Raw genomic sequence first — 230686 nt, 5'->3', positions numbered from 1 at the left:
TGTAAGGTATATCCGAGTCGTGGGGTAACAGTTTGTTTTCTCCGGTGCGGGGGGATTCGTACCGGACGGTTTTTCCTTCGTGGGGGAATGGGTGTTTGTGGATTCGGCTACTCCTCGCAGTGCGACACACGATCGATGGACCGACCCCAAGAAGCGCCTCTGGCTGTACGGACTCGTCGTCCCCCTGAGCCCGTTCATCGCCTACTTCCTCGTCGAATATCTGCACCTCGGTGTCTTCTGGGCCACCGGTGCACTGGTCATCGCCATCATCTGCCCGCTGGTCGACGCGTTCGCGAAACTCGACACGAGCAATCCGCCCGAGAGCATGATGCGGACCCTCGAGAACGACCGGTACTACCGCTACTGCACCTATCTCTATCTCCCGCTCCAATACGCGGGCCTGGCCTTCGGGTGCTGGATGTGGGTGTCGCAGCCCATGGGCGGCGCCGAACGATTCGCGATGGCCGCCACGCTCGGCATCGTCGGCGGTGTCGGCATCAATGCGGCGCACGAACTCGGCCACAAACGCACCACCCTCGAGCGGCGTCTCGCGAAGATCGCCCTCGCCCAGTCGTTCTACGGCCACTTCTACGTCGAACACAATCGTGGACACCACGCGCGCGTCGCGACCCCGGAGGACCCGGCCACCGCCCGCATGGGCGAGAGCTACTGGCGGTTCCTGCCGCGCTCGGTGTTCGGCAGCCTCCGCTCGGCGATCCGCTACGAGAAGGGCCGCCTCGAGCGTCGCGGTACGTCCTTCTGGAACGTGCGGCACAACGACATCCTCAACGCATGGGCGCTGAGCGTCGTTCTCTACGCCGTGCTCATCGCGGTGTTCGGCTGGTCGATCGCTCCGTGGCTCGTCGTCCAGGCCGTCATGGCGATCATGTTCCTCGAGGGCGCCAACTATCTCGAGCACTACGGTCTGTTGCGCGAGAAGCGACCGGACGGCGGCTACGAACGGGTTCAACCCCAGCACAGCTGGAACAGCAACCACGTGTGTTCCAACCTGTTCCTCTACAACCTGCAGCGGCACAGCGACCACCACGCCAATCCCCTGCGCCGTTACCAGACCCTGCGGTCCATGCCGCAGGCGCCGCAGCTGCCGGCCGGCTACGCGGTATTGATCATCCTGGCGCTGTTCCCGCCCCTGTGGCGGCGGATAATGGACCCGCGACTGCTCGAGCACTACGGACACGATCTGTCGCGAATCAACATTCGGCCTGAGAAACGAACGGCGATTCAGGCACGATACGGTGGTCGGAATTAGGCGCCGTGTCGGGGAGACAGCGCCGTTTCTGTGATGCGCACACCCGTGCGGATCGTGCGCGCCCGGGGAGATAAGTGGAACAGCAGCATGTGCCTGCATCGTCGCAGGTAGGGGAGGACGGCGACGGTTTCCCGCTCTCGTCGGCACAGCGCGGAATCTGGTTCGCCCAGCATCTGCTTGGCGACATTCCACTGACCATCGCCCAGTACGTCGACGTCCGTGGCGACTTCGATCCCGAGATCTTCGCCGACGCCGGCGCCGCCACCGCCCGCGAACTCGGCACCGGCATGCTCCGCATCTTCGAGGTCGACGGCCACCCTCGTCAGGTCATCGACCACACCCTCGAGGACCGCGCCACCATCCTCGACCTGCGCGACGAGGACGATCCCGAGGCGGCGGCCCTCGCCTGGATGCGAGCCGAGTACCGCACGCCCCTCGACATGCTCGAAGACCGTTTGATCGTGTGCGCGGTCCTGCGCATCGCCGACGACCGCCATTTCGTCTACACCCGGATCCACCACATCGCCCTCGACGGCTACGGGGCGACGACCTTCGACACCCGCACCGCCGAGCGCTACAGCGCCGCGGTGCAGCACCGCGAGCCCGCCCGCTTCGACGTGAGCCCGCTGCCGGAGATCGTCGAAGACGAACAGCGCTACCGCGACTCGGCCCGATTCGTCAGCGACCGCGACTACTGGGCCGACCGCATCCGCGATCTGCCGCACCCCATCAGCCTCGCCGGTCGCGCCGCGCCCGTCGGCCCGCACCCCGTCCGGTTCAGCGCGCCGCTGCCCGAGCGGGTCGAGGCCGCGGTCGACCGGATGATCGCCGAGCGCGAGAAGACCACGACCTTCGCGACCGTGGTCGCCGCAGCGTTCGCGGCCTTCCTCGCTCGCGTCACCGGCGAGACCGACGTGGTGCTCAGCCTCCCGGTCTCGGCCCGCACCACCGTCCGCCTGCGTCGTTCCGGCGGCATGGTCTCCAACGTCGTCCCGATCCGCGTGGCCGTCGAACCGGACGGCAGCCGCGACGATCTGATCGACCGGATGCAGCTCGAATTCACCGGGGCACTGCGTCACCAGCGGTACCGGCACGAGGACATGCGCCGCGACACCGGCTACGGCAGTGCCGACCGCGGATTCTTCGGACCCGCGGTCAACATCATGATGTTCGACCACGAGATCCGCTACGGCGATTCGGTCGGCCGCCGGCACGTGCTGAGCACCGGACCGGTCGACGACCTCTCGCTCAACATCTACCCGAGCGCACCGGGACAGCCCGCCCACATCGACCTCGAGGCCAACCCCCACCTGTACACGGTCGACGAACTGCGCTCGCACCACACACGATTCGTCGAGTATCTCGGCGAGTTCGCCGACTCCGACCGCACCATCGGCACGCTACCTGTCCTGCACGACGACGAATACGAGCGCCTCGTCCCGTATCGCGGACTGCCCGCGCAGCCCGTGCGCCTGTTCGCCGACTTCCTCGCCGACGGCGTGCGCCGCAATCCCGACGGTGTCGCGATCATCGACGGCGACCGGCAGGTCACCTACCGCGAACTCGACGACCTCTCGAACCGTCTCGCCGCACAGCTCGTCGAGGCCGGGGCTGCCCCCGAGACCTTCGTGGCGCTGAGCATGGACCGCGGCGCCGACGCGCTGATTGCGGTGTGGGCAGTGGCGAAGACCGGCGCGGCCTTCGTCCCGATCGACCCGGCGCTCCCGGCCGACCGGATCGCCTACATGGTGGGTGATTCCGGTGCGCAGCTCGGGCTTACCGTGCGCAGCCGGATCGCGGAGCTGCCGTCCGGACCCCGCTGGATCGCTGTGGATGACCCGCTCCCCTCGGGTACAGACGTCGAGACGGTGCGCTCGCGGGCCGTGCCGGAGAACTCGGCGTACATGATCTACACCTCGGGCTCCACCGGCACCCCGAAGGGCGTGGTCGTCACCCATCTCGGGCTCGCGACCTTCGCCGCCGACGCCCGCCCCGAACTCGCGCTCGGCACGAGCTCGCGGATGCTCCGGTTCTCGTCGGCGAGCTTCGACGCGTCGATCTTCGAGATGCTGCAGGCCTTCAGCGCCGGTGCCTCCATGGTCGTGGCGCCGCCGCACGTCCTCGGCGGCGACGAGCTCGTCGACGTCCTGCGCACCCACCGGGTCACGCACATCGTCTCGGCGCCCACCGTGCTCAACACCGTCGACCCCGCGGGTCTGCCGGACCTCGAGGCCGTCGTCGTCGGCGGCGACGTGTGCACCGCCGACCTTGTCGAACGCTTCGCTCCCACCTGCCGGTTCACCAACAGTTACGGGCCCACCGAGACCACCATCGTCGTCACCGCCGGCGACCCATTGGCCCCCGGCGACCCGATCACCATCGGACGTCCCCTCGACGGGGTCGTCGCCGTCGTGCTCGACCGTCGCCTGCGGCCGGTGCCCGTCGGCTTCGTCGGCGAGCTGTATCTCGGCGGACCGGCACTGGCGCGTGGTTACCATCGCCGTCCCGGGCAGACCGCGGATCGGTTCGTGGCCAATCCTTTCGAGCCCGGAACGCGCCTGTACCGCACCGGCGACGAGGTGCGGTGGACACCCGATCACCAGCTCGACTTCGTGGGCCGCTCCGACTTCCAGGTGAAGATCCGCGGCTTCCGCATCGAACTGGGCGAGATCGACAACGCCCTGCTCGATCAGGACGGCGTCGACTTCGCGACGACCGTCGTGCACGACAGTGGCAGCTCCGTCGTGCCCGTGTCGTACGTACGTATGGAATCCGGCGCGACCTTCGATATGCAGGCGTTGCTCGACGGCGTCGCTCGCGTCCTCCCGTCGCACATGGTGCCCGCCGCCGTTGTCGAACTCACCGAGATCCCGGTGACCCCCGCCGGCAAACTCGACCGCGCCGCCCTCCCGGCACCGCAGTTCGCCACTGCCGAGTTCCGCGCCCCCGAAACCGAATCCGAACGCCTCCTCGCCGAGATCGCCACCGGACTGCTCGACGTCGAGCGCATCGGCGTCGACGACTCGCTGTTCGCCCTCGGCGCCGACAGCATCGTCGCGATGCAGTTCGCCGCCCGCGCCAAGGCCGCCGGACTGCACATCACCGCCCGGCAGATCTTCGAACACAAGACCATCGCGGCGCTCGCGCGGGTCGCGACCGCCGTCCCCACCGCACTCGTCCTCGACGAACTGCCCGGCGGAGGCGTGGGCGACATCCCGATCACGCCCATCGTGCACGAGATGCTCGGGCGCGGCGACTATTCCACCTTCGCGCAGGCCGTCCTCGTCTCCACTCCCGCGGATCTGACCTACGACGACCTGCGGGCCGCGCTCGCGGCCGTCGTCGCCCGGCACGACATCCTGCGCTCCACACTGCGCGACGGGCAGTGGCGCACGCACGCCGCACTGCCGGATCTCGACGCGTGGATCACCCGCATCCCGGTCGCCGACACCGTCTCGGCGGACGCTTACGTCGACGACGAATGCGACGCTGCTGCCCACGATCTGGATCCGGAATCCGGTCTCGTGCTGCGCGTCGTGTGGTTCGACGTCGCCGAACCCGGCGAGCAGGGCCGATTGCTGCTCGTTGCGCACCACCTGGTGGTCGACGGCGTGTCGTGGCGGGTGCTGTTGCCCGATCTCGGTCAGGCGTGGATGCAGGTCGCGGCAGGACAAACGCCGTCGCTTCCCGAGGTGGGCACCTCCTACCGTCGCTGGGCGCACGCCCTGCACGACACTGCCCGCGACCACGCGGGCGAACTCGACTACTGGACCGAAACCCTCAGTGGTGCAGCACTACTCGCCGGAGTCGCACCGCTCGACCCGGAGATCGACACCCTCGCGACTACCGCGACCGTCCGCATCGATCTCGACCCGAGCGTGACCGACGCGGTGCTCACCCGACTGCCCGAGCTGTACGGCAGCGGCACCGCCGACGGACTGCTCACCGCCCTCGCGCTCGCCGCTGCCCAGGACGGGCATCGCTCGCTACTGCTCACCCTCGAAGGGCACGGCCGCGACCTCGACGCCACCGGCACCGTCGACCTGGCCCGCACCGTCGGCTGGTTCACCAGCGCGTATCCCGTGCGTCTCGACCTCGCCGACGACCTCGATCTCACCGACGCCTCCGCCGGAGGACGTGCGAGCGCCTCCGTGGTCAAGGCCGTCAAGGAACGACTCGCCGCCGTCCCGAACAACGGTGTCGGATACGGCATCCTGCGACACCTCGACGCGCAGACGTCGCCGGTCCTCGCCGACCTGCCCACCGCGCAGGTGTCGTTCAACTATCTCGGCCGCCTCACCTCCGGCCACATCGCCGACGAGATCCGCGAGATCGGCTGGGTGCCGCTCGATCTCGCCCTCGACCCCAACCGCGCGTCGCAGATGGCCGCGTCGGTCGCCGTCGACATCAACGCGATGGTCGTCGACGGCCCCGACGGTGCGCACCTCACCGCGTCGTTCACCTATGTGCCGCGGGTGATCTCCGCCGAGACGGTCGGCGCGCTCGCCGAGCGGTGGAAGGACGCACTCGTCGGCCTCGCCGCGCACACACAGCGACCCGACGCCGGCGGTCTCACCCCATCCGACGTGCCGCTCGTGCACACCCACCAGCAGCAGATCGAGCAGTGGGAGGACCGCTTCGGGCGACTCGCCGACATCTGGCCGCTCTCGCCTCTGCAGACCGGTCTGGCCTTCCACGCCGCGCTGTCCGTCGACGCGGTCGACGTCTACACCGCACAACTCCGCCTCGATCTCGCCGGCGACGTCGATGCCGGTCGCTGGCAGGCGGCCTTCGCGTCGCTGCTCGCACGACACGCCGCTCTGCGCACGGCCTTCGTGCACGACGACACCGGAACCCCGGTCCAGCTCGTTCTGGATCAGGTCGAGATGCCTTGGCGAGAAGTCGATCTCACCGGATCGTCCGACCCGCGCAGCGACCTGCAAGCGCTCCTCGACACCGAACGCTTCGCCCGCTTCGATCTCGCGCATCCGCCGCTGCTGCGCGCCGTCCTCGTCCGGCTCCCCGAGCAGCGCGCCGTCCTCGCGCTCACCAACCACCACATCGTGCTCGACGGCTGGTCGATGCCGCTGCTCGTGCGCGAACTCCTCGTCGGCTACGCCGCCGGCGGACAGGCGGCACCGCCCACTCCCGCGTCCTACCGCGACTACCTGGCCTGGCTCGACCGGCAGGACACCGACCGCGCCCTCGACGCATGGGCGGAGGCCTTCGCCGACCTCGACGAACCCACGCTGGTCGCGCCCGGGGCCACCGACGCCGTCGACGACGCGCCCGTCCAGATCGACATCGACCTCGACGCCGACGACATCGACGCTCTCGGACAGCTGTCACGCCGCACCGGCGCGACCCTCAACACCATCGTCCAGACCGCCTGGGGCCTGCTGCTCGCCCGGCACTGGGGTGCCCGCGACGCCGTGTTCGGCGCGACCGTCTCCGGCCGGCCCGCCGACCTGCCCGATGTCGAGAACATGCTCGGCCTGTTCATCAACACCCTGCCCGTGCGGGTGCGGATCGACGACACCGAAACGGTCGCCGACCTCGTGCTGCGGCTGCAGGGCGAGCAGACCGCCTTGCTCGACCAGCAGTTCGTCGGCCTCGGCGCCATCCAGGACCGCATCGGCACAGGCACCCTCTTCGACACGCTGACCGTCTTCGAGTCGTATCCCGTCGACCGCGCCGGATTCGACGAGACCACCGACATCGCCGGCATGCGCGTCACCGATGTCGACGCCCGCGACGCCACGCACTACCCGCTCTCGCTCATGGCGCTGCTCGAACCGCACCTGCGACTGAGCCTGCGCTACCGCACCGACGTCTTCGATGCCGCGACCGTCGCCGAACTCGCCCGGCGTTTCACGCAGATCCTGACGTTCGTCGCCGAGCGTCCCGACGAGGCCGTCGGCGCCGTCGACGTGTTCCTGCCCGGCGAACGCGAGCGGGTCCTCGACTCCTGGAACCACACCGCGCACCCGGTGCCCGCCGGGGACGTCGTCGCGCTGTTCGAACAGCAGGTCGCGCGGACGCCCGATGCGCCGGCCGTCGTCGTCGACGGGTCGGTGTCGACCTACGCCGAGTTCGCGTCCGATGTGCATCGTCTCGCCCGCCGGCTCCTGGCGGAGGGTGTCGCTGCGGAAACGCGTGTCGCCGTGGCCGTTCCGCGCTCCTACGACCAGCTGGTCGCGATCTACGCCGTGCTCGCCGCCGGTGGAGCGTACGTGCCGGTCGATCCCGACCAGCCGGCCCAGCGCACCGCCCACGTCCTCACCACCGCCGCACCGCAGCTCGTGCTCGCGACCGACGAGACCCGCGACAGCCTGCCCGCCGACCTGCGCGTGCTCGACGTGTCCGACGTCGACGGATACTGCGGCGACCCACTGACCGACGACGAACGACCCGCCCTCCGCCCCGGCAACCTCGCCTACGTGCTCTTCACCTCCGGTTCGACGGGCCGGCCCAAGGGTGTCGCGGTGACGCACGGCGCCCTGCACAACCAGCTCGCCTGGATGCGCGCGGCTTTCGCACCGGACGCCGCCGACACCGTGCTCTACAAGACGCCCTTCACCTTCGACGCGTCGGTGTGGGAGTTGTTCCTGCCGCTGCAGAGCGGGTCGCGGTTGGTGATCGCCGACCGCGACGGGCACGCAGACCCCGCCTACCTCGCGTCCGTCGTCCACCGCGAACGCGTCACCATCGCGCAGTTCGTGCCGTCGGTGCTCGACCTGTTCGTCGCCGAGGCACAGCACACCGGGATCGACGCCTCGTCGCTGCGCGCAGTGTTCTCCGGCGGTGAAGCACTCCGGGCCACGACTGCCGCCCGCGTCCGCGAGGTGCTCGGCGCCGAGGTCCACAACCTCTACGGCCCGACGGAGACGACGGTGCAGGTCGCGCATCGCACCGCGATGGTGCAGGTCGCGTATCGCACCGCGATGGTGCAGGTCGCGCACGGCACCGCACGTCGTGACGATGCCGAGCAGGTGCCGCTCGGCCGGCCCGTGTGGAACACCCGTTTCCTCGTCCTCGACGCCGCGCTGCGTCCGGTCCCCGTCGGGGTGCCGGGTGAGCTGTACGTGGTGGGCTCGCAGGTCGCGCGGGGCTACCAGGCCGGTCCCGCCGCCACCGCCGACCGCTTCGTCGCGAACGCCTTCGGGAACTCCGGCGACCGGATGTACCGCACCGGCGACCGCGTCCGGTGGAACCGCGACGGCGAACTCGAATATCTCGGCCGCACCGACTTCCAGGTCAAACTCAACGGTCAGCGCGTCGAACTCGGCGAGATCGAGAGCGCGCTGCTCGCGCATCCCGGCATCACGCAGGCCGTCGTCACGCTGCGCACCGGCCGGCACGGCGACTATCTCGCCGCCTACGCCGTCGCCACCGGTGAGCGGCCGGACGAGAACGCGGTGCTCGCGACTGTCGCCGATCGCGTACCCCGCCACATGGTGCCGTCGGTGCTCGTGCTGCTCGACGACCTACCCGTCACCGCGCACGGCAAGATCGACCGGGCGGCGCTGCCCGAACCGGACGTCGATGCCTCCGCCGCCTACATCGCGCCGCGCACCGACACCGAGGCCGCCGTCGCCCGCATCATGGGCGAGTTGCTCGAAGTCGAGCAGGTGGGTGCGTCGTCGAACTTCTTCCAGCTCGGCGGGAATTCGCTCGGCGCAACCCGATTGATCGCCCGCGTCAGCGAGACGTTCGACGCCGCCATCGGGATCCGCGCGCTGTTCGACGATCCCACCGTCGAAGGCCTCGCCGCCGCCGTCGACCGTGCCCGCGGCACCGGTGCCGTCGCGACCGTTCCCGTGGCCGGTCCGCGCCCCGACCGGATTCCGTTGTCGCCGGCGCAGACCCGCATGTGGTTCGTCAACCGGTTCGACCCCGGCTCCGGCGCCTACAACGTCGGCGCCGCCCTGCGGCTGCGCGGCGACCTCGACCTCGACGCCCTGCGCGCGGCGGTCGTCGACATCCTCGAACGGCACGAGACGCTCCGGACGATCTACCCGGACTCCGATGCCGGGCCGTACCAGAACATCCTCTCCGTCGACGATGCGCTGCGGGATCGTCCCGTGCTCACCGCCGGCACCGAGACAGTGGCGGAAATCGATCTCTCCGAACGCATCCGGAAGCTGACCGCACGCGGATTCGACATCACCGTCGAACCGCCGCTCGAGCTGACGCTGCTCGAGTGCGCCGACGGCAGCCACGTCGTCGTGATGGTCGTGCACCACATCGCCATCGACGGCTGGTCCACCCAGGTCCTCGCCACCGACCTCGTGCTCGCCTACTCCGCGCGCGCCACAGGTGGGGCACCGCTCTGGGAGCCGCTGCCGCTGCAGTACGCCGACTACGCGCTGTGGATGCGCGAGCTGCTCGGCGCACCGGGCGCCCCCACCGAGACCGCCGCACGCGAACTCGACCACTGGACCACGACACTCGCCGGCGCACCGGCGCTGCTCGAACTGCCCACCGACCGGCCGCGACCCGCGAGCTCGTCGTTCCGGGGCGCGGCGGTGCCGTTCACCGTCGATCCCGACACCGTCCGCCGCCTCGACGCCTACGCGCAGGCCCACGGCGTGAGCCGGTTCATGGTGCTGCATGCCGCGCTCGTCGTGCTGCTCGCCCGTCTCGGTGCGACCGACGACGTGTCCGTGGGCACGCCGGTCGCCGGTCGTGGCGATCGCCGCCTCGACAACCTCATCGGCATGTTCGTCAACACCCTCGTGCTGCGAACCCCGGTCGCCCCGGCTGCCGGCTTCGACGACATCGTCGCCACCGTCCGCGACGTCGACCTCGACGCCTTCGCCCGTGTCCAGGTGCCGTTCGAGCAGGTCGTCGAGGCCGTCGACCCCGTGCGGTCGCAGAACAGCGCACCGCTGTTCCAGGTCGCGCTGTCCGTAGAGGAAGCGCATCCCAGCGACCTCGAACTGCCCGGGCTGCGGGTCGAACCGATCGTGCCCGACTTCGGCATCGCCAAGTTCGACCTCGAATTCACGCTCCGCGACGACGACGGCGCCCTGGCCGGCACCCTCACCTACGCCACCGACCTGTTCGACGCGTCCACCGCCGCCCGCACCGCCGAGCGCTGGAACCGCATGCTGGCACAGCTGCTCGACGACCCGCGCAGCCCCGTCGGCGACCTGCCGTATCTCGACGCCGACGAGACCGCCCGGGCACTCGACGCCGCGCGCCCGGAATCGATCCGCATCCGGACGCTGCCGGAGATCCTCGCCGCCGGTGTCGCTGCGTCGCCGAACGGTGTTGCCGCCGTGGACGAGACGCGCCAGCTCACCTACCGCGAACTCGACGAACGTTCCAACGCCCTGGCTCATGTCCTCCTCGCCGAGGGCGCCGGACCGGAAACCGTGGTGGCCCTGGCCTTCGAGCGGACCATCGAGTCGCTGGTCGCGGTGTGGGCGGTCGCGAAGACCGGCGCGGCGTTCGTGCCGATCGACGTGAAGCTGCCCGTCGATCGCATCGGTTTCATGCTCTCGGACTCGGGTGCCGCCTTCGGCCTGACCATGAGCGAGATCGCTCCGGCAGTCGACTTCCGTTGGCTCGAGCTGAATTCCGGCGACGTCACCGACCGGTGCGCCGAGGTGTCGACCGACGCACTCGACGTCGACGTCGCACCCGACGTCGCGGCGTACATGATCTACACGTCCGGTTCGACCGGCACCCCGAAGGGCGTCGTGGTCACGCACCGCGGCCTCAACGCCTTCACCGCCGAGTGCCGCACCGAACTCGGACTCACCGCGCAGTCGCGGGTACTACGGTTCTCGTCGGCGAGCTTCGACGCGTCGGTCTTCGAGATGCTCGCCGCCTTCGGTGCCGGAGCCACCATGGTGGTCGCGCCGCCCGAGGTCGTCGCCGGTGCCGATCTCGACGCGTTCCTGCTGCGCCACAACGTCACCCACGTGCTCACCGCACCGGCCGCGCTCGGTGGTGTCGACCCGGCGAGGCTGCCGGAACTCGAGGCCGTCGTGGTCGGCGGCGACGTGTGCCCGCCCGAACTGGTCGAGCGGTTCGCGCCGCGCTGCCGGTTCTTCAACAGCTACGGCCCCACCGAGACCACGATCGTCATCACGATGACCGATGCGCTGGTCGCGGGCGGTGCCATCACCATCGGCCGGCCCATCCGAGGTGCCGGTGCCGTCGTGCTCGACGCACGCCTGCAGCCCGTGCCCGACGGTGTCCTGGGTGAGCTGTATCTGGCCGGCCAGGCGCTGGCCCGCGGCTACCACGACCGGCCCGGGATGACGGCCTCGCGGTTCGTCGCGAACCCGTTCACCGGTGGCCTCATGTACCGCACGGGCGACCTCGTGCGCCGGCGCGCGTCGGGCGAACTCGAGTTCGTCGGCCGCAGCGACGCGCAGGTCAAGCTGCGTGGTCTGCGTATCGAACTCGGTGAGATCGAGGCGATGCTGAGCCGTCAGGACACCGTCGCGCACGCCGTCGTGGACGTCTACCGCGACGCCCACACCGGCGAACGGCTCGTCGGCTACGTCGTGCCCCGCGACGGCGCCGAGGTCGACGCCGATGCGCTGCGCAGCGCCGTCGCCGACGTCCTGCCGTCCTACATGGTGCCCTCGCAGATCGTGCCGATCGAGACGGTGCCCGTTACGGTCAACGGCAAGCTCGACCGCAAGGCCCTGCCCGCGCCCGACCCGGTCACCCGCGAGTTCCGTGCCCCCACCAACCCTGTCGAGGAGACGGTGGCCGAGATCGTCGCCGAACTGCTCGGCGTCGAACGCGTGGGTCTCGACGACGACTTCTTCGCGCTCGGCGGCAACTCGCTCATCGCGACCCGGCTCGTGGCCCGGATCGGGGAAGCGCTCGGCACCACGGTGCCGGTGCGCGCGGTGTTCGAGGGATCGACCGTGCAGGCGCTCGCCGAGACGGCCGGCTCGCACATCGGCACGGGGGAGCGGCTGCCGCTCGTGCCGCAGGAACGCCCAGCGCGGGTACCGCTGTCGTACGCGCAGCAGCGCATGTGGTTCCTCAACCGCTTCGACCCGACGTCCCCGCTCTACAACATCCCGCTCGCGGTGCGCCTGCACGGCGACCTCGACATCGACGCCCTCACCGCCGCCGTCCGCGACGTGCTCGACCGGCACGAAGCACTGCGCACCGTCTTCCCGGAACACGAGGCCGGACCGTCGCAGCACGTGCTGGCCACCGGCGACGTGCCGCTCGACCTCACCCCGATCGACACACCCGACACCGACGCCCTGCACACCGCGATCGTCGGAGTGATGGGACGCGGCTTCGACGTCACCCGCGAGGTCCCCATCCGCGGCGCGCTGTTCCGGGAGAACGACCGCACCCACGTGCTCGTGGTGGTCGTCCACCACATCAGCGCCGACGGTGCGTCGACCGTGCCGCTGGCACGCGACGTCCTTGTCGCCTACTCCGCGCGCCTCGACGACGCACAGCCCGCCTGGGAACCGTTGCCGGTGCAGTACGCCGACTTCGCGCTGTGGCAGCGCACCGTGCTCGGCGACCCGCAGGATCCGCAGGCACCGATCACGCAGCAACTCGACTACTGGACCTCGGTCCTCGCCGACACCCCGGCCGTCCTCGAACTGCCCGCCGACCGGCCGCGACCCGCGGCGGCGTCCTACCGGGGTGCCAATACCGGCTTCCGGATCGCCCCCGACGTCCTCGCCCGCATCGACCGTCTCGCCCACGCCCACGGCGCGACCCGCTTCATGGTCCTGCACGCCGCCCTCGCCGTGCTGCTCGCGCGTCTCGGCAACACCGAGGACGTGTCGGTGGGCACGCCGGTCGCCGGTCGCGGTGATCGTGCCCTCGACGACCTCGTCGGAATGTTCGTCAACACCCTCGTCCTGCGCACCCGCATCGATCCCGCGGCGTCGTTCGCGGAGTTCCTCGAGCAGGTCCGCACTATCGATCTCGCGGCCTTCTCGCACGCCGACGTGCCGTTCGACCAGGTGGTCGAAGCCGTCGATCCGGTGCGTTCGCAGAGTCACTCGCCGCTCTTCCAGGTTGCGCTGTCGTTGCAGAACCAGGGCATCGGTGAACTCGAACTGCCCGGTCTGCGGGTCGAGCCGCTCGAGGCGGATCTGGGCATCGCCAAGTTCGACATCGACATCGCGCTGCGCGAGGACGAAACCGGCGGGTTGGCCGCCGAACTCACCTACGCGACGGACCTGTTCGACGAGACGACCGCCGTCGATCTCGCCGCGCGGTGGGTGCAATTGCTCGACGCGAGCACGGCCGACCCGACGGCTGCCGTCGGCGACATCGCACTGCTGTCGGACGCCGAGACCGATCGGGCACTGTCGTACTCGGTGCCGACGCCGCTGCCGCAGAAGACCTTCCCCGAGATCCTGGCCACCGGTGTCGCCGCGAACCCGGACGGTATCGCGGTGGTGGACGGCGACCGGCAGCTCACTTACACCGAACTCGACCACGCCTCCAACCGTCTGGCGCACAAGCTGATCGACCACGGTGCCGGACCGGAAACGGTGGTGGCACTGTCGTTCCCGCGCAGCCTCGACGCTGTCGTTGCCCTGTGGGCCGTGGTCAAGACCGGCGCGGCGTTCGTGCCCGTCGATCCCGCACTGCCCGCAGCGCGTATCGCATACCTGCTCACCGACTCCCGCGCGATCCTCGGACTCGGCGACGGACCGTCGCATGTTCCGTGGCTGAGCATCGACGCCGACGATTATCCTTCTGCGCCGGTGACTTCCGCGGTGCGTGCGGACTCGGCGGCGTACATGATCTACACGTCCGGTTCCACCGGCACGCCGAAGGGTGTCGTCGTCACCCACCGCGGCCTCGACGCCTTCACCGCCGACCACCGGCCCGAACTCGGGCTCGGCACCGGCTCGCGGATGCTGCGGTTCTCGTCGTCGAGCTTCGACGCCTCGGTGTTCGAGCAGATCTCGGCGTTCTCCGCGGGTGCCACCGTGGTGGTCGTGCCGCCGCACATCGTCGCCGGCACCGAACTGACCGACCTGCTGCGCCGCGAACGCATCACGCACATCATCACCGCGCCCGCCGCGCTCGGCACCGTCACCCCCGACGACCTGCCCGACCTCGAATCCGTGGTGATCGGCGGCGACGTGTGCCCGCCGGAACTCGTCGAGAAGTTCGGTCCCGTCTGCCGTTTCGTCAACAGCTACGGTCCCACCGAGACCACCATCATCATCACCGAGACCGCGCCGCTCACGCCGGGCGACCGCATCACCATCGGTGTGCCCATCGAAGGTGCCGGTGCCGTCGTCCTCGACACGCGTCTGCATCCCGTGCCCGACGGCGTCATCGGCGAGCTGTACCTGTCGGGTGCCGGTCTCGCGCGCGGCTACAACGCGCAGCCGGGACTCACGGCCGCGCGGTTCGTCGCGAACCCGTTCACCGGTGGGCTCATGTACCGCACCGGCGACCTCGTGCGTCGCACCGCGACCGGTGAACTCGACTTCGTCGGCCGCAGCGACGCGCAGGTGCAGGTACGTGGCCTGCGCATCGAACTCGGCGAGATCGAGGCGGCTCTGAGCCGCGCCGACGAGGTGGCCCAGGCCGTCGTCGTCCTGCACACCGACGCGCGTACCGGCGAACGCCTCATCGGTTACGTCGTTCCCACGACCGGCGCCACGGCCGACCCGCACGAATTGCGGGACCGGCTCGCCGACGAATTGCCCTCGTACATGGTGCCCGCGCAGATCCTCGTCCTCGACGCGCTGCCCATCACCGCCAACGGCAAGCTCGACCGGAAGGCACTGCCCGTCCCCGGTTTCGAGGCGCGCGCCTTCCGCGCACCCGAGACACCGGTGGAGCAGACAGTCGCGTCCGTCTATGCCGACCTGCTCGGCGTCGACCGTGTGGGCCTCGACGACGACTTCTTCGCGCTCGGCGGCAACTCGCTCAACGCGACCCAGCTGGTCGCGCGGCTCGGTGCCGCCCTGCACACCACCGTGCCCGTGCGCACGGTGTTCGACGCTCCCACGGTCGCCGCGCTGGCCACCGCCGTCGCACGCACCGCCGGTTCCGGGGGCCGTCCCGACCTCGTCGCCGTCGACCGACCCGACCGCATCCCGCTGTCGCTCCAGCAGCAGCGCATGTGGTTCTTCAACCGCTTCGATCCCGGCTCGGCCGCCTTCAACATCCCGATGGTGCTGCGCCTGAGCGGCGACCTCGGCGTGCCTGCGCTGCAAGCCGCGCTGCTCGACGTCCTCGACCGTCACGAAGCGCTGCGCACCGTCTTCCCCGACAGCGACACCGGTCCGTCGCAGGTGATCGTGCCTGCCGGCGAGGCCGCCTCCGATCTCGGACCGCAGGACGTCGCGGCCGACGAGATCACCGCGGTCCTCACCGATGTCGTCACGCGCGGTTTCGATCTCACCGTCGACGTACCCGTGCGTGCCCGGCTGTTCCGTCTCGCCGACGACGAGCACGTCCTCGCCGTCGTCGCCCACCACATCGCCAGTGACGGCGGGTCGCAGGCACCGCTGTCGCGCGACGTCGTCACCGCCTATCTCGCGCGTCGCGAAGGTGCCGAGCCCGGCTGGTCGCCGTTGCGCGTGCAGTACGCCGACTACGCGCTCTGGCAGCAGAAGCTGCTCGGCAGCGAGGACGACCCGCAGTCGCTGCTCGCCCGCCAGCTTGCGTACTGGACCGACACCCTCACCGACCTGCCCGACCTGGTGGAACTGCCCACCGACCGGCCGCGTCCGCCCGTGCAGTCGTCGCGGGGCGCGACCGTCCCCATCGTTCTCGACGCCGAGCTCGCCGACCGCGTCGAACAGTTCACCCGCGAACGAGGCATCACGCTGTTCATGCTCGCCCACGCGGCCGTCGCGGTGCTGCTGGCCCGCTGGTCGGGGAGCAGCGACATCCCGATCGGCACCCAGATCGCCGGTCGCGGCGAGGAAGCCCTCGACGACCTCGTCGGCATGTTCGGCAACACCCTCGTGCTGCGCACCCGCATCGACGCCGGCGCCACCTTCGACGAGATCCTCGACCAGGTGCGCGACGTCGACCTCGCAGCCTTCTCGCACCCTGACGTGCCGGTCGAGCGCCTCGTCGAACTGCTCGACCCGGTCCGCTCCACGGCCTACTCGGCGCTGTTCCAGACCCTGCTCGTGGTGCACAACTTCACGCGCTCGGAGATCGACCTGCCCGGGCTGCGGCTGAGCACCGTCGAGCCCGGCGCGACCGGCGCCAAGCTCGACCTCGAGATCCACCTCGGGGAGACCTTCGACGCCGACGGACGGCGCCTCGGCATCGACGGCTCGATCACCTATGCCACCGACCTGTTCACCGAACACACCATCGCGCAGGCCGCGCAGCGCCTCGTCGCGCTCGTCGACGCCGCGGTGAGTGCGCCGGAGGTCGCGGTCGGCCACATCGACCTGCGCGGCGACGACGAGATCCGTCTGCTGTCCGACATCAATGCGACCGATGCGGGGGCCGTCGACGAGACCCTGCTCGCCCGCTTCGACGAGCAGGTCGCCCGCACCCCGGACGCGCCGGCACTGATCTTCGAGGGCACGACACTGACGTACGCGCAGTTCGCGTCGCGGGTGAACCGTCTCGCGCGGCACCTCGCCGGACTCGGAGTGGGCCCCGAGAGCCTCGTCGGCGTGTACACCGGCCGGTCGATCGAGATGATGGTCGCGATCTACGCGATCTTGCAGGCCGGGGGAGCGTACGTTCCGCTCGACCCCGAACATCCCGCCGACCGCACCGAGTACGTGCTCGACCTCGCGCGGCCCGTCGTCGTGCTCACCACCGCAGTCGATCGGGGTTCGTTGCCCGCCGCGGCACCGGTGCTGGAGATCGATGCGCCGTCGAACGTCTCCGACGCGCCGCTCACCGACGCCGACCGCGTCGCACCGCTGCGACCCGACAACACCGCCTACGTCATCTTCACGTCCGGCTCCACCGGACGTCCGAAGGGTGTTGCGGTGAGCCATCTTTCGGTCGCGAACCAGATCGCGTGGATGCGCGAGCGATACGACCTCGGCGCCGGTGACGCCGCGCTCCACAAGACACCGATCACGTTCGACGCGTCGGTGTGGGAGCTGTTCTACCCCCTACAGGTCGGGGCACGCCTCGTCGTCGCAGTTCCGGGTGGGCACCGCGACCCCGCATACCTGGCACGCGTGTCGCGTGAGGAGCGCGTGAGCATCCTCGAGTTCGTCCCGTCGATGCTCGCGGTGTTCCTCGCCGATCCGGCACTGCAACTTCCCGAGTCGCTGCGCTACCTGTCGGTCGGTGGTGAAGCTCTGCCGGCCGATCTCGCTGCCGACTTCACCGCACGATCGACGGCGGCACTCGACAACACCTACGGACCCACCGAAACCACCGTCACTGCAACGGTTTTGCGGGTCGAGGCCGAGCATGCGGGCAGCGTCCCGATCGGCCGTCCGATCCGCAACACCACCGTGCAGGTGCTCGACGCGCGGTTGCGTCCGGTGCCGATCGGGGTGCCCGGTGAGCTCTACCTCGGGGGAGTGCAAGTCGCACGCGGCTACCACGCTCGCCCCGACCTCACCGCCGAACGGTTCGTCGCCGCACCCGACGGCGAACGTCTCTACCGCACCGGTGATCTCGTCCGGATCCTGCCGAGCGGGGACCTGGACTTCCTGGGCCGCACCGACTTCCAGGTGAAGGTGCGCGGTCTGCGCATCGAACTCGGTGAGATCGAGAGTGCTCTGACTGCGCTGCCGGAGATCGCGCAGGCCGTGATGGTCGTGCACGACGGCGACCACGGTCAGCAACTCGTCGGCTACGTCGTTCCGTCCTCGGGCGCAAGTGTCGACGTCGAGGCGGCGCGTACGGCGGTCGGCCGGTCGCTGCCGCGCTACATGGTGCCCGACGTGCTCATGGTGCTCGACGCGTTGCCGCTCAACGCATCCGGCAAGCTCGACCGTCGCGCCCTGCCCGAACCCGTCGCCGCCGTCCGCGAGTTCCGTCCTCCCGTCACCCCGACGGAACAGGCGGTCGCGGCCGCGATCGCCGAGGTGCTCGAGGTGGAGCGAGTCGGTCTCGACGACGACTTCTTCGCCCTCGGCGGCAACTCGCTCATCGCGACCCGTGTCATCGCCCGCATCGGTGCGGCCCTCGGCGCAGACATCCCGCTGCGCACGCTGTTCGAACACCCCACCGTCGACACGCTCGCTGCCGCGGTGGCCGAGCACGGTGGTCAGGCCGCACGACCTGCACTCGTCGCGGGGGAGCGGCCCGAGCAGGTGCCGCTGTCGCTCGCCCAGCAGCGGATGTGGTTCCTCAACCGCTTCGATCCCGACTCGGCGGCCTACAACCTGCCGATGGCCATCCGCCTGTCGGGCTCGGTCGACGTCGACCTGCTGCGCATCGCGGTCGCCCACGTCGTCGAGCGACACGAATCGCTGCGGACCGTCTACCCCGACACTCCCGACGGGCCGGTGCAGGTCGTGCTGCCGGCCGCCGACGCCGCCCCGGACATCGAGATCCACACCGTCACCGGTGGGGACGACGCCCTGCTCGCGGCGGTCGCTCCGTTCGCGACCGGTCGTTTCGACGTCACCACCGAGGTGCCGCTGCGGATCGGGCTCTTCGGACTCGGCGCGAACGACTACGTCCTCGCGATGGTCGTCCACCACATCTCCGGCGACGGCTTCTCGATCGCCCCGATGGTGCGCGACCTGCTCGTCGCCTACACCTCGGCCCTCACCGGTTCCGAGCCCGAGTGGGCGCCGCTGCCGGTGCAGTACGCCGACTACGCGCTGTGGCAGCGTGGTGTGCTCGGGTCCGAGGACGATCCCGATTCGCTGGTGTCGCAGCAACTCGACTACTGGCGTGGTGCCCTCGCCGGGCTGCCCGACCAGCTGTCGCTGCCGACCGACCGCCGGCGACCCGCCGTGCAGTCCTACGAGGGCGGACGCGTCGAGATCCGCATCGACGCCGACCTCCACGCCCGGCTCGTCGACCTCGCCCAAAGCCGTCACGCCACGCTGTTCATGGCCGTGCACGCGGCCCTGTCGGTGCTGCTCGCGCGACTGTCCGACAGCGACGACATCGCGGTCGGCACGCCCATCGCGGGTCGTGGCGAACGCGAACTCGACGACCTGATCGGCATGTTCGTCAACACCCTCGTGCTGCGCACCCGGGTGTCCGGCGCCGTCACCTTCGACGACCTGCTCGCCGCCGTCCGCGAATCCGACCTGCGCGCCTTCGCGCACGCCGACGTGCCGTTCGAGCGGCTCGTCGAGGTGCTCAACCCGCAGCGCTCCACCGCGCGGCACCCGCTGTTCCAGGTCGGTTTCTCGTTCCAGAACTTCGAACAGGGCACCCTCGCGCTGCCCGGACTCGACGTCGCCCTCGTCGACCTCGAACACGACACCTCGCAATTCGACCTGCACTGGATCGTCCAGGACCGCTACGACGAGGCAGGCACACCCACCGGCATCGTCGGCTATCTCACCTACGCGTCGGCCCTGTTCGACGAGTCGACCGCCCGCGTGTTCGTCGATCGGTTCGTCCGGTTGCTCGACAGAATCGTCGCCGAACCCGACCGTCCCGTCGGTGATCTCGACATCCTCGATACCGCCGAGCGCACGCGAATCCTGCACGAGTGGAACGACACTCGACACGACGTTCCCACCGGGACGCTGGTGTCGCTGTTCGACGCGCAGGTCGCGGCCCGACCGGACGCCGTCGCGCTCGATCACGAGACCGGCACCCTCACCTACCGCGAGTTCGACAAGCGGATCAACCGCCTCGCCCGTCATCTGATCGACCTCGGCGTAGGCCCCGAAACGGCCGTTGCTCTGGGAATGCGTCGCTCTGTCGAGTTGCTCATCGGCATGTACGCCGTCGCGAAGGCCGGCGGCGCGTACGTCCCGCTCGACCCCGACCACCCGCGCGAGCGAATCGACTACATCCTGTCGGTCGCCGACCCGGTGTGCGTGCTGACCGGTCGCGACGACGACTTCGATGCCGGCGGTCGCGCCGTGGTGCACGTCGACGCACCCGAACTCGACGCGCTCGACGACAGCCCGGTGCGCGACACCGAACGTCGTCTTCCGCTCGACCCGCAGCACCCCGCCTACGTCATCTTCACGTCGGGTTCCACCGGGCGGCCCAAGGGCGTCGCGGTTCCGCACGCGGCGATCGTCAACCAGTTGCTGTGGAAGACGGAGCATTTCGGACTGACTTCCGGCGACGCTGCGCTGCTCAAGACGGCAGCGACGTTCGACCTGTCGGTGTGGGAATTCTGGTCGGCACTCGTCTCCGGTGGTCGACTCGTCATCGCTGCACCCGACGGTCATCGCGACCCGGTCTATCTCGACGCGGTCATGCGGCAGAAGGCTGTGACGACCCTGCACGTCGTGCCGTCGATGCTCGAGGCGCTGCTCGACACGGCGGGCGGTGCGCTGAGTCCGTCGGTGCGGCGCGTCCTCGCGATCGGTGAGGCGCTGCCCCCCGCGCTCGCCCAGCGGTTCCGGTCGCTCCACCCCGACGTCGACCTGGTCAACCTGTACGGGCCGACCGAGGCCGCAGTCTCCGTGACAGCGCACGCGGTGACCGGCGACGACACCGACTCGGTGCCGATCGGCCGCCCGGAATGGAACACGCGCGTCCACGTCCTCGACGGTCGCCTCCGTCCCGTGCCGGTGGGTGTGACGGGCGAGCTCTATCTCGCGGGCGCCCAGCTCGCACGTGGCTACGCCGGACGCCCCGACCTCACCGCTGACCGGTTCGTCGCCGACCCGTTCGGCTCCGGTGAGCGTCTCTACCGCACCGGCGACGTCGTCGCCTGGAACGAGGACGGCACCCTCGACTACCGCGGCCGCGCCGACTTCCAGTTCAAACTCCGCGGCTTCCGCATCGAACTCGGCGAGATCGACACCGCCCTGCGGGAACAGTCGGGCGTGGCGCAGGCCGTGACGGTCGTGCACAGCGACCCGCATACCGGCGACCGGATCGTCGCCTACCTCACCGGTGACGAGTCCCTCCACGCGCACACGGTGAAGGACGCACTCGCGCAGAGCCTTCCGAGTTACATGGTGCCGTCGGTCGTCATGATCCTCGACGCGCTGCCGCTCAACGCGAACGGCAAAATCGATCGCAAGGCGCTGCCCGCGCCCGAGGTCGCGACCCGCGCGTACCGCGCGCCGTCCACCCCGATCGAGGAGATCGTCGCCGGCATCTACCGCGACCTGCTCGGCGTCGACCGTGTCGGCGCGGACGACGACTTCTTCGAACTCGGCGGCAACTCGCTGATCGCCACCCAGGTGATCGCGCGACTCGCCACCGCACTCGACGCGCGTGTCCCGCTGCGTGTGCTGTTCGAGGCACCCACCGTGGCAGCACTGGCCGTGCGGGCCGAGGAACACGCCGGCTCCGGTGGCCGCCCGGCACTGCAGGCGCAGCCGCGACCCGACTCGGTACCGCTGTCGCTCGCGCAGCAGCGGATGTGGTTCCTCAACCGCCTCGACCCCGACTCCGCCGCGTACAACATCCCGGTCGCCATCCGCCTCACCGGCTCGCTGGACCTGACGGCCCTGGAAGACGCCGTCGCGGATCTGTTCGCGCGCCACGAGATCCTGCGCACCGTCTACCCGGAGGTCGACGGTGTCGGGCACCAGGTCGTGCTGCCCGTCGCACAAGTACGCCCGGACGTCACACCGGTGCCGATCGACGAGGCCGACATCCTGCCCACCGTCGTCGAATTCGTGAACGCCGGATTCGACGTCACCTCGGAGGTACCGGTCCGCACTCGCCTCTACCGGGTCGGCGACGACGAATACGTGCTCGTCTTCGTCGTGCACCACGTTGCCGCGGACGGCTTCTCGATGGGACCGCTGACCCGCGACGTCATGGTCGCCTACGACGCGCGTCGCCGCGGTGAGGCGCCGTCGTGGTCACCGCTCGCCGTCCAATATGCGGATTACGCCCTGTGGCAACGTGACCTGCTCGGATCCGAAGACGATCCGGACAGTCTCGTCGCACGCGAACTGGCCTACTGGACCGAACGACTCGGAGACCTGCCCGAGCCGCTCGAACTGCCGCTCGACCATCCGCGTCCGCCGGTCGCCACCAACCGCGGGGCGCGCCACACCTTCGAGATCGACGCCACCACAGTCGGTGCGCTGCAACGCCTCGCACGCGAACACAACGCGACGACCTTCATGGTCGTGCACGCCGCGCTCGCCGTCCTGCTCGCGAAACTCGCCGGTACGCGCGACGTCACCATCGGCACGCCCGTCGCGGGTCGCGGGGAGGCCGAACTCGACGACCTCATCGGCATGTTCGTCAACACCCTCGTGTTGCGCAACGACATCGACCCGGCCCTGCCGTTCACCGAGCTGCTCGCACAGGTGCGCGACACCGACCTGGGCGCCTTCGGCAACGCGGACGTGCCGTTCGAGCGGCTCGTCGAGGTGCTCGATCCGCCGCGCTCCCAGTCGCGGACACCGCTGTTCCAGGTCATGCTCGTCTTCCAGAACATGCAGCAGTCGGTGTTCGAACTCGACGAGCTGACCATCTCCGCGCTCGACACGGACTTCGCCGAAGCTCGATTCGACCTGCAGCTGACCGTGGGGGAGTCCTACGACGGTGCAGGACAATCCGCCGGCCTGACAGCGGAGTTCACCTACGCGACAGATCTGTTCGACGAGTCGACGATCGTGACCTGGGCGGAGCGTCTCACGCGGGTGCTGACCGCGGTCACGGCCGAGCCCGCACGTCGAGTCGGCGACATCGAAATCCTCGACCGTGCCGAGCGCGCGCGACTGCTGACGCCCGGCCACGAGGATGCCTTCGTTCCCGTCGCCGACAAGACCCTTGTCGACCTGTTCGACGCGCAGGTCGCCCGCACACCCGACGTGGTGGCCGTGATTGCCGGCGACCGGACTCTGACCTACGCAGAGTTCGACGCCGAGGTGAACCGTCTGGCGCGTCACCTCATCGAGGTGGGCGTCGGTCCGGAGACCACGGTGGGTCTTGCGATGGCACGGTCGCTGGACCTTCTGGTCGCGATGTACGCGACGGTCAAGGCCGGCGGTGCCTACGTACCGATCGACCCCGATCTGCCCGCCGCGCGCAACGAGTACGTCCTCGAGGTCACCGACCCCGTCGTCATCCTCACGACCGAGCGCGACGGCTTCCCGGTACCGGACAGCATCCGGTCCCTGGCCGTCGACACGCTCGATCTTCGCCACGTGGCGAGTGACCCGGTCACGGACTCCGAACGTCGGCACCCTCTGCTCCCGGACAACACGGCCTGGGTGATCTTCACGTCCGGTTCCACCGGCCGTCCCAAGGGCGTCGCTATTCCACACGGCCGCGTGGCCGTGGCGTTGGCATGGCGCCAGGACGCCTACCGACTGGATGAGAACGACACCGTCCTGCAGAAGACACCGTTCACCTTCGACGCGTCGGGACGCGAATTCTGGTGGCCGCTGACCGTGGGTGCGCGACTCGTCATCGCCGCTCCGGACGGTCATCGCGATCCGCAGTACCTCGCGTCCGCGATCGCCGAACACGGCGTGACCTCGTCCTACTTCGTCCCGTCGGTGTTGTCCGAGGTGCTTGCCGTCGCGCGCGACACGGACCTGGCGTCACTGAGACAGGTGTACTGCAGCGGTGAGGTGTTCACACCGGGACTCGCCCGCGCATTCCGCGCGCGGAACGAACACGCGGAGCTGTCCAACGAGTACGGTCCCACCGAGTTCACCCTGTCGATCACGCGCCACGTTCTCGACGCCGCGGACCCGGGATCGGTGCCGGTGGGTGCGGCGCAGGGCAACGTCGCCGCCTACGTCCTGGACCAGTGGCTGCAGCCCGTCCCCGATGGTGTCGCGGGTGAGCTGTACCTGGCCGGGGCCCAGCTCGGCCGCGGTTACATCGCGCGCCCGGACCTCACGTCCGAACGATTCCTGGCCGACCCGTACGGTCCCGCCGGCACTCGCATGTACCGGACGGGCGATCTCGTGCGCAGGACATCGTCGGGCGAACTGCACTACATCGGCCGCACCGACTTCCAGGTCAAGCTCCGAGGTCTGCGTATCGAACTCGGCGAGGTCGAGGCTGCCGTCGCGGCGCATCCGAACGTCCGTCAGGCCGTCGCACTCGTCCGTACCGATGCGTTGCGCGGCGACCAGCTGGTCGCGTACGTCGTCGCCGAGGACGGAACCACGATCGACATCGACGATCTCAAGACCACTGTCGGCCGGCGCGTCCCGGGCTACATGGTGCCGTCGACGGTGATGGTCCTGCCGCAGATGCCGCTCAACCCGTCCGGCAAGGTGGACCGGAAATCTTTGCCGCAGCCGGAATTCGAAGCACGTGAGTTCCGCTCCCCCACGACACCGGCCGAGCAGGCCGTCGCGGACGTCTTCGCCGATGTTCTCGGGATCGAACGCGCGGGCCTCGACGACGACTTCTTCGAACTCGGCGGCAACTCGCTGGTCGCGACACGCGTGGCGGCGCGTGTCGGTGCGGCCCTCGGAACGAAGATCCCCGTTCGTACCGTCTTCGAGGCGTCGACGGTCGCCGCGCTGGCGTCGGCAGCCGAACACGCGGGGCGAGGCGAACGTCGTCCGTTGATCCCGATGGCCCGGCCCGACCTGGTTCCGCTGCTGCCCGCACAGCAGCGCATGTGGTTCCTCAACCGGTTCGATCCCGACTCCGCCGCGTACAACATCCCGGCCGCACTCCGGTTGTCCGGGGCACTGGACGTCGAGGCTCTGCAGGCAGCGGTGAACGACCTCGTCGCTCGCCACGAGATCCTGCGGACCATCTACCCGGAGATCGACGGCACTGGCTACCAGCGGGTGCTGCCGATCGAGGACGTCCATGTCGACCTGGCGCCGAGAGACGTCGACGAAGATGCGGTCCTCGGGGACGTCGCAGAAGTGGTGACCGCCGGGTTCGACGTCACCACGCAGGTCCCGCTGCGCGGCGCGTTGTTCCGTGTGGCTCCGACGGAGTTCGTGCTCGTGTTCGCGGTGCACCACATCGCCGCCGACGGCTACTCCATCGGGCCGTTGACCCGTGACGTGATGATCGCCTACGCCGCACGGGTCGAAGGGCACGCACCCGGTTGGGCACCGCTGCCGATCCAGTACGCCGACTATGCACTGTGGCAGCGGGAGAACCTGGGTTCGGAGAACGATCCCGACAGTGTGATCTCGCAGCAGTTGGAGTACTGGACGGCGTCCCTGGCCGGCGCCCCGGACGAGCTGACTCTTCCGTTCGACCGGCCGCGTCCGGTCGAAGCCTCCAATCACGGTGCGGCCTACCGCTTCACCGTTCCCGCTGAGCTGCACGAAGCGCTCGTGCGGCTCGGGCGGGAACACAACGCGACGTTGTTCATGGTGCTGCACGCAGCCCTGACCGTGGAGCTCGCGAGGTCGAGCAACACCGACGACATCGTCGTCGGTACACCGATCGCCGGTCGCGCCGAGGCCGAACTCGAAAACCTGATCGGCATGTTCGTCAACACGCTCGTGCTGCGCGCCCGGGTCGACGGTGGGGAATCGTTCAGCGATCTTCTCGCCCGGATCCGAGATCTCGATCTGGGTGCCTTCGGACACGCCGACGTGCCGTTCGAGCAACTCGTCGAGGTCCTCAACCCGCCGCGTTCTCGCTCGCGGAACCCGTTGTATCAGGTGCTGCTCACCCTGCAGAACATGGCACCGTCGACGTTCGAACTCGGTGGGGTGACGATCTCTCCGGTCGAAGCACCGCTCGACCAGGCGAAGGGCGACCTCCAGTTCACGCTCTTCGAGTCCGCCGACCACGCCGGTCGCCCGTCCGGACTGGCGTGTGAACTCACCTACGCCACCGAACTCTTCGACGAACGGACGGTGCGGGGTATCGCCGACCGTCTGGTCCGGATCCTCGATGCCGCAGTGGCGGATCCGTCCGTGCCCGTCGGGGATCTCGACCGGTCGAGCCCTGCCGAGTACGAAACGCTTCGCGGCCTCGGTCGCGGCTCCGACCGCGTCGTCCCGGGTGCCGCCACGCTGCCGGACAGGTTCTCGTCGCAGGCCGCGGCTTCGCCCGACGCGGTAGCCCTCGTGTACCAGGGCGAAAGCCTCACCTACGCGGAGTTCGCCGGTCATGTGAACCGTCTCGCGCGACACCTGATCTCCCTCGGTGTGGGGCCGGAAGTGCGTGTCGCGGTGGCGATGGAACGCTCGCTGGATCTGGTGCTGAGCATCTACGCCGTGCTCGCGGCCGGTGGTGCGTATGTTCCGATCGATCCGGAGCAGCCGGCAGAGCGCAACGACTACGTGCTCGCCACGGCCGATCCGCAGGTGGTGCTGACGACCTCACGTCACGACATCGGTGTGGGACGGACCGTCGTCCGCGTGGACGAACCGATCACCTCCGGTGTGTCCGGCGCGCCTGTCGTGGACGCCGATCGTCGTTCACCTCTGCGTCCGCAGAACACTGCATATGTGCTGTTCACCTCGGGTTCGACGGGTCGGCCCAAGGGTGTGGCGGTCACACATGCGGCAGTGGTCAACCAACTCGCATGGATGCAGGACCGCTTCGCCGTCGAGTCCTCGGACGCCGTCCTGCTCAAAACCCCCGCGACCTTCGACGCGTCGGTGTGGGAGTTCCTGCTGCCACTGATGTCGGGTGCCCGACTCGTCATCGCCTCACGCGACGGACACCGGGACCCTGCGTATCTCGCTCACGCGTTGGTGGACTTCGACATCACCATCGCACAGTTCGTGCCGACGGTGCTCGATGCCGTGCTCGACGAGGCGACGGCGCCGACCCCGGCGCTGCGTGCGGTGTTCGCCGGCGGCGAGGCATTGCAGGCGGCGACCGCCGAGCGTTCCCGCGCAACGTTCGGTGCGGAGATACACAACCTCTACGGCCCGACCGAGGTGACGATCCAGGCGACCCACCGTGTCGCGCGCGATGGCGACGGTGTTGTGGTGCCTATCGGTGCGACCGTATGGAATACGTGCGCGCGTGTGTTGGACGCGCGCCTGCGGCCCGCGCCCATGGGCGTGACGGGTGAGTTGTATCTGTCGGGTGTGCAGGTCGCGCGAGGATACGAGGGACGCGCGGGACTGACCGCCGAGCGTTTCGTGGCCGATCCCACCGGTGACAGTGGCGAGAGGCTCTATCGCACCGGCGATCTCGTCCGGTGGAACCGCGACGGTGAACTCGAGTACATCGGCCGGAACGACCTGCAGGTCAAGCTCCGGGGTCAGCGTATCGAGATCGGTGAGATCGAAGCGGTGCTGCGGAGCCTGGACCACGTTGCGGCCGCGGCGGTCGACGTGCGATCGGATCAGTTGGTCGGCTACATCATTCCCGCAGGGGACATCGATCCCGCGCACCTTCGCGGAGTGCTCGGCGAACTGTTGCCGTCGTACATGGTGCCCACGCACTTCGTCGTGCTGGACTCGTTTCCGCTCAATGCATCCGGGAAACTGGATCGAAAGGCGTTGCCTTCCCCCGAGATCGAGGATCGGGAGTTCCGTGCCCCTGTGACGGCGGTCGAGCATGCAGTGGCTTCGGTATTCGCCGAGGTGCTCGGAGTCGAGCAGGTCGGGTTGGACGACGACTTCTTCGCACTGGGTGGCAACTCGCTGGTGGCGACGCAGGTCGTGTCCAGGCTCGGTGCCGCTCTCGACATGCGTGTGCCGCTGCGTGCGTTGTTCGACGCGTCGAACGTGGAAGGCCTCGCCGCGCGGCTCGAAGGTGAGTCCGGTTCCGGCGCTGTCGTTCCGCTCGTCGCGCAGGAGCGGCCCGAGGTGGTGCCGTTGTCGTTGGCGCAGCAGCGGATGTGGTTCCTGAACCGGTTCGATCCCGAGTCGGCGGTGAACAACATTCCCGCTGTGATCCGGCTGACGGGCGTGCTCGATGTCGATGCACTGCGGGCCGCGGTGACGGATCTGGTCGAGCGGCACGAGATCCTGCGGACGGCGTACCCGGAGATCGACGGTGTCGGTCGCCAGGTCGTGCTCGGCCTCGACGATGCAGGTATCGAACTGAAGGTCGTGGAGGTCTCCGAGACCGAGGCCTTCGATAGGGTCGTCGCCGCGGTGAGTACCGGCTTCGATGTGACGGTCGCGCCGCCGCTGCGGATCGAACTGTTGCAGGTCTCGGAGACCGAGCATGTGCTGGTCGTGGTGGTGCACCACATCGCGGCGGACGGTTTCTCGATGGGCCCGTTGTCTCGCGATGTGATGGTGGCGTATGCGGCCCGGTCGGCCGGAGAGGTCCCGGCGTGGGAGCCGCTCGAGGTGCAGTACGCGGATTACGCGATCTGGCAACGTCGGGTCCTCGGCTCCGAGGACGATCCGTCCTCGGTCGCGACTGCCCAGGCCGAGTACTGGCGCACGACACTGGCGGACCTCCCGGAGGTCTCTGCCCTGCCGACCGACCGCCCCAGGCCGGCCGTCGCCTCGACACGCGGTGCCGAATACCGTTTCGGCTGGTCGCAACAGCAGCAGCAGGCACTCGAACGGCTCGCTGTCGAGCACGGCGCCACCCCGTTCATGGTGGTCCACTCGGTGCTCGCGGTACTGCTGGCACGCATGTCCGGAACCGACGACATCACCATCGGTACTCCGGTCGCAGGGCGTGGCGCTGCCGAACTCGACGACCTCATCGGCATGTTCGTCAACACCCTCGTGCTCCGCACCGTCCTCGAGGAGGGAGAGTCGTTCGCCGATCTCCTCGGCCGGGTCAAAGACGTCGACCTCGGTGCCTTCGCGCATGCCGACCTTCCGTTCGAGCGGCTCGTCGAGATCATCGATCCCGTTCGCTCGCAGGCATGGCATCCGCTGTTCCAAGTGGCGCTGTTCTTCCAGAACATGACGTCGGGTGCTCTCGAGCTCGAGAATCTGGCGATCGAACCCGTCGACGTCGACGTGACCACGGCGAAGTTCGACCTCCAGTTCACCGTGGCGACAGCCGAGAACGGCGGTTCCGATGTCGCGATCAACTATGCGGTGGACCTCTTCGACGACGAGACCGTTCGGTCCCTTGCCGAACGCTTCCTCCGCATATTCGACGCCGCCACCGCCGCTCCGAACACCGCGGTCGGCGACCTGCCGGTGCTCAGCGCACAGGAGCAACAGCGCATGGTCGTCGAACCGAACCGGACCGAGCGGCGCATCGACCACCACCTGCTGCTCGACGGGTTCGACGCGCGTGTTGTGGCGTCTCCCCACGCCGTGGCGGTGATCTTCGAAGGCGAAGAACTCACCTACGCCGAATTCGACGCGCGTGTCGACGCCGTCGCTCAGCGCCTGGTCGCTCTCGGTGTCGTCCCCGAGACGCGGGTCGCGTTGGCCATGCGCAGGTCCGTCGAGCTGGTGATCGGCATGTACGCGGTGCTGCGCGCAGGCGGTGCCTACGTGCCCGTCGATCCGGACCACCCGCTCGACCGTGTCGCCTACATCCTCGACGCCGCCGATCCACTCGTCGTACTCACGACGCACCGCGACGACTTCACCGCGACGGGTGACAGGCTCGTTCTGCACCTCGACGACCTCGACGACACGGATCGGTTCGGCACGCCGTTCGATCGACCGACCGTGCACCCCGAGAACAGTGCGTACGTGATCTTCACGTCGGGTTCCACCGGTAAGCCGAAGGGCGTGACGGTGTCGCACGGCGCCATCGCCAACCAGATGGCATGGATGGAGCACGAGTACGCCTTCGACGAATCGGATGTGTACCTGCAGAAGACCGCCACCACCTTCGACGTCTCGTTGTGGGGCTTCTTCCTGCCGCTCCGAGCCGGCGCAATGCTGGTCGTGGCGACGCCGGACGGTCACCGCGATCCCGAGTACCTCGCGCGCACTATTCGCGAGTGTGGAGTGACGATCACCGACTTCGTTCCGTCGATGTTGTCGGTGTTCGTATCGTCCGTCGATGCTCGGGATGTGGCGACACTCCGGGATGTGTTCGTCATCGGTGAGGCGTTGCCTGCCGCGACCGCGAAGGCATTCGGGGAGCTCAGCCCCGCAGGACTCCACAACCTGTACGGGCCGACCGAAGCTGCCGTCTCGATCACGTACCGGCGGGCCGAACCCGGTGACGACGGCAGCGTCCCGATCGGTCTGCCGCAGTGGAATTCCCAGGCGTACGTGCTGGATTCGCGTCTACGTCCGGTGCCCACCGGTGTCCCGGGCGAGTTGTATCTCGCAGGTGACCAGTTGGCACGCGGATATCACGGCCGCGTCGATCTCACCTCGGATCGCTTCGTCGCCAACCCGTTCGTGCCCGGCGAGCGTATGTATCGCACCGGCGACCTGGTGTACTGGACCGCGCGTGGTGAACTCGACTACCTCGGCCGCACGGATTTCCAGGTCAAGTTCCGCGGGCAACGGATCGAACTCGGCGAGATCGAAGCAGTACTGCTCGATCATGATTCGGTCATCAACGCTGCTGTGTTGGTGGTCTCCGGCGCGACCGGTGACCAGCTCGTCGCCTACGTCGTGCCGGCCACCGGCGCGGATGTAACAGCGGATGCTCTGAGGGAGCATGCGGAGACGGCCCTGCCGACGTACATGATTCCGGGCGCCTTCATGGTCCTGGCGGAGTTCCCGCTCAACGCGTCGGGCAAGCTCGACCGGAAGGCGTTGCCCGCTCCGGTCTTCGAGACGAAGGCGTTCCGTGCTCCGGCGACCGTCACCGAGCAGACGGTGGCGCAGGTGTTCGGTGAGGTCCTCGGAATCGAGAAGATCGGAGCGGACGACGACTTCTTCGCGCTCGGCGGCAACTCGTTGATCGCAACCCAGGTCGTCTCGCGTGTCAGTGCTGTCGTGGATGCCCGGGTGCCGGTACGAACGCTGTTCGAAGCTTCCACGGTCGAGGAGTTCGCCCGGGCCATCGAGACCCACGCCGGGAGCGGAGGAGTTGCGCCGCTGGTGCCTCAGCCGCGGCCCGAACGGGTTCCGCTTTCCCTCGCGCAGCAGCGGATGTGGTTCCTGAACCGGTTCGATCCGGAGTCGGCAGTGAACAACATCCCGGTGGCCATTCGCCTGACCGGCGCACTCGATGTCGGGGCGCTGTCGCATGCCGTCGGTGACGTCGTCACCCGTCACGAGATCCTGCGGACCTACTATCCGGATATCGACGGCGTCGGCGTCCAGATCGTCGTGCCGACGGCCGAGGCCGGGTTGGATCTCGTCGCGGAATCCGTCGACGAGCGGGACGTGCTCGCCACCGTTGCGGAGTACGTGACCGGCGGTTTCGACGTCGCAGTCGCACCCCCCGTGCGCGTTCGGCTCCTTCGGATGTCGGAGACCGAGCATGTGCTCGTCGTGGTGGTGCACCACATTGCTGCAGACGGCTTCTCGATGGGACCGTTGGCGCGGGACGTCATGATCGCGTACGCCGCGCGGTCGGTGGGTGAGGCTCCGTCCTGGCAACCTCTCGAAGTGCAGTACGCCGATTACGCGCTGTGGCAACGACAGGTGCTGGGTTCCGAGGACGACCCCGAGTCCGTCATCGCACGGCAGGTCGCGTACTGGACCGAGCAGTTGACCGGGGCACCCGATGTTCTCGACCTTCCCGCGGATCGGCCGCGTCCGGCGGTGGCATCGAACCTGGGCGCCACACGCCATTTCGTTCTCGGATCCGACGTGGTGTCCGGAATCGATTCACTGGCAGCATCGCTCGGACTGACTCGCTTCATGGTGGTGCACGCAGCCCTCGCTGTGTTGTTGGCTCGATTGTCGGGCACGGATGACATTGCGATCGGTACGCCGGTGGCGGGTCGTGGTGAGCGTGCCCTCGATGACTTGATCGGCATGTTCGTCAACACGCTCGTGCTGCGCACACAGGTCGATTCCTCCGAGTCGTTCACGGATCTGCTCGGTCGTGTGCGTGAGGTGGATCTGGGTGCCTTCGGCAACGCTGATGTGCCGTTCGAGCGACTGGTGGAGGTGCTCGATCCGGTTCGCTCGACCGCGTGGAATCCGTTGTTCCAGGTGATGTTGACGATGCAGAACATGGCGCCGACTCGGTTCGAACTGCCGGATCTGTCGCTGTCCGCGGTGGATGCGGATGTGGCGTTGGCGAAGTTCGATCTGCAGGTGACGCTGGCGGAGCAGTTCGACGACGGCGGCGAGTCTGCGGGGATGGCGGTCGCGCTGACCTATGCCACGGACCTGTTCGACGAGGCGACAATGGTCGGTTTCGCCGAGCGATTCGTGCGGGTGTTGTCCGGTGGGGTCGCGGATCCGTCGATGCCGGTCGGGGACGTCGACCTGTTCCTCGCCGACGAACGCGAACAGCTTCTCGCCTTCGGGCGCGGGGACGTGGCGCCGACGAGTGAAGTGCTCACGGATCTGATTGCTGCGCAGGTGGAACGGACGCCGGATACTGCGGCGGTGTCGGTCGTGGGCGACGAGTTCACCTATGCGCAGTTCGGGGATCGGGTAGGCCGGTTGGCCCGGTACCTGATCTCGGCGGGTGTGGGTCCCGAGGTGCGGGTCGCGGTGGCGATGGACCGCTCGCTCGACATGGTGCTCGCGATCCATGCGGTACTAGCGGCGGGCGGTGCGTATGTGCCGATCGACCCGGAGCAGCCGGATGACCGCATCGGGTACGTGCTGAACACGGCAGATCCTCTTCTGGTCCTGACCCGGTCGGGTGAGAACCACCGCTGGGATCGTCCGGGTGTGGCCCTCGATGTACTCGATCTATCCGGATATGCATCGGGTCCGATCGAGAACAGTGAACGGCGTGCGCCGTTGCGACCCGGCAATACGGCCTATGTGTTGTTCACCTCGGGCTCGACCGGTCGCCCGAAGGGCGTGACGGTCTCCCATGGGGCCGTGGTCAACCAGTTGTTGTGGATGCAGGACCGCTTCGCTCTGACGGCGTCCGATGTGGTGCTGCTCAAGACTCCCGCGACGTTCGACGCGTCGGTGTGGGAATTGCTGTGGCCGTTCATTTCCGGTGCGCAAATGGTGATTGCGAGTGCAGACGGTCATCGCGATCCGGTATACCTCGCCGGCGTCATGACCGATGCGGGTGTCACGGTGGCACAGTTCGTGCCGACGGTGCTCGACGCGGTGCTCGACGAGATCGACGGTGCGGCGGCGTCGTCGGTGCGGTTGGTGTTCGCCGGTGGTGAGGCGCTGGCCGCCTCCACGGCGGCGCGGGTGCGAACCGTGTTCGGTGCGGAAGTGCACAATCTGTACGGGCCCACGGAGGTCACGGTGCAGGCCACGCACCGTGTCGCGGACGAAGTGGACGGTTCGTACGTCCCGATCGGCCGGCCCGTGTGGAACACCGATGCCTGGGTCCTCGACACGCGACTGACGCCGGTGCCGGTCGGTGTGGTCGGAGAGTTGTATCTGTCCGGTGCTCAGCTCGCGCGCGGATACGCGGCTCGTCCGCAGCTGACGGCCGATCGGTTCGTGGCGAACCCGTTCGGGATGGCAGGGGAGCGGTTGTATCGCACCGGCGACCTGGTTCGCTGGACCCGTGTCGGAGAGCTCGAGTACGTCGGCCGAAACGATCTGCAGGTGAAGGTGCGTGGCCAGCGCATCGAGCTCGGTGAAATCGAAGCGGTGCTACGGGCGCAGTCCGGGGTGACTGCGGGTGCGGTGGCTGTGGTGTCGGATCGGTTGATCGGCTACGTCGTGCCGATCGGAACCCTCGATATTCAGTCGCTGCGGGCATCGCTCGGTGAGTCGTTGCCGGCTTACATGGTGCCGTCACAGTTCGTCGTGCTCGAGGCGTTGCCGTTGTTGCCGAACGGCAAGCTGGATCGACGGGCGTTGCCGGAGCCTGTGGCCGAGGAGCGTGAGTTCCGGGCTCCTTCGTCCTCCGTGGAACAGGCAGTGGCCGCGGTGTTCGCCGAGGTGCTCGGTGTCGAGCAGGTGGGTCTGGACGACGACTTCTTTACCCTCGGCGGCAATTCGCTGGTGGCAACCCGGGTCGTGGCGCGTCTGGGTGAAGCGCTCGGTACGCGTGTTCCGCTGCGTAACTTGTTCGACGCGCCCGCGGTCGAGGATTTTGCTGCGCTGGTCACTCGGGAGATGGGCAGCGGCATTTCCGTTCCGCTGGTGGCGCAGGAGCGACCTGAGATGGTGCCGTTGTCGTTGGCACAGCAGCGGATGTGGTTCCTGAACCGCCTGGAACCCGACTCCGCGGTGAACAACATCCCTGCCGTGATTCGGTTGTCGGGCGCACTCGATGTCGATGCGTTGCGGGCTGCGGTAGCGGACCTGATCGAGCGGCACGAGGTCCTGAGGACGGTGTATCCGGAGGCCGACGGTGTCGGTCACCAGGTCGTGCTCGGTGTCGGAGAAGCCGGTGTCGAATTGGAGGTCGTGAAGGTCTCCGACGCCGAAGTGTTCGACCATGTCATCGCGTCTGTGGGCACGGGATTCGATGTGACGGTGACGCCTCCACTGCAGATCGAGTTGCTGCAGGTGTCGGAGACCGAGCACGTGCTCGTCGTCGTGGTGCATCACATTGCTGCGGACGGCTTCTCGATGGGTCCGTTGTCTCGTGACGTGATGGTGGCGTATGCGGCGCGGTCGGCGGGTGAGCTCCCGGCATGGGCGCCCCTCGAGGTGCAGTACGCGGACTACGCGATCTGGCAACGCCGAGTACTCGGATCCGAAACCGACCCCAAGTCCTTGATCTCGCAGCAGCTGTCGTACTGGACGGACACGCTGCAGGGATTGCCCGACGAACTACCGCTGCCCCTCGACCGTCCGCGTCCGCCGGTCGCCTCGTACGGCGGTGGCCGGCACACCCTGACCGTCGATGGTTCGGTGCGTGCGGGTATCGACGAACTCGCCCGCGATCGTGGCCTCACTCCGTTCATGGTGGTGCACGGTGCACTGGCCGTCCTGCTCGCACGGCTGTCGGGCACCGACGACATCGCGATCGGCACGCCGGTGGCGGGTCGCGGTGAGCGCGCCCTCGACGACCTGATCGGCATGTTCGTCAACACCTTGGTGCTGCGCACTCGGGTCGACAGTGGTGAGTCCTTCGCCGAACTGCTCGATCGCGTGCGCGACGCCGACCTGGGCGCCTTCGGTCACGCGGAAGCACCGTTCGAGCGGCTCGTCGAGGTGCTCGACCCCGCGCGCTCGGCCGCGCGCAATCCGCTGTTCCAGGTGATGCTCGTCTTCCAGAACTTCGAACAGACGAGCTTCGAACTGCCCGGACTGTCGTTGTCCGCACTCGAAGCCGACGCGCAACTCGCCAAGTTCGATCTGCAGGTGACCGTCGTCGAGCAACCCGAAGGTGGATGGCTCGTCGAATTCGGCTATGCCACCGATCTGTTCGACGCAGCGACCGTCGAATCGATCGCCGAGCGATTCCAGCGCGTGCTGGCGGCAGCCGGCGACGAATCCGTGGTGGTCGGAGACATCGAACTCCTCTCCTCGGAAGAGAAGTCCCGACTGCTCACACACGCGACAGAAGATCGGAGCATCGACGGCGAGACGGTGCTCGACCCGTTCGACCGTCAGGTCCTGCGCACACCCGATGCCACGGCCCTCATGTGCCACGACGGAGCGCTCACGTACCGCGAGTTCGGTGCGCGGATCAACCGACTCGCCCGTGAGCTGATCGCTCGCGGTGTCGGACCCGACACGTTGGTCGGCCTCGCCGTACCACGTTCGGTCGACATGCTCGTAGGGATGTACGCGATCCTCCGAGCCGGTGGCGCATATGTCCCGATCGATCCGGAACACCCGGCCGACCGCATCGCGTACCTGCTCGACGTCGCGAACCCGATCCTCGTGCTCACCACTCGCCGGGACGCGAACGCACTGCCGAACTCCGCACCCGTGGTGTGCCTCGACGAACTCGACGTCTCGCAGTGGAGTGATCTGCCGATCGGTGACAGGGAACGTCGTGCCCCTCTCCGGGCTCGGAACACCGCGTACGTGATTTTCACGTCGGGCTCGACCGGACGTCCGAAGGGTGTCGCCGTCACCCACGAGGCGATGCTCAACCAGATCGACTGGATCAGCGATCGTTTCGACATCGGTGCCGAGGACGTCGTCCTGCTCAAGACACCGTTCACGTTCGACGTGTCGGTGTGGGAGTTGTTCGGTCCTCCGAGCAGGGGAGCACAACTCGTCATTGCTGCTCCCGACGGACACCGCGACCCTGCATATCTTGCATCGGTCATCGACGAACACGCGGTGTCGATGGTGTCGTTCGTGCCGTCGATGCTCGATGTGTTCGTGGCCGAGCTTTCTGAAGGATCGTGCGCTTCGCTGCGTGCGGTGCTCGTCGCCGGCGAGGCACTTCCCGCCCGGACGGTGACCCGCTTGCGCGCGGCGCTTCCTGGTACGGCCGTCCACAACCTGTACGGGCCGACGGAATTCACCGTCCACGCCACCGAGATCGAACTCTCCGGTGACGAGGCGATCGTTCCGATCGGTACACCGGTGCGGAATTCGCAGGTCTACGTGCTCGACAACCGGCTGAGGATGGTTCCTCCGGGGGTCCCGGGAGAGCTGTATCTGTCCGGCGTCCAGATCGCTCGGGGTTACGTCGAGCGTCCGGATCTGACAGCGGAACGGTTCGTCGCGAATCCCTTCACCGAGCGCGCACGCCTGTATCGCACGGGAGACGTCGTGCGCTGGAATGCGTCCGGCGTGCTCGAGTACATCGGACGCAGCGACTTCCAGGTCAAGCTGCGCGGTCTGCGTATCGAACTCGGTGAGATCGAGGCGGTACTGCGGGACGATCCGCGTGTGTCGTCGGCTGCTGTCGTGGTGACGCACGATCGTCTGGTCGCGTACCTGACCGCTTCGCAGGAGAATCTGGATACGGACGAACTGCGCCGTTCCGCGTCAGATCGTCTGCCGGCGTACATGGTGCCGGACGTGATGATGGTGCTCGACGCACTGCCGCTCAACGCCTCCGGCAAGCTCGATCGTCGGGCACTGCCCGAACCGGTGCTCGAGGCACGTGAGTTCCGGGCTCCGGTCACCGATGTCGAGCAGACCGTGGCGTCGGTGTTCGCCGAGGTGCTGGGAGTCGAACAGGCCGGTCTCGACGACGACTTCTTCGCTCTCGGTGGCAATTCCCTGGTCGCGACCCGTGTGGTTGCACGCCTGGGACAGGCACTGGAGTCGCGTGTGCCACTGCGCGTGCTGTTCGATGCGCCGACGGTTGCAGCGCTCGCGGCGCGCCTCGAAGAAGCGGCCGGTACCGGTACTGCTGTTCCGCTGGTCGCGCAGGAGCGACCTGCGGTGGTGCCGTTGTCGTTGGCGCAGCAGCGGATGTGGTTCCTGAACCGGTTCGATCCCGAGTCGGCGGTGAACAACATCCCGGCGGTGATCCGGTTGTCGGGCGTGCTCGATGTCGAGGCGTTGCGGGCTGCGGTGGTGGATCTGGTGGAGCGGCACGAGATCCTGCGGACGGTGTATCCGGAGGTCGACGGTGCGGGGCGTCAGATCGTGCTCGGCGTCGAGGACGCCGGAGTCGCGCTCGAGGTGGTGCGCGTTTCCGAGGCGGAGGTGTTCGATCGGGTCGTCACATCGGTGAGTACCGGATTCGACGTGACGGTGGCGCCGCCGCTGCGGATCGAATTGCTGCAGCTCTCGGAGACCGAGCATGTGCTGGCCGTGGTGGTGCACCACATCGCGGCGGACGGTTTCTCGATGGGACCGCTGTCTCGCGATGTGATGGTGGCGTACGCGGCCCGTGCTGCGGGGGAGATCCCGGCATGGGAGCCGCTCGAGGTTCAGTACGCGGACTACGCTCTCTGGCAACGTCGGGTCCTCGGATCCGTCTCCGATTCGGGATCTTTGATCTCGCGACAGTTGTCGTACTGGACGGAACAACTGGCAGATCTTCCTGATGTACTTGCGCTTCCGACGGACCGACCACGTCCGGCGGTGGCCTCGAACCGGGGTGCGACGCACGAGTTCGTGCTCGACCCGGCATCTCTGGCCGGTCTCGACGCACTGACTGCCGAACACGGGGTCACCCGTTTCATGGTGGTGCATGCAGCCCTGGCAGTGCTGTTGGCTCGGTTGGCTGGCACGGGTGACATCGCGATCGGTACGCCGGTGGCGGGTCGTGGTGAGCGTGCTCTGGACGATCTGATCGGCATGTTCGTCAACACGCTCGTGCTGCGTACGCAGATCGATTCCTCCGAGTCGTTCGGAGATCTACTCGGTCGGGTGCGTGAGGTCGACCTGGGTGCGTTCGGGCATGCGGACGTGCCGTTCGAGCAGCTGGTCGAGGTGCTGGACCCGGTTCGGTCGACCGCGTGGAATCCGTTGTTCCAGGTGATGTTGACGATGCAGAACATGGCGCCGACTCGGTTCGAGTTGCCGGGTCTGTCGTTGTCGGCGATCGATGCGGATGTGTCGTTGGCGAAGTTCGACCTACAGGTCACCGTTTCGGAGCGGTTCGACGACCGCGGTGAGACTGTGGGTATGGCGGTCGCGCTGACGTATGCGACCGATCTGTTCGACGAGGCGACAATGGTCGGCTTCGCGAAGCGATTCGAGCGTGTGCTGTCCGGTGCGGTCGAGGACCCGTCGAAGCCGGTCGGAGACGTCGACCTCTCTCTCGTCGGCGAGCACGAACGGCTTGTCTCGCTCGGTCACGGGGACGCGGTGCCGGTGAGCGGAGTCCTTTCGGATCTGATTGCTGCGCAGTCCGAACGGACACCCGGTGCGGTGGCGGTATCCGTCGGCGGAGATGAAATCACTTATGCGGAGTTCCGGGGCCTGGTGAGCAAGCTTGCCCGGCACCTCATCTCTGCCGGCGTGGGTCCCGAAGTGCGTGTCGCCGTGGCGATGGACCGTTCGCTCGACATGGTGCTCGCCATTCATGCGGTGCTCGCGGCAGGCGGCGCATACGTGCCGATCGATCCGGAGCAACCGGACGACCGAATCGAGTACGTGCTGGACACGGCCGATCCGCTGCTGGTGTTGACCGCCTCGGGTGGAAACCATCGATGGGGCCGTTCGGTGGTGACCCTCGATGGACTCGACCTCTCCGGATACGCGCCCGGGCAGATCGAGAACAGTGAACGTCTCTCGCCGCTTCGGTCTGCCAATGCTGCCTACGTGCTGTTCACATCGGGTTCGACCGGTCGGCCGAAGGGTGTGACGGTGTCACACGGGGCTTTGGTCAACCAGTTGGTGTGGATGCAGGACACTTTCACGTTGACGGCATCCGATGTGGTCCTGCTCAAGACCCCGGCGACGTTCGACGCGTCGGTGTGGGAATTGCTGTGGCCATTCACTTCCGGTGCCCGAATGGTGATTGCGAGTGCGGACGGTCATCGCGATCCGGCATACCTGGCCGACGTCATGACCGATGCGGGTGTCACGGTGGCACAGTTCGTGCCGACGGTGCTCGACGCCGTACTCGACGAGATCGACGGTTCATCGTCGTCGATGCGGTTGGTGTTCGCCGGTGGTGAGGCGCTGGCCGCCTCCACGGCGGCGCGGGTGCGAACCGTGCTCGGTGCGGAGGTACACAATCTGTACGGGCCGACCGAGGTCACCGTTCAGGCGACGCATCGCAGCGCGGTCACCGTGGACGGTTCGTACGTCCCGATTGGCCGGCCTGTGTGGAACACCGATGCCTGGGTCCTCGACACGCGACTGACGCCGGTGCCGGTCGGTGTCGTCGGAGAGTTGTATCTGTCTGGTGCCCAGCTTGCGCGCGGTTATGCGGCCCGCCCGCAGTTGACGGCCGATCGGTTCGTGGCGAATCCGTTCGGCGGGTCGGGGGAGCGGTTGTACCGGACCGGCGACCTCGTTCGATGGACGCGCGATGGAGAGCTCGAGTACGTCGGTCGAAACGATCTGCAAGTGAAGGTGCGTGGTCAACGCATCGAGCTCGGTGAGATCGAAGCGGTGCTGCGCGCGCAGTCCGGGGTGGCTGCGGGTGCAGTAGCCGTCGTCTCCGATCAGTTGGTTGGGTACGTAGTGCCGTCCGGAGACCTCGACGTTCGGGCCTTGAGGTCCGCAATGGGTGAGGTTCTGCCGGGGTACATGGTGCCGTCGCAGATTGTCGTGCTCGAGGCGTTGCCGTTGTTGCCGAACGGCAAGCTGGACAGGCGGGCGCTTCCGGATCCGGTTGTCGAGGAGCGCGAGTTCCGGAACCCGATCACCGATCTCGAACAGGCTGTCGCTGCAGTGTTCGCCGAGGTGCTCGGTGTCGAGCAGGTGGGCCTGGACGACGATTTCTTCGGACTCGGCGGCAATTCCCTGGTGGCCACCAAGCTCGTCTCCCGGTTGAATGCGGAGCTCCCGACGCGAGTACCTCTGCAGTGGCTGTTCCGGGAACCCGGTGTCGAAGGACTCGCGGCACTCATCGATCGTGAAAGTGCCGGTGACGTCGAAGAATCCGTGGTTCCGGTCCTGCCGATCCGGATGCAGGGCGCGGGTACGCCGCTGTTCTTCGTCCACCCGATCGTCGGATTGTCGTGGTGCTACACCGCTCTCGCACGTCAGCTCGATCACGACGCGCCCGTCTACGGTCTGCAGACCCCGGCCGTCACCGAGGACGACTTCGAACCCGCCACCCTCGACGAACTCGCGGCGCGTTACGTCGACGAATTGCGGACCGTGCAGCCCGAGGGGCCGTACCGGTTGTTCGGCTGGTCGCTCGGCGGCGTGATCGCCCACGCGATGGCTGTGCGTCTGCAAGCGGAGGGACAACAGGTCGACACGTTGGTGATGCTCGACAGCTTCGCCGGCAACGGTGCACGGACCGGCGAGTCGAGCGATGTGTCGATGAGAGAGCTGCTCGCCGGATTCGGAATCGACGACGCGGCCGCAGCCGGTGCCGAGGACGTCGACGACCTCGTCACGTCCGTCGCTTCACTCACCGGCAACACCGAGGACGACACGAGACGCGTGGTGACCAGGCTGGTCGCGGCGGCACAGCGGAACTCCGAGTTGATGACTGAGCATCGGCCGGGGACGTACGACGGCGACATCGTCTACTTCACCGCGGCAGCCGACGACCCGACCGGAACCCGAGGCGCGTCCGGATGGGACGCGGCTGTGACGGGTGCCGTCGACAACCATCAGGTGCCGGCGACGCACTGGCAGATGACCTCACCCGACGCGCTCGACGTCATCGTGCCCGTGCTCGACGCGGTGCTCTCCGCGCGGGAGAGCTGAGGTGCGGTCAGTCGACGCAGCCGGTGGGCGCCGGAACGGACCCGTCGAGGGTGGAGAGCACGAGCTCCGCGGTGAGCCGATCGGCAAGCATCTCCAGGTGCGTGGTCTTCGCGGAGGCACACACGTCCTGCAGCACGATGTCGGTGACGTTCGGGTCCTCGCCCAGGCCGCTCGTGTACGGCTGCACCACGTCGTCGTGGGAGGTGAGGATGTTCGTGTACTCCACCGGCTCGACGAAACGGCCGGTCGCGGCGAGATCCTCGAGGAACTGCGAACCGGGAAGCATGTCGGCGCAGGCGGGGCACGTCGCGTACTCGAAGTCGCGCATCACACCGTCGCTGGTGACGATGGTTGTCCCGTCCCACAGGGGAGCGAGCGACACGAGCCGATCGACCTTGTCGGCGCCGCCGTCACCGATCCACTTCGCCGCGACCAACGTGCCCTGCGAATGGCCGACGATGTCGACCTTCTCGGCTCCGGTCTGCGCGAGCACCTCGTCGACGAATGCGGAGAGCTGATGTGTGCTCGGCTCGAGCGGCGCCATCCCACCCAGAGCGCTGACGGGCCACGGACCGGGGAACGCGCCGAACGTCGGAGCGAAGACGCAGTAGCCGGCGTTGGCGAGCAGAGGCGAGAACGTCTGCCACGCGACCTGCCGGTTGCCACTGGTGTTGTGGACCAGCACAACAGGATTGGGCTTGTCGGCGGTCGGGCGACAATTCGGGTCGTTCGAGCCGGGAGCCGAACCACCCGGATTCTCGAGCTCGAGAGCCACCGTGTCGGGAAGTTCGTACGGAACGGGCAGCGTGGCGGGCGAGGCGGCCGCCACGCCGGATCCGAGAAGACCCGCGGCGAGAACGGTCAGCAGGAGCGATCGGCCAAACACGGGTCATCCTTCGAACAGTGACGATTATCGGCAAGTGCACTGCGGCCCTATAAGGTGTTCCGGGGGCTGCGCAGGGGAACGGAATCGGAGTATATCTATGCGGCGGATATCCGCGTTGGCGGTCGTGACGACCGTCGTGGCGTCGACCTGGGGACTCGGAGCGTCGACGGCGTCCGCAGAACCCGATGAGGCCCGGCTCGTGAGCACCACGGTCGTCGACGACCAGCAGCTCGACATCGAGGTCTACTCGCCGTCCATGGACGAGAACATCGAGCTGCGGATCCTGCGCCCCACCGACACCGATACTCCCGGCCCCACGCTGTACGTGCTGAGCGGCGTCGACGGCGGGTCGTACAACAACAGCTGGATGGACCAGTCCGACATCGTCGACTTCTTCTCCGACAAGCACGTCAACGTCGTCATCCCGAAGGGCGGCGAGTCGAGCTACTACACCGACTGGAAGCACGACGACCCGAACCTCGGCCGCTACAAGTGGGCCACCTTCCTCACGGAGGAACTGCCGCCCGTCATCGACAGCACCTACGCGACCACCGGCACCAACGGCCTGATCGGTTTCTCGATGTCGGGTACGTCGTCGCTCAATCTCGCCATCGCTGCACCGGATCTGTACGACGCGGTGGGCAGCTTCAGCGGCTGCGCGCGCACGAGCGACCCCCTCGGCCAGGCCTTCGTCACCACGACCGTCGTCAACTTCTTCGGCAACCCGCTCAACATGTGGGGGTCGTTCGACGACCCCACCTGGGTCGCCAACGATCCGTACGTCAACGCCGAGAAACTCCGCGGCACCACTCTGTACCTGTCGTCGCGCACCGGCCTGCCCGGCCGCTACGACAATCTCGAATCCGAGTGGATCAAGGACGAGGAAGACCTCGCCGACGTGGTCATCAAGGGCGGGCTCATCGAAGCCGCCGCGGCCGACTGCACCCGACGCATGGCGACGCGCCTCGACGAACTGGGCATCCCCGCCACCATCGACATCCACGACGACGGCACCCACAACTGGGGCTACTGGCAGGACGACCTGCACAACTCGTGGCCCGTCCTCGGCCCCGCGATCGGCGTCTCCTGACGAGTTCTCCACAGGCGGTCGGTTCATCCACAGATCCGGCCGATTCGTCCTCGTAGGCACCTGCGGGCCTGGGGCGACGGGCGATGCTGGGCGTCATGGGGGAGTTGATCCTGCGGCGCGAGGCACATGCGCGCGGCGTCACCGATGCGGAGATCCGACGTCTGGTGCGGAACGGAACGTGGACTCGGCTCGCGTCGGGAGTCTTCGTCCAGTCCGACCAGTATGCGGGGGCCGACGATCACGCTCGACATGCTCTGCGGGCACGGGCGTTCATCGCGAATGCCGGACCGACCTCGGCGCTGAGCCACGTATCGGCCGCGGTACTGCACGGGCTCGACGTCTGGCAGATCCCACTCGACGATGTGCACCTCACCCGCAACGCGCCGAGTGGAGCGCGGAGGACACCCGGCCGCGTCATGCACGCCGCGCTCTTCCGTGAGGCGGACGTCGTGGATCGGAGGGGAGCGCGGGTGCTGTCGGTCGCACGGACGATCACGGATGTGGCCGCAACGGTGCCGGTGGAGCAGGCCGTCGTACTTGCCGACAGTGCGCTGCGAGCAGGGCTGGTTGCCCCCGTCGATCTGACCCGTGCCGTGGAACGGATGGGGAGCCATCCCCGCATCGCGCACGCGCGTCGTGTCGTGCAGCTGTCGAGCGGGTGCAGCGACAGCGTCGGCGAGTCGCGGAGCAGGGTCCTGTTCGTCCGTGAGCAGATCCCATTGCCGCTCACACAGGTGGACGTCTTCTCCGCCGACGGCAGGTGGCTCGCTCGCGTCGACTTCCTGTGGCCGGAGCACGGTGTGATCGGCGAGTTCGACGGTCGGATCAAGTACCGCCGCGACGGGGTCGCGACCACCGCCGCCGAGGACGTGGTCTACCGCGAGAAGCTGCGGGAGGACGCACTGCGTCACGCGGGGTGGACGGTGGTGCGGTGGACGTGGCAGGACCTCGGGACCCGCGGCGCCGTCGCAACGAAGGTGCGGGAGGCGTTCGCACGGGCGGCGCGGGGGAGCGGGCCGACGGGGAGGTACGCAACAAAGAAGTGAGGCTCGCAACGCCAGCAGTCACTGCCAGCGTTGCGAGCCTCAACCTCGCGTTGCGTACCTACTTGCGGCCAGGTGCCTTCGCGCCGGGCTTGAAGCCGAGCGCGCCAGGCTTCGCCTTCGGTGCCTCGACCTCCGGCTTCGCCGGGGTCGCGGGCGCCTCGGGCTCCGCAGGAGCCTCGGCGACCGGCTCGGGTTCCGGCGTCGGCTCCGCCTTCGTCGGCGCAGCAGCCGGAGCGGCAGGCGCAGCCTTCTTCGCACCCGGTCCCTTCAGACCGCTCTTGAGCTGCAGTCCGCCCGGCTTCGCCTTCGGGATCGCCGACTCCTTCGGCTGCTCCGCAGGGGCTTCCGTCGCGGGAGCCTCCGCAGCAGGTGCTTCTTCGGCCGGAGCCGCGGGCGCAGAGTTCGCTGCCGGAGCCGCCTTCTTGGCGCCGGGGCCCTTCAGGCCGCTCTTGAGCTGGAGGCCACCCGGCTTCGCCTTCGGCACCGCAGGTGCCTCGGCTGCGGGAGCTTCCGACGACGACTCGGCAGGGGCAGCAGGTGCGGCCGGCTTCGCGGCACCCGGGGCCTTCGCACCCGGAGCCTTGAGGCCGCCCTTCATCTGCAGTCCGCCCGGCTTGGCCTTCGGTGCTGCCGGTGCCTCGGCTGCAGGAGCAGCAGAAGCCTCGGACGCGGCAGGTGCAGCCGGAGCCGCAGCCTTCTTCGCGCCCGGACCCTTCAGGCCACCCTTCATCTGCAGTCCGCCCGGCTTCGCCTTCGGAGCTGCGTGAGCCTCGGCTGCCTCGGAAGCAGGAGCCTTCGCACCACCGGGAGCCTTCGGTCCGCCCGGAGCCTTGAGACCGCCCTTCATCTGCAGACCGCCGGCCTTCGGGGCACCGGTGGTCTTCGGAGCAGCCGGCGCTGCCGCTGCCACCTCGACCTCCTCGACGCGCTCCTTCTCGACCTCTTCCGCGGTCTCCTCGACCTCGACCGGCGTCTTCGGCTGCTGGACGACCTTGAGGTTGTCGCTGAGCTTCGCGGCCTCGACGCGAGAGATGGACTCGAGCATGAGCTGCGCGACGTCGATGACCTCGACGCCCTCGCCCTTGCCCTCTTCCTGACGCGCCGTCACACCGTCGGTGAGCATGACGCGGCAGAACGGGCAGCCCGTCGCGATCTTGGCGGGATTCGTGGTGAGCGCTTCGTCGACACGGTCGATGTTGATGCGCTTACCGATCTTCTCCTCCATCCACATGCGGGCACCACCGGCACCACAGCACATGGACCGCTCGCCGTGACGCGGCATCTCGACGAGCTTCGCGCCCGACGCCGCCATCAGCTCACGCGGAGCGTTGTAGACCTTGTTGTGCCGTCCGAGGAAGCACGGGTCGTGGTAGGTCACGTCCTGGCCGACGGCCTTGACCTGGACCAGCTTCTTCGCCCGCACGAGACGGTTGAGCAGCTGCGTGTGGTGGACGACCTCGTAGCTGCCACCCACCTGCGGGTACTCGTTATTCAGCGCGTTGAAGCAGTGCGCACAGGTCACGACGATCTTGCGCTTGCTCTGCTCGACGCCCTCGAACACACCGTTGAGGACCTCGATGTTCTGCTGCGCCAGCTGCTGGAACAGGAACTCGTTGCCCGCGCGGCGAGCGGAGTCGCCGGTGCAGGTTTCCTCGGCGCCGAGGACCATGAACTTCACGCCGGCGGTCGCGAGGAGCTCGGCGACGGCCTTCGTGGTCTTCTTCGCACGGTCCTCGTAGGCACCGGCACAGCCGACCCAGAAGAGGTACTCGTAGCCGTCGAAGCTGTCGGCATCCTGGCCGAAGACCGGAATGTCGAACTCCATCTCGTTGATCCAGTTGAGACGGTCCTTGGCGTTCTGGCCCCAGGGGTTGCCCTTGTTCTCGAGGTTCTTGAACAGACCCGCGAGCTCGGACGGGAAGTCCGACTCGATGAGCACCTGGTAGCGACGCATGTCGATGATGTGGTCGACGTGCTCGATGTCCACCGGGCACTGCTCGACGCACGCACCACAGTTGGTGCACGACCACAGGGTCTCGGTGTCGATGACGGGAGCGAGTTCGCCTGCTTCCAGCAGTCCCTCGGTCTCGCCGACGAGCTTGCGACCCGATTCTTCGCGAGCCGACGCCGGGATCTTCGCCAGCTTGGCCTCGTCCGGGTTGCCCTCGGCGTTGACCAGGCCGACCTCGTCGCCACCGAGATCGGTGCGACCACCGGCGAGCAGGTAGGGAGCCTTGGCGTAACCGTGGTCGCGCAGCGACGTGATGAGCAGCTTCGGCGACAGCGGCTTACCGGTGTTCCAGGCGGGGCACTGCGACTGGCAACGACCGCACTCGGTGCAGGTCGTGAAGTCCAGCCAGCCCTTCCACGTGAAGTCCTCGATGCGGCCGGCACCGAAGGTGTCCTTGTCCGGATCGGCGTCTTCCATGTCGACGGGCTTGCCGCCGGACATCATCTGACGTGCGGCACCGAGGGCGGGACCGCCGTCGTCCTCACGCTTGAAGTAGATGTTGAAGAAGGCCGAGAAGCGGTGCCATGCGACACCCCAGGTGATGTTGCGGCCGACGATGTAGAGCCACACCATGCCCGACATGAGCTTGATGAACGCGAAGACCGACACGAGTTCGGGGCTCTCCGGAAGGATCCGGGCGACCTGCATCGTGAAGAAGTCGGTGTAGGCGTTGTGGTGGTGGTAGGTGGCGATCTTGCCGGCCTTCACCAGGATCATGCCCAGGCCCTCGAGCAGCACGACCGCTTCGACGAAGTAGGCGGCCTTGAAGTTCGAGCCGCTGAAGCGCGACATCCGACCGGGCTGACGCGGATGGTTGCGCTGGCGGATGTAGATCAGCGTCAGGATGCCGATCACCGTGCCGAGGCCGAGGATCTCGTCGATGAAGTGATAGACGACGGTGTCACCGATGAGGGGCCAGTGGAACTCCGGATCGAACGTCTGGCCGTAGGCCTCGAACCAGACGATCGCGCCGAGCATGAAGCCGACCATCACCAGCCAGTGCGCCCAGCCGACGGTCCGGAACTTGACCATCTTCGTGTGCGCGAGGAATTCGACGACCATCTGCTTGAAGCGCGGGAAGAACGGCCGCCAGCGGTCCGGGGCCGGCTGGCCGACCCGAATCGTGTTGACCATCTTCAATGCGCCGCTGATGAACGCGAACCAACACACGAGGCTCAGCAGCACGCCGATCGTGCCCAACGTAATCGTCAGGGCATTCATACGTGGCCTTTCGTGTCGGGGGCGGCGTCGTGCCGCCTGGTATGAGTCACCGCATCGTAACGCAAGCTAAGTTACCCACCGGTAACTTGGTCTGAACTGGAGTTACCCGTCAGTAGCAAAATCCGCATCGAATCGGAGACCGTGTGCCCGGACACGCTAGAGGTCAAACGTGATGCCGCCGTCACGCAGGATGTCCTAACCTGCCCGGAACGAGGCGTGTGTCACACGGACGTCACGACACGCTCTACCGGCCACGATGCGGTATCCATTCGGACAAAGGGGTATAACACTCCGGATGTGATGTCGGTTATGATTCGCCCGGTACATGGGGTTCGCATGTGGGCTGTGCGCGTCGGGGGACGTAGAACTCCAGGTCAATACAGCAGAATGGGGGCGTCTTAACAGGCGTGCGCCATGTCACAGAACGGAAAAAGATGAAGCTGAAGAAGCTTGCCGCTGTGGCGACGATGACGATCGCCGCCATGGGCATCACCGCCGGTACCTCGTATGCGGCGCCCGCTGCGCAGGACGAGATCAACTACGAGTCCAAGATCGAGGGCGACTCGGTGGTCACCGTCATCGACGCCGGCGAGTTCCAGGTCTCCGGGGACGGCGAGAGCGTCGAGCTCCAGGACAACGCCGGCAACACTGTCCTCAGCCTGCCGCTGGCCATTCAGCTCGGCGATCTGCAGCTCCCCTTCGAGCGTCAGATCAGCGAGGACGGCAAGACCCTCACGCTGACCCCGGTCACCGACCTGTCGAAGGCCACCCCCGTCGCCCCCGAGGACAAGGTCGGCGCGAGCCTCACGCCGGTCGCCCTGAAGCTGACCGATGTTGCTTCGCCGGACGAGAACCTGAAGGCTCAGCAGAATTTCGCGTCGCAGCTGGGTATCGCGACCGCGGTCGGCGGCCTGATCGGAACCATCATCGGCGCAGTTGTCGGCACCTTCGTGATGCCCGCTGTCGGCACCATCACGGGCGCTGGTATCGGTGGCGTCGTCGGAACCATCATCGCGGGTGGTCCGACGCTGATCGTTGCCGGTGTCGGCTTGGCGCAGACCCTGCTGGCGCCTCCGGGCACCACGGTCTACGCCAACTGATTCCAGTCGGCTAGGCATTCGAACTCGAACGGCCGCTGTAAGGACGAACTCCTTGCAGCGGCCGTTCTCCATCCGGCGTCGGAACCCATACAGAAAGGCCCTGTCCGAAAGTGCGGACAGGGCCTTCAGCTCGAATCGGGTGTCGTTACATGGACCCGATGAGTCGGCTGCCGTGGCGAATGATGTCCCAGACATAGCCGAAGATGTCGAAGCCGAGTTCGAGGCTGGTCATCAAGATCTCGCTGCTCAAGTGAAGTCCTTTCAGGGGATGGCGCTACCGGCCAGGGTGCGAGGATCGTAACCCACGCTAAACGGACATTGGGAAGCCAGGTCCCGGAGGTGGTTAGGTTCACCTAGGAAATGCAGCTCGCGGGCGCTTTCCGAAGCGGATTCAGGGGCATTTCCGAGGGCCCCTGGAGGCATCCTCCGAACGCCCGACGAAGGGCTGTTCCACCGCCTTCTGCCGCCGGTCGTTGTGGTGCAGGAGAACCGCCCCGAACCTGCGCCGACCGGCACGGCCGTACGCCCCTCCGAACGCCCCCACGAACGACGAAGGTCCGCTCCCCGTAGGGAACGGACCTTCGTGACGTTCTGGTCGATTACCAGGTGCGGACCTTCAGGCCCGGGTTCTCCGCCAGGACCGTCTTGATCGGCGTGGCGAACAGCTCGGGGCTCTCACCGAGCAGGCCGCTGACGAACCCGGCGATCTCGCACATGCCGTACTGGCCGACGTTCGAGGCACTGGAGATGCCGAGGGCGAGGGTGCCGGTGACGAGGGTGCCACCGCTGTCGCCCTGCAGGGCACACAGGTTGGTGGAGAAGCCGTTCTCGAGCACGCGGTGGCCGATCTCGACGTTCTGGCCGGTGGCGGTCACGACGCCGCAGCTGTAGCCGGTGCGCAGGCCCGACTTGCAGACCGGAGCGCCGACGACGGGATCCGCGATACCCGTGATGGGCAGCGGAGCGGCGAACGGAACGCGCACGCCGTTGTTCTCGAAGCGACCCGCGGCATCGGAGGTGGGGCGGATCAGCGCGTAGTCGCTGCCGTCGAGCACGGTCTTCTCGAACGAGCCGAGGTGCTGGCCGAGGTTGTCGCCGATGAGCTGGTGGACCTGGGAGGCCCACCGAGTGCCGGCCTGCGCGCGGTTGGGGTCGCAGTGACCGGCGGTGATGTTCACGGGCTGTCCGCTGCCGTCCTCGCCGTTGAAGCCGAGCGAGCAGCGCAGGCCCTCGCCGGCGCCGAGCGCGGCGTAGGCGTCGCCACCGAAGAGGGCGTCGGGGGCGTCGAGGCCACCGGCGATGGGCTGCAGGTCGGTCGCGCCTTCCGGCGTCAGCTCGGCGGGAGCGAACAGCACGCGCACCCCGTCGAGGAAGTCGGGGAGCTCGACACCGGACACGTTGTCGGTGCGCACGACGACGTCGTTGTTCACCACGTCGATGGCGATACCGCGGATGACGTCGGCGACGGCGGGCGGCTGGGTCTCGAGCCAGTCGCCCAGTGCGCCGAGCTGATCTTCGAGGGCGTCCTCGCTGCGTTCGGTCTCGGCGACGGTGAATCCGGCATCCTCGGCGGCCTTGCGGGCCTCCTCGAAGCCGTCACCCTCGGTGAGGCCGACCGTGGCGGTGCCCTGGTCGTCCAGCCACACACCGGCGAAGACGGCTTCGAACTGCTCCCGTGCCTTCTCGGCGAACGCGGCGAGATCCTGGCTGCGCTGCGCATCGGCGAGGAAGCGCTCGGCATCGATGTTCAGGTCGCGCTGCAACGCCTCGACGAGCTCGGCCGGCAGAGACGATGTCTGCGCGGGTTCGGTCTCGGGTTCGGCCTGCGCGATGGCAACGGCAGGACCGAGGAGCAGCAGTGCGGCCGAACCGATGACGGCCGTCCGACGTGCGAAGGTGCGTCGCATGGATACCTTTCTCGTTCCTTCACGCATGCACGCGCGAAGGCGCCGTTCCCCCGCGGATCGGCGTCCGTCCGATCCTAAGGGGTGAGCGAGGAAGTACATAGGTACTTCTCGGTTACGGATGAGACTCGTGTGACTGTTGTGACGAACGGACCGGACGGTTCCGGCCGTTATGCCGGGTTCGCCGCAGTACGGACTCGGGTGCCGGTGGCGTTCTCGATCTCCTGGATCGGAATGCCGAGGCTGGAGGTGCCACCGTTGGGCGCGAGTACCAGGTTCGCCTCGACGCAGTTCGGTGCGCCGGCGCTGTTCGATCCGCTGATCACGCCGAGGGCGAGGGTGCCGGTGACGATGGCGCCACCGCTGTCACCCGCGAGGGTGCAGGCGGAGGTGGCAAAGCCGCGGATGGTGCTCGAGAAGCCCGAGTCGTAGGTCAGCTGGGTCTCGATGCGGTCGGCGACGACGAGGCCGCACGTGAACGACGAGGATTGGCCCGACTTGCAGACGGGCGCGCCGACGACCGGAACGGCCGTGCCGGTGACCGTGAGTGTCGAACCGTTGCCGCCGCGGACCGACGGGCGGTCGAGGCCGGCCTCGACGCCGGCCTCGTCGAGCGAGACGATGCCGTAGTCGAGGGTGCTGTCGGTGCCCACCGTGGACTCGGTGAACTTGCCGATCCGCACGCTCTCGTCGATGTTCGCGCGGTTGGGCAGGTAGACCGTCGAACCACCGTCGGCACGGGCGACCGCGTCGCAGTGACCGGCGGTGAGATTGACGGCGTTACCGTCGGCGTCGACACCGTTGAAGCCGAACGAGCAGATGCCGATGCGCTCGATGGGCGTGGCGCGGACGTCGCCGTCGGCGGTGATGTAGGTGTCGCCACCCATCGGGGCCGGATCGTTCGGCGGCATGCCCGGCGACAGCTGGACCTGCACGTTCGCCACCAGCGACGGCAGGTTCAGTGCGCGCCCGATCGGCGAGTTCACGATGTCGAGGACGATCTGGTTGTTGAGCACATCGATCGACGCGGAGTTGATCTGCGACGACACCTCGCGCGGGAGCCCCGCCACCCAGCGGTTCAGCTCGGCGAGGGCCTGCTCGAGTCCGTCGGCCGAGACCGGCGCGACCGTGGCGTGGAAGCCGTCCTGCGCAGCGCGCTCGGCGGCCTCGCGATTCGTGACGGCGATGACCGGCTTGCCGTCCTCGCCGAGCCAGGCCCCGGCGAACTCGGAGGGGTGCTCGGAGCGGAAGTCGCGGGCGTAGTCGCCGAGCTCCTGCGCCCGGGCGGCACGATCGAGGTACTCCTCGGGGGACAGACCCAGGTCGCGCTGGATCGCCTCGACGAGTTCGGCGGGAAGTTCAGCAGAAGGCAACTGTTCGGCGGGCGCGGCACTCGCTGTGGCGCTCAAGGGCACTGCCAGCAGAACCGCGGAGGCCGCTGCGACTGCGACGCGGCGGGTGGTGGAACGGACTGCGGCGCGCGACGCCGACGAGAGACGCATGGAGGCCTTTCATGTGTGCTCGATGTGCTCTTGAACAGGTGCTTCGTGGAATCGGCGAGCCGACCCGCGGGACAGCCTACGGGACGGCCCGGCGACCGCCGATAGTGCCGTAGGTCACCACCCGGATACCCGCGCTGTCTAGCTGCCGGTCTCAGTCGGGGGTTCCGAACTGGGCTCCGGATCTGTCGGCTCGGAAGGCTCGGACGTGGGAGCAACGGTCGGCGACGTGGTCGTCGGCGTAGTGCTGTCCCCGCCACCGCTCCCGCCACTGCCTCCGCTACCGCGTCCGCCACCCGAGGAATCATCGGGCTGGTTCCGCCGCGACCAGCCGGTGCTCGACGTGGTCGAGGACGTGTCGGACGTGCTCGATGTGGTCGAGCCGGGCGACGACGAAGAAGAAGAGGACTGTTCGCTCGTGCCGGTGGTGGGATCGACCCAGGTCTGTTGCACGACCGGCGGAGCCACCGGGACCGTCTGCTCGGCGGTGGCCGGTTCGGTCGACTCCTCGGTGGTGGTCTCCTCGGTGCTGCGGGGAGCCGGTGTGGGGCGCGCCTTCGAGGTCGTCGTGGTCGCGGGTGCGGTCGGGGTCTCGGCGACCTGCGTGCCCGCGGTGGCCGTCGGGGAGTCCCGCAGCCCGAACACCAACGCGCCGATGCCTACGAGCAGCGCGATCGCCGCAGCCGCCGCGATGGCCGTGACCTTCGACGAACGACCCGAGGGCTTCTCGTCGGCGACTTCCCCGGCCGCGACGGCGGCGACCGTCGCCTTCGACGTGTTCGCCGCGGGCGCCGCGGCCGCAGCGGGCGTGGCACCCGGAGGGGGAGTCGCCGTGATCTTCGAGATCACGGCGGTGATCTCGGGGTCGAGTTCGCTGCGTCGCGGTTCGGCGAGCTTGGCGGTGGGCAGGATCTGCGTCGAGCCGAGGAGGTCGACCGAGCCGGCGGCCGCCGCGAGAGCGGCGCCACGCACCATCGTCTGGTGCGGCTCGGGCGCCAAGGCGCACCGCACGCCGAGTCCGGTCTTCACCGACTGTGCGACGAGCTGCGCCGCGCTCGGGTCGACCGCTTCGTCGATCGTGACGACGATGGCGTCGAGGTTGCTCACGAGCCAGCCGAACGCGCCGAGCGCCGACGAGAGCTGCGCGGCGACCGACGGAGCGTCGTCCTCGGGGAATCGGAAGGCCTTACCCGCCGCGACTCCCGAGCGCACGAGCGTGACGGTCGAGCCCTGCGGGTCGATGTGATAGACCGCGACGAGTCGCCCGGTCTGGTGTGCGACCTGCGATTCGAACCATGCCGCGGCGGCCTCGGCGTCGGAGACGAGCGAGACATGACGCAATCCGACGTAGTCGAGGGCGTTGCGCAGTACCGCGACCGTCGAGCTCGGCCAGTCGGTGGGGTACGTCGCCACTGCGGTGTACGGGGTGTCGCCGATGAGAGAGGCTGCGTCGGCCAGGAGGCATTCCATGGCCGTGGCGACGAGGTCTTCGGCGCGGGAGAGCGAACCGTCGTTGGCGCGGACACCACCGGAGTGGCCGAGACGATCGACGAAGCCGGTGAAGGAACTGGTGTGCCCGTCGACGATGTCGTGGTCGCCCAGTGTCGCGGTGCCGTCGGAATGCAGGTGGACGGCGGTGAACCGCTCGATCGGTGCGGGGTCCGGCCGTCCCGGCGTCGGTGAGGTGACCGCAACCGACGACACGGTGGTCCCCACCCTCAGGCCTACGCCTACGGACATGCCGGCTTGCCTCCATTCCGGTCGGAGTATGTGTGACGGGGTACATCTGCGCCGTGCCCCATGGCCCGGAGCAGTGACAGGAGCTCCGAGCGGGAACCGGCACCGAGTCGGCGCCGGATACGGGCGACATGATGTTCCACGGTCTTCGCGGAAATGTACAGGTGGTTTCCTACCTCTCGGTAGGTGAGGCCGGAAACCACCAGGTCGGCCACCTGCGCCTCGCGCTCCGACAGCGCACCCGGCTTCTCCCGTGCGCCGAGGGGGGATTCGTCCGGATCACCGGGGGGAGTGTCGGGGGCGATGTCCACCGGTGCGCGACCGGCCGGACCGTCCTGCCGGATCGTCCGCGCGACCTGCAGTAATCCGGTGGCGACGGTGGTGTCGTCCGTCCGCAGCGCTGCTTCTCCCGCGAGCTTCGCGCCGTCCCACGGAAGACCGACGGACGCGAGGGACTCGGCCGCCTCGCGGATGCGCGTCGCGTCGACCTCACCGCGCAGCACCGAGAGCCATGCGTGCCCGGCCCGCGCGAGCACCGCGGCGTAGGCGGTGGTCTCCGCAGCCAGGGCCAGCGCGCGGGCGTGCGGGACGAGGTCGGCCGGACGGTCCGCGGCGATCGCGGCCTGCACCCCGTACCAGTGCAGCGCCGCACCCCACAGCGGTGGCTCACCGAGGGTGGTGAGCAGCGCGCGGGCAGCGGCGACGAGATGCGCGACCCGCGCGGACTCTCCGAGTCGGACGGCAGCCAGCCACAGTTCACCCAGGGGCAGCAGCCCGAACAGGTCGACGGCGTACTCCGCCACCACCGACTGCGCGGCCTGCCACCGCACCGTCAACGCTCCGAGGTCGGCGTTACGTCGCGCCAGCCCGACCTGCAGGGCGTGGAAGAAGAGGAGGTCGCGCTGCCCGGTCACCTCGGGAGCGACGGCTTCGGCGGTGGCTGCGGCGGCTGCGAGATCACCGCCGAGCATCTCGGTCCACGCCACCAGGATGCGATTGCGCACGGTGGGCGTCTCCGGACGGTCGAGGATCGCGCGTGCGTGCCCGAGTTCGCCCGAGTGCAGACACAGCAGTGCGGCGACGGCGTCGACCGTGTCGGGCCAGGCGCGCAGCGACCCGTCGGAGCCGAGGCTCGTCAGGGCACGGGCGAGGCGGTTCATTGCGATCCGGCCGTCGCCGCCGACGGATTCGCGCAGGCCCTCCTCGAGCAGTCGCGCGGCGGAGGCCGACGAGGTCGGCGCACCCGATGTGGCGGCACCGCGGAGATGTTCTGCGGCCGAGGGGCGACCGGCGGCGAGCAGCACGGTGGCGGCGAGGGGAGCGTCCGTACCGACCCGGTCGGGGCCGAGCCATTCGAACAGGTCGGCACTGCGGTCGAGCATGCCACGATGTGCGGCGATGCTCGCGGAGATCCGGGTGGCGGCGCGCAGGTCGTCGACGTCCGCCGTGTCGGCGCGGTCGAGCAACCGGTCGGTGATCTGTTCGGCTCGTTCGAGATCCCCTGCTGCGAAGGCGACTTCGGCTCGTCGCACCGCAAGGGTCGCTGGATCGGCTCCCGCGGGTACGGCGGCGTCGAGGAGTTCGGCGGCTTCGCGCGGTGGCGCGTCGGCCGCGAAGGCGACGAGCCGATCGGCGAGGTGCGGGTCGGTGAGACCGATCGTCGCGAGACCGCGGGCGAGCTGCGGCGTCAGCGTTCCGGTGTCGATGCGGGTCGCGAGGAGACGACGCGCGACGGCGAACAGGTTGTGCCTCCCCAGGACGCCGGCGGGCACACCGCTCGCCCCGGTGGTGAGGCTCGCGGCATCCGTGCCGAGCAGGCCACTCGCACGAGCGGCATCGACGAGGTCGAGGGCACGCTCGACAGGGATGTCGAGTACGGCGGCGAGTTCGCCGGGATCGAGCGTGGCACCGAGATCGACGAGCGCCAGGGCCGCGGTGAGATCGAGATCCGCGAGGAGCTGCCGGCGGATCGCTTCCTCGACGACCCGCCGGACATCACCCTCCGTCCGTACGGCCTCGAAGGCGGTGTCGACGAGATGCGGTACGCCGCCCGTGAGGCGGTGCAGGGCACGGACCTGGGGCGGTGCGAGCCGGAGCTCGAACGACGCCGCGCGACCGGCAATTTCGCGAGGCGTCCACGAACCCAGTTCCACCACGGTCCCGTGTCCCACGAATGCTGCTGTCAGCGAACGCATCTCGGCTCGGTGCGGTCGGGCTTCGGTGGCCACGACGATCCCCGTCGGTGCATCCCGGATGTGGTCGACGAGCTCCTGCAGTTCCGCGGCGGTCATGCGGTGTGCGTCGTCGACGATGCGGGCCTCGCCGAGTTCGGTTCGGAGCGAAGCGAGTATTGCGGACTTCCCGGTTCCGGCGCCGCCGACGAGCAACAGTCGCGGGGGAGCGGCCACGGTCAGGGCACGCGTGACCTCCCTGGGGACCGGGCGTCGCGGAGGAGCGGGAGCAGACGTCATCGGGATCGGTCAGCGCCCGGTTCCGAGCAGTCCGCCGACGACCTGCCCCGTGCCGTCGAGGACACCACCGACCACGTTGCCGGTGCCGTCGAGCACCCCACCGACGCCGTTACCGACACCCTCGACGACGGCACCGGCACCCTGACCTGCGCCGGACAGGGCGTCGCCGACACCGCTGCCACCCGTGCTCGGCGGGGTCGGTTGCGGCGCGGGCTGAGGAGCGGGCGCCGGGGCCGGGGCAGGAGCGGGTTGCGGCGCGGGCTGGGGTACCTGCGGGCTTTGACCGGGTGCTGCCGGCGCGGGTGCGGTCGGGTCCGGCGCAGGTACAGCGCCGGTGGGTGCGGCGCCGGAAGCGGGCGTCGCGGCGACCGGGACAGCGGTCACGGTCCCGTCCGGGCCCTGCACCCGGACCGGGACGACGGTTCCCGCCTCGGACGGCTGCGCGCCGGTCGTGCCGGGGACGGTCGTACCGGAGACGGTCTCGGTGGTCGTCGGGTTCCCGGCCACGACCTCGCTCGACGGACGTACCTCCGAACCGGGCGTCTCGGCCTCCGACGACAGGGTGCCGATCGCCAGTCCGCCCCCGGCGAGGACGACGACGGCGGCGACAGCAGCCCCCACCAGCGTGAACGAACGGGCACGGGCGCGTGCGGGGGTGCCGGTCGCGGTGTCGACGACCGCCGGCCGGTGCGCGGCAGCGACCGGCTGCGCCTCCGCGGCGGACACCACCGGCAGCGCGACGGTCTCGGGCTCGTCGTCGACGGCAGGTGCAGGAGGCGTCACCGGGGCAGCCACAGTTGCGGCACCTGCCTCGGCCGCGGCGAGCGCGGCTCCGTGCGCTGCGGTGAAGACCGGTCGCGCCGACGAGACGATCGGCAGACCCAGTTCCGACGAAATCAGTTCGGTGACGAGCGGGGTGGACGAGCCACCACCGATCAACAGCACGCGTCCGATGTCCGAACGATCGAGCCCGGCCCCGCGGATCGCGTCCTGCACCACGACGAGCGACGCCTCGAGCGGTTCCCGGGCGAGTTCCTCGAACTCGCTGCGTACCAGACGCAGGTCGCGGTGCAGGCCGGGCAGCGCGACCGGCACCACCGTCTCGGTGTCGCTGGACAGCGCTTCCTTCGCCGCGCGGCACCGGGAGCGGAAGTCGGCGAGTGCCGCGACGGTCGCGGAATCGAACGGATCGAGGCCGGCTGCGTCCTCGCCGAGCGTTCCCAGCAGATAGGTGGTGACGAGGTGGTCGAGGTGATCGCCGGAGACGTCGTCGCTGCTCAGCGGTCGGCCCAGCAGCGTCGGGTGGGCGCCGCCCTGCACGACGGCGACGTCGAGGCAGCGCGCACCGAGGTCGTAGACCACCGTCACGTCGTCGCCCAGCGGCCCGTGGGTGGCGTCGAGCCAGCGCACCGCCGCGATCGGTTCGGGGATCGTCCGTGCGGTCACTTCGGCGCGGACGAGTGCCGCCTGCAGGGCCTCGACGGTGTGCGCCGACCACGCGGCGGGATGCGCCAGCATCGTCGGCACATCGGAGGTACCGGTGCGGTACTGCAGGCAGGCCACGGTCGATGCGACGAGATCCTCGCCGAGGTAGGTGGAGCCGTCGTCGGCGAGGATGCCGACCGGATCGCCGACCCGGGCCGCATAGCCGGAGAACACCTGCGTGCCGGGGATCGGGGCACCGGCGCCGAGGACGGGGGCCCCGCCCTCGGGGAGGTGGAGTTCGGTAGGAATCGACAGAACGCTGGGATCGCCGGATCGGGGCTGGTCGAGCACGGTGAGGGCCACCGAGTTGGCCGCCCCGATCGTGACGCCGAGTCCTGAGTACATGCACGCTCCCGGGTTCTGGGCGGACATCGGTCCGCGTTCTCGTTCCATCGTTCGGTCTCGATGAGCCTGTCGTTCCCACCCCGTCACCTGTTAGCTCCCACTCCGCCCACCTGCCCGATCGTGGGGACGATCCCCTAACGGCCCCGATGCCCCCGCACCCCGATCCCCTAACGGGCGACGGCAGACAGGGGGCCGCACCCCCTGTGCCCATGACCCGCGGATTCGTAGCGTCGTTCCCAGATCCCGACGACTCAGGAGACACGTGATGGCCACCAACGCCGTACTCGACTTCATCCTCGGCCTGTTCCGCGACGAGAAGGAACTCGCCCGGTACTGCAGCAACCCCGAGGCCGTCCTCGCCGAAGCCGGACTGGACGACGTGTGCCACGCCGACATCGTCGCCGTCGCCCCGCTCGTTGCGGACAGCGGTCTGTTCGCCGGGACCGCCGCCGAACTGACCGCAGCGCTGAACGGTGCGGCGAACGTCGGAGCGTCGATCGCCGGTACCGCCGCGGCCGGCCTCGGCGGAGCGGCAGGTCTCGGTGGAGCAGTGGGCCTGGGTGGCGCTGCCGGCCTGGGCCTCGGTGTGGGTGCAGGCCTCGGTGGGGGCCTGGGTCTCGGTGGCGGACTGAACCTCGGCGGGAGTGTCGGCGCGCAGACCGGGATCGTCGCCGACCTCGGTGCGCAGCTCGGAGCGGCACTCGAAGCCGGTGGCGAGCTCGGTGCTTCCCTGGGTGCTGCGCTCGGTGGTGCACTCGGCGCGGGTCTCGAACTCGGTGGAGACCTCGCCGTCGGGGGTGCTCTGGATGTCGGTGGTGCGCTGGCCGGGGCGCTCGAAGGCGGTCTGGGCCTGGGTGTCGGTGCCGCCGCCGATCTCGCCGCCGCGATCGACGCTGCCGTCGAGGCATCGGGCGGTCTCGGCGCCGACCTCGCGACCACCCTCGAAGGAGCCCTGGGTATCGGCGGGACGCTCGGCGTCGACATCGGGCTCGCTCTCGGTGGCCTGCTGGAATCGGCCGTCGATGCCGGTGGTGCTTTCTCGACCGAGCTCACCGCGGCCCTCGACGGCGGTGCCGAACTGGGGGTCGCGCTCGGCACGACGCTCGGTGGCGTTCTCGGCGTGGGCACGGAACTGACCGGCGCGCTCGGCACGAGCCTGGGCGGCGTCCTCGGGGGTGTGGTCGATCTCGGGGCCGGACTGGGAACCGACCTTTCCGCCGGTCTCGACGCCGGCGTGGGCGCGACCCTCGGGCTCGGTGCGTCCCTCTCGGCCCTGCTCGGAGCGGGTGGCGGAGCTGCGGCCGATCTCGGTGCCGCGCTCGGGACCGTCATCGAGAGCAGCGCGCAGGGAGGCTTGCTCGGCGGCGTCGACCTCGACACGGTCCTCTCGGGTGGCGGCGAGATCGACGCGGAGGCCGGAGCGGGCATCGAACTCGGCACGCTGGTCGGCGGGGTGCTCGGCGGCGCGCTGGGCCTCGAGACCACCGCGACCACCGAACTGTCGTCGGCGTTGAACGTCGCCATCGGATCCACCACAGGTATCGGCGCGACCGTCGATTCGACCGTGCAGGTGGGGACGAGCCTCGGAACGGATCTGTCGTCCGTCCTCGGCTCGACCTTCGCGACCGGCGGTTCGGCCGGCGCCGAACTCGGTCTGCAGCTCGGCAGCGCACTCGAGACTGCCGCAGGGTCGGTGCCCGGCGATGCGGGTGCCGATCTCGGCACGCAGCTCGCGACGACGATCGGCGGCAGCCTCGATGCCGGTGCCGAAGCCACCGGTCAGCTGGGTTATGCCCTCGACGGTGCGCTGGACGCGGCGGCGGAACTCGGGGCCGGAGTGAACGTGGGAGCGGACCTCGGCGCGGCGATCGACTCGGGCATCGGCGCGGCCGGTGGACTGGGAACGTCGGTCGACCTGGGTGCAGTCACCGACTTCGAAAGCGCGCTGGATCTCGGTGGTGCAGCAGACCTGGGCGCTGCCGCCGACCTCGGTGTCTCCGGCGGTCTGGAGAGCGCAGCCGACCTCGGTGCCGAACTGTCCACGCAGGTGGGGACGGCCCTGTCGGGGCAGGTCGATACGGCCCTGTCGGGCGGTGCGGAGAGTTGGGCATCGGTCGGTGAGGACGTCTTCGGCTCCGCCTCGGGAGCTGCGGGACTCTTCGGCGAGGGCGACCTCACCGCGACCTCCGGTCTCGGCGGTGGCCTGTTCGCCGGCACCGGCGGCGACTCCTCTCTCGGTGCCACCGACTCCACCGACCTCGACGGACTGCTGCCCTGACCGCAGCGGTGCGGGCTCCGGGACATAATGGCCGGAGCCCGCACCGATGGAAGGCGAGTCGACGCAGCCCATGCAGCATTCACCGGATACGCAGCATTCATCCGATCCCTCGAGACGCCGAGCGCTTCTCGACCTGATCGACTCCGCGATCGCGCGTTCCCGCAGCGCCGGGCGCAACGATCTCATCGACCGGCTGACGGCCGCCCGCACGAAGGTCTCCGACCCGCGACTGCGGGTGGTCGTCGTCGGCGGACTGAACCAGGGCAAGAGCCGCTTCGTGAACGCACTGCTCGGCCTCGAGGTGTGTTCTGTCGGCGACGACGAGACCACCGCGGTCCCCACGCTCGTGCAGCACGGGCAGGAGCCGTCCGCCGAACTCGTCCCGACCGGTTCGGCGCCGCGCATCGCCGTCCCCTTCGACGACCTGCAGCAGGTCGCGCCGCGCAGTGCCGGCCGGGACGTCGAACGGCTCGAGGTGAGCGTGCCGAGCCCACTGCTCGCCGACGGACTCGTGTTCGTCGACACCCCGGGCGTGGGCGGACACGGAAACCCGCACACCGCAGCCACATTGACCCTCCTCGCCACTGCGGACGCGGTCTTCGTCGTCTCGGACGCGAGCCAGGAGTTCACCGCACCGGAGATGTCGTTCCTGCGACAGGTGCAGACGTTGTGCCCGGCGTCGGCGGTGCTCGTCACCAAGACCGACGTGTATCCGCACTGGCGTGCGATCGTCGACGCCGACCGCGAACACCTGCAACGAGCCGGACTCGACCTGCCGCTGCTGCCCGTCTCGTCCCTGCTGCGCGAATACGCCCTGCGCACCGAAGACGCCTCGCTGCAGCAGGAATCCGGCTTCGACGCGATCTACGACTTCCTGCGCGACCAGGTGGTCGCGCGCAACGCCGACTCGGCGCGACTGTCGGTGGCACACGACGTGAAGACCGTCGTCGACCATCTCGCACTCGGATGCGAGAGCGAACTCGTCGCCCTGCGCGACCCCGAATCGGGAAACGCCGCGATCGAGGACCTCCACCGGGCGCGTGCCGCGACCGAGGCGTTGCGGACGCGGGCGGCGCGGTGGCAGATCACGTTGTCGGACGGCATCGCCGATCTCGCGGCCGACATCGACCACGACCTGCGCGACCGGTTGCGCACGGTGACCCGCGATGCCGAAGCGTCCGTGGACGACTGCGATCCGGGCAAGGAATGGCCGAGGCTGGGGCAGTGGCTCGCCGAGCAGGTCGCCGAATCCGTCGGCGACAACTTCGTGTGGGCACACGAACGCGCCGAGATCCTCGCCGGCAGGGTCGCAGAGCACTTCGCGCTCGACGACGCGTCTCTGCCCTCGCTGCATCTCGGCGACCTGTCGAAGCTGCTCGATCCCGTCGAGAACCTGTCCGATCTCGAATCCGGCCGGATCGGTATCGGTCAGAAGGTGCTCGTCGGCATGAAAGGCTCCTACGGTGGCGTGCTGATGTTCGGTCTCGTCACCACCCTGATGGGGATGGCGCTGGTGAACCCGATCTCGGTGGGAGCCGGAGTCGTCCTGGGCACTAAGGCGTATCGCGACGACAAGCAGGTCCGGCTCGCCAAGCGCCGCGCCGACGCGAAGAACGCGATCCGCGCCTTCACCGACGACGTGAGCTTCCAGGTCGGCAAGGAATCGAAGGACCGACTTCGCCTCATCCAGCGTCAGCTGCGCGATCACTTCACCGAGATCGCCGAACAGACACTGCGTTCGCTCGACGAGTCGCTCGAAGCGACCCGTCAGGCCGCGACCGTGCAGGAACAGGAACGCCGCCGTCGAATCGGTGAACTCGACACGCAGGTCGCGGAACTGAGCCGATTGCGTGAGCGCGCCGCGGAACTCGCGGGAGTGTCGGCGTGACCCCGGCTCTCGCGCGCGCCCGCGACCTGCTCGATCGGGCACGCGCGTCGTACGGCGGGGACCCGGCCGTCGCGGACCGGCTCGACCACTGCGCCGCGCGACTCGATCAGCCGTTGCGGGTCGCGCTCGCAGGATCGCTCAAGGCCGGTAAGTCGACTCTGCTCAATGCGCTTGTGGGACAGGATATCGCGCCCACCGACGCGACGGAGTGCACGCGCGTCGTCACGTGGTACCGCAACGGCCCGGTGCCGTCGGTGAACGCCTGGTACGACGGGGACCGCCGCATGCCGGTGCCCGTGCAGCGTCCCGACGGGCGTCTGACCTTCGACCTCGGCGAACTCACCGCCGACCACGTCGACTTCATCGACGTCGAATGGCCGGCCAGCGCGCTGGCACAGACCACCATCATCGACACCCCGGGCACGTCGTCGTTGTCGCAGGACGTGTCGGCGCGGACCCTGGCGCTGCTCACCCCGGAGGAATCGGCCTCCGGGGCCGACGCCGTCGTCTACCTGATGCGCTCGCTCGGTGCCGCAGACGTCGAATTCCTCGAACGGATCGGCCGGCACGTCGGCGGCGGATCGGGGCCGCTCGGCATCGTCGGGGTGGTGTCGCGCGCCGACGAGGTCGGTGCCGGTCGTGCCGACGCGATGATGTCGGCGAAGCAGGTCGCGGCGAGGTTTACCGACGAACTCGAACGCACCGGACTGTGCCAGGCGGTCGTGCCGGTCGCCGGGTTGCTCGCCCTCGCCGCACGGACCCTGCGGCAGAACGAGTTCGCGGCCTTCGAGGCGCTCGCACAGGTTCCGGCGGAACAACTGCAGGTCGCGATGCTGTCGGCCGACCGTTTCGCGCGGCCCGACGTCGACCTGCCCGTCGACCCCGGGATGCGGGCGCGTCTCGTCGACCGGTTCGGTCTGTTCGGCATCCGCACCGCGGTGCTGCTCGTGCAGCTCGGCGCGCGCGATTCACCCTCCCTCGCCGCCGAACTCGTCGCGCGCAGCGGGCTCGACGAGCTGCGTCAGGTCATCGACGTGCAGTTCGGTCAGCGTGCCGATCAACTCAAGACCCATTCGGCGCTGCTGGCGCTCGAGCGGGTCCTGCACGCGTGCGGCGACCACGAGTTGCTGGGAGCCGTGCGACGCGAACTGGCCGACGACCACGGGTTCGCCGAACTCCGCCTGCTGGGCAGACTGCGGTCGTCGTCGGTGTCGCTGCCCGACGAGGAGGTCCAGGTTCTGCATCGCGTGATCGGTGGGTCCGGGATCGGCGCCACCCGGCGCCTCGGTCTCGCCGACGACGCGTCGCCCGCCGAGATCCGTGCGGCGGCCGTCGATGCGGTGCGGCACTGGCGATCCCGCGCCGAGCATCCGCTGCTCGATCCGTTCACCGCGAAGGCCGCAGCGGTGGCGGCGCGTAGTGCGGAAGGGCTGGTCGCGGCGAACGACGCGCGGTCAGCGTAAGCGCGGGGACGGATGCTCGGTGTCGTCATCGAGCATCCGTCCCCGAATCGTGCAATCAACGTCGACGGGCTCTGCCGGCGGCGCGCAGCAAACGGGCGTGGACGGCCTCGAAGCGGAACAGATCCGCCCACGTCCACCGCACGACCTCGAAGCCCAGGGCTCGGATCGCGTCCTCCCGCAGTTTCTCGCGATGGACGGTCTCGGCCGTCGCGCCGGGCTCGTCCGAACCGTACTTGCTCCGTCCGTCGAATTCCCCGACCACACCTTCGTCGTCCCAGAGGAAGTCGGGACGAGCGACGAATGCTCCGGAAGGGGTCCGCAGCTCGTGCTGCAGCTTCGGTGCCGGTAGCCCCGCAGACCGGATCCTTAGTCGGCTGAGCGACTCGCCGGGACTTTCACTGCGACCGTCGAGGAAGGCAACGATCCGCCGGGCGGCAGCGATCCCGTGCCGCATCCCCGAAGATGCCAGCGCATCGAGAAGTAGGGGTGCGATATCGGGATGTGCCCGCAGCGCCGCGTCGCCGGCGATCACCGCCGAGTCTGCCGGCAGCGTTCGTGCCAGGTCGACAACGGTCTGCGCGACGGTCGTGGTGCGCAGACCCGAGACGACGCAGACCTCCTCGGGTTGATAGGCGCACTTGTGTACATGGAGGGTCGGGGTGCGACGTCCACTCGACCGGTCGCGGCTGATGTGGACGGGGGAGAGGTCGACGTTCCAGAGAGGCAGGCCGTGCAGCACTGCAGCGGAGACATGGCTGACGACGGCGTCCGGGGTGGTCCGTCCCCGTCGCGCCAGTACGCGCGCATGGTGCAGGGTGAGCGCGTCGACGTCCACGCCACCGTCGACGTACACACCGCGGGTGATGTTCCGCAGTCGTCCCGAGCGGACGGCCTGACGGATCTCGTCGGAGGTCGTCCCGCCGGCCAGCAGGTCGGAGCGCAGAAGGAAGTTCGGTTCGTTCATGCAGCGAGGGTCGTGTACGGCGACGACGGACCCGGAGCATCGAAGCCCTCGACCTGCCGATCTGTGGATCGACGCGGCCCCTGTGGACAACCCGTCCTTGCGCACCGGTGCGGACAGAGGCGCCTTGCCGACGTCGTGTATCCGTCCCCGAAGCGAGCCGATGCAATCCGGAGGAGTGATGTGTGCCACTCCCGGAACAAATCCCCACGACCTGCCGTTGGATGAGTCAGACAACTTGAGCGCATGAGACTCAACTTCACTTGACGGCGTGGACCGCTCGGGTGCAGGCTTGAGTCGACCGCGCTCACCTGAGCCGAACAGGCTCAGGTCGGGCATGGAACGTTTTCGCGGCGCGCACGCGTCGCGGCAGGAACATTGGAGGAAAATTATGGCTCGTGCGGTCGGCATCGACCTCGGAACCACCAACTCGGTCGTTTCCGTTCTGGAAGGCGGCGAGCCCGTTGTGGTCGCCAACGCCGAGGGGTCGCGCACCACCCCGTCCGTCGTCGCATTCGCGAAGAACGGTGAGGTTCTGGTGGGCCAGCCCGCCAAGAACCAGGCGGTCACCAACGTCGACCGCACCATCCGTTCGGTCAAGCGCCACATCGGCACGGACTGGACCGTGGCCATCGACGACAAGAAGTACACGCCGCAGGAGATCAGCGCCCGCACGCTGATGAAGCTCAAGCGCGACGCCGAGGCCTACCTCGGTGAGGACATCACCGACGCGGTCATCACCGTCCCGGCGTACTTCAACGACGCACAGCGTCAGGCTACGAAGGAAGCCGGCACCATCGCCGGCCTCAACGTCCTGCGCATCGTCAACGAGCCCACCGCGGCTGCCCTCGCCTACGGCCTCGACAAGGGCGAGAAGGAGCAGACCATCCTGGTCTTCGACCTCGGTGGCGGCACCTTCGACGTCTCCCTCCTCGAGATCGGCGACGGCGTCGTCGAGGTCCGCGCGACCTCCGGCGACAACCACCTCGGTGGCGACGACTGGGACGAGCGCATCGTCAACTGGCTCGTCGACAAGTTCAAGGCGCAGCACGGCGTCGACCTGACCAAGGACAAGATGGCCCTGCAGCGTCTGCGTGAGGCTGCCGAGAAGGCCAAGATCGAGCTGTCGTCCTCGCAGTCGACCTCGATCAACCTGCCCTACATCACCGTCGACGCGGACAAGAACCCGCTGTTCCTCGACGAGCAGCTGTCCCGCTCGGAGTTCCAGAAGATCACCGGCGACCTCCTCGAGCGCACCCGCGCTCCGTTCCAGCAGGTCGTCAAGGACGCCGGCATCTCCGTCGGCGACATCGACCACGTCGTGCTGGTCGGCGGCTCGACCCGTATGCCCGCCGTCACCGATCTGGTGCGCGAGCTGACCGGTGGCCGCGAGCCCAACAAGGGTGTGAACCCCGACGAGGTCGTCGCCGTGGGTGCCGCTCTGCAGGCCGGTGTCCTCAAGGGCGAGGTCAAGGACGTGCTGCTGCTCGACGTCACCCCGCTGTCGCTGGGTATCGAGACCAAGGGCGGCGTGATGACCAAGCTCATCGAGCGCAACACCACGATCCCCACCAAGCGGTCGGAGACCTTCACCACCGCCGACGACAACCAGCCGTCGGTGCAGATCCAGGTCTTCCAGGGCGAGCGTGAGATCGCGGCGCACAACAAGCTGCTCGGCTCGTTCGAGCTCGGCGGCATCGCGCCGGCTCCGCGTGGTGTCCCGCAGATCGAGGTGACCTTCGACATCGACGCCAACGGCATCGTCCACGTCACCGCCCGCGACAAGGGCACCGGCAAGGAGAACACGATCAGGATCCAGGAGGGCTCCGGCCTCTCCCAGGAAGAGATCGACCGGATGGTCAAGGACGCCGAGGCACACGCCGAGGAGGACCGCAAGCGTCGCGAGGAGGCCGAGGTCCGCAACCAGGCCGAGTCGCTCGTGCACCAGACCGAGAAGTTCATCAAGGAGAACGAGGACAAGGTTCCGGCCGACGTCAAGGAGAAGGTCGAGGCTGCCATCAAGGAGGCCAACGACGCCCTCTCCGGCTCCGACATCAACGCGGTCAAGGCCGCCGTCGAGAAGCTCGCGACCGAGTCGCAGGCCCTCGGCCAGGCCATCTACGAGGCGCAGGGCGCCGAGGGTGCCGCTGCCGGTGACGGCGCGGCCGCAGGTGCCGACGACGTCGTCGACGCCGAGGTCGTCGACGAGCCGAGCGATTCGGAGAAGAAGTGAGTGCCGACAAGCCCGAGCAGGAACCGGTGACCGTCACCGACAAGCGACGGATCGACCCCGAGACCTTCGAGGTGCGCGACTCCACCGAGGAGCCGCGCGCCGAGGAGGGCGAGGTGATCGAGTCGGTTCCTGCGGAGGGTGACACCGAGAAGGCCGAGCAGACCGAAGGGCAGTCGCAGGAGGCGAAGGAACTCGCCGAGCGCACCGCCGACCTGCAGCGCGTGACCGCGGAGTACGCGAACTACCGTCGCCGCGCCGAGGCGCAGCGCACCGCGGTCGCGGAGGAGGCCAAGGCCTCCGTCGCGGCGAAGTTCCTCGACGTCCTCGACGACCTCGACCGGGCTCGCGCCCACGGCGACCTGGAGACGGGTCCGCTGAAGGCGTTGTCCGACAAGCTGACCGGCGTGTTCGACAGCCTCGGCCTCGTCGCGTTCGGCGAGGAAGGCGACACCTTCGATCCCGAACTGCACGAGGCGGTTCAGATGGAAGGCGACGGTCACCACCCGGTCCTCGGGACGGTGCTCCGCAAGGGTTACCGCTTCGGCGACCGCATCCTGCGGCACGCGATGGTGACGGTGACCGACGGCGATCCGGCGGACACGCCGGGCAACGCGCCGTCGGCGGAGCCGGGCACAGAGTAAGAACAAGAAAACGCGAGAGGAGGAGGCGCCCGGTGAGCCAGCGGGAGTGGATCGAGAAGGACTTCTACAAGGACCTGGGCGTCTCCCCCGACGCAACGCAGGACGAGATCAAGAAGGCCTACCGGAAACTGGCGCGGGACCTGCATCCCGATGCCAACCACGGTGACGAGAAGGCCGAAGAGCGCTTCAAGGCCGTCAGCGAGGCCAACGCCGTCCTGTCGGATCCTGCCAAGCGCAAGGAATACGACGAGACCCGGCGCATGTTCGCCTCCGGTGGTTTCCCCGGCGGCGGTGGCTTCCGACCCGGCGCCGGCGGTTTCACAGCTGGTACCGGAGCGACCTTCGACATCGGCGACCTGTTCGGCGGTGGCGGCGGCGACGGTGGTCTCGGCGACCTGTTCGGCGGTCTGTTCACCCGCGCCGGTGGCGGCACCGCTTCCACCGCCGGCCGTTCGCGTCCGCGCCGCGGGTCCGATGTCGAGACCGAGACGACGCTCGACTTCCGCGACGCCGTCCAGGGCGTCACGGTTCCCCTGCGGATGACCAGCCCGGCGCCGTGCACCACCTGCCACGGCAGCGGTGCCCAGCCGGGAACGAGCCCGCGGGTCTGCCCGAACTGCAACGGAAGCGGTGTGGTCTCCCGCAACCAGGGCGCGTTCGGATTCTCGGAACCCTGCGACGACTGCCGGGGCAGCGGATCGATCATCGACAACCCCTGCAGCGACTGCCGCGGTACCGGCGTGCAGAACCGCACCCGCACCATCACCGTGCGGGTTCCCGCAGGCATCAAGGACGGTTCGCGTATCCGCCTCGCCGGTCAGGGCGAGGCCGGTCTGCGCGGCGCCCCGTCCGGCGACCTGTTCGTGACGGTGCACGTGCGCCCCGACCGCGTGTTCGGTCGTGAGGGCGACGACCTGACCCTCGTGCTGCCCGTCAGCTACGGCGAACTCGTCCTCGGTGGCACCGTCTCGGTGCCGACCCTCGACGGCCGCGTCGGGCTGAAGATCCCGCCGGGAACGGCCGACGGCCGGGTCCTGCGGGTCCGCGGACGAGGCGTCCCCAAGCGCGGGGGCGGCGCCGGTGATCTTCTCGTCACGGTGAAGGTCGCGATCCCGCAGAATCTCGACGAGAAGGCGACGGAAGCGCTGCACAACTATCTTCGTGCAGAAGAGGCTAGCGGTTTCGATCCTCGAGAGGGATGGGCAGGTGCGTGATGAGCGAGACGAGAATGCCACGGGATCTGTCACCGGACCCCGATGCGCGCGTCTACGTCATCTCGGTGGCGGCAGAACTCGCCGGGATGCATGCGCAGACGCTGCGTAACTACGACCGGCTCGGACTCGTCACCCCGCACCGCACCAGCGGCGGCGGCCGCCGGTACTCGCCGCGCGACGTCGAACTGCTGCGCGAAGTGCAGCGCCTCTCCCAGGACGAAGGTGTCAACCTCGCCGGGATCAAACGGATCATAGAGCTGACCAACCAGGTCGAGGCGCTGCAGCAGCGCGTCGCCGAACTCCACGCCGAGGTCGCCCAGTTGCGTTCGACACGCGGCGATCTGGTGCCCATTCCGCGCAGCAACGCCCTCGTGGTGTGGAAGCCGCGCAACCGGCGGGACTGACCGCACCGCGGTCGAGCGCGACTGACCGCACCGCGGTCGAGCGCGCCCGAGCGGACAATTCCTCCCGTACAGCGAGATATTCGTGTCGCGACCCTCCGCAATCTGCCTAGTGTGGCGTGTTCCACACGAACGGTCGACGGAAGGCAACAGTCATGGCGGAGTGGGCGGAAGAATGCGACGTCCTCGTGGTCGGATCGGGAGCCGGAGGTGCCTGCGGTGCGTACACCGCCGCGCGCGAGGGACTCTCGGTGATCCTCGTCGAGGCGTCCGAGTACTTCGGCGGCACCACGGCGTACTCCGGGGGCGGGGGCGTCTGGTTTCCTACCAACGCGGTCCTGCAGCGTGCCGGTGACGACGACACCATCGAGGACGCGCTGACCTATTACCACGCGGTCGTCGGTGATCGAACGCCTCGTGAACTGCAGGAGGCCTACGTCCGCGGAGGTGCGCCGCTGATCGACTATCTCGAATCGGACGACGACCTCGAGTTCATGGTCTACCCGTGGCCCGACTACTTCGGCAAGGCTCCCAAGGCCCGGGCCGATGGCCGTCACATCGTCCCGTCGCCCCTGCCCATCGCCGGCGATCCCGAACTCAACGAGTCGATCCGCGGGCCGCTGGGCCGTGAACGCAACGGGGACCCGCTTCCCGACATGCTGATCGGCGGCCGTGCCCTCATCGGTCGCTTCCTCATCGCCATGCGCAAGTACCCGAACGTTCAGCTGTACCGGAACACTCCGCTCGAGGAACTGATCGTCGAAGACGGTGTGGTGGTGGGCGCGATCGTCGAGAACAACGGTGAGCGACGGACGATCCGCGCGCGCAAGGGCGTCGTCCTCGCCGCCGGCGGTTTCGATCAGAACGACGAGATGCGCAGCAAGTACGGCGTTCCGGGCGCCGCACGGGATTCCATGGGTCCGTGGTCGAATCTGGGCAAGGCACACCAGGCGGGTATCGCCGTGGGCGCCGATGTGGACCTGATGGGTGAGGCCTGGTGGTCGCCGGGTCTGACCCATCCGGACGGACGTTCGGCGTTCGCGCTGTGCTTCACCGGGGGCATCTTCGTCGACCAGGACGGTGCGCGGTTCACCAACGAGTACGCGCCCTACGACCGTCTGGGCCGCGACGTCATCGCCCGCATGGAGCGCGGCGAGATGACGTTGCCGTTCTGGATGATCTACGACGACCGGAGCGGTGAGGTCCCGCCAGTCGGGGCGACGAACGTGCCTCTCGTCGAGACCGAGAAGTACGTCGACGCGGGACTGTGGAAGACCGCCGACACCCTCGAGGAACTCGCCGAGCAGATCGGTGTGCCCGCCGAAGCCCTGAAGGCGACCGTTGCGCGGTGGAACGAGTTGGCCGTGAAGGGAGTCGACGAGGACTTCGGTCGCGGGGACGAACCTTACGATCTCGCCTTCACCGGCGGTGGTTCCGCGCTGGTCCCCATCGAACAGGGACCCTTCCACGCGGCGCAGTTCGGCATCTCCGACCTCGGCACCAAGGGCGGTCTGCGGACCGACACCGTCGGGCGCGTGCTCGACAGCGAGGGCGCTCCGATCCCCGGCCTGTACGCGGCGGGCAACACGATGGCCGCACCGAGCGGCACCGTCTACCCCGGCGGCGGTAATCCGATCGGCACGAGCGCGCTGTTCGCGCACCTGTCCGTGATGGACGCGGCCACCCGCTGACACACGAACGAACCGGGCCCGGGAGGATACGCAGGTATCCCTTCGGGCCCGGTTCGTCGTCTCAGGGCCGGGTGACGACGAAGTTCGCTGTCATGAACGGATATCCGTCCTCCACCATCGCCGCGACCGCGAAGCCGTGTCGGTTGACACCCTCGATGTGGGTGCCGTCGCCGTTCGCGACGCCGGTGCCGTAGTTGTTGGCCATGAGCGCCACGGTCGCGTCGCCGGGCATCGTGTAGTCGATCTGGATGCCGAACCCGCGCCGGTCGGCGCTGCTCGCCGAGACCGTCTCGGTGGAACGGGCCGGGACCACCGCGGCCGGCTCGTCCACCCATCTGCCGTAGGGGTTCTCGGTCGACGTGAGCACCATCGGTGCGTCGGTGTCGTTGCGGATCGTCACCGAGATGGTGGGCCCGTCGGTGGGAAGGGAATCGGCTGTCGCGGCGGCCGGTGCAGTGATCGCCGCTGCGGCGGTCAGCACTGCCGCTGCAACAGCGCGGGTGCGGTACTTCATCGTGCTCCTGGCGGTTGACGACTCGTGGTTCTCAGCCGTGCCTGGCCGGCCGCCAAAGTGTACCCGTCGGTAGCCCGATCCGCCGGTGTTCGGCGATCAGGCCGGGACGAGGTCGCTGACCTGCGCAACAAGCTCGAGCGAGCGCAGCCACGCGTCGCGTCCGGGAGCCGACGACACGACGATCAGCTCGTCGGCCTGCGCGCGCTCGGTGAACCGGTCGAGGTAGTCGCGCACCTCCTGCGGCGTGCCCACGGCGGTGTACCGGAGCATCTCGAGCACCTGCATGCCGGCGGGAGAGTCGAGCAGCATGTCGATCTCCTCCTCGCTGAACGTGCGCCCGCGTCCGACCATCTGGACGACCCGGGCCCGCTTGGTCGCCTCGAACAGCGACTGCGCTTCTTCGGTGGTGTCGGCGGCGATCACGCCGACACCCGCGATGACGTGCGGCTCCGGGTGGTCGGGGGAGGGCTGGAACTCGCGGCGGTACAGCCGCACCGCGTCCTCGAGGGCCTGCGGCGCGAAGTGCGACGCGAAGGCGTACGGAAGACCGAGCAGGGCAGCGAGTTTCGCGCCGAACAACGACGAGCCCAGGATGTACAGCGGAACGTCGGTGCCCTTACCGGGGATCGCGTCGACTCCCGGGATCCGCGACTCGCCCTTCAGGTAGGCCTGCAGTTCGAGGACGTCCTGCGGGAAGCTGTCGGCGGAGGTCGGGTCGCGGCGCAGCGCCCGCATGGTCTTCTGGTCGCTGCCGGGGGCGCGGCCGAGACCGAGGTCGATGCGACCGGGATGCAGGGTGGCGAGGGTGCCGAACTGTTCGGCGATGGTCAGCGGAGAGTGGTTCGGCAGCATGATGCCGCCGGCGCCGAGACGGATCGACGAGGTGTGCGCGGCGACGTGCGCGATGAGCACACTCGTCGCCGACGAGGCGATCGTCGGCATGTTGTGGTGTTCGGCGTACCAGATTCGCCGGTAACCCCACTGCTCGGCGAGCTGGGCCATCTTCACGCTGGCGTCGAAGCTCTCACGGGCGGTCTCACCCTTGCCGATGTGTGCGAGGTCGAGGATGGAGAGGGGAACGGTCACCGGTAATCCTTCGCGTCGGGGCCCGGTATCGGCCGCCGGGCACACCTTCGGAGCAACCTCGACCGGTGACCGTCTATTCCCTCACCCGTCGTTCCGCATCGCCGACGTTCGGTGTCACCGCCGTTCGAAACCGCCGTAGGTGCCCTGGAAGAACAGGAGCGGACCGCGGGAGTGCAGCGACGTCAGCCCCGTGACCCTGGCCAGCACGATCGTGTGGTCGCCGGCCTCGTACTCGGTCTCCACGGTCGCCTCGACCCGCGCAAGGGCTCCCTCGAGCGCCGGAGCGCCGTTGTCGCCCGGCTCCCACCGAACCCCGCGGAACTTGTTGCCGCCGCTCACCGCGAACGCGCCGCACAGGGTGCGCTGGCTCTCCGACAGGACGTTGACTGCCAGGGTGCCGACCTCGCGGATCTTGGGCCAGGTCGTCGACGTGCGGGCGGGACAGAACGAGATGAGCGGCGGGTCCAGCGAGACCGACACGAACGACTGGCATGCGAATCCCAGCGGTTCGTCGCCGTCGAGCGCGGTGATCACCGTGACACCCGTGCAGAAGTTGCCCATCACGTCGCGGATCCGCCGAGGATCCAGCACCGCGTGTTCCGCTGTCATCGAGAAGCTCCTATCGGTCGGTTCGTTCCAGTGTCCGTCACCTGTGGTGCGGCGTGCGAACCGTGTCCCGCCGATCGGTCAGCGAACACGCATGTCGCTCGGTGCCCAGACCGCCCGCATGCTGGTGATTCGTCCCTCGTCGTCGAACGTCATGACGTCGATGGGTTCGATCTCGTAGGTCTGCTCGCCCGCCTTCGTGACCACGCGGAAGTGGAAGGCCGCGGTCGATCCGGCGATCCGGAGCGTGAGCAGCTCGGTGGTGTTCTCGGTGGCCTCGACACCCTTGTAGAACTCGGTGATCGCTGCCCGGCCCACGCGAGGCTCGCTGCCGACGGGATCCTCGAGGGTGGCGTCGTCGGCGTAGAGGGCGGCGATGTCGGCGGCCACGCCCGCGGCCACGGCATCGAGATAGGCGTGCACGGTGGTGCGGATGCGCTGAGTGCGGGCGTCGGCTTCGGAAACGGTCATGTCAGCTCCTCTGACGGCATGGGCAAGGGTGGTTCGGCCGACGTTATTCGTGTCGTAGTCGATGTGGGGTCCTGCTCCCGCGCAGTGGGAGATTCGAGCCGCACGTCGTTCACCGGCATTGTTACGCTTTCGCAGTGTCAGAACATGGTGCCGATTCGTACCCCGCTCTTCCCGCCACGAGTTGGGCCGTCCTCGGCATGTTGTCGTTCGGCGAGGAACTCACCGGCAACGATCTGAAGAAATGGGCCGACTGGAGTATCGGCTTCTTCTACTGGAGTCCGTCCGTCAGTCAGGTCTATGCGGAACTGAAGAAGCTCGAGAAGCTCGGCTTCGTGCGTTCCCGCGCCGTGAGCGAGCCGGGGGCGCGAGGGCGCCGGGTCTACGCGATCACCGAATCCGGCATCGAGGCTGTGCGGACGTGGTCGCGTGAGGCCCCGGTGGAAATCCCGGTGCTCAAACACGGTGTCATGCTTCGGATGTACATGGGGCATCTCAACGATCCGGAGCAGTTGAAGGCGATCGTGCGGGATCACATCGTCAACCTCGAAGACAAGTTGCGTCGTGCCGGTGAGCATGCCGAGCACTCCGATCGGGAACCCGGCTGGGGGTTTTCGCAGATGAGTCTGCGATGGGCCGAGAGGTATTTCAAGGCCGAGATCGAGTTGTCGAATCTGCTGCTCGACGATATCGACCGAGCTGCAGAACAATTCGCGCGAAGTGAGATCGACGAGCTCGGTATGCCTCGTCCCCGGAACCCGGGCAGCTGGAGAGGTCTCTCGAACGGGGATCCGTCCGACGAAGCAGGTCCTGAACAGCAGTAACCGCGGTTCCGGGGCGAGAACGCTCGGTCAGACGTACTGATGCTCTCGGACGCTGGGTGCTGCGCGCAACGTGCGGCGATTCTGCAGGGTCGGGACGACGTGGTTGCGGTCGAGTTTGCGCCAGATGGCGGTGGACGCCATGCGGACGGGCGCGGTCAGTCGATGTTCGAAACGCAGATGGGGAAGGGGGCCGCACAGGGAGACCGCTGCAGCTGCGGAACCCACGGGACCGATGGGAACCGCGATACATCCGAATCCTGCCAGCGACTCCTCCTTTTCGAAGGCGATACCGTGCTCGCGGATGTGATCATATGTGTCACCAGGGGCGCCTTCGTATGCCAGGAGCGCCTTGCCGAGGGCGGTGCTGCGCGCAGGGCGGCGCCCTCCGATACGGGTAGGCACAGCGGTGGCGAGACGTCCGCCGATCTTCTCGAGATAGACGAGGTCGTCGCCGTCGAGGACGGCCAGGTGGACGACGAAGCCGGTCACACGATGGAGTTCCTGCAAGTGCGGTAGGGCGGTCGCGTGCAGTCTGTCCTGGTGGACGGCGAGCGAGCCGAGTTCCATCAGGCGTAGTCCGAGGGTGTAGTCGCGGCCTTCCCGGTGCAACCATCGCATCGACACCAGGCGTTCGAGCATGCGATGGGCGGACGAGCGGGGGAGGCCGGTCCGACGCACGATCTGGGCAAGAGTGAGCCGGCCCGCCCCGTCGAACGCATCGAGCACGAGTCCGACACGATCGAGAACTGCGCTGGGTGCCGTGTGGTCGGCTTCAGCCTGAATCGTCATAATTGCTCCTACAACCGCGGCGCACTGAGCGCGAGGACGTGGGTATTTCTATTAGGAATAGTGCCACATCCCGATGTGGTTGTGAAGCGGATCACGAAAGAGCGGCTCAGTCCGTCGTCCTCCGGAAGGCGTCGGCGTGCAGGGTCGTGAGAGCCTCGAGCTGCTCGCAGTAGTGGTCGACCGACCGGGCGGCCACACCGACTCCGATGATCGTCGCCCCCGCCGCTACGGCGCGATCGAGCTTCCTCCTCACCCCGTCCGGGTCGCCCAGCGGATCGAGTCCGGCAGCCGACAACACGACCTCGAATCCGGGCTGCGGCTGTCTCCTGCTCAACATGGCCTGCACGTCGTCGAACGACAGGCCGAAAGGAACCCAGCCATCGGCCAGCTCGCACGCTCGTCGCAAGGAGCGTGGTGTGCGCCCGCCGATCCACAGCGGCACCCGCGGTTGTACCGCGTGAGGTTCCACGACCATGTCGGAGAACTCGAAATATTCTCCGCGATAGGACGGTACGCGCTCGGAGAGCGCGGCACGAAGCGCAGCCAGGGAATCGTCCGCCCGTGCACCGCGGTCGGTGAACGGCACGTCGAGCAGATCGAACTCTTCCTGCAGCGTGCCGACGCCGAGTCCCAGGATCAGGCGACCCCCGCTGACCGCGTCGAGGGTGCCGTAACGCTTGGCGATCTCCAACGGGTGGTGATAGCCGAGAACCAGAACCTGCGTGGCGAGCCGGATTCGTTCGGTGCGTGCCGCCAGGTAGCCGAGTGTGGCCAACGGATCCCAGTACGTCCCGCCACGAACTTCGGCGACCGGCACCGGCACGGCGACATGCTCACTGCAGGTGAGGTGATGAAATCCCAGGCGGTCCGCGGTGATCGCGATCCGTGTCAGCTCGTCGATACCGGCGGTTGCCTCCCATTCGCTGGACGCGGCCGGCAGTCGCGTGACGATCGGGCTGGTGATTCCGATTCGGACCTTCGAGTCTCGGTTCGGCACAGGCGCCATGACACTCCTTCGCAACGTCGTCTCCCGGCAGTCTGCGGGTGGTGGGCACGTGAAGCACGAAGTGTCCCGGTCTACGGGAGATCCCGGGGCGCATTCCTCCGCCGTCGTCGACCTCGAACTCACCCGATACGGCGAGCCGCGTGGGCACCCGCGATGCGGCCGAACACGAACGCGTCGGCAATGTGGAAACCGCCGTCCTTGGCCCAACTGAACGTCGAGCTCACCGTGCCCGCGGCATAGAGTCCCTCGATGACTGTGCCGTCCGTGGCCAGAACGCGGGCGTGTTCGTCGCGACGCGGCCCGCCATTGGTCCACGCCAGCATCGGTCCGCTGCGGTAGGCGTAGAAGGGCGGTTCGAGAAGTGGTACCAGCGTGGCAGCGGAACGCCCGAAACGCTCGTCCACTCCCGCCGTGCATGCAGCGTTGTACGCCGAGACGCTTTCTGCGAGAGCATCGGCGGGCAATCCTGTCGCCGCAGCAAGCTCCTCCAGCGTGTCACCATGCCGGATCCAGCCCGCGTCGATCTCCGCCATGTTGTCGGCGCTCCACCGATAACCGTTCATCAGGACGTTCCATCCGACCGGCAGGACATCGGCAGACCCGCTGATCGGACCTGCCGACCTGGTCTTCTCGTCGAACACGACCCACATGGGGCGATGCGGATGCAGAACGTACTGTCCGTCGATCAACGCCTGTCCGTGCCCGGACGGAACGAACTCGTCCACGAACCGGTTACCTGTATCGTCGACCCAGATCACGCCGCGCGAATGGACGAACATCGCGAAGTAACCGTGGCGTGAGGTCGGGTCGGTGATGCCGTTGACCGCCATCATGTTGTCCATGTGCCACAGATCCGCCCCGACCTCCTGTGCCATACGAAGACCGTCACCGGTTGCGGCGGTGCTTCCCCACACCGGTACGTCGTCGAGTCCGAGATGGGTGCGCACCAGTTCGGGGTCGCCTTCGAAGCCGCCGGTGGCGAGCACGACGCCGCGCCTGGCGGTGATGCGTCCACCGCCGGCGGTGACGACGCCGGTCACGGAACCTGTCGCGGAGTCGGTCGTCAGACGTGTTGCGGGCGTTTCGTACCGCACATCGATTCCGCGATCGCGTAACGCCTTCTCCAGGACTGCGAAGAGCCGTCCGTGTCCCAGTATTCCTTCCACACAATGCAATCCGCCGTAGCAGTCACTTCCCGGCAGTTCCGGATATTCCGCTCCGGCCGAGTTGTAGTGACCGTGCGGTCCTACATCGACACCGAGAGAGGACACCCACGCGGACACATGACGGGTTCCGTGCGACCACGCCTCGACGACAGGTTCGGGAAGCGCCCGGTCACCGCACAGTGCGCGCAGATATACGGCGGCGCGTTCGGGATCGTCGTGGTGGAACCATCCGCCGCCCGATACTCGCGTATTCCCGCCGGCCTCCTCGGCTCCGGACTTCTCCAGTACGACCACCCGGGCGCCCGCATCGTGAGCGGCCAGTGCCGCGGCGCAGCCGGCGGCACCCATGCCGACGACCACCACGTCCACCTGCTCGACATCGGTCTGCGATTCGGGCTCTCGGGACATCGTCGCCTCCTGGGGCGTCTACGAGCGAGCCGAGTTGCACCGCTCGCGGAAAAGCTACGAGGCAGTTCTGGATTCGCGCACGTCCATCGTCTGCTCACCGGGAGAAAATCGAACGCGGGCGAGCTGAGCGAAACGTGCGGAGACCAAGGCGCCGACCTCCGTCATCGCCTCTCTGGCTCGTGCAAGTGCGTGGGTCTGCATGAAGAAGCCGTGCCCGACCCCTGGATACCGGATGACGGCCGTCGACACCCCCGCTTCCTGCAGGCGGCGCCCGTAATCCTCCACACCGTCCCGGAGGGGATCGGCGTAGCCACAGATCACCACGGCCGGAGGGAGCCCTCTCAGATCGGTCGCCAGCACCGGGGTTCCGTACTCGTCGTCCTCTGCCGGATCGTCGCCCAGATACAACGATTTCATCCAGTCGATGTCCTCGGACCTGAGGAACGGACTGTCGCCGAAGCGGCGCATCGACGGCCGGTCGCACCGCCGTTCGAGGCCGGGATAGACCAGCACCTGCTGAGCGATCCGAGGGCCGCCGTCGTTGCGGGCCCGGAGTGCTGTGGCCGCGGCCAATCCACCGCCGGCACTGTCTCCGCCGACTCCGATACGGTCCGAATCCAGGCCCAGATCGTGAGCGTTGTCGTGTGCCCATCGGAGCGCCGCGCAGGCTTCGTCGTGGGCCACGGGGTATCGGTGCTCGGGGGCGAGCCGGTAACCGACATTGATCACCACGGCCCGCGCGGATTCCGCGACCTCGCGCGCAAGACGGTCGAACGAATCGAGCGTGCCCATGATCATGCCTCCACCGTGGAACCAGACCAGTGCGGGCGCATCTCGATCGGGCGTCGAGTGAGGGCGGTAGATGCGCACGGGAACGGTGCCGTGGGGACCGGTGAAATCCCTGTTCTGCACGGAGCGCATGTCGGGGCCGGGGGGCCGGACGATCGACTCGAGTGAGTGGCGAGCTGCTTCGATCCCGGTGTCCTGCAAGGAACCGGCGCGGCGCGCGCGGATCGCCTCGACCAGCTTCCTCACGTCGGGATCGTAGACGTCGTCGTCGGGTGCGGGCTCGGTACCGTGAGCGGCAATCATGGTGTCGCTTCCTCCAGATCTCCGGTCGCCGGCGATCGGTGACCGTCGGGTGTGGACTGCTCTTCATCCTCATGGCCCGGCCCGTCCGATCGAAGGCGTCGTCCCACTGAGCGTGACGTATTTCGGTCGACCGCTGGCCGGGAGATCAGGTTCCGGACCCGTCGGCCCCGGCCCTAGCGTGGCCGCACGCACCACATCGAGGAGACCTGTATGTCATTGCACCCCGAAGTCGAGTCCATGTTGAAGGCCCTGGACGCGGGCTTTCCGGATGTCACCACGGTTCCGCCCCCGGAACTCCGTGACCTGATCCGCAGCCGCCGCGCGCCTCTTCAGCACCTGCCCGCGATGCGGGACGTGCACGACATCACGATCGACGGGCCGGGCGGAGATCTGGCGCTTCGGGTCTATCGCCCCGACCGTTCCGAGGCCGAGATCCCGGTCGTCGTCTTCGCCCACGGCGGTGGTTTCGTGTTCTGTGATCTCGACAGTCACGACGAGTTCTGTCGTTCGATGGCGGAGGGAGTCGGGGTCGTCGTCGTGTCCGTCGACTATCGACTCGCACCGGAGCATCGCGCGCCGGCAGCACACGAGGACATGTACGCGGCGCTCGAATGGGCGGCCGCCAACGTCACGGCGTACGGCGGAGATCCCACGCGCATCGTGCTCGCAGGTGACAGTGCCGGGGGAAATCTCGCCGCGTCCGTGGCCATCGCAGCGCGCGACGGCGGCGGGCCGGCAGTGTTCGGCCAAGCACTGTTCTATCCGGTCATCGACGACGATTTCGACACGGAGTCGTACCGGAAGTACGGGTCGGGGTACTACAACACCACCAAGGCGATGAAGTGGTACTGGGAGCAGTACGCGCCGGACGGCAGGGACGATCCTCGGGTGATCCCGACACGAACCGAATCGCTTGCAGGACTGCCGCAGGCTGTCGTGATCACTGCCGAACTCGATCCACCGTGCTCGTCCGGTGACGATTACGCGCAACGACTCGCGGGCGCGGGTGTGGACGTTCGGCATCGGCGATTCGAAGGACTCTTCCACGGTTTCCTGACGTTTCCGTCCCTGTCGTTGACAGAGCCGGCGCGGCAGGAGATCTGGAAGATGATGCGCTCGCTGTTCGAGTGAGTCGCTTCGGGCTTCGGTCGCAGCAAACTGTACGGCACGCTGTGACCGAAGCCGTCCCGGACCACGTCAGCGGCGGAAACGTGGCCCGGGAGGATATCCGATATCGTGTGCAGTACCGGTTACGATGCCGGGGTCAATACGAATACCGGTATGGTGCGGCCCGCTTTCTGTCGGTACTCCTCGTATGGCGGGAACGCCGCGACTGCGCGCTCCCACCATAATTCGCGCTCGTCACCTGTCGCCTCGTGCGCGATGTAATCACCGACCACCTCTCGGTCACGCAGTTCGACCAGCGGTTCGGCCTCGAGGTTGAAATACCACGCCGGGTGCTTCGGTAGTCCACCCTGGGACGCGACGACCGCGTAGACACCCTGATGTTCGACCCTCATCAGGGGAGTCTTCCGCAGTTTTCCCGACTTGCTTCCGACAGAAGTCAGAATCACCACAGGCAAGCCCTGTAGTTTGTACGCTTCCTCGTCGTGGCCCGCTTCGTACGCGGCCACGTGCCCGCTGATCCAATCACTGGGACTCGGTTCGTACTCACCGCGCAGCGGCATGTGTTCTCCTCTTCGTGCTCGGTCTTCTATCCGTGTGTCAGGCCGATCCAAGGTGCCGACGACGCCGTCCCTATGCAATGGTGACGCCGTCGACGGCGCAGAAGGTATGGCAGACCCGTTCGCGGACAATCACTTCTGGGCACTCCGGGTCGAACCAGCGGTCGACGATACTCCAGTGAACCGGATGATTCAGGTACTGGCCCATGAGGGCGTCATGATCGGTGAACTCCTGCTCCCATACGTGGGTCCATCCGGTACGGCCGATCGTGTCGGTAACGGGGCTCAACCGCCACGCGACGATCGACGGGATGTAGCGGGGCATCTTCAGCAGGTCGGTTTCGAACTGCTCCACGGTTTCGGCGGGCGTGTCGGGATCTACTCGGACGAGCAGCACCCGGTAGATCGACCGCGGTTCGTCGGGGCGTGTCTGCGCTGGAGCGGTGGAGTAGCCCACCCCGTCCACGTATGCGGCGATCGGGGTACGGAGCTCGGCGTCGAGGCGGGAAGCATGTCGAGCGGCGACGTCTGCGGAGGGAAAACGTAGGTGGATCAGGACATCGCCGCCGTTGATCACGCCGGGCAGGGTGGGGGCGACGAAGTATCCCTCGGAGTCGGTTTCCTTGACGGCGATTCGCGCGGCTTCGATGTACTCGGAGCGCGCCGAAGCAGATGCGGATTCGTCGAAATGTACAACTCGGATCACGTTATACATCGGCAAGCCTTTCGACGTCGCCGGCCTCGGCTGCCATCGTCCGTGACCGTTCGATTACGTACTCGTTCATCGCCGTCCACCAACGCCCCAGTTCGGGGTCCCGGCGCCCCTGACGGGTCATGTTCCACCACGACTCCACACCGTCGACCGACCACGTGATGGTGACGACGTTGGTTTCGTCGTCGGACCAGATCGGTGGACTGACGAGAATTCGGTCGAGAGTCATTCCTCGCTCACGTCCTCCGGGTGCATATTCGTCGATGTACCTGTCGATGAACGTACGAGCACATCCGGGCTTCGTGACCACCCGATCGACCACGAAGATCTTCTCGTCTGCCATACCCGAAACCCTACGATCGACACATCGAACCGACACCTGAGCATCCCGCTTCGCGGGATGGTTTTTCTGATAGAAACAGGCAGGCCCACACGGGTTGTCGTGTGGACCTGCCTGCGGGCCGGGAGTCGTGACGGTCTCTGCTCGCGAGATTCGGAAAAGTGGTGATCAGGCCTGAACGGATGACATGCCGACTTCGTCCCCGGCATCCACGGTGGTGCCGGTCTCCTGCTTCGGACGGCCGATGAACAGACAGATCGCGGCCACGATCAGCGAGCACAGAACGAACCATCCGACCGCCAGGTTCAGCGATGCCGATGTCGGCATGGTCGTCTCCGGCACGGTCCAGATCGAGAGCATGACCGAGACGACGGCGACGCTGATAGCTGAGAATGCCTGGCGTGCCGTGGCCAGCACCCCGGTGGTGACGCTGGTGACGTCTTCCGGAACGGACTCGATGACGATCTTCGGGTAACCGGTGTAAGCGAAAACTGTTGCGACGGCCGCAATGACGAAGACCGCGATCATGACCGCCAGCGACTTGTGTCCGACGAGGATCAGGAGATTGGCCAGGGCGAAGAGGGCGGCGCCGAGGAAGAACGCGGACCGGCCTCCCCACCGTCCTGCGATCATCCCGGCTACCGGCGAGGCAGCGAATCCGACGATGGCGCCGATACCGCCGATGAGACCTGCCACGGTTGCCGACATGCCCAGTCCGACCGGCAGGGTAGTCGGAGCCTGAAGGATCATCGGAGTCACGATCTGAACGGCTCCGACAGGGCCGAGAGCCAAGACCGCAACAGCGATCAGATTGAGACTCATCCGCTTGGTTGCGAGTGCTCGGAGGTTGACGAGTGGTTCTTCCAGACGCAATTCCCACACGGTCCACACACTCAGGACGGCAAGGCCCACGACGATGAGAGCGAGGACACCGAAGCTGGTCCAGCCCCACGTCGGCCCCTGCGTGATGCCGTAGAGGAGTGCGACCAGGCCCGGAGTCAACAGTGCAGCGCCCAGGTAGTCGAACCGGGGGAGCTGCGTGCGTGTGTGGGTGCCGGGCAGGGCGAACGCCGCGACCACGGAGGCGACGACAGCGAGTACGGCGGCGAAGACGAAGATCATGTGCCAGTCGGCCACATCGAGCAGCACGCCCGCGACGAAGTAGCCACCCGAACCGGCGAGAAGCGCCGCGCCGCTGATATATCCCACAGCGAGAGAGATCTTGCTCGGTGGAAGTGCTTCTCGTGCAAGCCCATAGCAGAGCGGCAGGATCGCGCCGGCGGCGCCCTGTACACCTCGACCCACGATGATCGCACCCATCGAATCGCCGAAGACGCTGATCACGGACCCCAGCGTCGACACCATCATCGCAATGATCAGGACCTTCTTGCGGCCGTACATATCGCCGAGGCGGCCGCCCACCAGTGCCGTCGTAGCAGCCACGAGCATGTAGGCGGTCACCGCCCATCCTGTGGTCGACGCCGGCGCATCGAAGATCTCCCCGAACCGTGGGAGGGCGATGAAGATCATCCCGGCCTCGAAGGCGCTCACACATTCCGCCAGGACCAGGGCGGCGATGATGAAGGTCGTCGACCTGGCCACCGCTGCACGATCGACGTCGCTACCGGACGGCGGGGTTGAAGGATTGGGCATCCTTTTGTCCTCCTGAGACGAAACGAGGGTGGTTTCACCGCCCACTGCGGCGAAACCTTCGTTCTCCATCGGCTCATGCCGATCGAACCGATTCGGGACGAGTGTCGGCCGTCACCATCGTGCGTGCCTCGCTCACCGACCACTGAGCGGGACAATCCATCCCTTTCCGTGCGGGAGGAGTGGGACGGTGCGGCCGAGTGCCCTTCCGCTACTTCGAGGAGAACGTGATGTCCGACGTTTCCGTGCGTCCCGTACCCGAATCGGAGATCCCCACGTGGGATCTCTCCGCAGACGTCGTTGTCGCCGGATACGGAATAGCCGGTGTCACTGCTGCCGTCGAAGCTGCGCGTGCCGGTGCCGACGTACTCGTGCTCGAGCGATCCGGTGGCTGGGGCGGCGCCGCCTCCATGGCAGGCGGATTCATCTACCTCGGCGGCGGTACACCGTTGCAGAAGGCGTGTGGATTCGACGACACGGTCGAGAACATGAAGGCCTTCATGAAAGCTGCGCTGGGCCCGGCCACGGACGACGCGAAGATCGACGCATACTGCGAAGGAAGCGTCGACCACTACAACTGGCTGGTGGAGGCCGGAGTGCCTTTCAAGGAGGAGTTCTGGGGCGAACCCGGCTGGGAACCTGCGCACGACGAAGGACTCATGTATTCGGGAGGGGAGAACGCAGCGCCCTTCAAGGACATGATTCCTCCGGCGCCGCGTGGACATCTACCGCAGATGGACAACAAGAAGACCGGTGAACGCGGCGGCGGGTACATGTTGATGAAGCCGCTCGTCGAGACGGCCGAAAAGCTGGGTGTGAAAGCAGAATACGACGTCCGCGTCCAGACGGTGGTCGTGAACGGCGACGGCCGGGTCGTGGGTGTGGTCGCGCGCAGGTACGGCGAGACGCTCACTGTCCGGGCCCGTCGTGGTGTCGTACTCGCGATGGGGAGTTTCGCATTCGACGAGGAGATGGTGCGTGACTATGCACCGGTACTCGTCGGGCGCCCCGGCTCCGCTGTCGAGGCCCACGACGGTAGAGCTATCCGCATCGGACAGGCGCTGGGTGCCGCGACGGCCCACATGGACGCGGCCGAGGTCGCCGTTCATACCTCGCCTCAGCTCATGGTTCGGGGAATCCTGGTCAACGCACATGGTCAACGGTTCATCGCCGAAGATACCTATCCTGGCCGTATCGGTCAGGCGATGCTGTTCCACCAGAACAACGAAGCCTTCCTGATCCTGGACCAACACGCGTACGACGAAGTGCTGGGACCGGGATCTGCGGGTCCACAACCGACGTGGGTGTGCGAAACCGCCGCAGAACTCGAGACCGAGATGGGGCTGCCCGCCGGGGCGCTCACCTCCACGGTGACGGTCTACAACACGCATGCCGAGAGCGGCGCGGACCCGCTGTTCTCCAAGCACGAGAAATGGGTGCGGCCCATCGGGACACCGATCGCAGCATTCGACCTGCGGGGTATGACGAGCGGGTTCCCCCTGGGTGGACTGAAGACCGACACGGACTCGCGCGTGCTGCATGTTTCGGGCGAGCCGATCGCAGGGCTCTTCGCAGCGGGACGGTGCACGGCCGGGGTCTGCGCGGGTGGCTACGCCAGTGGTGCGAGCCTCGGAGACGGCAGCTTCTTCGGCCGGCGCGCGGGAATCGGTGCCGCTCGTGGGTAATCCGGTCCAGGATGGATGCCGCTCATCGACGAAAGAGACCGCCGACCGGGACATGACCTTCTCGGCTCGTTGTGCCGTGGCTACCGTCCGGTCGAACTGCTGATTCAGCTGCGCGAGCGATACGGGAACGACCGACTACGAGGATTTCATTCGCGTCGACCTGCGCGGTGCGGACGCTGTGATGGCGTTGAAGGACGACCATCGCAACAACAGCCCGTACCCGTTGCGTCATTTCGGCACGAACGTGTTCCTCACGGGAAGCGACCACGGGAGCGCGTCGTTCACGTCGTATCTCTTCGTCACCAAGATCGTCGACGGCAGGCCGCACAATGTCTCGAACGGTGTCGTTCGCGGCTCTGTCCGGTCTGTCGAAGGTGCCCTTGCGTTCAGCAGCGTGCAGGTCGTACTCGACACGCAGGAGTCCGTCCGTTTCGCCGACCACGTGGGTGCAGCCCAGGCCACGCCCTGATATCCCGGGGCCACCCCACCGACGGGTCCGAAACGTTGCTTCCGCGAAACGAGCTGATCGACATGTCATTGTCCCCGCATGCCCGGAAGGTCGTCGATGCCTCGGCCGAACGTATGGGATGGCCGATGCACGAGATACCCGTGCCCGAACTACGAGCTTCGTTGGCGGCCGGCGCCGCCCCCGGCATCACGCCGATCCACCACCGAGAAGATCTCGTCGTCCCCTCCTCGGCCGGAGGAGTGCCGATACGGATCTACCGGCCGTCGGACGGCGAAGGTCTGCCGCTGATCCAATGGATGCACAGCGGGGGCTTCACCGTCGGTGGCCTCGATCAGAACGAGGAGTACCTGCGCAAGCTCAGCAACGCCACGGGTGCCGTCGTCGTCTCGGTCGACTACCGCCTGGCGCCGGACACGAGACGGTGCTGCTCTCGCCGGCCGACTGCCATCGCTTCTGGGATCTGTGCGTGCCGGATACGGCCGAACGTGATTCGGCGTACGTCAACCCCGCTCTCGCTGCCGATTTGAGCGGACTGCCACCGGCTTTCGTTGCCACCGCCGAGGTCGACCCGACTCGCGACGGAACCGAGGATTATGCCCGGCGCATGCAGGCGTGTGGTGTCGACGTAGAACTACGTCGTTATGACGGCGTCATGCACGGCTTCGCCACGATGACCATCGCGCTCCGGGCGGCACAGGAATTGTTCGAGCACATGGTCGACTATCTCGGGCGCATCTCGGCGCCGGAATGCTCACCGGAACGGGCTACCCATTGAACAAGCCGACCCACTGCCATGCGATAGCCCGGATTTCGACTGCTGAGTCGGCAACTCTCCCGCTCAATGCAACATTCGCTATTCGAGCGTGTTCGATGTCACTAGCGTTCGATGCGATCTCGTCCGGTGGGTACATCCGCCCACCTCACAGGCCACGCCATGTGTGACACGGAGGTAACAATGACGTCCTCAGAAACCGAAGTTCGCGTCATCGAATCCGGACCGCCCCCGACCCGATATGCCCGAGGCTGGCACTGCCTCGGACTCCTCGACGAATTTCGCGACGGCAACCCGCACGCAGTGGAGGCATTCGGGACGAAGTTGGTCGTCTTCGCCGACAGCAAGGGTTCGCTGAACGTACTCAACGGCTACTGCCCGCACATGGGCGGTGATCTCACTCAAGGCACTGTCAAGGGCGACTCCGTCGCATGCCCGTTCCACGACTGGCGATGGGCCGGCAACGGTAAGTGCTCGAGCATTCCGTACGCGCGACGCGTTCCGCCACTCGCGCGCACGAAATCGTGGACGACGCTCGAACGCAACGGGCAGTTGTACATCTGGCACGATCCGCAAGGCAACCCACCGCCCCCGGAAGTCACCATTCCGGAGATCGAGGGATACGCCGAAGGGAAGTGGACGGACTTCACCTGGAACCGGCTGACGATCGAGGGGTCCCACTGCCGGGAGATCGTGGACAACGTCGTCGACATGGCGCACTTCTTCTACGTCCACTACTCGTTCCCTGTGTACTTCAAGAACATTTTCGAAGGTCACATCGCCACCCAGAACATGAACACCAAACCGCGGCACGATGTGGACCTGGGCACGAGCTATTCGCGCGAGGACGATTCGATCGGGCGTTCGGAGGCGTCGTACTACGGCCCTTCGTACATGATCGACTACTTGTGGAACGACTCGCCGGTCGGCGAGCTCGAAATGGTGTTGATCAACTGCCACTATCCGGTATCGCCCACGAGTTTCGTACTGCAGTGGGGCGCGGCGGTGAAGAAGCCCGCGGGGCTCACCGACGAGCAGGCGAAGGAGATCGCCGAGTCCTTCACCACGGGCGTCGAACTCGGGTTCGTCCAGGATGTCGAAATCTGGAAGAACAAGGCGAAGATCGACAACCCGTTGTTGTGTGAAGAGGACGGCCCGGTGTATCAGTTGCGGCGCTGGTACGAGCAGTTCTATGTCGACGTCGAGGACGTTACGCCGGAGATGACGCGGCGTTTCGAATTCGAGATCGATACCGAGCGTGCGATCAACTTCTGGCGCAAGGAAGTGGACGAGAACATCGCCGCAGGGCGATTCATCACGTCGGATCCTCGCATCGAGGCGTTCCAGGCGGACGAAAACCGGGCTGCCGAGGTCGGCGTTCCGGACTGAGGGTGTTTACGAGGGCCGGTCCGGACGATGATCCGGGCCGGCCCCCGGGCGCTCGGGACGATCTCAATCCAGCTGTGCGCGCACCCGGTCGACGCGTTCCTGCCAACGGTCCAGCCACTCGGGCGATGGGAAGATGTGAGTCTTCTTGGCGGCCATGGCAGTAACGACGAGGTCGGCGACGTATTCGGTCGAGACCCCCTTCTCGATGGTGCTGTTCACCTGATTACGCAGCTCTTCCAGCTCCGGATCGGCCTGTGATCTCGGGATGTGGCCGGCCGGGGCGTTGCGCTCGTCGTTGCGGATGGAGGTTGCGGTGAATGCCGGGCAGAGGACCGCCACGCCCACGTGAGGGAACTCCGTCGCGAACTCGTGCGCCATACTTTCCGACATCGCGACCACTGCCGCCTTCGACGCCATGTACGGATGTAGTGGTGCAGTGGTAGTGAAGCCCGCCATCGAAGCGGTGTTCACGATGTATGCCTCGTCCTGAGCGGCCAGTAGTGGCAGGAAGATGTTGCAGCCGTTGATGACCCCCCAAAGGTTGACACCGATTGTCCATTCCCAGGTGGCCAGGCTGGTTGCCGCGAACCGCTGCATCCCGCCGACTCCTGCGTTGTTGCAGAGAACGTGAACGGCGCCGAATCGTTCCACGGTGGCGTCGGCGAGCGCACGGACCGAATCGGCATCGGCGACGTCCGTTCGCACGGGCAGGACTTCCCCGAGTTTCTCGAGCTCTGTGGCCGTCTTGGCGAGATCGGTTTCGTCGAGATCGGCGATGACGACCTTCATACCTTCCTCGAGGAACCGGGTCGCGAGCCCGCGCCCGATCCCGTTTGCCCCGCCGGTTACAACGGCGACACGTCCTGCCAGTTCTTTCACAGTCCCTCTCCTTTGTCGAAGATGCGAGATGCCGCATGCACGTCCGTGACCGGCACCGCAGCGTCGATGTGTTCGAAAAACATTCCGCTACGCCGAGTCCAGAGGAAAATGACATGCGACGTAGTGGTCTGGTCGAACCTCCCGCATCCGAGGCTCCTCGTCCGCGCAGAGAGCTTCCGCGCGAGGGCATCGCGTGCGGAACCGGCACCCGCTCGGGGGATCGATGGGCGAGGGCAGGTCACCGGACAGCGTGAGTTGCGTCGGCACGACTTCGGGATCGGGTTCGGGAATCGCCGAGAGCAACGCCTCGGTGTACGGATGCAGCGGAGCAGCATAGAGCACGTCAGGTGACGCGACCTCGCAGATCTTGCCCAGGTACATCACCATCACCCGATCGCTGACGTTCTTGACGACAGCGAGATCGTGAGCGATGAACAGCAACGTCAGTCCGTACCGTTCCTTCATGTCCTCGAGCAGATTGAGGATCTGGGCTTGGACCGACACGTCGAGAGCGGAGACCGGTTCGTCGCAGATCACCAGTTCGGGCTCCACCACCACGGCGCGTGCGATCGAGATGCGTTGGCACTGACCACCGGAGAACTCGTGTGGCCGACGGTCTCCCGAGACCGTCGGGTCGAGACCGACCACGGACAGGATGTCGTCGACCATCGCCTGCTTCTCTGCACGACTGCGTCCGCCGGCGACGTCCAGTCCTTCGGCGACGATGTGCCGCACCTTGCGCAGAGGATTGAGCGATGAAATGGGATCCTGAAAGATCATCTGAAGGGTGCGCCGCGCCGAACGCAGTTCACGCGGAGACATCGCAGTCAGATCGACACCTTTGAATTTCACCTCTCCCGAGGTGGGCCGCGGCAATTGCATGACGGCCTTCGCGACTGTCGACTTTCCGCAACCCGATTCGCCTACCACGCCGAGCGTTTCACCGCGCCGGATATCGAAGCTGACGTCCGAAACCGCCTGTACCTTCCCAGCTCGCCCGGTGTCGTATTCGACGACCAGATTGCGGACGGTCAGCAACAGATCGTGGCTGTCCGCTTCCCTCAGGTGAGCGGTTCCCGTACCGGCCATCTAGAGCACGCTCCTCGAGTCCACAGGAAGACCGGCGGCGGTCCGTCCTTCGTCCAGATTGGTGGTCCACGCGTCGTCCCCGGCGGGTGTACCGACGGGAAAGAAACAGGCATGACGGTGCCGGTCGCCGGTCGTTCCGTCCGTCGTCAGTACCGGTGTCTCGGCAAGACATCGCGGCTGTGCGTGCGGGCAACGCGCAGCGAACGCGCATCCCGGCGGTGGATCGATGACGGTGGGCGGTCGACCCGGAATCGCGCGCAGCCGGGTATGGCTGGGATCGGAGATCCGGGGAATCGACCCCACCAGCGCACGGGTGTAGGGGTGCCGCATTTCCTGGAACAGGACCTTGGTCGGTGCCTGCTCGACGACTCGCCCCGCGTACATGACTGCGATCTCGTCGGACCTTCCGGCAACGACGCCGAGGTCGTGCGTGATGAGAACCATCGCCATGCCCTGCTCGCGCTGCAGTCGTTCGAGCAGAGTGAGGATCTGGTGTTGCACAGTCACGTCCAGTGCCGTCGTCGGCTCGTCGGCGATCAGCAGTCGCGGTGAACATGCCAGCGCCAAGGCGATCACGACCCGCTGGCGCATGCCTCCGGACAGGTTGTGCGGGTACTGCTTCAATCGTTTGCGCGGTTCGGGGATGCCCACCCATTCGAGCAGTTCCTCGGCCCGGTCGAGAGCTTCGGACCTGCTCATCGGAAGGTGCCGGCGCAGGGTCTCGGTGAGCTGTGCGCCGATCGTGAGGACCGGAGTCAGCGACGTCATCGGGTCCTGGAACACCATCGCCATCCGGGCACCCCACAGCTTGCGGGCTTCTTCCCGGCCGAGGGTGGCCGTGTCGCGACCTTCGAACTCGATCTTCGAACCGCTGCGCACCACGGCACTCGGCGCGAGGATGTTCATCACGGCCCTCGACAGCACCGACTTGCCGGAACCGGATTCGCCGACGATCCCGAGTGTGCGTCCCGGCGCGACGTCGAGCGTGACGCCGTCGACCGCCCGGACCATGCCGCGCGGTGTATCGAACCAGACACGCAGATCGGTCACCGCCAGCGTCGGTGTCCCGGTGTCCTGCTGCAGTACCTGAGTCACAGCGTCGATGTCCTTTCCGTTGACGGTCACAGCGACGACTCCCGGCCCACGCGTCCTCGAGCCCAGTCACCGACTCGATTGAGGGAGAACACCGTGAGGAAGAAGAACACGCCCGGGACGAGCACCAGAGCCGGGTTCTCGTAGAGACTCTCTCGTCCGGCGGCGATCATTCCTCCCCAACTCGGTGCCGGTGGGGGGACACCGAGTCCGAGGAAGCTCAGTGACCCTTCGGCTACGACGAGGGTGGCTGCGACGACGGTGGCGAACGAGACGACCGGCAGCAGCACGTTGGGCAGGATCTCCCGGCGGAGTATGCGAGTGCTGCTCGATCCCATGGACTTCGCCGCGATGACGAATTCGCGATCCGCATAGGCGATGGTGTTGGCACGGGCGATACGCGCGAACGTCGGAGCCCCGACGACGCCGAGTCCGATCGCCAGGGTCACCGCACTCGGTTCCCGCAATGCGACCAGCGCGATCAGGAGGATCAACGGCGGGAAGGCGAGGATCGTGTTGGTGGACAGATCGAAGACGACGTCGAATGCGCGACGGAAATACCCCGCGATGAGACCCGCGGCGGTACCGATCACCATCGCCACCAGGGTGGCACCGATCGCGACTGCCAAGGAGATCCGTGCACCGTGCAGCGCGCGGCTGAGTTGATCGCGTCCGAGTTGATCGGTACCGAGGATGTGCTCGGCATTCTGGAAGGGCGGCAACGAATACAGATTTCCCACGACATCGGGTGCCGGCAAGGGCAGCAGGTCGACGAACAGCGCGGCGAGCACGATCGTCACCAGCCAGCATCCGCCGAAGAATGCCCCCACGTCCCGACGGCGGCGACGACGCCCGGCAGGTTCCACTTCGGCCGATGGCGGAGTGAGTTCGTCGACGGGGGCGCTACCGTCCTGCGGATCGAGGATCGGAAGCCGTTCCTCGGAGACGACCGACGCGGGTTTGTCGAGGCTGTGGCTCACGAAGTCCTCACTCTCGGATCCAGAAGCGGGTAGGTCAGGTCCACGAGGGCGTTGAGCAACACGTACGCGACGGCCACCACGAGGACGATGCCTTGCACCAGGAGGAAATCCCTGCCGGTGATCGCAGTGATCACCAGCGTGCCCAGGCCGGGGAGCGAGAACAGCGTCTCGACGATCACCGTCCCTCCGATCAGTCGGCCGAGCGACACGCCCATCACCGTGAGTAGCGAGAACGCGGAGGGACGCAGTGCGTGGACCAGCAGGATCCGCGGTGTGGACAGTCCTCGGGCCCGGGCAGACAGGACGAAGTCCTGTTGCAGCGTCGCCACCATGTCGTTTCGGAGAAGGCGGATGAAACCCACCGTCTCGACTGCAGCGAGTGTCACGACCGGGAGAACAAGGCTACGTATGTGGGGTACGAGACCTTCGGACAGTGGTGTCCATCCGGTGACCGGCAGGGCCGACAGTGTCACCGCGAAAACGAAGACGAGCAGCACGCCGAGCAGGAAGCTCGGGATCGAGAGGGTGATCGAACACAGGAACGTCGCAATGCGGTCCACGAGGCCGCCCGGCCGATAACCCGAGTAGACACCGACAGGAATGGCGATGAGCAGTGCGAGGAGAATCGACAGAGTCGCGAGTTCGAGCGTGACCGGTAGACGCTCGAGGATCGAATCGGTTACCGGGACTTGTGACTGCATCGAGCGTCCGAGATCGCCTTGGAGTGCGCTACCGAGCCACGAAAAGAAGCGTTCGGGGAGTGATCCGTTCAGACCGAATCTCTCTTCGGCAGCGGCGCGCATCTCCGGAGTTGCACCCTCGGGCAGAACCGAGGCGAGACGATCACCCGGGATCGTTTCCAGGAGAAGAAACGTCGTTACGCTCACCAGGGCGAGAACCGAGACGAGCTTTGCGGCATGCCGTGCTACGGCTCGGTACATCATTGCTGAATCCACACCAGTTCGGGACGGAACCAGTACTGGTACGCCACTTCGACGCCGTGAACGTTCGCCGGACTGATCAGGTCGGTGCGGGCGTGACGCCAGAAGCGATAGGCGTTGGTGGCCACCAGCTCGTTGATCGCCGTCTTGTATGCGCTCTCCACCACTGCCGGGTCGTTCGATGTGTGAGTGAGATCGAGAGCCTCGTCCACGGTCGGGTTGGAATAGCCCGAGTTGTTGGACGACCCTCCTGTGCGGAAGACCTTGTAGAGATTGTCGGGGTGGGTGCCTCCGAGACCGCTGACGATCAGATCGTAGTCGCCGGACGTCATTGCAGCCGCGAATGCCGCGCCTTCGAGTGGGACGATACGCACTCGCAGGCCATCGACTTGTTGCAGTTGAGATTGGATCAACTCGGCCGTCTGACTCAGCACCGGACTACCGGCAGTGAGAACGTACGTCAGTTCGATGTCACCACTACCGGTGCGGGACCGGTAGTCGTCGAGAAGTTTCTGCGCGCCTTGTACGTCCCGTTCCGGCCATGCCGACCCCGGGTCGTAGAGCGGACTGTCCTCGGGAGTGAAACCGGACGCGACGGGCTCACCGGGATACACAGCATTCATGATCTGCTCGTTGTCGATCAGCTTCGCGATCGCGGTGCGCACATCGGGATCGGCGAGCGGGCCGCGATGGCTCAGCCGGAAGCCCGTACCTCCGAGCAGAGGAGCAGAGGTGACCTTCATGCCTGCGCCTTCTGCACGAGCGGCATACTTCTGCACCGTGACTGCCATGACGTCGACTTCGCCGGCCTGGAGGGCGTTGAAACGCTGATCGTCAGCAGGGATCGTCTTCAACACGAGTCGGTCGACGTACGGACGGGGCTGGTCCCAATAGGTCGGATTGCGGTCGAGAATCATCTCTGTGCCGCGAGCCCAGGAGGTGAGGGTGAACGGTCCGGCGCCCACGGGATTGTTGCCGAAATCCGCGCCCAGCGCTTTGATCGCGGTGGGCGAGGCGATGTATGCGAGTGCCTCGGTGAGACCGAAATCGAGTTGGTAGTTGACCTCCTTCGATGTAACCGACAGGGTCGTCGGATCGACTACCTCCCAGTCGATGGTCTTGGCAACGGAGGCGCTCGGCGATAGGAGTGCCGGATCGAGTATGCGGCCCCAGTTGAAGGCGACGGCAGCCGCGTCGAAGGGAGTGCCGTCGGAAAAGGTCAGACCGGGCCGCAGTTTCAGCGTCCAGGCCTTCCCGTCCTCGGTGGTGAAGGACTCCGCCATCCCCGGCTCGATCTCACCGGTCTCGAGATCGTAGTCGAGCAGCGCACCGTACACCGCTTGGCACGGACCGACCCCGATGCCGATGGCACAGGTTGCGGGATCGACCGATTGTGCCTCGGTGTTGTACGAATACACCAGCGTGCCACCACGTACGGGGTCGCCGGCAGGCGACGCGGAAGACGCTGCTTCACCGCCGCACGCGGACACGAGCAAGGCGACGGCAGCACCGATACAGGCGGCCGTTATCGGACGCGGACCAATCTTCACAGCACTCTCCTCGACGACATCGGGGGTCAGGCGCGGGGCGAACGGAGACCAAAAACGATGAGTGCATTAGGTCACAGGTCACAAGGAAGGCCGAACCGAATGTTCCACTGAGTGGGTGGTCGGGTGGCTCGACGTTCGCGTGAATACCTTTATGGATCACAGTAATTGCCGAGTCGTGTTCGTAATCCGCGACACGGCTCAGGTCGACGGAGCGGAGAACGATGAAGGAACTGTGCGGTCGCATCGCGGTCGTCACCGGCGGTGCACACGGGATCGGGTTCGGGCTGGCGACCAGATTCCTCCAGGAAGGTATGAAGGTCGTCGTCGCCGACAACGACAGCGACGGCCTGGCCCGAGCGGAGAAGGAACTGTCCCGTTCCGGTGAGGTTCTGGCCGTGGATACCGATGTCGCCGATCCGGATTCGGTTCAGGCGCTGGCGGACGCGACGATGGACCGGTTCGGAGCCGTTCACGTCCTCTGCAACAACGCGGGTGTCGGAGGTCTACAGCGATTCGAGACCACGAGCCTGGCGACCTGGAACTGGACCCTCGGCGTGAATCTGTGGGGCGCCGTGCACGGCTGCCACATCTTCCTGCCTCTCCTCGCGGCGCAGGACGAGGCATACATCGTCAACACGGCCTCCATGTCCGGCTTCCTGACCGGCCCGTATCTGCAGCCCTACACGGTGTCGAAAGCCGGTGTGGTCGCGCTGTCCGAGGCTCTGGCGAACGAGTTCGCGAAGGAATATCCCCACATCGGGGTCGCCGTGTTGTGCCCGGCCTACACGGCGACATCGATTCGCCACGACGAGCGCAATGCTCCCGCGGGTCATGTGCCGCGCAGTCTGGCGGATCCTGCGACGGCCGAGCTCCGGGAGGCAGTGGACTCGATGATCGAAAAGGAGGGTATCTCGGCGGACGCCGTCGCCGATCTCGTGGTTCGCGGGATGGCAGAGCGTAAGACGCACATCTTCCCGCATCCGGGATGGCTGGACCGATGGCAGGAACGTGTCGACAAGGTGAGGGCGCAAGTATGAGGAATCTGCAGGGTCGCGTCGCAGTCGTCACAGGTGGGGCGAGCGGGATAGGCCTGGGACTGGCGACTCGTTTCCTCGAAGAGGGAATGAAGGTCGTGATCGCGGACATCGATGTGCACGGTCTGGCTGTCGCGGAGGCGAAGCTGTCCGAGCTCGGTGACGTGCTGGCGGTGAAGACCGATGTGGCGCGGGTGGACTCGGTTCAGGCGCTTGCTGATGCAGCCGTGGCTCGATTCGGTGCGGTGCACATCTTGTGCAACAACGCAGGCGTCGGTGGCACGCAGCGGTTCGACACCGTCGGCCATGCGACGTGGGAATGGACGATCGGAGTCAATCTCTGGGGAGTGATTCACGGATGCAGGATCTTCCTCCCGATCCTCGCGGCGCAGGACGAGGCCTACATCGTCAACACGGCGTCGATGGCCGGATTCACGTCCGGTCCGTACCAGGCAACCTACAAGACCACCAAGGCCGGTGTCGTAGCGCTGTCGGAATGTCTGGCGAACGAGTTCGCGATCGAGCACCCGAACGTCGGGGTTGCAGTCCTGTGCCCGGCCTACACGGCTACCGAGATCCGCAACGATGAACGCAACGCCCCTGCCGGCCATGTACCGCGCGCGGTCGCCGATCCCGGGTTGAACGACAGACGAGAAACCGTCTACAGCACACTCGAGCAGGAAGGTATCTCACCAGAGGACCTCGCCGCCCTGGTCGTCGATGCCCTCGCGGAGCGCAAGACGCACATCTTCTCGCACCCCGAATGGTTCGACGTCTGGCAGCAGCGGGTCGACAAGGTCCGCGCTCAGCTCTGATCGTTCTGCGCCCGGATCCGATCTGACTGTGCCCCGGCTCCTCGAGGAGTCGGGGCACAGTCCCGTGTTCTACCGGGGGCAGCGCACGGTTACCGGAACCATGCCAGTTCCGGGCGGAACCAATACTGGTAGGCGGGCCGCACGCCCTGGACATCGTCGGGGCTCAACAGACTGACCGTCGCATGCCGCCAGAAGCGGTAGGTGGACGCCGACACTATCTGCTCGATCGCTGTCTTGTACGCACTCTCGACGACAGCCGGATCGCCGGAGGCACGCGTGATGTCCAGTGCCTCGTCGACGGCCGGCTCCGACAGTCCCGCACCGTTGGAAGCACCTTCCGTGTGGAATACCTTGTAGAGATTCTCGGGATGGGCGCCGCCCACGGAGGCGATGATGAGGTCGTAATTCCCGGAGTTCAGCGCCGCGGCATAAGCGCTTCCGTCGAGGGGCTCGATGTTCAGCCTCAGGCCGTCGACCTGTTGCAGTTGAGCCTGGAGCAGCTCGCCGACCTGGGTCAGGACCGGACTGCCGGCAGAGATGTTCAACGACAGTTCCACCTCTGCTCCGCCGTTCCGTGCGCGATATCCGTCGACGAGTGCCTGAGCACCTTCGAGGTCGCGGGCAGGCCACGCGGATCCCGGGCTGTGGAGAGGACTGTCCTCGGGGGTGAACCCGGTGGCGGTGGGCTCGCCCGGATAGACGGCGTTCATGATCTGCTCGTTGTCGACCAACTTGTCTATCGCCGTGCGCAGGTCGCGATCCGACAGCACACCGCGGCTGTTCATCCGGAAACCGGTCCCACCGAGCATGCTCGTCCGGACGGCCCGCATCCCCGCGTTCTCGGCGCGGTCCGCGTACTTGTCGAGGGTGACGGTCATGACGTCCACCTCCCCGGCCTGCAATGCATTGAATCGCTGATCGTCAGCGGGGATCGTCTTGATCACGAGGCGATCGACATAGGGGCGGGGTTGATCCCAATAGCCGGGATTGCGGTCGAGGACCATCTCGGTCCCCCGGGCCCAGGAGGTGAGGGTGAACGGTCCCGCACCGACAGGAGCGCTGCCGTAGTCGGCCCCCTTCTGCTCGATGGCAGCAGGGGACCCGACGAATGCGAGGTCTTCGGTCAGGGCAAGGGGGAGCTGGTAGTTCACGTCCTCCGATACCACTCGAAGCGTCAGCGGGTCGACGACCTCCCATCGGAGGGTCCGTGCCACAGTGGCAGCACGGGAGAGCTGGGCAGGATCGAGGATGCGATCCCAGTTGAACGCGACGGCTGAGGCGTCGAGGGCGGTACCGTCGGTGAAAGTCAGGTTCGGCCGAAGCGTCAGCGTCCATGTCCTTCCGTCGTCGGTGGTGAAGGATTCGGCCAGCCCCGGCTCGAACTCGCGACTTTCGGGGTCGTAGTACATCAATGCGCCGTAGATCGCCTGACACGGATGCATGCCCACCCCGATCGCGCACGTGGCCGGATCCACGGATTGCGCCTCGGTGTTGAAAGCGTAGGTCAGGGTGCCCCCACGCTGGGGTTCCGCGGACGATGCGCCGGCAGGAGAGGAGGAGCCGGAACATCCCGTGGACAACACGGCCATGGCTACGGCCACCCCGATCGCAGCAGCGGCTCGTGGACGCATCTTCACATTCGTCTCCTCGGATACAGATTGTCGATCGGCACTGCGCACGGGAATGCTCGTTTCTCCGACGATCAGGCCACAGAGGTACCGGTGCGGCGAACCCGGCGTTCCACCCACCGGGCGGATGCGATGCGCACAGGGTGAAGTCGACGGCAACCTCCCGCTCCGTGGAATCCGATCTGAACCGACGCGATCGAAAGTGCCTACTGTGAACCGGATTGCCGTTCCGCCGGGCTGATGCCGCGGCAGAGAGGAGCCCCTATGACTACCCTCGAGCGCCATCCGATGATCCCCGTGGCGCCGCCTTCCGTGATCGACAACTTCTATACACCGGAAGAGATCGCGACGATCTTCTCCGTGATCCGGGAGAACGGACCGTGGCGCCTGATTCTTGCTCATCATTTCTCCTCGACCGAGGAGTATCTCGCGATCTCGGGCGGAAAAGACCGCAAGCCGGACGCGAAACTGTCGGACTTCGTCGCTCCGGTGTTCCGGGGCTTCCTCGGTAACGACGGCGTGGTCTTCTACCCCGAACTACACGACATCTATTTCGGACGCAAGCTTCTCGACACTGCACGGTCGCTCCACGGAGCGAAGTACGGCATGGTGCACGACCTGCTCTTCAACTTGTGCGGGCCCTCGCACAGCTTCGATCCGGGCCATTTCGACACCGCGGTCTTCCGCGGCATGGGACTGTTCAACACGCCTATCTGGTTGTTGGCGATCATGTCGAAATCCGGGCTCTTCGATGCGTGGGAGGTCAAGTCGGCCCAAGTCCTCACCTACTTCAACAGGTCCGACATCGACGGCGGTTTCACGTACTGGCCGGACGGCCCGGACGAGGATCCCGCCCGGATCGCGGCTCCGTTCTGGAATACCGCCTTTCTCACGGACAATTCCCGGATGTATCACCGTCGGGAATCCAACGGAGCCAGGGACGAGCGGGACTACCCCGAGTTGGACATGAAGACCGAGTTGCATGCAGTCGCCGACGGTGAGTGGTCCGTTCGCAACGGTGACGAAGAGATTCGCCGATTCGGTGAGGCCGACATGCGATTGCTCGTGCACTACACGGCCCTGTTGTTCGACGATATCGACGATGTCCGGCGCTACCAGGACCACACCGACGACCTGACTCCCGACAAGGTGTTCGGAATGCTGATCGACGACATGCGAGCCAAGGGGCATGCGATCGATGAACCGAGCGACCCGATGAACGACATGGGGTTCGTTGCACGATTGACGGAGTTCTACAAGATGGCGCCCAGTCGCTATCCGGCGGAAGCACCGCTCGAAGTGCGATGAGCGATCGCTCTTCCGTGCCCGGCGCGCGCCGGACACGGAAGAGCGGGTTCCGAAGATATGTGCTGTGGGGTCAGGTCACCGTGCCGGCAGCGTCGGACGCATCCGTATCCCGCCGTCGACTCGGATCGTCTCCGCGTTGAGATAGGAATTGTCGAGGCATGTCGTCGCCAGCGCCGCGACCTCGTCCGCCCGGCCCATGCGCCGGGGGAACAGGACGTCCTCGGCCAATCGCGCCTTGTACGCGGTGGATGCGTCGGATGTGCCGTAGATCGGAGTATCGACGAATCCCGGCGCGATCGTGTTCACGCGTATGCCGTATTCCGCAAGATCGCGTGCCAAAGGCAAGGTCATACCCGCCAGAGCGGCTTTCGCGGCAGAATAGGCGACCTGGCCTGCTTGGCCGTCGAACGCCTCCACGCTCGAGACCATGAGAACGGATCCACGCTCACCGGTGTCGTCCGGTTTCTGAAGCGCCATCGCCGAGGCGGCGCGCCGTATCACGGCGAACGTTCCCAGAAGGTTGATCCGCAGGACGCGTTCGAATGCGGCGAGATCGTGCAGGAATACGTTGTTGTCGTTCACGGCCACGATTCGTTCGGTGTGTCCGATGCCGGCGGAAGTCACGACACGGCGCAGCGGCGCCAGGCCGATCGCGGTATCGACAAGTTCCGCAATTGCTTCGGGATCACTCACGTCGCATCGGACGAACGTCCCCGCGACCTCCGATGCGACGCCCTCGCCTGCTTCGACGCAGATGTCGCCGACGACGACGTGGGCTCCGGATTCCGCCAGTTCACGTGCCACCGCGGCGCCGATGCCCGACGCACCTCCGGTGACAACTGCCGTCGTTCCTGTCAGCGTGCGCATGTATCGCCCTTTCCTGGCTACAGATTCTGGGCGATCTCGATGAGATGTCCTTCGGGATCCTTGACGAAAGCCACCGCGAACCCGATGTCGGGCATCTCCTCGATCGGTGTATCGACAGTCCCGCCTGCCTCTTCGACTGCACGCACGGTGGCAGCGATGTCGGTCACGTTGAATCCGAGCACGGACTCTCCTACCGGGGGAGTGGGGCGCTCGACGTACCGCCACACGATCAGTGAGGAGTCGTCCCCCCGGCCACTGGTGAGGATGATCTCCTCCACGGCGTCGTGCCCTCGACCCACGGTGAGCCTGTTCTTCTCCTTCATGCCGAAAGCCGCGGCGTAGAAGTCGGCTTCGGCCTGAATGTCCTCGACGAATATCTTGGTGAAAGCGAAACGTGTGCCCGTGTCCATGGATCTCCCTGCCGGATCGTCGTGTGATTCGAGGATGTTCGTGTGTATTTCGCCGGGGGGTGACTCCGCGCGGCAAGTCGAAGTTCCACTCAGTGGTTTGTTGTGTATGCGGCTCAGCATGTTTCGAGAATTCTCGTGGTCGGTAGGCCGACTGAAAGAGGAGACATGTCCGAGACGATGAGATTCGATGGTCGCGTTGCCGTTGTCACGGGAGCCGGTAACGGTCTGGGGCGCGCGTACGCTCTGTTGCTCGCGGAGCGTGGAGCCACAGTGCTCGTGAACGATCTCGGGGGCAGTATCCACGGCACGGGATCGGACCGGGGACCGGCGTTGCGGACGGTCGCGCAGATCGTCGACGCAGGGGGCGTCGCCGAAGCCAACTTCGACTCCGTGGCAACCGGACCCGGTGGTGCCGCCATCGTTTCCCAGGCCCTCGAGACGTGGGGGCGAGTGGATATCGTTGTGAACAATGCCGGCTCGGTCATCTCTCGTGGACCGATCGACGAGAACACCGACGAGCAGTACCAGGCAGACCTGATGGTCGCGGCCGGCGGGACATTCTTCGTCACGCGTGCGGCGTGGCGGCACATGTGGGATCGCGGTTACGGCCGCATAGTCAATGTCTCGTCGGCGGCGTTCCTCGGAATGCGGAGTTCGGCCGGATATCCCGCAGCAAAAGGTGCGACGTGGGGTCTGACGAGAAATCTGGCGCATCGTGCCGCGGCCGACCACAAGGACATCAAGGTCAACTGCGTGATGCCCACAGCGGCCGCGAGAATGACAGAGCTCATGGGGGACACCATCTCTGCAGGCATGGCGAAGTACTACCCGCCCGAATCGGCGGCACCCGCAGTCGCGTATCTGGCGCACGAGGAGGCGGCCGTGTCGGGCGAGATGTTCGCCGTCGGCGGAGATCACATGCGCAGAGTATTCGTCGGAATAACGCCAGGATTCCAGGCGGAGCCGGGAGAACTGTCTCTCGAGGGGATTCGCGACAATCTCGACGCGGTCATGAGCACAGAGAACTACATCGTCGCGCGGAATGCGCTGGACAAAGTCATGCTCGACCCGCGGGTCCCGTGGCAGGACGGTGTCGGTTCGGTGTTCTAGGCCGAGCAGGGGTCTCGATCTCCTCTGTTCACCTGTGTCCGATGGAAATGCTCTACCGAAGGGTCTCCGACTCGTCGAGATGTCGTGCCCATCCGTCGGGCAGGTGCAGTCGACGGGGACGTTCCGTCATCCGGGTGGGAGTGTCGTGTTCCACTTCGACGAGAAGTTCCGGCGGGAAATACACGGACGCAGTGATACCGGCGTTCGAACCGAAATCGAAGGTGGGCCGTAGTCGCACGCTCATACCGTTGCGTGCAGCGAGGCGCCCCACGACGTACAGGCCCATTCGGCGAGGAGCGGAGACGTCGGCATCGTCACCGGCAGTGAGGCGAGCGTTGATCTCGTCGAGAGTGTCCGGTGGTATCCCGACACCGGAATCCGCGATCTCGAGCAGAAGGCCCCCACCGACGGCGGCCGAGAACTCGAAGTTCACCGATGATGGGGGTTGCGATGCGCGTAATGCGTTGTCGACGAGTTCGGTGAGCAGATGAACCACGTCGGTGACCGCGGCACCGACGAGATAGCCGCTCGGTGTCCTGCCGATGCGGACACGCTGGTAGTCCTCGACCTGGGAGACGGCGCCGCGAAGGATGTCGCCGAGTGGAGTGGGCGCAGCACGAGTCTGCGGGCGCGAGTCGGAAAGGACGAGCAGAGAGTCGCCGGTCCGGCGGATTCGTGCCGCGAGATGGTCGAGCGAGAACAGGCTCTGCAGCCTCGCGGGGTCCTTTTCCTGGTATTCCAAGGACTCGATCAATGACAATTGCCGGTCTACAAGTGTTTTGTTCCTTCGAGCCAACGTCTCGAACATGATCGCCACCTGACGCCGAAGATGTGCTTGCTCGCCGGCCAGGCGTAGCGCTTCGGAGTTCATCGAATCGACGGCCCGGGCAACCTCGCCGATTTCCTCGCTCGTATGCACGTCGATCGGATGGAGCCGCACGGTGTCGACATCGGCGCCGTTCTTGACCGCTTCGATGGCAGCGGGAAGTTCGTGGTGTGCGGACGCAAGAGTGCCGTCGCGCAGTCGTCTGAGTGGCACGGACAGGGCACGGGCCACGGCAAGGGCGACGGCGAGCGCGATCGTAAGGGTGGCGGCGACGACAGCCGCGTCCCTGATGGCTACCGCGCGGGAGTTCGACGTCAGCCGGTCCAGCGTCGACGTGATCTGCTCGACTGCACGGTTGTTCATCTCCTTGTAAGGAGTGAATGCCGCCAGCATCGTCCCCTCGAGTTCCGTCTCGGAGTTTCCATCGGACACCATCCCGGCGAGCTGCCTCTGTCTGAGGGACAGGTTGCCGAGCAACTCGTCGATTCGTCCGTTGTCGAGAGAAGTTCCTCGAAGAAGTCCCAGGGTCGATTCCTCCACATGCATGGCCCTCTGGGCAGTGATGAGTGCGGCCTCCGGGTCGGCGACGAGAAGCCCCAGCGCGTTCGCCTGATCGAGGAGCGTCCTTTGAGCTGTCCATGCATTGAGCATGTCGGTTCCGGCGGTCAGCACCTCGGTGTTCTCGGCGAGGTCGAGCACCGCGCGAAACACCCCTTCGCATCGGCTCAGAAAATCGACTGTGAGCCGCTCGAGTTCTTTCGTTGAGACGCTGCGACTGTATGCGGATTCGTGGAGGGCGCGTCCGTCGTCGACGAGTCGCGCGATACTCCCGGCAATCGCAGCTCCGAGGACTTCCGGATCGGCATGGCCATCGAGGTTCCGGGTCGACTCGGCGATCTGCTCCTGATCGGCGATGGCGGGTAATCCGAGACTGATCGAAGTGGAGGCAGCGATGACGACATAGGAGAAGTCGAAGAGTACGGGAATCACTGCGATCTGTTCCGACAGCGTGTCGAAGCGCCGGGCTTCGTCGAGTTTCGCCCCGGCTCGTAGCGCGCCGAGTGCAGCAGCGGCAAGTAGGGGAATCACGAGAAGAACGGCGAGTTTGTGTACCAGCCTCCAGTTCGAGAGCCTCGAGGAACTCGGTAGTCGTCGTCTTCGTTGTCGATTCATCGTTTTCCTATGTCATCCGGCACGTGAACCCGCGGTGGTTCACGCCCGGGCAGAGTGCTCCTACGATTCGCAGTGGCTCGATCGCGAGGTCTCGTATACGTTCCACGGCTCCGGATCTCGGCCCGAACGGCGCCGACGTGGAGGATGACGTCCGGATTCGGAGAAATGAACCCCGAGTTCCCGCTGAGCGGACCGTCGGAACGGGCTGCCTACGCCGATGCGTTGCGGCACGACCGCAACGGTGCCGGTCGCGGTGGCCACCCATGCGGCCCGAGGCGTGTCCGGCAAAGGTCGAGCCCGCACTTCGGCCGAGCTCACGTCCGCTCGGAGCGGCATCCCGTTGAACGGGAGGCCACCGTCCACCGGTCTCGGGCATGCGCACATAATTCAGCGCCCACGTCGGAAGTGATGCAGATCACTGGGTCGGAAATATGTGTCCGGCATCTCGTCCAGTCGGACCTCACCATCGTTTGAAGGAGTCCGCGTTATGAATTCGAGCGGTCGGAATCGACAGTTCCGGACGGTTGCGGGAGTGAGCGCATTGATGCTCGCCGGAATGTTCGGCACCGCAGCATGTGCAAGTGACGAAACGCAAGATGATGCAGCGGCGGCAGTTTCGTCCACCTCCGCCTTGCCGAGCGACCCGGCGAGCGGCGAGCCGGTGAAGATCGGGTTCGTCTCGACGGAGGGCGGTGCAGCGGTATCACTGCCGGAGATGCGTGAGGGGGCCGAGGCTGCGGTCGAGTACCTGAACAACAACGGTGGCGGACTTGCGGGCCGTCCCGTCGAACTCGTCGTCTGCAAGCAACAGGAGGAACCCACCTCGGCGACAGCCTGTGCGAATCAGTTCGTCGAGCAGAAGGTGGCAGCCGTGCTGTCGCCCGGCACATCCATGGGGCCCGCGATCGTTCCGATCGTCATCGGAGCCGGCATCCCGTACGTCACGCTCAACGGGGTCGCGCCGATCGAGCTGACGTCGCCCGATGTCGCATCGCTCTCCGCCGGTCTGCCCGGAACCCTCACAGCAGCCGCTACGGCGGCGCAGCGAGAAGGAATGTCGTCGTTCACCATGTTCGCCAGTGACGGCGGCGGAATCGCGGCGATGATCGACCAGATGGGTAAGCCGATCTTCGAAGGCTTCGGAGTTCGACTCGACGTGGTTCCCGTCGCTCTGGGCATCCCGGATCCGACCCCTGTCGTCACTTCGGGGCTGGCGAACAACCCCGAAGGCGTCAGCTTCATCGGTGATGCCGCCACCTGCACTTCGGTGCTGAAGGCAGTGCAGACGACGGCGCCGACCGTGAAGAAGGTGCTGATCCCCACCTGTCTGGACGAGAACGTGGTCAAGGCCATCGGCATCGACAACGTGAAGGGCAATATCGGAATCACCGCGACCGACGCGCTGTCGGATCGGCCGGACACCGTGTTGTTCCGCTCGATCCTCGCGGAGTACGCCCCCGATCTTTCCCCCACGGGTTACGGCTCGACCGGCTACCAGACGGTGATGGCTCTTGCCGGTGCAACGGACGGCATCGCCGGTGAGGTCGACGCGGCGTCCATCCGTGAAGCGCTTCGCACCAGCGAGAACGTCGAGATGCCTGCAGGCGGTGGAATCACCTTCACCTGCAACGGAACCGCATTCCCGATGATGCCGTCGATCTGCTCGTCGCAGATGCTGATCGGTGAGATCGACGATCAGGGTATCCCCGTCGATCTCACGGTCACGGGCTGACGGACCGGCCGAATCCCACAAGGACACAACATGACCGACCATCTCGCCTATCTCGTACTGGGTCTCGGCAACGGAGCCGTGTACGCAGCAATCGGGCTGGCACTCGTGATGACGTTCAAGAGTTCCGGCGTCGTCAACTTCGCCACCGGTGCCGTGGCCCTCTACACCGCCTACACCTATGCGTTGTTGCGTACGGGTGAGCTGATGGTCCCGATCCCGGGACTGCCCCGAACGGTCGACCTCGGTGGACCGCTCGGGGTCGCCCCGGCGATGGCCCTGTCGCTCGCGATTGCGGCGCTGCTCGGCCTGGTCTTCTATGCACTGATCTTCCGGCCGCTTCGTGACGCACCGGTGATCGCCAAGGCCGTGGCGTCCATCGGTCTGATGATCGTGCTGCAGGCATTGATCGCCCTGCGTGTTGGAACCGAGATCGTAGCTGTGGAACCGATCTTCGCTCTCGACAGCATCACCATCGGTGCCCGGCAGGCGCCGACCGACCGGATCTGGCTGGCTGCCACGATCATCGCGATAGCTCTGGTGGCCACACTGGTGTTCCGGTTCAGTCGCTTCGGGATCGCGACGGAGGCTGCGGCCGAGTCGGAGAAGGGCGCCTACCTGACGGGCCTTTCGCCGGATCGGATCGCGTTCAGCAACTGGGCGCTGTCGTCCGTGGTGGCCGGCCTCGGCGGCATCCTCATAGCGCCGATCGTGGCCCTGAATCCTGTCGCGTACTCGATGTTCATCGTTCCCGCCCTTGCCGCGACCCTCGTCGGGAACTTCCGGTCGATCTGGCTGACCGTGGTTGCGGGAATCGTGATCGGGGCACTGCAAGCGGAGACCACGAACCTGCAGGCCACCTTCGACTGGTTCCCGCGTGCGGGTGCGGCCGAGGCCATCCCGCTGTTGCTGATCCTCGTCTTCCTCGTCTTCAAAGGACGACCGCTGCCCGATCGCGGCAGTATCGTCCGTCAAAGACTCGGCCACGCGCCTCGTCCCGAGCGGATCCTCGCTCCCGCGCTCGTGGCCGTCGCGATCGCCGTCGTCGCGCTGCTCGTCACCGGAGGTAGTTATCGCGCCGCGATCATCAGCAGCATCATCTTCGCCGTGATCGCACTGTCCCAGGTGGTGGTCACCGGCTATACGGGGCAGGTGTCGCTGGCGCAACTCACGCTCGCGGGAGTGGGTGCCTACTCGATCAGTGTCCTCAACACGCATCTCGGGATCCCGTTCCCGTTCGCGCCGCTCATCGGTGCGCTGTTCGCAATGGTGATCGGCATCGTGATCGGGCTGCCGGCTCTCCGGGTGCGCGGTCTGCCCCTCACGGTGGTCACGCTGGCGCTGGCGGTCTTCCTGGAAGCATTCTGGTTCCGGAATCCGCAACTCAACGGCGGTGTCGCGGGAGCCCCCGTCGACAGCCCGCGGTTGCTCGGAATCGATCTGGGGATCGGTGCGGGGGAGGGCTATCCACGACTCGCCTTCGCCCTGATGTGTCTGGCGGTGCTCGTCGCAGCGGCGCTCGGGGTGGCATGGCTGCGACGCAGTCGCCTGGGGACCGACATGCTCGCGGTCCGAGCGAACGAGCGGTCTGCCGCGGCATCCGGAATCGACGTCCCCCGCACCAAGCTGGCGGCATTCGCCATCGGTGCCTTTCTTGCCGGACTCGCCGGATCCCTCATGGCGTATCAACAGACGCTGGCGACACCGGAACCGTTCACGGTGTTCCTCGGAATCACCCTGTTCGCGATCATGTACATCGCCGGCATCACGTCGATCACGGGTGCCGTGTCGGCCGGGATCATAGCGCCGGGTGGACTGTTGTTCCTGCTCGTCGACCGATTCCTGCACATCGGTGACTACTACGCGGTGATCAGCGGAATTCTGCTCATCGTCACGATCATGGTCAATCCGGACGGTATCGCCGGGAAGTTGCCACGGATCCCCTGGCCGTCGAGACGGAAGACGTCCCTCGACGGAACAGCGGACACCCGCGAGGTCGAACCGGTGGCCGCGCAGGTGCCGACGTCGAAGACGGGTGCCCCGCCCCTGTCGGTGCAGAACCTCGATGTGAAATACGGCGCAGTGCACGCGGTGTCCGGGGTTTCCTTCGAGGTCCGTGCCGGAGAGATCGTGGGGCTCATCGGCCCGAACGGCGCGGGAAAGACCACCGTCATCGACGCCGTCACCGGGTTCGCGCCGGCGACCGGTGCCGTCCTCCTGGACGGGAAGGACGTCAGCGACCTGCGGCCCTACCGTCTCAGCCGGAGAGGGCTCGGCCGCAGTTTCCAGGATGTCGAACTGTACGACGACCTGTCGGTCGTCGAGAACGTGACCGTCGGTGCGGCGAGAGGACACGAGTCCTCCGCGGTAGCGGTCTCGGAGCGAGTGCGTACCGTCCTCGACACGGTGGGTCTCGGAGAGGTCGCGGACGCCGAGGTGTCGACCCTGTCCCAGGGCAGGCGCCAGTTGGTGTCGGTGGCGCGCGTGCTGGTCTCGTCGCCGAAAGTGGCACTGCTCGACGAACCGGCCGCAGGCCTCGACAGCTCCGAGAGCCGCTGGCTCGGTGACCGGCTTCGCGCCGCTCGCGACGCCGGTACGTCGATCCTGCTCGTCGATCACGATATGGAACTCGTCCTCACGATCTGCGACCGCGTCGTCGTCCTGGATCTGGGGCGGGTGATTGCGTGCGGTACACCGGAGGAAGTCCGATCCGACGAAGCTGTGATCAGCGCGTATCTCGGCCTCTCCCCGGATCCGGCGGCTCCCGGGCACGACGCGATTCCCGAGTCGGCAGCCGCACCGACCCATGATCCCCAGGAGGCGCTCTCGTGAGCGGACTGACGATTCGGAATCTCTCGACGGGTTACCTGCCGCAGCGTCCCTGTGTCCGGGACGTCGACCTGCGAGTGGAGAAGGGGACGATCACCTGCCTGCTCGGACCGAACGGGGCCGGCAAGACCACGTTGTTGCTCTCCCTCGCCGGGTTGATACCCCGGTTCAGCGGCGACGTGGTCGTGGACGGACTCGATGTGGTTCCGGGCCGGCCACGTGACGCCGTGCGTTCGGGAATGGTGCTCGTCCCCGACGACCGGGCACTCTTCCGGGAACTGAGCACGATCGACAATGTCCGGCTCGCAGTACACGAGCGCCGTCGCCGTTCCGGCGCCGTCGACGAGATGCTCGAGTATTTTCCCGCGTTGGAAAAGCGGCTCCGTGTGGCGGCGGGTCGCCTGTCGGGTGGCGAGCAGCAGATGCTGGCCATCGCCCGGGCGATTCTCCAGCAACCCAAGGTTCTGTTGATCGACGAACTGAGTATGGGCCTCGCACCCGTGATCGTCGACGAGATCCTTTCGGTGCTACGGAGGTTGGTGCAGGAGCGGGAGATGTCCGTGCTTCTCGTCGAACAGCACGTGCGCCTTGCGCTCGACGTCGCCGACCGTGCCGCCGTACTGGTGCACGGGTCGGTGGTGCTGTCGGAGGCAGCAGCGACTCTCGCGGCGGATCCCGGCCGGATCGAACATGCCTACCTGGGGTCCGTGCAGCACAACGGCTCCGTGCAGCACAACGGCAAGGAGAGCCGGACCACCGCGGACACGTGATCCGAAGACGAACCACATTCGGTCTCCCGCTGTGCGGTCGGCTCCGAACATCCGAGGACGTCTGGCCGGTAGACGAAGAGACGGGTGGTGTCGCGCGGTGCGCCACCGGACAGGGAAAGGTGTCGCATGCGGTTGGACGGGAAGGTCGTCGTCGTCACGGGAGCCGGCAACGGTATCGGACGACAGACAGCGTTGACGTTGCTCGAGCGGGGAGCCAGGGTCGCGCTCGTCGATCTGAAAGGGGAGTGGTTGCGCGAAACGCAGGTGCTCGCCGGTGACCGGGGCGCACAGGTCTCGCTGCACGTCGTGGACGTCACGGATCGGGTGGCGGTGGATGCGTTGCCCGCAGCCGTCCTCGCCGAACACGGACGGATCGACGGCCTCGTCAACATTGCCGGCGTCATCCACCGGTTCGTCCCGGTTCTCGAGCTCGAGCGGAGCGAGATCGAACGTGTTCTGCAGGTCAATCTCTGGGGTGTCGTCAACATGTGCCTGGCGTTCGTGCCCGAGCTCCGGCAGCGACCGGAGGCCTCGCTGGTGAACATCGCCAGCCTGTCCGGTCTCGTCCCGTTCGCCGGACAGACGGTTTACAGCGCCTCCAAGGGGGCGGTCAAACAGTTCAGCGAGGGCCTGTACCAGGAACTCTCGGATACCGGTGTGGTGGTCACGACGGTTTTCCCGGGCAACATCAGTACGAATCTCAGCGGCAACTCGGGCGTGAAGATGATCGACGCGGGTGGTCGTAAGGTGCGTGCGACGACGCCCGAGCGGACGGCGGAGCTGATCGTCTCCGGGATGGAGAAGGGCAGCTTCCGCGTGGTCATCGGCCAGGACGCGAACGTCCTCGATCGACTCGTCCGTCTCGTGCCCCGGTGGACGACGAATCTCGTCGCCAGGCAGATGAAGAATGTGCTCCGGACGCACCCGGAAGGAAGCTGACCGCTCAGCGGGATGCACCCCGTACAGGCGATTTTCCGGGACCTAGGGTCCCTCATGAACGCAGTTGTGACGTAGTTCACGGCCCTGTGGGTCGTTCTCGTCACGTTGGCAGAACCACCGTGGACACCTTGCGCCCGGTCCCTCTCACTGGAAGGCACGACATGACCAACGTAGTTGCCGACACCGCCGCCGCTGTCGCAGAGGCGAAGGCGCGCATCGTCGAACCCCGCAAGATCGCGAGCGGGTTCTCGTGGCCCGAGTGCCCGCGCTGGCACGACGGCGCCCTCTGGTTCACCGACATGTACACCTCGACACTGAAAACCCTCGACGCCGACGGCAACGCAACGGTCGTCGTGGACGCGTCGGGCCGTCGTGCAGGGACCGACGTTCCGATCCACCTCGGCGGTTTCGGATGGCTCCCGGACGGCCGGCTGATCGTCACCTCCATGCGTGAGAAGCTCGTCCTCGTCCACGGCGGGAAGGGACCCGACGACCTCGAGGTACTCGCCGATGTCTCCGCACTCGCGCCGGCCCCCATCAACGACATGGTCGTCGATGCGGAGGGCCGCGCATACGTCACCCAGCTCGGATTCGACCTGTTCGCCGGTGCCGAGCCGGTGGCGTCCCCGATCATCGTCGTCGAGCCCGACGGGACCGTGTCCACCGCCGATGAGGTCGGACCGCTCATGTGCGCCAACGGCATCGCAATCAGTGCTGACGGAACGAAGGTCTTCACTGCAGAGGTGACGGCGCAGAGGCTGACGGTCATCGATCGTGCGGCGGACGGCTCACTGTCCAATCCTCGTCCGTTCGCCGCCTGCCCGTTCCTTCCTGACGGGATCGGACTCGACGCCGAGGGCGGCGTGTGGGCGGCGATGCCCGGCAGCGGTTACGTGGCCCGTTTCACCGAGGACGGCATGACGGATGCCGTTCCGGTCCCGCTCGAGAACGGCGTCGCTTCTGCGTGCCTGCTCGGTGGTCCCGACCGCACCACGCTCTACATGACCGTCGGTGTCGAGGTTTTCGACTTCGAGAAGTCCGCACGAGAAGCGCTGGGAACCATCTGGGTTGCAGACGTTTCCGTGAGCGGCGGCGAAACCCGTCCCTGACCCCGATCACTTCCCACCACATTCGAGGACAAGTCATGACATTGGATTTCAACGACCGCGTGGTCGTCATCACCGGAGCAGGTCGTGGAATCGGCCGCGCTCACGCCGAACTGCTGGCCGCGCGTGGTGCCGCCGTGGTCGTCGGTGATCTCGGTGCCACGATCGACGGCTCCGGGATCGAGGGAGACGACCCGGCAGCGGAGGTCGTCGCGGCGATCACCGCGGCGGGTGGACGTGCCGTCGCATGTGCCGCCGACGTCGCCACGGAGGACGGAGCCAACGCTCTCGTCGACATCGCTGTGTCGGAATTCGGTCGTCTCGACGCCGTCATCAACAACGCAGGAATCGTTCGTACCGGGCGGTTCGACGAGGTTCCGTACGAGGAGTACCAGCGACATCTCGACGTCCACTACTTCGGTGCGCTCCGGTTGTGCCGCGCGGCGTGGCCGCACCTGCTGAAGTCGCCGGCCGGCCGCGTGGTCAACACCATTTCCCAGGCCATGCTGGGCAATCCCGACATGTCGCACTACGGCGGATCGAAGGGCGCGCTGTTCGGTCTCACCCGCAACCTGGCGGTCGAAGGCCTGGCATCGGGAGTGAAGGTCAACGCCATCGCTCCCGGCGCGGGTACGAGGATGGCCGAGGCCTCGGCGGACACTCTGTCGCCCGAGGTGATGGAGTACATGCGCACGCAGTTGCGTCCCGAGCACGTTGCGCCCGTCGCGGCATATCTCGTCCATCCGGACTGCACCGTCACCGGTGAGGTGTTCAACGTCGCCGGCGGCATCGTCAATCGTCTCGCTCTGGTCAACACCGTAGGTATTCACGACCCCGGCTTGACGGTGGAGACCGTGGCCGAGCGGTTCGAGGACATCATGGCAATCACCGCCGATGCCGTGCCACAGGTCGTCGCCCCGGCGGAAGTTCCCGCCTCGTCCTGAGCAAGACTCACGACATCGGTTCAGCCCCAGGAGAATTACAGTGAGCTCAACGGAAACCTCCACGACTCCCACCGATCAGGTAGTCGACACTTCCTACCCGTTCGCGGCCGTCCCGCCGCAGGACGCCGTCCAGCGATATGTCGCCATCTCGGCCGAGCGGCCCATGACCAAGATGACGATGCCGATCGGTGGCGACGTCTGGGTCATCCATCGGAACGCTGCAGCGCGAGACATGCTCAGCGATCCCCGGTTCGTTCGGAAGCCATTCCGGACCGGTGAGCGGGCCGTGCCCTACTTCGTGGAGTTCCCGGACTTCCTGAAGTCCACGATCCAGTTCGAGGATCCGCCGCACCACACCAAGCTCCGCAAGCTCGTACAGAAGTCGATCTCCCCGAAGCGTGTGCGCGCCATGCGGGAATCGGCGGTCGAGTTCGCGAACGAGCTCATCGACGCCATGGTGGCCAAGGGTAACTCGGCGAATCTGGTGAACGACTACGCCGTGGCATTGCCGATCCAGATGCTGTCCAACCTGCTGGGCGTTCCGCCGGAGGACCGACCGAAGTTCCAGAAGTGGAGTGCCGCCACGCTCGCGGTGGCGAACATGCCCGAGGACGAGGTCGTGCAGAACATGACCGAGCTCTTCATGTATCTGACCGCGCTGATCGAAGACCGGCGCAAGAATCCCCGGGAGGATCTCCTCAGCGATCTGGCCAACGCGCCGGACAAGGACGATTCGCTCACCGACGGCGAAATCCTGCCCATCGCGATGATCCTGATCGTGGCAGGATTCGACAACACGGCGAACTTCATCTGTTCCGGGGTCCTGTCGCTCCTGAAGAACCCCGACCAGCTGGCGGTTCTTCTCGAGGATGTCGACGCCGTGGCACCCACCGCAGTCGAGGAGATCCTTCGCAACGGCCGGATGGCCATCTACGACACGGTAGCGGGAGGCGGTGGGCTGGTTCCGTTCGTGGCCACCGAGGACGTGGAGATCGACGGCCAGGTCATCGCCGAGGGCGAAGCGGTGCTCGTGGATCCCGCTTCGGTCAATCACGACGCGGTCGCGGTCGCAGACCCCGGTACCTTCGACGTGCGTCGGAAGGACAATCCGCATCTCACACTGAGCTACGGTTTGCATCACTGCCTCGGAGCGCCACTGGCACGAATGGAGATGCAGGTCGCGATCAGCGAACTGTTCAAGAGATTGCCGGATCTCAGGCTCGCGGGTGAGGCTGTGGTGGACGACGACAACCTCACACAGCCCATCACCGTTCTCCCGGTCACCTGGTAGGGATTCGACATGCCCAAAGTCTTCTATGTCCAGCCCGACGGAACGGAACGCGTGATCGACGGTGTGGCCGGCGATTCCGTGATGTCGACTGCCGTCCGTAACGGTGTGGCCGGAATCGTGGGGCAGTGCGGTGGGTCGCTCTCGTGCGCGACCTGCCATGTCTACCTCGCTGCGGAGGACCAACAGCATTTCGATGCTCCTTCGGAGGACGAGGACGACATGCTGGACTGCACCGCCAGCGATCGCGAGGACTCGTCGCGGCTGTCGTGCCAGCTGATTCTCAGCGAGGGTGTCGATCTGCACGTGACGATTCCGGATGAGCAGGCGTGAGATGACCGGACACGGGGAAGGCGCCGACGGACTGCCACGCAGTGTGGTGGTCGTCGGCGCCTCGCACGCGGCGGTGCAACTGGCCGATCGACTCAGGCTCGGTGGGTACACCGGGCCTCTGACGTTGATCGGCGACGAGACGCACCCGCCCTACCACAGGCCGCCGCTGTCGAAGGCGTGGCTGAAGGGGGAGTCGACGCCGGACCAGCTGGTGCTGCGCGCCGCGGAGCACTACTCGGACAACGAGATCGAAATGCTTCTGGGGACGACGGTTCAGCGGGTCGAGCATGACGGCGACGGCGTCGCGCTGCATCTCCAGCGATCCGATGGGTCCGTCGAGACGCGCACGTTCGATCGACTCGTGCTCGCCACCGGCGCTCGGGCGCGGCGATCGGACATTCCGGGTTCCGATCATCCGGATGTCCTGGTGCTGCGTGAACTCGACCATGCGCAGCGGCTGGCGGACCGTGTTGCCGCCGGGTCGGTGGTGGTCATCGGAGGTGGTTTCGTCGGTCTCGAGGTCGCCGCCACACTCCGGGGACTGGATGTCGCTGTCACGGTCGTGGAGGCGGGCCGGCAGTTGATGGGCCGTGCGGTCGGACCAGGAACGGCCGAGTTCCTGCTCGCGGCGCACCGCGAGATGGGTGTGGACGTCATCCTCGATGCGAAACCCGTCGAGATCGCACTCGACGGTGACCGGGTACGTGCGGTCCGTCTCGACGACGGTCGCGAGATCGCCGCAGCGACAGTGCTCGTGGGTATCGGTGCGGAGCCACGCACCGAACTCGCCGAGCAGCTCGGACTCGCCTGTGACCGTGGCATCGTGGTGGACGAACGTTGTGCGACCTCGGACGGGCACATCCTCGCCATCGGCGACTGCACCGTGCAGGAGACGGGCGGGGGAGCGCGGGTGCGTCTGGAATCCGTCGACAACGCGTGCACGCAGGCCGACACGGCGGCCGCCACGCTGCTCGGACGGGAGGTGCCGGCCCGGCCGGTGCCGTGGTTCTGGTCCGACCAGGGATCGTGGAAGATCCAGATCGCCGGGAGGATCGATGGGCACACGGAGGTGGTGGTCCGTACCGATCCGAGCAAACCGCGTCGCCGCGTCACGCTCTATTTCGAGGACGACCAACTGCTCGCTGCCGAGTGCGTCAATGCGCCCGCCGACTTCGTCGCATTGCGGTCGGCGCTCGCGCGCGGGTACCGCCCGTCCCGAGAACTGTTCGCGGACGAGACGGTTCCGTTGAAGAAGCTGTTGAGCGCCGTCCGTTCGGCATGAGGTGACCGACGAGCCGGCCCGGTGAGCATACGCGCCGGGCCGGTTGTCATGTGTGGAAGACGCGAGTTACGAGCCCTCGCGAGTGGTGTTCCGCAGCAGCATGTTCGTCCCCGCTTCGCCACCGCGCCGATGCTCGTTCATCAACGCGATCAGGCGCTCGTTGTCGTGATCGGCAAGCGCGTCGATCATGGCATCGTGTTCTGCTATCACGCGTCGTCGTACCTCGGCATCGAAGAGATAGGCCGCGTGATACGGCATCGCGAGGCGCCACAATCGGCGGATCTCCGACACGACCAGACCCAGCGGGGAACGGTCGAACATCGCGAAGTGGAAGTCCTGGTTCGCCAGGCGCATCTCGAGCAGATCCCCGCGTTCCGCCGCCTCCGCGACGCGCTCGCCCAGCATACGGATCTCGGCGAGCGCGTCGGCGTCGAACACGGGAAGGGACGCCAATACCTCCCGCTCGAGCGCATGGCGCATCAGATAGATCTGATCGAACTCGGACTGTTCGAGCCTGACGACCGTGTACCCGACGTTGCGACGGTGTTCGACGAGACCCTGCGAGGCGAGCTGGCGGAGTCCTTCCCGGATCGGGAGCCGGCTGACTCCCAGACGTTCGGCCATCAGTTCCTGCCGGACCGGCTGGCCGGGCAGCAGGTCGCCGGTGACGATCAGCCGCTCGATCTCGGTTGCGACCCATTCGGCGCCACGAACGGCCGGGGAAGGACCGGTTCCGGCGCTGTCACCCGCCCGCGTCGATCGTCGGCTCACCTCGTTCCTTCCTGCAGTCTCGCTCCGAGTCGTTTACGGCCGGCCCGGTCGTGAACGCCCCAACGCACCCGCGGCGCGCAGCGCGTCGACGGCCTCCATGCTGTACCCCATCGAGTGGAGCACCGCCGCGGTGTCCGTTCCGAGAGGAACTGCTGTCCGGGGTGTGCGTGTCGCGGTTCGTCCGAGCTTTATCGGCACACCCAGGCCACGATAGTCGACGGTGTCGATGAAGAGCCCACGGTGAACGGTCTGGGGAGCGGTCAGGGCCTGGTCGACGGTGTTGACCGGGCTGGCGGCGACACCGGCGCGTTCGAGTTCGGCCGCAAGGTCGTCGCGTTTCCACCCGGCGACGAGTTCACCGAGCAGAGCGGCGAGGTCGTCGCGGTTCTGCGAACGCACGCCGTTGGAGGCGAATCGTGGATCATCGGCGAGGTCCGGTCTGCCCAGGACGGTGACCAAGGAACGGAACTGCCGGTCGTTGGCCGCGCTGACGAAGAAGTCGCCGTCGAGGGCGGCGAACACCTGGTACGGCACGACCGTCGGGTGGTAGTCGCCGGTGCGCTGAGGCACCTTCCCGCTCGAAACCCAGTTCGAGGCGTGGGGGTGCAGGAGCGAGATCACCGAGTCGAGAAGGGTGATGTCCACGAGCTGCCCGCGCCCGCTGCTGTCCCGTTCCCTGAGCGCGAGCAGAATACCGCTGACAGCCATGTGGGACGCCACGATGTCGACGATCGGAACTCCGACACGCAAGGGATTGCCGTCGGGATAACCGTTGACGCTCATCAAGCCACCGAAGGATTGCAGCACCGCGTCGTATCCGGGTAGTCCGCCCATCGGACCGTCGACACCGAAGCCGGTCACTCTGCAGTACACCAGACGGGGGTTCTCCTCGGCGAGCACGGTCTCGTAGTCGAACCCCCAACGAGCCATCGTGCCGGCCTTGAAGTTCTCGATCACCACGTCGGCGCCACGCAGCAGATGCGAGAGCACCTCACGGCCCGCATCCGTCCGGAGGTCGAGACAGATGTTGTCCTTGCTGTGATTGAGACCGGCATAGTATGCGCTGCTCTCGCCCGAATCGTCGAAAGGCGGTCCCCAGCCGCGGGTTTCGTCGCCCGACGGTGCTTCCACCTTGATCACCTCGGCGCCGTGGTCGGCGAGAGTCTGGGCGGTATACGGCCCGGCGAGGACCCTGCTGAGATCGAGTACGCGGAGTCCGGCGAGCGCGCCGATTCCGGTGTTCCGATCGGCCGCCCGCCACGCGGCGCGACCGTCGATCACCGAACTGCCGTCGACGGTCGTCGCTGCGGACGTGTGGCCTGGGGAAGTGGAGACGTTCATGCCGGACTCCTGTGCGTTGTCGGTGCGGTGTCGTGCTCTGATCGTGTTCCGGTGACGACATCCCACACGTCGATGCCGTCGTCGAGGATGCGGCGCGCCAGGTCTTCTGCCCAGAACTGTTCGGAGCCGAATCGGTCGCGCCAGCTCCACAACGCGGTGGTGAAACGGCCGAGGCTGTGTTCGGAGGTCGTGCCGATGGCACCGTGGATCTGATGGCCGGCAGCAGCGACGGAGTGCGCGGACATCGCGGTCACCACCTTCGCGGCTGCTGTCGTGAGCCGGCCGATCTCCGGGTCGGCGTACGTGGCGATCGCGGAGTCGACGGCGATCTCCATCATCGTGGTCCGGGCGGCGAGCTGCGCGAGTTGTTGCTGAACGGCTTGGAATTTCGCGAGCGGGCGTCCGAATTGGGTGCGCTCGGACGCGTAGCGGACGGTGTGATCCCGTACTGCCGCGGCCGCAGCCGCCGTGGAGGCCGCGTAGGCCAGAGCGCCACGGTGCAGGAATCCGGTGAGGGAAACCGGTGAACTCCCGTGGAATGCGACGGGTGCATCCCGGAAGACGATGTCGGCGTAGGACACACCGGTCAGGTCGGTTTCGGCCGAGATCTCGGCGCCGCTCCCGGACATGGCCACGACGGCGACCGAGGAACCGTCCGCGCCGGGTTCCGGGGGGAGGATCACGACGAGGGTGTCGGCGTCGGCCGCGTAGGGCACGCCTGTCACCGCGCCGTCGAACAGCAGGGTGTCGCCGTGACGGTGGATCGAACAGTGCGCATCACCTTCTGCCACGGTCGCGATCTCGGAGGTCAGCACGTGCCCCGCTGTGGCAGCGAGCCAGGCTGCGAGGATGCCGTGCTCGACGAGGGGCACCAGTGCGCCGTGCCGCGCTGCGGTCGTCACGACTGCGAGTGCGTCGCCGAGTGCCGCGCCACCCCCACCGGCAGCTTCCGGTACGCCGACGGTGACGAAGCCGCCGTCCGCAAGGTGCGTCCAGAGGGCGCCGGACATGCCTTCGGCCGGCGTCTCCGGATCGACACCCACGTGCTCGATGATCGCCGCGGTGGTCTCCGCCAGCTCGGTGGTGAACTCGCTCATCGAACCCCCAATCCGCGCGCGACGATCCCGCGCAGAATTTCGTTGGTACCACCCCTGAGGGTGAACACGGGTGTGTGCAGAACGCTGTGGGCCAGCATGCGCGCGAGCGAATCGGCTCCACCGCGCCGGGCGACGAGGGCGCTCGAGGCTCGCACGGCTTCCACCAGATCGCCCTCGAAGGTCGACCCGACATCCTTGACCATCGCTGCGAGTACGTCCGGCTTACGGCCGGCCGTGAGCTCGGCCGCAACCCGCAAGGACATCCGGCGTAATGCCCAGGCTCGTGCTGTGAGAGTGCCCAGCGTCTGTCGCTGTCCGGGCGTGGCCCCGGTCGCCGCGAGGTGCGCTGCCCATGCGCGCAGCAGGGGCATCGTGCTCAGATAGCGCTCGGGACCGGATCGTTCGAAGGCGAGTTCGCCCATGACCTGTGCCCAGCCGTTTCCACGCTTGCCGAGCAGGGCCGCCGCAGGCACCTGCGCGCCGTGGAAGACGACCTCGTTGAAATGTGCCTGTCCGTCGATACTCCGCAAGGGGCGGATCTCGATGTCGGGGTGGGGAAGGTCGACGACGAACTGGGACAGACCGCTGTGGCGGTCACCCGGTTGTCCGTCGGTACGGGCGAGCACCACCATGGCATGCGCGAGGTGGGCTCCGGTCGTCCAGACCTTGGTTCCGGTGATCGTCCACGAATCGCCGTTGTCCACGGCGCGGGTGCGCACCGCGGCCAGATCCGATCCTGCGTCGGGTTCGCTCATGCCGATCGCGAAGAACGAACGTCCCGAGGCGATTCCCGGGAGATATCGTCGCTTCTGCTCCTCGGAGCCGTTGGCGAGGATGCTCGGAGCCATCTGGCGGTCGGCGATCCAGTGCGCCGCGACGGGAGCGCCGTGCGCAAGCATCTCCTCGCTGACGACGAAGCGCTCGAGTGGGCTGCGTCCGTGTCCGCCGTACTCCGTGGGAATGGTCATGCCCAGCCAGCCTCGTCCGGCCACGCGAGCGCTGAAGCCGGGGTCGAATCCGGTCATCCAGCTGTCGGTGTCCGGTACGAACCCGCCTGTGGCGCTCTCGTGGGACAGGAAGGCTCGTACTTCGGTACGCAGGTGCTCGAACCCGGATTCGATCCCGTCGAGGTGCTCGGTCCCCGTGACGGTCATGAGCGGCTCGGTCCTCGCGACGACCACGATGCCCGGCCCTTGCGGGCCATCGACCACATCTGTACGCCGCGTTCGATCTCCAGCGCCGATTCCCAGCTCACGGCGGGCGGTCCCAATTCGAGGCGTGCGCTCGTCATGATGCGTCGGGTCAGTTCGGGATCGGCGGCGGCCGTGCGGGTCAACTCCTCGACGGTGCCCGGTATGTCTTCGGCGGCCACCGCGGTGTAAGCGAGTCCTCGCGCCACGGCTTCGGACCCGTTCAGGGACTGGCCGCATGCGGCGAGTGCGATCGCCCCCGACCAGCCCATCGCGCGTCCCAGCAGGGAGATGTGGCCACCACCGGGATGGATGCTCCGGGCGGAGAAACCGCTGTCGAGGACGGTGTCGGGCGTGACCACCATGATGTCGGCGGCCATGGCGAGGTTCAGGCCTGCCCCGACAGCGCCGCCGACCACGACGGCGATCGTCGGTACCGGTAGCGATCCGATCCGCACGAAGGCGTTGTAGACCGCCGATGTGCGTTGCACTGCTTCGGGAGATGCCGGATCCGCAGACGAGGATGCGAGGTCGCGAGTGTCGGCACCGCTGCAGAAATAGCTGCCGCGGGCGTCGATCACCACGGCGCCGATGGCCGTGTCGGATTCGACCCGGTCGCAGAAGGCTGCGATCTCGGCGGCCATCTCCAGGGTGATCGCATTCTTGCGGCGCGGATTGTTCAGGGTCAGGCGGGCGACGCCGTCTGCGACGGAGCAGAGAATCGGTTCGGCCGGGCCTGCGCCCAGGTCCGAATCGGGTGAGATCTGGGTCATGCGGGAGACCCTAACAGATACGCAGCGTTTATTGGATCCAATATCTGTTGACAAAAAATGGTCGACTGTTGTGCACTGGGCCACACCACGATTCGTCGAATCTTGTCGACGGGAAGGAGTACCTGTGTTCAGTCTTACCGGACGCATCGCGCTCGTCAGCGGTGCCGGTCAGAGTGTCGGTGAAGGAATCGCGAAGGTCCTTGCACGGCAGGGGGCGTCAGTCATCGTCAACGACCTGTTCGCAGATCGGGCCGAGAAGGTCGCCGCGTCGATCGTCGAGGAGGGGAACGCGGCGGTCGCAGCGGCGTTCGACGTCACCGACTACGACGCCACGCTCGAACACGTACGAGCGGCGGAGAAGGAACTCGGCGGCCACGTCGACATCGTCGTCAACAATGCGGGCGTCGCGGAAGGACGCGTGATCAAACCGTTCCGCGAGTTGTCGCCCGAGGAGTGGCGCGCTCCGATCGATCTCAACATCTACGGCGCGATGAATTGCATCAAGGTCGCCATCGACGGGATGTGCGATGCCGGCTGGGGCCGGGTCGTCCAGATCTCGTCGGGTTCCGCACGCACGGGTCAGAACATCAATCAAACGATGTACGCCACGGGTAAGAGCGGTATCGAAGGGTTCATCCGTCACCTGGCGGCCGAGACCGGACAGTATGGTGTGACCGCGAACATCGTGGCACTGGGTCATCAGAAGAATCTCGAGGACAAGATGAGTCCGGAGATGATCGAGCAGATCCTCCGGACCATCCCGATCGGCCGCCTGGGAGATCCCATCGAGGTCGGCGCGTTCTGCGCCTACCTGGCTTCGAACGAGGCCGGCGGAATCACCGGTCAGACGCTGGACTTCAACGGCGGGTCCCAAACACGATGACCGTACAGAGTCCGGATACGCAGACGTTGCTCTCACTCACTGCGCTGAGAGTCGCCGACCTGGAAAGGTCGGCCGAATTCTACATCCGGGGATGCGGATTCGTGCACGACAAGGATCTGGACACCCCCACCTTTCATGCGTCGATCGTCCGAGCCGGTGCCGCAGGCCTCGAGCTCGTTCTGCCGACAGGCATCGACGGGGAGACCCCGCACGATCACGGCCACATGTTCGTCAAGATCGTGTTGAACACCGACGACGTCGAGGGGAGGATGGCCGACGCATGTCGTCACGGTGGCGTCGAGGAGACACCGGCGACGAAACTCGAGGCCTACGGAATGGTGATCGGCACGGTCCGCGACCCGGACGGCTATCTCGTGGAGTTCGTGCAGCGCGGCTGATCCGAGCTCCTCGATGCGAGGGCCGGCGCGGGGCGCGTATGCCCCGCGCCGGCCGTTGTCGGCTAGTGCCTCGAAAGATCTGTCGCGACGCAGCGCTGCCAGATCTCGCCGGCCAGAACACGCAGGGGCCCGATCATCTTCTGATGATCCAGCACGCTCACGGGGGCGCACACGGACAGCGCTGCAAGGTTCCCGTACATGTGATCGGGCGGACCGATGGACACCCCCACGCAGGCTGTGCCGGGGAATGCCTCCCCGCGGTCGAATGCGGCGCCACGATCACGCACCTGAGCCATCTCGTCGTCGAAGCGACTCCGCCCCGAAGGTGCTGTCACGCAGTCGGTCCGGGCACTGTCCGGAGAAGGCTGGGACGAGACCGCCGAGTACGCCATGATGACCTTGCCCAAGGCGGTCGTGTGGGCCGGCACCCGCTGGCCGACGGCTGTCGGCGTCGACCCCGAGGTGCGTCCGTTCACCTTCGCCAGGTAGACGGTGTCCCCTCGGTCCACGACTCCCAGCTGCACCGTGAACCCGGTGCGATGCGCAAAGGCATGCATGAGAGGGCGCGCATGATGCAGGAGCCGGTTCTGATTGAGTGCCGCCTGACCCATTTCGTACGCCTTCACTCCGAGCTCGTACGTCTGCTCAGGCGATCTGGCGAGCCAGCCCGCATTGGCCAGCTGTTCCAGCAGGCGGTGTGCCGACGATCGGGGGAGCCCGGTGCGCGCTGTGACCTTGGCCAACGTCATCGGGCCCGTGCTCAGCGCCTCCAGGACCAGGGAGATCCGGTCCACGACGGACACGGGCAGCCCATCGGTGCGTGACGTACTCACATTTTCCTCCTGACACCCCCAAGTGTGACGCGCGTCACGGTACCTTCGATGCGTCGCGCGCGGCAACCTCGAGCCGACCGTGCCAGGCGGCCCCTCGTTCGTCGAAACTACCCTCCCGTTCTGCGGGAGACGGACATCACAGCGACGTCCAGGTTCTTGATTCTGGTCACTGTGCGACGGGTGAGTTGTCGCGATCAGCCGACCAGGAGGCACCGTGGGTTCCACAGATACCGAAGATCAGGTCCGCACCATTGATGCCGGCACGCCGCCGGAGCGCTATGCGCGGGGATGGCACTGCCTGGGACTCGTGCGCGACTTCGCGGATGGCAAGCCTCATCAGGTCGACGCGTTCGGGACAGCCCTCGTGGTATTCGCCGGAGAGGACGGCAAGATCAACGTCCTCGACGCCTATTGCAGGCACATGGGCGGAAACCTGGCACAGGGGACCGTCAAGGGCAACACCATTGCCTGTCCGTTCCACGACTGGCGCTGGCGCGGTGACGGCAAGTGCGCCGCGATTCCCTATGCCCGCCGCGTCCCACCGCTTGCTCGCACACGGGCGTGGCCGGTGGCAGAAGTAAGCGGTCAGCTCTTCGTGTGGCACGACCCGCAGGGCAGCAAGCCGCCCGCGGAGCTGGCTGTTCCCGAGATTCCCACCTACGGCGACCCCGGCTGGACCGACTGGGTGTGGAATTCGATCGAGGTGACCGGATCCCACTGCCGTGAGATCGTGGACAACGTCGTCGACATGGCGCACTTCTTCTACGTCCACTACGGAATGCCGACCTATTTCCGCAACGTCTTCGAAGGTCATACGGCGACCCAGGTGATGCGGTCGCGGCCCCGGGCCGATGCAGTCGGTGTCAGCCAGACCACCAATTACAGTTCCGAAAACATGTCCGACGCAACCTATTACGGTCCCTCGTACATGATCGACAAGCTGTGGAGCGCCGGCCGTGATCCCGAGTCGACGCCGAACATCTACCTGATCAACTGCCATTACCCGATTTCTCCGACCGCCTTCCGCCTGCAGTACGGCGTGATTGTGGAAAGGCCGGACGGGATGCCTCCGGAGCAGGCGGAGCAGATCGCCCAGGCCGTCGCCCAGGGCATCGCGATCGGATTCGAGCAGGACGTCGAGATCTGGAAGAACAAGTCGCGGATCGACAATCCCCTGCTGTGTGAGGAGGACGGTCCCGTCTACCAATTACGGCGGTGGTACGAACAGTTCTACGTCGACGTCGAGGACATTCGACCCGAAATGGTCAACCGCTTCGAGTACGAGATCGACACCACGCGCGCACTGACGAGCTGGCAGGCCGAAGTCGACGAGAACGTCGCTGCCGGACGTAGCGCCTTCGCCCCGAACCTCACCCGGGCTCGTGAGACGGCCTCCGCCGAATCGGGATCCTGACCCCCAGTTCCGCATCACTACATACCCTCCTGGAGAAACCATGAGTTACGAAGTGCTCGACAACATCGTCGCGATCGCCGACGAGATCCGAGCGGGGGCCGACGACTCCGACCAGCTCGGTCGGCTGACGAACGACATGGCCGCAGGTCTCCGGCAGTCCGGCATCATCCGGCTGCTGCAGCGGAAGAAGTACAACGGGTACGAAGCACACCCTCGTGAGTTCGCCGAGACGGTGATGAAGACCGCGAGCATCTACGGTTCTGCAGGATGGGTCGGAGGGATCGTCGGTGTCCACCCGTGGCAGCTCGCCTTCGCCGACCCCAAGGTGCAGGACGAAGTGCTCGGCACCGACGCCGACACCTGGCAGGCGTCTCCCTACATGCCCGGGGGTATCGCAGTTCCCGTCGACGGTGGATACCGGATGTCGGGACGGTGGCAGTTCTCGTCCGGAACCGATCACTGCGACTGGATCTTCCTCGGCGCGATGGCCGGCGGTGAGGACGGCGCCCCCATCATGCCGCCCGTCAGTCTGCACGTGATCCTCCCGCGTTCCGATTACGAGATCGTCGACGACTCGTGGGATGTCGTCGGTCTTCGTGGCACGGGCAGCAAGGACATCGTGGTGAAGGACGCGTTCATTCCCGAGTACCGGGTGATGGACGGTGGAGCGGTGATCGACGGGACAGCGGCCAAGGAGTACGGCGTCACCGAGACCCTGTACCGGATGCCGTGGTCGACGATGTTCCCGCTCGGCATCACCTCCGCCACCATCGGGATCTGTGAAGGCGTGCTCGCGGCCGGTGTCGACTATCAGCGCGGCCGTGTGGGTGCGGCGGGAACGGCGATCAAGGACGATCCGTACGTCCTGCATGCACTCGGTGAAGCGGCCGCAGAGATCGACGCGGCCCGCCAGCAACTCCTGGCGAACGTCGATCGCATCTGGGATCTCGTCGACTCCGGCAAAGAGGTCGACTTCGAAACCCGTGCCATGTCGCGGCGCAATCAGGTGCGTTCCGCCTGGCGGGCCGTCCGTGCTGCGGACGAGATCTTCGATCGCTCGGGTGGGAATGCGCTCCGCGTCGACAATCCGTTGCAGCGGTTCTGGCGGGACGCGCACGCCGGCCTGCATCACGCCATCCACGTCACCAGCACCACCTATCACGCGTCGGCCATGGCGTCCCTCGGAATCGACGTTCCGGACGGGCCCCTCCGCGTGATGATCTGACACTTCTTGCGTACTCGAAAGGAATTCTGTGACTGAGATCAAAAGCCTCGGCTACGTGCGCGTCCAGGCCACCGACATGGCGCGTTGGCGCGAACTCGGTTTCGACGTACTCGGTTTCGCGCCGGGCACCGGTCCGGAGGAGGACGCACTGCACTTCCGAATGGACGAACGTCCGGCTCGGATCACCGTCGAACCTGGCGACACCGACCGCGTGACCGCAGTAGGCTGGGAGGTCCGGGACGGTACGGCCCTCCGGGCCGTCGCGGACCGCCTGACGACCGCGGGGTACGACTTCGAAGCGATGCCGTTCGAGACATGCGAGCGACGGCGAGTCGAAGGTGGACTGATCATGAAGGATCCGGGCGGTACACCGCTCGAGTTCTTCTTCGGGCCGGCTCTCGATCACAGTCCCGTCATCACGCGCTACGGTCAGAAGTTCGTGACAGGGTCACAAGGCCTCGGGCACGTGGTCATGCCTACCACCGCGTTCGACGAATCGTTCCATTTCTACACCGACGTGCTCGAATTCCTTCCGCGCGGAGCATTCCGGTTGCCGACGCCTCCCGGTATGGATCCGATGCGGATCCGGTTCCTCGGAGTCAACCAGCGCCATCACAGTCTGGCGCTCATGCCCAGCCCTGAGGATCGAGACCCGGGACTCGTGCACGTGATGGTGGAGGTCGACTCGCTCGACGCAGTCGGTCGTGCCCTCGATCAGGTGACCGCCCGGGACTTTCCGGTGTCGTCCACGCTCGGTCGCCACACCAACGACAAGATGGTCTCGTTCTACGTTCAGGTTCCCGGCGGATGGGACATCGAATACGGCACCGAGGGCATGCTCGTCGACGAGACCTACTACACGGCCGAAGAAATCACCGCAGACAGTTATTGGGGTCACGAATGGCTGTGGGCCAAGCAGATGAAGGAAGCCGCTCTATGATTCCCGAGACTCCTTCGAGCGACGTCGATGCCGTCGTGATCGGTGCCGGCATCTCCGGGCTCTATGCTGTCTACAAGCTCCGGAAGCGCGGGATGACCGTCCACGGTTTCGAATCCGCTGCGGGAGTGGGAGGAACCTGGTTCCACAATCGCTATCCGGGTGCCCGCTGCGACGTCGAAAGCATCGACTACTCGTACTCCTTCGACGAAGACCTGCAGCAGGAATGGACGTGGTCCGAGCGGTTCGCCACGCAGGAAGAAATCCTCGCGTATCTCGAACACGTCGCCGACCGGCACAACCTGCGTAGCGCTTTCGAGTTCCTCACCCGGGTGGTGTCGACCGTGTACGACGAGGAGTCGGCCCTGTGGACCGTCACCACCGATACCGGACGATCGGTTACGGCGCGATTCTGCATCATGGCCACAGGGGTGTTGTCGGCGACGAACCGACCCGACATTCCCGGTCGCGACACCTTCGCCGGCGAGTCCTACCACACCGGTGAATGGCCCCACGAGCCGGTCGAATTCGCAGGCAAGCGCGTCGGCGTGATCGGAACCGGTTCGTCGGGCATCCAATCGATTCCTGTGATCGCAAAGGACGCGGACCACGTGTTCGTCTTCCAGCGGAGCCCGAACTATTCGATCCCGGCCGGCAACCGACCGCTGACCGCCGAGCAGATCGCCGAAGTCAAGGCGACGTATCCGGAGCGCCGACGACTGGCACGGATGAGCGGTGGCGGCACACCGTTCACCCCGTACCCGAAGGGCGCGATGGAGGTCGACGAAGCCGAGCGTCGCAGGGTGTACGACGAGTGGTGGCAACGCGGGGGTTATCTCTTCGCGAAAGCGTTCCCGGACCAGACGACCAACCTTCGGGCGAACGACACGGCGCGGGAGTACGTCGAATCGAAGATTCGGGAGATGGTGAAAGACCCGGAGATCGCGAACCAATTGATTCCGAACGACCATCCCATCGGAACGAAGCGCATCGTCACCGACGACGGGTACTTCGAGACGTTCAACCGTGACAATGTGACGTTGGTGAATCTGCGCACCACTCCGATCGTCGAGATCACCGAAGACGGTGTGCGCACGAGCGGACAGCACTATGCGCTGGACATGATCGTCTTTGCGACCGGGTTCGACGCAATGACGGGTGCGCTGGCCCGGATCGATATCCGCGGTCGCGGCGGACGTACCCTCCGTGAGGAATGGTCCGCAGGACCGCGAACCTATCTGGGACTCGCGTCCCACGGATTTCCCAACATGTTCTTCATGGTGGGTGCGGGAAGCCCGAGTGTGCTGGCGAACATGGTGCTCATGGCAGAGCAGCAGGTGGACTGGATCTCCGACTGCCTGGACCATCTCGACGAGCACGATGCCGCCTCGATCGAACCGACCGAGCGGGCCGTCGAGGAATGGGTCGCCGAGTGCAACGAGAAGGCCGCCGGCACCCTGTTCCCCTCGGCGAACTCGTGGTACATGGGCGCCAACATTCCCGGCAAACCACGGGTGTTCATGCCGTACATCGGTGGATTCGCGAACTACGGCACCATCTGTGCCGAGATCGCGGCAGCCGGTTACAAGGGATTCGAGATCGCGCAGCGAGGGGCAATCGAGACACCCACCGAACTCTCGTCGAAGAAGGGCTGATGATGACCGAGACGATCTCCCTCGGCTCGAGTGCCGAGGACCTGGAGGACCGCGAAAGCCGGCTGCATGCCGCCATCGACGTATGCGATCCGGCACCGCTTCTCATGTCCCTGGTCCACGCCACCGGCGACACCACGCTGCTCGACGAGTTCGCCCCACGCCTGACGATCAGCGAGCCTGGCAACCACTATCGCACCGGGACGCGTCCGACGACGCCGCCGGGACAGTACCCGGACGACGTGGTCGCCGATATCCGGGCGCGCGCCCACGAGTTGCTCACGCCGGACGCCGACGACCGGCTGGGTGTTCCCGACCCGGAGCTGTTCCTCCGCATGGCCACGGTCGCGACCTCGGAGCGCGTCGACGAGGAGTTCGTTCCGATTCTCCGCGAGCAAGCGGGTTTCGTCCTTTCCGAACGCTGCGTCCCGGTCACACGGAAACCGACGCCGGAATTCTCCGTGATCGTGATAGGTGCCGGGATCGTCGGCATCAATGCCGCGATCAAGCTCGGCGAGGCCGGTTTCACCTATCGCGTGTTCGAAGCCCGTGACGAGATCGGCGGAACCTGGTCGCGCAACACCTATCCCGGCGCCGCCGTCGATACACCCAGCCACTACTACTCGTATTCGTTCGAATTGAATCCGGGGTGGTCCAAGTACTACCCGACGGGAACCGAATACCAGAAGTACTTGAAGGGTGTCGTGGACACCTACGGAATCGCGGAGAACATCTCCTTCCGTACACGGGTGCAGTCCGCGCGGTGGCTCGACGATCAGCACGTATGGGAGGTGACCGTCGAGTCCGCCGATGGGACTCGCGAGGTGCACCGTGCGAAGGCCGTCGTGACAGCGCTGGGGATGCTCAACTCACCGAACATCCCGGATGTCGAGGGTATGCACACCTTCGGCGGCACGATTGTGCACACCGCCGAGTGGGACGAGAACCTCGACCTCACCGGTAAACGCGTCGTCGTTCTGGGCACCGGATGCACGTCCGTCCAGGTGGTCGCGAGCATCGTCGATCGAGTGGAATCACTCGACGTCGTGGTGAGGTCGCCGCACTGGATCGTCCCGGAGAAGGCTGTCGTGAACGAGGTTCCGGACGGCGAGAAGTGGGCGTTGGCGCATCTTCCGCGGTACCACGAGTGGTTCCGGCTGCGCTCGTACTGGTTCGCATCGGACAACCTCTACGTGATGCCGCGCATCGACCCCGAATGGGCGAAGACGCACTTCTCGGCCTCACCGGCGAACGAGATGGTGCTCCAGACGGCGTTGAACCACCTGCACGCCAATTTCCCCGACCGTCCGGATCTCGTCGAGAAGCTGACGCCCGACTTCCGTCCGTACAGCAAGCGGATCATCAAGGACCCGGGCTTCTACGCGGCGCTCACCCGTGATCACGTGACATTGCATCGCGCGTCGTTCCGGGAGGTGACACCGGAAGGCGTGATCACGACCGAGGGTGAGTTCGTGCCCGCCGACGTCATCGTTCTCGCAACGGGTTTCAAGTTGGAGTTCACAACCTCGATCGACGTCGTGGGGACAGGAGGACGGACCCTCGCCGAGCAGTGGAAGGGGGGTGACGACCCTCGGGCGTATCTGGGCATCCAGGTGTCCGGTTTCCCGAATCTCTTCGTCACCGCGGGCCCGAACTCCGCGCCCAACCACGGTGCCGGCCACAACATCCTCAGCGAGGAACACGTCCACTACATCGTCGAGTGCCTGCAGTATCTCGTGGAGAACGGGCACGAGGCGATGGACGTACGGCAGGACGTGCTCGAACAGTACAACCGCAAGGTCGACGAGGCGCTGGACAAGACCGTGTGGGTGCACCCCGGTGCGGAGACCAACGGCTACTACCGGAACAGTGAGGGACGCGCTGTCGTGCCGTGTCCGTGGCGCTTGGTCGATTACTGGACCCTGCTGCGCGCGCCGAATCCCGAGCATTTCGAATTCTCGGATCCGGCGCCGGCGGACGGTCGGGAAGGTCCGTCATGACAATGCAGGAATTGACCTGTGACCGATGTGGACTCGGGGTGCTGGTCGAGAAGTTCAGCCCTGCGCATACGTCGATCCAGTGGGAATCCGATACGTCCGAGTGCCCGGTGATCTCCCAGGGCAACCCCGCTACCGGAGTCCACCGCCGGGAGTGCAACGCTCTTCGGGACAGTATCGATCGCGCGGTCGCGCGGAGTGTACTCACCGAAACGCACCTCGACCTGCCTGCCGGACCGGATCTACCTCGCCTGCATTGAGAGCAGGCAAACGGCCCCGCCGCGAAACATCGCGACGGGGCCGTTTCGGCGTGTTCTCAGTCCGGGGAATCGATTACCAACGGGCACCGCGTGCCCGTGAAGATGCTGGCCGCGCACCGGTTGCAGTGGATGCACAACGACCGCGTGTCGCGATCCCGCTGAATCTGTGCGATCAGATCCGGTTCGCGCAGCAGTGCTCGGGCCATCGCGACGAACTCGAAGCCTTCGCGCATCGCGACCTGCATTCCGTCGAGATCGGTGATGCCGCCGAGGAGTACGAGCGGGAGGTCGAGCTCGTCGCGGAACTGGCGGGCGTACTCGAGGAAGTACAGCGGTTCGTACGGATAGTGCTGGAAGACGAAATTGCCGAACATCTTCATCCCGAGTTGCAGGATCGGAATCTGTGTCTCGGCCATCTCCCGCAGCGGTACGTCTCCGCGGAACAGGTACATCGGGTTGAGCAGCGACGACCCACCGGTCAGTTCGAGTGCATCGAGATGCCCGTCGGACTCGAGCATCTTCGCGAACGGCAGGGATTCGTCCAGCCAGAGCCCGCCCGGCACCCCGTCGGCCATGTTCATCTTGGCAAGGACCGCTATCTCGCCGTCTGCCGCTTCGGCGACGGCGGCAAGAATGCGGCGCGCGAATTCGGCACGGTTGGACAGGGATCCGCCCCAGCGGTCCTTGCGGCGGTTCACCTTCGGGCTCAGGAACGAACTGGCGAGGTAGTTGTGCCCCAGGTGGACTTCGACCGCGTCGAATCCGACCTCACGGGCGTATCGTGTCGCTTCGCCGTGCGCGGCGATGATCCGCCGGATGTCGTCCTCGCTCGCCTTCCTGTCGATACTCATGGACAGGGGATTCGGGCGCGCGGAGGGCGCCAGCGAGGGGAGCCCGTTCGATCGGGAGTTGGCCACGGGACCGGCATGGCCGATCTGGGCGGACACCTTCGCGCCGGTGGCGTGCACGGCATCGGTGAGCCGTCGAAGACCGTCGAGGGCCTCCGGACGCCAGTAGATCTGATCTTTCTCGGTGCGCCCTTCGGGTGCCACCGCCAGGTAGGCGACGGTGGTCATTCCGACGCCTCCTTCACCGACCCTGACATGGAAGTCGACGAGGCGGTCGCTGACCAGGGCGTTCGGGCTGGCGCCCTCGAAGGTTGCGGACTTGATGATTCTGTTGCGCAGTGTGATCGGTCCGAGGCGCGCAGGCGCCAGCGGATCGACCGTGGGCGCGGAAGCAGATTCGGGGTCGACTGTCGTCATGGTGATCTCCGTATTCTCGGGCTGTGAGAGGAATTCCAGGCGGAGAGTGCTGATTCAGGCGGGACGTGCAGAGGAGCGAGGAACGATGTCCATCCAGCGCAGCATCGCGTCGACGGCGTCGGCAGGATCCCCGTGGGCACCCTCTTCCGCCCACTCCGTCAATGCCGCGAACGCCGCGGCCTGGTATGCGGTTGCCAACGCGCGCGCGATCGCTGCCGGGACTTCGGGGACGCGTCGGCCGATGTAATCGGCCAGTTCGGTGATCCATGGCCGGTATGCTTCCGACGACATCGCGGCGAGTTCGGGTGTGCCCGCGATGAGGCGGAGCCAATCGCGTCCGACGCGCTGGATGTGCGGACGATGCGAGATCGATTCGACGATCGCCGTGCGTACGGCGTCGGTCAGTGGGGCGGTCTCGGGTGCGACGGAAAGAGATGCGCGCAGACGTTCGGTCGCGGGGGCCACACCGATCCAAGCGATCGCGGACTTGACGGAGAAGTGCCTGATGAGGGTGCGGGCACTGACCCCGGTCGCTTCGGCGAGGTCGTTCCAGCTGGTGTCGGCGTATCCCTGTCGGGACCAGAGGTGGAAAGCCGCCTCGGCGATCGCTTCGGTATCGATGACGGACGGCCGGCCACGCCTGCGTCCGCCCGCCGATTCGGTGGATGTCGTTGGCGGATCGGAGGATTCCTGGCGCACATTTCGAGGACACCATTTTTGTCCTACTATGTCAAATATCGATCGCCGTAAATCCGGTACGCAACAACGAAGGAGACGACGTGGGCGTCTATGTGGTGACAGGATCTGCATCGGGCATGGGGCGCGCCGTCGCAGAACAACTTCGCGCCGCCGGACACACCGTCATCGGTGTCGATATCGGAGAGGCAGAGGTCGTTGCCGACCTGTCGACGCCGCAGGGCAGGAAGAGCGCCGTCGAGAAGGTGCTCGAGGCCGCCGAGGGCCGACTGGACGGTGCCGTGCTCGCTGCGGGTCTCGGGCCGGCGCCCGGCCCGGAACGCCCGCGGCTGATCGCGGAGGTCAACTACTTCGGGGTCGTCGACCTGCTGACGGGCTGGCGGTCGGCCCTCGAGGCAGCGGGCAACGCCAAGGTGGTCGTGTTCTCGAGCAATTCGACGACCACCACGCCCGCGGTTCCGGGCCGGACGGTCAAGGCGTTTCTGAGCGGCGACGCGGACAAGGCAGTCCGATCGGTCCGGTTGTTCGGCAAGGTTGCGCCGTCGATCATCTACGCGGCGTCGAAGATCGCCGTCAGTAGATGGGTTCGCCGCACCGCCGTGCGGACGGAGTGGGCGGGCGTCGGTATCCGGCTGAACGCTCTGGCGCCGGGAGCGATCATGACACCACTGCTGGAGAAGCAGTTGTCCACGCCTTCCGAAGCGAAGGCGATCCGCTCGTTCCCCGTGCCGGTCGGTGGCTTCGGCGATGCCCGACAACTTGCTGCGTGGGCGGTCTTCATGTTGTCGGACGCCGCGGATTTCCTGTGCGGCAGCGTGGTGTTCGTCGACGGCGGTTCCGACGCGTACTTCCGTGCCGACGACTGGCCCCGGTCGGTTCCGATTCGCGGGCTTCCGTCCTATCTGCTCCGGTTCCGCAGATCGGGGAAGTAGTCGGAGTGACCTCCCGCACAACGGGAGGGAACGGTCCGTCCGTACGGGCTGCGGCATAGCTTCGGAATGGTTCGACGAGAAGTCCGAGCACACAGACGAACAGGCAGCAGGAACCGACATGACACAACGACTGACCGGACGTACCGCTCTCGTGACCGGAAGCAGCCGGGGGATCGGCCGGGCGATCGCGCGACGTCTCGCATCCGAAGGTGCAACCGTAGTGGTCACGGCTCGTTCCATGTCCCCGTCCCGATCGCTTCGGGACGGGCAGGAGCACGTACTCGAGGGCACTCTGGAAGAGACGGTGCAGCTGATCGAACAGGCCGGTGGTCGCGCAGTGCCGATCGCGGCGGATCTCGAGGACCGCGACCAGCGCGCGGGCCTGATCGACGCAGCGGCGGACGCCGTCGGCGGGCTCGACATCCTGGTCAACAATGCGGGATTCGCCGATTACTCCTCGATCGAGAAGATGAGCGAAGCAACGTTCGACAGGACTCTGGAGCATTACCTGAAAGTTCCCTTCCTCCTGTCGCAGGCCGCCATCCCTCACATGCGCAAGTCCGGGGCCGGGTGGATCGTCAACATAGGCTCGTCCACCGGTATGAGCCCGATCCGCCCGTTCCGCGAGTACAACAAGACCTCCGGTGACGTGATCTATGCGTCGGCGAAAGCTGCTCTGCATCGGTTCACGCAAGGCCTCGCCGCGGAACTCGTCGACGACAACATCGCGGTCAATGCTGTCGGTCCGTCCACGGCGATCATGACCCCGGGTGCTGCCACGCTGCTGCCCGAAGGTTACGAAACCGAGCCGCCGGAGTACCTGGCGCAGACCGTTCTCGAGATGTGCACATTGCCGGCCGCCGAACGTACCGGTCTGGTGGGCTTCAGTCTGCACTTCCCGTGGTCCCAGGGAATCCCGGTGAAGAGCCTCGACGGCAAGGACGAACTGCCTCGCCGCGAGCCACCGGCCTGGTGCAATCCCAACATCGCCGACGACGGACTGAGGGCGTGAGCATGCAGACGAGCAGTGCACGGGAACGGTTCTCCCGGGGCGTCGCCGTGGTGACCGGCGCGGCCGCCGGTATCGGCGAAGGTCTGGCACGGCATCTCTCGTCTCTGGGAATGACGGTCGTCGTCTCGGATATCGACGGCGATCGAGCGGCGAAGGTCGCCGACGAGATCGTCGCCGCAGGGGGCAAGGCGGAACCGTATGCCGTCGACGTCGCCGACCCCGACGCCGTCGAGGTGATGGCGAGCGAGATCTTCGATCGTCACGGCAGCGTCGAGCTCCTGGTGAACAATGCCGGCATCGAATCGTCCGGCCTGTTGTGGGAGATCGACCGGGAACGGTGGCAGCGGCTGATGCAGATCAACGTCGACGGTGTCTTCTACTGCCTTCGATCCTTCGTCCCGCGGATGATCGCCGCGGGAACTCCCTCGTGCATCGCCAACCTGTCCTCGGTGGGTGGACTCAATGCCGTTGCGGTGCAATCCCCGTACATCGTGAGCAAGCACGCGGTACTGGCGATGACGGAGTGCCTGCATCAAGATCTGGCTATCGTCGGTGCCCCGATCCAGGTGAGTGCCGTGATCCCGCATTCCATCCGGAGCGAGATCTTCCTGTCGGCTCAGCGAGAGGCGCCCACGGACAATCCGACGGCGAACGCGGTGTTCGCTGCCATGCAACGCGACAATGTCGAGAAGGGGCTCGATCCGCTCGTCGCCGCCGAGCACATGATCGAGCAGATCGCGCGCGGCGAGTTCTGGGTCCACTCCGACGACGACCTGTGCATCGCCGCGATGCATCGACGCGGACAGCAGCTTCTCGATCTTGCGCCACCGGCCGATCCTCACGCCATGCTCACACGCATGGGTATCACCGTCGAGCACGGGGCATGACAGGGGCTTCGTGTCCGATTCCCGCGTGATGGGACGTTTCGTAGGACGATGGGCCTTCCGGACCATAGGGTGAAATATGGCCGAAAACAGCTGGAGCAGAGAAGAACTCGAGAACGCATATCAAAACTGGCACGCCACGGTGAATCGTGCGGGTTCGGGGGAGGGAAGCTGGCGGGATTTCCTCGAACTGTTCACCGAGGATGTCGTCTACCACGAGCAGATGGCCGGCGTACTCGAAGGGAGAGAGGGTATCTGGAAATGGGCCGAGCCGAGCCTCGCTCAATTTCCCGGCTCACACACGGTCTCCTTCCCCGAGCACTTTCATGTGATCGACGAAACCAACGGCACGATCGTGGCCAAGCTCGACAACGTGATGAGCGATCCCGGTGATGGCTCGGTGTGGGGAGCGCCCCATGTCAGCATCTTGACCTACGCCGGGAACGGCAGGTTCTCCAGACAAGAGGACATCTACGACGTCACGAGTTTCCTCGACCTGATCAAGGCCTGGGGGCGACGTGCAATGGAACTGGGCACGTTCGACGCCACCCAGCGCGCCTGGTTCGCGCAGGTCTACCCCGAGACCGTCCCCTCGTCGGCGGCCGACCGATGAGTGGCGGAGGCGGGAGCACAACCGAATCAGTACGAGAGATCACCCTCGATCCGGCGGAGCGCGCGCTTGCGATCCGGGAGATCGAGAATGTCTTCGCCGCGCGGTTGCGCATCATGGACACCAAACAGTGGGACCTGTACGGCAGTGTGCATACCGAAGATGTCGTGAGCGAGACCTTCGGTGCTGCGGTCGGCGACGAGTCGGCGCGGCGGCCGGCGGTGGTCGGACGGGATGCACTGAGGCGCGCGATCGAAGGTGTTCTCGACGGACCTGTTCCGGTGACCAGCGTGCACCACGGGCATGCACCGGAGATCACATTGACCTCGGACACGACGGCGACCGGTGTCTGGGCGATGGAAGACAAGTTGTGGTGGCGCAACGGCTCGACCGAAGAACACCTGCACGGATACGGCCATTACCACGAGACGTACCGCAGGGTCGACGGTGTGTGGCTGATCGCGTACAGGACCCTGACGCGTCTGCGCGTCGATCACACCCCCGGATTCTTCGACTATCGGTCTCGATCTCCGCAGGAGTAACACATGAACGAATCGACCCTCACTCCGGGCGCCGTCAGCGCCCTCGTCGCAGCCTGGTGGTTCCACTACGACGAATGGAATCCCGTCGAGTTGCGGGCCTTGATGGCCGACGACATCGCCTTCACATGTGCGAGTGACACGGGTACCACCGACTACGAGGATTTCATCCGCGTCGATGTGCGCGGAGCCGACGACGTGATGGCATGGAAGGACGATCACCGGCGCAACAGCCCTTATCCACTGCGTCACAACGGTACCAATGTGTTCGTCACCGACGTCGCGGACGGAGAGGTCGAGTTCTCGTCCTACATCTTCGTGACGAAGATCGTCGCGGGGAAGCCGTTCGCTGTATCGAGTGGCGTCGTGCGCGGCAGCATCCGGGCCACCGAAACGGGACCGGTCTTCGGTGCTGTACATGTCGTACTCGACACGCAGGAGTCGGTGCGCTACGCCGATCATCCCGTGGGAGCGTCCACCCCGGCGGTCTGATCGGATCGAATCCGATAACGGCCGGAACCGGCCCCACCCTCCGTCGACGAAACGAGAACGAAGATGCCGCTGTCTCCTGACGCCCAGCGAGTGGTCGACAACTCCGCAGCGCGTATGGCGAAAGCCATGCACGAGATACCCGTTGCGGAACTACGTGCCGCACTCGCCGCGAGCGCAATTCCGGTGGTGACACCCATTCATCAGAGTCGGGACGTTGTCGTTCCGTCCGCGGGTGGCGGTGTCCGGGTGCGTATCTACCGGCCGTCCGATGATCCGGGATTGCCGGTGGTGCAATGGATGCACAGCGGGGGCTTCGCCGTCGGGAATCTCGATCAGAACGAGGAGTATCTGCGGAAACTGAGCATCGCATCGCAGGCCGTCATCGTCTCGGTGGACTATCGCCTCGCCCCGGAGCATCCGTGCCCTGCCGCACTCGACGATTGCCGGGAGGTGTGGGAATGGATCACGTCTGCACCCGATGAACTTCGGTCCGTCGACGTGACCAGAGCGGTCCTCGCAGGAGAAAGTGCAGGTGGGGCGCTGTCTTTCGCGCTGTCTCATCAACTCCGGGACGAGGGGCTTCCGCTTCCCGCCGCACAGATCTCGCTCTACGGCACGGCGGTGATGGAAGTGACCAATCCGGAGCACGCGACGGCGCTTCTGTCCCCCGAGGACTGTTACTGGTTCTGGGGCATGTACGTGCCCGACCCCGCCGACCGGAATTCTCGGCAGGCGTCTCCGGGCCTCGCTCCCGACCTCGGTGGCCTGCCGCCGGCCCTCGTGGTCACTGCCGAGATCGATCCCACCCGCGACGGGACCGAAGAGTACGCGCGACGTATGCAGGAGGCCGGTGTGCAGGTCGACCTGCGACGGTATGAGGGCATGATGCACGGTTTCGCGACCATGACGACCGTGCTCCCCGCCGCGAAGGAACTGTTCGATCAGATCGTCGACTATCTCGCCGAAGTCTTCACGCGGCAGAGATGATCCGGACATTTCCGGAAAAGCGAGCACGTGACCTCGTACTCTCCCGGTGATCGGGATCACGGGCCGCACAGCCCGAAAACTGCCCTACCGTCCCGCAGACAACCACATGAAGGAGACTGCCGATGGCGACGACACCCCTGCCGGCCGTGACCCCCGCCCGCGACACCACTGTGGACCTGCTCGTGATCGGGTCCGGTACCGGCATGGCCGCCGCGCTCACCGCACACGAAGCGGGGCTGTCGACGCTCATCGTGGAGAAATCCGAATATGTCGGCGGATCCACCGCCCGTTCCGGCGGTGCGTTCTGGGTGCCGGCCAATCCCGTTCTGACCGAATCGGGTTCGGGAGACACCGTCGAACGTGGCCACACCTACGTCCGATCGGTCGTGGACGGCACCGCCCTTGTCGAGCGGGGCGAGGCCTTCGTCGACCACGGAGTCGAGACGGTCGAGATGCTCCGTCGCACCACGCCCATGAAGCTGTTCTGGGCGAAGGGCTACGCCGACTACCATCCCGAGCTGCCCGGTGGCTCTGCCGTCGGCCGCAGCTGCGAGTGCCTGCCCTTGGACCTGTCGGTCCTCGGTGATGAACGCGGCCGACTGCGTCCGGGCCTGATGGAGGCGGGGTTGCCCATGCCCACCACCGGCGCGGACTACAAGTGGATGAACCTCATGCTGCGCGTGCCGCACAAGGGTTTTCCGCGCATCTTCAAGCGGCTGGCGCAGGGTGTCGCCGGTCTCGCCGTCAAGCGTGAATACGTCGCCGGTGGACAGGCGATCGCCGCCGGACTGTTCGCGGGTGTGCTGAAGGCCGGTGTGCCTGTGTGGACCGAGACGTCGCTGGTGCGTCTGCTCACCGACGGGGACCGGGTCACCGGTGCGGTCGTCGAACAGAACGGGCGTGAGGTGACTGTGACCGCGCGTCGCGGGGTGGTGCTCGCGGCCGGCGGCTTCGACCACGACATGGCGATGCGACGCAAGTTCCAGTCCGAGCGTCTGCTCGACAACGAGAGCCTCGGCGCCGAGACCAATACCGGCGATGCGATCAAGGCGGCACAGGAGATCGGTGCCGACCTGGACCTCATGGATCAGGCGTGGTGGTTCCCCGCAGTCGCACCGACCCGGCCGGGCAAGCCGCCACTGGTCATGCTCGCGGAGCGATCGCTGCCCGGTTCGTTCATCGTCGATCAGAGCGGCCGACGCTTCACGAACGAGTCGTCGGACTACATGTCCTTCGGGCAGTTGGTGCTCGAACGTGAACGCGCCGGGGATCCGATCGAGTCGATGTGGATCGTCTTCGACCAGAAGTACCGCAACAGCTACGTGTTCGCGGCCGGGGTGTTCCCCCGTCAGCCGCTGCCGGAGGCCTGGTACAAGGCGGGTATCGCTCACCGCGCCTCCACCGCGGAAGAACTCGCGGCCTCGATGGGCGTGCCGGTGGAGAACTTCGCCGCGACCTTCGGCAAGTTCAACGACGATGCCGCAGCCGGAACGGATTCCGAGTTCGGCCGTGGGAGCAGTGCCTACGACCGCTACTACGGTGATCCCACCATCCAGCCCAACCCCAACATGCGGCCGCTGACGCACGGACCTCTCTACGCCGTGAAGATGACCCTGAGCGATCTGGGCACTTGCGGTGGCGTGCGAGCCGATGAACGGGCTCGGGTCCTGCGCGAGGACGGCACCCCGATCGCCGGTCTCTACGCGATCGGCAACACCGCCGCCAACGCGTTCGGTCACCGCTATCCCGGTGCCGGCGCCACGATCGGGCAGGGTCTGGTGTTCGGGTACATCGCGGCACGCGACGCAGCATCGTCGGACGCACCGGTCGCCTGATCGAACGATCCGAGAGGTAGGGAGGGTACGTGACGATCACGAACGGGGACGTCCGGTCCCTCCCTACCGTGCTGTCCCTCCGGGGAACCGGGCTCTGTCTCGCCGGTGGCCGGGTGGACGAAGTGGACCTCGTGTTCTTCGCGCCGCCCGTCACCGGCCCGCTGAGCTTCCGGGCCCGCGAGGATCGGGACGAGGCGTCCGCCCGGCTCGACCGGACGCTCCGATACCTCGATGAGGTCGGGCGGTCGTCGCCCGTGCCTGGGTAACCGCGGCCGATTCGTAGAGTGCCGGCCGATGCGCCGGGGCACTCAGTACGGGTCGTAGCGGATGTTCTCGACCGGGGTGCCGGTCTCGATCAGCCGCTGAGCGGTGGTGCGCACCATGGCCGCCGGGCCGCACACGAGCACCTGGTGGTCGCCGAACGCACCGTAGGACGTGACGACCTCGTCGACGCTGCCCTCGAGCAGTTCGTCGGGGTCGGGTCCGAACTCGTCGATGCGCGGCGCGATGCGATCGAACCAGGGGTCGGGGATATCGGGGATCTCGAGGGTCTCCACGACCGGCACCACCGTCAGCCACGGCAGCGCCTCCGACAGGAGCATGAGCATGTCGGCGGCGTACAGGTCGCGCGGGTTGCGGGCGCCCGTGAACAGGAAGGTGCGGGGCGGATCCGGCCGGCGCGCCGCGTCGAGGATCAACGACCGGAGCGGCGCGAGGCCCGTACCGCCGGCCACCATGATGACGATGCGGCCCGTGTCGTCGATGTGGAGGTCGCCGCCGCGGGCCGCGCCGAGCTGCCACACGTCGCCCGGCTGGGTCTCGGCGACGATCGCGCCGCTCACCCAACCGCCCGGGACCGTGCGCACGTGGAACTCGAGCTTGCCGTCCAGCGACGGCGGCAGCGCAGGGGAGAGACGACGAGGCAGCGTGGGGCGCTGCGGCACGGCTACGTCGACGTACTGGCCGGGGCGGAAATCGACGATCGCGTCGTCGCATTCGAGACGCACGACTGCGAGATCGTGCCGGAGCCGATGATGTTCGACGACGGTTGCGGTGACTGCCGTCTCGGTCTCGCTCGGTGACGGCGTGGCCGACTGCATGCGTGTTCCCCCGGTGGTGTGCTGTGGCGTGCCCAAGACTCTAGGCGAGAAATCGCCGAAAAGGCAGAGTGGAACGTGTTTCAGTTTTTACCCTCGAGCGGTTATCGTGACCAACGGCAGGTGATGGTCACCACAGCGGAGAACGCCGACCGGTGACGTCACACAACGGACCGTCACAGCACACCGGAAGGACGACCATGCCCGAGGAGTACGCCGACCTCTACCGCCCCGCATTCACGCCCGATCTCCTCATCACCGCGCTCGACCGCAGCGCCGACCGGCCCGCCCTGCACCTCGGTGACGTCGTCCTCACCGGAGCCGAGATGCGCGCCGCCATCAGCCGGTTCCAGCAGGCGCTCGCGTCCGTCGGGGTCGGGCAGGGATCGGCGGTGGCGATGTTGTCCAAGAACCGGCCCGAGGTGCTCATCTCCATGGGCGCCACGATGGTCGCCGGCTGCCGCAACACGGCCCTGAACCCGATGGGCTCGCTCTCCGACCACCTGTACATCGCGACCGACGCCGAGATCGAGACATTGATCTTCGATCCCCGGCACTTCGAGGAACGCGCCGCGGAGCTGCGCGAGCAGGTACCGACCCTGAAGAACCTGTTCTCCCTCGGCCCGTCCTCGGTGGGTACCGACATCCTCGCCCTGTCCGAGCAGTTCACCGAGCAGCGGCTCGTGTCCGCACCCGTCGACATCGAGGACACCTCGTCCATCGTCTACACCGGCGGCACCACCGGGAAACCGAAGGGTGTCATGGGCTCGTTCCGATCGGGAGCGGCCCTGAACCAGATCCAGATGGCCGAGTGGCAGTGGCCCGAGCAGCCACGCTTCCTCGTGTGCACCCCGCTCTCGCACGCCGGGGCGGCGTTCTTCGTCCCCACGCTCCTGCGTGGCGGATGCCTCTACGTGCTGCCCCATTTCGATCCCGCGCTCGTGCTCGAAGCGATCGAGAAGCATCGCATCAACGCGACGATGCTCGTGCCGACGATGATCTACATGCTGCTCGACCATCCCGATTTCGACAGCCGCGACCTGTCGAGTCTCGAGACCCTGTTCTACGGCGCGTCGGCCATGTCGCCGTCCCGCCTGCGCGAAGGAATCGAGCGGCTCGGCCCGGTCTTCTTCCAGTTCTACGGCCAGTCCGAATGTGGCATGACGATCTCGGTGCTGCGCAAGGAGGAACACCTCCCCGACGATCCGAGCCGCCTCGCGTCGTGCGGGCGCCCCGTGCCGTGGCTCGACGTCCGCCTGCTCGACGACGACTTGAACGAGGTGCCACAGGGTGAACTCGGCGAGATCTGTGTGCGCGGCCCGCTCGTGATGAAGGGCTATCTGAACAAGCCGGAGGAGACCGCCGAGGCGCTGCGCGGCGGATGGCTGCACACCGGCGACGTCGCGCGTGCCGACAAGAACGGCTTCATGACGATCGTCGATCGTAAGAAGGACATGATCGTCACCGGCGGCTTCAACGTCTTCCCCCGCGAGATCGAGGACGTCATCTCCTCGCATCCCGCGGTCGCGTCCGTGGCCGTCGTCGGGGTGCCGGACACCAAGTGGGGTGAGGCCGTCAAGGCATGCGTCGTGCTGCGTGAGGGCCAGTCGGTGCCGGCCGAAGAACTGATCGAGAAGGTGCGTGCCGCAAAGGGCTCGGTGCACGCCCCCAAGTCGGTCGACTTCCTCGACGCGCTGCCGCTGACGCCGCTGGGCAAGCTCGACAAGAAGACGCTGCGGGCGTCCTATCGCTGACCCTGCATTCGTGACAGCCGCTCCCGGCAATCGACCGTGATTGCCGGGAGCGGCTGTGTATCACAAGGATCCGCGGATCCGGAGGTGGCGGTCTCCAGCCTCACCACTGGTGCGCGACGTCCAGCACCACCCGGGAACCGCTACCGGGACCGTCGAGGGTGAACACCCGGAACGGCAGCCGGGCCCGTACCCCGACCCCGAGGGTGGTCTGGCCTTCGAAACTGTTGGCCCACGCCACCTGCCGCAGAGTCCGGTACCCGCTCACGTCGACGACCTCGCGCCGGTTCGCCGGTACGTAGTAGGCGGGCGCGAGGACGACCACCTGGAGATAGGCGCCTCCGCGCAGCGGAACCTCGAACCCCGATCCGTCCTCGTAGACGGCGGGGACGTAGCCGACGCGGTAACCCGCGGCCGGCCCGGCGAGATCGACGACGATCCGGTCGAAGCACTCGTGCCGTCCCGCCCGCACGGCGGTGAACGGTGAGGTGACCATCGTCGGGTTCACCTTGTCCAGCGAACCCCAGTGGATGCCGCAATAGGGCGTTGCGGCCGACGCGGTCGGGCCCGTCAGCCCGATCCCCGCGATGACGACGATCATCGCGAGCCACACGTGAATCCTGCTCATGTCCGTTCCTCTGTGTGTGGCTGATGATGGATCATCGCAAGGAGTGTGATCTGCGTTACATCGAGCTTCGTCGTTCTGCTGCTGCGGGCGGAGTTCGTGCTGTGTCCTCGCGGAGGTCTGCCCGAAAGGTCGTGCGCGCTTTCGGGAACGAGCGCGTAGGGGCTGCGTCGGTACCTGCGCGACCATACGAGTACCGGTCAGGTGCAGCCGGTCTTTCACTGCCCGGGCCGTGCTGACATACTCCCTCGCATGGTGAACGGGGACGCCCAGCGGGTCGAGGTGCGGTTGGCAGTCGAATATCCGGGCTCGGGAGCGACGAGCACGCTCGGAGACGGTTCGATGCGACCGATCGATCCCATCCCCCCGATCTGCCCGCGCCACGGAGAACCCGAGACCGGACGTGTCCGGGTGACGGTCGCGGCCGACGCGTCGGAGCCCCGCCAGGGATCGAACCGGTTCGGTTCGGCGCTCGAGGCCGCCTACACGGTGCAGGTCGCCGCGGTGGACTGGCCCGTGTGCGCTCGCTGCGTCGCAGTCCGCACGCGCTGGCAGATCGCCGCCGCCGCGACCTGCACGGTCCTCGGCGTCATCTTCCTCGCGCTGGTGTTCGCGCTCGTACAGGGCGCTCCCAAGATCTACGGTCTCGCGCTGCTCAGCGTCTTCGGTCTGTCGTTCCTCCCGATCTACGTCGCCCTGCGGGTGCTCGAACCGAAGCGGGCGTCGCTGGGAATGTCGGTGGCGGAGGACGGTTCGGAACTCGTCATCTCGCAGGCGCATCCCGAGTTCGCGCGGGCGGTCGCGGCGCAGCGGATGTAGTCGCCGGCGCGGAACGTTCTCGCAGCACGGAAGCTGCGCAAGCAGATCAGAGCGGGTCGAAGCTGATGTTCTGACGCGGCGTTCCCGCTGCCGACAGCGCGTACAGCGTCGTGCGGATCATCGACGGCGACCCGGCGATCTGGATCTGACGGTCGGCCCACGTGCCGAACTGCCCGGCGACCTTACCGAGCTTGCCGTACATCGGCCGGTTGAGGCCGGTGGGCGGTTCCTTCACGGGAACCGGGTGCCACCAAGGGTTCTCCTTCTCCTCGAGCACCGGCACGATGGTCAGCCACGGGTTGGTCGTGGCGATCTGCCACAGTGTCTCGAGGTCGTACAGGTCGCACGGATACTTGCCGCCGTAGAACAGGTGGACGCGCGGGTTGTCGCCGCGCATCGCCATCTCCATGATCTGGGCGCGCATCGGCGCGAGGCCGGTGCCGGACGCGATCATCAGCACGTCCTGGCCGCTCTCACGGTCGACGTGCAGGCCGCCGAGCGGTGGGCCGATCGTCCATCGGTCGCCGACGGCGGTCTCGCCGACGAGCGCGGGGCTCACCCATCCGGTGGAGACCCGCCGGACATGGAATTCGATCTGCCCGTACGGATTCGGGGGGATCGCGGCGGACAGGTAGCGCCACATGTGCGGGCGCTGCGGGATCTGCACGCTCATGTACTGGCCCGCGTAGTAGGGGATCGGGCTGTCGGCCTCGAGCCGGATGATCGCCAGATCGGGGAGCACGCGTTCGTGGCCGACGACGGTGGCGCCCCACGAGGCGGGCAGGTCGTCGGTGGCCGCGGCGGTCGCCATCGTCTCGACGACCCCGTCGACGACCTCGGCCCATGTGCGTTCGAGCGCGGCCGTCCACAGGATCAGGGGAGTGCATTCGCGGACCGCGGCGAGCAGTGCGTTGCCCGCGACGCGGTAGTGCAGCGGCTCGACCCCGTACTTCCGGTGGTCGCGCGCGAGCTGGGCGAGGAACCTGTCGACGGTGCCCGGCTCGTGGAGGCGGGCGACGACCCAGCCGACCGCGGTCGCGAAACGCTGCCGCATCGACTCCATGCCGGCGGGGAACAGTGAGCGGATGCCGGTGGACTCGCTCCACATGGCGGTGTAGAACGCCGTCGCGAACCGTTCGGCTCCGGTGGGGGTGGCGATGATCGACGCGAAGCTGAGCTGAACCCGGGCGATGGCGAAAGCCTCCACGCCATCCTCCCTGTATCCGTGCTGCGCGAACGCCGCCACTGTAGTCGGTTGCAGGGCGCCCGGCCACTGACCTCCGGGTCCGTCACAACCTGCGAGCGGTTTGTGATCAGAGTCACTACACTCAGGAAAGTTGAGTGGAACAAACTCAACTTACGATCCGTTGAAGAATTCGACATCACCGAGACCTGCCCGATGCAGGGAATCGGCTGCAGAATCGACATGGGGCACTCGCCTGCGCGTGGAGTGCACCGAGAAAGAAAGGGGCGCGCAGTGGACTCGTTCAATCCGACGACCAAGACCCAGGCCGCACTCACCGCCGCACTTCAGTCGGCGTCCGCTGCGGGCAACCCGGAGATCCGTCCGGCACACCTGCTCGTGGCACTGCTCGACCAGACCGACGGCATCGCCGGCCCGCTGCTCGAAGCGGTGGGCGTCGACCCGGCCGCGGTCCGCAGGGAAGCCGAGGACCTCGTCCGTCGCCTTCCGCAGACCAGTGGTGCGACCACCACGCCACAGCTCGGGCGTGAGGCGATTGCGGCCATGACCGCGGCGCAGAAACTCGCCACCGAACTCACCGACGAATTCGTCTCCACCGAGCATGTCCTCGTCGGCCTCGCCGGTGGCGACTCCGACGTCGCGAAGCTCCTCGCCGGGCACGGCGCGACGCCGGCCGCCCTGCGCGACGCCTTCACGACCGTCCGCGGCAACCGCCGCGTGACCTCCGCCGATCCCGAGGCCAGCTATCAGGCCCTGGAGAAGTACTCCACCGATCTGACGACGCGGGCGCGCGAAGGCAAGCTCGACCCGGTCATCGGTCGCGACAACGAGATCCGCCGTGTCGTCCAGGTGCTCTCCCGCAGGACCAAGAACAACCCGGTCCTCATCGGTGAGCCGGGTGTCGGCAAGACCGCCATCGTCGAGGGCCTCGCCCAGCGCATCGTCGCCGGGGACGTCCCCGAGTCGCTGCGCGGCAAGACCGTCATCTCCCTCGACCTCGGCTCGATGGTCGCGGGCGCGAAGTACCGCGGCGAGTTCGAGGAACGCCTCAAGGCCGTGCTCGACGAGATCAAGGAATCGGCCGGGCAGATCATCACCTTCATCGACGAGCTCCACACCATCGTCGGTGCCGGCGCGACCGGCGAGTCGGCGATGGACGCCGGCAACATGATCAAGCCGATGCTCGCCCGCGGTGAGCTGCGGCTGGTCGGTGCCACAACCCTCGACGAGTACCGCAAGTACATCGAGAAGGACGCGGCCCTCGAACGCCGCTTCCAGCAGGTTCTGGTGGGGGAGCCGAGTGTCGAGGACACCGTCGGCATCCTGCGCGGCCTCAAGGAGCGCTACGAGGTGCACCACGGCGTGCGCATCACCGACTCCGCGCTCGTCGCGGCGGCGACGCTGTCCGACCGGTACATCACCTCGCGCTTCCTGCCCGACAAGGCCATCGACCTCGTCGACGAGGCGGCCTCGCGCCTGCGGATGGAGATCGACTCGCGTCCCGAGGAGATCGACACCGTCGAACGCATCGTCCGTCGCCTCGAGATCGAGGAGATGGCGTTGCAGAAGGAGAGCGACGAGGCCTCGAAGGAACGCCTCGAGAAGCTGCGCGCCGAACTCGCCGATGAGCGGGAGAAGCTCAACCAGCTCACCACGCGCTGGCAGAACGAGAAGACCGCGATCGACTCCGTGCGGGAGATCAAGGAACAGCTCGAATCCCTGCGCGGTGAGGAGGAACGCGCCGAACGCGACGGCGACCTCGGCAAGGCCGCCGAGCTGCGCTACGGCCGCATCCCCGAGCTGGAGAAGAAGCTCGAGGCGGCAGCCGCCGCGTCGGGTACCACCGCCGGTGGCGACCTGATGCTCAAGGAGGAGGTCGGCCCGGACGACGTCGCCGACGTCGTCGCGGCATGGACCGGCATACCCGCCGGCCGCATGCTCGAGGGCGAGACCGCCAAGCTGCTGCGGATGGAGGACGAACTGCGCAAGCGGGTCGTCGGCCAGGACGTCGCGGTGCAGGCCGTCTCCGACGCGGTGCGTCGTGCACGTGCCGGTGTCGCCGACCCGAACCGTCCGACGGGGTCCTTCCTGTTCCTCGGCCCGACCGGTGTCGGCAAGACGGAGCTGGCGAAGGCGCTCGCCGACTTCCTGTTCGACGACGAACGCGCCATGGTGCGGATCGACATGTCCGAGTACAGCGAGAAGCACTCGGTGGCACGCCTCGTCGGTGCGCCTCCGGGCTACGTCGGCTACGAGGCCGGCGGTCAGCTGACCGAGGCCGTGCGGCGCCGCCCCTACACGGTGGTGCTGTTCGACGAGGTCGAGAAGGCCCACCCGGACGTCTTCGACACGCTGCTGCAGGTGCTCGACGACGGTCGTCTCACCGACGGTCAGGGACGCACGGTCGACTTCCGTAACACCATCCTGATCCTCACGTCGAACCTCGGTGCGGGTGGCGATCGGGAGCACATCATGGCGGCGGTGCGGGCGGCCTTCAAGCCGGAGTTCATCAACCGGCTCGACGACGTCGTGATCTTCGACCCGCTCTCGGAGGAGCAGCTCGAGAAGATCGTCGACATCCAGCTCGACCAGTTCGCCGACCGCATGTCGGCACGGCGACTGACGTTGGACGTCTCGAACACCGCGCGGTTCTGGCTGGCGGTACGCGGCTACGACCCGCAGTACGGTGCACGTCCGTTGCGCCGCCTGATCCAGCAGGCGGTCGGCGACCAGCTCGCCAAGAAGCTGCTCGCCGGTGAGATCAAGGACGGAGACACCGTCCACGTGGGCGTCAGCGAGGACGGCGACCACCTCGTGATCAGCGCCTGACGGCCCCGGTGCGCGGCCTCGGTGGCAGAAGCCGCCGGGGCCGCGCGCGCCTACTCTGGAAGGCGTTATGACGAATCCCCAGGATCCGCGCACCCCGCAGGAACGGGCCTACGCACTCGACGAGTCGTCGAACGGGACGGACGACGACGCGACCCGTGTGCTGCACACCGACGACCCGACCGAGGCGTACGGGCGGCCGGTCACCAACCCGACGGTCGCGTACACCCGCTACGAGCAGTGGGGCGCGCAGGGGAGCGAGTACCAGCCCACCCAGGCCTATCTCTCCCCCCAGGGTCCTCCGTCGCAACAGCCGTATCCGCCTCAGCCGGGCTACCCGCCTCCGCACGGCTATCAGCCCACACAGGTGCTCCCCGGATACGACCCCGGTAACCCGCAGACGGCGATGAACCCGGGACCGGGAACGCCGGGGCACGGAATCCCCGGGCAGCCACCCACGGGTCCGGTACCCGGCGCGGATGCCGGGAAGCCGCGCGGCCCGCGCTGGGGACTGATCGCGCTCGCCGCGGTGGTCCTCATCGCGCTCGGCGGCACCATCGGCTTCCTGCTCAGCCGGCCCGACGACTCCACTTCGCGGGTCGCGTCGGATCGCGCCCCGGCCACCGTCGCGCCCCCGCCGACGGCGACTCTCCCGCCGGCACCCGAACCGACCACACCGGGACTGCCGCTCGACCGGATCCCGGGCGGACTCGGCGAGGTCATGGGCGACGCGGGCGCGGTCGTGGGCACGATCACCGCGAACGACGGCGGCAGCATCACCCTCGGCGTCATCGGTGGTTCGACGGTCACCGTCGTCCTCACCCCCGACACCGAGATCATCACCCTGACCGGCAACACCGCCGACAGCCTCGAGGTCGGAGCGACCGCCGTGGCGACCGGCAGTGCCGTCGAGCAGGGACGGATGACCGCCGAGACCGTCGTCAGCGCGTCCCTCCCATCCTTCGGTGGTTCGGGCCGCTGACCCGCTAGGCTGACTCGACGATGACTGTCATGTGGTTCTCTCTGGCCGCGGTCGCACTGCTGGGTGCGGTCGCGCTGCTCTACGTCGACCGGACGCGGCGGGAACAGTCGGGTCGTATCCGGGAGATCTGGGCCAAGGCGCAGGGCTACAAGTACACCTCCGCCGAGGACCACCTGCCGTCCACCTGGCACCGCGCGGCGCTCGCCAAGCAGGAATATCTCGGCGCGATCGACATCGTCCGTGGGGTTCGCCGCGGCGAGGAGTTCGTCCTGTTCGACATCGAGGAGACCGCGACGATCATCGCGGTCCGGCGCAAGGTCGGCTCCGACGTCGACATCGATCTGCGGCTCAAGTCGACGCCGCCGCCGAAGGACCCCGACATGAACCTGCTCGGTTCGATCGGCCCGCGCATCGTCTTCGCCACCGACCTCGAGATCGCGCGACGCGTGTGCGACCAGCGGATGGTCGCGTTCACCGAGTCCATCCCCGACCACGTGCAGATGCTGTGGAGCGAAGGCGAGTGGACGCTCGGCTCGATCCCCGTCGGCAGCTCCGGACGCGAATGGGACTCGGCCATCGAGACCGTCGCGCGTTTGTCGGGCATCCTCCACGTGCTGCCGCCCGTCGTCGAACCCGAGGAACTCGACCGGGGTTCGCAGGATCCGGGTCGGCCCTCCGCTCGCCACTGAGCGAGGATTTCCGAGAGGTGGTCGCGCACGCTGCGTGTCGTTAGTGTGGCGGCCATGACTTCCGCCCGCCCCGTCGCGCTCGTGACCGGCCCCACCTCGGGAATCGGTGCGGGTTTCGCCCGCACACTCGCGAGTCGCGGTTACGACCTCGTGCTCGTCGCCCGCACCCGTCCCGCCCTCGACGAACTCGCCGCCGAGCTGAAGCAGAAGTTCGGGGCGGCATCGGAGATCATCGTCGCCGACCTGGCGGCCGCCGACGGTCGCGATCTCGTCGTCGAGCGCCTCGGTCGCGGTGTCGACATGCTCGTCAACAACGCCGGATTCGGCACGACCGGCGAGTTCTGGACCGCCGATCCGGCCCTGCTGCAGGCGCAGCTCGACGTCAACGTCACCTCGGTTGTCGCGTTCACCCGCGCCGCGCTCCCGTCGATGATCGAGGCGGGCAGGGGCGACATCGTCAACGTCGCGAGCGTGGCCGGTCTGCTGCCCGGGCGCGGTTCCACCTACTCCGGCAGCAAGGCCTATGTCGTGTCGTTCACCGAAGGGCTGGCCGGTGGTCTCGCCGGCACGGGCGTGCGGGTGCAGGCACTGTGCCCCGGCTTCGTGCGCACCGAATTCCATCGGCGTGCCGGGATCGACATGTCGTCCACCCCGAACCTGATGTGGCTCGACGTCGACGAGGTGGTGCGCACCTCGCTCGCCGACCTCGACAAGGGCAAGGTCCGCAGCATCCCCGGGCTGCAGTACAAGGTGCTCGCCACGGCGGGACGACTGGTGCCGCAGAACCTCGTGCGGAAGCTGACCAATACCTTCGGCAACGGTCGCGGCCGCAACCGATCACCACGGACGAACTGACGGCGGGCGTTGCCAGATCACGGTACGGATACACCGTGTAGGACACGCCGGGTGCAGTCTTCGACGCGATTCGTGCGCTCGGTACATTTCTGCGCGTGACGTCTGTGGCTGTGGTGCTCTGTGTTGCTGTCGTGGTTGCGGTGGTGCTCTGGTTGCGCGCAGGCGTGCGCCGTCTTCGGACGTTGCAGCAACGCCAGCGGGAGAGCCTGCGTCTGCTCCTCCACGAACTCGACGACCGCTACGATCTCGTGCCCGCGCTCATCGCGGCGTCGGCCGGTGCCGGTGTCGAACGTGAGCGCATCCGGCCCGTCGTCGGCGCCCGGTCGCTCGCCATCGGCATGCGCGACCAGCGTCTCGGCCTCACCGAACGCGCCGGCGCCGAGAACGCGCTGTCCGCGACGCTCCACGAGCTGATCGGTGGACTCGAAGGGGTCAACCACTGGCCGTTCATCCGGGTTGCCCGGGAACTGCAGACCCGCGAGCAGCGCATCGCCGGCGCCGTCCGCGTGCACAACGACCTCGGCGGCGCCCTGAACACCGCGGTCGGCCGATTCCCCACCTCGCTGTTCGCGAAGCTCGCGGCCGTCGGACCGGTCGTGCTGTTCGAGGCGCCCGCGCCCGTCGCCGCATCCGAACCGGCGCGGAAGCCCGAGACCGTCGAGGCGGAGATCGTCGAGAGCGACGTCCGGCCGGAGTCCGAGGCGACCTCCGGCACCGTCGCTGCCTGACCTGCGATCCGCAGCGACTAGGCTCGTTCCCCGACACGAGCGCGACCGCACCGGCGTCGCGCCGCCGAACGACGGGTGAGGACGCAATGAGTGACCGCGACGAACTGGCAGCACTGGTACGCGAGCTGGCGGTGGTACACGGCCGCGTGACCCTGTCGTCCGGTAAGGAAGCCGACTACTACGTCGACCTGCGCCGCGCGACCCTGCACCACAAGGCCGGCCCGCTCATCGGCAAGCTCCTGCGCGAACTCGTCTCCGACTGGGACTTCGACGCCGTCGGTGGCCTGACCATGGGTGCCGACCCCGTCGCTCTCGCCGTGATGCACGCCCCCGGCCGGCCCATCGACGCCTTCGTCGTCCGCAAGGCCGCCAAGGCCCACGGCATGCAGCGGCAGATCGAGGGACCGGATGTCACCGGCAAGCGTGTGCTCGTCGTCGAGGACACCACCACCACCGGCAACTCGCCCCTCACCGCCGTCAAGGCGCTGCGCGAGGCCGGCGCGATCGTCGTGGGTGTCGCGACCGTCGTCGACCGCGCGACCGGCGCCGACGAGGTCATCGCCGCCGAGGGCGTCGAGTACCGTTCCCTGCTCGGCCTCGCCGACCTGGGTCTGGACGACAAGTAGCCGCGTGGGGGCGCGGGTCCGGCAGACCGTCACGCATCTCGCCGACGGCCGGGAACTGATCTACTTCGACGACACCGAGCCGTTCGTCTCCGGTGCCGCGACCCGCGACCTCCACGACCGCCGCGACCTGCCGCCTGTTGCGGCGGCCTCCGAGATGCGCCGCGACCCGCTGACGGGGGAGTGGGTCACCTTCGCGGCGCACCGCATGGAGCGCACCTTCCTGCCGTCGGCCGTCGACTGCCCGCTGTGTCCGAGCAGGGCCGATGCGTGCACCGAGATCCCGGCCGACGACTACGACGTCGTCGTGTTCGAGAACCGTTTCCCGTCGCTCGGGGCGCCCCCATTCGACGAGGATCTCGTCGACGACGACGGTCTGTGGCCGCGACGACCGGCGACCGGCCGCTGCGAGGTCGTCGCGTTCACCCCCGACCACGACGCCCGGTTCGCCGACCTCTCCGTGTCCCGGGCGCGCACCGTCATCGATGCGCTCGCCACCCGCACCGCCGAGTTGTCGCAGCTACCGGACGTCGAGCAGGTCTTCTGTTTCGAGAACCGCGGTGTGGAAATCGGTGTGACACTGCAGCATCCGCACGGACAGATCTACGCCTACCCGTTCGTCCCACCACGCTCGCAGGCCGTGCTCGACCGCGCCCGCGAGCATCGCCGGCGGACCGGGAGGTCGCTGCAGAGCGACATCCTCGACGCCGAACGACGCGCCGGCACCAGGCTCGTGTTCTCCGGCGACGCGTGGTCGGCCTACGTTCCCGCCGCGGCACGCTGGCCCGTCGAGGTGCACCTCGTCCCGCACCGCGACATCCCGGATCTCGCCGCCCTCGACGAGCACGAACGCGACGAACTCGCCCGCCTCCAGCGCGACCTGCTCGGCCGCGTCGACCGATTCTTCCCCGGAGTCGACCGCGCCCCCTACATCGCCGCCTGGCACCAGGCACCGGTCGGTGCACCTCATGGGGACGTGCGACTGTTCTGCCAGATCTTCTCGTTGCGCCGCGCCCCGGACAAGCTGAAATATCTCGCCGGGTCCGAATCCGCGATGGGCGCGTGGATCAGCGACACCACCCCCGAACGGATCGCCGAACGCCTGCGTGAGGTGGCGCGATGACACTCGTAGCGACCGCCCGCGCACTGTTCACAGCCGAGTTCGGCACCGAACCCGAGGGCTGTTGGTGCGCCCCCGGGCGCGTCAATCTCATCGGCGAGCACGTCGACTACGCCGGGGGTCTGTGCCTGCCGATGGCGATCCCGCAGGTCACGATCGTCGCGGTGCGTCGGCGCTCCGATCACGTGCTGCGCGTGCGCAGTTCCGGTTTCGACAGCGTCGACCTCGATCTGCGCGACCGGCACGTCGACGGTTGGGCCGCCTACGTCGCAGGCGTGATCTGGACGCTCGACCCGCCGGGATTCACCGGCGCGGACATCGCGGTCGCGTCGGACGTGCCCGTCGGGGCAGGGCTCTCGTCGTCTGCAGCGCTCGAGACGTCGATCGCGGTGGCGCTCGCCGACCTGTGCGGGCTGCCCCTCGACGACGACGGCCGTGACCGGCTCGCCGCGGCGTGTGTGCGCGCGGAGAACGACTACGCCGGTGCCCCTACCGGCGGACTCGACCAGCGGATCGCCCTCCACGCACGTCCCGGCCACGCGCTGCTCCTCGACTTCGCCGACGGCAGCAGCGAACACATCCCGTTCGACGCGGAAGCCCGCGGGCTGACCGTGCTGGTCGTCGACACCGGCACCGGACACGAGCTCGCCGACGGACAGTACGGACAGCGCCGCCGTGAGGTCGAGGACGCCACCCGCATCCTCGGCGTGGAGAGCTTGCGCGACGCCTCGTCGGCGGGCCCGATCGACGATCCCGTCCTGCGTCGCCGCGCCCGGCACGTGATCGACGAGATCGCCCGCGTTCAGGAGGCTGCGGAGTTGTTGCGGGCAGGGCAGATCCGGGATCTCGGACCGTTGCTCGACGCGTCGCACCGCTCGTTGCGCGACGACTTCGAGGTCAGCTGCCTCGAACTCGACACCGCCGTCGACGCGGCCGTCGCTGCCGGTGCGCTCGGCGCCCGGATGGTGGGTGGCGGTTTCGGCGGGTCGGCGATCGTGCTGTGCGAGGACGACCGCGTGGACTCGGTGCGGCAGGCCGTCGCCGACGCCGCTGCACGTGGCGACCTGCCGGCGCCGACCTTCCTGCGCGCCACGGCGTCCGGCGGTGCGCGCCGCTGCTGAAGCTTGCGGGATGATCAACGCAGCCGGGTACTGTGCGCGCATGGGTTGGTTCAGTCGCAAGAGATGGGGCGTCGAGCACGCGGTGTTCGCGGCGGCGTCGGCCGCCACCGTCGTCGGGGGAGTGACGGGGAACGAGAAGTTGCAGCAGATCGCCAAACCACTCATCGCACCGGCGCTCGGCGTGCGGGTGCTGCGCCGCTCCCGCGACACCGATCGCGCCGACACCGCCCTGCTGGTTGCGGGTCTCGCAGCCGCCACCCTCGGTGACATCGCGATGATCCGCTCCGACGAGGACCGTCGGATCCTGAGCGGTGCAGCCTGTTTCGGCGTCATGCAGACCGCCTACTCGAGCATCCTCGTCCGGCGCGGTGCGCGGGTCTCGACGCCGGTCGCGGTGCAGCGTGCCGGCGCTCTCGCCGGTGCGGCCGGTCTGCTCGCCGCCCGCAACCGCTCGGTGGCCGCGCCGCTGACCGGATACGGCGCCCTGCTCGCCACCACCGCGACCCTCGCCGGAGACCCTGCCCTCGCGCCCGGTGCGCGCGTGCGCGCGGGTCTGCCCGTGCCGGGTTCCGACCGGCGCAGTCGGCTCGGTCTCGGCGGCCTGATCTTCACGCTGTCCGACGGATCGATCGTCGTGCGCCGCACCCTGCTGAAGGACGAGAAGACGCGCGCGGCAGCGGAAGGATTCGTGCTGGCCACCTACGTCGTGGCCCAGCTGCTGCTCGTGGAAGGGCTTCTCGCTCTCACGAGCCGGGACAGTCAGGGATAGAGGACGATCCGGTCGCGGTCGAGCGGGTCCACCCAGATGCTCACGACCTCGCCGGGCGCGTAGCGCTGCAGGTTGCGACGGTCGACCTCGTAGACGACCGTGCCGCGATAGGACTCCGAACCGGGCACCGTGAGCTCGAGATCGAGCCGGGTCAGCTGACCGGTCGAGGTCAGATCGAGCGGGGTCGCGGAACGGATGATCGCCCATCCCTCGTAACCCTCGCGTTCGATGCGGCGCATGACCTTCGAACTCCGACCCGCGAGCGCCAAGGACAGGCCGAGCACGGTGCCGTACAGACAGACGAGGAAGACCACCTGGAAGCCCTCGGTGCCCGGTTCGGAGATCGGCAGAAACAGGTTCAGCCACAACGCGAGAACGACGACATATCCCGCGGTGACGAATCCGACAGTAGCGACGATACGACGATTCACAGCTCCTCCGGTTCCAGCCTATCCCCGCTCGGCCCCGTCGGCTTCCGCCCGTGATTAGGGTGATGCCATGTCCGCTCCCAACGTGGTGATCACCGGCGCCGCCGCCGGTATCGGTCGCTCCACCGCCCTGTTCTTCGCCCGTCACGGTTACCGCGTCGGTGCCTTCGACATCGACACCGTGGGGCTTGCGAGCCTCGCCGAGGAGGGCGCCTCGATCGCCGCAGGGCGGATCGTCACCGGTGCCCTCGACGTCACCGACACCTCCGCGTGGACCCGCGCCCTCGAGGACTTCTGCACCGACGGTCGGCTCGACGTCCTCGTCAACAACGCCGGGCTGCTGTCGTCCGGGCCGTTCGAGGACATCCCGGCGAGTCGGCACCGCCAGCTCGTCGACGTCAACGTCACCGGTGTCGTCCTTGGCTGCCACGCGGCCTTCCCGTATCTCCGCGACACCCCCGGCGCGCACATCGTGAACATGTGCTCGGCGTCGGCGCTCTACGGACAACCTGAGCTCGCCACCTACAGCGCTACCAAGTTCGCGGTGCGCGGTCTGACCGAAGCACTCGAACTCGAGTGGGCACGCCACGACATCAAGGTGCAGGCGCTGTGGCCGCTGTTCGTCGACACGAACATGGTCGACGGGATGGATATCGGCTCGCGACGCTCACTGGGCGTGAACCTCCGCGCCGACGACGTCGCCCGCGCGGTGTTCGACGCGACCCGCCCCACGCGGCGCTCGGGACGGGTGCACAGGCCCGTGGGCCGGCAGGCGACCGTGCTCGCCACACTCGCCCAGGTGTCGCCCGGATGGATGAATCGCCTGGTCAACCGGCGCCTGACCGGCCACTGACACCGCTCGATAGAGTGACACCCGCACGTCGTCGGGAAGGGTGTTGCGTGAGAATTCGGATGTGGCCGGTCGCAGTCGTCGCGGGTGCGGCACTGTTCGTCGCAGGATGCGGGGGCTCCGCGGACGGGCCGGAGGCCGACTCCGGAGCGACGTCGACGACGACCTCGGCGGCTGCCTCGACGACCTCGCCCACGACGGTCGCTCCGAGCACCACCGAGGAGACGACCCCGTCGACGACCGAACCGGCTCCCGAGCCGGAGACCTCCCCGGAGGAACCCGCTCCGCTCGCGCAGGTCGAGTACCAGCGCAACGAGTCGTACTACTTCAGCAGCCCCGACGGCACCTTCGAATGCGGCATCGTCCGGCTGCCCACCCGCACCGAGGCGGGCTGCGAGGGACCGACCGATCCGATCCCGCCGCGCCCCGAGGACTGCATGGTCAACTGGGGACTCGGCATCCGCGTGCAGGACTCCGGCGAAGGCGAGTTCGTGTGCTCGGGCGGACCGGTCTACCTGTCGCCCGACGGGGCGAGCCCCGTCCTGCCGCCGGGATCGTCGCTGTCGCAGCTCGGTTACACGTGCGCCACCACCGCAGCCGACGTGACCTGCACCAACGATGCCACCGGCCACGGTTTCCGCGTCGCAGCAGGTTCGAACGAGACGTTCTGACGGTGACCGACACGCATTCCGAACCGGCCGTCGAGGACGCGGCGGGCCCCACCGAGTGGGGTGAGCACCCGCACGGCGTCGGACCGTGGATCGAGGAGTTCGGCACCGAGCCGCCCATCGACCCGCGCTACGACCCCGAGCTGCTCGCCCACGGCGACCGGCGCAACGTCGTCGACGCCTACCGCTACTGGACCCGCGAGGCGATCGTCGCGGACATCGACCGTCGCCGGCACCCGCTGCACGTCGCCATCGAGAACTTCGCCCACGACGCGAACATCGGAACTGTCGTCCGCACCGCCAATGCGTTCGCCGTGGGAACCGTGCACATCGTCGGACGACGCCGGTGGAACCGGCGCGGAGCGATGGTCACCGACCGCTACCAGCACCTGCTCCACCACTCGGATGTCGACGCGCTCGTCGCGTGGGCGGCCGAACAGGACCTCGAGATCGTCGCGGTGGACAACACCCCCGGCTCGGTCCGGCTGGAGACGGCGACCCTGCCGCGCCGCTGCCTGCTGCTGTTCGGGCAGGAGGGCCCCGGCGTCACCGAAGCAGCCCGCAACGTCGCCTCGATGACGGTCTCCATCGCCCAGTTCGGCTCCACACGGTCGATCAACGCGGGTGTCGCCGCGGGCATCGCGATGCACGCGTGGATCCGGCAGCACGCCGATTTCTCGGACGCCTGGTAACACCTGCCCCGCATTCCGGGATGAAAGTCGCGCGGACCGTCGTCGGGGCGGCCGCCGGTCGGGCAGTGTGGAGGGTGATGAACACCGCAGCAGGACAGCGTTCGGACGGAGTCGAGGCCGCCCGGTGGTCGGAGCGGGCCGACGCCGCAGAGGGTGCCATCGTGTCGCGGCACATCCGTCGTCTCTGGGCCCTCCCCGGCACCGCGCTCGGGGTGGTCGGCTGGCCCGCCGTCCGACGTGAGCGGCTGTTCTTCTCCTGGCACTACTGGTGGCAGGCGCACCTGATCGACACCGCCGTCGACGCCGCCGAGCGCGACGCCACCCCGCGTCGCCGGCGCCGTGTCGTGCGGCTCGCGCGCACCCACCGCATCCGCAATCTCACCGGCTGGACCAACAACTACTACGACGACATGGCGTGGCTCGGCCTGTCGCTCGAACGGGCCGAACGGCATCTCTACGTCGACCACCGGGGCGCGATCGCGACCCTCGTCGACGAGCTCGTCGACGCGTGGCAACCCGAGCGCGGGGGCGGCATCCCGTGGCGTCGGCGGGACAACTTCTTCAACGCCCCCGCGAACGGTCCGGCGGCGTTGCTGCTCGCCCGCACCGGCAAGGTCTACCGCGCCGAGGAGATGGCCGACTGGATCCACGACGTGCTGCTCGACCCCGAGACGGGTCTCGTCCTGGACGGCATCCGCGACGGCGTGCACGAACGCGCGATCTACAGCTACTGCCAGGGGGTGACGCTCGGCCTCGAGACCGAACTCGCCCTGCAGCTCGACGACCCCCGGCACCGCCGCAGGGTCCACGCGCTCGTCGCCGCGGTCGACGATCATCTCACCGAACGCAGCGTCGTCACCGGCGGGGGAGGCGGCGACGGGGGACTGTTCAACGGGATCCTGGCCCGCTACCTCGCGATGGTCGCCACGACACTGCCCGTCGTCGACGGCGACGACATCCGCGCCCGCAACGCCGCGGCACGCATCGTGCTGGCGTCGGCGGAGGCCGCCTGGGAGAACCGACTGCAGGTCGAGGAGCTGCCGGTCTTCGGCCGCGACTGGTCGCGGCAGGCGCGGCTGCCCGGTCTGGGCACGTCGGTCGCGCGGTTCGCGGGCGGCACCGTCCGCGAGTCGGCCGTCGCCGAACGCGACATGTCGGTGCAGCTCGGCGGGTGGATGCTCATGGAAGCTGCCTACGCCGTCACCGCGTCGCGGTCATGAAACGACAGCCGCGTCGCGGTCATGAAACGGAAGAAGGTGGATTCCGACCCGTTCGTTCGACGGGCGGAATCCACCTTCTGCGGTGTGAGGACCGTTCCTACTTGCTGTCGATGCGGTTGATCGGCATCGTCGCGGCCTCGGTCTCGGCGGCCGGCGCCTCACCGTTCTTGGCCCGACGCGAGCTGAGCACGCGCTTGCCGACCTCGGTGATGATCGGGATGACCGAGACGAACACGATGCCCAGGAAGATGATGTCGATGTTGTCGGCGATGAAGCTGATCTGTCCCAGCAGGTAGCCGAGCAGCGTCACGCCGGCGCCCCACACGATGCCGCCGATGATGTTGTAGGTGATGAACACGCGGTAGGGCATCTTCGCGGCGCCCGCGACGAGCGGGGCGTAGGTGCGCACGATCGGCACGAAACGTGCCAGGAAGATCATCGCGGGTCCGTGTCGCAGGAAGAAGCGGTGCGCTTCGTCGATGTAGGCCTGCTTGAAGAGCTTCGAGTCCGGCTTGAACAGCCTGGTTCCGCCCTTCGCTCCGATGAGATAGCCGACCTGGTCGCCGAGGACCGCGGCGATCGGAATCGTCACCATCAGCACCCACAAAGGGGCGAACGGTTCGACCTCCGCCGACTTGGCGGCCGCGATCAGGCCCGCGGTGAACAGCAGCGAGTCGCCGGGCAGCAGCGGGAACAGCAGACCGGATTCGATGAACACCACGAGCAGCAGCCCGATGAGCATCCAGGTACCGAACGAATTGAGTAGATTGACAGGATCCAGAAACCCCGGTAGCAGGGCCAGATTGGTCACGGACTCCGAGGCTTCGAGCACAGTCACGCGATCCAGGGTACCGGCGGCGTCCACCTCTCCCCGAATCCCGACACCGACCCGGACGGCCCGAGTATCGAGGAGGCGTGTCACTTGACATACTGCAAGGACAACCGGGCACCCACCACACCCCGGTGGGATGCCGATCGACTCTCATCTGGAGGACAGCCGCTGTGCCTATCGCGACTCCCGAGGTCTACGCCGAGATGATCGCCCGCGCCAAGGAGCATTCCTTCGCGTTCCCGGCCATCAACTGCACCTCGTCCGAAACGATCAACGCCGCCATCAAGGGCTTCGCGGACGCCGGCAGCGACGGCATCATCCAGTTCTCGACCGGTGGCGCCGAGTTCGGCTCGGGCCTGGGTGTGAAGGACATGGTCACCGGTGCCGTCGCGCTCGCCGAGTTCGCCCACGTCGTCGCCGAGAAGTACGACGTGACGATCGCTCTGCACACCGACCATTGCCCGAAGGACAAGCTCGACGGCTTCGTCCGCCCGCTCATCGCGATCTCGCAGGAGCGTGTGAACAACGGACAGAACCCGCTGTTCCAGTCGCACATGTGGGACGGCTCGGCCATCCCGATCGACGAGAACCTCGAGATCGCGCAGGAGCTCCTCGCTGCCGCCAAGGCCGCGAAGATCATCCTCGAGATCGAGATCGGCGTCGTCGGCGGTGAAGAGGACGGCGTCGAGAACGCCATCAACGACAAGCTCTACACCACGGTCGAGGACTTCGAGAAGACCGTCGACGCGCTCGGCGCCGGCGACATGGGCCAGTACCTGCTCGCTGCGACCTTCGGCAACGTCCACGGCGTCTACAAGCCGGGCAACGTCAAGCTCAAGCCGTCCGTCCTCGCCGAAGGTCAGGCCGTCGCGTCGAAGAAGCTGGGCCTTCCGGAGGGTTCGAAGCCGTTCGACCTCGTCTTCCACGGCGGCTCGGGCTCGCTGAAGTCGGAGATCGACGAGGCGCTGAGCTACGGCGTCGTGAAGATGAACGTCGACACCGACACGCAGTACGCGTTCACCCGCCCCATCGCGGCACACATGTTCACCAATTACGACGGTGTGCTCAAGATCGACGGCGAGGTCGGTAACAAGAAGACCTACGACCCGCGCAGCTACCTCAAGAAGGCCGAGGCGTCCATGACGCAGCGTGTCATCGAGGCCTGCAACGACCTCAAGTCGGCGGGACGCTCGGTCTCGGCCAAGTAGGACCCACCGATAGACGAAGGGCGCCGACGTTGCCGTCGGCGCCCTTCGTCGTCCCTACGGTGTGCAGAAATCGTCGCGACACGCGGAGGGCGAACGACGACTTCTGCGCACTCGTCGCCGGCATTGTTCCGTTATTCGCTGCAGACCTTCCACTGCTCGCCGTCGAGCGTGAGGTCGAAGGTGCGGTCGGTGACATCGCCGGGATCGTTCACCGTGTGCGCGGTGACCTGCGCGATGGCGGTGCCCTCGGTGATCTGGATGCGGTCGACGCTCGTCACCACCGGGATCTCGCCCTGTTCGACGGCGAGCCGGTGGATGTCGCGGAAGTTCTCCGGATCGACCGTCTCGTAGAAGTCGGAGAGCGCTCCGCAGGTCGACTCCCGCAGGGTCGTGAGGTCGCCCGATTCGAGTGCTCCGACGAAGGTGTCGATGCTCGAACGGATCCGGCTCTCGGGGGAGTTGTCGGCGCGGTCCTTCAGGAACACGATCACCCCGGCCGCGACGATCGCCACGACCACCAGCACGGCCGCTGCTCCGGCGGCGATCAGCCGGCGTCCGCGACTCTTGTCGCGGGCCGGCGGGATGCGCGTGGGCGTGGGCTGGACGGCGACGCGGACGGGTTCGGGCTGAACCGTCGGTTCCTCACCGCGCGGAGCGATGCGCTGCGGCGGCGCCTTCGGCACGTGGCTGCGGACCGGGATCTGCACCGTGGGCGCATCGGCGGCGGAGGTGGCATCGGACGCGGGCTCGGATTCGGGGTCCGGGCGGGACTCGGCGGTCTCGGGTTCGGCGACTGGAAGCGCCACGGTCTCGTCCGTCGCGACGTTCTCGTCTGCAGCCTGTTCCGGCTCGTCGCTGCTCGTGTCCTCATCCGAGGACGCCGCATCGGTGGTCGGCTCCTCCGGTTCCTCGGAGACTTGCTCCGCTTCCTCGGAGACCTGCTCAGCCGGCTCGAGGGCGGGTTCGTTCTCCGTACTCTCGTCCGGTGTTCCGACAGAAGGGGTCGTCGAAGTCTGCTCGGGTGACTCTTCGTTCTTCGGGTCCGACAACGTGCTGCACCTCGCTCGACGGCCTGCGGTTACCCGGGGACTCTATCGAGCCTTCGCCACGGAAGGGCACAATGACCCCATGACGTCTTTCGGTGATCTTCTCGGACCGCAGCCCACCCTTCTCCCCGGCGACGACGACGCGGAGTCGGCCCTGCTGAACAACGAGGACCCGGCGAAGGTCGCAGCCGACCATCCCACCGCCTCGATCGCATGGGCGTATCTCGCCGAGGCCGCACTCGACCGCGGCGAGACGATCCAGGCCTACGCCTACGCACGCACCGGATACCACCGCGGCCTCGACCAGCTGCGCCGCAACGGCTGGAAGGGCTTCGGTCCCGTGCCCTACAGCCACGAACCCAACCGCGGTTTCCTGCGCTGCGTCGCCGTGCTCGCCCGGGCAGCCCGGACCATCGGTGAGTCGGACGAGCACGCCCGCTGCCTGGACCTGCTCGAGGACTGCGACCCGCGGGCAGCGGAAGAACTCGGCGTCGAATAGACGCCCCGTACATGTCTGTGTCGAACAGACTGTCCGCGGCGACCCGGCGTCGACCCACCCGTCAGGGAGCTCGTAATCGCCTGACCGACTCGTTCGAACGGCTGCGCTCATCGGCGCTGCCGATCGTGCAGTGCGCGCTGGCGGCGGGTCTGGCGTGGTGGGTCGCGAAGGACCTGGTCGGGCACCAGCAGCCCTTCTTCGCGCCCATCGCGGCAGTCGTCTCCCTCGGGCTCGGTCTCGGCGCCCGGTTGCGGCGTTCCGTCGAACTCGTCTGCGGTGTGACCGTCGGGATCGGCGTGGGCGACCTGCTCGTCTCGCTGATCGGCAGCGGACCGTGGCAGATCGCACTGGTCGTGATCATGGCGATGGGTACCGCTGTGGCGCTCGACAGCGGCCCGATCTTCTCGATGCAGGCGGGTAATTCCGCGGTGCTCGTCGCCACCCTTCTGCCGCCCGGCGGCACGGGGGGTGTCGACCGTATGGTCGACGCTCTCATCGGCGGGCTCACAGGGATTGCAGTGGTTGCGCTCATTCCCACGCATCCCGTGCGGCGGGCGCGCCGCAACGCCGCCGAGATCCTCGCCACCGCGAGCGAGGTATTGCGCAAGGTGGAGTCCGGTCTCGTGGAGAACAATGCGAAACCGATCGAGGAAGCGCTGCGACAGGCCCGCGCCACCCAGCCCGCGATCGACGCGATGCGGTCCAACCTCAAGGGCGGCAGAGAGATCAGCCGAGTCTCGCCGCTGTACTGGAACAGCCGCAAGCGTCTCGCGGTCCTGACGGCTGCCGCCGACCCGATCGATCACGCGATGCGCAACATCCGCGTGCTCGCGCGACGTTCCCTGACTCTCGTCCGCGACGACGAGATCCTCGACTCGCGACTGGTGCACCGTTTCGTCGAGGTAGCCGACGCGGTGGACGTCCTTCGCGAGATGGTTCTGGCCGAGCCGGGGGAGCAGCCCGACCAGGCCGAGGCCGCGCGTGTCCTGCGCAGCATCGCCAAGAAGATGGATCCCGAACTCATCGCCGGGGCAGGAGTGTCGGCGACGGTGGTGTTCGCGCAGATGAGGTCGCTGATCGTCGACCTGCTGCGGACCGCCGGACTCAAGCGGATCACCGCGATCGCGACTCTTCCTCCCACCGTCGAACATCCGGCCTACGACCCGGACGAATAAGTCCCTCCGATCTCGCCGGGCACGTAGCCGTTGAACATATGCACATTCGTGCATACGATGGCCCGAGGTTCGGAGAGGGAGTTCGATGGGTTCGGGTCACGGGCACTCACACGGCGTCGGTCACGGTCACGGTCAGGGCGCCGGTCCCACGCGCGCCGTCATCCGGCGCATGGCCTTCGCGCTGGGCATCCTCGGAGCGTTCTTCGTCCTCGAGGCTCTCGTCGGTCTCCTGATCGGCTCCCTCGCCCTGCTCGCCGACGCGGGCCACATGCTCACCGACGTCGTCGGGGTGTCCATGGGCATGGTCGCCCTCATCCTCGCCCGGCGAGGGAGCAGCGCGGCGTCGCGCACCTTCGGCTGGCACCGCGCCGAGGTCCTCACCGCGATGGTCAACGCGGTGCTGCTGCTCGGCGTCGCCGGCTGGGTGTTCTACGAGGCGATCGACCGCATCGGCGACGCCCCCGAACTTCCCGGCCTGCCCATGATCGTCACCGCCCTCGCGGGACTGGCCGCCAACATCGTCGTGATGCTCATGCTGCGGGCCGACGCGAAGGACAGCATCGCGGTGCGCGGCGCCTACATGGAGGTGCTCGCCGACGCCGTCGGATCCGTCGGCGTCCTCATCGCGGGCGCACTCGTCATGATCTTCGGCTGGAGCCTGGCCGACGTCGTCGTCGGTGTGCTCATCTCCCTGTGGGTCGTACCGCGCGCGCTGCGACTGGCCGCGGAGTCGCTGCGCATCCTCACGCAGACCTCGCCCGCACATCTCGACGTCGACCTCCTGCGCACCGACCTGCTCGCGCTGCCCGGCGTGTGCGGCGTGCACGACCTGCACGTGTGGACGCTGACCACCGGCATGGACGTGGCGACCGTGCATCTCGTCAGCGACCACGACCCGCAGTGGATCCTCGACTCGGCGCGCACCGCGCTGTCGTCGCACGGGCTCGAACACGCCACCGTCCAGGTGGAGTCGACGATCGACGGTAAGCAGTGCGAGAAGGACGTCACCTGGTAGCTCATCGCGCGAATCGGTTCGGCCGCAACGTCCACCGACCCGGCCCGCCGTAGAGCCGGACGACGTCCAGCGGTCCCACGTCGACCCTCCGGAACGACGACGCCGGAGCGTCGAGAGCGCACACCGTCGCGGCCCGCACGACCGCCGGGTGTGTCACCACCCCGACACGTTCGTAGCTGTCGTCCTGGGCGGCCAGCCAGGTGCCGATCCGGCGGATGAGGTCCTCGACGGACTCGCCGCCGTGCGGTGCCGAAGCCGGCTCGGTCAGCCACATCGCCAGGTCGCTCTCGGGCAGCTCGTCCAACCCCGCCCCGCACCACCTGCCGTAGTCGAGCTCGCGCAGAGCGGAGTCGATCTCGGCGGGGACGCCGAAGGCGTGGACCGTGTCGACCGCGCGTCGCTCGGGCGCACACACCCACCGGTCGACGACCGGCACCGCGACGCGTCCGAGTTCGCGGCTGCCTCGTTCGGAGATCGACTCGTCGCACGGAAATCGGGCCTGTTCCGTCGCACGCGTGGAAGCGTGTGCGACGAAGAACAATCGGGTCACGGCAGGTACGTCCTCTCCGCTTGACATCGCAGACCGCACGGTGCGAAGGTGCGTCGGTAAAGATGTGCCGAGGTGTAGGCAATCCGGTGGGAAACCGGAGCGGTCGCGCCACTGTAACCGGAGATCTCGAAATCTCCGGAAGCCAGAAAACTCCCGCGGCACATGACGGAATCGAATGGGACGCGAAATCCCAGGAGGATTGTCATGGCTGTTGTCCATACCCCCGACGAGTCGCTCGGCTCCGCCGCACTCGCAGTCGCTCTCGCTGCAGTGATCGTCGCGGCATTTCTCGTTCTCTACCTGGTCGGATTCGATCAGGGCGCGATCTCGCGCACCGGCATGTTCATGCACGAACTGATGCACGACGGCCGGCACCTCCTCGGTCTTCCGTGCCATTGAGAACGGGGACCACGATGCCCGGAACCTACCTCCACCTGCTGCTGAGGGGCCTGCTCGCCGGACTCGTCGCGGGTCTGCTCGCCGGCGGTGTCGCCTTCGTCGTCGGCGAACCCCACATCGAATCCGCGATCGCGCTCGAAGAAGCTGCCGGCGAAGCGCATTCGCACGATCACGACCACGCTGCGACCACCGGGGAATCCCACGGTCACAGTCACGGCGAGGATGCGCTCGTCGACCGTACCGGTCAGAAGGCCGGACTGTTCCTCGCGACGACCCTCGCGGGTCTCGCGCTCGGCGCCCTCTACGCGTCGGTGTTGCACTTCGCGCGTCGCCTCACCGACATGCCGGGCTGGAAGCTCGGATTGTTCGGGGCGGCCGGAGCGTGGCTCGCCGTCGAGGCCGTCCCGTTCGTGAAGTACCCGGCGAATCCGCCGGCCGTCGGTGATCCCGAGACGATCGATCAACGCACTTTGCTGTGGCTCGCCTCGGTCGCTCTCGGACTCGTCGCGATCGCCGTGGCCGTCGCGGTGGCGAAGGCCCTGGCCGCCCAGGACCTGCACACCGTCCGCATCGCAGGCCCAGCGGTCGCCTTCCTCGTCGTGGTGGGTCTCGGATATCTCGCCTTGCCGAGAATCGACGAGGTGGGGGAGGGCTTCCCCGCGACGCTGCTGTGGGAGTTCCGGGTCGCGTCGTTCACCGTGCAGCTCACCCTGTGGGCGGTGCTCGGTGTGGTCTTCGCCTACCTCACCGAACGCGCCTCCCGTCGCGTGACGATCCCGGCCTGACGACATGGGTTCGGGTCTGCTCGTCGCCGGAACGACCTCGGATGCAGGGAAATCCGTGGTCGTCACCGGGATCTGCCGATCCATGGCGCGGCGCGGCCTGAAGGTCGCGCCGTTCAAGGCGCAGAACATGTCGAACAACTCGATGGTGACGAGCGAGGGCGCGGAGATCGGGCGCGCCCAGTGGATCCAGGCGGTGGCCGCCCGTGCGATCCCCGAGGCCGCGATGAACCCGGTGCTGCTCAAACCCGGCAGCGACCGGCGCAGCCACGTCGTGGTTCTCGGGCGCCCCGCCGGATCGCTGGAGGCAGGTGAGTTCGCCGGTGGGCGACAGCATCTCGCCGACGCGGCGTTCGGCGCCTTCGACGATCTCCGTCGCCGGTTCGACGTGGTGGTGTGCGAAGGTGCCGGAAGCGCGGCCGAGATCAATCTGCGCGACCACGACTACGTGAACATGGGCCTGGCGCAACACGGTTCGATGCCGACCGTCGTCGTCGGCGACATCGACCGTGGTGGCGTGTTCGCCTCGATGTACGGGACGCTGGCCCTGCTCGACGCCGCGGATCAACAGTTGATCCGCGGCTTCGTGATCAACAAGTTCCGCGGCGACGTCTCGCTCCTGAAACCCGGACTCGACTCGCTCGAACGGGTCACCGGCCGCCCGGTGCTCGGCGTGCTGCCGTGGCAACGCGAGCTGTGGCTCGACTCCGAGGATTCGCTCGCCCTCACCTCCCGCCCCGCACACGACGGTGACGGCGCACTGAGCATCGCCGTCGTGATGCTGCCGCGGGTCAGCAACTTCACCGATGTCGACGCGTTGTGCCTCGAACCGGACGTGCGGGTCCGCTTCGTCGACGACCCGCGAGCGCTCGCCGGTGCCGACGTCGTGATCGTGCCCGGAACACGCGCCACACTCGCGGATCTCGCGTGGCTGCGCTCGCGAGGACTCGACACCGCGATCGTCGACCACGCCCGCCGGGATGGACCGGTCCTCGGTATCTGCGGCGGATTCCAGATGCTCGGCACGCACATCGACGACCCGCACGGTGTCGAAGGTGTGCCCGGTGCGAGCGAGCCGGGTCTCGGATTACTCCCCGTCCGAACCGAATTCGCACACGAGAAGGTTCTCCGATTACCGAGGGGCGCGGCGTTGGACGCGGCCGCTTCCGGCTACGAGATCCACCACGGACGCGTCACCGTCGATGGTGGCACCGACTTCCTCGGTGGCACCCGTGTGGGCTCGGTGTTCGGCACCATGTGGCACGGCGCCCTCGAAGGGGACGCGGTGCGCCGGGCATGGTTGCGCGAGGTCGCTGCGGCAGTGGGCCGCGAGATCCGCACCGGGGAAGTGAGTTTCCCGGCAGCACGCGAGGCCCGCATCGAGGCGCTCGCGGACCTCGTCGACGAACATCTCGACATGGACGCTCTGCTCGCCATGCTCTCCGACGAGCGAACCCTGCCCGTGCTGAGGGGAACCCTTCGGTGACGGTCCTCATCCTCGGTGGAACGGGGGAAGCCCGTTCCCTCGCCGTGGCATTGGACGGCACGGACATCGCGTTCGAATCCTCCCTGGCAGGCCGGGTCCGCAATCCCCGCCTGCCCGTCGGTCCGGTGCGCATCGGAGGGTTCGGCGGCGCGGACGGTCTCGCCCGGTACCTGACCGAGCGCGGTATCCGAGCCGTCGTCGACGCCACCCATCCGTTCGCCGCGGGCATCAGCGCGAACGCCGCGACGGCATGCACCGCCGCGCACGTTCCGCTGGTGCGCCTGCAACGACCCGGTTGGCACGACGAGGACGGCCTGTGGACGTGGGTCGACGACCACGACGTCGCCGCGCACGTCGCCGCGACCGGCCGGAGGATCTTCCTCAGCACCGGACGGCAGACCCTCGACCGCTTCGTCGGGCCGCTCGCCGCGCACGACGTGCTCGTCCGCGTCGTCGACCCGCTGACGACCGAGTTGCCACCGGGCTGGTCGGTGCTGCTCGGACGCGGCCCCTACCCAGCGACTGACGAACGGAAACTGCTGCTGGACAACGGGATCGACACCCTCGTCGCGAAGGATTCGGGTGGCTCGCTCACCCGCGGCAAACTCGACGCCGCCGACGAACTGGGCGTGCGCGTGATCGTCGTACGCCGCCCGCCCGCACCTCGCGGTGTCACCACGGTGGAGACCGTGGCGGCAGCGCGGGAATGGGTCCTCCGGAGCGCGGAGATCAGACCTGCGGACCTTCGGAACGCAGATCGTCGACCTTCTTCATCGCCTCGCGCAGTTCCCGGAGCCACTGCTCCGAGTGCTGCCCCACGAGCCTGACGGTCCACTTCAGCGCATCCGAACGGGACCGCGCGACACCCGCGTCGACGAGGGTGTCGAGCACCTTCCGTTCGGGTTGGCGCAGTCGCGTCATGACCGGGACGGCGAGGTGGGTGAACAGTTCGGTCCGGTCGCCGGCCTTCACGCCCCAGGCCACCTTGCGGCCGTAGCGGGCCTCGGCCTCGTCGGCGATGCGCATCCGGTCGGCGCGCGTGGTCTCGCGGAATCGAGCGATGCGTCCGTCGATCTCGGTGTCGCTCGTGCCGTCGGGCACCCCGAGGGGTCCGACGACGAAGATTTCCTCTCTGTCGATCTCGATGTCGGGCGGTCCGGTGAACCAGTCGTCGGGGAGTCTGCCGGCGAACCACTCGGCGGCATCGCTCGCGTCGGGGACGTCGGCCTGTTGCCAGCCGCCCGGTCGTCCGAATCCGTGGATGTGTGAATGTCGCATGATGTCCTCCTCGGGACGCGACCTGGTGCGTGTCGCACCGATCAAGCTGTGCGTGTTGCACTGATTACAGTGTTGCACTGCACGCGTGACGCGCGCCACTGTCGATCGGCGAACGGTGCGGTCAGTGATCGTCCCGGGGAGTCAGAACTCCGGAGGTGACCGGAGGAGCGCTGCGCAGGGGAGCGGTGGAGAGCACGACCGGCAGCCACACCGCGGTGGATGCCATCACCGCGCCCCAGCACAGATACAGGCCGACGTGCGGTGCGTGAGAGGTGTGGGCGACCATTCCCGCCTGCGACCAGACCGCGAACAATCCCACCATCGACGCCGCGCCCGAACCGAGCATCGCGATCGCCGCGGCACCCCACCTCCGTCGGAGCAATGCGACGAGCGGTACGAGGATGCCGAACACCACCACGAAGACATCGAAGACGCGGAGCGGAAGCGTGGCGGCCTCGGAATCCCAGCGCACAAGGGCCGTCAGGGACGTCACGGAGGTGGCCTGCGGAAGCAGCAGACCCACGACCAGCAGCGCGACGCACCCGGCCAGGATCCGGACCCGCGAGCGGCCGACGACCACCTCACCGGCAACGCGGTGTTCGATGCGATCGAGATCGTGACGGAATTCCGCCAGGTCGTCCATGGTGCACCCCCGGAGCGCGGCGACGCTTCGGTCCCAGTATGCGACGCGGGCCACATCGGTGGGCGGGTTCTGCAACTCCGTTTCGGGACGGCACGATCGGGCATGCTCCTGGGCGTGAGTCGATACGACGCGTACATCTTCGACGTGCAGGGCACGCTGATGGACTTCTACACCCCGGTCACCCGGGCGGTGGCCGAGGCACTCGGTACCTATGCCGATCCGGCGACCGTGGGCGACCTGGTGCGGGCCTGGAGGAGCGACTACTACGAACGCATCCTCCGTCTCGACCAGTCGGTGGAGAAGTGGTATCGCGTGCAGGACTCCTACGTCGACGGACTCGGCGACGTGTGCGAGCAGTTCGGGATCGACCTTCCCGAGGACGTGCGCGTCGAGACGGCGCGGGCCTGGCAACGCCTCGAGGCGTGGCCGGACGTGCGGCCCGGGCTGAACGAACTCCGTTCGCAGGCAGTGGTGGCGACACTGTCCAACACGGACATGGCCACGATGATCACGCTCTTCCGCGACCAGCAGCTCGAGGCCGACGCCATCCTCACGGCCGAACTGTTCGGCGCCTTCAAACCCGAACGTTTCCTGTACGAGCGCACCTGCCGGTATCTGGGGGTCGATCCCTCCCGGGCCGCGATGGTCGCGTCGCATCCCTACGATCTGCGGGCCGCCCGCGAGGTCGGACTGAACACGGTCTTCGTGTACCGGCCGCTCGAGAACGGCCGGGTCGAGGACGCGGTCGACGACACCGAGGGGGAGTTCGACCATCGCATCGAGGACCTGCGGGAGATTCCGTGACAGGTTGTCGACCGTGGACACCGACGTGCTGTCGGAGCTGGTACGTATCGGCGACCACCACATGACCACGGTCGAACACACACCCTGAGACGGCCGGACCCGGGCGTCAGTCGAGCACGAGGTGCCGGGCGGCGATCACCGCGTCCTTCCCGGAGTTCACACCGAGCTTCCGGTACAGCGACCGCAATTGTGTCTTCACCGTGTTCACGCTGACGAATTCGGCCTTCGCGATGGTGCGTGCCGAGCGACCCGCGATCAACCCGTCGAGGACCGCACGTTCGCGCGGCGTCAGTCGCACCACCGGTTTCGACTTCGGATAGGTGGCCGTGTCGAGCGCCGTCGGCTCCGAGGCGGTCGGCAGGGCGACTCCCAGCGAGCCGAGATGACGCGCCATCAACGGCGAGACCATGGTGAACGGTCGCAACAGTCCGGTCTGCTGCGACAGCGCGATCGCCCGGTCGAGGTGAGGACGGGCCTCGCTGTCACGTCCGAGCGCGCACGCGGCAGCGGCACCGAGCACGGCCAGTTCCATCGCCTGGCGGGGCGTGCAGATCGGATCGGTCCTGTAGTGGTGCACGAGCGCTTCGCTGCCGGCCGGATCGCCCGTCAGCAGACGCATGCGGGCATGGACGGGCGCGGTGAACAGGTGGGTGGAATCGGCGACGAGATTCCGCGCCCGGTCGAAATCGCCCAGCGCCAGTTCGAGATCGGCGCGTATCGCGTTGACGAGCACCGCGTTGTACCCCGCGTGGAGCTCCGGGTGCTTCCGGATCTCTGCCTTGATGCGCCGCAGCCCGTCCATCGGAGTGTGGGTGAGCAGCGCGAGGGAGCCCTGTGCGTAGAGGACGAGGGCCCAGAACTCGTTCGGGGCCGTGGACGCCTCGATGTCGACGAGGATGTCGAGCGCCACGTCGGTTTCGAGTCGGTCGATCGCGAGCAGTGCCGCCGCGATCTGCTCGGCTGTGTGCGCGAGTCGTGCGCTGTCGCGGTGGTGCCGGCGAGGCGTCCGATCGGTGCAGAGCGCCGCGCGTGCCTCCGGCCCTTCTCCGCGTAGGGCGTGCATGAGCCCGAGTACGGCGGCGGCGTCTTCGCCGACGGGTGTCCCGGCCCCGGCGGAACGGGCGCGGCGCAGCATGCCCATCGCTTCGTGCGGACGCACCGCGAAGAAATAGGTCAGCCCGGCCTGGAAACAGAAGGCAGCGTCGGAGACGACCGTCGTTCCGGGTGCCGTCGACGAGGACGCCGCTCTCGACGCGAGCTCGTCGCAGATCGACGCCGCCTCGGCGAACCGTCCCTCCCTCCGTAGGGTGACGACCTGCCCGAGCTTCGCAGCGCCGTCCGATCCGCGATCGGGGCTCCCTGGTACCACGAGGTAGGTCCTCGTCGGTTCTGCCGGCAGGTCGTTCACGGCCCGTCGCAACAACGACCGGCGGACGGCGTCCGGGTACACCCGGGCCGAGTTCCCGGGCACGGGTTCGACCAGGCCGAGGGATTCGAGGGTGGTGAGAAAGGTCGGGGCGTCCACGCCCGACTCTGCGAGGGACGCGCAGGTCAGCGAGTCGGTCATCGCCGACATCAGAACCGGTCGGAGCAGGTGTGCGAGGAGTGGTTCGTTCTTGATCGTCCGCGCTGTCACCGAGTCGGTCACCGCGTCCACGAGGCGCTCGAGCTCGGTCGCTCCGGGGAGCGGTGCGGAGCACAGGGCTGCGGGGAGACGGCCGATCACGGCCGGTAGCCCTCCGGTGCGGTGAACGATCCGCTCCACGACCCACCGCTCCTGCGGAACACCGGCATCACGCAGGTACGCGGCTGTTTCGTCGACGGTGAAGGCGAGGTCGGCGGAGGTGAGGATCCTCGTGTCGGAGGGCATGTCCGCACCGGTGGAACTCGTGGTGCGCGTCGCGACGACGATGCGCAGGGTCGGTTCGTCGGCGAGCAGGGTGCCGATGCCCTCGGCGACGTCCTCGTCGAGTCGCGTGCCGTCGAGGACGAGGGTGACGGGTGTGTCCGCGGTCGACAGGGCGGTGCGGAGGGCGTCGAATCCCCGGCTCGTGCGCGAGGCTTCGGTGTCGATGCAACGGCGTACGGAATCGAATATCCGCGCCCAATAACGGTCGGCGGCAGAATCCGCCGTGGACGGACCGACGTACGCAATGACGCGACGAGGTTCGGGATCGGTCATGAGCCATGTCCGCAGAAGTGTCGTCTTCCCCGAGAATCGGTGGCCGCGGAGGATCACCAGACGTGGGGCATCGGACAATTCCGAGAACAGGCGACCGCGACAGTAAGGAAAAATCTCGACACCTCCACGTCGGCTTCCCCCTGCTCAACGGTTCCGTACTTCTTTTTCCGATGTACGAATCGCACGAACAGTAACCGGAGTTACGTATTCGGACAGAATGAACACGGATTCACCCCGAAATTTCACCTTCGGAACGGAATTGTCCGTCGAGGTGGCGAAATGCCGAGCAGATTATCGACGACGTGCGAGTGCGACGGCGACAGCCGTCGCCACGGCTCCGAGTCCGACCTTCGAGGCGAGTCGCGCGGTCCGGCCGATATCTTCCGGGACCGGCGTGGGTCCGTCGCCGAGCGTGCCGCGATCCTCGACCACCCCGTGATAGACGTTCGTGCCGCCGAGCCGGATCCCGAGAGCACCGGCGAACGCCGCCTCGACCGGACCGGCGTTCGGGCTCGGATGCTTACGCGCGTCCCGGTGCCACGCCCGGACCGCGCCCCGGCCGTCGTCACCGAGTGCGACAGCCAGCAGGGCGGTGAGGCGAGCGGGGACGAGATTGAGCAGGTCGTCGAACCGGGCCGAGGCCCAGCCGAACCGTTCGAGTCGCGGCGTGCGGTGACCGACGCGCGCGTCGAGGGTGTTCGCGGCCCGGTAGCCGAGCAGACCGGCCGGACCGAGGACCGCACCCCACCACAGCGGGGCGACGACGGCGTCGGAGGTGTTCTCGGCGACCGATTCGATGGTGGCGCGCGCGATCCCGTTCTCGTCGAGCTGCGACGGGTCGCGGCCCACCAGGTGGGTCACCTGTTGCCGCGCCGCGGCGAGATCGCCGTCGCGGAGCTGGGCGTCGATCGTCCGGGCCTCGAATCCGAGGGAACGACCACCGAGCACGGTCCAGGTGGCCAGCGCCGTGACGGTCACCGACAGCACCGGACGATCGCGGGTCGCGCGGTCGGCGACGTATCCCAACGCGCCGGCGGAGCCGACCAGTAGTGAGGTGAACACCACCCCGGCGACGCGGTGGTCGGCGTACAGCCGGCCCTCGGCGGCGCGCGCCAACTTCCCGAAGCCGCTCACGGGATGCCACCGCTGTGGGTCGCCGAAGAATTGGTCGGCGGCGTAGCCGAGCACCAGTCCGAGTGCCCTCTGCTTCACAGGATCGTTCTCCACGTCTCGACGAGCGCCGCCGTGGTCGCCGCGTCGCGCACCGCGATCCGCACCCAGTCGTCACCGAGACCGGGAAAGGTGTCGCCGCGACGCAATGCGAAACCCTTCTCCCGCAATCGATCCCGAGTTCCTTCGGGAACGGACGCCAGCACGAACGGGGCCGTCGAGGGGGAGACCAGGCGGATCCCGAGGTCGGTGAGGGCGTCGACGAGAACCTCCCTGTCAGCGGCGATCTCCCGCGCGATCACGTCGGTCTCGCGTACTGCATCGTCGGATGCGCACGCGATCATCGCGGCCGCTGCGGGAGTGGACACCGACCAGGGCGGCTGCTGCGCGGCGAGATCCACGAGCACCGCGGCGTCGCCGACCACGTATCCCGCGCGCAGGCCCGGGATCGCCCACGTCTTGGTGAGCGACCGCAGCACCACGAGTCCCGGAACGAACTCTCCCGTCAACGATTCGGTTTCGCCGGGAACGGCGTCCATGAACGCCTCGTCGACCACGACCACCCGCCCCGGTCGGGTCAGTGCCAGAAGCGTGTCCGCCGAGTGCAGGACCGAGGTGGGATTCGTCGGATTGCCGACGATCACCAGGTCGGCATCCTCCGGGACCGCACCCGGATCGAGGACGAACCCGTCGTCGCGGCGCAACACGACTCGCGTGACGCGATGCCCGGCGGCCAGCAGTGCCGCCTCCGGTTCGGTGAACTGCGGGTGCACCACCACCGGCTTCCGCCATGCCCGCGCCCGGGCGATCAACGTGAACGCCTCGGCACCCCCCGCCGTCGGAAGGACCTCGTCGTTGCTGCGGCCGTGACGATCGGCGAGGGCGGCGCGTGCATCGCTCGGGTCGGGATACCGGGCGAGAGCGTCCAGCGAGGCACGCAGGGCGTCGTCGAGCCATACCGGTCGCGGTCGGCGCGAGACGTTGACGGCGAGGTCGACCAGCCCCTCGGTCGCGTCGCGGTCGCCGTGATGGTGCAGGTCGGGTTCGTGTGTTCGACGACGTGCCGGTGCCGAGGTGGGTTCGGGTGCGGGCTCCGCCGCCCGTGCGGCGTCCGTGAAACGTCGTGCGAGATCGGGATGTCCGGCCCAGTGCGTGTGCAGGTACGACGCGTGCACCGTGGCGGTCGCGACGCCGTCCGGCCGGCCGTCGAGCAGCCACGCGGGAGACGAGCCGGGATCGATCGCGGTGCGGTGGAATTCGTGGCCGGTGACGCGGGTGCCGGCGGGGGCGAGCAGGGTGTCCTGCGGTGCGATCGCGGTGCGGTAGCCGAGGGTCAGGCGCGGCGTCATCCGTGCCGAGGTGTCGAGGGCGCCGACCATCTCGTGCCCGTCGACCTCCCGCCCCAGATAGAGCAGACCGGCGCACTCGGCGACGGTCGGAACCCCCGCCGCGATCGCGGCGCGCAGGTGCGTGCGCAGGGGGAGGTTCGCGGCGAGGTCGGTGGCGTGCACCTCGGGGAACCCGCCGCCGAGATAGATCCCCGCGGTGCCGGCAGGCAGCCGTTCGTCGCGCAGGGGATCGAACGACACCGGTCGGCATCCGTGTGCGCGCAGGAGTTCCTCGGTCTCGGTGTAGCGGAAGGTGAAGGCACGACCTCCGGCGACAGCGATCACCGGTCCGTCCGCGGTGGATGTGCCCGGTGACCACGGCGTTGCCGACAGGTCGGGTGCTGCCGAGGCGATACCGAGGATCTCGGTGAGGTCGATGCGCTCGGCGATCCGCGCGGCGAGCCGATCCACCTGTGCGGTCGCCTCGTCGCGTTCCTCGGCGGGCACCAGGCCGAGATGGCGCGACGGAACGGTGATGCCGTCGTCGCGACCGAGCACGCCGATCACCGGGATGCCGGTCGGTTCGAGTGCGCGGATCACCTCGTCCGAATGTCGCTGCGATCCGGCCTTGTTCAGGATCACGCCGGCGATCCGCGTGCCGCGGTCGTAGGACGCCATGCCGTGCACGATCGCCGCGATCGACCGGGAGGCGTGCGAGACGTCGACGACGAGGATCACCGGTGCGGACAGCAGGGCCGCGGTGTGGGCGGTGGACGCGTATCCGTCGGTGCCGATCATCCCGTCGTACAACCCCATGACACCTTCGATCACGGCGATGTCCGCGCCGGCGGCGCCGTGCAGGAAGAGGGGAGCGACGAGGTCCTCGCCGACGAGATGCGGGTCGAGGTTGCGGCCGGGTCGGCCGGTGGCGAGGGAGTGGTAGCCGGGATCGATGTAGTCGGGACCGATCTTGTGGCCCGACACGACGTGGCCGGCGCGGCGCAGCGCCGCCATGAGACCCGTGGCGACGGTGGTCTTCCCGTGCCCGGATGCCGGTGCGGCGACGACTACACGTGCAACTCTCACCACTCGATCCCTCGCTGGCCCTTCTGACCCGCATCCATCGGATGCTTGACCTTCGTCATCTCCGTCACCAGGTCGGCGACCTCGACGAGCTTCGGGTGCGCCCGCCGCCCCGTGATCATGACGTGCTGGCGTCCCGGCCGAGAGGTCAGCGTATCGACGACCTCGTCGATGTCGACCCACCCCCAGGCGATCGGATAGGTGAACTCGTCCAGCACGTACAGGCCGTGCTGCTCCGCGGCGAGGCGTCGCTGGATCTCGCGCCATCCGGCGAGGGCGTCGGCGGCGTGGTCCTCCTCGGTGCCCTCCTTGCGCGACCACGACCAGCCGGATCCCATCTTGTGCCACTCGATCGGCCCGCCGGTGCCGCGCTCGTCGTGCAGGTCGGCGAGGGTCTCGAAGGCGGTCTGCTCGCCGAGGCGCCACTTGGCGGACTTGACGAACTGGAAGACGGCGACCGACCAGCCCTGGTTCCAGCCCCGCAGCGCGAGACCGAATGCGGCCGTGGACTTCCCTTTTCCGTCACCGGTGTTGACCATCAGCAGCGGCCGGTTGCGGCGCTGGCGGGTCGTGAGACCGTCGTCGGGTACGACGGTGGGCTGTCCCTTCGGCATCAGGCGGCCCTCTCCCGAACGATACCGGCGAGGGCGTCGGCATCGACCTCACCGACGGGCACGTATTCGGCGCCGAGGCGTTCGGCGAGACGGGCCGCGAGACCCATCCGGAACCGTCCCGTCTCGGAATCCACCACCACCGAGGAGATTCCCTGTGCAGCAATGACGTCTGCGGCATCGAGCGAACGCTGCACAGCGTCCCGCCCGGCGGTGGCACGACCGTCGGTGACCACGACGAGCAGGGCACGCCGACGTGGATCCCGGAGCGAATGGCGTCGAACGGTCTCGGCCGCTTCGATCAGACCTTCGGCCAGCGGGGTCCGCCCACCGGCGGGGAGTTCTCGTAGTCGTGCGGCAGCCACGTCCACCGAATTCGTCGGCGGGAGTGCGAGGGTCGCGCCCGTGCCGCGGAAGGTCACGAGGCCGACGATGTCGCGACGGCGGTAGGCGTCGAGCAGCAGCGACAGGACAGCGGTCTTGACCTGCACCATCCGGTTGCGTGCGGCCATCGACCCGGAGGCGTCGACACAGAGCAGGACGAGATTGGTCTCGCGGCCTTCGATGATCTTGCGGCGCAGCTGCAGACCCTGATCGGTGAGGGCGGCCGCGCGGATCGTGGCGGGGAGGTGAACCGGACCGGTGTCGCCGCGGCGACTGCCCACTGTGCGGCCGATCGTGGTGACCGCCCGCGACCGACGGCCGGCCGCCCCGCGCCCGACCCGATCGACGGAGAACACCCTGGCGCGAAAGGGATCCGATGCCGACGCCAGGGTGGTGGACAACCTGTCGCCCGAGCCGGAGGACGTCTCCGCTGCCGAGTCGTCGGGTGCGCTCTCGCCGCCACCGGGATCGTCGTCGGGGCCGGGATCGGGGTCGTCTCCGCCGAGCAGGTCGTCGAGCAGGTCGTCGCTGCTGGTGGGGGCGTCGAACGGGTTGCGGCGCCGACGGTGCGGAAGCGCGAGCCGGGCTGCTGCCGCGATGTCCTCGCGTGTCACCTCGAGGCGGCCGCGCCAGGCGGCGTGTGCGATCGCTGTGCGGGCGGTGACCAGGTCGGCGCGCATGCCGTCCACGTCGAACGCCGCGCACACCTCGGCGATCGAGACCAGCGCATCGTCGCTCAGCACGACCTGCGGGACGAGTTCGCGTGCGGAGACGACGCGGCGCGACCACTCGGCATCCCGATCCGCCCACCGCGCGGTGAAACCGGCCGGATCGGCGTCGAAGGCCATCCGCCGCCGCACGATCTCGGCGCGCACGTGCGGGTCGCGGGGCGCGGCCACGTCCACCGCGAGACCGAAGCGGTCGAGCAGCTGCGGGCGAAGCTCGCCCTCCTCGGGATTCATCGTCCCGACCAGCACGAATCGGGAGGCGTGCTCGACGGAGACCCCGTCGCGTTCGACGGTCGAGCGACCCATCGCCGCGGCGTCGAGCAGCAGGTCGACCAGGTGGTCGTGCAGGAGGTTGACCTCGTCGACGTACAGCACGCCGCGGTGGGCCAATGCCAGGAGGCCGGGTTCGTATTCCGCCGTGCGGTCGGCCAGTGCCTTGCCGAGATGCAGCGAGCCGGTGACGCGATCCTCCGCCGCGCCGACAGGCAGTTCCACCAACCGCACCGGACGGACATGCGCGCCCGCATCGGCAGGGTGAGGGCCGTCCGGACAGGACGTGTCGGGTGCGGCCGGATCACACGAGAACCGGCACTCGTCCACGACGGTGATCTGCGGCAACAGCGCGGCGTGGGCACGCACGGTCGTCGATTTCGCGGTGCCCTTCTCGCCGCGCACGAGCACACCGCCGATCGACGGCGACACCGCACACAGGGTCAGGGCCAGCGCGAGGTCGTCCGAACCGACCACCGCACCGAACGGATACACATGCACTTCGACCTCCACAGGCTCCCGCTGGGATGTTCTTCGCGGCAAGCTGTTCGAAGGCCGGTATTCGGACTTCCCGGTCGGACGCCGTGCGATCGCCTTCCCGGACCGGACGGTCCAGTGGCTGCGCGGATGCGCATGATCGACGACTCCCGGGTCACCGCAGCGGGCCTGTGCCGGATTCTCACCGGCTTCCCGATTATCCCCGTGAGGGGCACCTTCGATTGCCTTGCCGCGGCCGAGTCTAGGCCATGGCGCGTGGGCTATGGTTCACCGCCATGGGACCGATGCGACAGACGACAGGCATCACCGTTGTCGGAATCGGGGCGGGCGGATGGGCGGGCGTGCCGTCGGTCGTCCGGGAACGGATATTCGCAGCCGAGGTCCTGCTGGGCGGCCGGCGCCACCTCGATCTGGTGCCCGCCTGCGCAGCGGTGCGCGAAGAGTGGCCGTCGCCGCTCCTGTCCGGGCTCGACGACCTCCTCGACCGGCACGCCGGCAAGGACGTCGTCGCGCTGGCATCCGGTGATCCGCTGGTCTCCGGGATCGGCACCACACTGATCCGGCGTCTCGGAGGCGACGCCGTGGAGGTGATCCCGGCGGTCTCGTCGGTGGCACTCGCCCGCGCGCGCATGGGCTGGTCCGCGGAGGAGTGCGAGACGGTCACCGTCGTGGGTCGCGAGATCGATGCTCTGCGCAGAGTTCTGACGCGCGGACGCAAACTCGTCGTCCTCGTCGACGGTGCACGTGTCGCGGATGTTGCGACGCTCCTGGTGGCCGCCGGTTTCGGGAACTCACGGGTCGCGGTGTTGTCGCATCTCGGTGCTGCTGACGAGTCCCGGATCGATGCGAAGGCGGCCCATCTGACCGATACGGGCGTCCGGTCTCTGAGTCTGATGTGCGTCGAGGTCGACGGACCCGCCGGGTTGTCGGTGCTGCCCGGTCTCGACGACTCCCTGTTCGAACACGACGGACAGCTCAGCAAGCGGACCGTGCGTGTCGCGGCGGTGTGCGCACTCGCGCCACGACCGGGGGAGTTGCTGTGGGACGTCGGTGCGGGAGCCGGGTCCGTCGGAATCGAATGGGCGCGAACCGATCCGCGCTGTCGTACTCTCGCGATCGAGAAGGACGAGAGGCGTGCCGGCGCAATCGAGCGCAATGCTGCCGCGTTGGGTGTGCCGTCGGCGGTGCGGGTCGTCCGTGGTGCCGCCCCCGCCGCGCTCGACGGACTCCCGGTGCCCGACGCGATCTTCGTGGGCGGGGGAGGAAGTCGTGAGGGTGTGCTCGACACGTGTTGGGACGCATTGCCTCCCGGCGGTCGGCTCGTCGCGCATGCAGTGACGCTGGAGACCGAGGCCGGCCTCGTGCTGTGGTGGAAGACGCACGGTGGTGAACTCACCCGTCTGTCCGTCGAACACGCAGATCCCATAGGAACATTCACCGGCTGGCGTGCGCAGCGACCGGTCGTGCAGTGGAGCGCAGTGAAAGGCGAACGATGACCGTCCATTTCGTCGGATCCGGACCCGGAGCGGCCGACCTGCTCACGCTGCGAGCGGTGAACCTGCTGCGCGAGGTCCCGGTCGTGCTGTACGCCGGTACCTATCTCGATGCCGAGACCCTCTCGCACTGCCGTGACGACGCCGAACTGGTCGACACACAACACCTGGACCTCGACGAGATCACCGCCCATCTCGTCGACGCGCACCGGCGTGGCCTCGATGCCGTGCGACTGTGCTCCGGCGACCCGTCGCTGTACTCGGCGCTCACCGAACAGACGCGACGACTCGACGCCGCAGGCGTGCCCTGGGACGTCACGCCCGGTGTGCCCGCCTACGCCGCGGCGGCCGCGGCACTCGGCACCGAACTGACCGTTCCCGAACTCGTGCAGACGGTCGTGCTGACCCGCACGCAGGCCCGGTCGACGGCGATGCCCGACACCGAGGCTCTGACGCGGGTCGCGGGGATTCGAGCGAGTCTCGTCCTGCACCTGGCGATCACCCGTATCCGTGTCCTGGCCGAAGAACTCGCTGCCGAATACGGCGCCGATTGTCCCGTCGCGGTGGTCGCGTTCGCATCGCGGCCGAACCAGGTCGTGCTGCGCGGCACCCTCGCCGACATCGCCGACGGTGTGGAAGCCGCGGGGCTGAAGCACACCGCGGTCATCGTCGTCGGACACGCTCTCGGCGTGCGTGAACGGCCGGATGTGGCCTGCTCGCATCTCTACGACCCCGCCCGCGAGCGCCCCGGTCTCGGATAACTCCATCTTCCCCCGCCGAACCGGGATTCGCCCCGGTTGCAGCAGGGGCGAACCCCGGTACGGCGCGCGAACCTGTTGACAACCCGGGGGTGAACGCCGTTCACTCGATGCGGGGTGAACGGTGTTCACCCCGCAGGGTGGCAACGGAGATGGGGACATGGGACGAACGACACCGGCGTCGGGCACGACGATCACGACGCTGCTGAGCCTGGCGGGTCTCGTTGCGGCTCTGCAGACCACGCTGGTCATTCCGCTGCTTCCGGACTTCCCCGAGATCCTCGACGTCTCCGCCGGCGCCGCGACGTGGCTGGTGACCATCACGCTCCTGACCGGAGCGGTGGCGACCCCTATCGTCTCGCGCTCGGCCGACATGTTCGGCAAGCGCCGAATGATGGTGCTGTCGCTGGCGATGATGGTCGTGGGGTCGCTCATCGCCGCGCTCGGCGGGAGCTACATCGCCGTCCTCGTCGGCCGCGCGCTGCAGGGCTTCTCCTCGGCACTCATCCCGGTGGCCATGGCCGTGCTGCGCGATCTGTTGCCCCGCGAGAAGGTCGCGGGTGCGGTGGCGCTGACCAGCGCCACGATGGGCATCGGCGGCGCCCTGGGTCTACCGGCAGCAGGCGTTCTCTACGACACCCTGGGGTGGGCCTCGGTCTTCTACGTCTCGGCGACTGCCGGTGTGCTTCTGTTGGTCGGCATCCTCGTCACGGTCCCGGCGAGCGCATCGGGCACCCGGGGCCGCTTCGACCTCGTCGGCGCGGTGCTGTTGTCGCTCGCACTGATGGCGCTGCTGCTCGGGATCTCGAAGGGGCCGGTCTGGGGCTGGTCGAGTCCGCAGACCCTCGTGAGTCTCGGGGCGGCCGCCGTCGTCCTCGCCGTCTGGGTCCCGTACGAACTGCGCGTTCCCGTCCCCATGGTGGATCTGCGTGTCTCGTCGCGCCGGCCTGTTCTGCTCACCAACATCGCCGGGCTCTTCGTCGGCTTCGCGGCGTACGCGAACACCCTCTCCACCACACAGCAACTGCAACTTCCGGAGATCACCGGCTTCGGATTCGGTCTCAGTGCGGCGATCGCGGGTCTGTGCATGGTTCCGGGTGGACTCACGATGCTCGTCGTCTCCCCGCTGTCGGCCCGCATGACCGCACGATTCGGCGGCCGCACCACTCTCCTGGCCGCGGGACTGCTCATGACCGTGGCCTACGGATTCCGCATGATCTTCGACGACACCGTCGCACTCATCGTCATCGGTAGCGTCCTCGTCAGCATCGGCAACGCGATGGCCTTCGCGACCATGCCGGCGCTGATCATGGCGGTCGTCCCGCTCACGGAGACCGCAGCGGCCAACGGCGTCAACAGCCTGCTCCGTACGATCGGATCGTCGGGCATGAGCGCGGTGGTCGCGGCACTGGTCGCCGGGCTCACCATGGAGGCGGCCGGGACGGTCTTCCCGGCCCACAGTGCCTTCGTGGCGATGTTCGGGATCGCCGGCGCCGCGACGTTCTCCGCTAGCCTGGCAGCCATGTTCCTTCCGAGGCACCGACCGTCGACGACGCGCGTCGCGGGCGCATCCGTGGAGGCGAAGGCGTAGGTGACCGAGCGAACCACCCGCGACGTCATCCTCGACGCCGCACGACCGCTGTTCGCCGAGCGCGGATTCAACGGCACCACGATCAGGGACGTCGCCGAAGCGGCCGGTGTCTCACCGGCTCTCGTGATGAAACTGACCGGCAGCAAGGCCGAGCTCTTCCAGGCTGCGGCTCCGGACTCGCCCGGACTCGCCGAGGCCACCCGTCACGACGAGCCGGTCGGGTACCGGATGGTGCGTGCGGTCGTCGAGCGACGGGATTCGGACGATTACGACTTCTGGGCGATGGCACCCTTCCTGGTTCGTGAGGCAGCGGATCCGGCTGTGGCCCGCACGCGGACGAACGAGCGGGTCGTCGCCCGGATCGCGGCACTGATCGGGGACGACTCCGCGGGGCTGGTGCGCTCGCAGATGGTCGTCACCCTCCTATTGGGACTGGCGGGCAGCCTGAGGACGTTCGAGTTGCTGCCGCCCGACGAGATGCCCAGCGGGACTCTGATCGAGACCTACGGCCGACTCGTCCAGTCGGTCGTCGACGATCCCGAACTCTGACCATCCACCGACCGTTTCGTCCACACTGCACCGGTCGGTGTCACGGAGGTGCCCGCAGCGCCGACGATGAGCAGGCACTTCATGTCGATGCTCGCCGGATCGAGTTTCTCGAGCGTCGTGACCTCGAGCGACTCGCCGGACCGTCCCACATCGCGCCCGATCACGACGACGGTGTCGGCCGGACGATGCTTCAGCAGTACCGTTCTCGCGTCCGCGACCTGCGTCGTCCGAGACCGCGACGCCGGGTTGTAGATGCCCAGGACGAGATCGGCCTCGGACACCGCGGCCAACCGCTTCTCGATCACGTCCCATGGTTTGAGTCGATCCGACAGGCTCATCACTGCGAAGTCGCCGCCGATCGGGGCGCCGGCACGCGCCGCGACGGCCTGCACCGCGGAGACGCCCGGCAGGACGCGAATCGGCACCGACGCGTAGGTGTCGTCCTGCGCGGCCTCGAACACCGCCGACGCCATCCCGAACACCCCGGCGTCACCACCGGAGACCACCGCGACCTTCTCGCCCGACAGCGCGAGGTCGAGAGCGAATCGCGCGCGGTCGACCTCGACGGTGTTGCCACTCGAATGACGGTGCAGGCCGAAACGTGCCGGAACGCGGTCGACATACGGTCCGTATCCGACGACGTGATCGACCTGCGCGAGTGCGTCGGCGGCCTCGGCGGTCAGCCACTTCTCGTCCGCAGGGCCCAATCCGACGACGAGCAGTTCGTTCGCGTCCGGATGTGTCGCCTCGGCCGAGACGGACGGCCGCGAGCGGTCGGCGACCGCCCGATTCCTCGGCGAGCGGTCACCGGCGGTGAGGATCACCGAGAAGTACGGCACCGCGTCGGCGTCGACCTCGGTGACCGGCAGGATGCGTTGCCGATCCATCGACGCGCGTTCGACATAGACGGCGTCGTCGAGGCGACCGGACTGAGCGAGAGCCTCCCGGACGGCGGGAAACGTCCTGCCCAGCTTCATGATCGCCGCACCGTCCGTGTCGGCGAGTCGCCGCGCGAGCTCCGGGGCGGGCAACGTGCCGGGGAGGATGGTGAGGACGTCGGTGCGGCGCACCATCGGTTCGGCGGCCGCAGCAGATGCGGCGGACACCGACGTCACCCCCGGCACAACTTCCGTCGGGTATCGCGGAGCGAGGCGGTCGTGCAGGTACATGTACGAGCCGTAGAACAGGGGGTCGCCCTCGCAGAGCACGACGACGGTGCGTCCCGCGTCGAGGTGGACGGCCAGCCGGGCGGCGGACTCGTCGTAGAAATCGGCGATCGCACCGTCGTAGCCGCCCGGGTGATCGGTGGTGCCCGTCGTCACCGGGTACACGAGCAGTTCCTCGATCACCCCGTCCGGGATCAGGTCGGCGGCGATCGACCGGGCGATGGAGCGGCCGTGCGTGCCGGAATAGTAGGCGAGCACGTCGGCCTCGGCGATCAGCCGCGCGGCCTTGCGTGTGATGAGTTCGGGATCACCGGGACCGAGGCCCACGCCGTAGAACCTGCCTGGCATCGTGTCGCTCATTCCTTCTCCTGGGCAAGTGCATTGATCGCGGACGACGCCATCGCCGACCCGCCGCGGCGCCCCCGCACCACCAGATGGGGGATCTGCAGCGGATGGTCGAGCAGCGCCTCCTTCGACTCCGCGGCGCCGATGAACCCGACGGGAACACCGACGATCGCGGCCGGTCGCGGGGCGCCGTCGTCGAGCATCTCGAGCAGATGGAACAGGGCCGTCGGGGCATTGCCTATCGCGACGACGGAGCCTTCGAGGCGGTCGGCCCACAACGACACCGCCGCTGCGGAGCGGGTCGTGCCCCACCGCTCGGCGAGTTCGGGGACACGTGGGTCGGCGAGCAGGCACACCACGTCGTTGCCCGCGGGCAGGCGCGTACGGGTGACCCCGGAGGCCACCATGTTCGCGTCGGTGAGGATCGGAGCACCTGCGTTCAGAGCAGTGCGGGCGGACGGAACAAGATCGGAGTGGATCACGAGATCTCGTGCCAGATCGGTCTGCCCGCTTGCATGGATCATCCGGACCGCGACCTTCTCCGCACTCGCAGGAATCGCGGACAGCTCCGACTCGGCGCGGATCGTCGCGAACGACCGGACGTAGATCTCGGCGCCATCGGTGACGTAGTCGTACCGACGCGGGGGAGGTCGAAGGGTCACGGGGTGCTCCTGGCGAAAACGAGGCGGTGAGGCGAGTGCGGTGCGCCGCAGGCGCGTTCGCATCCGGCGACGTGAATTCGGGAATCGGTGGTATCTCCGGCGACGATCCGGCGAGCCAGCGCTCGGGTGTCACCTCCGGCGAGGCTACACCCGGGCGCTCCCGTGCACGCGGTCACCCGCTGCCACGGTGAATCGGGGATCGTCTCGAAACCGGTCTCGCGCAGCGCGACGAGATTCGATCCGGACGGAAGTATCAGGCCGCGCCAGGGCGTGACGACCACACCGCTATCGGGCAATGCAGCGACCATGGTGGGGGTGAGAATCCCCAGCGGCACCATCACCGACACCGCGTCGCCGATCGTGCCGTACGGCATGGTGAAGACCGGTGGCCGCGGAGCGGAAACGGTACCGCCGAGTTCCGCTCCCGCACGCGGAAGTTGACGCACGTGCCACACCGACTCGCGAATCTCGACGAAGCGGCGGGCCCGGCGCAGGAGCGTCTCCGGGACCTGCGTGAGCCGTACCGTAGGGCCGGCGAGTCCACCCACGACGATCCGCGCGGTCCCGTCGTCGAGCGCGACGGCGGTGAGATCGCACCGCAGCGCCGCGATGTCGCCACGGCCGTCGTCGAGGCCGAACAGGAACCGGCCGGGCAGGTCGGCGAGGACCGGATCGGCGCACAGTCCGGCGTCGAGTTCGCGGACGAGAGGCCGGACGTCGGTGAGTCCACCGGCGAGTCCCGTCAGCGGCGAGGCGACGATGTTCCGCACCCGTTCGTGGCTCGCCGACGGCAGCAGTCCGGCCGCCGTGACGACTTCGGCCAGTCCGGCGGGGACGGCACCGCACTCGTCGAGTCCGATGCCTCTGAGCTGCAGGTTTCCCCGCGACGTGAGGTGCACGTCGCCATCGGCGTAGGCGATGGCCGCGTCCGACAGTGCTCGGAGCGCCCCGTCGGGTACCTGCCCTCCGGGCACGCGAAGCCGCACCAGCGCGCCGTCCGCCGCGACATGCGGGCGAAGGATTCCGGGGCACCGATCGGGAGGGCGAGAGGGTGGCAGAGCATCCACGGACGCACATGGTTGCACACCTTTCCGGACAGGTGCGCTACTCTCGGTTTGCCGTGGTGCTCGGGAAGCCGGTGGGAAACCGGCGCGGCCCTCGCCACTGTGAGCGGATAGTTGCTCGCCCTCGTCCGTACCGGTCCGCCGGTTCGGAGGCCACTGGAGGAATCCGGGAAGGTCGGTGGAGCAGCGACGACCCGTCAGCCAGGAGACCGGCCACGGCACGTGAGGTCCACGAGGGTTTTGGAGACTGAGCATGGCTGTACGCCTGTGTTTTCGGGTTGCGTCGTGACGCGCCTGACTTTGTTGTCGACGTCCGACACCGACCTGCTGTCGGCGCGGTCGAGCGGTGCCGACTGGGTGCTCGGCAACCCGTCGCGCCTCGACGTGTCCACCGAACTGCCCGCTCTGCTCGACGGATCCGACCTGGTCGTGGTGCGGATCCTGGGTTCCGCCCGCAGCTGGCGATCGGGGCTCGACACCGTGCTCGCCGCGGGTGTCCCGGTGATCGTCCTCGGCGGCGAACAGACCCCGGACGCCGAGCTCATGGAGCATTCGACGGTGCCGATCGGCATTGCTGCCGAAGCGCATCGCTATCTCGCACACGGCGGCCCGGCCAATCTCGGGCAGCTCCACGCCTTTCTGAACGACACCGTGTTGCTCGGTGGTGACGGTTTCGAACCGCCCGCCGAGCTGCCCGAATGGGGTGTGCTCGACCGTCCCGAATCGTCCGGCGGCGCGCGGTTGCCGCGCGTCGGCGTGTTGTTCTACCGAGCCCACCACACCAGCGGAAACGTCCAGTTCGCACACGACCTCGCCGACGCGATCGACGCGACCGGCACGGCTCGTGGCGTGGTGATCCACTGCGCGTCGCTGCGCGGTGCGCCCGACGACCTGCTCGCCGAACTCGGTACCCTCGACGCGCTGGTCGTGACGGTGCTGGCGGCCGGTGGCACTCGACCCGCGACCGTGAGCGCGGGAGGTGAGGACGAGGCGTGGGACGTCGGAGCGCTCGCCGCGCTCGACATCCCGATCCTGCAGGCCCTGTGCCTGACGTGGAGTCGCGACGACTGGGCGGAATCGGACGACGGTGTGTCACCGCTCGATTCGGCCACGCAGATCGCCGTCCCCGAATTCGACGGGCGCATCATCACGGTGCCGTTCTCGTTCAAGGAACTCGACACCGACGGCCTGCCCCGCTACGTCACCGACCCGGAACGGTGTCGACGTGTCGCCGGTATCGCGGTGTCGCACGCACGATTACGGCATGTACCTCCGGCACAGCGCCGGATCGCGGTCATGTTGTCCGCCTATCCGACCAAGCATTCCCGTGTCGGCAATGCCGTCGGCCTCGACACGCCGGTATCGGCGATCCGGATGCTGCGCGCGCTGCGCGATGCCGGATACGACCTGGGAGACGGCTTCCCCGGCATGGACGTCGAGGACGACACCGAGGCCGGAAACGCCCTCATCCACGCCCTGATCGATGCCGGCGGGCAGGACGAGGAATGGCTCACCGCCGAGCAACTCGCCGGAAATCCGGTGCGGGTGAGCACCTCCGACTACCTTCGGTGGACCGACGGTCTACCGGCCGAGCTCACCGACGCCATGATCGAAGCGTGGGGACCGGCACCGGGACGGTTGTTCGTCGACGGTGACGCCATCGTGCTGGCGACCCTGCAAGCCGGCAACGTGGTGCTTATGATCCAGCCGCCCCGCGGATTCGGCGAGAATCCGGTGGCGATCTACCACGATCCCGACATGGCACCCTCGCACCACTACCTCGCCGCCTACAAGTGGGTCGAGCACGGCTTCGGTGCCGACGCCGTGGTGCATCTCGGCAAACACGGGTCGATGGAGTGGCTGCCGGGCAAGAACGCGGGTCTGTCCGCCGCCTGCGCGACCGACGCCGCGATCGGTAACCTGCCGCTGATCTACCCGTTCCTCGTCAACGATCCGGGCGAAGGGGCGCAGGCCAAACGCCGAGCGCACGCGACGATCGTCGACCACCTCATCCCGCCCATGGCGCGCGCCGAATCCTACGGCGACATCGCTCGTCTCGAACAGCTGCTCGACGAGTACTCGAACATCGCCGCGATGGATCCGGCGAAACTGCCCGCGATCCGGGCGCAGATCTGGACGCTCATCCAGGCGGCGAAGCTGGACCACGATCTCGGACTCGACGACCGCCCGCACGACGCCGAATTCGACGACTTCCTGTTGCACGTCGACGGATGGTTGTGCGAGGTCAAGGACGCGCAGATCCGCGACGGCCTGCACGTCCTCGGCGACGCGCCGACCGGCGAGGCGCGAGTGAATCTCGTGTTGTCGATACTGCGGGCCGCGCAGGTGTGGGGCGGCAGGAGCAACGCCGTCCCGGGTCTGCGCACCGCACTCGGGCTGAAGTCCGATGCTCCGTCGAAGGAGGTCGATGCCGTCGAGAGCGTCGCGCGGTCGCTCGTGGAGGCCATGGAGGACGACGGTTGGCACGCCGGGTCATCTGCACGCATCGTCGAAACCGTGCTCGGCCATCCTGATTCCGAGGTCGCGAGGGTGCTCACCTTCGCTGCCGACGAAGTGGTTCCCCGCCTCGCGGGCACAAGGGTCGAACTCGACGCGGTGCTGCACGCACTCGATGGTGGATACGTCCCGGCCGGTCCGTCCGGCTCACCCTTGCGCGGCCTGGTCAACGTGCTGCCGACCGGGCGCAACTTCTACACCGTCGACCCGAAAGCCGTCCCGAGCCGGCTCGCCTACGACACCGGTGTCGCGTTGGCGGACAATCTGATCGGGCGGTATCTCGCCGACACGGGGGAGTACCCGCAGTCGGTCGGCCTGTCGGTGTGGGGGACCTCGGCGATGCGCACCGCCGGCGACGACATCGCCGAAGTGCTCGCACTCATCGGTGTGCGGCCGGAATGGGACGCCGAGTCGCGTCGGGTGCGCGAACTGACCGTGATCCCGCTCGAGGAACTCGGCCGGCCCCGCATCGACGTCACGGTCCGGATCTCCGGCTTCTTCCGGGACGCGTTCCCACACGTCATCGGGATGCTCGACGACGCGATCCGCATGGTCGCCGCCCTCGACGAACCCGACGAGCAGAACTACGTGCGAGCCCACGCTCGGCGGGACGAAGCCGAACACGGCGACGCCGACCGTGCGGTACGGCGCATCTTCGGATCGAAGCCCGGCTCGTACGGTGCCGGCATCCTGCAACTCATCGACTCAGGCAACTGGCGTACCGACGCCGATCTCGCCGAGGTCTACACGGCCTGGGGCGGATTCGCCTACGGGCGTGGGCTGCACGGTGTTCCGGCCGCCGACGACATGCGTGCGAACTATCGACGGATCGCGGTGGCGGCGAAGAACACCGACACCCGCGAACACGACATCGCCGACTCCGACGACTACTTCCAGTACCACGGCGGCATGGTCGCAACGGTGCGGGCGCTGACGGGCACCGACCCGAAGGCATACATCGGCGATTCCACCACCCCCGATGCGGTGCGCACCCGCTCACTGGCGGAGGAGACCGCACGGGTCTTCCGCGCTCGGGTCGTCAACCCGCGGTGGATCGGTGCGATGCGCCGGCACGGCTACAAGGGCGCATTCGAACTCGCCGCGACCGTCGACTACCTGTTCGGCTACGACGCCACTGCCGGTGTGGTCGAGGACTGGATGTACGAGTCGCTCGCACAGAACTATGCGCTCGACCCGGAGAACCAGCAGTTCCTCCGCGAAGCGAATCCGTGGGCGCTGCGCGGGATCGTCGAACGGCTCACCGAGGCGGCCGATCGCGGGCTGTGGTCCGAACCGGATCCCGAGACGATGAACAGACTGCAGCAGGCCTATCTCGACGTCGAGGGCGATCTCGAGGACCGGGGGTGAGGGTTCGGCTCATCGGGATCGGCCCCGGGGGACCGGACGATCTCACGGTGGCGGCGGTGCGCGCCCTCGAGAGCGTCGACGTCTTCCTTGTGCCCGACAAGAAGCGGGGCGTGGACGATCTCGTGGCGGTCCGCGAAGAGATCCTGCGCCGTCACACTTCCGGCTCCTATCGGATGGTCGTGGTGCCCGACCCGCCCCGCGACCGGAACCCGGAGCGCTACGGAGACGAGGTGCGCGACTGGCACGCCGCCCGCGCCGAGGCATACGAGACCGTTCTGCTCGAACAGGTTCGGGAGGACGAGACGGTCGGCTTCCTGGTCTGGGGGGATCCGAGCTTGTACGACAGCACGATCCGCGTCGTCGAACGCATCCTCGAACGCGGGAGGGTGTGGTTCGACTACGACGTCGTTCCCGGTATCAGCAGCGTGCAACTGCTCGCGGCCCGACATCGTCTCGTGCTCAACACCATCGGCGGGCCGATCACCGTGACGACCGGTCGTCGGTTGCTTCGGGACGTCGCAGCGGGTGCGTCGAACATCGTGGTGATGCTCGACGGCGGCCTTGCCTGCGCCGACCTCGACGGGACGTGGAGCATGTGGTGGGGTGCGAATCTGGGAACCGACGACGAAGAACTCGTCGCGGGCAAGCTTGCCGAGGTGCTTCCCGCGATCCGTGAGGCCCGTGCGCGGGCCAAGCAGGCCCGCGGCTGGGTGATGGACACCTATTTACTGCGGCGAGGGTGAGTTCCGTTCGTCCGGAACCGTTCCCCGCGCATACCAGGCGCGGGCGTCGAGCGAGAACGGTCCGGACGGAAGAGCAGCACGGCAGGCATCACGCACTGCGACGCGGTGCCTTTCGGACATCGAGACCAGGTGCCGACCGGCCGGTCCCACACCGAACGTGAAGGGTTCCCAGAAGTCGGAGAAATCGGCGTAATCGGCGCGCGCGGACAGGGCGCCGCCGACCACCTCGTGCAGACCCGCCCGCCGAAACCGGTCGGCGATGTCGCCTTCGCTGGTACCGGGCAGTGTCCTCTCACCCGGAGTGCCGGGCTCGACCGTTCCCACTGCGGTCCAGAAGACGCGGAGCATCGTCATCCCGCCGGCCGTGGTGTCCCACATGCACGCGGCGACGGTGCCGCCCGGACGGGTCACCCGCACCATCTCCCGCACACCCAGTTCGGGATCGTTCATGAATCCGAGAACCAACGATGCCAGGGTGACGTCGAACGTTCCGTCCGGCCACGGCAGGTTCTCGGCCACCCCGACGCGGACGTCGATCTCCGGTGCGATCTGCCGGCACGCCGCCGCGAACTGGGGAGCGGGATCGATCGCTGCGACGTTCGCTGCACCGACCCGGGCGACCAGTTCACGGGTGAGCCCACCCGGTCCGCATCCCACGTCGCAGACCCGATGCCCGCCCCTCACCCCACCCGCGTCCGCCAGGGCGGGCGCGAGCGTCGCTGCGTAGCGGCCCATGAAGCGGTTGTACTGTTCGGCCGGTCCGGCGAACTGCATGTACTCAACCTATCGGCCCGATCGGTGGCCTCGTGGCCGTTCACATCGTCCGGATCGGGTCACTTCTCGTCGTCGTCCGAACGCTCGACCACCTCGGGGGCGTTCTCCCGGGTCGCCATACCGCCGTTGCGACCGTGATCGACCGGACCCGGCGGGTCCTTGCGCACCTCGTCGTCCTTCTTCTTCGACGTCGTCACTTCTACCTCCGTACGCTGGGCCGACTCGTGTCCGGGCGGATACCCGCAGACGTGCACGCGCACACTTCGGGTGGCGTCGGGTCGCCGGACCGGATTGACTGGACCCAACGACACGAGGAGGCAGCATGCAGATCCGTGACAGGGTTTTCGTCGTCACCGGTGGAGGCAACGGGATCGGACGCGACGTCGTCCTCGAACTCCTCGTGCGTGGGGCGCGGGTCGCGGCGGTCGACCTCCGCGCCGAGGCTCTCGACGGCACCCGTGCCCTGGCGGTCGCGTACGACGACCGTCTGACCACCCACACGGTCGACGTTTCCGATCGCGCCGCCGTCGAAGCCCTGGTGGGCGAGGTGACCGCAGCACACGGGCGGGTCGACGGGGTCGCCAACGTCGCCGGCATCATCCAGAAGTTCGTCCCGTTCGCAGACCTGCCGTACGACGAGATGAACAAGGTGCTCGACGTCAACTACTGGGGCGTCGTCCATATGTGCAAGGCGTTCCTCCCCGAGCTGCTGAGTCGTCCCGAGGCGAGCCTGCTCAACGTGTCGAGCATGGGTGCCTTCGTGCCGGTGCCGGGCCAGTCGGTCTACGGCGCGAGCAAGGCGGCGGTCAAGCTGCTCACCGAGGGCCTGTACGCCGAACTGCGCACGACGAAGGTCGCGGTGACGCTGGTGTTCCCCGGCGCCGTCCGCACCGGCATCGCCGAGAACTCCGGTGCCGCGATCCCGGGACGCAACACCGATGCCTCCGTCAGGATCACCTCGTCCGCCGAGGCCGCACACAGGATCGCCGACGCGATCGAGAAGGGCACCTTCCGGGTGTGCATCGGCAAGGACGCGATGATGCTCGACCTGCTCGCCCGGCTCGTGCCGCGTCGCAGCATCGAGTTCCTGGCGAAGAAGATGGGCTCGCTCGTCGAGCGCTGACCTACCGTCGACCGGTCCGCAGCGGATGCGGCCGGGGCGGGACGTCCGTGGGCGACCGGCTCAGCACGATCGGCAACCACTGCGACGTCATCACGATCATCACCAGCCATTCGGCGATCAGCGCGGCGGTGGGGTGATGCGGTGCGTTCGTGATCATCCCCGCCTGCGACCAGTACGCCAACAGCCCGAAGAACGACGACAGCCCCGAGCCGAGCATCGCGAGCGACGCCAGCTTCCATCGTCGCAGCCACAACGCCAGCGTCGAGATCACCACCCCGAACACCAGGGCCAGGACCGCGAAGATCCGCAGCGGCACCGCCACGGGCGCAGTGTCGCCGAACCAACTGCCGAAGACCGTCCACGACCACGCCGACGACGTCTGCGGAAGCAACATGCACACCGTCAGGACGACGACGCAGATCGCCAGGACCTTGCCGCGGCGACCGGCGTCGAATTCCCCGGCGACCTTCTTCTCGATCCGGGCGAAGTCGTTCCGATAGGCCGACAGGTCCGCGCTCGTACCGTCCGCGCTCATGCCTCGACCTCTCCGTTCCGACACATGGGTGGCCATTATGCGCCGGACGCCGATGTGACCTCGCTCATGTCGTCCACCTGCAATTTTGCTCCGCCACACCCCCTCGGGGCCGGTGCCGGTGTGGCGCCGCGGCGCACCGGGTACTGCCCCATACGAACCCGATCGAGGGAGAGCGAGAATGCCGGACCAGGACCAGTACCGCATGCAGCACCCGGGCGAACAGCACCCGGTTCCACCGCTCGAGGAGCAACCGGAGATCGCCTATCCCGGCGCGACCGCCGATCTGCTCTCCGCCCCGGACCACGGTGAGGCGACGTACCGGGGGAGCGGACGACTCGAAGGGCGTCGCGCCCTGATCACCGGTGGTGATTCCGGTATCGGACGGGCGGTCGCAGTGGCCTTCGCGCGGGAGGGCGCCGACGTCGTCCTGGCCTATCTCGACGAGGAGGACGAGGACGGCAAGCGGACCGCCGAACTCGTCGAACAGGCGGGACGCCGCGCGGTGCGCATGCCCGGCGACATCCGGGAGGAGGAGTTCTGCCGACGATTGATCGACACGACGGTGTCCGAACTCGGCGGCATCGACATCCTCGTCAACAACGCCGCCTATCAGCATCTCGAGCCCGGCGGCATCGGCGACATCTCCACCGAACAGTTCGACCGCGTGATGAAGACGAACCTCTACGCCCTGTTCTGGTTGTCGAAGTTCGCGGTCGCCGCGATGGGGCCGGGTTCGACGATCGTCAACACCACCTCGATCCAGGCGGTGAGTCCGTCGCCGGGTCTGCTCGACTACGCAACCACGAAGGCCGGCATCGTCGACTTCACCAAGGGCCTCGCCTCCGACGTGGCGGGCAAGGGCATCCGCGTCAATGCGCTTGCACCCGGCCCGATCTGGACACCCCTCATTCCCGCGACCATGCCGAAGGACGCGTACGAGCAGTTCGGCAAGGACACCCCGCTCGGTCGCCCCGGCCAACCCGCCGAACTCGCCCCGGCCTACGTCTTCCTCGCCTCCCAGGAGTCGAGCTACATCACCGGGGAGACCATCGCCGTCACCGGCGGGGTCCCGTTCACCTGAGGATCAGAGCGCGAAATGGTCATCGGAGCGCGTAACAACGCGTACCGATGACCATTTCGCGCTCCGGAGTTCACGAGGACTGCATGTCGAGCAGCTCCGACACCGTCACGAAACGGTAGCCTTCGGCGCGCATGCGACGACGAGGGTTCTTCGGCCGGATGCCATTCGGATATGGTGCCTCATCCGGTGTCGATGGGTGGCGGACGCCCGGTTGCGCGGTTCCGGGACCGACGTCGGGTCTTGTACTGTTCGTAGCGACGTAGGGAACAACGGTGCGAATCCGTGGCTGTCCCGCAACTGTCACCGAGGAGTGATCCCCCAACAGCATGGTCACGGCCCATACGGGTTGGAAGGCCGGGGGCGAGCGTCGATCCGGGAGCCAGGACACCTGCGTCGCCGAAGCAGGACCCACGAGGATGGACATGAACAATTCGATATTCACCGCCCGTACGAGGCGGTATTCGGTGGTGCGCGTCGGCGTCGCATTGATGGCGGCGGCGCTGACCGTGTCGGGATGCTCGTCGAACGACGAACAATCGACTCCGCCCGAGCCGGACACAGCCGCGTCGGCGTACCCGCTCACCATCGAGAACTGCGGCAGGACGCTCACCGTCGACGCGCCACCACAGCGGGCGGTGTCCCTGAATCAGGGATCCACCGAGATCCTGCTGTCGCTCGGTCTCGCCGACCGCATGGTCGGCACCGCGACCTGGACCGATCCCGTTCGGGAGAACCTCGCCGACGAGAACGCGAAGGTTCCGCGTCTGGCTGACAACAAGCCGTCCTTCGAGGTCGTGCTCGACACGGAACCGGATTTCGTCTCGGCGTCCTTCGGCGGCACACTCGGCGCCGGTGGGGTCGCCGAACCTTCACAGTTCGAACAACTCGGAGTGCCTGCCTACCTCTCGCCCACCGATTGCGACGGCAAGGACGACAACAGCGTCAACGCCGACGGCAACCGCACCGAACCGCTGACCATGGGCGCGGTGTACAAGGAGATCCGAGACCTCGCCGCGATCTTCGACGTGCGTGAGCGCGGTGAGGAGTTCGTCGCCGAACTCGAACAGCGATACGAGAACGTGTCGGGGCAGGTGAACGCGGCCGGCGTGTCGCTCGCCTACTGGTTCGCCGACATCGAGACGCCCTATGTGGCGGGTTGCTGCGGGTCGTCGGGAATCATCACCGATTCGGTTGGAGCGAAGAACGTCTTCGACGACACCACCAACGAGTGGCCCCAGGTGAGCTGGGAATCGATTCTCGACCGCAACCCGACCGCACTCGTGCTGGCCGACCTGAGTCGCCGGAGCGTCACCGGGGACGCTCTGGACAGCAAGATCGAGTTCCTGGAATCGAATCCGGTCACCCAGCGCCTGAGCGCGGTGCAGAACCGGCGGTACATCGTGGTCAACGGCGCCGACCTGAATCCGTCCATCCGCACGGTCGACGGCATCAAGAAGGTCGCCGACGCCCTGCGCGAGTGGAATCTCGACAGCTGATGGTGACGTCCACTGCCCGGCGACCCTCGAAGGGGCGCCGGGCTCCGGTGGCCGGTGTCGTGGTGGTCGCGGGGCTGATCGTTCTCGCACTGTCGATCGCCGTGACCGTCACGATCGGCCCGGCGGAGTTGTCCGTCGTCGACGTGTACGCGGTGATCTTCGACCGTCTCGGCTTGGCCGACAGTTCCGTCACCGCGATTCGGGAAGGGATCGTGTGGGAACTGCGTCTCCCGCGCACCTTGCTCGCGGCGGTGTGTGGTGCCGGACTTGCGGTGTGTGGCGTGATCATGCAGTCGTTGTTACGTAATCCGCTGGCGGATCCCTTCGTGCTCGGCATCTCCTCGGGTGCCTCGACCGGCGCGGTGATGATCGCAGTGCTGGGCATCGGCGGGGGTGCCGTGTCGTTGTCGGGCGGAGCGTTTCTCGGGGCACTCGTCTCCTTCGCACTCGTGCTGCTGCTGGCGACCGGGGCAGGGGGCGGGACCTCCCGTGTGGTGCTGGCCGGAGTGGCAGGAACACAACTGTTCTCGGCGCTGACATCGTTCATCGTCATCTCCTCCGCCGACGCGGAACGCACTCGGGGAGTGCTGTTCTGGCTACTCGGTTCCCTGAGCGGAGCAACCTGGACCGACGTCGCGCTCTGCGGAGCGGTCTGCGCCGCCGGAATCGTGGTGTGCCTGGTGAAGGCGTCGTCGCTGGACGCCTTCACATTCGGTTCGTCGACCGCCGCGACCCTCGGGATCGCGGTCGGACGTACCCGTCTGCTGTTCCTCATGGTGACGGCGTTGATCACCGCCGTCCTGGTCAGTGCAGCAGGGGCGATCGGGTTCGTCGGGCTGGTGCTGCCCCATGCGGCCCGTTTCCTGGTGGGCCCGCGGCACAGTCGTCTCGTTCCGGTCACCGCCGTCGTCGGGGCGGTCTTCATGGTGTGGGTCGATGCGGTCGCCCGCACCGTCTTCGCACCGCAAGAGGTTCCCGTCGGTGTGGTGACCGCACTGATCGGCGTGCCGGCCTTCGCACTGATCCTCTTCCGTACGAGGAGTACTCCGTGACACTGTCCGCAAAGTCGCTGCGGTGGAGCCGCGGCGGACATCTCGTCGTCGACGACGTGACGATCGCTCCCGTGCCCGGGGAGACGATCGGACTTCTCGGACCGAACGGGTCGGGCAAGTCGTCGTTGCTCCGCCTGCTGGCCGGAGTCGATCGTCCGGACTCGGGTGCGGTGACGCTCGATGGCACCGATATCCACAGCCTCGGCCGTCGAACACTGGCTTGCCGCGTCGCGATGGTCGGGCAGCACGCCCACACCGAGGTCGACATCCGGGTACGGGATGTCGTGCGGCTGGGAAGAATTCCGCACGCCGACGTTCTCGGCCGTGACGACGGCGGGGACGCCGCCATCGCACATGCGCTCGAGGTGACCGGAATGACCGAACACGCCGACCGGTTGTGGCGAGCGATGTCGGGTGGTGAACGTCAGCGCGCACAGATCGCCCGAGCTCTGGCGCAGGAACCCGAAGAACTGTTGCTCGACGAACCGACCAACCACCTCGACATCCAACACCAGCTCGACATCCTCGAACGGGTCGTAGCGTTGCCGGTGACGACCTACGTCGCGCTGCACGATCTCAATCTCGCGGCGATGTTCTGTGATCGAGTGATCGTTCTCGAGAAAGGGCGGGTCGTTGCTCACGGAGCTCCGGCCGAGGCGCTGACGGAACAGATGATCCAACAGGTCTACGGTGTGCGTGCCGCGGTCTCCTACGAAGGGGGGACACCCGTCATCCGTTACCACCGGATTCGCGCCTCGTCCTACACGTAGCAGGATTGCCGCGCGAAATGGTCGTAGGAGCGCGTAATTACGCGCTCCTGTGACCACTTCGCGCTCCGGAGTTCACGATTTGAAGACACAGTCGCCGCACAGCCCGCCGCCGGGCGTGCGGTAGTAGAGGCAGCAGCTACGGCGTCGACCGGTCGTCGCGTCGAGGGCGTCGGCGAGACGCCGATCCTTCAGTAAGGCGTCGATGTGGGGCCGGGCGTCCGAGCCGATCATCTGCGCCGTGCCGACCAGGGCCGACGCCGTGTTCCCCCACAACAGCCCGGACGCGGCCACCTCGCTCCACCCGTCGACGAGCGGCTCGACCTGCGCGTCGAGCACTTCGACCGCCACCTCGCCACCGAACTCGGGTTCGACGATGTGCAACTGCAGGCCTGCGTCGTCGCGCCACAGCAACTGCTCGGGATCGAGTCGGACGCACCGGCCGGAGTCCACGACGGAACCGATGGCCACCGACCACAGGCGGGCGACGTAGCCGAAGAAGAACGTCGACGCCGCGACCCGCATCTCGTCGGTACCCATCCGCGCGGCAGTCGTGGCGACCAGTGCGTCGCGGACGGCGGGATCGCGCAGATCGGAGGTCGGATGCCACGTGTCGTCGACGGGACCGGTACCCACCCGGAAGTACGGGCTCCACGCACCGATGCGTTCGAGCATCCCGACGACCTCGGACACGAATTCCCCTCAGGGTCGAGGCGAGGTCATCTTCCTCCATCGCCGCTCGCCCGCATCGTAGTGGACGAGACCGAGACGCTCGAACTCGTCGAGCCACCCCCGCATCGGCCACCAGCCCCAACGTTGGTGGAACAGCGCGGCGTTGGTGAGGATGTCGTCGAGATGCTCGACCGGCGGGTTCGACACCGGGTGGTACTGGTGGAAGGCGTGGGCGCCGCCGACCCAGGCCATCGGCACTCCGGCGCGCGCGGCCTTCTGCCCGAAATCGGTGTCCTCGCCGCCGTATCCGCTGTAGGCGGTGCAGAACCCGCCGACGCGGTCCCACACGAGCGACCGGGCCGCGAACGACAGCGACCAGAACAACTCGTGCCTGTCGTCCAGCACGATCTCACCCGAGGAGGGGAAGGGACGTGCCGGATGCGGATCGATCGAGTCGACCAACCAGTCGAGATCGTAGCCGCCGGTGTCCGGTTCGGACAGATAGGTGACCGGACCGTTGAGCAGCGCAGCCGGGTGCCGACCGGCCGCCTCGGCATACCGTTCGATGAGGTCGGGAGCGGGGATGCAGTCGACGTCGAGGAAGACGAGCAGATCCGACGACGCCCTCCGCGCACCCAGATTCCGCGCCTCCCCGACCGGCAGTTTCGCGGAGTCGACGTCCATCTCCACCACCCGCGCAGACGATCCCGCAGCGGCGACCACCTCCGCGACCTCCGGATCGCCCATCGCGACGACGATGTGCTCGTCGGGTGTCCGGGTGCTGCGGGCGAGGCCGTCGAGTTGCCGTCGCAGATGCGTGCCGCGACCCGCGGCGACGGTGACGACCGAGACCGTCATGACCTCTCCGCAAGTTCGTCCACAATCGCCGCCGCGCGCCCCGCGGCACCGTCCACCTGCCAGCGTTTCCATTCGACGGGGTCGAGGCTGCGTGCTCGCTCGATCAGTTCGGGCCAGCGGTCCGGGTCGGGCCACCCGTCGAGACCCACCGCGAGTCCGGCCTTGTCCAGAGCCGTTGCGGTGGAGTGCTGTTCATCGAACGGTCGGGGCTCGGCGATGACGACTGCCGGTCGCGCGGCGGCCGCGATGTCGGCGACGGTGTTCTGGCCCGCGTGCCCGATCACGACGTCGGCGCCGGTGAGGACGGGCCACGGATCGTCGATCCACGGGCCGCCCGCGACACCGAGACCCTCCCATTCGTATTGGGGAAAGCGCGACGAGAACCGGTGCAGGTCGTCGACGGTGATCGACGACCCGCCGCTGCCGCTCATGACGAGGACCCTCGGCTTCTCGCCGGCCACAGGGGTGGGGGACGGGCGACCGTCGAAACGGCTGATGCCGCCTACGTACGAGGTTGGATACCGGCGCAGCCAGCGCGGGTCGTAGACCTCCTGCGACCACGGTGCGACGAGATGGTCGGCGACGCTGTAGGCCAACGTGTGCGCGGTGTCGGTGCGGTCACCCGGCATCGCGAGCACCACCACAGGGATGCCGTACAACCGGGCGAGGAGCGTCACCTCCACCGACACGTCCACCACCAGTAGGCTCGGGCGCGTCGCGGCGATCCACGATCCCAGTGCGTGCATGCGCTCGCGGAGACCGTCGTCGTGGGTGGGAACCCAGTGGAGGACATCGTGAGCCGTCGGGTTCTGCGCGGTGTCGATGGCGAGGTCGTCGCGGGGGAGAAGCACCACGTCGTCGAAGGCGTCGGCGGCGGTGCCCAGCGGCACCGACGACAATGCTGTCACCGGCGTCCGCAGATGCGCGCAGATGCTGCTCGCACGGGTGCGGTGTCCGTGCCCGTGGTGATGGATGTAGTAGCCGATCATGCCGCTCCCGCGAGTTCCCGATACAGCGAGACGTACGCATCGACCATCGTGCGTTCCGAACAGCGTTCCTCCGCGCGGGCCCGGGCGGAGGAACGGGACAGGCCGACCGCGCGGGGTATCGCCGCGGCCAGGCCGTCGATGTCGTCCGGCGCGACCAGGCATCCGCTGCTCTCGTCGACGACCTCCGGGATGCCGCCGCGCGCGAAGGCCACCACGGGTGTCCCGCACGCGAGGGACTCGGCGACGACGAGCCCGTACGGTTCGTCCCATTGCGGGGTGATGAGTGCTGCTGCCGAACGTCCCACCGCGGCAGCGAGATCCGGCTGGGAGAGATGACCGAGATAGATCACGTCGGGACCGAGGAACGGTTCGACGTGTTCCGCGAAGTACCTGCGGTTGCTGATCGGGCCCGCGATCCGCAGCCGGTAACCGGCTCGGCGCGCGACCTCGATCGCGAGATGCGCGCCCTTCTCCGGTACGAGGCGGCCGAACCAGATCAGGTCCTCGCCACCCGAACCGACCGGCCACGCTCCGAGATCGACACCGTTGGGCACGACCGCCACCGGACCGGGCGTGGCGTGTTCCCAGGCCGTCGCGGTGTGCCGGCTGACCGCGACGAACGTGCCCGGGCACCCACCCGGCGTCGCCATCGCCGACTCGAGCCACGGTGTCGGCGGCGTGTGCAGCGTGCAGAGCAACGGAGTGCGCAACATGCGGGCCATCGCGATCGGCAGGTAGTGCAGGCTGTGGTTGTGCACGACGTCGAAGGCATCGGCGGACGGTCCGGCGAGATCGAGCATCAGCGACAGGTAGGCGTGGTGGTCGCCGAGGAAGCCGTTCGCCGGGGGCATCGACACATCGCTGCGTGCGAGTTCGCTGGCCTCGAAGGACGGCACCTCGAAGAACGAGGCCGGAAGGTCCGGATCGGATCCCGGTGCGGCGAAGAGCGTCACCTCGTGGCCGTCCTTGCCGAGCGCGTGGGCGAGATGCCACACGTGTGCTTCGAGTCCGCCGGCGAAGGGCTGGCGGATCGGATACCGGTTCGACGCGATGAGCGCGATGCGCAACGGCGTCATGATCCGCTCCGGCCGCTCATCGCACGCAGGTAGATGTCACGATGGGCGCGGGCCAGCGCGCGACGCTCGTCCATACGTTGCGACCAGTCGGCTCGCGGAAGATCCCTGCTCTCGTACAGTTCTCGCACACACCGATCGAGGGAGTCGGCGTCGAAGGTGTCCTCGTCGTAGGTGTACACACCGCACCGGCGTTGCTCACCGTAGAAGCCGCAACTCGGCGCGATCACGGCGGTGCCGAGGTCGAAACACGCCTCCAGCCAACCCGAATGGGTTCCGAAACGATAGGGCAGCACCGACACCGACAGATCCGAGAGGTACTGCCACAGTTCGTCGTCGGAGAAGTACGGATGCACGCGCACGTCCACCTGGGATTGCTCGCCGTACTGCAGGATGCGGGAACCGGCTTCCGGGTTGTACCAGTACGCATTGTCGGGATCGAAGATCTCGTCGTGCACGTCGATCTGCAACACCGCATCCGGAAGGGACCGTACGGTCTCGGCCAGGGTGTCGAGCACCGGGAACAGATCCATGTTCGCGCGCAGGCTCTTCGCGTGGACTCCCACGACGAACGGACTCTCGTCGCGCCGCGGCCGCTCGAGCCAGTGCTGTTCGACGACGTGCGGATGCGGCAGGACCGTCGCCTCCCGGCCCCAGCGCACTCGGATCCGCTCGGCTGCGCCCGGCGTGAGGGTGATCAGTTCGTCCGCGGCCGGAATCAGCACGTCGAGTTGCTTGTGGTGCTCACCGGGGGTGGGATGGTGCGGGTTCCGCAGGTCGTGCACCGTGTACACGAGAGGCTTGTCGTGCGCGGCGAGTTCGGCGACGACGTCCTGCAGCTGCTCCGCGCCGATCGCGTCGAATCCGAAATGGATGTGGAAGACGTCGAATTCCTCGTGGTGGTCGCTCACCCAGCCCGGCTCGAGCATCAACGGCGGCCACCAGCCACCGGGAACCTTGCGGCCGTCGGCGGGAACCGGATCCGTCAACCGGATCACGTCGTCGCCCTCCGGGCAGGCGAGGTGCCGGACGTAGACGTGCGACGCAGGTACCGACGCGATTCGAATCACCACAGCCGACCCTCTTCTCCCTCGTGCGACATTCGCCGTACACACCGAAAGGCCGGGAACGCCGTCCCCGGCCATCGTCCGGTGCCCTGCGGCTACCCCTACGGGATGGTCTTCACACGTCCCTGCCCGACTCGTCCGGTCTTCACTAGGGTGGCGGTAGGCAACGATCATCGAGCGAAAGGATTCGGTATGGGTGTGAGCTTGGCCAAGGGCGGCAACGTTTCGCTGTCGAAGGAGGCTCCGAACCTGACGGCGGTGACGGTGGGTCTCGGCTGGGACGTGCGTGCGACGACCGGCGCGGACTTCGATCTCGACGCCAGCGCACTGCTGACGAGCGAGAACGGCAAGGTCCTGTCCGATCAGCATTTCGTCTTCTACAACAACCTGCGTTCGCCGGACGGCTCCGTCGAGCACACCGGCGACAACCTCACCGGTGAGGGCGAGGGCGACGACGAGAGCGTGAACGTCGACCTCGTCGCCGTTCCCGCGGAGGTCAAGTCGATCGTCTTCCCGGTGTCGATCCACGACGCCGACGCGCGGGGCCAGTCGTTCGGTCAGGTGCGCAACGCGTTCATCCGCGTCGTCGACCGCGCCGACGGCCGGGAACTCGCCCGGTACGACCTCACCGAGGATGCGTCCACCGAGACCGCGATGGTCTTCGGTGAGCTGTACCGCCACGGTGGCGAGTGGAAGTTCCGCGCCATCGGCCAGGGCTACGCCTCGGGCCTGGCGGGCATCGCGCGGGACTACGGGGTCAACGTCGGCTGAAAATGGATCTCAACGGACGAGCTTCCACTTCTTGTCGTGCCGGTAGAAGGTCGACCGCTTGAGAGCCCGGGGGTTCGCGACCCCGTCGCGGGTGACGACCGCGGCGGGGGAACCCAACTGCATGGCCCGGCCCGTCAGCCACTTGTAGCCGCCGAACCAGCGCGGCCGGTCGATCGCGGCCCGCAGACCGGGCATCGCCGGCGTGGGTTCGACACGGATGCCGGGCACCGTGCCGGAGAACAGGCGGGTGTCGTCGACGTAGGCCTCCCCGACGAGCGCATCGCCGTTCTCGCCGCACAGCAGCGCACGGCCGACGAGGGCGATACCGGCGTCGTCGCGGATGAGCGGCAACGGCTTCGCGACCCCCTGGAGGGCGACGGTGGCGGCCTTCGACCCCGTCCGCAGCCCGTACGCCTCCGTGGCCGGCGTTCGTGTCTCCGGGACGTACGCGACCTCCAGGTCGAGACGTTCGGTGCGCATCAGCCGGGTGACGGTCGCGGCGAAGGCCGCGTCGTTGCCTACGAGGACCAGACGAGGGTCCTCCACCGACTCGAGATGCGCGAAGACGTCCTCGAAGTCGTCCTTCTCGGGGAGGGCAGGCGCAGACAGTGCGGTCACGGGGGTCAGCGCCAACGGCAATGGCACGTCACCGCATCTGAGCACTACCGGGGTCAACGGGTCTCCTCGAGGGGTCGGGTTCGTCGGGCTCTCGGCTGCGTCCACTGTAATGGGAAGCCGGTGGGGGAGGGCGGCGGCGACCCGCCACCGCGCGCCGCAGCTCCGGGCGCTTGGGCAGTCCCGTCATTCGCGCTCGTCGGAGGGTGGACTACACTGTGGTCCCGGCTGCTGCCCGGTTGGGCAGGACCCTGCAGGCGAGACCGCCCGCACGTAGACACCTGCCTGAGGAGAGCGCGACATGCCGGCAATCGTCCTGATCGGAGCCCAGTGGGGCGACGAGGGCAAGGGCAAAGCTACCGATCTACTCGGCGGACGTCTGCAGTGGGTCGTGCGCTACCAGGGTGGCAACAACGCCGGTCACACGGTCGTGCTGCCCAACGGCGACAAGTTCGCCCTGCACCTGATCCCGTCGGGCATCCTGACGCCCGGCGTCAACAACGTCATCGGCAACGGTGTCGTGGTGGATCCGGGTGTGCTGCTCACCGAGCTCGAAGGCCTCGAGAAGCGCGACGTCGACACGTCCCGTCTGCTGCTCTCGGCCGATGCGCACCTGATCATGCCGTACCACGTGGCCATCGACAAGGTCACCGAACGCTTCCTCGGCAAGAAGAAGATCGGCACCACCGGACGCGGTATCGGCCCCTGCTACCAGGACAAGATCGCCCGTGTGGGCGTGCGGGTCGCCGACGTGCTCGACGAGAAGATCCTCACCCAGAAGGTCGAGGCCGCACTGGAATTCAAGAACCAGGTGCTCGTCAAGATCTACAACCGCAAGGCGCTCGACCCACAGCAGGTGGTCGACGAGGTCCTCACCCAGGCCGAGGGTTTCAAGCACCGCATCACCGATACGCGCCTCGAACTGAACAAGGCGCTCGAGCGCGGCGACACGATCCTCCTCGAGGGTTCGCAGGGCACGCTGCTCGACGTCGACCACGGCACCTATCCGTACGTGACGTCGTCCAACCCCACCGCCGGCGGCGCCGCTGTCGGTTCGGGTATCGGCCCCGCGAAGATCTCGACGGTGCTGGGCATCCTCAAGGCCTACACCACCCGCGTCGGTTCCGGCCCGTTCCCGACCGAGCTGTTCGACGACCACGGCGCCTACCTCGCCAAGCAGGGTGGAGAGGTCGGTGTCACCACCGGCCGCGCCCGCCGCACGGGCTGGTTCGACGCCGTCATCGCCCGCTACGCCACCCGCGTCAACGGCATCACCGACTACTTCCTCACCAAGCTCGATGTGCTGTCGGGCCTCGACACCGTGCCGATCTGCGTCGGCTACGAGGTCGACGGTGTGCGGATCGACGAGATGCCGATGACGCAGACCGACGTGCACCACGCCAAGCCGATCTACGAGGAGATGCCGGGCTGGTGGGAGGACATCACCCACGCCCGCACCTTCGAGGAGCTGCCGAAGAACGCGCAGAACTACGTGCTGCGTCTCGAGGAGCTTTCCGGCGCCTACATCTCCTGCATCGGTGTCGGACCGGGCCGCGACGAGACGATCGTCCGGCGCGACGTCATCCGCTGACGGGGTAGCCTCCGGTCCGCTCCGATTCGTCGTCGGACGGGCACCGATCCCTCACTGCATGTTCACCGACGGTTCGCACGGACTGTGCACGCTCGTCCCGCACAGTCCGTCGGACCCCGGGGAGAACCATGTACGTGTCCCGTCGAACCCTGCTACGCACTGTCGCGCTCGGAGCCCTCGCGGCTCCGGTGGCGGCGTGCTCGTCGGGACGTTCCGTTGCAACGCCGAGCCTGGTTCGTGAGCGGCCGATCCTCACCCACGGTGTGGCCACCGGCGACGTGCGGGCCGACGGGGCGCTCGTGTGGGCGCGCTCGGATCGGCCGGCGCGGCTCGTCGTGGAGACGGCGGCCACCGAATCCTTCACCGATCCCGTCCGGCACGTGGGTGGACTGCTCACACCCGAGACCGACGGAACCGGCCGGCTGCGGCTGACGGGACTGCCGGCCGGTGAGCAGGTGCACTACCGTGTCGTCCTCGAAGGCGAGGACGGCGCCACGTCCGAGCCGGTGACGGGTCTGTTCCGCACCGCCCCGACCGCTCCCGGCGACATCAGGCTGCAGTGGTCCGGCGACACCGCCGGTCAGGGTTTCGGCATCAACCCCGACATCGGTGGGATGACGATCTTCGACACGATGGCCCGTCGCGACCCGCACCTGTTCGTGCATTCCGGTGACGTCGTGTACGCCGACAATCCGCTGAAGGAGACCGTCGAGCTGCCGGACGGTCGGATCTGGCGCAACGTCGTCACCGAGGCCAAGAGCGCCGTGGCGCAGACCCTCGACGAGTACCGCGGCCAGTACGCCTACAACCTCATGGACGAGAACTACCGGCGGTTCAACTCCTCCGTCGCGCAGATCGTGCAGTGGGACGACCACGAGACCGTCAACAACTGGTACGCGGGTGAGATCCTGGATCTCGAGCAGTACACCGAGAAGAGCGTGGACGTCCTGGCGGAACGGGCTTTCCGTGCCTTCCACGAGTGGCTCCCGCTCGATCCGGCGGAGGCCGTCGACGGACGCATCCACCGGGTCGTGCGGTACGGACCGCTGCTCGACGTCTTCGTACTCGACATGCGGACCTACAAGGACGCCAACGGCACCAACGTCGGCGCGGCGGGGCAGGTGCTCGGCAGCGCGCAGACGCAGTGGCTCATCGACGAACTCACCCGCTCGACTGCCACCTGGAAGATCATCGCCGCCGACCTCCCGATCGGTCTGGTCGTACCCGACGGTGACACGGCCTTCGAAGGAATCGCGAACGGGGACAACGGCGCTCCGTCGGGTAGGGAATCGGAGATCGCGCAGGTCCTGTCGGCGGTCAAGGCGCGCAGGATCACCGGCACCGTGTGGTTGACCGCCGATGTGCACTACACGGCCGCACATCACTATTCGCCGGACCGCGCTTCGTTCACCGACTTCGACGAGTTCTGGGAGTTCGTCTCGGGACCACTCAACGCCGGTGCTTTCGGACCCAACGAACTGGACGGGACGTTCGGGCCCGAGGCCGTCTTCGTGCACGCGCCCCCGGCGGCGAACACCTCGCCGATGGACGGATATCAGCACTTCGGGGAGTTGTTCATCGACGGCGCGACGAGGCAGATGCGGGTCGAGTTGCTCGACTCGCGCGGGACGGTCCTGTTCCGTCAGGTGCTCGATCCACCGTCCTGATCCCGCCCGCGCGGCGCGGGGCATACTGGATCGGTGATCACTCGAGCGATCGGAGCCGGTTCGCTCGTCCGCGACCTCGGCAACTGGCAGGATTCCGGGCAGTCGCATTCCCGTCGCTCCGCTCGCCCCGATCCCCGCCCTGCCTACCGGGCGCTCGCGGACAGCATCCGCCTGCTCGTGCACGACGGTCGCGTTCCACTCGGGGTCGCCCTGCCCAGCGAGCGGGAACTCGCCGCCGCGCTGTCGGTGAGCCGCACCACCGTCGCCTCCGCCTACGCGGCGCTGCGGGAAGAGGGCTATCTGCGCAGCCGCCAGGGCGCCCGCAGCACGGTCGCCGTGCCTGCTCGCCGGGGCTCCGAGAACACCGGGTCCCGGATGCCGATCGGTCCGGCGATCGATCTGAGCAATGCCTCGCTGCCCGCGCCGGCAGCGGAGATCGAGGCGGCGTATGCGGCGGCGCTGCGGTCGATGTCGACCTATCTCGACTCGCACGGCATGGAACCGATCGGGGTGTCGGTGCTGCGCGAGGTCATTGCCCGTCGCTACCGCGAGCGTGGACTGCCCACCTCGCCCGACCAGATCATGGTCACCTCCGGGGCGCAGCACGCGATGCGCCTGCTGCTCGGTGTGCTCGACGACCCCGGCGACCGGGTGGTCGTCGACCACCCCACCTATCCCAATGCGCTCGAAGCGATCCGCCGCTACGGCGCCCGCCCGGTGCCGGTTCCGGTGCGCCCGGAGAACGGCCCGCACGGCGGCTGGGATCTCGACGGTGTGGCCAGTGCCGTCCGGCAGACCGCGGCGCGCACCGCCTTCCTCGTCCCCGACTTCCACAATCCCACGGGCCTGTGCCTCGACGAGGACGGCCGCGCCGAACTGGCCCGCATCATGCGCGACACGCGGACCACGCTCGTCGTCGACGAGTCGATGGTCGATCTGTGGCTCGACGCCCCGCCGCCGCCTCCCGTCGCAGCCATGCCTGCCGGCGCGTCGGTGGTGACGGTCGGCTCGACGGCGAAATCGCTGTGGGGTGGCCTGCGGGTGGGATGGATCCGCGCCGACCGCGACACGATCGTCCGGCTGGCCGGAGCGCGGACCGCGGTCGATCTGGGCACGCCCGTCATGGAACAGCTCGCGGCCGCGCATCTGCTCTCCGACGTCGACGAACTGCTCGAACGTCGCCGCGCCGCGTTGAGGGAACGGCGTCGTGCGCTGTGCGACGCCCTGGATCGGCGGTTGCCCGACTGGGAGTACACGCCGGGTCAGGGCGGGATGTCGCTGTGGGCGCGGATGCCCGAACCGGTGTCGACCTCGCTGGCTGCGGCCGCGCCGTCCCACGGTGTGCTGCTCTCCGCCGGCCCGCGCTTCGGTGTGCAGGGCGCGTTCGAGCACTTCGTGCGCCTGCCGTACACGCAGGACGTCGAGGTCCTCGACGATGCCGTCGAGGCCATGGCCGCCGCCTACGACCAGGTGGCCTCCGGGCGCACACCCGACGAGGCGCGGCTCGTCGTCTGATTCTGTCCGTCAGGACATCTCGATGAGCTCGCGCAGCGCCGCCGACACCTCGCGGGGACGTTCGAGGGGGCCGCAATGCCCGCTGTCGAAGGTGCGCAGTTCGAGCAGGTTCGGCAGGCGCTCGGCGATCCACTCCGATCGGCCCGGCGGTGAGATTCGGTCGTGGCTGCCCGCGATCACCAGGGTGGGCGCGGTGATCGCGGAGGGGTCGACGGTGTCGATCATGTTCACCAGCAGCCGGCCGTAGCCGCCGCGACCGCGTGCCGAGGTGTGGCCGAGCATGCGGTCGACGTCCGCGGTGATCGTCGCGGCCGCACCCGTCCCGACGGCGACGCGGGAGAGCAGGTGCCTGCGCAGCGGCATCCGCTGGGGGAGCGGCATCCGTGCCAGCGGGACGACGGTCTGCGCGACGCGGCGCCGCACCTTCGTCAGGCTCTGCGGTCCGCGCAGGAACTGCACGTTGTCGAAGATTTCGCCCGGTGTGGTGTTGACCAGGCCCGCGGCCGACACCCGTGCGTCGACGTCGCGCGGATACCGCTCGGCCCAGGCCATCACGGCGATGCCGCCCATGGAGTGCCCGGCGACCACGACGGGCCGGCCGTCGGGTGCGGCCGCGCCCAGCACGGCGTGGAGATCGTCGGCGAGATGGTCCATCGTGTACGCCCGGGCAGGGGCGGCCTGGCTGCGTCCGTGACCGCGGTGATCGAAGGCGACCACCCGGTAGTCGCCGCTCAGGTCACGAATCTGGTTGCGCCAGAATCCGAGTTCGCACAGAATGCCGTGCGTCAGGACGATCGTCGGAGCGTCGGCGGGCCCGTAGGCCTCGGTGTGGATGCGGGTGCCGTCCTTGCTGCGGACGTCGAGCACCTCCGGGACACGCCCCGGGACCGCGGTACGCGCTCGTGCTCGTGCCGTGGCCGCCGATCGATGGATCGCGGCTCCCACCCCGTCACTCATGACGGTGTTGATAGCACACCGATCCCGGCGCGATCGGTGGCTTTCCCGCAGATGGGACGGGCCCGGAACCGTATCGGTGGAACACCGTTACGATCCCGGGCCCGGAACCGGGGGGATCAGACCCAGAGGGTGTCGATGTCGGTGGCCTCGGCCGCCGGACCGACCGGCTCGCCGGCAGGGGTGCGGGAGAAGCGCGGCGCCGGTGCGTGCTGCACGACGCCGTCGATCTCGATCAGCGACCCGCGTGCGACGAGATGCTCGTTCTTCTCCGCCTCGGCCCAGGTGAGGACCGGGGAGACGCAGGCATCGGTTCCGAGGAAGATCTCGGTCCACTCGTCGCGGGTCTTCGACAGGAACTTGTCGGTGAAGATCTTCTTCATCTCAGCCCAGCGGGAGGTGTCGAGCTGGTGCGGCAGGTCGGCCGGATCGAGCTCGAGGCCCTGCAGCAGCAGCGCGTAGAACTGCGGCTCGATGGACCCGACGGCCATGTACTTGCCGTCCTTGGTCTCGTAGACCTCGTAGAACGGGGCGCCGGTATCGAGCATGTTGACGCCGCGCTCGTCCGACCACGCGCCGCGACCGCGGAACGCCCACATCATGTGCGAGAGAGCGAGGGCGCCGTCGACCATCGCCGCGTCCACGACCTGGCCCTTGCCGGAGGTCTGACGCTCGACGAGGGCGGACAGGATGCCGAACACGAGGAACATCGACCCGCCACCGAAGTCGCCGACCATGTTCAGCGGCGGCACCGGGCGCTCACCCTGGCGGCCGATGGCGTGCAGGACGCCGGTCAGCGAGATGTAGTTGATGTCGTGGCCGGCCGCGTTGGCGAGCGGGCCCTCCTGGCCCCAGCCGGTCATGCGACCGTAGACGATGCGCGGGTTGCGCTCGAGGACCACATCCGGTCCGAGGCCGAGCCGTTCGGTGACGCCGGGACGGAAGCCCTCGATGAGGACGTCGGCGCGCTCGAGCAGGGTCAGGACCTTCTCGATGTCGGCGGGATCCTTGAGGTTGGCCTCGACGATGCGACGGTTGCGCTGAATCGGATCGCGCTGTCCCTCCTGCGGGATCTCGCCGGGGCGCTGCACGATGACGACATCGGCGCCGAGATCGGCGAGCAGCGTCGCGGCGTGCGGACCGGGACCGAGACCCTTGAACTCGACGACGCGGACACCCGCGAGCGGACCCTTCTTCTCAACAGCTTCAGCGGACACTCGACGAACCTCACTCCGATACGTAGGGACTGTCGAAACGGAGAGTACCTTAGCGAGCGTTCAGAATATGGTTCCGGTCACGCGGAGCGGATCACTCCTCGTACAGGTCCGCCTCGCTCAGCCCGGTCGCCTCGAAGGCCTCCGCGAGATCGGTGTGCCGGACGACGGTGACCACCTGGTCGTCGACCACCCGGAAGGCGATCGCCTCCTCACGAGGACCCGGATCGGACGCCCAGGTCGCCGTCTCCTCGACCACCACGACGCCCCGGTGGACGAACATGCGGCCCGGCTGCAGCGTGACGCCCGCCGTCGTCGCCCACTCGCGCAGCTCGTCGAGTCCTTGGTCGGGATCGTCGTCGGGGGTGGGCAGCACGATGTCGTCGCTCGACAACTGCACGAGGGTATCGATGTCGTTGCTGTTCACGGCGTCGTGCCAGGCCAGGACCGTGGCGATCTCCGAGGTGCTCATGATCGAGAGCCTAGTCGCCGGAACGCGGAGGTGGGGGCGTGAATCCGCCGAATCCGCTGTCGCGCTCGGGCGCTCCGGCGCACAGTGGACGTATGACGATCACCGGCCAACTCGTGAGCTTCATCCCGAGCACCGACCTCGACGTCTCGGAGATGTTCTACGTCGACACCCTGCGCTTCCGGAAGCTCTCCCGCGACCCCTTCGCACTCGTCCTCGACGGAGGCGACGGCGCGCCGATCCGGGTGACCCTCGTGCAGTCACGCGAGGAGACCGGCTACACCGTGCTGGGCTGGCGGGTATCCGATCTGGACGGCATCGTCGAACGACTGCGCGAGCACGGGGTGGAGTTCGTGCGCTACAACGGCATGGACCAGGACGACCACGATGCGTGGACCGCGCCCGACGGCATGCGGGTCGCATGGTTCCGCGACCCGCACGGCAACGTTCTGTCGTTGCTCGAACACCGCACCTGACGCGGCCTCAGCTCCCGAAGGCACCCCACAGGAAGCCTGCGAACAACACCGCGAAGCCACCCATCTCACCGACGATCAGTGCGGCCATCGCCAGGCCCGTCCCACGCACAGGATGCGCGAACTGATTCGTGGTGTCGCGCAGCGCGCCGTGCACGACATAGCTCGCGATCGCGCCGACGAAGAACACCACGATCACCGCGGCCGCGGCGAGGTTCACCGCGGTGGGCCACGCGCTGAGCTCGACGAACACCGCGACCAGCAGCGTCGCGAAGGAGTACATCAGCGCCGACCGGTGGGCGATGTCGACGTACGGGTGCGCGAGGTGGTCGTCGGACGTCGCCATCTGCCGGTACTTCCACACGCCGAGACCGAGCGCGAGGAGGAAGACCGCACCCGCGGCCGTCAATGTCAGTTCGGTGTCGACTCCCAGGACCATCGCGCCAGTATGGACGCATCACCTCAGCTGCAGCCGCTGGTGTTCCCACAGGACGGACACGCATGGCACGACCCGGCCCGCTGCATCTTCACTCCGCACTGCATGCAGTACGGCGCGTCCGGATTCGACGGCGACGGAGCGGCGAGACCACCCGGGGAGGACGTGCTCGCACCGCTCGTGTTGTGAGGCGCGGGCGTCGGTGGATCGGGCTCACGCACCGGCGGCGTGCTCGTGTACGGCGTGAGCGTCGGGGTGTCGGGCACCGAACGTTCGGCGACGGTGAGGATGCCCAGCTCCGCTCGCTCGTCGGGCTCGAGATAGTCGACCGCGAGTCGCCGGAAGATGTAGTCGAGGATCGACGTGGCGATCCGCAGATCCGGATCGTCGGTGATCCCGGCCGGTTCGAAGCGTGTACTCGTGAAGGCCCGGACGAAGGTGCGCAACGGAACCCCGTACTGCAGACCGTAACTGACCGACATCGAGAAGGCATCCATGATGCCGGCCAGTGTCGAGCCCTGCTTCGACACGCGCAGGAACATCTCGCCGGGGCGCCCGTCGTCGTACTCGCCGATCGTGAAGAAGCCCTTGCAATCGGCCACCCGGAACTCGAACGTCCGCGAATTACGGGTGCGCGGGAGTCGCTCACGACGAGGCGCCGCGGACGGAGCTGCCGCTTCTGCGACGGCAGGACGCGACGACGTCGACAACGGTTGTCCCAGTTTGCAGTTGTCACGGTAGATCGCGAGCGCCTTCACGCCGAGGCGCCACGCGTCGACGTACATGTCGGCGATGTCGTCGACGGTCGCGGACTCGGGCAGGTTCACCGTCTTGGAGATCGCACCCGACAGGAAGGGCTGTACCGCGGCCATCATCGCGACGTGGCCGCGCGGCGAGATGACGTTGTCGCCCATGGAGGTCGCGAACACCGGTGCGTGCTCGTCGCGCACGTGTGGCGCACCGGCGAGATCGTGGTGCAGATCGAGGTGCGCCACGATGTCGGCGACCTCCGACGGGCCGTAACCCAGACGCGACAGTGCGCGCGGCACACTGCGATTGACGATCGTGAGGCTGCCGCCGCCGACGAGCTTCTTGGTCTTCACCAACGCGAGATCCGGTTCGATCCCGGTGGTGTCGCAATCCATCGCGAGCCCGATCGTGCCGGTCGGCGCGAGCACACTGACCTGGCTGTTGCGCACGCCGTGGGCGGTGCCGTCGGTCACTGCGCGGTCCCACGCCTGTCGTGCCGCATCGAGCACGTCGGCCGGCGCGAGGTCGGCGTCGATGTCGTCGAGCGCACCGCGATGCTTGCCCAGCACGTCGAGCATCGGCGCGCGGTTCTCGTCGAACCCGTCGAACGGTCCGAGACGCCGTGCCATGTCCGCCGACACGGCGTAGGCGTGACCGGTCATCAGGGCGGTGATCGCCGCAGCCGTCGCGCGTCCGGCCTCGCTGTCGTAGGGCAGACCCGAAGCCATGAGCAGCGCACCGAGATTGGCGTAACCGAGCCCGAGCTGCCGGAACCGCCGCGACGTCTCACCGATCCGCTCGGTGGGGTAGTCGGCGCGGCCGACGAGGATCTCCTGCGCGGTGAGCATCACCGCCACGGCGTGACGGAAACCGTCGACGTCGAAGGTGCCGTCCTCGCGCAGGAAGGTGAGCAGATTCAGGCTCGCGAGGTTGCAGGCCGAATCGTCGAGATGCATGTACTCCGAGCAGGGATTCGACGCGTTGATCCGGCCGGTCGCCGAGGCGGTGTGCCAGGCATTGATCGTCGTGTCGTACTGGATGCCCGGGTCGGCGCACTCCCAGGTGGCGGCGGCGATGCGCTGCAACAACTCTCGCGCGCGGACCGTCCGGACCGTCTCGCCGGTCGTCACGGTACGCAGCGGCCACTCGGCGTCGGCCACCACCGCGTGCATGAACTCGTCGGTCACGCGCACCGAGTTGTTCGCGTTCTGGTACTGCACCGAATGGATGTCGGTGCCGTCGAGACCCATGTCGAAACCGGCCTCGGCGAGCACCCGCGCCTTGCGTTCCTCGATCGCCTTGCAGTCGACGAACTCCTCGATGTCGGGATGGTCGACGTCGAGGATCACCATCTTCGCGGCCCGCCGGGTCTTGCCGCCGGACTTGATGGTGCCGGCCGACGCGTCGGCGCCGCGCATGAAGCTCACCGGACCCGACGCGCTTCCGCCACCGGTCAGTGGTTCGGCCGACGAGCGGATCCGGGAGAGGTTCACCCCGGCACCCGACCCGCCCTTGAAGATCACCGCTTCCTGCCGGTACCACTCGAGGATCGAGTCGATGCTGTCGTCGACCGACAGGATGAAACACGCGCTGGCCTGCTGCGGAGTGTTCGGCACCCCGATGTTGAACCAGACGGGACTGTTGAACGAGGCCCGCTGGTGGATCAGCAGATAGGTCAGCTCGGCGGCGAACGCCTCCGGATCGTCGAGATGACCGTCGGTGTGCCCCCACGCCGTGATCGTGTCGACGATGCGCGCGATCACGTCGCGCAGCGAGTGCTCACGATCGGGATGCCCGAGCTGCCCGCGGAAGTACTTCTGCGTGACGATGTCGGTGGCGTTCTGCGACCAGAAGGCGGGGAACTCCACGTCCGTCTGCTCGAAGACGACACGGCCGGTGCCGTGATGGACGATCCGCGCGTCGCGTCGCTGCCACTCCACCGTCTCGGCGGGATCGACACCGGGCGTCGTGAAGTACCGGACGTCGCCGCGCACCGCGGGCGATGCGGCGTCCGATGCACTCTTCGGGCTGCTGTGAGGCCTGGTACTGCTCATCGCGTCCTCCCGGGGGCGTGGACCGGTGGCACATATAGTCCCACCATGCTGCCACTGCGTCCCGGTACTCCGCTGTCTTCCGCCCGCTCGACCCGCCCGGTGGCGCCGTGAGTGCCGGCGGCGAACTGCTCGTCGGGCTGGCGATCCTCGTGGGCCTGCTCGGGATCGTGCTGCCGATCCTGCCCGGCGTCCTGCTGATCTTCGGCGCGATCGCCGTGTGGGCGTTCTTCACGGGAGGCACCACCGCATGGATCGTGCTGGGCGTGGCGACGGTGGCGCTGCTGGTCACCGGCATCGTGAAGTACACCTGGCCCGGCAAGCGACTGCAGCAGGCCGGGGTGCCGAACCGCTCGTTGATCCTCGCCGGCCTGCTCGGCATCGTCGGATTCTTCGTCGTCCCCGTCGTCGGGCTGTTCCTGGGCTTCCTGCTCGGCATGTACCTGTCGGAGGTGCAGCGGCACCGCACCCACCGCGACGCGTGGATCTCGACGGTCGCGGCGACCAAGGCGGTCGCGTTGTCGATCCTCGTCGAACTGTTCGGTGGGCTCGTCGCGGCGTCGGTATGGCTGGGCGCCGTCCTGTTCACCTGAGCGCACCCGGAAAGCCGAGCAGACCCGGAATGCGAGGAGGGACCCATCCGTGCGGATGGATCCCTCCTCATTCGTACAGGTCAGGCGCTGATCACCTCGGACGCGGATCAGGCCTTGTGTGGCTCGCTGGCGCGGAACATGTCCTCGCGCTCGACGACCTTCACGCGCTCGCGGCCCTCGGCCTCGCCGAGGCTGCGCTCGTGCGCGTCGAGGCGGTACCAGCCCTGCCAGGTGGTGTACGGCAGCTGCTTGTCCTCGAGGAATTTCACGATCGCGTCCTCGGACGGATCCTCGGGGGTGTTCAGACGACCGGCGGCCCGGTCCTCGAGCAGATTCGCGACGGTCTCGTTCGCATCGCCCTTGGTGTGACCGATCAGGCCCACGGGACCGCGCTTGATCCAGCCGGTGACGTAGGTGTGCGGCATGAACCGGTCCGGGCCCTCGGCGGTCTCGTCGGCGAGCACCCGCCCGGCCTCGTTCGGCACGGTGCCGGCCTGCTCGTCGAAGGGCAGCTTGGCGATGTTCTGCGACAGGTAACCGACCGCGCGGTAGACCGCCTGGACCTCCCAGTCACGGAACGTGCCGGTGCCGCGCACGTTGCCGGTGCCGTCGAGCTCGGTGCGCTCGGTGCGCAGACCGACGACCTTGCCGTCCTCACCGAGGATCTCGTGCGGGGACTCGAAGAAGTGCAGGAACAGCTTGTGCGGGCGGTTGCCCACATCGCGGATCGCCCAGTCCTGCAGGGTGTTGGCGACCATGTCGACCTGCTTGGAGTTACGCCGCGCCTGCTCGGAGCCCTCGTCGTAGTCGATGTCCTCCGGGTCGACGATGACCTCGATGGTCGGGGAGTGGTCGAGTTCGCGCAGCTCGAGCGGCGTGAACTTGGCCTGCGCCGGACCGCGGCGCCCGAAGACGTGCACCTCGACGGCCTTGTTGTTCTTCAGGCCCTCGTAGACGTTCGGCGGGATCTCCGTCGGCAGCAGCTCGTCGCCGGTCTTGGCGAGCACCCGGGCGACGTCGAGCGCGACATTGCCGACACCGAGGACGGCGACCTTCTCGGCCTCGAGCGGCCAGCTGCGCGGCACGTCGGGGTGCCCGTCGTACCAGGACACGAAGTCGGCGGCACCGTAGCTGCCGTCGAGGTCGATGCCGGGGATGTTCAGCGCGCGGTCCGCGTTCGCGCCGGTCGAGAAGATCACCGCATCGTAGAAACGCTGCAGGTCGTCGAGGTTGAAGTCGCTGCCGTAGTCGAGATTGCCGAGCAGGCGGATCTGCGGCTTGTCGAGCACCTTGTGCAGGGCGGTGATGATGCCCTTGATGCGCGGGTGGTCGGGCGCGACACCGTAGCGGATCAGACCGAACGGCGCCGGCATGCGCTCGAACAGGTCGATGCTGACCCCGGGATCCTGCGCAGTGTCGGACTTCATGAGTGCGTCGGCGGCGTAGATACCGGCAGGGCCGGCACCGACGATCGCGACGCGAAGGGGACGAGTCTGATCGGTCATCAGGGGATCAACTACCTCTTCGGTGTGCGGACGGACATATCCAGCTTAAATTAAGGCTGCCCTCAGTGGGCTCGGCGCAGGTCGCGCGGGGATGACGGCGAAGGAGGATGAATCGAGCCGTCGAGCGAATCGCTTCAGCGACAACACATGTGGGCACCCATACGACACAGGTCGACGGCGAGGCGTCGAACGAGCTGCGTGGTGGCCATGCCACAATTCCTACCTCGAGAGGGTTTTTAGGGCAAATGCGGCCGTGACGAGCCGCGACCTTGCGCCCATTAGGATCGGGCGCATGGCCAAGCGCGGAGCCCCCGAACCCGAACCCGATCCCGGCCCGGATCCCGACGGTCCCACCAGTAGCAGCATAGGGCCTTTCCTCGGAGCCCTCGCCGTCCTGGTGGTTCTCGTCCTCGTCGTCTTCGGTGCACAGCTCTTCTCCCCGGCGGGCGACGACCTCACCGAGGACGAGATGGTCCGTCGTGCCGTCACCGACTACGTCTCCGCGCACAACGAGAACGACGGACCGATCCTCGACCGGCTGCGCTGCAGCGATCTGCCCGCCGAAGAAGCGCCGCTCGCGGACGTCGAGGGACGGGTGGAGCTGCAGGCCACGCAGAACATTGCCGTGGACGGCGATCGGGCCACCGTCGACGTCCGGACCGGCCTCGACGGGGAGACGCAAACCGAGACGTGGCAGGTCGTCCGCATCGACGACGTGTGGCGGATCTGCCGGTTCTGACGCGTCGCCGCGCGTATACGAAGCGGTGCCCGCGTGTACGTCACAGCCCGACCTGTGAAAACATGTCCGGGTGAGCTACGCAGGTGATATAACGCCGCAGCAGGCATGGGACCTGCTGCAAGGTGATCCGGATGCCGTGCTCGTCGATGTGCGTACCGAAGCCGAGTGGAAATACGTCGGGGTCCCCGAGACCTCGTCGCTCGGTCGCCGGACCGTGTTCGTCGAGTGGGTTCGTTACCCCGACGGCGCCCCCAACCCGAGCTTCGTCGAGGACCTGAGGGCAGCGGGTATCGGCGGCGGACCGGTGATCTTCCTGTGTCGCTCGGGGCAGCGCTCCATCGGAGCGGCCACGGCCGCCACCGCTGCGGGCCTGACCCCCGCCTACAACGTTCTCGAAGGATTCGAAGGCGCTCTCGACGGCGAAGGCCATCGCGGTGCCGAGGGCTGGCGGGCCGCGGGCCTGCCGTGGAGGCAGTCGTGAGTTCCATCCCCCAGGGCGGCGCGTTCGACAAGGCACTGCCCGACACCGTTCGCCCCGCCACGCTCGGCGTGCGCGGCGGCCTGCTCCGATCCGGCTTCGAGGAGACCTCCGAGGCGCTCTACCTCAACTCCGGGTTCGTCTACGAGTCGGCCGAGGCCGCCGAAGCCGCCTTCACCGGCGACGTCGACCACTTCGTCTACTCCCGCTACGGCAATCCCACGGTGAAGATGTTCGAGGAGCGCTTGCGCCTGCTCGACGGTGCCGGGGGTGCCTACGCCACCGCGTCCGGCATGTCCGCGGTGTTCACCGCGCTCGCCGCGCTGCTCGGCAAGGGCGACCGCCTCGTCGCGGCACGCAGCCTCTTCGGTTCGTGCTTCGTCGTGTGCAACGAGATCCTGCCTCGCTGGGGTGTCGAGACGGTGTTCGTCGACGGCGAGGACCTCGACCAGTGGGAGAAGGCGCTGTCGGTGCCCACCACGGCGGTCTTCTTCGAGACCCCGTCGAACCCGATGCAGACCCTCGTCGACGTGCGACGCGTCTCCGAGATGGCGCACGCGGCGGGCGCGAAGGTGGTGCTGGACAACGTCTTCGCCACCCCGCTGCTGCAGCGCAGCATCGATCTCGGTGCCGACATCGTCGTCTACTCGGGCACCAAGCACATCGACGGCCAAGGCCGCGTGCTCGGCGGAGCGATCCTCGGTCCCGAGGACTACATCGACGGGCCCGTGCAGCAGCTCATCCGCCACACCGGGCCGTCGTTGAGCCCGTTCAACGCGTGGACGCTGCTCAAGGGCCTCGAGACCATGCCGGTGCGGTTGCGCGCCTCCGTCGATTCGGCGCTGCGCATCGCGCAGTTCCTCGAAACGCAGGATGCCGTGCGCTGGGTCAAGTACCCGTACCTCGAATCGCACCCCCAGTACGAACTCGCGAAGTCGCAGATGAGCGGCGGCGGCACGATCATCACGTTCGAGCTCGACGCCCCCGAGGGCGAGGGCAAGAAGCGTGCCTTCGAACTGCTGAACAAGCTGCGCATCGTCGACATCTCCAACAATCTCGGCGACTCCAAGTCGCTCATCACCCACCCGGCGACCACCACCCACCGGGCGATGGGACCGGAGGGCCGGGCCGCGATCGGTCTGTCCGACGGTGTGGTGCGACTGTCCGTGGGCCTCGAGGATCCCGAGGACCTGCTCGAGGATCTCCAGCAGGCGCTGTCCTGACCTGGGACGCCGTGAGCTACGCTGCGGGTGTCCTGCCGATCCGGTAGGGCACCCGCTGCGTTTTCGGTGAAGCCGGTGAGAATCCGGCGCTGTCCCGCAACTGTGAGCCCGACTTCCGGGTGAGCCAGGTCAGCCGGCGCGGAGGGTCCGTACGTACTGGTCCTCGGACGAAGGACGGTGACGTGCCGCAACCGCACCGTTGCAGCCGTACTGTTTTCGTCCTCCGAACAACGGAGGATGGCTGTGCCCCTCGACAATCACCGACGGCTGCTCGCCGCCGGACTGACCGCCTTCGCGCTCCTCGCCGCAGGATGCTCGAGCAGCGACGATTCGTCACCGTCCGGTGACACCGACACCACCTCCGCGGACGTCCCCCAGGCCATCGTGTCGTTGAGCCCCACCAGCACGGAGATGCTCTACGCCGTCGGTGCCGGTGATCAGGTCGTCGCGGTCGACGACCGGTCCGATTACCCGACCGACGCGCCCGTCACCGACCTGTCGGGGTACACCCCGAACGTCGAGGCGATCCTCGGATACGAACCCGACCTCGTCGTCGCCAACGCCGACACCGCTGATCTCGTCGCCGGGCTCGAGCAGGCCGGTGTCGAGACGCTGATCCTTCCGGCGGCCGAGAACCTCGACGACACCTACGCCCAGATCGAGCAGCTGGGAGCCGTCACCGGACACGTCGGCGACGCCGCCGAGCTCGTCGCGCAGATGAAGACGGACATCGACGAGATCCTTGCCGGGCTCCCCGAGCGGGAGACCCCGCTCACCTACTACCACGAGCTCGACAACACCTTCTACTCCGTCACCGACGACACCTACATCGGCGAGATCTTCTCGATGCTGGGTCTGACCTCGATCGCGACAGGCGACAACGGTTACCCGCAGTTGTCCGCCGAGTACGTCCTCGAACAGAACCCCGACGTGATCTTCCTGGCCGACGGACAGTGCTGTGGCGTCACGCCCGAGATCGTCGCGGAGCGAGCCGGATGGGGCGAGCTCACCGCCGTCCGGGACGGCCATGTCTACGTCCTCGACGAGGACATCGCGAGTCGCTGGGGGCCGCGCGTCGTGGACCTGATGCGTGAGGTCGCTCGGATCGTCAGCGCCATCCCCGCGGCCCAGCCCACGCCTTGATCTCCCTGTCGCGAGGCAACACCCGCGCACTGCCACCCGGTGGTGCGCGGGTACTGCAGCGCAACGTGCTCGTGCTCACCGGCGCGGTGCTCGCCCTGTTCGCCGCGATGCTGGTCGGGATCCTCGTCGGGCCCGCCGGTCTCACCCCGGGCGGGGTGCTGCTCGACATCGCCGACCGCCTGCCGCTCGTCGACGTCGACTCCGGCTTGAGCACTCGCCAGCAGGCGATCCTGTGGAACATCCGGATGCCGCGCGTCGTGCTCGGGGTGCTGGTCGGTGCGATGCTGGCCATCGCCGGTGCGGCCTACCAGGGGGTCTTCCGCAATCCGCTCGCCGACCCCTATCTCCTCGGGGTCTCCAGCGGCGCCGGTCTCGGTGCCACCCTCGCCATCGTCGTGGGCGGCGCCGCCGGCTTCGCAGGCGTTCCGATCGCGGCTTTCGCCGGGGGGCTGCTCGCCGTCGGCGCGACGTACTCGCTCGGCCGCACCGTCGGTGGCAGCCGCTCGGAAGTCGTCATCATCCTCGCCGGTGTCGCCGTCGCGGCCTTCGCCAACGCGATCCAGACGTTCTTCATGCAGCTGCACGACGACACCCTGCGGCAGGTGTACTCGTGGATGCTCGGCCGCCTGTCCACCGACGGCTGGTCCGACGTCGTCGTGGTCCTGCCGTACGTCGTGGTCACCGTCGCAATCATCGCGCTGCATCGGCGCACACTCGATGTCATGGCCGTCGGCGACGTCGAAGCCGCGAGCCTCGGGATCAACCCGGCGCGCGTGCGACTGCTGCTCGTGTGCGTCGCGACCCTCGGGACTGCCGCGGTGGTCTCGGCCAGCGGCCTCATCGGGTTCGTCGGCATCGTCGTTCCGCATGCGGTCCGGCTGCTCGTCGGACCGGGCCACCGTCTCCTGCTGCCGCTGTCGCTGCTGGTGGGTGCGTCCTTCCTCGTCCTCGCGGACGTCCTGGCCCGCACCGTCATGTCGCCCGCCGAACTGCCGATCGGTGTCGTCACCGCGGCGATCGGGGCGCCCTTCTTCCTCGTCGTGCTCAGACGGAGCCGAGGTGTCCGATGAAAAGCGATGTTCTCACCACCCCGACCATGACGGTCTCGTGCCGGCAACTCAGCGCCGAGCGCGGTGGCGTCGAGGTGCTGCACGGGGTCGACCTGAACGTCACCGCGGGATCGTGGGTGTCGCTGGTCGGACCCAACGGGTCGGGCAAGACCACTCTTCTCCACGTCCTCGCCGGGCTCGTGCCGGCCACCGGTCACCTGCAGGTCGCCGACATCGCGCCGGGGCGTGCCGGACGTCGGGACATGGCACGCGCGGTGGCGCTGATGCCGCAACGCCCGGTGGTGCCGGAAGGCGTGACCGTCCGGGAACTGATCCACCTCGGCCGCACCCCGCACATCCCGCGCTTCGGTTCCGAGACCGCACACGACCGCGAGGTGGTGGACCGCGTCGTCGAACGGCTCGAGCTCGAAGCGTTCGCTCCGCGCCTCGCGACCGAACTGTCCGGCGGTGAGCTGCAGCGCGTCGTGCTGGCACGCGCTCTCGCCCAGCAACCGCGGGTGCTGCTTCTCGACGAACCCACGAGCGCACTCGACATCGGGCACCAGCAGCAGGTACTCGAACTCGTCGACTCGATGCGCACCGAAGGCGACCTCACCGTCATCGCCGCGATGCACGATCTGACCTCCGCCGCGCAGTACGGGGAACGGCTCGTGCTCCTCGATCGCGGGCACGTCGTCGCCGACGGAGCCCCCGATGACGTGCTCACCGCCGACCGCATCGCACAGGTCTACGGCGCCCGCGTCGAGATCCTCGACCGCCCGGCGGGTCGCGCCGTACTCCCGCTCCGCGACAGCACGAAGGACTGCTGATGGAGGTCGTACTCCTGGGGACCGGTGCGGCGGACGGGTGGCCGAATCCGTTCTGCACGTGCGCATCCTGTGCGGACGCCGCGCGTCGCGGTGAGATCCGCGGACAGACCGCGGCACTCGTCGACGACGTGCTGATGCTCGACTGCGGTCCCGAGGCGCCCCGCGCGGCCGTGCGGCACGGCAGGTCGCTGGCGAAGGTGCGGCACATCCTCCTGACGCACGCCCACGCCGACCACCTCGGCCCGCAGGCGCTGTTGTTCCGATCATGGGTCGCCGCCGGTGTCGAACTCGACGTGATCGGTCCGGCCGACGCGCTCGACACCTGCCGACCGTGGGTGGGGCCGGACGACCCGGTGCGTTTCGTGCCGGTCGAAGTGGGGGACGCGCTCACCGTCGGCGACTACGCGGTGCGCGTTCTTCCCGCGCAGCACATGGTGTTCCGCGACGGAGATGCGGTGCTGTACGACGTGACGGGTCCCGGCGGGTCGCGGTTGCTGTGGGCGTGCGACACCGGGATGTGGCCCACCGAGTGGTTCGAGACCGTGCGCGACGCCCGGTTCGACGCGGTCTTCCTCGAGGAGACCTTCGGCGACCGTTCCGAACTGTCCGAAGGCCACCTCGGCCTCCCGGGATTCGGGGCGATGGTGGATGGTCTGCGCGGTGTCGGTGCCGTCACCGAGAACACCGACGTGGTCGCGGTGCATCTGGGCCACCACAATCCGACCATCGACGAACTGCGGAATCGGCTGCAGCAGTTGAACGCTCGTCCGGGCCGTGACGGTGAGGTGGTCCACGTGGGTGAAGAAGCTCCGCTCGTGCCGCGTCGGACATTGGTACTCGGGGGAGTGCGGTCGGGCAAGTCGCGGCACGCCGAGGAACTGCTCGCGTCGTATCCGTCCGTCACCTACGTCGCCACCGGCGGGACGCGCGAGGGCGACACCGAGTGGGCGGAACGCGTTGCGCTGCACCGGGAGAGGCGACCGGACTCGTGGTCGACGATCGAGACCTCGGACGTGGCGAAGGTGCTGCGGGACGCCGACGAACCTCTGCTCGTCGACTGTCTCGGAACCTGGCTCACGGCGCGACTCGACCTCCATGACGTATGGAACACAGGCAATTCCGCTGCGGTCGACGCCGACATCGACGACCTCCTCGATGCGTGGCGGCAGGCGAAGGTTCCCGTGGTCGCCGTCAGCAACGAGGTGGGCAGCGGTGTGGTGCCGGCGAGCGCGTCGGGGCGGTTGTTCCGCGACATGCTGGGTCGGCTCAACGCGCGGGTTGCCGAGGCCAGTGAGTCGGCGATTCTTGTAGTGGCCGGAATTCCCATTTCTCTGAAGTCGAATTAATTCCTGTGCTTTCTCGTAACACATAATTCCAGCGATGGAATTATTGTCTTCAATGTCCGTTTAGGGACTTCTGTTTCAGGTAGTCGGTCGATCGCCCTGAATTGGACGATTGTCCAGGTTCTGCGGGTGAAACCATGGGTGAATCTTCAACTACTGTGTGTGATCTGGGGAAACGTTAAAGAAGACCGTCCAGGATGATCTGTGTCACAGATCTTGAGTTTGACTACCTGCCGGTAACATACTTCCGAGTAAGTCCGATCCAACGGACGGAAAACAAACCAGCAATAACCCGCAGAACCCCACTCGATCGAAATTCGATATTCGGTCGTGCGGTAGCCCCATGCCTGATTCGGGGAGGGCCAAGGGCCGGGGGGCGACAAGCGACACGAGCGGGCACGCAGATTGCCCAGAGGAGTGAGTCATGACGATCGACAACGCCGACAACAAGGCACAGAAGCGTCGCAAGGTCCGCGCGATCCTGGCCTCCGGCCTCGTTCTCGGCGTGGGTGCGGCAGTGACCCTCGCTGCGTGGAACGACTCTGTGTGGGGTAAGGCCGAGTTCGGTACCGGCGCCAACAGCTGGAACGTGCAAGGCAACTTCACCGGGGCCTCGGACGGCTGGAACGAGTTCGTCACTGCGAACGCCGCTGGATCCTTCAACTTCGGCGTGAATGCATCCGCTCTCGTGCCCGGCGACACCGTCTACGCGAAGGTGGGTCTGCGGGTGGTGTCCGAAAGTCTCGGTGCGAACATCACCATGCCGGCTGCACAGAATGCGACGAATGCAGCGCTCGCTGGCGTGCTCGACCTGAAGGTCGCCTCCATCGCAGGCTCGTCGACCGCGTGCGATGCAGCAGCGGTGAACGGCACCACCCGCACAAGTGGAAAAGTCGGCAGCGCCGCAATCACCGCCCCGATCGCCATACCCGCCAAGAACGAGCACTGGCTCTGCTTCGCCGTGACCTTGCCCGCCGGAACCACCCCCGGCCAGCTCGGTACCGCGAACGAAGGAAAGTACTCGACGTCGGTGAACTGGGAGTTCAAGGCTGCGAGCACGGAACCCGCGAACCCGACCCCGTGATGCAAATCGACTCGTCGACTCGACCGTCCGGTGTCGAGTCGACGAGTCCCGTCTCCTTCTCCTTACAGAAACGGCCGAAACTGTGCACGTCCTCCACGAACCGACGAAGCCTCGCCGCTCGCTGTGGTCCCGAGTCGAGAACGCTCTCCTCAACCTGCTCGCAGCAGGAGGAGTTGTGTGCATCGGGCTCGTGACCGCCGCGTTTGCCTTCGACATCTCGTTGATCCTGTTCAAGACGGGCTCGATGTCTCCGACGATTCCCCAAGGCTCCATGTCTGTCGTGCAACGCATCTCGGCGGACGAGATCGCGGTGGGCGACATCGTCACCGTCGATCGCGAGGAGGGAGAGCTGCCGGTGACCCACCGCGTCATCGCGGTTCACCCGCAGCGGGCGGGCGAGGCGCTCATCGAGATGCAGGGCGACGCAAACCCCAACCCCGACCCGGGTCCGTATCGTGTGACCGAGGTACGGAAGGTCCTGTGGTCGGTCCCGGGTGCTGCCGCGGTGATCGTGTGGTTCTCCGACCCCTGGGTGCTGGGAGGTCTGACGCTTGCCGCCGCGGCACTCGTGCTGTGGGCATTCTGGCCGCGGGAGTCCGAGGACGACGGCCGGCAGGCCGGCCGTGAACCCGACGACGTGAGACGCGGTCGACGATGAACAGCAAGTCGCTGCGCGCGCTCGTCGCTTTGGTCGGTGTACTCGGAGTCATCGGTCTGCTCGCTTCCAATTCGGGCTTCGCGGGTCAGACTCTTGCGAACTGGAACGATCGGGTCTCCGGGTCGGCGAAGTTCGACGTTCCCGGCGCTTATGGAAAGGGATACGCCCGTGCCGTGGCTGCCAAGTACTCCATGTCCCGCCCGGTCGGATCGAGTGTGCGCAGCGGACTGGCAACCACCCGTGAACCGGGGCAGGCGCCGGCCTACGCCGATGTGCGATTCGGCAACCAGAACAGCGTCGGCGGCACGCTTGGTCTCCTGTTGCCGGTGGAGATCGAAGGTGCATCGTGTGCGGTCTACGCGAGCTTGGTTACTGTCCCATGCACGAATGGCCAAAGCACCGGATCCTCGGTCGTCTTCGCGGCTGCCGCAGCCAGAGGCCTACTCGTGGAGACGACCTCCGGCGGCATCGACCTCGCGCGATTCGGCTCGGCGGACGTGGTTTCGACAACTGCATCTTGTCCGATCGGGGGTCCACCGGTGGCAGGCGGAATCAACTCGATCTTCGGCGGTGTCGTGCTGGCCGGAATGGGAAATACCGAAAAGCTTCCCTTTCCGTCCGATCCAGGCCCGAACAACTCCAAATCCACCCGTCAGACCCGAAGCGGCTTCGGCTACGACTACGATGCGCAGTTGACCTGGACGAAGACTCAGACTTCTACGAGCGCGTCGTCAGAGCTTCGCCTCGCGATGACAAGTACCGGAAAAATCTCGCACGACGAGAAGTGGGAACTGGACATGGTCCTCGCGTATGCGGAATGTGGTATCGGAACCGATGCGCCGATTCGCTGGGCAGAAGTGAAGCCGTCGATCTCCGCGCTGGCAGCAATGATGACGACGCAGCAGGACGCTCCGTCGTGCGTGGCCGATTTGAACGATGAGCAACCGGACAAAGAACCTCTCGCCGAGGGTCGCGTGGTCGCCGAGATCCAGGCCAGTGACGACGAACCTGCATCTGGACCACAATCTGCCGCATGCGGCGGCGACGAGAGCCTGCAGTCTCCGATCGATTCACTGTTCGACGAAGGTGTCGTCGGTGAGGCCGAGAAGCAACCCGTGACCTCTGGTGACAAGACCGTCGACCCGGATCGGACGAAAATCGACACGGACGGCGATCTCGACGAACGTCGCGAGAACGGTAGTGCTACAGAGCCGGACTCGACTTCGCCTGTCGAGACAGTCGAGATCATTCCGTCGCTCGAAGACAACGGAACCGAAAGGGATGTAGACGCCACCCCGTGGCCGGGTCGTGGCGATGGGGACGTCACAGCCGGGGCTGGTACGTCGACGCCCGATGACGAACCACTCGAGAATGATCCCGCTGTAGCACCAATTCCGACGCTATCCCTGGCACCCACCCCGAGCGGACCTACCATCCCGACGCGCGCCGGAATGTCGTCTCCGTTCTCGATCGTCACGACGGACGATCACGACCTGGGGAGCGTAACCGTGGAACGCATATCGAGGACTCCCGGATGCGTCGCTGTGCGGTTGAGTGTGACGACTTCGGACGGTTCGGACCATCTGAAGGGGTTGCGCGCGTCCGACTTCCGGGAAGTCCTCGCCGACGGTGGCACGGCGTCGGTCGGCTCGCCGAGCGGGGAGTGCGATGCAGGCGCGTCGCTACCGGCGACATTCGATCCTGCGAGTACCTACTCGGGCTGGGTTACCTTCGACGTGACGAACGATGGAACCGCCGTGATGTTGCGGCCGGACGGAACAGCGGGATGGATCTTCTCGCTACCTGCGCCGGAAACCCGACCGGAGCCCGTCGTCACCACCACACCGCCAGTCCCGGACGACAGCGCGGAGATGACCGAGTCGGAATCCGAACCGGCGACCACGGAGGAGGATTACTCGTCGACCGTCGATGAGTAACGCTCAGACCTGCGATCTTCGCATCAGCCTTCCGATTCGTCGTCGGCCGGCTCGCCCACAGGAGCATCGTCGCTCGGGGAGGTCGGCGCAAGTTCGGCCGGCGTCTCCTCGGGAACCGGTGCAGGAGCAGGTCCGTCGGTGGGTGAAGGAACAGGCGCGGGCGGCGCAGCCGGGACCGGATCGACCACTGCACTCTTCACCCACGAGCCCGACGCCTTACTGATCACCCATGCCCCCGAACTCCCGGTGATGCGTAGCTCATCCGAATCGGCCGCCCAGGTGATTGCGTCACTCGCCGAGGCGCTCGTGCGGTACTCCTCGCCACCCATCGCAGCAGTGATGACCGCATACGTTCCGGCTTCGGATCGGACGAGACGAGCGAAGTACAGGCCGGATGGTGAGCGGAGAGCGGAGGCAACTTCCGTTTCTGCGGTTCCGGTCGGTGACGCGGAAGAGCTGGGACTCCCCTCGGTGGTCGTCGGACCGAGGGGAGTCGATGTCCCCGCACTTGCGGTCGGGGAGGGCGTCGATGTCGTGGTGGAAGCAGAGGATTGCGGCAATGAGCGTGCTCCCATCGTGGGTGCCGAGCAGGTGAGTCCCGTTGTAGACGTAGTGTTGAGCCTGTATGCCACGAAACCCGTGGAATACGAACCTCCTTGGAGGGATCGGATCTCGGCGTCAGCGGTATTCGCGGTGATGAGCGCGGTGTCGAGGTTGGTCCGGGCGATCCCGACGGTGACGGGTTGCCCGGCGGTCGTCGGTGTGGTGGTTACCGTGGTGGTGTAAGCGATATTGCCGTCCGACGGATTGCGAACGGTGACCTGGTAAGTGACACCCGTGCCGATGTGAGGCCATGTCAATGTTGCTGCGGCGGCGCTCCCTGTGCCGTTCGTGGAACACGCAACAGAAGCAGGTGGCGCAACATAAGCCGGGGTCCCGTCACGTTCTCCGCTCGGACTGCAGTTGAGGTCCTGGTTGTGGCTGATCACAGAGGCAGGCTGGGATACGAGGCGGCCCCTCCACGCTGCCGATACCATCCCTCCCGGCAACATCGTGTGTACTTCCGCGTTGTACTGCCAGATGACGCTGCGGCGAGGAAGACCTGTGCCGAACAGGTCGTATGAGATGGTGCCGCCTGTCGCGGCGGTGACATCGGTGATGTCTACGGTGCGCCAGACGCGACCGTCCAGATCTCGCAGGATGATCCGGTACCGATAGGGCGACCCGAGATGCGTCCAGGTCAAAGTGACCGGGTCGGACTGATCGAGAATGATCTTGCTGGTGCAACCGACAGTCCCTGCAACTCGCGGTACGTACTCGGCCTTCGACGCGAACGCACCACTGCGCGCGGTCGCGCTGTCGGTGAACGCCGCGTAGGTCCCGGGCGTATGTGCGAGGCCGACGGCGGAGACAGCAATCAGGACGACCAGAGGAGTTGCGGGGGTGCGAATGCTGCCGAGCAGTGGCGCATCAGGACGCACCGCAATCCGGATGAGCGCGGCCGCGAGAATTGCCAGCATTATCAGTCCGGGCACGGTTCGAAGCCACGCGGCGACGTAACCGAGTCCGTCGACATGGAAGAGCACGCGTTCGGCCGAGCTCACTCCGTAACTTCGAGGATCCGGCTCAGGGTTTGCGTCCCCCTGTAACCGGAGGAGCGCTGTATTTCCGGCGAAGGACTCGACGTCCACGATTCGGTGGGTGATACGGCTGCCTTGGTCGTTGATCACGCTCACCACGTCACCGATGCGCAACTCCGACGCCGGCAAGGTTCGCGCGATCGCAAGGGAACCGGAAGGAATCGCGGGCGACATGGAGCCCGATCGAAAGATCAGGGGGGTCAGGCCGAACAGAACCGACGCAACCGTCGCGAGGATGCATAGACCGCCGATCACGGCGCCGACCGTGAGCACGGCATTCCGCCATCGACGTGGTGGCGGTTCGTCGCGGACATGTACGAACATTGCCACCTCACACGGTCGTTTGTGCGGCGAAAGTGAACACCAGGGCCGGCACGCTCTGATTCTGAGTCGTGAGCGGCGTCGTAGTGGGGAGCGTGACGACCACGCACAAGGTCTCCGTACCGGTGGACGCAGCGAGCGGACGGGGTGACGTGACAATGGGCGCGGAGCTCCCCGCCGCGAGAGTCGTCTGCCCTATCTGGGAGCCGGTGCACGACCCTGTGCGCAGACCCCCGGTGGTGGCATTCGATGGGGTTCCGCCGCTGAAGGCTCGGAGCTGAAGGTTGTTCGCGAGCGCGGGACTTCCCGCAGGGGTCGTGACATTCACCGTGTAGGTGACATCCATCGTCGATCGAGTGTTCTGGACCTGCAGGCTCGCAGCCTGGCTTTCACCGGGCAACATTCCCGTCATACTCAGAGCCGAGAACGTGAAGGACTTCGTGTCGTTCGCGCGGAGATCGATCGTGCCGGTGCTGAAAGTACCCGTGGCCACTGCAGAATTCGCCCACGCGGCAAACGTTCCCGCCGTGCCGAGGGCAAGGATCGTTCCAAGCGTGAGCAGAGCGCGCACCCGGACCGTGAAGAACGAATGTGTGCTTCGTCGGCACGCTGCGATGCGATCGACGACGTCATCGCGTTGCATCGTCCACTCCACCCGCTCGCGCTGTTGCCTTCTCTCGCCTGCTGTCACGGATCCCACCTGCGAACAGGATCGCGGCGTAGCCGAACAGTGCGATCGCAACGATTCCGACGGTCCACGAACGTTGCTGTCCCGTCAGCCAGTTGTTCACGTAGCCGAGATAGGGGATCGAATACCAGACACGTCCTCGAATCTGTTCGTAGAGGACGGGTTTCTCGTCGGGAACGTTGTTGGCGTCGCCTTGGGTGATGTAGGTGCGCCCTCCCTTCGCGGATTGCGTGGATGCGATGATCCGGTGTGTCACCACGGTGGGATCACCCGACCTCAACTGGTATGTCACAGGCATTCCGATCGCGAGCTCGTCGGATTCGACATGCTTTACGACGATGAGCGTGCCTGGCGGGTAGGTGGGGTCCATCGATCCGGTCAGCACGGTGAAGCGTTCGCCCCCGGCGACGGCAGGGATCAGGATGGTCACTGTCAGTAGACCTAGCATGGCGAACAGCAGGGCCCAGGTGAACATGGAGCCGATCCACCACAGTGGTCCTGTGTTCTCGTCCTTGTCCTGGGAATCGGTCATAGTTGTTGCTCCACTCGGAATTCGAGCGCCAGTGTCGTCGATCGTCCTTGTTCTGCTGCGGTCCCGACGGTCGCCCGAAGGCACCACACCTCGGTGGTGCCCGGCGCAGCCGACCGTCCGTCGCCCGGTGCAGGGAAGACGGTCCAAGGCCCCCCGGTGGTCGCGGTCGGCGCACCGACCGGTGCACCCGACGATGTCGGACATGCGTCGACCGACCGAACGATCCAAGCCGTCACCGCAATCGGCAGCTGGGCCGAACTCTGTCGCACCGCCTGCAGGCGATAGCGCGCTTCGGCGTCACCCTGGACACTGACCGTCAACGGTTGTTGCACCACGGACCCCTGCGCCAGGTTGGTACCACCGAAGTTCGACCACGAGTAGTCCTGGGAACCCTGGGCCAGAATGGTCAGGCTTCCCGAGGTGATCGTCCCGCCCCTGAACTGTGTGCTGTCGCGCCACAGTGCGCCGGTCTGCTGCGTGGACCAGACGGTCAGCAGCAGAACCGACGCGACTGCGGCGATCCAGATCGATCCCCGCTTCATGTCCTCACGCGGGAGCGGGGTTCGTGTTTTGTTGCAGATTCAGGCTCAGGTTGCCCAGATCCACGGTCTGACCTTGCCCGGTCGTCCCCGACGTGGCCGGGTCGAACGCGATGGTGACGTCGACCGAGATCGGCTGGGCAGCACCACTGTTTGCAGTGACCTGAATGCCGTCACTGCCACCGGTGAACGATTGGCCGGCGTACTCGCCGTCGATGGTGGTGGTGAGCGCATTTCGGAGATCGGCGCTGCCCGTCACATCGTTCAGATTCGCCGTGAGTGTCGCCTCCAGGTTGTCGCCCTCGGCGGTGAGTGTCGAGTCGCAGGTGTAGCGGACCGTGTCACCCGGAACGATCCGGAACGACGAGATGTCGGCGATCGCTGTGCCGCCGTTCCCGACATCGGTCCATGTGCCGCCACCGGCGCACTGAACCGCCCCGGGCTTAGTGCACACTGCGGTTACCTGTGTGCGGCCGACTGGTCGGCACCGAGAGCAGCGTAATACGCAGTCTCGAACTCGAGCGGCGGGACCCGACCCAGACGGTGCATCAGC

General features: G+C 67.3%; 175 protein-coding genes and 5 riboswitches. Of the genes, 100 read left to right on the top strand and 75 right to left on the bottom strand.

Annotation, left to right across the window (positions count from 1 at the left end; translation table 11 throughout):
* Positions 1 to 97: 97 nt before the first annotated feature.
* Together ACWPOC_RS22395 and ACWPOC_RS22390 are read left to right on the top strand one after the other, a co-directional pair.
* Complete coding sequence (locus ACWPOC_RS22395) at positions 98 to 1270, top strand: alkane 1-monooxygenase (protein WP_455409356.1); 1173 nt, start codon at positions 98 to 100, stop codon at positions 1268 to 1270.
* A gap of 74 nt (positions 1271 to 1344) precedes the next feature.
* Complete coding sequence (locus tag ACWPOC_RS22390; RefSeq protein WP_455409355.1) at positions 1345 to 41373, top strand: non-ribosomal peptide synthase/polyketide synthase; 40029 nt, start codon at positions 1345 to 1347, stop codon at positions 41371 to 41373.
* A 7-nt stretch (positions 41374 to 41380) separates the two neighbouring features.
* Here the strand turns inward: ACWPOC_RS22390 and ACWPOC_RS22385 are convergent, their stop codons facing one another.
* A complete protein-coding gene (locus ACWPOC_RS22385; protein ID WP_455409354.1) occupies positions 41381 to 42259 on the bottom strand; it encodes an esterase/lipase family protein in 879 nt (292 codons plus the stop codon).
* Between the two features lie 97 nt (positions 42260 to 42356).
* Between ACWPOC_RS22385 and ACWPOC_RS22380 the strand changes: the two genes are divergently transcribed.
* Positions 42357 to 43349 (top strand): alpha/beta hydrolase, encoded by a 993-nt coding sequence (locus ACWPOC_RS22380; protein ID WP_228525641.1) that lies wholly within the window; start codon positions 42357 to 42359, stop codon positions 43347 to 43349.
* 95 nt (positions 43350 to 43444) lie between these two features.
* A complete protein-coding gene (locus ACWPOC_RS22375; RefSeq protein WP_455409353.1) occupies positions 43445 to 44395 on the top strand; it encodes a hypothetical protein in 951 nt (316 codons plus the stop codon).
* Between the two features lie 58 nt (positions 44396 to 44453).
* Here ACWPOC_RS22375 and ACWPOC_RS22370 read toward each other — a convergent pair whose 3' ends face one another.
* Positions 44454 to 47627, bottom strand: a complete 3174-nt coding sequence (locus ACWPOC_RS22370; protein ID WP_455409352.1) for a (Fe-S)-binding protein — start codon at positions 47625 to 47627, stop codon at positions 44454 to 44456.
* A 434-nt stretch (positions 47628 to 48061) separates the two neighbouring features.
* Here ACWPOC_RS22370 and ACWPOC_RS22365 point away from each other — a divergent pair, with 434 nt between their 5' ends.
* Positions 48062 to 48727, top strand: a complete 666-nt coding sequence (locus tag ACWPOC_RS22365; protein ID WP_085469144.1) for a hypothetical protein — start codon at positions 48062 to 48064, stop codon at positions 48725 to 48727.
* A 599-nt stretch (positions 48728 to 49326) separates the two neighbouring features.
* Here the strand turns inward: ACWPOC_RS22365 and ACWPOC_RS22360 are convergent.
* The 5 genes from ACWPOC_RS22360 to ACWPOC_RS22340 all read right to left on the bottom strand — a co-directional run bounded on the left by ACWPOC_RS22360 (position 49327) and on the right by ACWPOC_RS22340 (position 58168).
* On the bottom strand, positions 49327 to 50634 hold the full coding sequence (locus ACWPOC_RS22360) for a S1 family peptidase (RefSeq protein ID WP_085469143.1): 1308 nt from the start codon (positions 50632 to 50634) through the stop codon (positions 49327 to 49329).
* A gap of 167 nt (positions 50635 to 50801) precedes the next feature.
* On the bottom strand, positions 50802 to 52133 hold the full coding sequence (locus tag ACWPOC_RS22355) for a S1 family peptidase (RefSeq protein ID WP_085469142.1): 1332 nt from the start codon (positions 52131 to 52133) through the stop codon (positions 50802 to 50804).
* Positions 52134 to 52271: 138 nt separating this feature from the next.
* The gene (locus ACWPOC_RS22350; RefSeq protein ID WP_455409351.1) at positions 52272 to 53870 is read right to left on the bottom strand and encodes a hypothetical protein; all 1599 of its coding nucleotides are present in this window, start codon (positions 53868 to 53870) and stop codon (positions 52272 to 52274) included.
* Positions 53861 to 56338, bottom strand: coding sequence for a LuxR C-terminal-related transcriptional regulator (locus ACWPOC_RS22345; RefSeq protein WP_455409350.1), 2478 nt, complete (start codon positions 56336 to 56338; stop codon positions 53861 to 53863). Before ACWPOC_RS22345 ends, ACWPOC_RS22350 begins: the two co-directional genes overlap by 10 nt.
* Positions 56339 to 56347: 9 nt before the next feature.
* Positions 56348 to 58168: an Hsp70 family protein gene (locus ACWPOC_RS22340; RefSeq protein ID WP_455409349.1), complete on the bottom strand. Its 1821-nt coding sequence runs from the start codon at positions 58166 to 58168 to the stop codon at positions 56348 to 56350.
* Between the two features lie 265 nt (positions 58169 to 58433).
* Between ACWPOC_RS22340 and ACWPOC_RS22335 the strand changes: the two genes are divergently transcribed.
* The 3 genes from ACWPOC_RS22335 (at position 58434) to ACWPOC_RS22325 (ending at position 63797) form a co-directional block, all read left to right on the top strand.
* Positions 58434 to 60446: an IniB N-terminal domain-containing protein gene (locus ACWPOC_RS22335; protein WP_120280256.1), complete on the top strand. Its 2013-nt coding sequence runs from the start codon at positions 58434 to 58436 to the stop codon at positions 60444 to 60446.
* A 70-nt stretch (positions 60447 to 60516) separates the two neighbouring features.
* Entirely contained in the window at positions 60517 to 62334 is a 1818-nt protein-coding gene (locus ACWPOC_RS22330; RefSeq protein WP_120283652.1) for a dynamin family protein, read from the top strand.
* Entirely contained in the window at positions 62331 to 63797 is a 1467-nt protein-coding gene (locus tag ACWPOC_RS22325) for a dynamin family protein (RefSeq protein WP_455409348.1), read from the top strand. The genes ACWPOC_RS22330 and ACWPOC_RS22325 overlap by 4 nt, the downstream gene beginning before the upstream one ends.
* A 55-nt stretch (positions 63798 to 63852) precedes the next feature.
* Here ACWPOC_RS22325 and ACWPOC_RS22320 read toward each other — a convergent pair whose 3' ends face one another.
* Positions 63853 to 64761 carry a hypothetical protein gene (locus ACWPOC_RS22320; RefSeq protein ID WP_120280254.1) on the bottom strand — a complete coding sequence of 303 codons (909 nt, stop codon included), beginning with the start codon at positions 64759 to 64761 and terminating at the stop codon, positions 63853 to 63855.
* Between the two features lie 388 nt (positions 64762 to 65149).
* On the opposite strand from ACWPOC_RS22320, the gene dnaK reads away from it, so the two are divergent.
* The 5 genes from dnaK to ACWPOC_RS22295 all read left to right on the top strand — a co-directional run bounded on the left by dnaK (position 65150) and on the right by ACWPOC_RS22295 (position 70938).
* Positions 65150 to 66991: a molecular chaperone DnaK gene (dnaK, locus tag ACWPOC_RS22315; protein WP_120280253.1), complete on the top strand. Its 1842-nt coding sequence runs from the start codon at positions 65150 to 65152 to the stop codon at positions 66989 to 66991.
* A complete protein-coding gene (grpE, locus tag ACWPOC_RS22310; protein WP_120280252.1) occupies positions 66988 to 67632 on the top strand; it encodes a nucleotide exchange factor GrpE in 645 nt (214 codons plus the stop codon). Before dnaK ends, grpE begins: the two co-directional genes overlap by 4 nt.
* A 32-nt stretch (positions 67633 to 67664) precedes the next feature.
* Positions 67665 to 68846: a molecular chaperone DnaJ gene (gene dnaJ, locus ACWPOC_RS22305; protein ID WP_120280251.1), complete on the top strand. Its 1182-nt coding sequence runs from the start codon at positions 67665 to 67667 to the stop codon at positions 68844 to 68846.
* A complete protein-coding gene (locus ACWPOC_RS22300; protein ID WP_088898854.1) occupies positions 68846 to 69250 on the top strand; it encodes a heat shock protein transcriptional repressor HspR in 405 nt (134 codons plus the stop codon). The genes dnaJ and ACWPOC_RS22300 overlap by 1 nt, the downstream gene beginning before the upstream one ends.
* Before the next feature lie 152 nt (positions 69251 to 69402).
* Positions 69403 to 70938: an FAD-binding protein gene (locus tag ACWPOC_RS22295; protein WP_455409347.1), complete on the top strand. Its 1536-nt coding sequence runs from the start codon at positions 69403 to 69405 to the stop codon at positions 70936 to 70938.
* A gap of 61 nt (positions 70939 to 70999) precedes the next feature.
* On the opposite strand, the gene ACWPOC_RS22290 is transcribed toward ACWPOC_RS22295, so the two are convergent.
* From ACWPOC_RS22290 to ACWPOC_RS22275, 4 genes are all read right to left on the bottom strand, one after another.
* Complete coding sequence (locus ACWPOC_RS22290) at positions 71000 to 71452, bottom strand: hypothetical protein (protein WP_159417596.1); 453 nt, start codon at positions 71450 to 71452, stop codon at positions 71000 to 71002.
* A gap of 96 nt (positions 71453 to 71548) precedes the next feature.
* Positions 71549 to 72538, bottom strand: a complete 990-nt coding sequence (locus ACWPOC_RS22285; protein ID WP_159417597.1) for an LLM class flavin-dependent oxidoreductase — start codon at positions 72536 to 72538, stop codon at positions 71549 to 71551.
* Positions 72539 to 72652: 114 nt separating this feature from the next.
* Complete coding sequence (locus ACWPOC_RS22280) at positions 72653 to 73147, bottom strand: flavin reductase family protein (protein WP_016695963.1); 495 nt, start codon at positions 73145 to 73147, stop codon at positions 72653 to 72655.
* Between the two features lie 78 nt (positions 73148 to 73225).
* Positions 73226 to 73615 carry a nuclear transport factor 2 family protein gene (locus ACWPOC_RS22275; protein WP_120280247.1) on the bottom strand — a complete coding sequence of 130 codons (390 nt, stop codon included), beginning with the start codon at positions 73613 to 73615 and terminating at the stop codon, positions 73226 to 73228.
* 197 nt (positions 73616 to 73812) lie between these two features.
* Here ACWPOC_RS22275 and ACWPOC_RS22270 point away from each other — a divergent pair, with 197 nt between their 5' ends.
* Complete coding sequence (locus ACWPOC_RS22270; protein ID WP_120280246.1) at positions 73813 to 74436, top strand: PadR family transcriptional regulator; 624 nt, start codon at positions 73813 to 73815, stop codon at positions 74434 to 74436.
* Positions 74437 to 74463: 27 nt separating this feature from the next.
* Here the strand turns inward: ACWPOC_RS22270 and ACWPOC_RS22265 are convergent, their stop codons facing one another.
* The 4 genes from ACWPOC_RS22265 to ACWPOC_RS22250 form a co-directional block, all read right to left on the bottom strand.
* Entirely contained in the window at positions 74464 to 75225 is a 762-nt protein-coding gene (locus ACWPOC_RS22265) for an IclR family transcriptional regulator (RefSeq protein ID WP_120280245.1), read from the bottom strand.
* A 106-nt stretch (positions 75226 to 75331) separates the two neighbouring features.
* Entirely contained in the window at positions 75332 to 76231 is a 900-nt protein-coding gene (locus tag ACWPOC_RS22260) for an LLM class F420-dependent oxidoreductase (RefSeq protein WP_120280244.1), read from the bottom strand.
* 119 nt (positions 76232 to 76350) lie between these two features.
* On the bottom strand, positions 76351 to 77805 hold the full coding sequence (locus ACWPOC_RS22255; protein WP_120280243.1) for an FAD-dependent oxidoreductase: 1455 nt from the start codon (positions 77803 to 77805) through the stop codon (positions 76351 to 76353).
* Between the two features lie 54 nt (positions 77806 to 77859).
* On the bottom strand, positions 77860 to 78897 hold the full coding sequence (locus ACWPOC_RS22250) for an alpha/beta hydrolase (protein WP_120280242.1): 1038 nt from the start codon (positions 78895 to 78897) through the stop codon (positions 77860 to 77862).
* Positions 78898 to 79107: 210 nt separating this feature from the next.
* On the opposite strand from ACWPOC_RS22250, the gene ACWPOC_RS22245 reads away from it, so the two are divergent.
* Positions 79108 to 80028, top strand: coding sequence for an alpha/beta hydrolase (locus ACWPOC_RS22245; RefSeq protein ID WP_229579539.1), 921 nt, complete (start codon positions 79108 to 79110; stop codon positions 80026 to 80028).
* Positions 80029 to 80147: 119 nt separating this feature from the next.
* Here ACWPOC_RS22245 and ACWPOC_RS22240 read toward each other — a convergent pair whose 3' ends face one another.
* The 4 genes from ACWPOC_RS22240 to ACWPOC_RS22225 all read right to left on the bottom strand — a co-directional run bounded on the left by ACWPOC_RS22240 (position 80148) and on the right by ACWPOC_RS22225 (position 83287).
* Positions 80148 to 80585, bottom strand: coding sequence for a nitroreductase family deazaflavin-dependent oxidoreductase (locus ACWPOC_RS22240; protein ID WP_120280240.1), 438 nt, complete (start codon positions 80583 to 80585; stop codon positions 80148 to 80150).
* A 70-nt stretch (positions 80586 to 80655) separates the two neighbouring features.
* Positions 80656 to 81297: a Dabb family protein gene (locus ACWPOC_RS22235; protein WP_229579538.1), complete on the bottom strand. Its 642-nt coding sequence runs from the start codon at positions 81295 to 81297 to the stop codon at positions 80656 to 80658.
* Positions 81290 to 81637 carry a hypothetical protein gene (locus ACWPOC_RS22230; protein WP_120280238.1) on the bottom strand — a complete coding sequence of 116 codons (348 nt, stop codon included), beginning with the start codon at positions 81635 to 81637 and terminating at the stop codon, positions 81290 to 81292. The genes ACWPOC_RS22235 and ACWPOC_RS22230 overlap by 8 nt, the downstream gene beginning before the upstream one ends.
* 165 nt (positions 81638 to 81802) lie before the next feature.
* Complete coding sequence (locus ACWPOC_RS22225) at positions 81803 to 83287, bottom strand: MFS transporter (protein ID WP_229579537.1); 1485 nt, start codon at positions 83285 to 83287, stop codon at positions 81803 to 81805.
* A 227-nt stretch (positions 83288 to 83514) separates the two neighbouring features.
* Here ACWPOC_RS22225 and ACWPOC_RS22220 point away from each other — a divergent pair, with 227 nt between their 5' ends.
* From ACWPOC_RS22220 to ACWPOC_RS22200, 5 genes are all read left to right on the top strand, one after another.
* Complete coding sequence (locus ACWPOC_RS22220; protein WP_120283649.1) at positions 83515 to 84969, top strand: FAD-dependent oxidoreductase; 1455 nt, start codon at positions 83515 to 83517, stop codon at positions 84967 to 84969.
* 181 nt (positions 84970 to 85150) lie between these two features.
* Positions 85151 to 85438 (top strand): hypothetical protein, encoded by a 288-nt coding sequence (locus ACWPOC_RS22215; protein ID WP_183070561.1) that lies wholly within the window; start codon positions 85151 to 85153, stop codon positions 85436 to 85438.
* Positions 85439 to 85500: 62 nt separating this feature from the next.
* A complete protein-coding gene (locus tag ACWPOC_RS22210; RefSeq protein WP_455409346.1) occupies positions 85501 to 85965 on the top strand; it encodes an alpha/beta hydrolase fold domain-containing protein in 465 nt (154 codons plus the stop codon).
* Positions 85860 to 86213 (top strand): alpha/beta hydrolase fold domain-containing protein, encoded by a 354-nt coding sequence (locus ACWPOC_RS22205; protein WP_455409345.1) that lies wholly within the window; start codon positions 85860 to 85862, stop codon positions 86211 to 86213. The genes ACWPOC_RS22210 and ACWPOC_RS22205 overlap by 106 nt, the downstream gene beginning before the upstream one ends.
* A 180-nt stretch (positions 86214 to 86393) precedes the next feature.
* On the top strand, positions 86394 to 87599 hold the full coding sequence (locus ACWPOC_RS22200) for a Rieske 2Fe-2S domain-containing protein (RefSeq protein WP_120280237.1): 1206 nt from the start codon (positions 86394 to 86396) through the stop codon (positions 87597 to 87599).
* Positions 87600 to 87662: 63 nt separating this feature from the next.
* Here ACWPOC_RS22200 and ACWPOC_RS22195 read toward each other — a convergent pair whose 3' ends face one another.
* From ACWPOC_RS22195 to ACWPOC_RS22170, 6 genes are all read right to left on the bottom strand, one after another.
* The gene (locus ACWPOC_RS22195; RefSeq protein WP_120280236.1) at positions 87663 to 88478 is read right to left on the bottom strand and encodes an SDR family NAD(P)-dependent oxidoreductase; all 816 of its coding nucleotides are present in this window, start codon (positions 88476 to 88478) and stop codon (positions 87663 to 87665) included.
* 87 nt (positions 88479 to 88565) lie between these two features.
* Complete coding sequence (locus ACWPOC_RS22190; protein WP_120280235.1) at positions 88566 to 89567, bottom strand: ABC transporter ATP-binding protein; 1002 nt, start codon at positions 89565 to 89567, stop codon at positions 88566 to 88568.
* Complete coding sequence (locus tag ACWPOC_RS22185; protein WP_120283647.1) at positions 89568 to 90578, bottom strand: ABC transporter ATP-binding protein; 1011 nt, start codon at positions 90576 to 90578, stop codon at positions 89568 to 89570.
* Between the two features lie 110 nt (positions 90579 to 90688).
* Positions 90689 to 91639 (bottom strand): ABC transporter permease, encoded by a 951-nt coding sequence (locus ACWPOC_RS22180; RefSeq protein WP_229579533.1) that lies wholly within the window; start codon positions 91637 to 91639, stop codon positions 90689 to 90691.
* Positions 91636 to 92580 carry an ABC transporter permease gene (locus ACWPOC_RS22175; RefSeq protein ID WP_179161782.1) on the bottom strand — a complete coding sequence of 315 codons (945 nt, stop codon included), beginning with the start codon at positions 92578 to 92580 and terminating at the stop codon, positions 91636 to 91638. The genes ACWPOC_RS22180 and ACWPOC_RS22175 overlap by 4 nt, the downstream gene beginning before the upstream one ends.
* Positions 92580 to 93998, bottom strand: coding sequence for an ABC transporter substrate-binding protein (locus ACWPOC_RS22170; protein ID WP_455409344.1), 1419 nt, complete (start codon positions 93996 to 93998; stop codon positions 92580 to 92582). The genes ACWPOC_RS22175 and ACWPOC_RS22170 overlap by 1 nt, the downstream gene beginning before the upstream one ends.
* Positions 93999 to 94351: 353 nt before the next feature.
* Here ACWPOC_RS22170 and ACWPOC_RS22165 point away from each other — a divergent pair, with 353 nt between their 5' ends.
* A complete protein-coding gene (locus tag ACWPOC_RS22165) occupies positions 94352 to 95167 on the top strand; it encodes an SDR family NAD(P)-dependent oxidoreductase (protein WP_120280234.1) in 816 nt (271 codons plus the stop codon).
* Entirely contained in the window at positions 95164 to 95979 is an 816-nt protein-coding gene (locus tag ACWPOC_RS22160) for an SDR family NAD(P)-dependent oxidoreductase (RefSeq protein WP_241384780.1), read from the top strand. Before ACWPOC_RS22165 ends, ACWPOC_RS22160 begins: the two co-directional genes overlap by 4 nt.
* Before the next feature lie 89 nt (positions 95980 to 96068).
* Here ACWPOC_RS22160 and ACWPOC_RS22155 read toward each other — a convergent pair whose 3' ends face one another.
* Positions 96069 to 97610, bottom strand: a complete 1542-nt coding sequence (locus ACWPOC_RS22155) for an ABC transporter substrate-binding protein (protein WP_455409360.1) — start codon at positions 97608 to 97610, stop codon at positions 96069 to 96071.
* A gap of 261 nt (positions 97611 to 97871) precedes the next feature.
* On the opposite strand from ACWPOC_RS22155, the gene ACWPOC_RS22150 reads away from it, so the two are divergent.
* The gene (locus ACWPOC_RS22150; RefSeq protein WP_085469114.1) at positions 97872 to 98915 is read left to right on the top strand and encodes a hypothetical protein; all 1044 of its coding nucleotides are present in this window, start codon (positions 97872 to 97874) and stop codon (positions 98913 to 98915) included.
* Positions 98916 to 98990: 75 nt separating this feature from the next.
* Here the strand turns inward: ACWPOC_RS22150 and ACWPOC_RS22145 are convergent, their stop codons facing one another.
* Positions 98991 to 99782, bottom strand: a complete 792-nt coding sequence (locus tag ACWPOC_RS22145; protein ID WP_455409343.1) for an SDR family NAD(P)-dependent oxidoreductase — start codon at positions 99780 to 99782, stop codon at positions 98991 to 98993.
* Positions 99783 to 99799: 17 nt separating this feature from the next.
* Positions 99800 to 100192 carry a VOC family protein gene (locus ACWPOC_RS22140; protein WP_120280231.1) on the bottom strand — a complete coding sequence of 131 codons (393 nt, stop codon included), beginning with the start codon at positions 100190 to 100192 and terminating at the stop codon, positions 99800 to 99802.
* Between the two features lie 177 nt (positions 100193 to 100369).
* Between ACWPOC_RS22140 and ACWPOC_RS22135 the strand changes: the two genes are divergently transcribed.
* Positions 100370 to 101302, top strand: coding sequence for an SDR family NAD(P)-dependent oxidoreductase (locus ACWPOC_RS22135; protein ID WP_455409342.1), 933 nt, complete (start codon positions 100370 to 100372; stop codon positions 101300 to 101302).
* 52 nt (positions 101303 to 101354) lie between these two features.
* Here ACWPOC_RS22135 and ACWPOC_RS22130 read toward each other — a convergent pair whose 3' ends face one another.
* Positions 101355 to 103217 carry a sensor histidine kinase gene (locus tag ACWPOC_RS22130; RefSeq protein ID WP_455409341.1) on the bottom strand — a complete coding sequence of 621 codons (1863 nt, stop codon included), beginning with the start codon at positions 103215 to 103217 and terminating at the stop codon, positions 101355 to 101357.
* Between the two features lie 571 nt (positions 103218 to 103788).
* Between ACWPOC_RS22130 and ACWPOC_RS22125 the strand changes: the two genes are divergently transcribed.
* The 9 genes from ACWPOC_RS22125 to ACWPOC_RS22085 all read left to right on the top strand — a co-directional run bounded on the left by ACWPOC_RS22125 (position 103789) and on the right by ACWPOC_RS22085 (position 114521).
* Positions 103789 to 105033: an ABC transporter substrate-binding protein gene (locus ACWPOC_RS22125; protein ID WP_120280228.1), complete on the top strand. Its 1245-nt coding sequence runs from the start codon at positions 103789 to 103791 to the stop codon at positions 105031 to 105033.
* Positions 105034 to 105063: 30 nt separating this feature from the next.
* Positions 105064 to 107862, top strand: coding sequence for an ABC transporter permease subunit (locus ACWPOC_RS22120; RefSeq protein WP_455409340.1), 2799 nt, complete (start codon positions 105064 to 105066; stop codon positions 107860 to 107862).
* A complete protein-coding gene (locus ACWPOC_RS22115) occupies positions 107859 to 108629 on the top strand; it encodes an ABC transporter ATP-binding protein (protein ID WP_455409339.1) in 771 nt (256 codons plus the stop codon). The genes ACWPOC_RS22120 and ACWPOC_RS22115 overlap by 4 nt, the downstream gene beginning before the upstream one ends.
* Positions 108630 to 108755: 126 nt before the next feature.
* Positions 108756 to 109568, top strand: a complete 813-nt coding sequence (locus ACWPOC_RS22110) for an SDR family NAD(P)-dependent oxidoreductase (protein ID WP_455409338.1) — start codon at positions 108756 to 108758, stop codon at positions 109566 to 109568.
* A gap of 161 nt (positions 109569 to 109729) precedes the next feature.
* Positions 109730 to 110677, top strand: coding sequence for an SMP-30/gluconolactonase/LRE family protein (locus ACWPOC_RS22105; protein ID WP_455409337.1), 948 nt, complete (start codon positions 109730 to 109732; stop codon positions 110675 to 110677).
* A 35-nt stretch (positions 110678 to 110712) separates the two neighbouring features.
* Entirely contained in the window at positions 110713 to 111618 is a 906-nt protein-coding gene (locus ACWPOC_RS22100) for an SDR family NAD(P)-dependent oxidoreductase (protein ID WP_455409336.1), read from the top strand.
* Positions 111619 to 111658: 40 nt separating this feature from the next.
* On the top strand, positions 111659 to 112909 hold the full coding sequence (locus tag ACWPOC_RS22095; protein WP_455409335.1) for a cytochrome P450: 1251 nt from the start codon (positions 111659 to 111661) through the stop codon (positions 112907 to 112909).
* 9 nt (positions 112910 to 112918) lie between these two features.
* Positions 112919 to 113239 carry a 2Fe-2S iron-sulfur cluster-binding protein gene (locus ACWPOC_RS22090; protein ID WP_085469096.1) on the top strand — a complete coding sequence of 107 codons (321 nt, stop codon included), beginning with the start codon at positions 112919 to 112921 and terminating at the stop codon, positions 113237 to 113239.
* Positions 113226 to 114521, top strand: a complete 1296-nt coding sequence (locus ACWPOC_RS22085) for an NAD(P)/FAD-dependent oxidoreductase (RefSeq protein WP_455409334.1) — start codon at positions 113226 to 113228, stop codon at positions 114519 to 114521. The genes ACWPOC_RS22090 and ACWPOC_RS22085 overlap by 14 nt, the downstream gene beginning before the upstream one ends.
* Before the next feature lie 66 nt (positions 114522 to 114587).
* Here the strand turns inward: ACWPOC_RS22085 and ACWPOC_RS22080 are convergent, their stop codons facing one another.
* The 5 genes from ACWPOC_RS22080 to ACWPOC_RS22060 are packed head-to-tail and all read right to left on the bottom strand — an operon-like array spanning position 114588 to position 119693.
* Positions 114588 to 115292, bottom strand: a complete 705-nt coding sequence (locus ACWPOC_RS22080; protein ID WP_085469094.1) for a GntR family transcriptional regulator — start codon at positions 115290 to 115292, stop codon at positions 114588 to 114590.
* A 33-nt stretch (positions 115293 to 115325) separates the two neighbouring features.
* The gene (locus tag ACWPOC_RS22075; protein WP_120280225.1) at positions 115326 to 116633 is read right to left on the bottom strand and encodes a CaiB/BaiF CoA transferase family protein; all 1308 of its coding nucleotides are present in this window, start codon (positions 116631 to 116633) and stop codon (positions 115326 to 115328) included.
* The gene (locus ACWPOC_RS22070) at positions 116630 to 117730 is read right to left on the bottom strand and encodes an acyl-CoA dehydrogenase family protein (RefSeq protein WP_085469092.1); all 1101 of its coding nucleotides are present in this window, start codon (positions 117728 to 117730) and stop codon (positions 116630 to 116632) included. Before ACWPOC_RS22070 ends, ACWPOC_RS22075 begins: the two co-directional genes overlap by 4 nt.
* Positions 117727 to 118884, bottom strand: a complete 1158-nt coding sequence (locus tag ACWPOC_RS22065; protein ID WP_085469176.1) for an acyl-CoA dehydrogenase family protein — start codon at positions 118882 to 118884, stop codon at positions 117727 to 117729. The genes ACWPOC_RS22070 and ACWPOC_RS22065 overlap by 4 nt, the downstream gene beginning before the upstream one ends.
* Positions 118881 to 119693, bottom strand: coding sequence for an enoyl-CoA hydratase-related protein (locus tag ACWPOC_RS22060; protein WP_085469091.1), 813 nt, complete (start codon positions 119691 to 119693; stop codon positions 118881 to 118883). The genes ACWPOC_RS22065 and ACWPOC_RS22060 overlap by 4 nt, the downstream gene beginning before the upstream one ends.
* A gap of 124 nt (positions 119694 to 119817) precedes the next feature.
* Here ACWPOC_RS22060 and ACWPOC_RS22055 point away from each other — a divergent pair, with 124 nt between their 5' ends.
* The gene (locus ACWPOC_RS22055; RefSeq protein ID WP_085469090.1) at positions 119818 to 120576 is read left to right on the top strand and encodes an SDR family NAD(P)-dependent oxidoreductase; all 759 of its coding nucleotides are present in this window, start codon (positions 119818 to 119820) and stop codon (positions 120574 to 120576) included.
* Positions 120573 to 120974: a VOC family protein gene (locus ACWPOC_RS22050; RefSeq protein ID WP_085469089.1), complete on the top strand. Its 402-nt coding sequence runs from the start codon at positions 120573 to 120575 to the stop codon at positions 120972 to 120974. Before ACWPOC_RS22055 ends, ACWPOC_RS22050 begins: the two co-directional genes overlap by 4 nt.
* A gap of 62 nt (positions 120975 to 121036) precedes the next feature.
* Here the strand turns inward: ACWPOC_RS22050 and ACWPOC_RS22045 are convergent, their stop codons facing one another.
* A complete protein-coding gene (locus tag ACWPOC_RS22045) occupies positions 121037 to 121807 on the bottom strand; it encodes an IclR family transcriptional regulator (protein WP_455409333.1) in 771 nt (256 codons plus the stop codon).
* Between the two features lie 214 nt (positions 121808 to 122021).
* Here ACWPOC_RS22045 and ACWPOC_RS22040 point away from each other — a divergent pair, with 214 nt between their 5' ends.
* The 5 genes from ACWPOC_RS22040 to ACWPOC_RS22020 are packed head-to-tail and all read left to right on the top strand — an operon-like array spanning position 122022 to position 129035.
* On the top strand, positions 122022 to 123221 hold the full coding sequence (locus ACWPOC_RS22040; protein WP_085469087.1) for a Rieske 2Fe-2S domain-containing protein: 1200 nt from the start codon (positions 122022 to 122024) through the stop codon (positions 123219 to 123221).
* Between the two features lie 40 nt (positions 123222 to 123261).
* The gene (locus ACWPOC_RS22035) at positions 123262 to 124446 is read left to right on the top strand and encodes an acyl-CoA dehydrogenase family protein (RefSeq protein WP_085469086.1); all 1185 of its coding nucleotides are present in this window, start codon (positions 123262 to 123264) and stop codon (positions 124444 to 124446) included.
* Positions 124447 to 124474: 28 nt separating this feature from the next.
* Entirely contained in the window at positions 124475 to 125386 is a 912-nt protein-coding gene (locus tag ACWPOC_RS22030; protein ID WP_085469085.1) for a VOC family protein, read from the top strand.
* Positions 125383 to 127038, top strand: a complete 1656-nt coding sequence (locus tag ACWPOC_RS22025) for a flavin-containing monooxygenase (protein WP_085469084.1) — start codon at positions 125383 to 125385, stop codon at positions 127036 to 127038. Before ACWPOC_RS22030 ends, ACWPOC_RS22025 begins: the two co-directional genes overlap by 4 nt.
* On the top strand, positions 127038 to 129035 hold the full coding sequence (locus ACWPOC_RS22020) for a flavin-containing monooxygenase (RefSeq protein WP_120280224.1): 1998 nt from the start codon (positions 127038 to 127040) through the stop codon (positions 129033 to 129035). Before ACWPOC_RS22025 ends, ACWPOC_RS22020 begins: the two co-directional genes overlap by 1 nt.
* A 313-nt stretch (positions 129036 to 129348) precedes the next feature.
* Here the strand turns inward: ACWPOC_RS22020 and ACWPOC_RS22015 are convergent, their stop codons facing one another.
* Together ACWPOC_RS22015 and ACWPOC_RS22010 are read right to left on the bottom strand one after the other, a co-directional pair.
* Positions 129349 to 130557 carry an NADH:flavin oxidoreductase gene (locus ACWPOC_RS22015; RefSeq protein ID WP_085469081.1) on the bottom strand — a complete coding sequence of 403 codons (1209 nt, stop codon included), beginning with the start codon at positions 130555 to 130557 and terminating at the stop codon, positions 129349 to 129351.
* Positions 130558 to 130611: 54 nt separating this feature from the next.
* Positions 130612 to 131256: a TetR/AcrR family transcriptional regulator gene (locus tag ACWPOC_RS22010; protein WP_085469080.1), complete on the bottom strand. Its 645-nt coding sequence runs from the start codon at positions 131254 to 131256 to the stop codon at positions 130612 to 130614.
* 80 nt (positions 131257 to 131336) lie between these two features.
* On the opposite strand from ACWPOC_RS22010, the gene ACWPOC_RS22005 reads away from it, so the two are divergent.
* From ACWPOC_RS22005 to ACWPOC_RS21965, 9 genes are all read left to right on the top strand, one after another.
* Positions 131337 to 132185, top strand: coding sequence for an SDR family oxidoreductase (locus tag ACWPOC_RS22005; protein ID WP_085469079.1), 849 nt, complete (start codon positions 131337 to 131339; stop codon positions 132183 to 132185).
* 118 nt (positions 132186 to 132303) lie between these two features.
* On the top strand, positions 132304 to 133197 hold the full coding sequence (locus tag ACWPOC_RS22000; RefSeq protein ID WP_120280223.1) for an SDR family NAD(P)-dependent oxidoreductase: 894 nt from the start codon (positions 132304 to 132306) through the stop codon (positions 133195 to 133197).
* Positions 133198 to 133199: 2 nt separating this feature from the next.
* Positions 133200 to 134084 (top strand): SDR family NAD(P)-dependent oxidoreductase, encoded by an 885-nt coding sequence (locus tag ACWPOC_RS21995; protein WP_085469077.1) that lies wholly within the window; start codon positions 133200 to 133202, stop codon positions 134082 to 134084.
* A gap of 76 nt (positions 134085 to 134160) precedes the next feature.
* Positions 134161 to 134694 carry a nuclear transport factor 2 family protein gene (locus tag ACWPOC_RS21990; protein ID WP_085469076.1) on the top strand — a complete coding sequence of 178 codons (534 nt, stop codon included), beginning with the start codon at positions 134161 to 134163 and terminating at the stop codon, positions 134692 to 134694.
* The gene (locus ACWPOC_RS21985) at positions 134691 to 135233 is read left to right on the top strand and encodes a nuclear transport factor 2 family protein (RefSeq protein ID WP_085469075.1); all 543 of its coding nucleotides are present in this window, start codon (positions 134691 to 134693) and stop codon (positions 135231 to 135233) included. The genes ACWPOC_RS21990 and ACWPOC_RS21985 overlap by 4 nt, the downstream gene beginning before the upstream one ends.
* 3 nt (positions 135234 to 135236) lie before the next feature.
* Positions 135237 to 135722: a hypothetical protein gene (locus ACWPOC_RS21980; RefSeq protein ID WP_085469074.1), complete on the top strand. Its 486-nt coding sequence runs from the start codon at positions 135237 to 135239 to the stop codon at positions 135720 to 135722.
* 63 nt (positions 135723 to 135785) lie between these two features.
* Complete coding sequence (locus ACWPOC_RS21975; RefSeq protein ID WP_455409332.1) at positions 135786 to 136709, top strand: alpha/beta hydrolase; 924 nt, start codon at positions 135786 to 135788, stop codon at positions 136707 to 136709.
* Between the two features lie 122 nt (positions 136710 to 136831).
* Complete coding sequence (locus tag ACWPOC_RS21970; RefSeq protein ID WP_455409331.1) at positions 136832 to 138544, top strand: 3-ketosteroid-delta-1-dehydrogenase; 1713 nt, start codon at positions 136832 to 136834, stop codon at positions 138542 to 138544.
* A 29-nt stretch (positions 138545 to 138573) separates the two neighbouring features.
* Complete coding sequence (locus tag ACWPOC_RS21965; RefSeq protein WP_183070558.1) at positions 138574 to 138810, top strand: hypothetical protein; 237 nt, start codon at positions 138574 to 138576, stop codon at positions 138808 to 138810.
* A 42-nt stretch (positions 138811 to 138852) separates the two neighbouring features.
* On the opposite strand, the gene ACWPOC_RS21960 is transcribed toward ACWPOC_RS21965, so the two are convergent.
* Entirely contained in the window at positions 138853 to 139644 is a 792-nt protein-coding gene (locus ACWPOC_RS21960; protein ID WP_120280221.1) for an FAD-binding oxidoreductase, read from the bottom strand.
* A gap of 197 nt (positions 139645 to 139841) precedes the next feature.
* Between ACWPOC_RS21960 and ACWPOC_RS21955 the strand changes: the two genes are divergently transcribed.
* On the top strand, positions 139842 to 141395 hold the full coding sequence (locus ACWPOC_RS21955; protein ID WP_120280220.1) for an AMP-binding protein: 1554 nt from the start codon (positions 139842 to 139844) through the stop codon (positions 141393 to 141395).
* Between the two features lie 100 nt (positions 141396 to 141495).
* Here the strand turns inward: ACWPOC_RS21955 and ACWPOC_RS21950 are convergent, their stop codons facing one another.
* Positions 141496 to 142020 carry an AMIN-like domain-containing (lipo)protein gene (locus ACWPOC_RS21950; RefSeq protein WP_455409330.1) on the bottom strand — a complete coding sequence of 175 codons (525 nt, stop codon included), beginning with the start codon at positions 142018 to 142020 and terminating at the stop codon, positions 141496 to 141498.
* A 249-nt stretch (positions 142021 to 142269) separates the two neighbouring features.
* Here ACWPOC_RS21950 and ACWPOC_RS21945 point away from each other — a divergent pair, with 249 nt between their 5' ends.
* Positions 142270 to 142836, top strand: a complete 567-nt coding sequence (locus tag ACWPOC_RS21945; RefSeq protein ID WP_006553007.1) for a hypothetical protein — start codon at positions 142270 to 142272, stop codon at positions 142834 to 142836.
* Between the two features lie 46 nt (positions 142837 to 142882).
* Here ACWPOC_RS21945 and ACWPOC_RS21940 read toward each other — a convergent pair whose 3' ends face one another.
* Positions 142883 to 144043 (bottom strand): FAD-binding oxidoreductase, encoded by a 1161-nt coding sequence (locus ACWPOC_RS21940; RefSeq protein WP_120283639.1) that lies wholly within the window; start codon positions 144041 to 144043, stop codon positions 142883 to 142885.
* 270 nt (positions 144044 to 144313) lie between these two features.
* Between ACWPOC_RS21940 and clpB the strand changes: the two genes are divergently transcribed.
* The 9 genes from clpB (at position 144314) to ACWPOC_RS21895 (ending at position 153753) form a co-directional block, all read left to right on the top strand.
* A complete protein-coding gene (clpB, locus tag ACWPOC_RS21935) occupies positions 144314 to 146869 on the top strand; it encodes an ATP-dependent chaperone ClpB (protein WP_455409329.1) in 2556 nt (851 codons plus the stop codon).
* Between the two features lie 67 nt (positions 146870 to 146936).
* Positions 146937 to 147848 (top strand): hypothetical protein, encoded by a 912-nt coding sequence (locus ACWPOC_RS21930; protein ID WP_120280218.1) that lies wholly within the window; start codon positions 146937 to 146939, stop codon positions 147846 to 147848.
* Positions 147849 to 147877: 29 nt separating this feature from the next.
* Positions 147878 to 148537: a type III secretion system chaperone family protein gene (locus ACWPOC_RS21925; protein WP_006553002.1), complete on the top strand. Its 660-nt coding sequence runs from the start codon at positions 147878 to 147880 to the stop codon at positions 148535 to 148537.
* 54 nt (positions 148538 to 148591) lie between these two features.
* Positions 148592 to 149392, top strand: a complete 801-nt coding sequence (locus ACWPOC_RS21920; RefSeq protein WP_455409328.1) for an SDR family NAD(P)-dependent oxidoreductase — start codon at positions 148592 to 148594, stop codon at positions 149390 to 149392.
* A 140-nt stretch (positions 149393 to 149532) separates the two neighbouring features.
* The gene (locus tag ACWPOC_RS21915; RefSeq protein WP_455409359.1) at positions 149533 to 150120 is read left to right on the top strand and encodes a LemA family protein; all 588 of its coding nucleotides are present in this window, start codon (positions 149533 to 149535) and stop codon (positions 150118 to 150120) included.
* A gap of 86 nt (positions 150121 to 150206) precedes the next feature.
* Complete coding sequence (gene pyrE, locus ACWPOC_RS21910; RefSeq protein ID WP_016691489.1) at positions 150207 to 150746, top strand: orotate phosphoribosyltransferase; 540 nt, start codon at positions 150207 to 150209, stop codon at positions 150744 to 150746.
* A gap of 4 nt (positions 150747 to 150750) precedes the next feature.
* Positions 150751 to 151866 carry a galactose-1-phosphate uridylyltransferase gene (gene galT / locus ACWPOC_RS21905; protein WP_455409327.1) on the top strand — a complete coding sequence of 372 codons (1116 nt, stop codon included), beginning with the start codon at positions 150751 to 150753 and terminating at the stop codon, positions 151864 to 151866.
* Complete coding sequence (gene galK / locus ACWPOC_RS21900) at positions 151863 to 152984, top strand: galactokinase (RefSeq protein WP_455409326.1); 1122 nt, start codon at positions 151863 to 151865, stop codon at positions 152982 to 152984. Before galT ends, galK begins: the two co-directional genes overlap by 4 nt.
* A gap of 40 nt (positions 152985 to 153024) precedes the next feature.
* Positions 153025 to 153753 (top strand): lysoplasmalogenase family protein, encoded by a 729-nt coding sequence (locus tag ACWPOC_RS21895; RefSeq protein WP_120283635.1) that lies wholly within the window; start codon positions 153025 to 153027, stop codon positions 153751 to 153753.
* Here the strand turns inward: ACWPOC_RS21895 and ACWPOC_RS21890 are convergent.
* Positions 153744 to 154184 carry a hypothetical protein gene (locus tag ACWPOC_RS21890; protein ID WP_006552995.1) on the bottom strand — a complete coding sequence of 147 codons (441 nt, stop codon included), beginning with the start codon at positions 154182 to 154184 and terminating at the stop codon, positions 153744 to 153746. The two genes, ACWPOC_RS21895 and ACWPOC_RS21890, sit on opposite strands and share 10 nt — an antisense overlap.
* Before the next feature lie 67 nt (positions 154185 to 154251).
* On the opposite strand from ACWPOC_RS21890, the gene ACWPOC_RS21885 reads away from it, so the two are divergent.
* From ACWPOC_RS21885 to ACWPOC_RS21870, 4 genes are all read left to right on the top strand, one after another.
* A complete protein-coding gene (locus ACWPOC_RS21885; RefSeq protein ID WP_455409325.1) occupies positions 154252 to 155034 on the top strand; it encodes an SDR family oxidoreductase in 783 nt (260 codons plus the stop codon).
* 59 nt (positions 155035 to 155093) lie between these two features.
* Entirely contained in the window at positions 155094 to 155702 is a 609-nt protein-coding gene (locus ACWPOC_RS21880; RefSeq protein WP_120280213.1) for a hypothetical protein, read from the top strand.
* Between the two features lie 2 nt (positions 155703 to 155704).
* The gene (locus ACWPOC_RS21875) at positions 155705 to 156391 is read left to right on the top strand and encodes a TrmH family RNA methyltransferase (protein ID WP_120280212.1); all 687 of its coding nucleotides are present in this window, start codon (positions 155705 to 155707) and stop codon (positions 156389 to 156391) included.
* 77 nt (positions 156392 to 156468) lie between these two features.
* On the top strand, positions 156469 to 157611 hold the full coding sequence (locus ACWPOC_RS21870) for a glycoside hydrolase family 76 protein (protein ID WP_120283633.1): 1143 nt from the start codon (positions 156469 to 156471) through the stop codon (positions 157609 to 157611).
* A 97-nt stretch (positions 157612 to 157708) separates the two neighbouring features.
* Here ACWPOC_RS21870 and ACWPOC_RS21865 read toward each other — a convergent pair whose 3' ends face one another.
* Positions 157709 to 158476 (bottom strand): VTT domain-containing protein, encoded by a 768-nt coding sequence (locus tag ACWPOC_RS21865; protein WP_120280211.1) that lies wholly within the window; start codon positions 158474 to 158476, stop codon positions 157709 to 157711.
* A gap of 137 nt (positions 158477 to 158613) precedes the next feature.
* Here ACWPOC_RS21865 and fbaA point away from each other — a divergent pair, with 137 nt between their 5' ends.
* The gene (gene fbaA / locus ACWPOC_RS21860) at positions 158614 to 159651 is read left to right on the top strand and encodes a class II fructose-bisphosphate aldolase (protein ID WP_455409324.1); all 1038 of its coding nucleotides are present in this window, start codon (positions 158614 to 158616) and stop codon (positions 159649 to 159651) included.
* Positions 159652 to 159782: 131 nt separating this feature from the next.
* Here fbaA and ACWPOC_RS21855 read toward each other — a convergent pair whose 3' ends face one another.
* Positions 159783 to 160700: an Rv0361 family membrane protein gene (locus ACWPOC_RS21855; protein ID WP_455409323.1), complete on the bottom strand. Its 918-nt coding sequence runs from the start codon at positions 160698 to 160700 to the stop codon at positions 159783 to 159785.
* A 79-nt stretch (positions 160701 to 160779) separates the two neighbouring features.
* Between ACWPOC_RS21855 and ACWPOC_RS21850 the strand changes: the two genes are divergently transcribed.
* The 3 genes from ACWPOC_RS21850 to ACWPOC_RS21840 all read left to right on the top strand — a co-directional run bounded on the left by ACWPOC_RS21850 (position 160780) and on the right by ACWPOC_RS21840 (position 163386).
* Positions 160780 to 161196: a DUF3151 domain-containing protein gene (locus ACWPOC_RS21850; RefSeq protein WP_064256541.1), complete on the top strand. Its 417-nt coding sequence runs from the start codon at positions 160780 to 160782 to the stop codon at positions 161194 to 161196.
* Positions 161197 to 161207: 11 nt separating this feature from the next.
* Positions 161208 to 162371, top strand: coding sequence for an FUSC family protein (locus ACWPOC_RS21845; RefSeq protein ID WP_174246991.1), 1164 nt, complete (start codon positions 161208 to 161210; stop codon positions 162369 to 162371).
* 85 nt (positions 162372 to 162456) lie between these two features.
* The gene (locus ACWPOC_RS21840) at positions 162457 to 163386 is read left to right on the top strand and encodes a cation diffusion facilitator family transporter (protein WP_455409322.1); all 930 of its coding nucleotides are present in this window, start codon (positions 162457 to 162459) and stop codon (positions 163384 to 163386) included.
* Position 163387: 1 nt separating this feature from the next.
* Here ACWPOC_RS21840 and ACWPOC_RS21835 read toward each other — a convergent pair whose 3' ends face one another.
* Positions 163388 to 163936, bottom strand: a complete 549-nt coding sequence (locus tag ACWPOC_RS21835) for a histidine phosphatase family protein (RefSeq protein WP_455409321.1) — start codon at positions 163934 to 163936, stop codon at positions 163388 to 163390.
* Positions 163937 to 163989: 53 nt separating this feature from the next.
* Positions 163990 to 164108, top strand: a riboswitch (cobalamin riboswitch).
* 32 nt (positions 164109 to 164140) lie between these two features.
* Here ACWPOC_RS21835 and ACWPOC_RS21830 point away from each other — a divergent pair.
* From ACWPOC_RS21830 to ACWPOC_RS21815, 4 genes are read left to right on the top strand one after another with little or no spacing between them, the layout of a single operon-like run.
* Positions 164141 to 164335 carry a CbtB domain-containing protein gene (locus ACWPOC_RS21830; RefSeq protein ID WP_006552982.1) on the top strand — a complete coding sequence of 65 codons (195 nt, stop codon included), beginning with the start codon at positions 164141 to 164143 and terminating at the stop codon, positions 164333 to 164335.
* 14 nt (positions 164336 to 164349) lie between these two features.
* Complete coding sequence (locus ACWPOC_RS21825) at positions 164350 to 165120, top strand: CbtA family protein (protein ID WP_268654437.1); 771 nt, start codon at positions 164350 to 164352, stop codon at positions 165118 to 165120.
* Positions 165121 to 165124: 4 nt separating this feature from the next.
* A complete protein-coding gene (locus tag ACWPOC_RS21820; RefSeq protein WP_455409320.1) occupies positions 165125 to 166603 on the top strand; it encodes a cobyric acid synthase in 1479 nt (492 codons plus the stop codon).
* Positions 166600 to 167430: a cobalt-precorrin-6A reductase gene (locus tag ACWPOC_RS21815; protein WP_455409319.1), complete on the top strand. Its 831-nt coding sequence runs from the start codon at positions 166600 to 166602 to the stop codon at positions 167428 to 167430. The genes ACWPOC_RS21820 and ACWPOC_RS21815 overlap by 4 nt, the downstream gene beginning before the upstream one ends.
* Here the strand turns inward: ACWPOC_RS21815 and ACWPOC_RS21810 are convergent.
* Both ACWPOC_RS21810 and ACWPOC_RS21805 read right to left on the bottom strand, forming a co-directional pair.
* Positions 167333 to 167881: a hypothetical protein gene (locus ACWPOC_RS21810; protein WP_120283630.1), complete on the bottom strand. Its 549-nt coding sequence runs from the start codon at positions 167879 to 167881 to the stop codon at positions 167333 to 167335. The two genes, ACWPOC_RS21815 and ACWPOC_RS21810, sit on opposite strands and share 98 nt — an antisense overlap.
* Positions 167882 to 168002: 121 nt before the next feature.
* Positions 168003 to 168524, bottom strand: a complete 522-nt coding sequence (locus tag ACWPOC_RS21805) for an Rv2732c family membrane protein (protein WP_230791433.1) — start codon at positions 168522 to 168524, stop codon at positions 168003 to 168005.
* A gap of 102 nt (positions 168525 to 168626) precedes the next feature.
* Between ACWPOC_RS21805 and ACWPOC_RS21800 the strand changes: the two genes are divergently transcribed.
* Positions 168627 to 169328 carry a haloacid dehalogenase type II gene (locus ACWPOC_RS21800; RefSeq protein WP_455409318.1) on the top strand — a complete coding sequence of 234 codons (702 nt, stop codon included), beginning with the start codon at positions 168627 to 168629 and terminating at the stop codon, positions 169326 to 169328.
* Positions 169329 to 169434: 106 nt separating this feature from the next.
* On the opposite strand, the gene ACWPOC_RS21795 is transcribed toward ACWPOC_RS21800, so the two are convergent.
* The 5 genes from ACWPOC_RS21795 to ACWPOC_RS21775 all read right to left on the bottom strand — a co-directional run bounded on the left by ACWPOC_RS21795 (position 169435) and on the right by ACWPOC_RS21775 (position 177597).
* Complete coding sequence (locus ACWPOC_RS21795) at positions 169435 to 171510, bottom strand: helix-turn-helix transcriptional regulator (protein WP_455409317.1); 2076 nt, start codon at positions 171508 to 171510, stop codon at positions 169435 to 169437.
* Between the two features lie 291 nt (positions 171511 to 171801).
* Positions 171802 to 172722 (bottom strand): cobalamin biosynthesis protein, encoded by a 921-nt coding sequence (locus tag ACWPOC_RS21790; RefSeq protein ID WP_120280202.1) that lies wholly within the window; start codon positions 172720 to 172722, stop codon positions 171802 to 171804.
* Positions 172719 to 175094: a cobyrinate a,c-diamide synthase gene (locus ACWPOC_RS21785; protein ID WP_455409316.1), complete on the bottom strand. Its 2376-nt coding sequence runs from the start codon at positions 175092 to 175094 to the stop codon at positions 172719 to 172721. Before ACWPOC_RS21785 ends, ACWPOC_RS21790 begins: the two co-directional genes overlap by 4 nt.
* Positions 175091 to 175705 (bottom strand): cob(I)yrinic acid a,c-diamide adenosyltransferase, encoded by a 615-nt coding sequence (cobO, locus tag ACWPOC_RS21780; RefSeq protein WP_016691514.1) that lies wholly within the window; start codon positions 175703 to 175705, stop codon positions 175091 to 175093. Before cobO ends, ACWPOC_RS21785 begins: the two co-directional genes overlap by 4 nt.
* On the bottom strand, positions 175705 to 177597 hold the full coding sequence (locus ACWPOC_RS21775; RefSeq protein WP_455409315.1) for a VWA domain-containing protein: 1893 nt from the start codon (positions 177595 to 177597) through the stop codon (positions 175705 to 175707). The genes cobO and ACWPOC_RS21775 overlap by 1 nt, the downstream gene beginning before the upstream one ends.
* A 23-nt stretch (positions 177598 to 177620) precedes the next feature.
* Positions 177621 to 177816: riboswitch (cobalamin riboswitch) on the bottom strand.
* Between the two features lie 41 nt (positions 177817 to 177857).
* Between ACWPOC_RS21775 and cbiE the strand changes: the two genes are divergently transcribed.
* The 4 genes from cbiE to ACWPOC_RS21755 all read left to right on the top strand — a co-directional run bounded on the left by cbiE (position 177858) and on the right by ACWPOC_RS21755 (position 181973).
* The gene (gene cbiE, locus ACWPOC_RS21770) at positions 177858 to 179078 is read left to right on the top strand and encodes a precorrin-6y C5,15-methyltransferase (decarboxylating) subunit CbiE (RefSeq protein WP_455409314.1); all 1221 of its coding nucleotides are present in this window, start codon (positions 177858 to 177860) and stop codon (positions 179076 to 179078) included.
* Positions 179075 to 179836, top strand: a complete 762-nt coding sequence (locus tag ACWPOC_RS21765) for a cobalt-precorrin-4/precorrin-4 C(11)-methyltransferase (protein ID WP_120280199.1) — start codon at positions 179075 to 179077, stop codon at positions 179834 to 179836. The genes cbiE and ACWPOC_RS21765 overlap by 4 nt, the downstream gene beginning before the upstream one ends.
* A gap of 157 nt (positions 179837 to 179993) precedes the next feature.
* On the top strand, positions 179994 to 181424 hold the full coding sequence (locus ACWPOC_RS21760; RefSeq protein ID WP_455409313.1) for an MFS transporter: 1431 nt from the start codon (positions 179994 to 179996) through the stop codon (positions 181422 to 181424).
* Positions 181425 to 181973, top strand: a complete 549-nt coding sequence (locus tag ACWPOC_RS21755; protein WP_455409312.1) for a TetR/AcrR family transcriptional regulator — start codon at positions 181425 to 181427, stop codon at positions 181971 to 181973. It abuts the gene before it with no gap.
* Here ACWPOC_RS21755 and ACWPOC_RS21750 read toward each other — a convergent pair.
* The 3 genes from ACWPOC_RS21750 to ACWPOC_RS21740 are packed head-to-tail and all read right to left on the bottom strand — an operon-like array spanning position 181928 to position 185132.
* Positions 181928 to 183499 carry a precorrin-2 C(20)-methyltransferase gene (locus ACWPOC_RS21750; RefSeq protein WP_455409311.1) on the bottom strand — a complete coding sequence of 524 codons (1572 nt, stop codon included), beginning with the start codon at positions 183497 to 183499 and terminating at the stop codon, positions 181928 to 181930. The genes ACWPOC_RS21755 and ACWPOC_RS21750 overlap by 46 nt on opposite strands.
* Positions 183496 to 184146, bottom strand: a complete 651-nt coding sequence (locus ACWPOC_RS21745) for a precorrin-8X methylmutase (RefSeq protein ID WP_016691521.1) — start codon at positions 184144 to 184146, stop codon at positions 183496 to 183498. The genes ACWPOC_RS21750 and ACWPOC_RS21745 overlap by 4 nt, the downstream gene beginning before the upstream one ends.
* The gene (locus ACWPOC_RS21740) at positions 184143 to 185132 is read right to left on the bottom strand and encodes a cobalamin biosynthesis protein CobG (RefSeq protein ID WP_174246994.1); all 990 of its coding nucleotides are present in this window, start codon (positions 185130 to 185132) and stop codon (positions 184143 to 184145) included. Before ACWPOC_RS21740 ends, ACWPOC_RS21745 begins: the two co-directional genes overlap by 4 nt.
* A 118-nt stretch (positions 185133 to 185250) precedes the next feature.
* Positions 185251 to 185442: riboswitch (cobalamin riboswitch) on the top strand.
* 53 nt (positions 185443 to 185495) lie between these two features.
* Here ACWPOC_RS21740 and cobN point away from each other — a divergent pair.
* Together cobN and cobF are read left to right on the top strand one after the other, a co-directional pair.
* Complete coding sequence (cobN, locus tag ACWPOC_RS21735; RefSeq protein ID WP_085469172.1) at positions 185496 to 189095, top strand: cobaltochelatase subunit CobN; 3600 nt, start codon at positions 185496 to 185498, stop codon at positions 189093 to 189095.
* Positions 189092 to 189838, top strand: coding sequence for a precorrin-6A synthase (deacetylating) (gene cobF, locus ACWPOC_RS21730; protein ID WP_059384564.1), 747 nt, complete (start codon positions 189092 to 189094; stop codon positions 189836 to 189838). The genes cobN and cobF overlap by 4 nt, the downstream gene beginning before the upstream one ends.
* Here the strand turns inward: cobF and ACWPOC_RS21725 are convergent.
* A complete protein-coding gene (locus tag ACWPOC_RS21725; RefSeq protein ID WP_059384563.1) occupies positions 189821 to 190612 on the bottom strand; it encodes a class I SAM-dependent methyltransferase in 792 nt (263 codons plus the stop codon). The genes cobF and ACWPOC_RS21725 overlap by 18 nt on opposite strands.
* 59 nt (positions 190613 to 190671) lie before the next feature.
* Entirely contained in the window at positions 190672 to 190809 is a 138-nt protein-coding gene (locus tag ACWPOC_RS21720; RefSeq protein ID WP_016691526.1) for a hypothetical protein, read from the bottom strand.
* Between the two features lie 125 nt (positions 190810 to 190934).
* Here ACWPOC_RS21720 and ACWPOC_RS21715 point away from each other — a divergent pair, with 125 nt between their 5' ends.
* Positions 190935 to 191735: an SDR family NAD(P)-dependent oxidoreductase gene (locus tag ACWPOC_RS21715; protein ID WP_016691527.1), complete on the top strand. Its 801-nt coding sequence runs from the start codon at positions 190935 to 190937 to the stop codon at positions 191733 to 191735.
* A 1-nt stretch (position 191736) separates the two neighbouring features.
* Here ACWPOC_RS21715 and ACWPOC_RS21710 read toward each other — a convergent pair whose 3' ends face one another.
* The gene (locus ACWPOC_RS21710; RefSeq protein WP_271037612.1) at positions 191737 to 192270 is read right to left on the bottom strand and encodes an Rv2732c family membrane protein; all 534 of its coding nucleotides are present in this window, start codon (positions 192268 to 192270) and stop codon (positions 191737 to 191739) included.
* Positions 192271 to 192448: 178 nt separating this feature from the next.
* Between ACWPOC_RS21710 and ACWPOC_RS21705 the strand changes: the two genes are divergently transcribed.
* The 4 genes from ACWPOC_RS21705 (at position 192449) to ACWPOC_RS21690 (ending at position 196669) form a co-directional block, all read left to right on the top strand.
* Positions 192449 to 193351 carry an SDR family oxidoreductase gene (locus ACWPOC_RS21705; protein WP_455409310.1) on the top strand — a complete coding sequence of 301 codons (903 nt, stop codon included), beginning with the start codon at positions 192449 to 192451 and terminating at the stop codon, positions 193349 to 193351.
* 213 nt (positions 193352 to 193564) lie between these two features.
* Positions 193565 to 193761: riboswitch (cobalamin riboswitch) on the top strand.
* A gap of 78 nt (positions 193762 to 193839) precedes the next feature.
* Positions 193840 to 194847, top strand: a complete 1008-nt coding sequence (locus tag ACWPOC_RS21700) for an ABC transporter substrate-binding protein (RefSeq protein WP_183070759.1) — start codon at positions 193840 to 193842, stop codon at positions 194845 to 194847.
* Positions 194847 to 195899 (top strand): FecCD family ABC transporter permease, encoded by a 1053-nt coding sequence (locus tag ACWPOC_RS21695; protein ID WP_085469045.1) that lies wholly within the window; start codon positions 194847 to 194849, stop codon positions 195897 to 195899. Before ACWPOC_RS21700 ends, ACWPOC_RS21695 begins: the two co-directional genes overlap by 1 nt.
* On the top strand, positions 195896 to 196669 hold the full coding sequence (locus ACWPOC_RS21690; protein WP_455409309.1) for an ABC transporter ATP-binding protein: 774 nt from the start codon (positions 195896 to 195898) through the stop codon (positions 196667 to 196669). Before ACWPOC_RS21695 ends, ACWPOC_RS21690 begins: the two co-directional genes overlap by 4 nt.
* Before the next feature lie 72 nt (positions 196670 to 196741).
* On the opposite strand, the gene ACWPOC_RS21685 is transcribed toward ACWPOC_RS21690, so the two are convergent.
* Genes ACWPOC_RS21685 through ACWPOC_RS21665 form a run of 5 tightly spaced genes read right to left on the bottom strand, consistent with a single transcriptional unit; the run spans position 196742 to position 201328 of the window.
* Positions 196742 to 197359, bottom strand: coding sequence for a (2Fe-2S)-binding protein (locus tag ACWPOC_RS21685; RefSeq protein ID WP_455409308.1), 618 nt, complete (start codon positions 197357 to 197359; stop codon positions 196742 to 196744).
* A gap of 9 nt (positions 197360 to 197368) precedes the next feature.
* Positions 197369 to 198196 carry a glycosyltransferase family 2 protein gene (locus tag ACWPOC_RS21680; RefSeq protein ID WP_455409307.1) on the bottom strand — a complete coding sequence of 276 codons (828 nt, stop codon included), beginning with the start codon at positions 198194 to 198196 and terminating at the stop codon, positions 197369 to 197371.
* Positions 198193 to 199185, bottom strand: a complete 993-nt coding sequence (locus ACWPOC_RS21675) for a glycosyltransferase (RefSeq protein ID WP_455409306.1) — start codon at positions 199183 to 199185, stop codon at positions 198193 to 198195. The genes ACWPOC_RS21680 and ACWPOC_RS21675 overlap by 4 nt, the downstream gene beginning before the upstream one ends.
* Positions 199182 to 200261: a glycosyltransferase gene (locus ACWPOC_RS21670; RefSeq protein ID WP_455409305.1), complete on the bottom strand. Its 1080-nt coding sequence runs from the start codon at positions 200259 to 200261 to the stop codon at positions 199182 to 199184. The genes ACWPOC_RS21675 and ACWPOC_RS21670 overlap by 4 nt, the downstream gene beginning before the upstream one ends.
* On the bottom strand, positions 200258 to 201328 hold the full coding sequence (locus tag ACWPOC_RS21665; protein ID WP_455409358.1) for a glycosyltransferase family 1 protein: 1071 nt from the start codon (positions 201326 to 201328) through the stop codon (positions 200258 to 200260). Before ACWPOC_RS21665 ends, ACWPOC_RS21670 begins: the two co-directional genes overlap by 4 nt.
* Before the next feature lie 189 nt (positions 201329 to 201517).
* Here ACWPOC_RS21665 and ACWPOC_RS21660 point away from each other — a divergent pair, with 189 nt between their 5' ends.
* On the top strand, positions 201518 to 202096 hold the full coding sequence (locus ACWPOC_RS21660; protein ID WP_006552942.1) for a TerD family protein: 579 nt from the start codon (positions 201518 to 201520) through the stop codon (positions 202094 to 202096).
* Positions 202097 to 202105: 9 nt separating this feature from the next.
* Here the strand turns inward: ACWPOC_RS21660 and ACWPOC_RS21655 are convergent, their stop codons facing one another.
* Positions 202106 to 202759, bottom strand: coding sequence for a hypothetical protein (locus ACWPOC_RS21655; RefSeq protein ID WP_174247114.1), 654 nt, complete (start codon positions 202757 to 202759; stop codon positions 202106 to 202108).
* Between the two features lie 253 nt (positions 202760 to 203012).
* Between ACWPOC_RS21655 and ACWPOC_RS21650 the strand changes: the two genes are divergently transcribed.
* The 3 genes from ACWPOC_RS21650 to yczR all read left to right on the top strand — a co-directional run bounded on the left by ACWPOC_RS21650 (position 203013) and on the right by yczR (position 207484).
* On the top strand, positions 203013 to 204302 hold the full coding sequence (locus tag ACWPOC_RS21650; protein ID WP_006552940.1) for an adenylosuccinate synthase: 1290 nt from the start codon (positions 203013 to 203015) through the stop codon (positions 204300 to 204302).
* A gap of 128 nt (positions 204303 to 204430) precedes the next feature.
* Entirely contained in the window at positions 204431 to 205969 is a 1539-nt protein-coding gene (locus ACWPOC_RS21645; protein ID WP_455409304.1) for an alkaline phosphatase D family protein, read from the top strand.
* 33 nt (positions 205970 to 206002) lie between these two features.
* Entirely contained in the window at positions 206003 to 207484 is a 1482-nt protein-coding gene (gene yczR / locus ACWPOC_RS21640; protein ID WP_120280185.1) for a MocR-like transcription factor YczR, read from the top strand.
* Positions 207485 to 207493: 9 nt separating this feature from the next.
* Here yczR and ACWPOC_RS21635 read toward each other — a convergent pair whose 3' ends face one another.
* The 3 genes from ACWPOC_RS21635 to ACWPOC_RS21625 all read right to left on the bottom strand — a co-directional run bounded on the left by ACWPOC_RS21635 (position 207494) and on the right by ACWPOC_RS21625 (position 210124).
* Positions 207494 to 208441, bottom strand: a complete 948-nt coding sequence (locus ACWPOC_RS21635) for an alpha/beta fold hydrolase (RefSeq protein WP_229579515.1) — start codon at positions 208439 to 208441, stop codon at positions 207494 to 207496.
* A 116-nt stretch (positions 208442 to 208557) separates the two neighbouring features.
* Positions 208558 to 209655, bottom strand: coding sequence for a CaiB/BaiF CoA transferase family protein (locus ACWPOC_RS21630; RefSeq protein WP_088899374.1), 1098 nt, complete (start codon positions 209653 to 209655; stop codon positions 208558 to 208560).
* A 91-nt stretch (positions 209656 to 209746) separates the two neighbouring features.
* Positions 209747 to 210124, bottom strand: coding sequence for a nuclear transport factor 2 family protein (locus tag ACWPOC_RS21625; protein ID WP_059384530.1), 378 nt, complete (start codon positions 210122 to 210124; stop codon positions 209747 to 209749).
* 92 nt (positions 210125 to 210216) lie between these two features.
* Here ACWPOC_RS21625 and ACWPOC_RS21620 point away from each other — a divergent pair, with 92 nt between their 5' ends.
* Positions 210217 to 210597 carry a VOC family protein gene (locus tag ACWPOC_RS21620; RefSeq protein WP_060650850.1) on the top strand — a complete coding sequence of 127 codons (381 nt, stop codon included), beginning with the start codon at positions 210217 to 210219 and terminating at the stop codon, positions 210595 to 210597.
* A gap of 7 nt (positions 210598 to 210604) precedes the next feature.
* On the opposite strand, the gene ACWPOC_RS21615 is transcribed toward ACWPOC_RS21620, so the two are convergent.
* Together ACWPOC_RS21615 and ACWPOC_RS21610 are read right to left on the bottom strand one after the other, a co-directional pair.
* Positions 210605 to 211033 carry a hypothetical protein gene (locus ACWPOC_RS21615; RefSeq protein WP_120280183.1) on the bottom strand — a complete coding sequence of 143 codons (429 nt, stop codon included), beginning with the start codon at positions 211031 to 211033 and terminating at the stop codon, positions 210605 to 210607.
* 23 nt (positions 211034 to 211056) lie between these two features.
* The gene (locus tag ACWPOC_RS21610; protein ID WP_455409303.1) at positions 211057 to 213834 is read right to left on the bottom strand and encodes a vitamin B12-dependent ribonucleotide reductase; all 2778 of its coding nucleotides are present in this window, start codon (positions 213832 to 213834) and stop codon (positions 211057 to 211059) included.
* Positions 213835 to 213941: 107 nt separating this feature from the next.
* Here ACWPOC_RS21610 and ACWPOC_RS21605 point away from each other — a divergent pair, with 107 nt between their 5' ends.
* Positions 213942 to 214424, top strand: coding sequence for a DUF456 domain-containing protein (locus tag ACWPOC_RS21605; RefSeq protein WP_455409302.1), 483 nt, complete (start codon positions 213942 to 213944; stop codon positions 214422 to 214424).
* A gap of 107 nt (positions 214425 to 214531) precedes the next feature.
* On the opposite strand, the gene ACWPOC_RS21600 is transcribed toward ACWPOC_RS21605, so the two are convergent.
* A complete protein-coding gene (locus ACWPOC_RS21600; protein WP_120280180.1) occupies positions 214532 to 215929 on the bottom strand; it encodes an FAD-dependent oxidoreductase in 1398 nt (465 codons plus the stop codon).
* A 292-nt stretch (positions 215930 to 216221) separates the two neighbouring features.
* On the opposite strand from ACWPOC_RS21600, the gene ACWPOC_RS21595 reads away from it, so the two are divergent.
* The 10 genes from ACWPOC_RS21595 to ACWPOC_RS21550 all read left to right on the top strand — a co-directional run bounded on the left by ACWPOC_RS21595 (position 216222) and on the right by ACWPOC_RS21550 (position 226413).
* A complete protein-coding gene (locus tag ACWPOC_RS21595; protein ID WP_006552930.1) occupies positions 216222 to 216668 on the top strand; it encodes an Rv0361 family membrane protein in 447 nt (148 codons plus the stop codon).
* Between the two features lie 70 nt (positions 216669 to 216738).
* Positions 216739 to 217149, top strand: a complete 411-nt coding sequence (locus ACWPOC_RS21590) for a rhodanese-like domain-containing protein (protein WP_172415055.1) — start codon at positions 216739 to 216741, stop codon at positions 217147 to 217149.
* Complete coding sequence (locus ACWPOC_RS21585; protein ID WP_085469169.1) at positions 217146 to 218369, top strand: O-succinylhomoserine sulfhydrylase; 1224 nt, start codon at positions 217146 to 217148, stop codon at positions 218367 to 218369. The genes ACWPOC_RS21590 and ACWPOC_RS21585 overlap by 4 nt, the downstream gene beginning before the upstream one ends.
* 40 nt (positions 218370 to 218409) lie before the next feature.
* Positions 218410 to 218525: riboswitch (cobalamin riboswitch) on the top strand.
* 81 nt (positions 218526 to 218606) lie between these two features.
* On the top strand, positions 218607 to 219512 hold the full coding sequence (locus ACWPOC_RS21580; RefSeq protein ID WP_183070554.1) for an ABC transporter substrate-binding protein: 906 nt from the start codon (positions 218607 to 218609) through the stop codon (positions 219510 to 219512).
* Between the two features lie 107 nt (positions 219513 to 219619).
* The gene (locus ACWPOC_RS21575; RefSeq protein ID WP_225623838.1) at positions 219620 to 220582 is read left to right on the top strand and encodes a FecCD family ABC transporter permease; all 963 of its coding nucleotides are present in this window, start codon (positions 219620 to 219622) and stop codon (positions 220580 to 220582) included.
* Positions 220579 to 221391: an ABC transporter ATP-binding protein gene (locus ACWPOC_RS21570; RefSeq protein WP_106201393.1), complete on the top strand. Its 813-nt coding sequence runs from the start codon at positions 220579 to 220581 to the stop codon at positions 221389 to 221391. Before ACWPOC_RS21575 ends, ACWPOC_RS21570 begins: the two co-directional genes overlap by 4 nt.
* Positions 221391 to 222737: a bifunctional adenosylcobinamide kinase/adenosylcobinamide-phosphate guanylyltransferase gene (gene cobU, locus ACWPOC_RS21565; protein ID WP_120280179.1), complete on the top strand. Its 1347-nt coding sequence runs from the start codon at positions 221391 to 221393 to the stop codon at positions 222735 to 222737. Before ACWPOC_RS21570 ends, cobU begins: the two co-directional genes overlap by 1 nt.
* A 421-nt stretch (positions 222738 to 223158) precedes the next feature.
* Positions 223159 to 223818: a SipW-dependent-type signal peptide-containing protein gene (locus tag ACWPOC_RS21560; RefSeq protein ID WP_120280178.1), complete on the top strand. Its 660-nt coding sequence runs from the start codon at positions 223159 to 223161 to the stop codon at positions 223816 to 223818.
* An 82-nt stretch (positions 223819 to 223900) separates the two neighbouring features.
* The gene (locus tag ACWPOC_RS21555) at positions 223901 to 224476 is read left to right on the top strand and encodes a signal peptidase I (protein ID WP_120280177.1); all 576 of its coding nucleotides are present in this window, start codon (positions 223901 to 223903) and stop codon (positions 224474 to 224476) included.
* A complete protein-coding gene (locus tag ACWPOC_RS21550) occupies positions 224473 to 226413 on the top strand; it encodes a hypothetical protein (protein ID WP_120280176.1) in 1941 nt (646 codons plus the stop codon). The genes ACWPOC_RS21555 and ACWPOC_RS21550 overlap by 4 nt, the downstream gene beginning before the upstream one ends.
* Before the next feature lie 23 nt (positions 226414 to 226436).
* On the opposite strand, the gene ACWPOC_RS21545 is transcribed toward ACWPOC_RS21550, so the two are convergent.
* The 5 genes from ACWPOC_RS21545 to ACWPOC_RS21525 all read right to left on the bottom strand — a co-directional run.
* Positions 226437 to 228326: a S24/S26 family peptidase gene (locus ACWPOC_RS21545; protein ID WP_147414365.1), complete on the bottom strand. Its 1890-nt coding sequence runs from the start codon at positions 228324 to 228326 to the stop codon at positions 226437 to 226439.
* Between the two features lie 58 nt (positions 228327 to 228384).
* Positions 228385 to 229017 carry a TasA family protein gene (locus ACWPOC_RS21540; RefSeq protein ID WP_455409301.1) on the bottom strand — a complete coding sequence of 211 codons (633 nt, stop codon included), beginning with the start codon at positions 229015 to 229017 and terminating at the stop codon, positions 228385 to 228387.
* A complete protein-coding gene (locus tag ACWPOC_RS21535; RefSeq protein ID WP_120280173.1) occupies positions 229004 to 229594 on the bottom strand; it encodes a signal peptidase I in 591 nt (196 codons plus the stop codon). The genes ACWPOC_RS21540 and ACWPOC_RS21535 overlap by 14 nt, the downstream gene beginning before the upstream one ends.
* On the bottom strand, positions 229591 to 230136 hold the full coding sequence (locus tag ACWPOC_RS21530; protein ID WP_120280172.1) for a hypothetical protein: 546 nt from the start codon (positions 230134 to 230136) through the stop codon (positions 229591 to 229593). Before ACWPOC_RS21530 ends, ACWPOC_RS21535 begins: the two co-directional genes overlap by 4 nt.
* Before the next feature lie 4 nt (positions 230137 to 230140).
* A partial coding sequence (locus ACWPOC_RS21525; protein WP_455409300.1) for an alternate-type signal peptide domain-containing protein occupies positions 230141 to 230686 on the bottom strand: 546 nt, incomplete at its 5' end.

It is taken from the genome of Rhodococcus sp. 5G237 (genome assembly GCF_053764735.1).
This window is presented reverse-complemented; position numbering and strand designations above follow the sequence as displayed.

Excerpts from the sequence above, each read along its gene's own strand:
- ACWPOC_RS22380 (WP_228525641.1), top strand. The coding sequence starts at position 42,357 with ATGCGGCGGATATCCGCGTTGGCGGTCGTGACGACCGTCGTGGCGTCG.
- ACWPOC_RS22375 (WP_455409353.1), top strand. The coding sequence starts at position 43,445 with ATGGGGGAGTTGATCCTGCGGCGCGAGGCACATGCGCGCGGCGTCACC.
- ACWPOC_RS22370 (WP_455409352.1), bottom strand. The coding sequence starts at position 47,627 with ATGAATGCCCTGACGATTACGTTGGGCACGATCGGCGTGCTGCTGAGC.
- ACWPOC_RS22365 (WP_085469144.1), top strand. The coding sequence starts at position 48,062 with ATGAAGCTGAAGAAGCTTGCCGCTGTGGCGACGATGACGATCGCCGCC.
- ACWPOC_RS22360 (WP_085469143.1), bottom strand. The coding sequence starts at position 50,634 with ATGCGACGCACCTTCGCACGTCGGACGGCCGTCATCGGTTCGGCCGCA.
- ACWPOC_RS22355 (WP_085469142.1), bottom strand. The coding sequence starts at position 52,133 with ATGCGTCTCTCGTCGGCGTCGCGCGCCGCAGTCCGTTCCACCACCCGC.
- ACWPOC_RS22350 (WP_455409351.1), bottom strand. The coding sequence starts at position 53,870 with ATGTCCGTAGGCGTAGGCCTGAGGGTGGGGACCACCGTGTCGTCGGTT.
- ACWPOC_RS22345 (WP_455409350.1), bottom strand. The coding sequence starts at position 56,338 with ATGACGTCTGCTCCCGCTCCTCCGCGACGCCCGGTCCCCAGGGAGGTC.
- ACWPOC_RS22340 (WP_455409349.1), bottom strand. The coding sequence starts at position 58,168 with ATGTACTCAGGACTCGGCGTCACGATCGGGGCGGCCAACTCGGTGGCC.
- ACWPOC_RS22335 (WP_120280256.1), top strand. The coding sequence starts at position 58,434 with ATGGCCACCAACGCCGTACTCGACTTCATCCTCGGCCTGTTCCGCGAC.
- ACWPOC_RS22330 (WP_120283652.1), top strand. The coding sequence starts at position 60,517 with ATGCAGCATTCACCGGATACGCAGCATTCATCCGATCCCTCGAGACGC.
- ACWPOC_RS22320 (WP_120280254.1), bottom strand. The coding sequence starts at position 64,761 with ATGAACGAACCGAACTTCCTTCTGCGCTCCGACCTGCTGGCCGGCGGG.
- dnaK (WP_120280253.1), top strand. The coding sequence starts at position 65,150 with ATGGCTCGTGCGGTCGGCATCGACCTCGGAACCACCAACTCGGTCGTT.
- ACWPOC_RS22300 (WP_088898854.1), top strand. The coding sequence starts at position 68,846 with ATGAGCGAGACGAGAATGCCACGGGATCTGTCACCGGACCCCGATGCG.
- ACWPOC_RS22295 (WP_455409347.1), top strand. The coding sequence starts at position 69,403 with ATGGCGGAGTGGGCGGAAGAATGCGACGTCCTCGTGGTCGGATCGGGA.
- ACWPOC_RS22290 (WP_159417596.1), bottom strand. The coding sequence starts at position 71,452 with ATGAAGTACCGCACCCGCGCTGTTGCAGCGGCAGTGCTGACCGCCGCA.
- ACWPOC_RS22280 (WP_016695963.1), bottom strand. The coding sequence starts at position 73,147 with ATGACAGCGGAACACGCGGTGCTGGATCCTCGGCGGATCCGCGACGTG.
- ACWPOC_RS22275 (WP_120280247.1), bottom strand. The coding sequence starts at position 73,615 with ATGACCGTTTCCGAAGCCGACGCCCGCACTCAGCGCATCCGCACCACC.
- ACWPOC_RS22270 (WP_120280246.1), top strand. The coding sequence starts at position 73,813 with ATGTTGTCGTTCGGCGAGGAACTCACCGGCAACGATCTGAAGAAATGG.
- ACWPOC_RS22265 (WP_120280245.1), bottom strand. The coding sequence starts at position 75,225 with ATGACGATTCAGGCTGAAGCCGACCACACGGCACCCAGCGCAGTTCTC.
- ACWPOC_RS22260 (WP_120280244.1), bottom strand. The coding sequence starts at position 76,231 with ATGGCGCCTGTGCCGAACCGAGACTCGAAGGTCCGAATCGGAATCACC.
- ACWPOC_RS22255 (WP_120280243.1), bottom strand. The coding sequence starts at position 77,805 with ATGTCCCGAGAGCCCGAATCGCAGACCGATGTCGAGCAGGTGGACGTG.
- ACWPOC_RS22250 (WP_120280242.1), bottom strand. The coding sequence starts at position 78,897 with ATGATTGCCGCTCACGGTACCGAGCCCGCACCCGACGACGACGTCTAC.
- ACWPOC_RS22245 (WP_229579539.1), top strand. The coding sequence starts at position 79,108 with ATGTCATTGCACCCCGAAGTCGAGTCCATGTTGAAGGCCCTGGACGCG.
- ACWPOC_RS22240 (WP_120280240.1), bottom strand. The coding sequence starts at position 80,585 with ATGCCGCTGCGCGGTGAGTACGAACCGAGTCCCAGTGATTGGATCAGC.
- ACWPOC_RS22235 (WP_229579538.1), bottom strand. The coding sequence starts at position 81,297 with ATGTATAACGTGATCCGAGTTGTACATTTCGACGAATCCGCATCTGCT.
- ACWPOC_RS22230 (WP_120280238.1), bottom strand. The coding sequence starts at position 81,637 with ATGGCAGACGAGAAGATCTTCGTGGTCGATCGGGTGGTCACGAAGCCC.
- ACWPOC_RS22225 (WP_229579537.1), bottom strand. The coding sequence starts at position 83,287 with ATGCCCAATCCTTCAACCCCGCCGTCCGGTAGCGACGTCGATCGTGCA.
- ACWPOC_RS22220 (WP_120283649.1), top strand. The coding sequence starts at position 83,515 with ATGTCCGACGTTTCCGTGCGTCCCGTACCCGAATCGGAGATCCCCACG.
- ACWPOC_RS22215 (WP_183070561.1), top strand. The coding sequence starts at position 85,151 with ATGGCGTTGAAGGACGACCATCGCAACAACAGCCCGTACCCGTTGCGT.
- ACWPOC_RS22210 (WP_455409346.1), top strand. The coding sequence starts at position 85,501 with ATGTCATTGTCCCCGCATGCCCGGAAGGTCGTCGATGCCTCGGCCGAA.
- ACWPOC_RS22200 (WP_120280237.1), top strand. The coding sequence starts at position 86,394 with ATGACGTCCTCAGAAACCGAAGTTCGCGTCATCGAATCCGGACCGCCC.
- ACWPOC_RS22190 (WP_120280235.1), bottom strand. The coding sequence starts at position 89,567 with ATGGCCGGTACGGGAACCGCTCACCTGAGGGAAGCGGACAGCCACGAT.
- ACWPOC_RS22185 (WP_120283647.1), bottom strand. The coding sequence starts at position 90,578 with ATGGTCCGGGCGGTCGACGGCGTCACGCTCGACGTCGCGCCGGGACGC.
- ACWPOC_RS22175 (WP_179161782.1), bottom strand. The coding sequence starts at position 92,580 with ATGTACCGAGCCGTAGCACGGCATGCCGCAAAGCTCGTCTCGGTTCTC.
- ACWPOC_RS22165 (WP_120280234.1), top strand. The coding sequence starts at position 94,352 with ATGAAGGAACTGTGCGGTCGCATCGCGGTCGTCACCGGCGGTGCACAC.
- ACWPOC_RS22160 (WP_241384780.1), top strand. The coding sequence starts at position 95,164 with ATGAGGAATCTGCAGGGTCGCGTCGCAGTCGTCACAGGTGGGGCGAGC.
- ACWPOC_RS22155 (WP_455409360.1), bottom strand. The coding sequence starts at position 97,610 with ATGCGTCCACGAGCCGCTGCTGCGATCGGGGTGGCCGTAGCCATGGCC.
- ACWPOC_RS22150 (WP_085469114.1), top strand. The coding sequence starts at position 97,872 with ATGACTACCCTCGAGCGCCATCCGATGATCCCCGTGGCGCCGCCTTCC.
- ACWPOC_RS22145 (WP_455409343.1), bottom strand. The coding sequence starts at position 99,782 with ATGCGCACGCTGACAGGAACGACGGCAGTTGTCACCGGAGGTGCGTCG.
- ACWPOC_RS22140 (WP_120280231.1), bottom strand. The coding sequence starts at position 100,192 with ATGGACACGGGCACACGTTTCGCTTTCACCAAGATATTCGTCGAGGAC.
- ACWPOC_RS22135 (WP_455409342.1), top strand. The coding sequence starts at position 100,370 with ATGAGATTCGATGGTCGCGTTGCCGTTGTCACGGGAGCCGGTAACGGT.
- ACWPOC_RS22125 (WP_120280228.1), top strand. The coding sequence starts at position 103,789 with ATGAATTCGAGCGGTCGGAATCGACAGTTCCGGACGGTTGCGGGAGTG.
- ACWPOC_RS22120 (WP_455409340.1), top strand. The coding sequence starts at position 105,064 with ATGACCGACCATCTCGCCTATCTCGTACTGGGTCTCGGCAACGGAGCC.
- ACWPOC_RS22110 (WP_455409338.1), top strand. The coding sequence starts at position 108,756 with ATGCGGTTGGACGGGAAGGTCGTCGTCGTCACGGGAGCCGGCAACGGT.
- ACWPOC_RS22105 (WP_455409337.1), top strand. The coding sequence starts at position 109,730 with ATGACCAACGTAGTTGCCGACACCGCCGCCGCTGTCGCAGAGGCGAAG.
- ACWPOC_RS22100 (WP_455409336.1), top strand. The coding sequence starts at position 110,713 with ATGACATTGGATTTCAACGACCGCGTGGTCGTCATCACCGGAGCAGGT.
- ACWPOC_RS22090 (WP_085469096.1), top strand. The coding sequence starts at position 112,919 with ATGCCCAAAGTCTTCTATGTCCAGCCCGACGGAACGGAACGCGTGATC.
- ACWPOC_RS22085 (WP_455409334.1), top strand. The coding sequence starts at position 113,226 with ATGAGCAGGCGTGAGATGACCGGACACGGGGAAGGCGCCGACGGACTG.
- ACWPOC_RS22075 (WP_120280225.1), bottom strand. The coding sequence starts at position 116,633 with ATGAACGTCTCCACTTCCCCAGGCCACACGTCCGCAGCGACGACCGTC.
- ACWPOC_RS22070 (WP_085469092.1), bottom strand. The coding sequence starts at position 117,730 with ATGAGCGAGTTCACCACCGAGCTGGCGGAGACCACCGCGGCGATCATC.
- ACWPOC_RS22065 (WP_085469176.1), bottom strand. The coding sequence starts at position 118,884 with ATGACCGTCACGGGGACCGAGCACCTCGACGGGATCGAATCCGGGTTC.
- ACWPOC_RS22060 (WP_085469091.1), bottom strand. The coding sequence starts at position 119,693 with ATGACCCAGATCTCACCCGATTCGGACCTGGGCGCAGGCCCGGCCGAA.
- ACWPOC_RS22050 (WP_085469089.1), top strand. The coding sequence starts at position 120,573 with ATGACCGTACAGAGTCCGGATACGCAGACGTTGCTCTCACTCACTGCG.
- ACWPOC_RS22035 (WP_085469086.1), top strand. The coding sequence starts at position 123,262 with ATGAGTTACGAAGTGCTCGACAACATCGTCGCGATCGCCGACGAGATC.
- ACWPOC_RS22025 (WP_085469084.1), top strand. The coding sequence starts at position 125,383 with ATGATTCCCGAGACTCCTTCGAGCGACGTCGATGCCGTCGTGATCGGT.
- ACWPOC_RS22020 (WP_120280224.1), top strand. The coding sequence starts at position 127,038 with ATGATGACCGAGACGATCTCCCTCGGCTCGAGTGCCGAGGACCTGGAG.
- ACWPOC_RS22015 (WP_085469081.1), bottom strand. The coding sequence starts at position 130,557 with ATGACGACAGTCGACCCCGAATCTGCTTCCGCGCCCACGGTCGATCCG.
- ACWPOC_RS22000 (WP_120280223.1), top strand. The coding sequence starts at position 132,304 with ATGACACAACGACTGACCGGACGTACCGCTCTCGTGACCGGAAGCAGC.
- ACWPOC_RS21995 (WP_085469077.1), top strand. The coding sequence starts at position 133,200 with ATGCAGACGAGCAGTGCACGGGAACGGTTCTCCCGGGGCGTCGCCGTG.
- ACWPOC_RS21990 (WP_085469076.1), top strand. The coding sequence starts at position 134,161 with ATGGCCGAAAACAGCTGGAGCAGAGAAGAACTCGAGAACGCATATCAA.
- ACWPOC_RS21985 (WP_085469075.1), top strand. The coding sequence starts at position 134,691 with ATGAGTGGCGGAGGCGGGAGCACAACCGAATCAGTACGAGAGATCACC.
- ACWPOC_RS21980 (WP_085469074.1), top strand. The coding sequence starts at position 135,237 with ATGAACGAATCGACCCTCACTCCGGGCGCCGTCAGCGCCCTCGTCGCA.
- ACWPOC_RS21975 (WP_455409332.1), top strand. The coding sequence starts at position 135,786 with ATGCCGCTGTCTCCTGACGCCCAGCGAGTGGTCGACAACTCCGCAGCG.
- ACWPOC_RS21970 (WP_455409331.1), top strand. The coding sequence starts at position 136,832 with ATGGCGACGACACCCCTGCCGGCCGTGACCCCCGCCCGCGACACCACT.
- ACWPOC_RS21960 (WP_120280221.1), bottom strand. The coding sequence starts at position 139,644 with ATGCAGTCGGCCACGCCGTCACCGAGCGAGACCGAGACGGCAGTCACC.
- ACWPOC_RS21955 (WP_120280220.1), top strand. The coding sequence starts at position 139,842 with ATGCCCGAGGAGTACGCCGACCTCTACCGCCCCGCATTCACGCCCGAT.
- ACWPOC_RS21950 (WP_455409330.1), bottom strand. The coding sequence starts at position 142,020 with ATGAGCAGGATTCACGTGTGGCTCGCGATGATCGTCGTCATCGCGGGG.
- ACWPOC_RS21945 (WP_006553007.1), top strand. The coding sequence starts at position 142,270 with ATGGTGAACGGGGACGCCCAGCGGGTCGAGGTGCGGTTGGCAGTCGAA.
- ACWPOC_RS21930 (WP_120280218.1), top strand. The coding sequence starts at position 146,937 with ATGACGAATCCCCAGGATCCGCGCACCCCGCAGGAACGGGCCTACGCA.
- ACWPOC_RS21925 (WP_006553002.1), top strand. The coding sequence starts at position 147,878 with ATGTGGTTCTCTCTGGCCGCGGTCGCACTGCTGGGTGCGGTCGCGCTG.
- ACWPOC_RS21920 (WP_455409328.1), top strand. The coding sequence starts at position 148,592 with ATGACTTCCGCCCGCCCCGTCGCGCTCGTGACCGGCCCCACCTCGGGA.
- pyrE (WP_016691489.1), top strand. The coding sequence starts at position 150,207 with ATGAGTGACCGCGACGAACTGGCAGCACTGGTACGCGAGCTGGCGGTG.
- galK (WP_455409326.1), top strand. The coding sequence starts at position 151,863 with ATGACACTCGTAGCGACCGCCCGCGCACTGTTCACAGCCGAGTTCGGC.
- ACWPOC_RS21895 (WP_120283635.1), top strand. The coding sequence starts at position 153,025 with ATGGGTTGGTTCAGTCGCAAGAGATGGGGCGTCGAGCACGCGGTGTTC.
- ACWPOC_RS21885 (WP_455409325.1), top strand. The coding sequence starts at position 154,252 with ATGTCCGCTCCCAACGTGGTGATCACCGGCGCCGCCGCCGGTATCGGT.
- ACWPOC_RS21880 (WP_120280213.1), top strand. The coding sequence starts at position 155,094 with ATGTGGCCGGTCGCAGTCGTCGCGGGTGCGGCACTGTTCGTCGCAGGA.
- ACWPOC_RS21870 (WP_120283633.1), top strand. The coding sequence starts at position 156,469 with ATGAACACCGCAGCAGGACAGCGTTCGGACGGAGTCGAGGCCGCCCGG.
- ACWPOC_RS21850 (WP_064256541.1), top strand. The coding sequence starts at position 160,780 with ATGACGTCTTTCGGTGATCTTCTCGGACCGCAGCCCACCCTTCTCCCC.
- ACWPOC_RS21845 (WP_174246991.1), top strand. The coding sequence starts at position 161,208 with ATGTCTGTGTCGAACAGACTGTCCGCGGCGACCCGGCGTCGACCCACC.
- ACWPOC_RS21840 (WP_455409322.1), top strand. The coding sequence starts at position 162,457 with ATGGGTTCGGGTCACGGGCACTCACACGGCGTCGGTCACGGTCACGGT.
- ACWPOC_RS21830 (WP_006552982.1), top strand. The coding sequence starts at position 164,141 with ATGGCTGTTGTCCATACCCCCGACGAGTCGCTCGGCTCCGCCGCACTC.
- ACWPOC_RS21825 (WP_268654437.1), top strand. The coding sequence starts at position 164,350 with ATGCCCGGAACCTACCTCCACCTGCTGCTGAGGGGCCTGCTCGCCGGA.
- ACWPOC_RS21820 (WP_455409320.1), top strand. The coding sequence starts at position 165,125 with ATGGGTTCGGGTCTGCTCGTCGCCGGAACGACCTCGGATGCAGGGAAA.
- ACWPOC_RS21810 (WP_120283630.1), bottom strand. The coding sequence starts at position 167,881 with ATGCGACATTCACACATCCACGGATTCGGACGACCGGGCGGCTGGCAA.
- ACWPOC_RS21805 (WP_230791433.1), bottom strand. The coding sequence starts at position 168,524 with ATGGACGACCTGGCGGAATTCCGTCACGATCTCGATCGCATCGAACAC.
- ACWPOC_RS21800 (WP_455409318.1), top strand. The coding sequence starts at position 168,627 with ATGCTCCTGGGCGTGAGTCGATACGACGCGTACATCTTCGACGTGCAG.
- ACWPOC_RS21795 (WP_455409317.1), bottom strand. The coding sequence starts at position 171,510 with ATGACCGATCCCGAACCTCGTCGCGTCATTGCGTACGTCGGTCCGTCC.
- cobO (WP_016691514.1), bottom strand. The coding sequence starts at position 175,705 with ATGCCGAAGGGACAGCCCACCGTCGTACCCGACGACGGTCTCACGACC.
- cbiE (WP_455409314.1), top strand. The coding sequence starts at position 177,858 with ATGGGACCGATGCGACAGACGACAGGCATCACCGTTGTCGGAATCGGG.
- ACWPOC_RS21765 (WP_120280199.1), top strand. The coding sequence starts at position 179,075 with ATGACCGTCCATTTCGTCGGATCCGGACCCGGAGCGGCCGACCTGCTC.
- ACWPOC_RS21760 (WP_455409313.1), top strand. The coding sequence starts at position 179,994 with ATGGGACGAACGACACCGGCGTCGGGCACGACGATCACGACGCTGCTG.
- ACWPOC_RS21750 (WP_455409311.1), bottom strand. The coding sequence starts at position 183,499 with ATGAGCGACACGATGCCAGGCAGGTTCTACGGCGTGGGCCTCGGTCCC.
- ACWPOC_RS21725 (WP_059384563.1), bottom strand. The coding sequence starts at position 190,612 with ATGCAGTTCGCCGGACCGGCCGAACAGTACAACCGCTTCATGGGCCGC.
- ACWPOC_RS21715 (WP_016691527.1), top strand. The coding sequence starts at position 190,935 with ATGCAGATCCGTGACAGGGTTTTCGTCGTCACCGGTGGAGGCAACGGG.
- ACWPOC_RS21710 (WP_271037612.1), bottom strand. The coding sequence starts at position 192,270 with ATGAGCGCGGACGGTACGAGCGCGGACCTGTCGGCCTATCGGAACGAC.
- ACWPOC_RS21705 (WP_455409310.1), top strand. The coding sequence starts at position 192,449 with ATGCCGGACCAGGACCAGTACCGCATGCAGCACCCGGGCGAACAGCAC.
- ACWPOC_RS21700 (WP_183070759.1), top strand. The coding sequence starts at position 193,840 with ATGGCGGCGGCGCTGACCGTGTCGGGATGCTCGTCGAACGACGAACAA.
- ACWPOC_RS21695 (WP_085469045.1), top strand. The coding sequence starts at position 194,847 with ATGGTGACGTCCACTGCCCGGCGACCCTCGAAGGGGCGCCGGGCTCCG.
- ACWPOC_RS21680 (WP_455409307.1), bottom strand. The coding sequence starts at position 198,196 with ATGACGGTCTCGGTCGTCACCGTCGCCGCGGGTCGCGGCACGCATCTG.
- ACWPOC_RS21675 (WP_455409306.1), bottom strand. The coding sequence starts at position 199,185 with ATGATCGGCTACTACATCCATCACCACGGGCACGGACACCGCACCCGT.
- ACWPOC_RS21670 (WP_455409305.1), bottom strand. The coding sequence starts at position 200,261 with ATGACGCCGTTGCGCATCGCGCTCATCGCGTCGAACCGGTATCCGATC.
- ACWPOC_RS21660 (WP_006552942.1), top strand. The coding sequence starts at position 201,518 with ATGGGTGTGAGCTTGGCCAAGGGCGGCAACGTTTCGCTGTCGAAGGAG.
- ACWPOC_RS21650 (WP_006552940.1), top strand. The coding sequence starts at position 203,013 with ATGCCGGCAATCGTCCTGATCGGAGCCCAGTGGGGCGACGAGGGCAAG.
- ACWPOC_RS21645 (WP_455409304.1), top strand. The coding sequence starts at position 204,431 with ATGTACGTGTCCCGTCGAACCCTGCTACGCACTGTCGCGCTCGGAGCC.
- ACWPOC_RS21635 (WP_229579515.1), bottom strand. The coding sequence starts at position 208,441 with ATGAGTGACGGGGTGGGAGCCGCGATCCATCGATCGGCGGCCACGGCA.
- ACWPOC_RS21625 (WP_059384530.1), bottom strand. The coding sequence starts at position 210,124 with ATGAGCACCTCGGAGATCGCCACGGTCCTGGCCTGGCACGACGCCGTG.
- ACWPOC_RS21620 (WP_060650850.1), top strand. The coding sequence starts at position 210,217 with ATGACGATCACCGGCCAACTCGTGAGCTTCATCCCGAGCACCGACCTC.
- ACWPOC_RS21615 (WP_120280183.1), bottom strand. The coding sequence starts at position 211,033 with ATGGTCCTGGGAGTCGACACCGAACTGACATTGACGGCCGCGGGTGCG.
- ACWPOC_RS21610 (WP_455409303.1), bottom strand. The coding sequence starts at position 213,834 with ATGAGCAGTACCAGGCCTCACAGCAGCCCGAAGAGTGCATCGGACGCC.
- ACWPOC_RS21600 (WP_120280180.1), bottom strand. The coding sequence starts at position 215,929 with ATGACCGATCAGACTCGTCCCCTTCGCGTCGCGATCGTCGGTGCCGGC.
- ACWPOC_RS21595 (WP_006552930.1), top strand. The coding sequence starts at position 216,222 with ATGGCCAAGCGCGGAGCCCCCGAACCCGAACCCGATCCCGGCCCGGAT.
- ACWPOC_RS21580 (WP_183070554.1), top strand. The coding sequence starts at position 218,607 with ATGGCTGTGCCCCTCGACAATCACCGACGGCTGCTCGCCGCCGGACTG.
- ACWPOC_RS21575 (WP_225623838.1), top strand. The coding sequence starts at position 219,620 with ATGCTGGTCGGGATCCTCGTCGGGCCCGCCGGTCTCACCCCGGGCGGG.
- ACWPOC_RS21570 (WP_106201393.1), top strand. The coding sequence starts at position 220,579 with ATGAAAAGCGATGTTCTCACCACCCCGACCATGACGGTCTCGTGCCGG.
- cobU (WP_120280179.1), top strand. The coding sequence starts at position 221,391 with ATGGAGGTCGTACTCCTGGGGACCGGTGCGGCGGACGGGTGGCCGAAT.
- ACWPOC_RS21560 (WP_120280178.1), top strand. The coding sequence starts at position 223,159 with ATGACGATCGACAACGCCGACAACAAGGCACAGAAGCGTCGCAAGGTC.
- ACWPOC_RS21550 (WP_120280176.1), top strand. The coding sequence starts at position 224,473 with ATGAACAGCAAGTCGCTGCGCGCGCTCGTCGCTTTGGTCGGTGTACTC.
- ACWPOC_RS21540 (WP_455409301.1), bottom strand. The coding sequence starts at position 229,017 with ATGCAACGCGATGACGTCGTCGATCGCATCGCAGCGTGCCGACGAAGC.
- ACWPOC_RS21535 (WP_120280173.1), bottom strand. The coding sequence starts at position 229,594 with ATGACCGATTCCCAGGACAAGGACGAGAACACAGGACCACTGTGGTGG.
- ACWPOC_RS21530 (WP_120280172.1), bottom strand. The coding sequence starts at position 230,136 with ATGAAGCGGGGATCGATCTGGATCGCCGCAGTCGCGTCGGTTCTGCTG.